This window comes from Sphingobium sp. VMM (assembly GCF_056790315.1).
The window spans coordinates 1-222,896 of sequence record NZ_JBXGSI010000009.1 but is presented as its reverse complement, the minus strand read 5'-3'; the positions used below and the strand labels follow the sequence as shown (position 1 = coordinate 222,896).

At 65.3% G+C, this 222,896-nt stretch carries 218 protein-coding genes, 2 tRNA genes and 5 pseudogenes (1 of these 225 running past the window's edge); 146 read left to right on the top strand and 79 right to left on the bottom strand.

All coding sequences use genetic code 11. The features are described 5' to 3' along the window. The 12 genes and pseudogenes from ACUCV3_RS13960 to ACUCV3_RS13905 all read left to right on the top strand — a co-directional run. Positions 1–13 carry the end of a hypothetical protein gene (locus ACUCV3_RS13960; RefSeq protein ID WP_048938269.1) on the top strand. 533 nt of this gene lie to the left of the window's left edge, so only the last 13 of its 546 coding nucleotides appear in the window; its start codon lies beyond the left edge, outside the window; its stop codon occupies positions 11–13. A 191-nt stretch (positions 14–204) separates the two neighbouring features. Further along, positions 205–1,146 carry a TIGR02594 family protein gene (locus tag ACUCV3_RS13955; RefSeq protein ID WP_482240689.1) on the top strand — a complete coding sequence of 314 codons (942 nt, stop codon included), beginning with the start codon at positions 205–207 and terminating at the stop codon, positions 1,144–1,146. Between the two features lie 241 nt (positions 1,147–1,387). After that, positions 1,388–2,083 (top strand): hypothetical protein, encoded by a 696-nt coding sequence (locus tag ACUCV3_RS13950; RefSeq protein WP_137406072.1) that lies wholly within the window; start codon positions 1,388–1,390, stop codon positions 2,081–2,083. 432 nt (positions 2,084–2,515) lie between these two features. Continuing rightward, a complete protein-coding gene (locus ACUCV3_RS13945; protein ID WP_048938272.1) occupies positions 2,516–3,691 on the top strand; it encodes a hypothetical protein in 1,176 nt (391 codons plus the stop codon). A 150-nt stretch (positions 3,692–3,841) separates the two neighbouring features. Then, positions 3,842–4,177 (top strand): hypothetical protein, encoded by a 336-nt coding sequence (locus tag ACUCV3_RS13940; protein WP_048938273.1) that lies wholly within the window; start codon positions 3,842–3,844, stop codon positions 4,175–4,177. Positions 4,178–4,204: 27 nt separating this feature from the next. Continuing rightward, positions 4,205–4,774: a hypothetical protein gene (locus tag ACUCV3_RS13935; RefSeq protein ID WP_048938274.1), complete on the top strand. Its 570-nt coding sequence runs from the start codon at positions 4,205–4,207 to the stop codon at positions 4,772–4,774. Continuing rightward, complete coding sequence (locus ACUCV3_RS13930) at positions 4,771–4,980, top strand: hypothetical protein (RefSeq protein WP_048938275.1); 210 nt, start codon at positions 4,771–4,773, stop codon at positions 4,978–4,980. Before ACUCV3_RS13935 ends, ACUCV3_RS13930 begins: the two co-directional genes overlap by 4 nt. A 358-nt stretch (positions 4,981–5,338) precedes the next feature. Continuing rightward, positions 5,339–6,289 carry a phosphatase PAP2 family protein gene (locus ACUCV3_RS13925; protein ID WP_159078573.1) on the top strand — a complete coding sequence of 317 codons (951 nt, stop codon included), beginning with the start codon at positions 5,339–5,341 and terminating at the stop codon, positions 6,287–6,289. 78 nt (positions 6,290–6,367) lie between these two features. Further along, positions 6,368–7,684, top strand: a complete 1,317-nt coding sequence (locus tag ACUCV3_RS13920) for a M28 family peptidase (RefSeq protein ID WP_048938277.1) — start codon at positions 6,368–6,370, stop codon at positions 7,682–7,684. Positions 7,685–7,784: 100 nt separating this feature from the next. Continuing rightward, positions 7,785–8,741, top strand: a pseudogene (locus tag ACUCV3_RS13915) (terminase large subunit domain-containing protein); the annotation flags it as partial. Between the two features lie 165 nt (positions 8,742–8,906). Next, positions 8,907–9,354 (top strand): annotated as a pseudogene (locus ACUCV3_RS13910) (transposase); the annotation flags it as partial. Positions 9,355–9,436: 82 nt separating this feature from the next. Continuing rightward, the gene (locus ACUCV3_RS13905) at positions 9,437–9,691 is read left to right on the top strand and encodes an IS3 family transposase (protein ID WP_482240691.1); all 255 of its coding nucleotides are present in this window, start codon (positions 9,437–9,439) and stop codon (positions 9,689–9,691) included. A 77-nt stretch (positions 9,692–9,768) separates the two neighbouring features. Here ACUCV3_RS13905 and ACUCV3_RS13900 read toward each other — a convergent pair. Then, positions 9,769–10,519 (bottom strand): IS5 family transposase gene (locus ACUCV3_RS13900; RefSeq protein WP_199909712.1). Its coding sequence is split into 2 segments (ribosomal slippage): positions 9,769–10,195 and positions 10,194–10,519, totalling 753 coding nucleotides; the frame shifts between segments, so codons are not numbered across the junction. A 48-nt stretch (positions 10,520–10,567) separates the two neighbouring features. Between ACUCV3_RS13900 and ACUCV3_RS13895 the strand changes: the two are divergent. The 3 genes and pseudogenes from ACUCV3_RS13895 to ACUCV3_RS13885 form a co-directional block, all read left to right on the top strand. Beyond that, positions 10,568–11,080 (top strand): annotated as a pseudogene (locus ACUCV3_RS13895) (IS256 family transposase); the annotation flags it as partial. Positions 11,081–11,409: 329 nt separating this feature from the next. Continuing rightward, a complete protein-coding gene (locus ACUCV3_RS13890) occupies positions 11,410–12,348 on the top strand; it encodes a right-handed parallel beta-helix repeat-containing protein (protein WP_048938345.1) in 939 nt (312 codons plus the stop codon). A gap of 31 nt (positions 12,349–12,379) precedes the next feature. After that, positions 12,380–12,574, top strand: a complete 195-nt coding sequence (locus ACUCV3_RS13885; protein WP_048938279.1) for a hypothetical protein — start codon at positions 12,380–12,382, stop codon at positions 12,572–12,574. Positions 12,575–12,688: 114 nt separating this feature from the next. Here the strand turns inward: ACUCV3_RS13885 and ahpF are convergent, their stop codons facing one another. The 3 genes from ahpF to betI form a co-directional block, all read right to left on the bottom strand. After that, positions 12,689–14,269, bottom strand: coding sequence for an alkyl hydroperoxide reductase subunit F (gene ahpF / locus ACUCV3_RS13880; protein ID WP_048938280.1), 1,581 nt, complete (start codon positions 14,267–14,269; stop codon positions 12,689–12,691). A 188-nt stretch (positions 14,270–14,457) separates the two neighbouring features. After that, positions 14,458–15,021, bottom strand: coding sequence for an alkyl hydroperoxide reductase subunit C (ahpC, locus tag ACUCV3_RS13875; protein ID WP_004210655.1), 564 nt, complete (start codon positions 15,019–15,021; stop codon positions 14,458–14,460). 134 nt (positions 15,022–15,155) lie between these two features. Further along, complete coding sequence (gene betI / locus ACUCV3_RS13870; protein ID WP_048938281.1) at positions 15,156–15,758, bottom strand: transcriptional regulator BetI; 603 nt, start codon at positions 15,756–15,758, stop codon at positions 15,156–15,158. A gap of 170 nt (positions 15,759–15,928) precedes the next feature. Here betI and ACUCV3_RS13865 point away from each other — a divergent pair, with 170 nt between their 5' ends. Next, positions 15,929–16,411: a hypothetical protein gene (locus ACUCV3_RS13865; protein WP_048938282.1), complete on the top strand. Its 483-nt coding sequence runs from the start codon at positions 15,929–15,931 to the stop codon at positions 16,409–16,411. A 469-nt stretch (positions 16,412–16,880) separates the two neighbouring features. After that, positions 16,881–17,556, top strand: a pseudogene (locus ACUCV3_RS13860) (IS30 family transposase); the annotation flags it as partial. On the opposite strand, the pseudogene ACUCV3_RS13855 reads toward ACUCV3_RS13860, so the two are convergent. The 4 genes and pseudogenes from ACUCV3_RS13855 to lptF form a co-directional block, all read right to left on the bottom strand. Further along, positions 17,546–17,776 (bottom strand): annotated as a pseudogene (locus ACUCV3_RS13855) (transposase); the annotation flags it as partial. The pseudogenes ACUCV3_RS13860 and ACUCV3_RS13855 sit on opposite strands and share 11 nt — an antisense overlap. A gap of 528 nt (positions 17,777–18,304) precedes the next feature. After that, positions 18,305–18,523, bottom strand: coding sequence for a helix-turn-helix domain-containing protein (locus tag ACUCV3_RS13850; RefSeq protein ID WP_080993626.1), 219 nt, complete (start codon positions 18,521–18,523; stop codon positions 18,305–18,307). Between the two features lie 156 nt (positions 18,524–18,679). Next, positions 18,680–19,780 (bottom strand): LPS export ABC transporter permease LptG, encoded by a 1,101-nt coding sequence (lptG, locus tag ACUCV3_RS13845; RefSeq protein ID WP_004211023.1) that lies wholly within the window; start codon positions 19,778–19,780, stop codon positions 18,680–18,682. A 4-nt stretch (positions 19,781–19,784) separates the two neighbouring features. Next, positions 19,785–20,996: an LPS export ABC transporter permease LptF gene (gene lptF / locus ACUCV3_RS13840; RefSeq protein ID WP_004211025.1), complete on the bottom strand. Its 1,212-nt coding sequence runs from the start codon at positions 20,994–20,996 to the stop codon at positions 19,785–19,787. A gap of 137 nt (positions 20,997–21,133) precedes the next feature. On the opposite strand from lptF, the gene ACUCV3_RS13835 reads away from it, so the two are divergent. Together ACUCV3_RS13835 and ACUCV3_RS13830 are read left to right on the top strand one after the other, a co-directional pair. Further along, on the top strand, positions 21,134–21,628 hold the full coding sequence (locus ACUCV3_RS13835; RefSeq protein WP_010337967.1) for a DUF2141 domain-containing protein: 495 nt from the start codon (positions 21,134–21,136) through the stop codon (positions 21,626–21,628). Positions 21,629–21,635: 7 nt separating this feature from the next. Then, the gene (locus tag ACUCV3_RS13830; RefSeq protein ID WP_010337966.1) at positions 21,636–22,601 is read left to right on the top strand and encodes an acylglycerol kinase family protein; all 966 of its coding nucleotides are present in this window, start codon (positions 21,636–21,638) and stop codon (positions 22,599–22,601) included. A 248-nt stretch (positions 22,602–22,849) separates the two neighbouring features. On the opposite strand, the gene ACUCV3_RS13825 is transcribed toward ACUCV3_RS13830, so the two are convergent. Then, positions 22,850–23,743 carry a diacylglycerol/lipid kinase family protein gene (locus tag ACUCV3_RS13825; RefSeq protein WP_048938284.1) on the bottom strand — a complete coding sequence of 298 codons (894 nt, stop codon included), beginning with the start codon at positions 23,741–23,743 and terminating at the stop codon, positions 22,850–22,852. Positions 23,744–23,812: 69 nt separating this feature from the next. On the opposite strand from ACUCV3_RS13825, the gene ACUCV3_RS13820 reads away from it, so the two are divergent. Together ACUCV3_RS13820 and ACUCV3_RS13815 are read left to right on the top strand one after the other, a co-directional pair. Next, positions 23,813–24,691 (top strand): metallophosphoesterase family protein, encoded by an 879-nt coding sequence (locus tag ACUCV3_RS13820; RefSeq protein WP_048938285.1) that lies wholly within the window; start codon positions 23,813–23,815, stop codon positions 24,689–24,691. Between the two features lie 166 nt (positions 24,692–24,857). Next, the gene (locus ACUCV3_RS13815; RefSeq protein WP_048938286.1) at positions 24,858–26,639 is read left to right on the top strand and encodes a diguanylate cyclase; all 1,782 of its coding nucleotides are present in this window, start codon (positions 24,858–24,860) and stop codon (positions 26,637–26,639) included. A 185-nt stretch (positions 26,640–26,824) separates the two neighbouring features. On the opposite strand, the gene ACUCV3_RS13810 is transcribed toward ACUCV3_RS13815, so the two are convergent. Continuing rightward, positions 26,825–27,700 (bottom strand): LysR family transcriptional regulator, encoded by an 876-nt coding sequence (locus tag ACUCV3_RS13810; RefSeq protein ID WP_048938287.1) that lies wholly within the window; start codon positions 27,698–27,700, stop codon positions 26,825–26,827. 96 nt (positions 27,701–27,796) lie between these two features. On the opposite strand from ACUCV3_RS13810, the gene ACUCV3_RS13805 reads away from it, so the two are divergent. Both ACUCV3_RS13805 and ACUCV3_RS13800 read left to right on the top strand, forming a co-directional pair. Further along, the gene (locus ACUCV3_RS13805; RefSeq protein ID WP_048938288.1) at positions 27,797–28,726 is read left to right on the top strand and encodes an AEC family transporter; all 930 of its coding nucleotides are present in this window, start codon (positions 27,797–27,799) and stop codon (positions 28,724–28,726) included. 129 nt (positions 28,727–28,855) lie between these two features. Then, entirely contained in the window at positions 28,856–30,433 is a 1,578-nt protein-coding gene (locus ACUCV3_RS13800) for an EAL domain-containing protein (protein WP_482240688.1), read from the top strand. Between the two features lie 3 nt (positions 30,434–30,436). Here the strand turns inward: ACUCV3_RS13800 and ACUCV3_RS13795 are convergent, their stop codons facing one another. Next, positions 30,437–31,297 carry a class I SAM-dependent methyltransferase gene (locus tag ACUCV3_RS13795; RefSeq protein WP_048938290.1) on the bottom strand — a complete coding sequence of 287 codons (861 nt, stop codon included), beginning with the start codon at positions 31,295–31,297 and terminating at the stop codon, positions 30,437–30,439. Between the two features lie 41 nt (positions 31,298–31,338). Between ACUCV3_RS13795 and ACUCV3_RS13790 the strand changes: the two genes are divergently transcribed. The 5 genes from ACUCV3_RS13790 (at position 31,339) to ACUCV3_RS13770 (ending at position 33,824) form a co-directional block, all read left to right on the top strand. Next, positions 31,339–32,085, top strand: a complete 747-nt coding sequence (locus tag ACUCV3_RS13790; RefSeq protein WP_048938291.1) for a ComF family protein — start codon at positions 31,339–31,341, stop codon at positions 32,083–32,085. A gap of 50 nt (positions 32,086–32,135) precedes the next feature. Beyond that, on the top strand, positions 32,136–32,393 hold the full coding sequence (gene grxC, locus ACUCV3_RS13785; RefSeq protein WP_017500202.1) for a glutaredoxin 3: 258 nt from the start codon (positions 32,136–32,138) through the stop codon (positions 32,391–32,393). A 5-nt stretch (positions 32,394–32,398) separates the two neighbouring features. Further along, positions 32,399–33,229: a carbon-nitrogen hydrolase family protein gene (locus ACUCV3_RS13780; RefSeq protein WP_048938292.1), complete on the top strand. Its 831-nt coding sequence runs from the start codon at positions 32,399–32,401 to the stop codon at positions 33,227–33,229. Beyond that, a complete protein-coding gene (locus ACUCV3_RS13775) occupies positions 33,226–33,711 on the top strand; it encodes a DUF1178 family protein (RefSeq protein ID WP_048938293.1) in 486 nt (161 codons plus the stop codon). Before ACUCV3_RS13780 ends, ACUCV3_RS13775 begins: the two co-directional genes overlap by 4 nt. 36 nt (positions 33,712–33,747) lie before the next feature. After that, positions 33,748–33,824 (top strand) — tRNA-Arg (locus ACUCV3_RS13770). 31 nt (positions 33,825–33,855) lie between these two features. Here ACUCV3_RS13770 and ACUCV3_RS13765 read toward each other — a convergent pair. The 5 genes from ACUCV3_RS13765 to ACUCV3_RS13745 form a co-directional block, all read right to left on the bottom strand. Then, positions 33,856–34,755 (bottom strand): hypothetical protein, encoded by a 900-nt coding sequence (locus ACUCV3_RS13765; RefSeq protein WP_048938330.1) that lies wholly within the window; start codon positions 34,753–34,755, stop codon positions 33,856–33,858. Then, positions 34,752–36,623 (bottom strand): glycosyltransferase family 2 protein, encoded by a 1,872-nt coding sequence (locus ACUCV3_RS13760; protein WP_482240687.1) that lies wholly within the window; start codon positions 36,621–36,623, stop codon positions 34,752–34,754. Before ACUCV3_RS13760 ends, ACUCV3_RS13765 begins: the two co-directional genes overlap by 4 nt. After that, complete coding sequence (locus tag ACUCV3_RS13755; RefSeq protein ID WP_048938332.1) at positions 36,623–38,212, bottom strand: cellulose biosynthesis cyclic di-GMP-binding regulatory protein BcsB; 1,590 nt, start codon at positions 38,210–38,212, stop codon at positions 36,623–36,625. The genes ACUCV3_RS13760 and ACUCV3_RS13755 overlap by 1 nt, the downstream gene beginning before the upstream one ends. Beyond that, positions 38,209–39,459: an NAD-dependent epimerase/dehydratase family protein gene (locus ACUCV3_RS13750; RefSeq protein ID WP_048938333.1), complete on the bottom strand. Its 1,251-nt coding sequence runs from the start codon at positions 39,457–39,459 to the stop codon at positions 38,209–38,211. Before ACUCV3_RS13750 ends, ACUCV3_RS13755 begins: the two co-directional genes overlap by 4 nt. A 171-nt stretch (positions 39,460–39,630) precedes the next feature. After that, the gene (locus tag ACUCV3_RS13745; RefSeq protein WP_048938334.1) at positions 39,631–39,981 is read right to left on the bottom strand and encodes a YciI family protein; all 351 of its coding nucleotides are present in this window, start codon (positions 39,979–39,981) and stop codon (positions 39,631–39,633) included. Positions 39,982–40,228: 247 nt separating this feature from the next. On the opposite strand from ACUCV3_RS13745, the gene ACUCV3_RS13740 reads away from it, so the two are divergent. Continuing rightward, positions 40,229–41,515, top strand: coding sequence for a cyclic di-GMP phosphodiesterase (locus tag ACUCV3_RS13740; RefSeq protein ID WP_048938335.1), 1,287 nt, complete (start codon positions 40,229–40,231; stop codon positions 41,513–41,515). A 19-nt stretch (positions 41,516–41,534) separates the two neighbouring features. On the opposite strand, the gene ACUCV3_RS13735 is transcribed toward ACUCV3_RS13740, so the two are convergent. Beyond that, positions 41,535–41,870: a GIY-YIG nuclease family protein gene (locus ACUCV3_RS13735; RefSeq protein ID WP_048938336.1), complete on the bottom strand. Its 336-nt coding sequence runs from the start codon at positions 41,868–41,870 to the stop codon at positions 41,535–41,537. 264 nt (positions 41,871–42,134) lie between these two features. On the opposite strand from ACUCV3_RS13735, the gene ACUCV3_RS13730 reads away from it, so the two are divergent. After that, positions 42,135–43,301 carry a glycoside hydrolase family 5 protein gene (locus ACUCV3_RS13730; RefSeq protein WP_482240686.1) on the top strand — a complete coding sequence of 389 codons (1,167 nt, stop codon included), beginning with the start codon at positions 42,135–42,137 and terminating at the stop codon, positions 43,299–43,301. A gap of 8 nt (positions 43,302–43,309) precedes the next feature. Here ACUCV3_RS13730 and ACUCV3_RS13725 read toward each other — a convergent pair whose 3' ends face one another. The 3 genes from ACUCV3_RS13725 to ACUCV3_RS13715 are packed head-to-tail and all read right to left on the bottom strand — an operon-like array spanning position 43,310 to position 45,917. Then, the gene (locus ACUCV3_RS13725; RefSeq protein WP_048938338.1) at positions 43,310–44,299 is read right to left on the bottom strand and encodes a DUF2891 domain-containing protein; all 990 of its coding nucleotides are present in this window, start codon (positions 44,297–44,299) and stop codon (positions 43,310–43,312) included. Next, the gene (locus tag ACUCV3_RS13720) at positions 44,296–45,234 is read right to left on the bottom strand and encodes a DUF979 domain-containing protein (protein ID WP_048938339.1); all 939 of its coding nucleotides are present in this window, start codon (positions 45,232–45,234) and stop codon (positions 44,296–44,298) included. Before ACUCV3_RS13720 ends, ACUCV3_RS13725 begins: the two co-directional genes overlap by 4 nt. Further along, positions 45,231–45,917, bottom strand: a complete 687-nt coding sequence (locus ACUCV3_RS13715) for a DUF969 domain-containing protein (RefSeq protein ID WP_048938340.1) — start codon at positions 45,915–45,917, stop codon at positions 45,231–45,233. Before ACUCV3_RS13715 ends, ACUCV3_RS13720 begins: the two co-directional genes overlap by 4 nt. 262 nt (positions 45,918–46,179) lie before the next feature. On the opposite strand from ACUCV3_RS13715, the gene ACUCV3_RS13710 reads away from it, so the two are divergent. From ACUCV3_RS13710 to epsC, 9 genes are all read left to right on the top strand, one after another. Beyond that, on the top strand, positions 46,180–46,704 hold the full coding sequence (locus tag ACUCV3_RS13710) for a hypothetical protein (protein ID WP_048938346.1): 525 nt from the start codon (positions 46,180–46,182) through the stop codon (positions 46,702–46,704). A 126-nt stretch (positions 46,705–46,830) separates the two neighbouring features. Beyond that, entirely contained in the window at positions 46,831–47,268 is a 438-nt protein-coding gene (locus tag ACUCV3_RS13705) for a hypothetical protein (RefSeq protein ID WP_004211071.1), read from the top strand. Next, complete coding sequence (locus ACUCV3_RS13700; RefSeq protein WP_004211073.1) at positions 47,268–47,978, top strand: winged helix-turn-helix domain-containing protein; 711 nt, start codon at positions 47,268–47,270, stop codon at positions 47,976–47,978. Before ACUCV3_RS13705 ends, ACUCV3_RS13700 begins: the two co-directional genes overlap by 1 nt. 183 nt (positions 47,979–48,161) lie before the next feature. Further along, positions 48,162–48,860, top strand: a complete 699-nt coding sequence (locus ACUCV3_RS13695) for a carbonic anhydrase (RefSeq protein WP_004211075.1) — start codon at positions 48,162–48,164, stop codon at positions 48,858–48,860. 3 nt (positions 48,861–48,863) lie between these two features. Further along, positions 48,864–50,360 (top strand): SulP family inorganic anion transporter, encoded by a 1,497-nt coding sequence (locus ACUCV3_RS13690; RefSeq protein ID WP_004211076.1) that lies wholly within the window; start codon positions 48,864–48,866, stop codon positions 50,358–50,360. 285 nt (positions 50,361–50,645) lie between these two features. Then, positions 50,646–51,494 (top strand): TorF family putative porin, encoded by an 849-nt coding sequence (locus tag ACUCV3_RS13685; RefSeq protein WP_010337000.1) that lies wholly within the window; start codon positions 50,646–50,648, stop codon positions 51,492–51,494. Between the two features lie 194 nt (positions 51,495–51,688). Further along, the gene (locus tag ACUCV3_RS13680) at positions 51,689–52,399 is read left to right on the top strand and encodes a response regulator (RefSeq protein ID WP_004211079.1); all 711 of its coding nucleotides are present in this window, start codon (positions 51,689–51,691) and stop codon (positions 52,397–52,399) included. Then, positions 52,396–53,730 (top strand): ATP-binding protein, encoded by a 1,335-nt coding sequence (locus ACUCV3_RS13675; protein ID WP_010337002.1) that lies wholly within the window; start codon positions 52,396–52,398, stop codon positions 53,728–53,730. Before ACUCV3_RS13680 ends, ACUCV3_RS13675 begins: the two co-directional genes overlap by 4 nt. A 115-nt stretch (positions 53,731–53,845) precedes the next feature. Beyond that, positions 53,846–54,847, top strand: a complete 1,002-nt coding sequence (gene epsC, locus ACUCV3_RS13670) for a serine O-acetyltransferase EpsC (protein WP_004211082.1) — start codon at positions 53,846–53,848, stop codon at positions 54,845–54,847. A gap of 37 nt (positions 54,848–54,884) precedes the next feature. Here epsC and ACUCV3_RS13665 read toward each other — a convergent pair whose 3' ends face one another. Next, the gene (locus tag ACUCV3_RS13665) at positions 54,885–56,564 is read right to left on the bottom strand and encodes an alkaline phosphatase family protein (protein WP_048937796.1); all 1,680 of its coding nucleotides are present in this window, start codon (positions 56,562–56,564) and stop codon (positions 54,885–54,887) included. Positions 56,565–56,639: 75 nt separating this feature from the next. On the opposite strand from ACUCV3_RS13665, the gene ACUCV3_RS13660 reads away from it, so the two are divergent. The 10 genes from ACUCV3_RS13660 to ACUCV3_RS13615 all read left to right on the top strand — a co-directional run bounded on the left by ACUCV3_RS13660 (position 56,640) and on the right by ACUCV3_RS13615 (position 66,881). Continuing rightward, positions 56,640–58,682: a protein-disulfide reductase DsbD family protein gene (locus ACUCV3_RS13660; RefSeq protein WP_122928223.1), complete on the top strand. Its 2,043-nt coding sequence runs from the start codon at positions 56,640–56,642 to the stop codon at positions 58,680–58,682. Beyond that, entirely contained in the window at positions 58,682–59,419 is a 738-nt protein-coding gene (locus ACUCV3_RS13655) for a TlyA family RNA methyltransferase (RefSeq protein WP_048937798.1), read from the top strand. Before ACUCV3_RS13660 ends, ACUCV3_RS13655 begins: the two co-directional genes overlap by 1 nt. Positions 59,420–59,507: 88 nt before the next feature. After that, entirely contained in the window at positions 59,508–60,572 is a 1,065-nt protein-coding gene (locus ACUCV3_RS13650) for an efflux RND transporter periplasmic adaptor subunit (RefSeq protein WP_048937799.1), read from the top strand. Positions 60,573–60,576: 4 nt separating this feature from the next. After that, complete coding sequence (locus ACUCV3_RS13645; protein ID WP_482240685.1) at positions 60,577–63,681, top strand: efflux RND transporter permease subunit; 3,105 nt, start codon at positions 60,577–60,579, stop codon at positions 63,679–63,681. A gap of 18 nt (positions 63,682–63,699) precedes the next feature. Further along, positions 63,700–64,248, top strand: a complete 549-nt coding sequence (locus ACUCV3_RS13640; RefSeq protein ID WP_048937801.1) for a TspO/MBR family protein — start codon at positions 63,700–63,702, stop codon at positions 64,246–64,248. 40 nt (positions 64,249–64,288) lie between these two features. Continuing rightward, positions 64,289–64,600, top strand: coding sequence for an accessory factor UbiK family protein (locus ACUCV3_RS13635; protein ID WP_004211090.1), 312 nt, complete (start codon positions 64,289–64,291; stop codon positions 64,598–64,600). 42 nt (positions 64,601–64,642) lie between these two features. After that, positions 64,643–65,149, top strand: a complete 507-nt coding sequence (locus tag ACUCV3_RS13630; protein WP_004211091.1) for a type III secretion system chaperone family protein — start codon at positions 64,643–64,645, stop codon at positions 65,147–65,149. Positions 65,150–65,172: 23 nt separating this feature from the next. Further along, positions 65,173–65,988, top strand: coding sequence for a pyrroline-5-carboxylate reductase family protein (locus ACUCV3_RS13625; protein WP_048937802.1), 816 nt, complete (start codon positions 65,173–65,175; stop codon positions 65,986–65,988). 62 nt (positions 65,989–66,050) lie between these two features. After that, positions 66,051–66,554, top strand: a complete 504-nt coding sequence (locus tag ACUCV3_RS13620; protein ID WP_004211094.1) for an asparaginase domain-containing protein — start codon at positions 66,051–66,053, stop codon at positions 66,552–66,554. A gap of 81 nt (positions 66,555–66,635) precedes the next feature. Continuing rightward, the gene (locus tag ACUCV3_RS13615) at positions 66,636–66,881 is read left to right on the top strand and encodes a hypothetical protein (protein ID WP_004211096.1); all 246 of its coding nucleotides are present in this window, start codon (positions 66,636–66,638) and stop codon (positions 66,879–66,881) included. A 38-nt stretch (positions 66,882–66,919) separates the two neighbouring features. Here ACUCV3_RS13615 and ACUCV3_RS13610 read toward each other — a convergent pair whose 3' ends face one another. From ACUCV3_RS13610 to ACUCV3_RS13595, 4 genes are all read right to left on the bottom strand, one after another. Continuing rightward, positions 66,920–68,077 (bottom strand): pyridoxal phosphate-dependent aminotransferase, encoded by a 1,158-nt coding sequence (locus tag ACUCV3_RS13610; protein WP_048937803.1) that lies wholly within the window; start codon positions 68,075–68,077, stop codon positions 66,920–66,922. A gap of 145 nt (positions 68,078–68,222) precedes the next feature. Continuing rightward, the gene (locus tag ACUCV3_RS13605) at positions 68,223–68,750 is read right to left on the bottom strand and encodes a CarD family transcriptional regulator (RefSeq protein WP_004211100.1); all 528 of its coding nucleotides are present in this window, start codon (positions 68,748–68,750) and stop codon (positions 68,223–68,225) included. A 246-nt stretch (positions 68,751–68,996) separates the two neighbouring features. Then, positions 68,997–69,335: a ferredoxin FdxA gene (gene fdxA, locus ACUCV3_RS13600; protein ID WP_004211101.1), complete on the bottom strand. Its 339-nt coding sequence runs from the start codon at positions 69,333–69,335 to the stop codon at positions 68,997–68,999. Between the two features lie 159 nt (positions 69,336–69,494). Beyond that, positions 69,495–70,175, bottom strand: coding sequence for a YiaD family glycine zipper/OmpA-like lipoprotein (locus ACUCV3_RS13595; protein WP_026108966.1), 681 nt, complete (start codon positions 70,173–70,175; stop codon positions 69,495–69,497). Positions 70,176–70,322: 147 nt separating this feature from the next. Here ACUCV3_RS13595 and ACUCV3_RS13590 point away from each other — a divergent pair, with 147 nt between their 5' ends. Both ACUCV3_RS13590 and ACUCV3_RS13585 read left to right on the top strand, forming a co-directional pair. Then, a complete protein-coding gene (locus tag ACUCV3_RS13590; RefSeq protein WP_037510219.1) occupies positions 70,323–71,639 on the top strand; it encodes a hemolysin family protein in 1,317 nt (438 codons plus the stop codon). 2 nt (positions 71,640–71,641) lie between these two features. Further along, complete coding sequence (locus ACUCV3_RS13585; RefSeq protein WP_048937805.1) at positions 71,642–72,448, top strand: kinase; 807 nt, start codon at positions 71,642–71,644, stop codon at positions 72,446–72,448. 40 nt (positions 72,449–72,488) lie between these two features. Here ACUCV3_RS13585 and ACUCV3_RS13580 read toward each other — a convergent pair whose 3' ends face one another. Then, entirely contained in the window at positions 72,489–73,112 is a 624-nt protein-coding gene (locus ACUCV3_RS13580) for a c-type cytochrome (RefSeq protein ID WP_048937806.1), read from the bottom strand. A 172-nt stretch (positions 73,113–73,284) separates the two neighbouring features. Here ACUCV3_RS13580 and ACUCV3_RS13575 point away from each other — a divergent pair, with 172 nt between their 5' ends. The 7 genes from ACUCV3_RS13575 to ACUCV3_RS13545 all read left to right on the top strand — a co-directional run bounded on the left by ACUCV3_RS13575 (position 73,285) and on the right by ACUCV3_RS13545 (position 80,087). Further along, positions 73,285–74,175 carry a prephenate dehydratase gene (locus ACUCV3_RS13575; protein ID WP_048937807.1) on the top strand — a complete coding sequence of 297 codons (891 nt, stop codon included), beginning with the start codon at positions 73,285–73,287 and terminating at the stop codon, positions 74,173–74,175. 496 nt (positions 74,176–74,671) lie between these two features. Then, a complete protein-coding gene (locus ACUCV3_RS13570) occupies positions 74,672–76,999 on the top strand; it encodes an arylsulfatase (RefSeq protein WP_048937808.1) in 2,328 nt (775 codons plus the stop codon). Between the two features lie 84 nt (positions 77,000–77,083). Further along, positions 77,084–77,824: a sterol desaturase family protein gene (locus tag ACUCV3_RS13565; RefSeq protein WP_048937809.1), complete on the top strand. Its 741-nt coding sequence runs from the start codon at positions 77,084–77,086 to the stop codon at positions 77,822–77,824. Continuing rightward, a complete protein-coding gene (locus tag ACUCV3_RS13560) occupies positions 77,821–78,258 on the top strand; it encodes a DUF2141 domain-containing protein (protein ID WP_048937810.1) in 438 nt (145 codons plus the stop codon). Before ACUCV3_RS13565 ends, ACUCV3_RS13560 begins: the two co-directional genes overlap by 4 nt. A gap of 96 nt (positions 78,259–78,354) precedes the next feature. Further along, positions 78,355–79,266, top strand: coding sequence for a tetratricopeptide repeat protein (locus ACUCV3_RS13555; protein ID WP_048937811.1), 912 nt, complete (start codon positions 78,355–78,357; stop codon positions 79,264–79,266). Positions 79,267–79,281: 15 nt separating this feature from the next. Beyond that, complete coding sequence (locus tag ACUCV3_RS13550) at positions 79,282–79,893, top strand: LON peptidase substrate-binding domain-containing protein (protein ID WP_037510200.1); 612 nt, start codon at positions 79,282–79,284, stop codon at positions 79,891–79,893. 8 nt (positions 79,894–79,901) lie between these two features. Beyond that, on the top strand, positions 79,902–80,087 hold the full coding sequence (locus tag ACUCV3_RS13545; RefSeq protein ID WP_234415735.1) for a Trm112 family protein: 186 nt from the start codon (positions 79,902–79,904) through the stop codon (positions 80,085–80,087). A 21-nt stretch (positions 80,088–80,108) separates the two neighbouring features. Here ACUCV3_RS13545 and ACUCV3_RS13540 read toward each other — a convergent pair whose 3' ends face one another. From ACUCV3_RS13540 to ACUCV3_RS13525, 4 genes are read right to left on the bottom strand one after another with little or no spacing between them, the layout of a single operon-like run. Then, on the bottom strand, positions 80,109–81,632 hold the full coding sequence (locus ACUCV3_RS13540; RefSeq protein ID WP_048937890.1) for a Ppx/GppA family phosphatase: 1,524 nt from the start codon (positions 81,630–81,632) through the stop codon (positions 80,109–80,111). 7 nt (positions 81,633–81,639) lie between these two features. Further along, positions 81,640–83,778 carry an RNA degradosome polyphosphate kinase gene (locus tag ACUCV3_RS13535; RefSeq protein WP_010337022.1) on the bottom strand — a complete coding sequence of 713 codons (2,139 nt, stop codon included), beginning with the start codon at positions 83,776–83,778 and terminating at the stop codon, positions 81,640–81,642. 3 nt (positions 83,779–83,781) lie between these two features. After that, positions 83,782–84,414 (bottom strand): HdaA/DnaA family protein, encoded by a 633-nt coding sequence (locus ACUCV3_RS13530; RefSeq protein ID WP_004211120.1) that lies wholly within the window; start codon positions 84,412–84,414, stop codon positions 83,782–83,784. After that, positions 84,411–85,694 (bottom strand): heavy-metal-associated domain-containing protein, encoded by a 1,284-nt coding sequence (locus tag ACUCV3_RS13525; RefSeq protein ID WP_482240684.1) that lies wholly within the window; start codon positions 85,692–85,694, stop codon positions 84,411–84,413. The genes ACUCV3_RS13530 and ACUCV3_RS13525 overlap by 4 nt, the downstream gene beginning before the upstream one ends. Before the next feature lie 91 nt (positions 85,695–85,785). On the opposite strand from ACUCV3_RS13525, the gene purM reads away from it, so the two are divergent. From purM to ACUCV3_RS13510, 3 genes are all read left to right on the top strand, one after another. Next, positions 85,786–86,880 carry a phosphoribosylformylglycinamidine cyclo-ligase gene (gene purM, locus ACUCV3_RS13520; RefSeq protein ID WP_017500249.1) on the top strand — a complete coding sequence of 365 codons (1,095 nt, stop codon included), beginning with the start codon at positions 85,786–85,788 and terminating at the stop codon, positions 86,878–86,880. A gap of 116 nt (positions 86,881–86,996) precedes the next feature. Further along, complete coding sequence (gene purN / locus ACUCV3_RS13515; RefSeq protein WP_048937814.1) at positions 86,997–87,947, top strand: phosphoribosylglycinamide formyltransferase; 951 nt, start codon at positions 86,997–86,999, stop codon at positions 87,945–87,947. A 199-nt stretch (positions 87,948–88,146) separates the two neighbouring features. Continuing rightward, positions 88,147–88,938, top strand: coding sequence for a MipA/OmpV family protein (locus tag ACUCV3_RS13510; RefSeq protein ID WP_048937815.1), 792 nt, complete (start codon positions 88,147–88,149; stop codon positions 88,936–88,938). Positions 88,939–88,959: 21 nt separating this feature from the next. On the opposite strand, the gene ACUCV3_RS13505 is transcribed toward ACUCV3_RS13510, so the two are convergent. Further along, entirely contained in the window at positions 88,960–89,271 is a 312-nt protein-coding gene (locus ACUCV3_RS13505; RefSeq protein ID WP_048937816.1) for an RNA-binding S4 domain-containing protein, read from the bottom strand. Beyond that, the gene (locus ACUCV3_RS13500) at positions 89,264–92,200 is read right to left on the bottom strand and encodes a helicase-related protein (RefSeq protein ID WP_048937817.1); all 2,937 of its coding nucleotides are present in this window, start codon (positions 92,198–92,200) and stop codon (positions 89,264–89,266) included. The genes ACUCV3_RS13505 and ACUCV3_RS13500 overlap by 8 nt, the downstream gene beginning before the upstream one ends. Before the next feature lie 285 nt (positions 92,201–92,485). Between ACUCV3_RS13500 and ACUCV3_RS13495 the strand changes: the two genes are divergently transcribed. From ACUCV3_RS13495 to ACUCV3_RS13485, 3 genes are all read left to right on the top strand, one after another. After that, positions 92,486–93,970 carry a M23 family metallopeptidase gene (locus tag ACUCV3_RS13495; protein ID WP_234415736.1) on the top strand — a complete coding sequence of 495 codons (1,485 nt, stop codon included), beginning with the start codon at positions 92,486–92,488 and terminating at the stop codon, positions 93,968–93,970. Between the two features lie 40 nt (positions 93,971–94,010). Beyond that, a complete protein-coding gene (locus ACUCV3_RS13490) occupies positions 94,011–94,802 on the top strand; it encodes a nucleotidyltransferase family protein (RefSeq protein WP_048937819.1) in 792 nt (263 codons plus the stop codon). 105 nt (positions 94,803–94,907) lie between these two features. Beyond that, complete coding sequence (locus ACUCV3_RS13485; RefSeq protein WP_048937820.1) at positions 94,908–95,270, top strand: hypothetical protein; 363 nt, start codon at positions 94,908–94,910, stop codon at positions 95,268–95,270. A 95-nt stretch (positions 95,271–95,365) separates the two neighbouring features. Here the strand turns inward: ACUCV3_RS13485 and ACUCV3_RS13480 are convergent, their stop codons facing one another. After that, positions 95,366–96,712 carry a lipopolysaccharide biosynthesis protein gene (locus ACUCV3_RS13480; protein WP_482240683.1) on the bottom strand — a complete coding sequence of 449 codons (1,347 nt, stop codon included), beginning with the start codon at positions 96,710–96,712 and terminating at the stop codon, positions 95,366–95,368. A 126-nt stretch (positions 96,713–96,838) separates the two neighbouring features. Between ACUCV3_RS13480 and ACUCV3_RS13475 the strand changes: the two genes are divergently transcribed. After that, positions 96,839–97,609, top strand: coding sequence for a phosphocholine cytidylyltransferase family protein (locus ACUCV3_RS13475; protein WP_048937822.1), 771 nt, complete (start codon positions 96,839–96,841; stop codon positions 97,607–97,609). 63 nt (positions 97,610–97,672) lie between these two features. Here ACUCV3_RS13475 and ACUCV3_RS13470 read toward each other — a convergent pair whose 3' ends face one another. After that, positions 97,673–98,035, bottom strand: coding sequence for a hypothetical protein (locus ACUCV3_RS13470; RefSeq protein ID WP_048937823.1), 363 nt, complete (start codon positions 98,033–98,035; stop codon positions 97,673–97,675). 118 nt (positions 98,036–98,153) lie between these two features. Further along, complete coding sequence (locus ACUCV3_RS13465) at positions 98,154–99,332, bottom strand: BamA/TamA family outer membrane protein (protein ID WP_234415737.1); 1,179 nt, start codon at positions 99,330–99,332, stop codon at positions 98,154–98,156. A 168-nt stretch (positions 99,333–99,500) separates the two neighbouring features. On the opposite strand from ACUCV3_RS13465, the gene ACUCV3_RS13460 reads away from it, so the two are divergent. After that, complete coding sequence (locus ACUCV3_RS13460; RefSeq protein WP_048937825.1) at positions 99,501–100,526, top strand: outer membrane beta-barrel protein; 1,026 nt, start codon at positions 99,501–99,503, stop codon at positions 100,524–100,526. A 24-nt stretch (positions 100,527–100,550) separates the two neighbouring features. Here the strand turns inward: ACUCV3_RS13460 and ACUCV3_RS13455 are convergent, their stop codons facing one another. From ACUCV3_RS13455 to ACUCV3_RS13445, 3 genes are read right to left on the bottom strand one after another with little or no spacing between them, the layout of a single operon-like run. Then, on the bottom strand, positions 100,551–100,982 hold the full coding sequence (locus ACUCV3_RS13455) for an HIT family protein (RefSeq protein ID WP_048937826.1): 432 nt from the start codon (positions 100,980–100,982) through the stop codon (positions 100,551–100,553). Further along, on the bottom strand, positions 100,979–102,082 hold the full coding sequence (locus tag ACUCV3_RS13450; protein WP_048937827.1) for a CDP-alcohol phosphatidyltransferase family protein: 1,104 nt from the start codon (positions 102,080–102,082) through the stop codon (positions 100,979–100,981). The genes ACUCV3_RS13455 and ACUCV3_RS13450 overlap by 4 nt, the downstream gene beginning before the upstream one ends. After that, positions 102,079–103,158: a glycosyl transferase gene (locus tag ACUCV3_RS13445; RefSeq protein WP_048937828.1), complete on the bottom strand. Its 1,080-nt coding sequence runs from the start codon at positions 103,156–103,158 to the stop codon at positions 102,079–102,081. The genes ACUCV3_RS13450 and ACUCV3_RS13445 overlap by 4 nt, the downstream gene beginning before the upstream one ends. A gap of 278 nt (positions 103,159–103,436) precedes the next feature. Here ACUCV3_RS13445 and ACUCV3_RS13440 point away from each other — a divergent pair, with 278 nt between their 5' ends. The 9 genes from ACUCV3_RS13440 (at position 103,437) to ACUCV3_RS13400 (ending at position 114,085) form a co-directional block, all read left to right on the top strand. Next, the gene (locus tag ACUCV3_RS13440; protein WP_004211148.1) at positions 103,437–104,225 is read left to right on the top strand and encodes a succinate dehydrogenase iron-sulfur subunit; all 789 of its coding nucleotides are present in this window, start codon (positions 103,437–103,439) and stop codon (positions 104,223–104,225) included. Position 104,226: 1 nt separating this feature from the next. Continuing rightward, positions 104,227–104,688, top strand: a complete 462-nt coding sequence (locus ACUCV3_RS13435) for a PaaI family thioesterase (protein WP_048937829.1) — start codon at positions 104,227–104,229, stop codon at positions 104,686–104,688. Then, positions 104,685–105,797, top strand: a complete 1,113-nt coding sequence (gene zapE / locus ACUCV3_RS13430) for a cell division protein ZapE (protein ID WP_048937830.1) — start codon at positions 104,685–104,687, stop codon at positions 105,795–105,797. Before ACUCV3_RS13435 ends, zapE begins: the two co-directional genes overlap by 4 nt. Positions 105,798–106,113: 316 nt before the next feature. After that, positions 106,114–107,076, top strand: coding sequence for a malate dehydrogenase (gene mdh, locus ACUCV3_RS13425; protein ID WP_010337480.1), 963 nt, complete (start codon positions 106,114–106,116; stop codon positions 107,074–107,076). Positions 107,077–107,175: 99 nt separating this feature from the next. Next, positions 107,176–108,060 carry a succinate--CoA ligase subunit alpha gene (sucD, locus tag ACUCV3_RS13420; protein WP_004211155.1) on the top strand — a complete coding sequence of 295 codons (885 nt, stop codon included), beginning with the start codon at positions 107,176–107,178 and terminating at the stop codon, positions 108,058–108,060. A 98-nt stretch (positions 108,061–108,158) separates the two neighbouring features. Beyond that, a complete protein-coding gene (locus tag ACUCV3_RS13415; protein WP_004211156.1) occupies positions 108,159–110,954 on the top strand; it encodes a 2-oxoglutarate dehydrogenase E1 component in 2,796 nt (931 codons plus the stop codon). Positions 110,955–110,962: 8 nt separating this feature from the next. Then, positions 110,963–112,207: a 2-oxoglutarate dehydrogenase complex dihydrolipoyllysine-residue succinyltransferase gene (gene odhB, locus ACUCV3_RS13410; RefSeq protein ID WP_017501596.1), complete on the top strand. Its 1,245-nt coding sequence runs from the start codon at positions 110,963–110,965 to the stop codon at positions 112,205–112,207. Between the two features lie 107 nt (positions 112,208–112,314). After that, positions 112,315–113,715, top strand: coding sequence for a dihydrolipoyl dehydrogenase (gene lpdA / locus ACUCV3_RS13405; protein WP_010337479.1), 1,401 nt, complete (start codon positions 112,315–112,317; stop codon positions 113,713–113,715). 94 nt (positions 113,716–113,809) lie between these two features. Beyond that, positions 113,810–114,085, top strand: coding sequence for a hypothetical protein (locus ACUCV3_RS13400; protein WP_004211159.1), 276 nt, complete (start codon positions 113,810–113,812; stop codon positions 114,083–114,085). Here ACUCV3_RS13400 and ACUCV3_RS13395 read toward each other — a convergent pair. From ACUCV3_RS13395 to ACUCV3_RS13385, 3 genes are all read right to left on the bottom strand, one after another. Beyond that, positions 114,061–115,212, bottom strand: a complete 1,152-nt coding sequence (locus ACUCV3_RS13395; RefSeq protein ID WP_048937831.1) for a GGDEF domain-containing protein — start codon at positions 115,210–115,212, stop codon at positions 114,061–114,063. The two genes, ACUCV3_RS13400 and ACUCV3_RS13395, sit on opposite strands and share 25 nt — an antisense overlap. A 142-nt stretch (positions 115,213–115,354) precedes the next feature. Next, a complete protein-coding gene (locus tag ACUCV3_RS13390; protein WP_048937832.1) occupies positions 115,355–116,116 on the bottom strand; it encodes an enoyl-CoA hydratase/isomerase family protein in 762 nt (253 codons plus the stop codon). Positions 116,117–116,123: 7 nt separating this feature from the next. Continuing rightward, positions 116,124–116,792 (bottom strand): HAD family hydrolase, encoded by a 669-nt coding sequence (locus ACUCV3_RS13385; RefSeq protein WP_170978376.1) that lies wholly within the window; start codon positions 116,790–116,792, stop codon positions 116,124–116,126. A gap of 154 nt (positions 116,793–116,946) precedes the next feature. Here ACUCV3_RS13385 and glmU point away from each other — a divergent pair, with 154 nt between their 5' ends. The 3 genes from glmU (at position 116,947) to glmS (ending at position 121,039) form a co-directional block, all read left to right on the top strand. Further along, positions 116,947–118,239: a bifunctional UDP-N-acetylglucosamine diphosphorylase/glucosamine-1-phosphate N-acetyltransferase GlmU gene (gene glmU / locus ACUCV3_RS13380; protein ID WP_482240690.1), complete on the top strand. Its 1,293-nt coding sequence runs from the start codon at positions 116,947–116,949 to the stop codon at positions 118,237–118,239. Then, positions 118,236–119,099: a metallophosphoesterase gene (locus tag ACUCV3_RS13375; RefSeq protein WP_048937835.1), complete on the top strand. Its 864-nt coding sequence runs from the start codon at positions 118,236–118,238 to the stop codon at positions 119,097–119,099. The genes glmU and ACUCV3_RS13375 overlap by 4 nt, the downstream gene beginning before the upstream one ends. 116 nt (positions 119,100–119,215) lie before the next feature. After that, positions 119,216–121,039, top strand: a complete 1,824-nt coding sequence (glmS, locus tag ACUCV3_RS13370) for a glutamine--fructose-6-phosphate transaminase (isomerizing) (RefSeq protein WP_048937836.1) — start codon at positions 119,216–119,218, stop codon at positions 121,037–121,039. A 54-nt stretch (positions 121,040–121,093) separates the two neighbouring features. Here glmS and ACUCV3_RS13365 read toward each other — a convergent pair whose 3' ends face one another. Together ACUCV3_RS13365 and ACUCV3_RS13360 are read right to left on the bottom strand one after the other, a co-directional pair. After that, complete coding sequence (locus ACUCV3_RS13365; RefSeq protein WP_048937837.1) at positions 121,094–122,707, bottom strand: bifunctional GNAT family N-acetyltransferase/carbon-nitrogen hydrolase family protein; 1,614 nt, start codon at positions 122,705–122,707, stop codon at positions 121,094–121,096. A gap of 119 nt (positions 122,708–122,826) precedes the next feature. Next, positions 122,827–124,047, bottom strand: coding sequence for an NADP-dependent isocitrate dehydrogenase (locus ACUCV3_RS13360; protein WP_048937838.1), 1,221 nt, complete (start codon positions 124,045–124,047; stop codon positions 122,827–122,829). Positions 124,048–124,250: 203 nt separating this feature from the next. Between ACUCV3_RS13360 and ACUCV3_RS13355 the strand changes: the two genes are divergently transcribed. Beyond that, entirely contained in the window at positions 124,251–124,985 is a 735-nt protein-coding gene (locus tag ACUCV3_RS13355; protein WP_029547694.1) for a phosphatidylserine decarboxylase, read from the top strand. Between the two features lie 50 nt (positions 124,986–125,035). Further along, the gene (locus ACUCV3_RS13350; protein WP_048937892.1) at positions 125,036–125,749 is read left to right on the top strand and encodes a CDP-alcohol phosphatidyltransferase family protein; all 714 of its coding nucleotides are present in this window, start codon (positions 125,036–125,038) and stop codon (positions 125,747–125,749) included. Between the two features lie 14 nt (positions 125,750–125,763). On the opposite strand, the gene ACUCV3_RS13345 is transcribed toward ACUCV3_RS13350, so the two are convergent. After that, entirely contained in the window at positions 125,764–126,000 is a 237-nt protein-coding gene (locus ACUCV3_RS13345) for a hypothetical protein (protein ID WP_048937839.1), read from the bottom strand. A 257-nt stretch (positions 126,001–126,257) separates the two neighbouring features. Between ACUCV3_RS13345 and rpsB the strand changes: the two genes are divergently transcribed. From rpsB to rpmE, 12 genes are all read left to right on the top strand, one after another. Beyond that, complete coding sequence (gene rpsB, locus ACUCV3_RS13340) at positions 126,258–127,016, top strand: 30S ribosomal protein S2 (RefSeq protein WP_010337471.1); 759 nt, start codon at positions 126,258–126,260, stop codon at positions 127,014–127,016. Between the two features lie 105 nt (positions 127,017–127,121). Next, positions 127,122–128,048 carry a translation elongation factor Ts gene (gene tsf / locus ACUCV3_RS13335; protein WP_010337470.1) on the top strand — a complete coding sequence of 309 codons (927 nt, stop codon included), beginning with the start codon at positions 127,122–127,124 and terminating at the stop codon, positions 128,046–128,048. Positions 128,049–128,275: 227 nt separating this feature from the next. Next, positions 128,276–129,001, top strand: a complete 726-nt coding sequence (gene pyrH / locus ACUCV3_RS13330; protein ID WP_004211175.1) for a UMP kinase — start codon at positions 128,276–128,278, stop codon at positions 128,999–129,001. Positions 129,002–129,003: 2 nt separating this feature from the next. After that, entirely contained in the window at positions 129,004–129,561 is a 558-nt protein-coding gene (gene frr, locus ACUCV3_RS13325) for a ribosome recycling factor (RefSeq protein WP_004211176.1), read from the top strand. A 43-nt stretch (positions 129,562–129,604) separates the two neighbouring features. After that, entirely contained in the window at positions 129,605–130,345 is a 741-nt protein-coding gene (locus ACUCV3_RS13320; RefSeq protein ID WP_010337468.1) for an isoprenyl transferase, read from the top strand. A gap of 5 nt (positions 130,346–130,350) precedes the next feature. After that, positions 130,351–131,127, top strand: a complete 777-nt coding sequence (locus tag ACUCV3_RS13315; RefSeq protein ID WP_004211179.1) for a phosphatidate cytidylyltransferase — start codon at positions 130,351–130,353, stop codon at positions 131,125–131,127. Next, on the top strand, positions 131,127–132,284 hold the full coding sequence (locus tag ACUCV3_RS13310) for a 1-deoxy-D-xylulose-5-phosphate reductoisomerase (protein ID WP_048937841.1): 1,158 nt from the start codon (positions 131,127–131,129) through the stop codon (positions 132,282–132,284). Before ACUCV3_RS13315 ends, ACUCV3_RS13310 begins: the two co-directional genes overlap by 1 nt. After that, the gene (rseP, locus tag ACUCV3_RS13305; protein WP_048937842.1) at positions 132,281–133,414 is read left to right on the top strand and encodes an RIP metalloprotease RseP; all 1,134 of its coding nucleotides are present in this window, start codon (positions 132,281–132,283) and stop codon (positions 133,412–133,414) included. The genes ACUCV3_RS13310 and rseP overlap by 4 nt, the downstream gene beginning before the upstream one ends. An 88-nt stretch (positions 133,415–133,502) precedes the next feature. Continuing rightward, on the top strand, positions 133,503–136,139 hold the full coding sequence (gene bamA / locus ACUCV3_RS13300) for an outer membrane protein assembly factor BamA (RefSeq protein WP_048937843.1): 2,637 nt from the start codon (positions 133,503–133,505) through the stop codon (positions 136,137–136,139). After that, positions 136,139–136,807, top strand: a complete 669-nt coding sequence (locus ACUCV3_RS13295; protein WP_004211184.1) for an OmpH family outer membrane protein — start codon at positions 136,139–136,141, stop codon at positions 136,805–136,807. Before bamA ends, ACUCV3_RS13295 begins: the two co-directional genes overlap by 1 nt. A 4-nt stretch (positions 136,808–136,811) precedes the next feature. Then, positions 136,812–137,291: a 3-hydroxyacyl-ACP dehydratase FabZ gene (gene fabZ, locus ACUCV3_RS13290; protein WP_004211185.1), complete on the top strand. Its 480-nt coding sequence runs from the start codon at positions 136,812–136,814 to the stop codon at positions 137,289–137,291. A 114-nt stretch (positions 137,292–137,405) separates the two neighbouring features. Then, positions 137,406–137,630, top strand: coding sequence for a 50S ribosomal protein L31 (rpmE, locus tag ACUCV3_RS13285; RefSeq protein WP_004211187.1), 225 nt, complete (start codon positions 137,406–137,408; stop codon positions 137,628–137,630). A 318-nt stretch (positions 137,631–137,948) separates the two neighbouring features. Here the strand turns inward: rpmE and aroB are convergent, their stop codons facing one another. Together aroB and ACUCV3_RS13275 are read right to left on the bottom strand one after the other, a co-directional pair. Then, positions 137,949–139,058 carry a 3-dehydroquinate synthase gene (gene aroB / locus ACUCV3_RS13280; RefSeq protein ID WP_048937844.1) on the bottom strand — a complete coding sequence of 370 codons (1,110 nt, stop codon included), beginning with the start codon at positions 139,056–139,058 and terminating at the stop codon, positions 137,949–137,951. After that, complete coding sequence (locus ACUCV3_RS13275) at positions 139,049–139,597, bottom strand: shikimate kinase (RefSeq protein WP_048937845.1); 549 nt, start codon at positions 139,595–139,597, stop codon at positions 139,049–139,051. Before ACUCV3_RS13275 ends, aroB begins: the two co-directional genes overlap by 10 nt. 94 nt (positions 139,598–139,691) lie before the next feature. Here ACUCV3_RS13275 and ACUCV3_RS13270 point away from each other — a divergent pair, with 94 nt between their 5' ends. From ACUCV3_RS13270 to ACUCV3_RS13250, 5 genes are all read left to right on the top strand, one after another. Continuing rightward, positions 139,692–139,877, top strand: coding sequence for a hypothetical protein (locus ACUCV3_RS13270; protein ID WP_004211192.1), 186 nt, complete (start codon positions 139,692–139,694; stop codon positions 139,875–139,877). 5 nt (positions 139,878–139,882) lie between these two features. Further along, the gene (locus ACUCV3_RS13265) at positions 139,883–141,712 is read left to right on the top strand and encodes a hypothetical protein (protein WP_048937846.1); all 1,830 of its coding nucleotides are present in this window, start codon (positions 139,883–139,885) and stop codon (positions 141,710–141,712) included. Between the two features lie 14 nt (positions 141,713–141,726). Beyond that, positions 141,727–142,656, top strand: coding sequence for a tyrosine recombinase (locus ACUCV3_RS13260; protein ID WP_048937847.1), 930 nt, complete (start codon positions 141,727–141,729; stop codon positions 142,654–142,656). Between the two features lie 11 nt (positions 142,657–142,667). Further along, positions 142,668–143,612: an acetyl-CoA carboxylase carboxyltransferase subunit alpha gene (locus ACUCV3_RS13255; protein WP_482240682.1), complete on the top strand. Its 945-nt coding sequence runs from the start codon at positions 142,668–142,670 to the stop codon at positions 143,610–143,612. Between the two features lie 81 nt (positions 143,613–143,693). After that, on the top strand, positions 143,694–145,172 hold the full coding sequence (locus tag ACUCV3_RS13250; RefSeq protein WP_037510136.1) for a M48 family metalloprotease: 1,479 nt from the start codon (positions 143,694–143,696) through the stop codon (positions 145,170–145,172). 76 nt (positions 145,173–145,248) lie between these two features. Here ACUCV3_RS13250 and ACUCV3_RS13245 read toward each other — a convergent pair whose 3' ends face one another. After that, a complete protein-coding gene (locus tag ACUCV3_RS13245) occupies positions 145,249–145,410 on the bottom strand; it encodes a Flp family type IVb pilin (RefSeq protein WP_004211201.1) in 162 nt (53 codons plus the stop codon). Positions 145,411–145,543: 133 nt separating this feature from the next. Then, complete coding sequence (locus ACUCV3_RS13240) at positions 145,544–145,729, bottom strand: Flp family type IVb pilin (protein WP_048937848.1); 186 nt, start codon at positions 145,727–145,729, stop codon at positions 145,544–145,546. Positions 145,730–145,809: 80 nt separating this feature from the next. Here ACUCV3_RS13240 and ACUCV3_RS13235 point away from each other — a divergent pair, with 80 nt between their 5' ends. After that, positions 145,810–146,217, top strand: coding sequence for a (deoxy)nucleoside triphosphate pyrophosphohydrolase (locus ACUCV3_RS13235; RefSeq protein WP_048937849.1), 408 nt, complete (start codon positions 145,810–145,812; stop codon positions 146,215–146,217). 130 nt (positions 146,218–146,347) lie between these two features. Here the strand turns inward: ACUCV3_RS13235 and bfr are convergent, their stop codons facing one another. The 3 genes from bfr to ACUCV3_RS13220 form a co-directional block, all read right to left on the bottom strand. Next, a complete protein-coding gene (gene bfr, locus ACUCV3_RS13230; protein ID WP_004211204.1) occupies positions 146,348–146,827 on the bottom strand; it encodes a bacterioferritin in 480 nt (159 codons plus the stop codon). Positions 146,828–146,987: 160 nt separating this feature from the next. Then, positions 146,988–147,158 (bottom strand): (2Fe-2S)-binding protein, encoded by a 171-nt coding sequence (locus ACUCV3_RS13225; RefSeq protein WP_048937850.1) that lies wholly within the window; start codon positions 147,156–147,158, stop codon positions 146,988–146,990. 52 nt (positions 147,159–147,210) lie between these two features. Further along, positions 147,211–148,458 carry a DUF418 domain-containing protein gene (locus tag ACUCV3_RS13220; RefSeq protein ID WP_482240681.1) on the bottom strand — a complete coding sequence of 416 codons (1,248 nt, stop codon included), beginning with the start codon at positions 148,456–148,458 and terminating at the stop codon, positions 147,211–147,213. Between the two features lie 57 nt (positions 148,459–148,515). Between ACUCV3_RS13220 and ACUCV3_RS13215 the strand changes: the two genes are divergently transcribed. Further along, positions 148,516–149,289 carry a methyltransferase domain-containing protein gene (locus tag ACUCV3_RS13215; protein ID WP_048937852.1) on the top strand — a complete coding sequence of 258 codons (774 nt, stop codon included), beginning with the start codon at positions 148,516–148,518 and terminating at the stop codon, positions 149,287–149,289. Here the strand turns inward: ACUCV3_RS13215 and ACUCV3_RS13210 are convergent. The 5 genes from ACUCV3_RS13210 to ACUCV3_RS13190 form a co-directional block, all read right to left on the bottom strand. Continuing rightward, a complete protein-coding gene (locus ACUCV3_RS13210; protein WP_048937853.1) occupies positions 149,247–150,917 on the bottom strand; it encodes a glycoside hydrolase family 43 protein in 1,671 nt (556 codons plus the stop codon). The genes ACUCV3_RS13215 and ACUCV3_RS13210 overlap by 43 nt on opposite strands. Before the next feature lie 112 nt (positions 150,918–151,029). Next, the gene (locus tag ACUCV3_RS13205; RefSeq protein WP_048937854.1) at positions 151,030–151,503 is read right to left on the bottom strand and encodes a hypothetical protein; all 474 of its coding nucleotides are present in this window, start codon (positions 151,501–151,503) and stop codon (positions 151,030–151,032) included. Between the two features lie 90 nt (positions 151,504–151,593). After that, positions 151,594–153,771: a phosphoribosylformylglycinamidine synthase subunit PurL gene (purL, locus tag ACUCV3_RS13200; RefSeq protein ID WP_048937855.1), complete on the bottom strand. Its 2,178-nt coding sequence runs from the start codon at positions 153,769–153,771 to the stop codon at positions 151,594–151,596. A 79-nt stretch (positions 153,772–153,850) separates the two neighbouring features. Next, complete coding sequence (locus ACUCV3_RS13195; protein ID WP_004211212.1) at positions 153,851–154,186, bottom strand: glycine zipper 2TM domain-containing protein; 336 nt, start codon at positions 154,184–154,186, stop codon at positions 153,851–153,853. Positions 154,187–154,364: 178 nt separating this feature from the next. Beyond that, positions 154,365–154,748, bottom strand: a complete 384-nt coding sequence (locus ACUCV3_RS13190; RefSeq protein ID WP_004211213.1) for a hypothetical protein — start codon at positions 154,746–154,748, stop codon at positions 154,365–154,367. A 190-nt stretch (positions 154,749–154,938) separates the two neighbouring features. On the opposite strand from ACUCV3_RS13190, the gene ACUCV3_RS13185 reads away from it, so the two are divergent. The 5 genes from ACUCV3_RS13185 to queA all read left to right on the top strand — a co-directional run bounded on the left by ACUCV3_RS13185 (position 154,939) and on the right by queA (position 158,574). Further along, positions 154,939–155,196 carry an exodeoxyribonuclease VII small subunit gene (locus ACUCV3_RS13185; RefSeq protein ID WP_004211214.1) on the top strand — a complete coding sequence of 86 codons (258 nt, stop codon included), beginning with the start codon at positions 154,939–154,941 and terminating at the stop codon, positions 155,194–155,196. An 8-nt stretch (positions 155,197–155,204) separates the two neighbouring features. Further along, the gene (locus ACUCV3_RS13180) at positions 155,205–156,110 is read left to right on the top strand and encodes a polyprenyl synthetase family protein (RefSeq protein WP_048937857.1); all 906 of its coding nucleotides are present in this window, start codon (positions 155,205–155,207) and stop codon (positions 156,108–156,110) included. A 3-nt stretch (positions 156,111–156,113) separates the two neighbouring features. Next, on the top strand, positions 156,114–156,626 hold the full coding sequence (gene coaD / locus ACUCV3_RS13175; RefSeq protein ID WP_010337450.1) for a pantetheine-phosphate adenylyltransferase: 513 nt from the start codon (positions 156,114–156,116) through the stop codon (positions 156,624–156,626). Between the two features lie 120 nt (positions 156,627–156,746). Continuing rightward, positions 156,747–157,520 (top strand): peptidylprolyl isomerase, encoded by a 774-nt coding sequence (locus ACUCV3_RS13170; RefSeq protein WP_004211219.1) that lies wholly within the window; start codon positions 156,747–156,749, stop codon positions 157,518–157,520. A 25-nt stretch (positions 157,521–157,545) separates the two neighbouring features. Then, on the top strand, positions 157,546–158,574 hold the full coding sequence (queA, locus tag ACUCV3_RS13165) for a tRNA preQ1(34) S-adenosylmethionine ribosyltransferase-isomerase QueA (RefSeq protein WP_004211220.1): 1,029 nt from the start codon (positions 157,546–157,548) through the stop codon (positions 158,572–158,574). A gap of 13 nt (positions 158,575–158,587) precedes the next feature. Here queA and ACUCV3_RS13160 read toward each other — a convergent pair whose 3' ends face one another. Further along, positions 158,588–160,084 carry a glycosyltransferase family 39 protein gene (locus ACUCV3_RS13160; RefSeq protein WP_278377244.1) on the bottom strand — a complete coding sequence of 499 codons (1,497 nt, stop codon included), beginning with the start codon at positions 160,082–160,084 and terminating at the stop codon, positions 158,588–158,590. A 74-nt stretch (positions 160,085–160,158) separates the two neighbouring features. Between ACUCV3_RS13160 and ACUCV3_RS13155 the strand changes: the two genes are divergently transcribed. Beyond that, positions 160,159–160,287: a hypothetical protein gene (locus tag ACUCV3_RS13155; protein ID WP_276609691.1), complete on the top strand. Its 129-nt coding sequence runs from the start codon at positions 160,159–160,161 to the stop codon at positions 160,285–160,287. A 16-nt stretch (positions 160,288–160,303) separates the two neighbouring features. Here ACUCV3_RS13155 and ACUCV3_RS13150 read toward each other — a convergent pair whose 3' ends face one another. Further along, on the bottom strand, positions 160,304–161,485 hold the full coding sequence (locus tag ACUCV3_RS13150) for a BamA/TamA family outer membrane protein (RefSeq protein WP_234415738.1): 1,182 nt from the start codon (positions 161,483–161,485) through the stop codon (positions 160,304–160,306). A gap of 338 nt (positions 161,486–161,823) precedes the next feature. Here ACUCV3_RS13150 and ACUCV3_RS13145 point away from each other — a divergent pair, with 338 nt between their 5' ends. Continuing rightward, the gene (locus ACUCV3_RS13145; protein ID WP_048937860.1) at positions 161,824–162,669 is read left to right on the top strand and encodes a bestrophin-like domain; all 846 of its coding nucleotides are present in this window, start codon (positions 161,824–161,826) and stop codon (positions 162,667–162,669) included. 152 nt (positions 162,670–162,821) lie between these two features. On the opposite strand, the gene ACUCV3_RS13140 is transcribed toward ACUCV3_RS13145, so the two are convergent. Next, positions 162,822–163,694, bottom strand: a complete 873-nt coding sequence (locus ACUCV3_RS13140; RefSeq protein ID WP_048937861.1) for a LysR family transcriptional regulator — start codon at positions 163,692–163,694, stop codon at positions 162,822–162,824. Positions 163,695–163,779: 85 nt separating this feature from the next. Between ACUCV3_RS13140 and ACUCV3_RS13135 the strand changes: the two genes are divergently transcribed. Beyond that, positions 163,780–164,925, top strand: a complete 1,146-nt coding sequence (locus ACUCV3_RS13135) for an isovaleryl-CoA dehydrogenase (RefSeq protein ID WP_048937862.1) — start codon at positions 163,780–163,782, stop codon at positions 164,923–164,925. 154 nt (positions 164,926–165,079) lie between these two features. Here ACUCV3_RS13135 and ACUCV3_RS13130 read toward each other — a convergent pair whose 3' ends face one another. Next, positions 165,080–165,418, bottom strand: a complete 339-nt coding sequence (locus ACUCV3_RS13130; RefSeq protein WP_048937863.1) for a DMT family protein — start codon at positions 165,416–165,418, stop codon at positions 165,080–165,082. 39 nt (positions 165,419–165,457) lie between these two features. Here ACUCV3_RS13130 and ACUCV3_RS13125 point away from each other — a divergent pair, with 39 nt between their 5' ends. Continuing rightward, positions 165,458–167,059: a carboxyl transferase domain-containing protein gene (locus tag ACUCV3_RS13125; protein ID WP_482240680.1), complete on the top strand. Its 1,602-nt coding sequence runs from the start codon at positions 165,458–165,460 to the stop codon at positions 167,057–167,059. Here ACUCV3_RS13125 and ACUCV3_RS13120 read toward each other — a convergent pair whose 3' ends face one another. Next, positions 167,060–167,416 (bottom strand): endonuclease domain-containing protein, encoded by a 357-nt coding sequence (locus ACUCV3_RS13120; RefSeq protein WP_313737313.1) that lies wholly within the window; start codon positions 167,414–167,416, stop codon positions 167,060–167,062. It abuts the gene before it with no gap. Between the two features lie 116 nt (positions 167,417–167,532). Between ACUCV3_RS13120 and ACUCV3_RS13115 the strand changes: the two genes are divergently transcribed. The 3 genes from ACUCV3_RS13115 to ACUCV3_RS13105 all read left to right on the top strand — a co-directional run bounded on the left by ACUCV3_RS13115 (position 167,533) and on the right by ACUCV3_RS13105 (position 170,719). Further along, a complete protein-coding gene (locus tag ACUCV3_RS13115; RefSeq protein WP_048937865.1) occupies positions 167,533–169,374 on the top strand; it encodes an acetyl/propionyl/methylcrotonyl-CoA carboxylase subunit alpha in 1,842 nt (613 codons plus the stop codon). A gap of 62 nt (positions 169,375–169,436) precedes the next feature. Continuing rightward, positions 169,437–169,889 (top strand): MaoC family dehydratase, encoded by a 453-nt coding sequence (locus ACUCV3_RS13110; protein ID WP_048937866.1) that lies wholly within the window; start codon positions 169,437–169,439, stop codon positions 169,887–169,889. Then, positions 169,886–170,719 carry an HpcH/HpaI aldolase/citrate lyase family protein gene (locus ACUCV3_RS13105; protein ID WP_048937867.1) on the top strand — a complete coding sequence of 278 codons (834 nt, stop codon included), beginning with the start codon at positions 169,886–169,888 and terminating at the stop codon, positions 170,717–170,719. The genes ACUCV3_RS13110 and ACUCV3_RS13105 overlap by 4 nt, the downstream gene beginning before the upstream one ends. A gap of 46 nt (positions 170,720–170,765) precedes the next feature. Here the strand turns inward: ACUCV3_RS13105 and ACUCV3_RS13100 are convergent, their stop codons facing one another. Continuing rightward, positions 170,766–171,689: a DUF2171 domain-containing protein gene (locus ACUCV3_RS13100; protein WP_037517711.1), complete on the bottom strand. Its 924-nt coding sequence runs from the start codon at positions 171,687–171,689 to the stop codon at positions 170,766–170,768. A 257-nt stretch (positions 171,690–171,946) separates the two neighbouring features. Here ACUCV3_RS13100 and ACUCV3_RS13095 point away from each other — a divergent pair. Further along, a tRNA-Ala gene (locus tag ACUCV3_RS13095) sits at positions 171,947–172,022 on the top strand. 121 nt (positions 172,023–172,143) lie between these two features. Here ACUCV3_RS13095 and ACUCV3_RS13090 read toward each other — a convergent pair. The 6 genes from ACUCV3_RS13090 to ACUCV3_RS13065 form a co-directional block, all read right to left on the bottom strand. Beyond that, entirely contained in the window at positions 172,144–173,040 is an 897-nt protein-coding gene (locus tag ACUCV3_RS13090) for an aldo/keto reductase (RefSeq protein WP_048937869.1), read from the bottom strand. 93 nt (positions 173,041–173,133) lie between these two features. Beyond that, positions 173,134–173,694 (bottom strand): YkgJ family cysteine cluster protein, encoded by a 561-nt coding sequence (locus tag ACUCV3_RS13085; RefSeq protein WP_048937870.1) that lies wholly within the window; start codon positions 173,692–173,694, stop codon positions 173,134–173,136. 78 nt (positions 173,695–173,772) lie between these two features. After that, positions 173,773–174,525 (bottom strand): peroxide stress protein YaaA, encoded by a 753-nt coding sequence (gene yaaA, locus ACUCV3_RS13080; protein ID WP_048937871.1) that lies wholly within the window; start codon positions 174,523–174,525, stop codon positions 173,773–173,775. A 79-nt stretch (positions 174,526–174,604) separates the two neighbouring features. After that, positions 174,605–176,194 (bottom strand): alpha/beta hydrolase, encoded by a 1,590-nt coding sequence (locus ACUCV3_RS13075; protein ID WP_080993588.1) that lies wholly within the window; start codon positions 176,192–176,194, stop codon positions 174,605–174,607. Then, on the bottom strand, positions 176,194–176,679 hold the full coding sequence (locus tag ACUCV3_RS13070; protein WP_122928214.1) for a hypothetical protein: 486 nt from the start codon (positions 176,677–176,679) through the stop codon (positions 176,194–176,196). The genes ACUCV3_RS13075 and ACUCV3_RS13070 overlap by 1 nt, the downstream gene beginning before the upstream one ends. Before the next feature lie 36 nt (positions 176,680–176,715). Then, entirely contained in the window at positions 176,716–177,561 is an 846-nt protein-coding gene (locus ACUCV3_RS13065; protein ID WP_048937873.1) for an oxidoreductase, read from the bottom strand. 50 nt (positions 177,562–177,611) lie between these two features. Here ACUCV3_RS13065 and ACUCV3_RS13060 point away from each other — a divergent pair, with 50 nt between their 5' ends. Continuing rightward, on the top strand, positions 177,612–178,205 hold the full coding sequence (locus tag ACUCV3_RS13060; protein WP_048937874.1) for a TetR/AcrR family transcriptional regulator: 594 nt from the start codon (positions 177,612–177,614) through the stop codon (positions 178,203–178,205). A gap of 28 nt (positions 178,206–178,233) precedes the next feature. On the opposite strand, the gene ACUCV3_RS13055 is transcribed toward ACUCV3_RS13060, so the two are convergent. Next, complete coding sequence (locus ACUCV3_RS13055) at positions 178,234–179,115, bottom strand: helix-turn-helix domain-containing protein (RefSeq protein ID WP_048937875.1); 882 nt, start codon at positions 179,113–179,115, stop codon at positions 178,234–178,236. Positions 179,116–179,266: 151 nt separating this feature from the next. Between ACUCV3_RS13055 and pobA the strand changes: the two genes are divergently transcribed. The 3 genes from pobA to ACUCV3_RS13040 are packed head-to-tail and all read left to right on the top strand — an operon-like array spanning position 179,267 to position 182,007. Continuing rightward, positions 179,267–180,448, top strand: coding sequence for a 4-hydroxybenzoate 3-monooxygenase (gene pobA / locus ACUCV3_RS13050; RefSeq protein WP_048937876.1), 1,182 nt, complete (start codon positions 179,267–179,269; stop codon positions 180,446–180,448). Positions 180,449–180,504: 56 nt separating this feature from the next. Then, the gene (locus ACUCV3_RS13045) at positions 180,505–181,275 is read left to right on the top strand and encodes an NUDIX hydrolase (RefSeq protein WP_048937877.1); all 771 of its coding nucleotides are present in this window, start codon (positions 180,505–180,507) and stop codon (positions 181,273–181,275) included. A 3-nt stretch (positions 181,276–181,278) separates the two neighbouring features. Next, positions 181,279–182,007, top strand: coding sequence for an extensin-like domain-containing protein (locus tag ACUCV3_RS13040; protein WP_048937878.1), 729 nt, complete (start codon positions 181,279–181,281; stop codon positions 182,005–182,007). A 6-nt stretch (positions 182,008–182,013) separates the two neighbouring features. Here ACUCV3_RS13040 and trpE read toward each other — a convergent pair whose 3' ends face one another. Both trpE and ACUCV3_RS13030 read right to left on the bottom strand, forming a co-directional pair. Then, positions 182,014–183,537, bottom strand: coding sequence for an anthranilate synthase component I (gene trpE, locus ACUCV3_RS13035; protein ID WP_080993589.1), 1,524 nt, complete (start codon positions 183,535–183,537; stop codon positions 182,014–182,016). Position 183,538: 1 nt separating this feature from the next. Then, positions 183,539–185,488, bottom strand: coding sequence for a peptidylprolyl isomerase (locus ACUCV3_RS13030; protein ID WP_037517726.1), 1,950 nt, complete (start codon positions 185,486–185,488; stop codon positions 183,539–183,541). A gap of 211 nt (positions 185,489–185,699) precedes the next feature. Here ACUCV3_RS13030 and tpiA point away from each other — a divergent pair, with 211 nt between their 5' ends. The 3 genes from tpiA to pyrG all read left to right on the top strand — a co-directional run bounded on the left by tpiA (position 185,700) and on the right by pyrG (position 188,919). Further along, positions 185,700–186,443 (top strand): triose-phosphate isomerase, encoded by a 744-nt coding sequence (tpiA, locus tag ACUCV3_RS13025; protein ID WP_048937879.1) that lies wholly within the window; start codon positions 185,700–185,702, stop codon positions 186,441–186,443. Between the two features lie 376 nt (positions 186,444–186,819). After that, positions 186,820–187,197 (top strand): preprotein translocase subunit SecG, encoded by a 378-nt coding sequence (gene secG / locus ACUCV3_RS13020; protein WP_482240679.1) that lies wholly within the window; start codon positions 186,820–186,822, stop codon positions 187,195–187,197. A 90-nt stretch (positions 187,198–187,287) separates the two neighbouring features. Then, positions 187,288–188,919, top strand: coding sequence for a CTP synthase (pyrG, locus tag ACUCV3_RS13015; RefSeq protein WP_048937880.1), 1,632 nt, complete (start codon positions 187,288–187,290; stop codon positions 188,917–188,919). Between the two features lie 131 nt (positions 188,920–189,050). Here the strand turns inward: pyrG and ACUCV3_RS13010 are convergent, their stop codons facing one another. Further along, entirely contained in the window at positions 189,051–190,163 is a 1,113-nt protein-coding gene (locus ACUCV3_RS13010) for an NADH:flavin oxidoreductase/NADH oxidase (RefSeq protein ID WP_048937881.1), read from the bottom strand. A gap of 201 nt (positions 190,164–190,364) precedes the next feature. Between ACUCV3_RS13010 and ACUCV3_RS13005 the strand changes: the two genes are divergently transcribed. Together ACUCV3_RS13005 and ACUCV3_RS13000 are read left to right on the top strand one after the other, a co-directional pair. Then, complete coding sequence (locus tag ACUCV3_RS13005) at positions 190,365–192,905, top strand: TonB-dependent receptor (protein ID WP_048937882.1); 2,541 nt, start codon at positions 190,365–190,367, stop codon at positions 192,903–192,905. Continuing rightward, positions 192,899–193,720 carry a hypothetical protein gene (locus ACUCV3_RS13000; RefSeq protein WP_048937883.1) on the top strand — a complete coding sequence of 274 codons (822 nt, stop codon included), beginning with the start codon at positions 192,899–192,901 and terminating at the stop codon, positions 193,718–193,720. The genes ACUCV3_RS13005 and ACUCV3_RS13000 overlap by 7 nt, the downstream gene beginning before the upstream one ends. 6 nt (positions 193,721–193,726) lie before the next feature. Here the strand turns inward: ACUCV3_RS13000 and ACUCV3_RS12995 are convergent, their stop codons facing one another. Next, positions 193,727–194,413, bottom strand: coding sequence for a pentapeptide repeat-containing protein (locus ACUCV3_RS12995; RefSeq protein ID WP_482240678.1), 687 nt, complete (start codon positions 194,411–194,413; stop codon positions 193,727–193,729). 8 nt (positions 194,414–194,421) lie between these two features. After that, positions 194,422–195,570, bottom strand: a complete 1,149-nt coding sequence (locus ACUCV3_RS12990; protein ID WP_048937885.1) for a PQQ-dependent sugar dehydrogenase — start codon at positions 195,568–195,570, stop codon at positions 194,422–194,424. A gap of 164 nt (positions 195,571–195,734) precedes the next feature. On the opposite strand from ACUCV3_RS12990, the gene ACUCV3_RS12985 reads away from it, so the two are divergent. The 10 genes from ACUCV3_RS12985 (at position 195,735) to rbfA (ending at position 204,723) form a co-directional block, all read left to right on the top strand. Beyond that, the gene (locus tag ACUCV3_RS12985; protein ID WP_048937886.1) at positions 195,735–196,850 is read left to right on the top strand and encodes a GNAT family N-acetyltransferase; all 1,116 of its coding nucleotides are present in this window, start codon (positions 195,735–195,737) and stop codon (positions 196,848–196,850) included. Further along, a complete protein-coding gene (locus ACUCV3_RS12980) occupies positions 196,847–197,692 on the top strand; it encodes a proline dehydrogenase family protein (RefSeq protein ID WP_122928811.1) in 846 nt (281 codons plus the stop codon). Before ACUCV3_RS12985 ends, ACUCV3_RS12980 begins: the two co-directional genes overlap by 4 nt. A 158-nt stretch (positions 197,693–197,850) precedes the next feature. Beyond that, the gene (gene rimP / locus ACUCV3_RS12975; protein WP_048937897.1) at positions 197,851–198,375 is read left to right on the top strand and encodes a ribosome maturation protein RimP; all 525 of its coding nucleotides are present in this window, start codon (positions 197,851–197,853) and stop codon (positions 198,373–198,375) included. Between the two features lie 13 nt (positions 198,376–198,388). Next, entirely contained in the window at positions 198,389–199,963 is a 1,575-nt protein-coding gene (nusA, locus tag ACUCV3_RS12970) for a transcription termination factor NusA (protein ID WP_048937887.1), read from the top strand. Positions 199,964–199,969: 6 nt separating this feature from the next. Next, positions 199,970–200,203, top strand: a complete 234-nt coding sequence (locus tag ACUCV3_RS12965) for a tautomerase family protein (protein ID WP_017499897.1) — start codon at positions 199,970–199,972, stop codon at positions 200,201–200,203. Between the two features lie 63 nt (positions 200,204–200,266). Further along, positions 200,267–200,980 (top strand): DUF448 domain-containing protein, encoded by a 714-nt coding sequence (locus ACUCV3_RS12960; RefSeq protein ID WP_010337417.1) that lies wholly within the window; start codon positions 200,267–200,269, stop codon positions 200,978–200,980. Positions 200,981–200,989: 9 nt separating this feature from the next. Next, positions 200,990–203,617, top strand: a complete 2,628-nt coding sequence (gene infB, locus ACUCV3_RS12955; protein WP_107917572.1) for a translation initiation factor IF-2 — start codon at positions 200,990–200,992, stop codon at positions 203,615–203,617. Between the two features lie 79 nt (positions 203,618–203,696). Further along, on the top strand, positions 203,697–203,948 hold the full coding sequence (locus ACUCV3_RS12950; protein WP_048939456.1) for a type II toxin-antitoxin system RelE family toxin: 252 nt from the start codon (positions 203,697–203,699) through the stop codon (positions 203,946–203,948). Next, positions 203,945–204,319 carry a helix-turn-helix domain-containing protein gene (locus ACUCV3_RS12945; RefSeq protein WP_048939455.1) on the top strand — a complete coding sequence of 125 codons (375 nt, stop codon included), beginning with the start codon at positions 203,945–203,947 and terminating at the stop codon, positions 204,317–204,319. Before ACUCV3_RS12950 ends, ACUCV3_RS12945 begins: the two co-directional genes overlap by 4 nt. A 2-nt stretch (positions 204,320–204,321) precedes the next feature. Further along, complete coding sequence (rbfA, locus tag ACUCV3_RS12940) at positions 204,322–204,723, top strand: 30S ribosome-binding factor RbfA (RefSeq protein WP_048939454.1); 402 nt, start codon at positions 204,322–204,324, stop codon at positions 204,721–204,723. Positions 204,724–204,758: 35 nt separating this feature from the next. On the opposite strand, the gene ACUCV3_RS12935 is transcribed toward rbfA, so the two are convergent. Continuing rightward, positions 204,759–205,046 carry a hypothetical protein gene (locus ACUCV3_RS12935; protein WP_048939453.1) on the bottom strand — a complete coding sequence of 96 codons (288 nt, stop codon included), beginning with the start codon at positions 205,044–205,046 and terminating at the stop codon, positions 204,759–204,761. Between the two features lie 135 nt (positions 205,047–205,181). Here ACUCV3_RS12935 and ACUCV3_RS12930 point away from each other — a divergent pair, with 135 nt between their 5' ends. The 3 genes from ACUCV3_RS12930 to ACUCV3_RS12920 are packed head-to-tail and all read left to right on the top strand — an operon-like array spanning position 205,182 to position 207,214. Beyond that, positions 205,182–206,078, top strand: coding sequence for an alpha/beta hydrolase family protein (locus ACUCV3_RS12930; RefSeq protein WP_048939452.1), 897 nt, complete (start codon positions 205,182–205,184; stop codon positions 206,076–206,078). Between the two features lie 9 nt (positions 206,079–206,087). Then, on the top strand, positions 206,088–206,666 hold the full coding sequence (locus ACUCV3_RS12925) for a thymidine kinase (RefSeq protein ID WP_048939451.1): 579 nt from the start codon (positions 206,088–206,090) through the stop codon (positions 206,664–206,666). 5 nt (positions 206,667–206,671) lie between these two features. Next, complete coding sequence (locus ACUCV3_RS12920) at positions 206,672–207,214, top strand: GNAT family N-acetyltransferase (protein ID WP_048939459.1); 543 nt, start codon at positions 206,672–206,674, stop codon at positions 207,212–207,214. Between the two features lie 3 nt (positions 207,215–207,217). Here ACUCV3_RS12920 and ACUCV3_RS12915 read toward each other — a convergent pair whose 3' ends face one another. Then, positions 207,218–207,913 (bottom strand): HAD family hydrolase, encoded by a 696-nt coding sequence (locus ACUCV3_RS12915; protein WP_048939450.1) that lies wholly within the window; start codon positions 207,911–207,913, stop codon positions 207,218–207,220. 163 nt (positions 207,914–208,076) lie between these two features. Here ACUCV3_RS12915 and truB point away from each other — a divergent pair, with 163 nt between their 5' ends. The 11 genes from truB to ACUCV3_RS12860 all read left to right on the top strand — a co-directional run bounded on the left by truB (position 208,077) and on the right by ACUCV3_RS12860 (position 219,946). Next, positions 208,077–208,985 carry a tRNA pseudouridine(55) synthase TruB gene (gene truB / locus ACUCV3_RS12910; RefSeq protein WP_048939449.1) on the top strand — a complete coding sequence of 303 codons (909 nt, stop codon included), beginning with the start codon at positions 208,077–208,079 and terminating at the stop codon, positions 208,983–208,985. Between the two features lie 17 nt (positions 208,986–209,002). Continuing rightward, positions 209,003–209,272 (top strand): 30S ribosomal protein S15, encoded by a 270-nt coding sequence (rpsO, locus tag ACUCV3_RS12905; RefSeq protein WP_010337408.1) that lies wholly within the window; start codon positions 209,003–209,005, stop codon positions 209,270–209,272. A gap of 202 nt (positions 209,273–209,474) precedes the next feature. Beyond that, a complete protein-coding gene (gene pnp / locus ACUCV3_RS12900; RefSeq protein ID WP_004211287.1) occupies positions 209,475–211,790 on the top strand; it encodes a polyribonucleotide nucleotidyltransferase in 2,316 nt (771 codons plus the stop codon). Between the two features lie 146 nt (positions 211,791–211,936). Continuing rightward, positions 211,937–212,956, top strand: a complete 1,020-nt coding sequence (locus ACUCV3_RS12895; RefSeq protein ID WP_048939458.1) for a sensor histidine kinase — start codon at positions 211,937–211,939, stop codon at positions 212,954–212,956. A 67-nt stretch (positions 212,957–213,023) separates the two neighbouring features. Next, positions 213,024–213,812 (top strand): outer membrane protein assembly factor BamD, encoded by a 789-nt coding sequence (locus tag ACUCV3_RS12890; protein ID WP_037492082.1) that lies wholly within the window; start codon positions 213,024–213,026, stop codon positions 213,810–213,812. A 52-nt stretch (positions 213,813–213,864) separates the two neighbouring features. After that, a complete protein-coding gene (gene recN, locus ACUCV3_RS12885) occupies positions 213,865–215,526 on the top strand; it encodes a DNA repair protein RecN (RefSeq protein ID WP_048939448.1) in 1,662 nt (553 codons plus the stop codon). Between the two features lie 141 nt (positions 215,527–215,667). Beyond that, positions 215,668–216,042, top strand: a complete 375-nt coding sequence (locus ACUCV3_RS12880) for a putative quinol monooxygenase (RefSeq protein ID WP_037511323.1) — start codon at positions 215,668–215,670, stop codon at positions 216,040–216,042. Positions 216,043–216,108: 66 nt separating this feature from the next. Then, positions 216,109–216,300: a hypothetical protein gene (locus ACUCV3_RS12875; RefSeq protein WP_048939447.1), complete on the top strand. Its 192-nt coding sequence runs from the start codon at positions 216,109–216,111 to the stop codon at positions 216,298–216,300. Then, on the top strand, positions 216,297–218,408 hold the full coding sequence (gene ligA, locus ACUCV3_RS12870; protein ID WP_048939446.1) for an NAD-dependent DNA ligase LigA: 2,112 nt from the start codon (positions 216,297–216,299) through the stop codon (positions 218,406–218,408). Before ACUCV3_RS12875 ends, ligA begins: the two co-directional genes overlap by 4 nt. A 114-nt stretch (positions 218,409–218,522) precedes the next feature. After that, the gene (locus ACUCV3_RS12865; RefSeq protein WP_004211293.1) at positions 218,523–218,840 is read left to right on the top strand and encodes a hypothetical protein; all 318 of its coding nucleotides are present in this window, start codon (positions 218,523–218,525) and stop codon (positions 218,838–218,840) included. A 77-nt stretch (positions 218,841–218,917) separates the two neighbouring features. Then, positions 218,918–219,946 (top strand): acyltransferase family protein, encoded by a 1,029-nt coding sequence (locus tag ACUCV3_RS12860; RefSeq protein ID WP_048939445.1) that lies wholly within the window; start codon positions 218,918–218,920, stop codon positions 219,944–219,946. On the opposite strand, the gene ACUCV3_RS12855 is transcribed toward ACUCV3_RS12860, so the two are convergent. Then, positions 219,943–220,335: a winged helix-turn-helix transcriptional regulator gene (locus tag ACUCV3_RS12855; protein WP_048939444.1), complete on the bottom strand. Its 393-nt coding sequence runs from the start codon at positions 220,333–220,335 to the stop codon at positions 219,943–219,945. The genes ACUCV3_RS12860 and ACUCV3_RS12855 overlap by 4 nt on opposite strands. Positions 220,336–220,445: 110 nt before the next feature. Between ACUCV3_RS12855 and ACUCV3_RS12850 the strand changes: the two genes are divergently transcribed. Next, complete coding sequence (locus tag ACUCV3_RS12850; protein ID WP_048939443.1) at positions 220,446–221,057, top strand: NAD(P)-dependent oxidoreductase; 612 nt, start codon at positions 220,446–220,448, stop codon at positions 221,055–221,057. Positions 221,058–221,201: 144 nt separating this feature from the next. On the opposite strand, the gene yghU is transcribed toward ACUCV3_RS12850, so the two are convergent. Together yghU and ACUCV3_RS12840 are read right to left on the bottom strand one after the other, a co-directional pair. Continuing rightward, on the bottom strand, positions 221,202–222,071 hold the full coding sequence (gene yghU / locus ACUCV3_RS12845; protein WP_048939442.1) for a glutathione-dependent disulfide-bond oxidoreductase: 870 nt from the start codon (positions 222,069–222,071) through the stop codon (positions 221,202–221,204). A gap of 115 nt (positions 222,072–222,186) precedes the next feature. After that, positions 222,187–222,624: a universal stress protein gene (locus ACUCV3_RS12840; protein ID WP_048939441.1), complete on the bottom strand. Its 438-nt coding sequence runs from the start codon at positions 222,622–222,624 to the stop codon at positions 222,187–222,189. Between the last annotated feature and the right edge of the window lie 272 nt (positions 222,625–222,896).

Sequence of the window (222,896 nt, the reverse complement as noted above, 5' to 3'; positions counted from 1 at the left end):
GGCGGGGACGTGAGGGGGAGGGCCTGTGCGCGGCGCCGGCTTTCCGTGCGGGGATCTTCGATGGATGGCGCGCTGGGGCAGCGCTTTCGCGGCACTGTCGCAAAAATGGGCATGTATTACTACGTGTAGACGGGGGTCGGGATAATATTGATGATGTATTGAAGATGATTCGGTGAATATCCATGTGCTGATCGAGGTGTTGTCGTGAACGATCAAGACCGATTGGCGCGATCCAAGATCGCCATTGATGCGCGATTGAAGCGGCGAGATCAGCAACTGGCGCGCGAGCAGCTGGAACTTCAGAAAGCTGATTTTGAACTGCGGAAAAGAACCGCGACAGCTGATGGATTTCATTTCCTGCTGACGCCGACCGGCGTGGTGTTGATGGGGGCTGCGCTGGGGCTGATCGGGACGGCACTGGGCAAGGCCGCCGACTACGCCATAAAAAGACGCGAGCTGGAAACGAATATCATTCTGAAATCGAGTGATGTTCCGTCAAATGCGGATGTGAATGTGCAAGCCCGCCAGCGTGCGCTCAACCTCCTGTGGTTTGCCCAGGCCGGCTATATCGCGCTGTCCGATAACTATCTGTCCAAATTGCGCGCGACGGCCAATGTCGATGAGGGGCAGGCGGTCCCCCCGCCGGTCATCGCCAGCACGGCGAGTGCGACCAATTATACGGCAGAGGATGCCTCTTTGGTCGAGGCCGCGACGAAGACGAAGGCTGCCGCCTGGATGCGCGTGGCCCAGGGCGAGATAGGGCAGCGGGAAATTCCGGGGCCGGAAAGCAATCCGCGCATCGTCGCTTATAACAAGGCCGCGGGCCTGCCTGCCGATGACGCGGTTCCATGGGTCGGATCCTTCATGTGCTGGACGTTCAAGCAGGTGGGCAAGCCTTGCCCGGCCGCGCCCGGCCGCGCGTTGAGCTGGGAGAATTGGGGCCGGGAGATCGAGGATCCTGTGCTGGGCGCAATCGTGATAATGCAGCGCGACACACGCCTTGGCGCCGGATCGGGTGCGGTCGGCTTCTATCTTTCGGAAAAGCCGCAATCGGTTCGCGTGCTGATGGGCAACGCCTATGATCAGGTGACAGCCATCAATTTTCCGAGAGCCCAGGTGAAATCCTATCGGCTGCCACCTGATTGAGAACAGCTTTTGATCCGGGGGCGGGAAGGGGGATTGCGGACCACCCCATTTCGATCATGCCAGCGAAGGCTGGCATCTTAGGCAGGCGCACGCGACATAAACGGATAGCGCTTGAGCAAATTTCGATCCGACTGCCTCGGCGCGACTGTTCTATGCTCCTGTTTTGACGCGTTTTCCGGGTCATCAGGTGATTCCACCTGATTGGGAAATGCTCTAATGTTCCCCCATGGGCGATCAGGCGATGCTGACGAAAATCGATGGATTGATGTTGGCGGAGGCATTTGCGCCGGCGCATCGCTCCATGGCTCTGTCGGCCGGGGAAGCGGTGGTTCGGGCGCTGACAAGTCGACAATGGACGGAGCGATTTGCGGTCCAGGCTGAAGGACAGGCTGTGCTGATTCCGGCGCGCCTCTATTTTGCCACTGACCGGCTGCGATTGAGCAAGGGCGATCCGGCCTGGGGTTTGGCGCGCGCGTTGCAGACGCGCAGCAGCGATGGCTTCCTGCGCCAGGTTGCCGCGCGCGATCTGATCGGCGATTTTCAGCCCTGGGCCGCCCCGTTCATCGTCGCGCTGATCGGCGAATATATCGTGGAGATACTGGAAGACATAGCGGCCGGTCTCACGCCGGAAATGACGCCGGTGCTGGCCGCTTTCATTGCTGAAAATCCAGCCTATTGGCGGACCACGAAGCGCCGCGTGATGAGCTATTGGGACGCCTATTATCGACATGGCGGCTATGACATGCCCGTCACGCATGTGTCCCCTATGGAAGAGCCAAGCTGCTGGAGCCGGGTGAAGCGCCGCATGTTGCGCTATTGGAGTGTCTGTTATCGACATGATCGAGGTGATGTGATGCACCGCAGCTATCGACGGGACGAATATATCGGTTTCAAGCTGATCAATCGCCTCGACCTGGCCGTGGCTGGCCAGGCCTGACGAAGGAGGCGATGGGCGTTCTGGCTGCGAGGCCCTCTGCGGGCTTTCGTCAGCCACGCTTTCGCAAGCGAGAATGATGCTGCGCCTCGGCTCAGGCCTGTCCCCAGCCTGTGAAAACGGCAGCCCCGAAGCGATCACCAGCGTCGAGCGGGTGCTGGCAGAGATACGCCGGCGCCGCGCGGCGGAGGGGACGTGAGTTACGATTTTGGCGTGCGCCATAGTCGCTGAATGATGGTCGTGGCGAGGCGCCGATGGGCGATCCGCGCGACGCGAGTCTTTGCAAATATCCAGAATATCCGGCGACGGCCGCGCGCAATTTGTGTGTGCGCCGCTTTGGCGCGGCTCGCCCCTTTCATCGTTGCAATCAAAATATGTTGAAGGAGTGATTTCAAGAAGATTTGTCCAGTTAAATCATTATATTAGGAGCTTTGCATGACGGTTGTTTCTCCCATCAGTTATGGTGCTGTCGGTGATGGCGTGGCCAATGACAGTGCTGCTTTCAACAGCGCCATCGCGGCGCTGCCGTCTGGCGGTGGCGTGGTCGATATGCAGGGGCGGCCCTATGGCCTTCTGAATAGCGTCAATATCGACAAGCCGGTTCGCTTCATCAATGGAGGCAAATTCATTGCCCTTTCGGCGACGGGCGACCTGTTGAAGGTCGGTAGCGGCGTGGAGGGCTTCTCCTGCTCGGAAGTGACCTTTGATGTGTCGAGTGCCATCGCGCGGACCAGTGGCGCCGCCATCAATATTGCGGGTGATCCCAACCTGCTGGGCGCCGTCATCGGCCCCGTGATCACCAACAATATCTTCCGCAACCAGTTCCTGGCGATCAATGTCGACTATGCGCAGCATCCCGTCATTTCGGGCAACACGATTTTCAATACCGTGCGGACCGGTTCCGGCATCGTCATCGGCAACCAATATTATGTCCATGGCGCGACATTGAGCGGCAATCATCTGCAGGTCTCCGACGACAAGGACAAAGCGGCGGTCGGCATCCGGATCGGCTGGTGCGATGTCTATTTCATCGGCTTCAACAGTTCCGTGCGGCATGAAATCGGCGTGTCGATCAAGCCCGTCGGCAGTAGTCAATATGCCGGAACCGGCAAATTGATCGGCAATAATCTGGATACTTCCACCATCGCTGTCCTGGTCGAGCCGGAAAATGGCGGGCGGGTCTACACGCTTCTGGTCGACGGCAACTGGCTGTCGGCCAGCACGGCGGCTGCGGCGAAGATCAGGTCGAACAGCGGCATTGTGCGCGGTATTTCCATCACCAACAATGAAGCCAAATATGGCAGCGGCAATGGGATCGTGTGCGAAGGGCCGGCGTCGGGGACGGCGTTCGACGGGCTGTTCATTCGCGGCAACGTCGCTGCGTCGAACCCGAGCGGACGGGGTATCGACCTGAGCGGGGTCATCACGCATGTCAGTTCGTCCAACAATTATTGCGGTGTGGAACTGAACCCCGCCGGGATCGCGGACGCCAATCATACCGGCTATCATGTCAATGTCGGGGTCAGCGGCAAGTCCTGCTGCGACGATGTGGCCGGCAACAGCGTGGCGCAATTCCAGAATCTGAGCTCGACCTTCGCTGTGGCGGCTTGATCGAGCAAGGGCGGGGGCCATGAAGTTGGCCCCCGCCCGACTGGGTGAGGCGGTCGGATGATGAGGTGCAGGCCTGAGCTTTGAGCGTCGGGCTTTTGCGGTTGGGCGCTTCCTCTGATAGTCTGAGCACGAGGCTTTGGAGATCGGGCGATGCTGGTTGGGCTGATCCTGTTGGCGGCGGGGGCGATGATCGCGCTGTCGGTGCGCGCCGATTGGCGGTTCCGGGCGATCGACCGGCTGCCGATGCAATGGACGCTGACCGGGACGGTGAGCTGGCATGCGCCGCGGGCCGTGGCGCTGGCCTTCACGCCGGTGCTGGGGACGATGCTGATCCTGGCCGTGGGCGCGATGGCTTTGTGGGTGCCGCCGCGCGCCGGACAGGAGGGGCTGGTGATCCCGGTGCTGCTGGCGATCGCGGCGGGCATGGTGGCGATCCATGCGCTGCATATCTGGATGATCGGGCGCTGGGCGAGGGCGCGGCACTGAACGGGCATTGGGGCTGAGGAGGCGAGGATGCGGCGTGTGACCCGGAGCAGGATGGCGCTGATGCTGGTGGCGCCGATGGTGATGATGCTGCGCGCTGGCGCGCGCGGCGCGCCGCCGACAAGCTGGGCCAAGGCGGGCGTGTCGCTGGCCGACTATGCCGGCGATGCAGGGGCCTGCGCGGAGGCGACGCGGGACAGGGCGGTGACGGTGCGACCGGAGACGGCGCAGGCGCTGGATGCACTGAGCATGGTCGACCTGACGATGATCCTGCGGACCTATGGTGGCGATAGCGATGCCAGCCCGCTGATGGCGGCGGCGAATATCGGCATGCATCATGACGATGCCAATGTGGCGCGGCGAACGGCGAATTTCGGCGCGAAATATCAGGCGATAACGCGCAGCGACGTGCGCGCGCAGTTGCAGGCGGCGCTGGACCAGTGCCTGGTTGATCGCGGCTATGTGCGGATCATGCTGACGCCGGAACAGGTGGGCGGGCTGGCGAAGCTGAAGCGCGGGACCGCCGAGCGCACCGCCTATCTGCATGCGATCGACAGCGATCCGGCGGTGATCGCGGCGCAGCGGGTGGTGGAAGAATGACGATGCGGATCGGGATCGTCCTGGCCAGCCTGGCCTTGTGCGGGGCCTTGTTCTGGAGCGGGACGGTGCTGGTCGCGCTGATGATGGAATGGCTGGTCGCGCATCCGTGGGTGGCGAAGGCGATGGCGGCGTTGCCGATGCTGGTGCTGCCGCTGATGGCGGTGACGATCGTGCATTGGCGCCGCGATGCGGCGGACGCCGGCTGAACGGAAGGCGGCGGGCTGGCAAAGCGCCAATGTGGGACGGCGGAACGCACCGCCTATCTGCATGTGATCAACAACGATCCGGCGGTGATGGCGGCGCATCGGATGATGGAGGAATGAAGGCGCGCGGTGTGCCGCTCACTATATTATGCGGTGGACAATATAGAACGTGCAGTTTTCAATGATGACAATATTTGTTTCTTAATGTTTCATACATGGATTGGCTATAGCCGCCTCTGCGGGGTAAAGATCTGTGGGGGTTTTGGTGATCGGCAATATTGTCGTTCGCGTGCGCAGCGTGTGCGCGGGATGTCTCCACGATTTTCGGCATTCATGGCCGGTCATTCTGCTCGCGATGCTGATGACGATCCTGCTGGCGGCTGCCGCGACGGTGCAGTCCTTCCATGTCGACATCGTGGATCTGGCGCCGCTCTATGTTGCAATCATCATATTCTTGGCCAGCGGACTTTATATTCTTCGCCGCACGCCATCCGGGAATGCCGCCATGGCAGCGCGGGAAGGGAGCGGTCAGCGGCTGGGCCATATATTGGTGCTTACCGGGCTGTTCTACTTCATGGCAGCGACAGCTGCGCTGGGCTGTGCGGCGCTGGCGCGAACGGCATTGCCCTATGCGGATACGATGCTGGCCGCAGCGGACCGTGCGCTATATTTCGACTGGCTGGCGATGATGGCGTGGTTTCAGGCCAGTCCGCGGATCGCGACCTTGTTGATCCACGCCTATGCCGCGATCAACTGGCAACCGCAGTTGGCGATATTGCTGCTTTGCGGGCTGGGGCATCCAGCGCTGGCCTATCGGTTCATGACCGCCTGGGGCATGTGTTTGTTGCTGACGATAGTGATGTTCCCCTTCTTTCCGGCGGTGGCTGCATTCCATCATTATAATGTCGATCCGGCGCAGATGCCGGGTGCGACCGCCTGGGCTTCCTGGCATTTGGAGGCGTTGATGGAGGAACTGCGGTCCGGGGCTAAGGCCACGCTGGATAGCGATGCGCTGACGGGGATCATCACCATGCCGAGTTTTCATGCGGCATCGGCGATCCTTCTGATATTTGCCTTCTGGCCCTTCCCCTGGCTGCGCTGGCCGTTTCTGCTGCTGAACATGGTGATGTTCGCATCGGCCGTGCCGGTCGGCGGCCATTATCTGGTGGATACGCTGGGCGGTCTGATGCTGGCCCTCATCGCCATTGGGACGGCGATTGCCGTGCATGGAAGAGGCGAGGATATCCGTCTGGACTGGAAAACGATCGGGCATCAGGTCCGGCGACGGGAAGCGGGGCTGGCATCTGCCTGACGATGGCGGGCCGGCCTGTCGAGGATGAACGATCAGATGATTTTACCTGATGGGAAAAGCCTCTAAGAGACTGGTCAGATGAAGAAACTGATCCTGCTCGCCGCCGCTTCGGCCCTTGCAACCCCAGTGCTGGCGGCACCCGCCGCGCCGTCCGCGCCCGATGCGGCGCGGTTGAAGGCGACGGTCGAGAAGCTGGTCAGTTTCGGCACGCGTCATACGCTGTCGAGTGCGACCGACCCCAAGCGCGGGATCGGTGCGGCGCGGGCCTGGGGCAAGGCCGAGTTCGAGAAGATCGGCAAGGGCTGTGGCGGCTGTCTGAGCGTCGAGACGGTGGCGGATCGCTTCACGGGCCCGCGCGCGCCCGATGGCGTCGAGGTGGTCGATGTGCTGGCGATCCAGAAGGGTAGCGGTGATCCCAACGAGGTGGTGATCGTCGCGGGCCATATCGACAGCCGCGTGACCGATGTCATGAACATCACCAGCGATGCGCCGGGCGCCAATGACAATGCGTCGGGCACGGCGCTGGTGATCGAGGCGGCGCGGGTGCTGGCCGGGCAGAAATTCAACGGCACGATCGTCTATGCGCTGCTGTCGGGCGAGGAGCAGGGATTGTGGGGCGGCAAGCTGCTTGCCAGCACGGCCAAGGCGCGCGGCTGGCATGTGCGGGCGATGCTGAACAATGATATTGTCGGCAACACGGTGGGCCAGAATGGGCAAGTGGTTGCGGATCGCGTGCGGGTGTTCTCCGAAGGCATTCGCGCGGGCGACGACGCCAAGGCGAACCTGACGCGCCGGGCGATCGGCGGCGAGGATGACGGCCCGTCGCGGGCGCTGGCCAAGGCGATCGACGGCATTGCGCAGGCGGACCCGAAGATCGGGCTGGAGGTGCTGGCGGTGCGGCGGTTCGACCGGTTCGGGCGCGGCGGCGACCATTCGCCCTTCCTGGACCTGGGCTTCCCGGCGGTGCGCTTTTCGGTGGGGATCGAGAATTATGACCGGCAGCATCAGGACCTGCGCACCGAAAATGGCCGGGTCTATGGCGACACGGTCGATGGCATGGACTTTCCCTATCTGGCGAAGGTGACGGCGCTCAATGTTGCGACCTTGCGGCGGCTGGCCGATGCGCCCGCGGCGCCGGCGACGGTGTCGCTCGATGGCGCGCTGTCGATGGATACGCGGGTCTTCTGGGACGCGGTGCCGGGGGCGACGGCTTACAAGGTCTATTGGCGGCGCGCGGACAAGCAGGACTGGAGCGACAGCCGGGTCGTGACCGGCGCGACGCAGACGGTGCTGAAAGATATCGTGGTCGACGATCATTTCATCGGCGTCGCGGCGGTGGCCAAGGACGGGGCCGAGAGCCTGGTGACCTTTGGCGGGATGGCGCCGCGTAAATAGGATTTGGTTCGCGCGGAGGCGCGGAGGCGCGGAGATTTTCGGGAAGGCCGCCTGCGGGCGGCCTTTTTTGTTGCGCGCTGTTTGGGGAGAGGGGGCGGGGATGCAGATGGCCGATTGCGACTGGGTCGAGCAGGCGGCGGCCTGGCCCGAGCTGGCGCGCTGGCTGAGCGACGATGCGGCCGAGCGGCTGGGGCGGGACTGGCATTTCCTGGCGCGGCCCGCGCAACTGGCGCCGGCGGGCGACTGGCGCATCTGGCTGATGATGGCGGGGCGCGGTTTCGGCAAGACGCGGGCCGGGGCGGAATGGGTGCGCGCCATTGCCGAGGGCGATCCCGAGGCGCGGATCGCGCTGGTCGGTGCGACTTTGGGCGAGGCGCGCAGCGTGATGGTGGAGGGGGCGAGCGGCCTGCTGGCGGTGGCGCCCTGGTGGGCAAGGCCGGCCTATGCCCCGGCGCTGCGCACGCTGACCTGGCCCAATGGCGCGCAGGCGCGGCTGTTCGGCGCGGCCGAGCCCGAAAGCCTGCGCGGGCCGCAGTTCAGCCATGGCTGGGCCGACGAGATCGGCAAATGGCCGGGCGGGCAGGCGGCCTGGGACAATATGATGATGGCGATGCGGCTGGGGCATGATCCGCGCGTGGTGGCGACGACGACGCCGCGCCCGGTGCCGCTCGTGCGGGCGCTGGTGGCGAGAGATGGCGCCGATGTGGTCCTGACGCGGGGGCGGACGGCGGACAATGCAGCGCATCTGGCGGCGGGCTTTGTCGATGATGTGACGCGGCTTTATGGTGGCACGCGGCTGGGGCGGCAGGAACTGGATGGCGAACTGATCGAGGAGGCGGAAGGGGCGCTGTGGACCCGCGCGGCGCTGGAGGCGTGCCGGGTGCGGCATGTGCCGGGCGTGCTGGCGCGGGTGGTGGTGGCGGTCGATCCGCCGGCGACGGCGGGCGGCGATGCGTGCGGCATCGTCGTGGTCGGGCTGGGCGGGGACGGGCGCGGCTATGTGATCGCGGACGCGAGCGTGGCGGGCTGCTCGCCCGAAGGCTGGGCGCGGGCGGTGCGGATGGTGCAGTGCCACGAGGCGGATCATCCGTCCCGCTGGGCGGCCATCGTTTCGATCTCAGAGATTGCTCCGAAATTAAGTTGATTCGTATCAGTGGGTTATATTGACAGTGCATCCTGTCGTTGATTCAGCGGTATTGCAAAAAACTAAAGGAAATCAACGATGTGGGCCGATACCACTGAAACGCAGTATGTGCGTGCAGACTTGGCGGCCAAGCGATTTGATCGATGCCGAATGGGCGCTGCTCGAGCCATTCTTTCCGCCGCCCTCGCATGTAGGGCGGCCGCACAAGTGGTCATTCAGGCGGATTGTCGAGGCAATCCTGCATCTGTTGCGTGGCGGCAGCTCGTGGCGGATGCTTCCGCCGTGTTTGCCGCCGGTCTCGACGGCGCGGCGTTGGTTCTATCTTTGGCTGGACAACAGACTATGGTTGTCGTCGAGCCATACCCTGCTGCTGATCGGACGCGAAGCTGCAGGCCGCCAGGGCTCACCCAGTGCTGGCCTGATCGACAGCCAGAGCGTCAAAGCCACGGAAAGCGGCGGGTCGCGGGGGTATGACGCGGACAAGAAGACCAAGGGGCGCAAGCGCCATATCCTGACAGATACCGATTGTCCCGTGCATCTACCACGAGCGTGTCGTACAACGGCGTGATCCGGAGCGGCTATCGATCTGAGCCCGGCGCGATCAGGATCTGAAGGCGGAGGTGGTGCGCGTCTTTACTGAGAACTTCGGCGTCCACGGCGTGCGCAAAGTCTGGCGGCAGATCAACCGCGAGGGCTTTGCCGTCGCCCGATGCATCGTCGAACGGCTAATGCGCGATCTGCGTTTACAGGGGGTAATCCGTGGCAAGCCCTGCGCGCCACGGTCAGCAACAAGGCTGCGCCTTGCTCACTCAATCACGTCAACCGGCGGGGCTGTCAGAAATTTCGTGTGCGGTGAGGCATAATGGGTGACAAGGAGACCCAGTATGTTTCGACTGAAAGACCCCTCGATACCAAACGACATTCTAGCGCGGATCGACATTCACGGCAGCCAGATCATAGCCGCGGCGATATGAACGAAACCGGTGAAGTGGGCGGTGCGGCGATCGTAGCGTGTAGCGAAGCGGCGGAAATGCTTGAGGCGGCTAAAGCATCGCTCGATCCGGTTGCGGTGCTTGTAGATGGCTGTGTCGTGCGGAATGAAGGTCTTGCGATTACGCTTCGAGGGGATGACCGCTTCGGCCTTCATGGCGGCGATCCTTCCACGTAAGCCATTGCTGTCATAGGCTTTGTCGGCGAGTACGGCCTCGGCCTTCTGGCATTCCAGAAGGTCAGGAGCGGCGGTGACGTCGCTGGCCTGCCCCGATGTGATGCGAAAGCGTAATGGCTGGCCAAGCGTATCCGCCAGCATGTGGATCTTGGCCGTCAGTCCACCTCGGGAACGCCCCAGCGCCTGGTCCTTGCTCCCCTTTTCCGGTCGCCGCCTGTTGATGGGCGCGGACGATGGTACTGTCGATCATCAGATACTGCTTGTCGCGGTCGGCGGTCAGCGTGTCGAACACCCGCTCCCATACACCAGCATGGCACCACCGGCTGAAACGCCGATGAACTGTCTTCCAACGGGTGTAGCGTTCCGGCAGATCGCACCAGTGTGCGCCTGAGCGTGAAATCCACAAACATCCGTTCACGAACAATCGGTTATCCGATCCCGTTCGGCCCGGATCGCCGGCCTTACCGGGCAGCAAAAGGGCTATCCTCGCCCACTGCGCCTCGGTTAGCTCATATCGCTTGATCCCCATCCATCCGCTCCGCGCCTCAACACGGAGCCACATGAATCAGACATCACGCCGTTTGTGAATCCTGAATGGCGATCCGGCCTAGCTGACACTGATGCCGCGGCTGCGCTAAGCCAAGGCGGCCGGCTCGATTCCCAGAAGAAGGCGTTTGCCGAACGGGCGCTCAATGCGGAGATGGATCACCATCTTGGCCAGGACGAACAAAGGGGCAACACCCCAAACGGCTATTGCCGCAAGACAGTGACGACTGACGGGCGGCGGATCGAGATGGAAGTAGCACGCGATCGGACGGGCAGTTTCGCCCCGCAGCTGATTGCTAAATGCCAGCGCTGTTTCCCTGGCTTCGATGACAAGATCATATCGATGTACGCGCCTGGAATGAGTACGAGAGAGATCACCGGTCATCTGCGTGAACTGTACGGGATCGACGCATCCCTCGACCTGATCAGCACGATCACCAACGCGGTGCTGGAGGAAGTCTCAATCTGGCAACAGCGCCCGCTGGACCCAGCTGATCCGCTGGCTTTCTTCGATGCGATCCGGGGTAAGGTCCGCGATTAGGGCATGGTCCGCAACAAGGCGGTTCATATTGCCTTGGGGGACTTGTCCACCACAGCGATCACGGCAGCCAACCGGTCAGATATGCCGGCCTCAATCTCCTGTTCTGCAAGCGGAAGCGACGGGCGGGCGTGCGGTGCGTTCGATCAGGATGTCATTGCGTTGCGGTCTGCCGCTTCGCCGACGGTCAGGTGAAAGGCGAACGGCCTTTTCGGGGCGCCGGACCCCTGTAAACGTCTTGGCAATAATCCTGCCCCAAAGTGGGGCATGTGCTTTCAGGTTTACTATGGGGCTTGGCTATGATGCGGTCGGCGCCTAGCCTTGATGCCATGCGCATCTTCTTGACCCTGCTGCTGGTGTCCGCAGCCATCACCGCGTCGGCCTTTGCCCAGAGTGCGCCGGCCCCGTTCACCCTTGCCGAAAATGGCCGGGGCTTTGTCTCGCTTGCCGATGCGATCGGCGCGATCGGCGATGGCAAGGGCACGATCATCGTCGCGCCGGGCACCTATCGCCAATGCGCCGTGCAGAATGGCGGCGAGGTGACGATCAAGGCGGCAACGCCGGGCAGTGCGATTTTCGACGGGGTGGTTTGTGAGGAAAAGGCAGCTCTGGTGCTGCGCGGCCGCACCACCATGGTCGACGGCCTGATCTTCCAGAATCTGCGCGTGCCTGACGGCAATGGATCGGGCATCCGCCTCGAAAAAGGCAATCTTTCCGTCAGCAACAGCCTGTTCCGCAACAGCGAGGAAGGCATTCTGACCGGCGAGGATCGCGGTGCCACGGTCCAGATCGACAAGTCGACTTTCCGCCATCTGGGCCGGTGCGACCGCGATCTCGACTGCGCCCATGGCATCTATATCGGCCGGGTCGCGCGCCTTAGCGTCACCCGTTCGCGCTTCGACCAGGGCGATGGCGGCCATTATCTCAAGAGCCGCGCCGCGCAGGTCGATATCCGCGACAACAGCTTTGACGACAGCGGCGGCCATCTCACCAATTACATGATCGACCTCAGTAACGGCGCCAGTGGCCAGATCGTCGGCAACGACATGGTGCAGGGCAAGGACAAGGATAATTGGTCGGCCTTCATCACCATTGCGCCAGAGGGCCGCGAGCAGGACAGCAGCGCCCTGGTGATCGAAGGGAACAAGGCCGGCTTCGTGCCGGGCCTTGCGCGCGGCTCGACCTTCGTCGCCAATTTTACCGACGATGTCGTCCGTATCGGCCAGAACCAGCTTGCCCCGAGCATGAAGGTGAAGGACCGGCGCTGACTTTGCCGCGCCGATCTGATAGGGAAGGGCGATGCGCACCACCTATGACAGCGCGACCGTCCGCCTCTATCATCTGGGCGACGACGGTGCGGCGATGACGATCCTGTACGGCCCCCTGAGCGAAGCCCTGCGCGTCGCCGAGCAGCAGCCGCAGGACGTGCAGGACGGTCTGTTCCTCGCCACCGACAATGATGTCGTCGCTTATCTCGACCTGATCGAAAGCTGAGCGGTCGCGCATTTCGGACGAGAGAATAGGAAAAAGGCCGGTCCGTCAGGGGAACGGACCGGCCTTCGCTGGCCTGAAAACCAGAAGGGGGGAACTGGTTCAGGCGGGCATTTTTCAGGCTGCCTCGGCCGCTTCCTCGGCAGTGGGCAGGCGGATCAGATAGTCGAAGGCCGACAGGGCTGCGGTTGACCCTGCCCCCATCGCGATGACGATCTGCTTGTAGGGCACGGTGGTGCAGTCGCCGGCAGCGAAGATGCCGGGCTGGCTGGTTTCGCCGCGCGCGTCGATCTCGATCTCGCCACGGGGCGAGAGGGCGATCGTGTCCTTGAGCCATTCGGTGTTCGGGACCAGGCCGATCTGGACGAAAATGCCTTCCAGCTCGACATCATGCTCGGTGCCGCTGTTGCGGTCCTTGTAGCTGAGGCCACTCACCCGCTCGCCATTGCCGTTCACCCTGGTGGTCAGGGCCGAGGTGATGATCTTGACGTTGGGCAGGCTGGCGAGCTTGCGCTGCAGCACCGCGTCGGCGCGCAGCTGGCTGTCAAACTCGATCAGGGTGACATGGGCGACGATGCCGGCCAGGTCGATCGCCGCTTCGACGCCGCTATTGCCGCCGCCGATCACCGCCACGCGCTTGCCCTTGAACAGCGGACCATCGCAGTGCGGGCAGTAAGCCACGCCCTTGTTGCGATATTCGTCTTCGCCGGGCACGCCCATCTGGCGCCAGCGGGCGCCGGTCGACAGGATGATGGTGCGGCCCTTCAGCGACGCGCCATTTTCCAGCACGACCTCATGATAGCCGCCTTCGGTCTTGGCCGGGATCAGCTTCGCCGCCTTCTGCAGGTTCATGATCTCGACGTCATAATCCTTGACGTGCGCCTCCAGCGCCGAGGCGAGCTTGGGGCCTTCGGTGCGGCTGACCGAGATGAAATTCTCGATGTCCATGGTGTCGAGCACCTGACCGCCGAAGCGTTCCGCCGCCACGCCGGTGCGAATGCCTTTGCGTGCCGAATAGATGGCCGCAGCCGCGCCAGCGGGGCCGCCGCCGACCACCAGCACCTCGAAGGGATCCTGCTTGCGAATCTTCTCCGCCGCCTTCGCCTCGGCGCCGCTGTCGATCTTGGCGACGATCTGCTCCAGCTCCATCCGGCCCTGGCCGAAGGGTTCGCCGTTGAGGAAGATGGTGGGCACGGCCATGACCTTGCGGGCGTCGACCTCATCCTTGAACAGGCCGCCGTCGATCGCGACATGGCTGATCCGGGGGTTCAAGACGCTCATCAGGTTCAGCGCCTGCACCACGTCGGGGCAGTTCTGGCACGACAGCGAGAAATAGGTTTCGAACGCATAGTCGCCGTCCAGATCCTTCACCTGCTGGATCAGATCCTGCGCGGCCTTGGACGGATGACCGCCGACCTGCAGCAGGGCGAGCACGAGCGAGGTGAATTCATGGCCCATCGGCAGGCCGGCGAAGGTGACGCCGATATCGGTGCCGACGCGGCGGATCATGAAGCTGGGCTTGCGCTTGTCCGAACCGGTGGCAAGGCTGACCTTGTCCGAAAGCTCGGCGATTTCGGTCAGCAATTCGTTCATTTCGCGCGACTTCGCGCTTTCATCCAGCGAAGCCACCAGCTCGATCGGCTGGGTGATGTTCGCCAGATAGGCTTTCAACTGCCCCTTGAGATTTGCGTCCAACATGTCTGTCTGGCTCCGTGGGAAAAAATGGCGGGCCGTCCCGATCGGGAGGACGCGACGGCCCGTCCGGGGAATTGGTGCGACCCAAAAGCCCCGTTGAAATAGAGATAAGTCTGTAGAAAGCTTTTTGAAGGTCCGCCGGGTCCCCTCAATCTGGGCGAACCCGGCGGCCTTTCAGCACCTAAAGATGCTTAGATCTTGCCGACGAGGTCGAGCGAGGGGGCGAGGGTTTCCGCGCCTTCTTCCCACTTGGCGGGGCAGACTTCGCCCGGATGGCTGGTCCAGTACTGCAGCGCCTTGATCTTGCGCAGCAGTTCGGCCGCGTTGCGACCCACGCCCTCGGGGGTGATTTCGACCAGCTGGATCACGCCTTCGGGATCGAGCACGAAGGTGCCGCGGTCGGCCAGGCCAACGCCTTCGCGCAGCACGCCGAACTGGTTCGAGATGTCGTGGTTCTGGTCACCCAGCATGTAATAGTTGATCTTGCCGATGGCCGGCGAGGTGTCGTGCCAGGCCTTGTGGCAGAAGTGGGTGTCGGTCGACACCGAGTAAACTTCCACGCCCATGCCCTGCAGGGTGGGGTAGATGTCGGCCAGGTCTTCCAGCTCGGTCGGGCAGACGAAGGTGAAGTCGGCCGGGTAGAAGAAGAAGACGGCCCACTTGCCCTTGACGTCGGCATCGGTGACGTCGACGAACTTGCCTTCCTTGAAAGCGGTTGCCTTGAAAGGCTGCAGGGGGGTGTTGATGAGAGCCATGGGCTATCCAGTTCCTTGATTAGGGTTGCTGTTGCGAAGCCTGTTTAGGGAAGCGGATGATTCGGGGGAAATTGGTTTTCTCGGACATGTTGATAGATAAAAGCGATCACACACTATCCGATTAATCGAACAGCTCATTGATCCCGCAGGGCATGACCCATGGCCCGTTCGACCAGCTGCTGCGCCTCCGCCGCGCTGAAACTGGTGGGATCCAGGCAATATTCCAGCCACAGCCCGTCGACCAGCGCGGTGAGGCCGATGGCCTTGAGCCGTACCTGCGCGGCGGAGAAGGCCGGCGCGGCGGCGGCGACCAGCCCCTCCAGCTGCGCGCGCGATGCGGCATAGATGTCGGCATGGGCGGCCGCGACATCGGCGTTGGACTTGATCAGGCTCCAGAAGGCGATCCAGGTGGCGAGCAGGTCGGCGTCCAGCACGGGCTCACGGAAATTGGCCTGGAGAAAGGCACGCAGCCGGTCCAGCGGATCATCGCCCGCGCCCATGATCGCATCGTCCATGGCCTGGGACACGCGCTGCCCGACATCGCGATAAGTGGCCAGGATCAGCGCATCGACACCCTCGAAATAATGGGTCAGCAGCCCGGACGACACGCCCGCGGCGGCGCAGATGGCGCGGACAGAGGTGCCTGCCACGCCCTTTTCCGCCAGACATTTTGCCGTTGCGTCGATCAGTGCCTGCCGCCGGACATCGGCGGACTCCCGTACGAATTTCGCTCTCACTTGCCCCCCGGCATGGGACGACCCGGCGTCCCGAACATGCTATATTGTTGCCGCTCATTGTGCGGAAATGACGGGCGCTGGCAAGCGCCGTTCGACCCGATTGCGGATCGATCCGGCCGGTTCGCCCGTTTCCCCCGCATATTGTCGTCATGACAGCAAGGAGACCATGGATGATCCGACAGCCCGCCACCACGTCCGCCCTTCGCCTGATCCTGCCCGGTCTGGGCGCGCTATTGCTGCTGGGTGGCTGCGCCAAGGGCGTGGACAATGAAGCGGTGGCGAACAATGCGAGCGTGCCGGCCCATGCCGAGGCGATCGAGGATACGGACTCTGTCGCGGCCCCGGACAATGTAGGTGCGGCGCTGCCTACCGACGAATGGGTCGGGCGCTGGACCGGGCCGGAAGGGCTGTTCCTCGACATCCAGCCCGCACCCGACGGCAAGCCGGGCCATTATGCGCTGGCCAACAAGGATAATCTCGACCGGGAGGCGACCTATAGCGGCCTGGCCGATGGCGCGACGATCCGTTTCGTGCGCGATGGCCGCGATCTCGCCATCCGGCCCGGCACGGGGGCGGAGACGGGCTTCAAATATCTCGCCGACAAGCAGGACTGCCTGATCGTGAAGCCGGGCGAGGAAGGTTATTGCCGATAAAGCGGGATCGGCAAGGGGCATGCCGACGCGACAGGGGCGAAGTTCACAGTGTCGTGTGGCATTTCGGGCTGTTTGCACTGGATACGCGCTCGCCACGCGCCCATGGCGCGCCAGTCGCGCGTCAACTGGGTCAGGACAGCGTCGGGCCGACGCGCCGGTTGGGTCATGCCGACGCGACAGGGAGGTGACACATGGGGCACCGACCGTGGCGGGCTCCGGCCGGGGCGAGAGAAGGGGGCGGTGCTGGTGCTTCGCTCAGGGTAGATCAGAGATTAGGCGAGACGGACAGGGCTTTGCTGCGCTTGCCTGACGATGTCGGGTTTTGACGGCTGACGCGCAAATGCTGGCCTCTCCATCTTCGTCATCCCGGACTTGATCCGGGATCCATTCTGCGCTCGCTCTCGGGCGTAGTGCCGAATGGATCCCCTGAGTTCACAAGCGAAGTGCAACACCGCAGACAGGTGTTGCCATGTCAGGATATTACCAGCTTACGCTTGAGGAACGGTGTTCGATTGCCCGTCTTCATGAAGACGGGCAATCGATCCGGCAAATCGCTGCAGCTCTGGATCGCTCGGCATCGACGATCTCTCGGGAACTGAAGCACAACAGCGGCCACACGATCGGCTATCGCCCCGTCCATGCGCAGGAACGGGCAGCGGCACGACGGTGGTCGGGCTCCCGGCTTGAGCGCGATCACGCGCTACGCGAAGCCGTGCTCGACCGAATGGCGGCGGGGATGATCACCCGAACAGATCGTCGGGCGCATGACACATGATGCCCGTCACGCCGTCGTCAGTCATGAGCGCATCTATCGCTTCGTCTATGCCCAGATACGGCGAACCCAGGACTTCAGCTGGCGCCTCTACCTTGCGCGCGGCAAGTCCAAACGCGGCTGGCGCCGAAAGCCGGGCGGCTCGCCGGCAAACTTCATTACTGGCAGAAAACCGCTCTGCGAGCGCCCCGGCGAGGCCGACGACCGATGCACGCCAGGCCATTGGGAAGCCGACGCCATGCTCTTTGCAACCTATGGACAAGCCATCCTAGTCGCCCATGAGCGGCAATCCTGCCTGACGCTCGTCGTCAAAATGAAAGACCGCAAGGCTACAACCACCGCCAGAACACTCCGGGCCCTGCTCGCTCCCATACACCAGCATGGCACCACCGGCTGAAACGCCGATGAACTGTCTTCCAACGGGTGTAGCGTTCCGGCAGATCGCACCAGTGTGCGCCTGAGCGTAAAATCCACAAACATCCGTTCACGAACAATCGGTTATCCGATCCCGTTCGGCCCGGATCGCCGGCCTTACCGGGCAGCAAAAGGGCTATCCTCGCCCACTGCGCCTCGGTTAGCTCATACCGCTTGATCCCCATCCATCCGCTCCGCGCCTCAACACGGAGCCACATGAATCAGACATCACGCCGTTTGTGAATCCTGAATGGCGATCCGGCCTAGAAGGCAGACGTTGCTGCAACGCTTCCTTATCGATCAATGCGCTGCCAGCGTGATAGAATTGGTGGACGCATTGCTACGGCGATTCAGACCGAGAGGTCGGATCGATGCCCTGCCGCGAGGCAATGCCCATGAGCGTTATGTCGCCAGATGGGATCATCCGACGGATCAGGTAAGGGGTGTTCTGCGCCGAACCAAGGGTAATAACGGAATGCGACTGACTGTGTACAATAAACTGGCACGGCAAGATAATAGTCAACAAATGCTGAGTGCGGTTTAGGTCGGTCAATGCCAGTGAAGGTATAGAGGCTTTGCTCGATCTTGATTTTCTGCTCAGGCGGTATCGCAAAATGGGTTGTTGAATTGCAGCAGCGCTGGCTCATAGGTCAGCTTCATAACATATCAGCGAGGGCCTGCTATTCCCCCAGCTTGAAGCGGTAATCTCATCGCCGTCGGCGCTCGGCAAGATGATGGGCACGCACTGGCTCGTAGCCGTCAGGCCGCGCCTTTGTCTTGGCGCTGTTGCGCCGCGGTTCGTGACTGATCGTGAACGCTGACCGTCCTGGGCGTGTCGCTATGCTTTTTCGAGATTTACCGGCTGCATGCAGCCGGTAAATCTCGATCCGCTCTTCAAGGCTGAAGTGGCCATGATTTTCTCCCATCGCGGCAACATTCTAACAGTTGTTGCACTTGTTCCGTGAACTCAAGGCGGCGGTAGAAGGAAGGCCGGCCGTCTCGCTATTCGTTGACGTGGCGTGCGCATGCCTGAGATGCCAGCCTTCGCTGGCATGACGGGATTTGCCAGCCCTTAACCACGCTTATTCCTCGGTTCTGAACAGCACCGTCTCGCCGAGCAGCAGGAAGAGGAGGAAGGGCGCCCAGGCGGCGAGAATGGGGGGGTAGGCGCCCAGATTGCCCATGGCGAGCGAGAAATTGTCGGCGACGAAATAGGCGAAGCCCAGCGCCATGCCCATCACCGCGCGCAGGAAGAGCTGGCCCGAGCGGGCGAGGCCGAAGGCGGCGACGGAGCCGAGGATCGGCATCAGCACGGCCGAGAGCGGCCCGGACAGCTTGTGCCACAGGCTGCCTTCCAGTTCTGCGGTCGGCCGCCCGGCATCGTGCAGGTCGCCGATCGCCGCCTGCAACTCGCTGAAGGTCAGGGCGTCGGGATCGACCTTGGCCAAGGTGAACTGGTCGGGACGGATGTCGCTGCCGAAGCGCACGGTGCCGACATTCTGGAGCGTGCCGCGGGCGACGTCGAACTGGCGCGCGCCTTCCAGCACCCAGCTCTTGCTGGCGGCGTCATAATGGCCCTTGGGCGCGGTAATGATGGTGGTGAGGCTGTTGTTGATGCGGTTGAAGATCTCGACCTTGCGCAGCTGCACGTCCTGGCCATGGCCCGCGACGATTGCCGCGGTGACGAGATTATTGCCGTCACGCACCCAGGGATTGGTCTTGATGCCGCTGTCCGCGGGCACCGGGCCGAAGTCGACCGCCTGCCAGGCGCTGAGCATCGCGGTCGAGCGGGCGACGATCCGTTCGTTGAAGGCGTAGCTGAGGACCGAGACGCCGAGTGCGGCGGCGATCAGCGGGGCGAGGATCTGCTGGGCGGAGAGGCCCGCCGCCTTCATCGCGATGATCTCGCTATTCTGGTTGAGCGTCGCCAGCATGATGAGGGTGCCGAGCAGCACCGAGAAGGGCAGGAAGCGGGCGACGATCTGGGGCGCGCGCAGGCCGACATAATGCCAGAGCTGCGCATCGCCATTGCCCGGATAGGCGAGGATGTCGCCCGAATTGCCGAGCAGGTCGAGCATCTGCAGCACGACCACCAGCATCGCTAGCACGGCAAGGGTGCGGGTCAGGAACAGCCGCACCATGTACCAGCTGACCTGGCGCGAGGGGAAGAAATCGAACTGCATGGGGTCAGGCTGCTCCTTGCGCCGGCTCGCCACGCCGCGTCACGAAGCGCAGCAGGCGGCCGATCTGCTTGCCGAGCTTGGCGAAGGCATATTCCAGCGCCGCGATCGGCTGTCCGCCGGGGCGGTGGGCGATGACATGATACATCCAGAAGATCAGCCCGGACGCCAGCAGGAACGGCCCCCATAGCGCGATGATCGGATCGATCTTGCCCAGCGAGCCGATGCTTTCGCCATATTGGTTGATCTTGTGATAGGTGACGATGAAGACGATCGAGAGGAACACGCCGAGCGCCGAGGTCGAGCGCTTGGGCGGGATCGCGAAGGCGAGCGCGGCCATCGGCAGCAGCATCATCATCACCACTTCGACCATGCGGAAATGGAAGTTGGAGCGGACCTCGTTGCGCAGCTTGGTCGGCGTGGCGGGATCACGCCCCATCGAGAAGAGTTCGGGCAGGGTCTTTTCCCGGTCGACGTCGCGGCCGCGGAAATTCTCGATCTGCGGCAGGTCGATCGGCAGATCGTGGCTGGAGAAGGAGAGGATGCGCGGTGTCTTGTATTTGGGTGCATCGTTCACCAGCACGCCGTCGCGCAGGCGGAAGATGATGGTGTCGGGATCGTCGGTGGCGAGGAAGGCGCCCTGGGCAGCCGTGACCGCGACCGACTGGCCGTCCTTGCCGACGGCGCGGACGAAGATGCCGCGCAGGTTGCGTCCTTCGTCCAGGCTGCGTTCGATCCGCAGGGTCATGCGCTTGCCCAGGCTGGTGAACTCGCCGACCTTGATCGACGCGCCCAGCGCGCCCGAGCGCAGTTCGAAGCGCAATGCCTCATAGGCGTGGCGGGACAAGGGCTGGACCCAGCCGACAATGCCGAGGTTGAGCAGGGCGAGGGCGAAGGCGAACATGTAGGGGACGCGCAGCAGCCGGCCATAGGAGAGGCCGACGGCGCGCATCACGTCGAGTTCGGACGAGGTGGCAAGCTTGCGGAAGGCGAGCAGGATGCCGAGCATCAGCCCGATCGGAATGCCGAGCGAGAGATATTCGGGCAGCATGTTGGCGAGCATGCGCCACACGACGCTGACGGGGCCGCCTTCGGCCGCGACAAAATCGAACAGGCTCAACATCTTGTCGAGCACCAGCAGCATCGCGGCGATCACCAGGGTGCCAAGCAATGGCAGCGCGATCAGGCGGGCGAGATATCGGTCGATGGCAGTCAGCATTTCTCTATGTCGTCGTCCCATCACCATGTTTTGGCCGCAAACCCCGCCCATATGCGAGTCAGCTAATAAAAGAGTCGCGGGGCGAACAGGGGCTCGCCGTCCGATCACATCGGGCGGCTATAGCTTCCAGGAGTCTGATGGTCATGTTGAAAGTTGCAATGGGTCTGATGCCGGTGGCGGTTCTGTTGGCCGCAACGCCTGCCTTGGCCCATGGTCAGGAAATCACGAACGATCTGTCCCGTTGCGCCGCGTCGGCCAAGGGGCCGGCGGTGCTGGTCGATGTGCGCGGCTTTGCCGAGGCGACCGGCCGCGTGCGCATGCAGTCCTATCACGCCACCAAGGCGAGCTGGCTGACCAAGGGCGAATGGCTGAACCGGATCGACACCGTGGTCCGCCCGTCCGAAGGCGGCATGCGATTCTGCATGCCGATCCCGGAGCCGGGCAAATATGGCATCGCCGTGCGGCACGACCGGGACGGCAATGGCAAGACGGACATTTCGCGGGATGGCGGCGGTTTTTCGAACAATCCGTCGATCAACATCTTCAATCTGGGCAAGCCGTCGGTCGACAAGGCCGCCTTCTATGCTGGACCGGGCGTGACCCGGATCACCATCAACCTCAAATATATGTAAGGTCGTCATGGTTCGCGTCGCGCTCCTGTCCAATCCCAAGTCCACGGGCAACCGGCAGACCTTGCCGCGCGTGCGCAGTTTTTGTGCCAACAACCCGGACATCTTCCATTATGAGGTCGAGCATGTCGACCAGATCGGCCGCGCGCTGCAGACGATTGCGCGGGTCGATCCGGCCGTCATCGTCATCAATGGCGGCGACGGGACGGTGCAGGCGGCGCTGACCGAACTCTATCAGGGCGAGCATTTCTGCGGTCGGGTGCCGCCGATCGCGGTGCTGCCCAATGGCAAGACCAATCTGATCGCGCTGGACTTGGGCATCCATGGCGACCCGATCAAGGCGCTGGAGCGCATTGTCGAGATCGCCAAGTCGGGGCTGGGCGACCATGTCGTGCAGCGCGAGCTGATCGCGCTGACCGACGGGCAGACGACCCGTCCGGTGCTGGGCATGTTCCTGGGCGGTGCGGGCCTGGCCGACTATATCCTCTATTGCCGGGACAAGATCTATCCGCTGGGCCTGTCTAACGGGTTCAGCCATTTCCTGACCGCGCTCGCCGTGCTGGCGTCGCTGGTGTTCGGCATTCGTGCCCGATTCCTGCCACAATCCAGCCACCCGGTCAGCATCTCGCTGATGCGCGAGGGGCAGTTGGCGGGGCGCTTCTCGGTCCTGATCGTGACCACGCTGGAGCGGCTGCTGCTGGGCGTCGATCCGGGTGACAGCCGCCGTGGCAACATGAAGCTGATGGCGGTCGACCAGAGCGTGTCGGCGCTGCTGCGCCTGGTGTGGGCCAGCGTCTTCCGCCGGATGGGCAAGCAGCAGATGCAGGGAATCCATCTGGAGCAGGGCGACACGATCCGCATCGAGGGTGCGCAGAGCAGCGTGATCCTGGACGGCGAAATCTTCCGCGCGTCGGAAGGCAAGCCGATCCTGCTGCGCTCGACCGAACCGGTGCCCTTCCTGCGCCTGGCCGCCTGAGATCGGCCGAGCGGCGGGGGCTGTTTCGGCGCCCGCTGAATGGTTGAGATGGGTGGGCACAAGACATTCCTCCCCGGCACGGGGAGGGGGACCGCTCGCGTAGCGAGTGGTGGAGGGGCACAGGCCGGATAGCGCAGCGCTAAGAGGCACCTGCCCCTCCGTCAGCGCTTCGCGCTGCCACCTCCCCGTTCCGGGGAGGAACGTCCGCTCCTGATCGTTTCACGACAATTTAGACTTGTCCTCGCCACCTAGTCGCGTGGCACCGCTACATCGACCGCGCCCGGCGCGATCTTTACCGTGACCGGGGTTTTTGCCAGAACTTCGCCGTCGATCGATATCTTCTGTGGCGGGTGGCAGGCGAGCTTGAACTGGCGGCCGTGAAATTCCTCCGTATGGGCATTGCGGTCGCGCAGCTTCACGAATTTGGCATACCAGTCCCAGGCGAGGCGCGGCTTGGAGCGGCCGACGACGGCCTGGATCACGATCTCGCCGGTATCGACGGCAGCATGGTCCGATAGCTCGACCCCGCCGTGATAGGGGCCGTTGAGGATACGCACTTCTGTCGACCACAGGCGCCGTTCCTTCACGCCATCGTCGATGGTCAGGCGGAAGGCGCGGAAGCCGACCGAGCATTTGACCGCCCAGATGAGATAGCCGATGCGGCCGAGATAGCGTTTGAGCTTGTGCGGCACGGTCTGGCCGATCATCGGCGACAGGCCCAATGAGGCGGCATTCACGAAATAGTCGCGATCGATCATGCCGAGGTCCACGCGGCGGCGCTGGCCGGTGGCGATGGCGCGGACCGCGCCATCGAGGTCGAGCGGCAGGCCCAATGTGCGGGCGAAGCTGTTGGCGGTGCCGAGCGGCAGCACGCCGAAGACGCAATCCTTGCCGACCAGTTCGTCGACCGTGCCCGACATGGAGCCATCGCCGCCGCCGACGATGACCATCGGCGCGCCGCTTTCCACCGCCTGGCGGACGGTTGCGGCCATCTGTTCGGGGTCATCGACCGCATGGGCAGCGATCAGCTCGACGCCGGCGGCTTCGAGCTTTTCCCTTGCCTGATTGAAATTGTCCTGGCCGCGTCGGCTATGGGCGTTGACGACCAGGATCGCCTGCCGGGGGAGCGTTTTCGTTTCCATGCCGCAATAACACCGTGCGGCGATTTCGGGTCCATCGGAAACGAATAGCGATGGATTCGTTGGGGAGGCATGGCCCGTATCGCCCATCTGTCCGACATTCATTTCGGCGCGCATGATCCGCGCATCGTCGACGCCGCCACCGCCTGGCTGGAGGAACGCCGGCCCGACCTGGTCGTCATCAGCGGCGACTTGACCCAGCGGGCGCGGGTGGAGCAGTTCAGGGCGGCGGCGGCCTGGCTGGGTCGCCTGCGCGCTGCGGGGCTGAAGATCCTGGTGATCCCCGGCAATCATGACGTGCCGCTGTTCGACGTGGTGCGACGCTTCGCCCGGCCGCTGGCGCGCTACAAACGCTATATCAGCCGCGACCTCTGTCCCTTTTACGAGGATGACGAGGTCGCGATACTGGGCCTCAACACCGCCCGGTCGCTGACGATCAAGGACGGGCGGATCAACCATGACCAGATGGACCGGCTGCGCGAGAGTTTCGCGCAGGTCGCGCAGGCCAAGACCCGCATCCTGGTGACCCATCATCCGCTGTTCGCCATGCCGATCGGCCGCGGTGGAGAATTGAGCGAGGCGGTGGGGCGGCATGAGGATGCGGTGCAGGCGGCGTGCGAGGCGGGGGTGCATGTTGCGCTGGCCGGGCATTTCCACCGCACCTATGCGGAGGCCGCGCAGAAGATGGTGGCGCATAGCGGCGGGGCCCTGGTCATCCAGGCGGGGACGGCGACATCGACCCGGCTGCGCAATGCCGAGCCGCAAAGCTTCAACTGGCTGCATGTCCGGCGCAGCAATGCGATTGAACTGCAGGTGATCGTCTGGGACGGCAACGCGTTTCGTCGGGCCAGCCATGTCGATTATGTGCGGGAAGGCGACGCATGGACGGGACGGGATGTTATCGATCCGCCGACGGTTGGCAGCCTGGCTGTGCTACAAGGGACAGGCTGAGGCAGGAGTCTTCGATCGGTCGCAATTCTCCCTAAAAAACAATGATTCATGTTGCATCGGCGAAGCGATTGACCAAAGGCGATGGGCTTGCGGACCCAGGGAGTGTCAGTTGGTCGGATCATTGTCCCATCGGATTGTGGTGCTGTGCGGCATATTGTGCGTGGTTATGGTGCTGCTCGCCGGGTTGTTGCTCGACGGGTCGGCGCAGATGCGCGGTAGCCTGGGCTGGGTGACTCATTCCTCGCAGGTGCTCAAGACCGCAAACCGGACGCTGGGTCATCTGCAGGAAGCGGAGTCGGGACAGCGCGGCTATGTGCTGACCCGCAATCCCGAATTTGCCGAGACCGTCGCGGCCGAGATCGCCGCCGCCAAGCATGATGCGGCCGCGCTGGTCAGGCTGACGGCCGACAATCCGCCGCAGAATGAACGGGCGCAGCAGGTGCGTGCGCTGGTGACGGAACGGGCCGCGAGCCTGGAGAAGTCGGCGGCCATGACCCGCGCGGGCGACTTTGCCGGGGCGCAGGCATCGACCGCGACCGGGCGGGGGCGCTATCTGATGCTGATGGTAGAAGCGCGGGTCGGCGATCTGCTGGCCGAGGAGCGCGCGCTGTCGGTCGATCGCATGGGCGCGGTGGAACGGCGGCTCAACTATATTCGCTGGCTGGTGCTGCTGGGCACGCCGCTGACGGTGGCGATAATCGTCATCATGGGCGTGGCGCTGATCCGCGGCATCCGCCGTCCGGTCGATGCGATGATGACGGTGATGGGCAAGCTGGGCGCGGGCGACCGCAGTGCGCGCATCGATGTCGAGATGCGGTCGAGCGAGTTCGAGCGGCTGGCCGGCGGCTATAATGAAATGGCGCGCGAACTGGAGGCTGCGGTCGCCGACCAGGTGGACAGCGAGGGGCGGCTGAAGGTCGCCAACCAGGAACTGAGCGCCAATGCGCAGGTGTTGCGCGAACGGGGCGAGGTGATCGAACTGCTGGGCGGCATGGCCCACCGGATGCAGGCGGCCCGCACCGACGAGGAACTGGCGTCGATCATCCGGGTGTTCGTGCCACGCGTGCTGCCCGATATTCCCGGCGCCCTCTATGCCCATAATAATTCCCGTAACCTGCTGGTGCCGATCGCGGCCTGGGGCGGGCTGGAGGTCGAGCAGGCGGGCTTTGCGCCCGACCAGTGCTGGGCGCTGCGGCGCGGGCAGAGCCATTATGTGACCGAGCAGGGATCGGACATCGTCTGCGCCCATGTCGGGGCCGAGGCGGACCATTATCATTGCGAGCCGCTGCTGGCCGGCGGCGAGGTGATCGGCGTGCTGTATCTGCGCGGCGTGGTGGGGGCCGAGAACCGGTTCCGCCTGACCGTGCTGACCGAGAATATCGCGTCGGCCCTGGTCAACCATCGTCTGCAGCGCGGCCTGCGCGAACAGACGATCCGTGATCCGCTGACCAGCCTGTTCAACCGCCGCTACATGGAAGAGACGCTGGCGCTGGAGATTGCGCGGGCGACGCGCACCGGTAGCCCGCTGAGCCTGGTGATGTGCGACGTCGACCATTTCAAGCGCTTCAATGACGAGTTCGGCCATGAGGCGGGCGACGCGGTGTTGCAGGCGGTCGCGACCGAAATGCGCAGCCGCTTCCGCGACGGCGATGTCGTCTGCCGCTTTGGCGGCGAGGAGTTCACCATCATCGCGCCGGGCACGTCGGCCGTGGTGCTGGCCGACCGGGTGGAGATCGTCCGCCAGGCGATCAGCGAGCTGATGGTCAACCAGGGTGGGCGCACGCTGGGGTCGACGACCATGTCCTTCGGCGTCGCCACCTGGGAAGAGAGCATGGAGCGCGACGGCTCGACACTGATCAAGGCGGCCGATGCCGCGCTCTATCGCGCCAAGCGCGAGGGGCGAAACCGGGTGGTGCTGGACGCGCGGGCGGAAGCGCTGTCAGCCTGACCAAAGTGGCCTGAAAGGGGCGGCGGAAAATAGGAAAGTCGCCGCTTAACTTCGCATATTTCCCGCACATTTCGACATTTTATGCCGATGGTTGGAAATTTCCTTGCGTCGTCCAGCTTGCCTGAGTTGAGAAAGAGCCGGGCGCGATCATGGCAGTTCGGCGCGCTGTAGGACAGCGGACCGTTTCATGCGGGCTGGAGGCTGTCGGCGATCGCGCGCAGATGGGTGAGCGCCGGATTGCGGGCGTCGGGGCGGACCATCAGCAACTGTTCGACCATCGGCGCGTCGACCAGCGGCACGAAGCGCACGCTGGTCATGGCGAGCCGTCGCAGCGATTCCGGTACGATCGCGACGCCCAGCCCTTCGCCGACCAGGCTGACGATCGTCTGCTGCAACTGGGTTTCGAGCAATATGGCGGGTGGCGCGGCCAGCCAGCCCAGGATCGCGCGGCGCAGCGTGGGCGTCACATCCGCGGGCGAGAGGATGAAGCGTTCGCCGGCCAACTGGTCGGGGGTGAGGGCGCTGGCACTGGCCAGATGATGGTCCGACGGGACGACGGCGGCGAGCGGCTCGCGATAGAGCGGGCTGGTGACGAGGCCGCGCCGGGGGCCGGGATCGAAGCCGATGGCGGCGTCAAAGCGCCCCTCCATCACGCCGTCGGCCAGCATCATCGGCAGTGTTTCGCGCAGGTGCAACGTCACGTCGGGATGGGCGGTGGCGAAGCGGCGGGTGAGCAGGGGCACGCTGCTATAGGCGGCATGCATCATGAAGCCGATCGTCAGTTCGCCACGGTCGCCGGACTGCCAGGCGCGGGCATCGCGACAGGCGCGGTCGAGCGCGGCGATGATCTGTCGCGCATCCTCCAGGAAGCGGGCGCCGGCCGGGGTCAGCACGGCGCTGCGCGAATGGCGCTCGATCAGGCGGACGCCCAGTTCCTGTTCCAGTGCAGCCACCTGGCGGCTGAGCGGCGGCTGGGTGACGTGCAGCCGTTCGGCCGCGCGGCCAAAATGCAGCGTTTCGGCGACGGCGACGAAATAGCGGAGCTGGCGAATATCAATCATACGGAAACGGTATCAATCATTCCATGCAATGGCATTGGTATGCATCGATCCGGCGGCGTAGGCGAGCGCTGTTTCCGCTGTCCCGAAAGTCCTCCGATGTTGTCCGTAATGCTGATCGTCCTGCCCATCTTCGCGCTGATCGGGGCGGGATGGATCGCCCGCAGGAGTGGCGTGCTGGGGCCGCATGCGACCGGCGAGATCAATCGCTTCGTGGTGTGGCTGGCGCTGCCGGCGCTGCTGTTCGACATCGTTGCCAAGGCGCGGTGGAGCGACATCTGGCAGCCCGGCTTCATCGCCGTCTTCGGCATCGGCGCGGGGCTGAGCTTTGCCGCGACGCTATTGCTGCGGCGACGCGAAGGGCGGCATCTGGCGGATGCGACGGTCGATGGGCTGAATTCAGGCTATGCCAATACCGGCTTCATCGGCTTTCCGCTGGCGGCGACGATATTGGGGCCGGCATCGCTGGCGCCGACTTTGGTGGCGACGATCATGACCGTCTGCCTGCTGTTTGCGGTGGCGCTGATCCTGATCGAGATCGGGATGCAGAGCGAGCGGCGGCCGGGGCACATGATGGCCAAGGTCGCACGGTCGCTGGCGACCAATCCGCTGCTGGTCGCGCCGCTGGTCGGTGGGCTGTTCCTGGCCTTTGCCATTCCGCTGCCGGCGCCGCTGGACAAGTTCCTGTCGCTGCTGGGCGGTGCGGCGTCGCCCTGTGCGCTGGTCGCGCTGGGGCTGTTCATTGCCGAGAAGCGGGAGGGCGCCCCGCCGCCGGCGGGTGCGGTGGGGTTTCTGGTCGGCATGAAATTGCTGGCGCAGCCGCTGCTGACCGGGGCGCTGGCGCTGGTCTTCCGCCTGCCGCCGGCGCTGGCGGCGACGGCGGTGCTGATGGCGGCGCTGCCGACCGGCACCGGTCCGTTCATGGTCGCCGAATTCTATGGCCGGGAAGCGGGTATTACCGCGCGGGTGGTGCTGGTCTCCACCATCGCCTCGCTGGTGACCATTACCCTCTATCTGAGCCTGCGCTGAGCATTAGGGCGACAGGGCGTTGGGCTTTCACGCGCAAGGACAGGCCGTTAACAAAATAAATACTCGTCTTTGCTCTGCTGAGGGCGCAGGTTTTGCTGCTCCGATGGCGAATGAAGATGGGGGCCGGACTTGCGGCGACGGATCGTTATCTTTCTGGCCCTGATATTGGCGATATTGGCGATCGTCATTCCACTGGCACTGACCGTCCATTTTTCGCGCGAGCGGGCGATCGCCGCCGAGCGCGCGCATATGCAGGAATATGCCAACTGGACGCTGCTGCGCGCCGAACAGGTGCTGACCGACGCCAAGGATGTGCTGGCGCAGGTCGGCAAGGGCGATTGTTCCGTCGGCCATATCGAGCGGATGCGCCAGTTGGCGATCGACAGCGGGGCAGTGGAGGAAGTAGGCCATTATGATGGCGATCGGCTGGCCTGCACCGGTTGGGGCAAGGTGCCGGCGGATGTCGTCATCGGGCGCGGGACGCCTTCGGCGACGCTGGCGGGCGGTTATGCGCTGCATCTGCATGTGAAGCCGCGCATCAGCCATGCCCGCGAGGTGATGGTGCTGGGCTATCGTGACCATAATGTGCTGATCCTGCCGCAGCGGCTGGTCGATGTCTTGTCCGACAGCCACATGATCCTGGGCATCGCGACGCGGCAGGGGACACTGATCGCCATTACCGGGCGGGCCAATGACGGGCTGGTGGGACAATTGAGCCGGCAGGCGATGACCGGGATGGACGAGACGGACATCTATGCGTCGGTGCAGCGCGGCGACCTGACCGCCTTTGCCATTGCCGACCGCAGCGCCATCGATGCGAAGCTGGGCAGCGAGATGCGCCTGTTATTGCCGATCGGGCTGGTGGCGTCCGCGATCCTGATGCTGCTGATCCTGTGGGTGTCACGCCAGCGCCTGTCGCCGGAAAAGGAACTGAAGCTGGCCATCCGCAAGCGCGAGTTCCAGGTTCATTATCAGCCGCTGATCGAGCTGGCGACTGGCTATTGCGTGGGCGCCGAGGCGCTGGTGCGGTGGCGGCGGCCCGATGGCCGGTGGATAGCGCCCGACCTGTTCATCCCGCTGGCCGAGCAGAGCGGGCTGATCCTGGACATTACCGACCATGTGATCGAGCAGGTGGTGGCGGACCTGCACGCCATGCTGCTGGCCGAACAGCAGGTGCATGTGGCGATCAACATTTCCGCGCGCGACCTGGAAAGCGGCCGCTTCCTGGACGTGCTGGAGCGCGAGATAGCCAAGGCCGGCATCGCGCCGGGCCAGATCTGGCTGGAGGTGACCGAGCGCAGCCTGATCAACCCGGACACGGCCCGCGCGACCATCGCCCGCGCGCGCGATGCCGGGCATCTGATGGCGATCGACGATTTCGGCACCGGCTATTCCAGCCTGTCGCTGCTGGAGACATTGCCGCTCGACGCGCTCAAGATCGACAAATGCTTCATCGATGCGATCGGCCGGGATGCGGCGGCCAGCGTGGTCACGCCCCATATCATCGGGATGGGGCGGGCGCTGAAGCTGAACCTGATCGCAGAAGGGGTGGAGACCCGCGAACAGGATGCCTATGTCCGCAAGGCCGGCGTCCAGTTCGCGCAGGGCTGGTATTATGCCAAGGCGTTGCCGGCGGACGAGTTCATGGCCTTCTACCGCGACTATAATCGGGGCAAGCGATCCCGCTTCCTGAGCGTCGCGGCCTGAGGATCAGTCCTTGCCCTTCAAGGCGGCGGCCAGCGAGACGGTGGCGCTGCCGCGGCGGGCGGGAGCGGCCTGGCTGGCGTCGGGTTTCCAGCCGGAGAGATAGATCAGCGCCATCTGTTCGGCGGTGCGGCCGTCGGGATCGGCGGCATCGGCGAAATGGGCGGCGGCGCGCATCAGTACGTCGCGCGACAGGGTTGGCGGGCGGGTGGCGAGCGCATTGCCCGCGCCCATGCCGCGCAGATCGTGCATCAGCCGGACCACGTCGCCATAGCGGATATTGAGCGTCTCGCCATCGGCCACCGGCATGGCGAAGCCGGCGCGGCTGAGCAGGTCGCCGGCCGAGCGGACATCGACCTGGGGATGGACATGCTGACCGGGGCGGTCGCCTTCGGCCGCGAGCAGGGCGGACTTGAGGCGCGGCAGGCTGCCTGCGCCGGCAAAGGCGGCGAGCATCAGCCCGTCGGGCCGCAGCACGCGGCGCATCAGGATCAGCGCGCCGGGCAGATCATTGACGCTGTCGAGTGTGCCGCAGGCGATGACCAGGTCGAAACTATTGTCGGCAAAGGGCAGGGCATCCTCGTCCGCCTGCACGCCGCCGGCCCGCTGCGCGGCGAGAAAGCCGGGATCGGCGCAGGCGACGCGCTTGCCCATGGCTTCGAGCGCGGCCTTCGCGCTGCCGTCCGGGCAGCCGACCAGCAACACTTCGGGCAGGTCGCGCTGCACATCGGCCAGCCGTTCGAGCAGTTCGTCCAGCATCGCGCGGTGGAGGAAGTCATGATCGGCAAAGGTGCCGAGCATCCGGTCGCGGTGGCGGGCGCGCAGAGCGCGGTCGAAAATGTCGGGGCGGGTTTCGGGGGCAGTCATGGCGGGCCTTGTGCATCGGGGACGAAGCGGGGACAAGGCAGATGATGTCGCTGGTCCCGCTTCTCAAGACCGTGATGCGTCCGGTCATGGATTATGCCCTTCCGCCACGCTGCCCCGGATGCGGCGCGATCGTCGGTGCGGACCATGGTTTCTGCCTCGATTGCTGGAGCGGGATGCGGTTTCTGGGGCCACCCTGCTGCGCGCGCTGCGGCCTGCCGTTCGCGCATGAGATGGGCGAGGGCGCGGCCTGTGGCGCCTGCCTGGCACAGCCGCCGCCGTTCGACAGCGCGCGGGCGGTGCTGGCCTATGGCGATGTCGCGCGGACTGTGGCGCTGCGGTTGAAATATGGGCGGCGGATAGGCCTGGCCCGGCTGGTGGCGGGGCAGATGTTGCGCCATGTGCGGCCGGAGATGGAGGACGCGCTGATCGTGCCGGTGCCGTTGCATCGCTGGCGGCTATGGGGGCGCGGCTTCAACCAGTCGGCGCTGATCGCCGATCATCTGGGGCGGCTGACGGGGCTGGCGGTGGACAAGCATGGCTTGCGCCGGGTGAAGCGGACGCAGCCGCTGCGGGGCATGAACCCCAAGCAGCGGGCGCAGGCGGTGCGCGGCGCCTTTGCGTTGGCGCAGGGGCACGGGCTGGCGGGACGGGTGATATGGCTGGTCGACGATGTCCATACCAGCGGGGCGACGGCGGCGGCCTGCGCGAAGCTGCTGAAGGGCGGCGGCGCGCGCGAGGTGCATCTGCTGTGCTGGGCGCGGGCGTTACCCAGAACCGGCGACGATTGACAAAGTGCGCATTCCCCCCAATTTCGGGGCAAAGGAGTTTTACCGAGATAATGGCAAAGGTCGAAATCTATACCAAGGACTGGTGCGGCTATTGCGCGCGGGCCAAGGCACTGCTGGAGGGCAAGGGTGTTGCCTTCGAGGAATATGACATCTCGCTGGGCGGCCCCAGGCGCGAGGAAATGCTGGAGCGGGCGCCCGGACGCACCACCGTGCCGCAAATCTTCATCGACGGCCAGCATATCGGCGGCAGCGACGATCTCGCCGCGCTGAACCGCGAGGGCAAGCTCGACCCGCTGCTGGGGCTGTAGGGCCGATGCGCGCCGCGATTCTTCAGATGACGACCGGGATCGACCCGGCCGCCAATGCCGCCGCGATTGAGGAGGCGGCGGCGCGCGCCAAGGGCGAGGGGGCGGACATGCTCTTCACCCCGGAAATGGCGGGCTATCTGGACCGCGATCGCAAGCGCGCGGCGGAAACGCTGCGCGGCGAGGCGGACGATATCGTGCTAGCCGCGGTGCGCGAGGCGGCGGCGCGCGAGGGGCTGTGGGTCCATATCGGGTCGCTGCCACTGAAAGAGGCACGCAGCGACGGGCGCTGGGCCAATCGCAGCTTCATGATCGACGATCAGGGCGAAATACGGGCGCGCTACGACAAGATCCATCTGTTCGACGTCGACCTGGCATCGGGCGAAAGCTGGCGCGAATCCTCGGTCTATGGGCCGGGGGAAAGCGTGGTGGCGGTCGATACGCCCTGGGCACGGATGGGCTTTTCCATCTGCTACGACATGCGCTTTCCCGATCTCTATCGGGCGCTGACCAATGCCGGGGCGACAGTGCTGCTGGCACCGGCCGCCTTCACCGTGTCCACGGGCCAGGCGCACTGGCATGTGCTGCTGCGCGCCCGCGCGATCGAGGCGGGCTGTTTCCTGATCGCTGCCGCGCAGGCGGGCGCGCATCAGGACGGGCGCACCACCTATGGCCATAGCCTGGTGGTCGATCCGTGGGGCGATGTGCTGCTGGACATGGGCGAGGGCGCGGGGCTGGCCCTTGCCGATCTTGACCTGACCCGCGTAGAGGCGGTGCGCGGGCGGGTGCCCGCCATCGCCAATCGGCGCGTGATACCGCAGGATGTTGAGATCAGGTGATCGTTTTCGACCTTAAGTGCGAGGGCCAGGGCCATGTGTTCGAGGCCTGGTTCGGCTCCAGCGCAGACTATGCGGACCAGAAGGAACGGGGCCTGCTCGCCTGTCCGCTGTGCGGCGATACGCGTGTCGGCAAGGCGCTGATGGCGCCGGCGGTGGCGGCCAAGGGCAACCAGCGGCGCGAGATCGTCCAGCAGCAGCCGGCGGCCGAAGCGGAGACGGCACCGGTGGCGGCCGGGCCGGACGAGGCGAAGATGCGCGCGCTGGTCGAGGCGCTGGCGGACGCGCAGAAGAAGGTGCTGGAAGGCTCGACCTGGGTCGGGCGCGGCTTTGCCGAGCAGGCGCGGGCCATGCATTATGGCGAGCAGGACAAGGGCAGCATCCATGGCGAGGTCGCCCCGGCCGAGGCCAAGGCGCTGGCCGAGGAAGGCATCAATGTCGCGCAACTGCCCTTTCCGGTGATTCCGCCCGAAGCGAAGAATTGACCGCGCGCGCCGCGCATAATAGAGCCGGCGCTGCGTGCACCCGTAGCTCAGCAGGATAGAGCATCAGATTCCTAATCTGAGGGCCATGGGTTCGAATCCCGTCGGGTGCACCATTTTCCTGCCTGTTAGACTGGCGCGCCGTGGCTAATGGAAGCGGATGCCGATGCGGCCGACGAAACCGCTATAGTCGCGGGTGGGGACGTTGGAATCATTACTGGCATAGCCGGCCTCGCCGAACAGGTTGATCCGCCGGGTCAGCGCCTGTTCGACGCCGCCGGTCAGGCGCAATTGCGTATCCTCCCGCTTGAAGGGATAGGCGTTGGAGAAGGCCGCCTTGTAGTTGCGATGGACCAGATAGAGCCGGCCATAGACTTCCAGCCCCTCGCGCAGCGGTGTGCGGGCGATCAGCATCGTGCCATAGCCATTATAGCTGAAGCGGTTGGCCTGCGCATTGGCATGCAGGCCCAATAGCGATCCCATGATGCGGGTCTGCCCGCCGCCCGGCCGCCAGAGATGGCGCAGTTCGCCCAGCCACTCGCTCTGGTCATAGCCCTGGAAGCGCTGTTCGCTCTGGTTGCGATAGCCGTAACGCAGGCGCACCGTGCTGGTGTGGGCAGGATTGTGGCGGTGGATGAGCTGCATATCCATGCGCGCGCGATCGAACACCCGGCCATCATCGCCCAACACATATTCATAGCTGGGCTGGAAGCGCAGCCTGGTCCGCCCCCTGGCCGCCAGTGGCCAGTCGATCTGCGCGCCGACGGTCAGCGGATAGCGATTATAATCGGCTTCCGACGGATAGATGTGGGCGCCCGCGGACGCGCGCAGGATCGCCGGGCCGGCATCATAGGCCAGGCCCACTTCGCCGGTGAACAGCGACTTGATCCGATCCTGATCGGGACTGTTGTCGACCACGTCGGGTGGCACCACGTCGAGCCCGTAGGAAAGTTCACCCTCGACCGACAGGTCGCCCGGCTTTGCCCAGCCGGCCTGAGGCATGGCGGCGAGGCCCAGCAGGGCGGCGGGAATGACGATCTGTTTCATGAGACCTCCGGCGATGAAGGGGGGGATGGCGGGGGAAGCGGATCGGGCGGCGGGCTTTGCGGCCAGGGGTCGCGCCCGATCTGGATGCGCGTGGACATCGACGTGATCGGGATCGTGAGCGCGGATTCGAGCGTGTACCAGGCGCGCAGTGCGCGGAAGAAGATATAGGGAGGCAGCGCCAGCAGGGCGCGCGGGCGGTTATTCGCCAGGATCGCGATCGCCGCGGCAACCAGGGGGGATCCGACCAGAACGGCGACGATCGCCTGCCAATGGGGCAAGGCGATCGATCTCGACGTGATGAACAGTTCGAGCAGGCCGAAGATGACGAGTGGGATCATCATCGCCCGGCGCGCGGTGTTCATCAGCATATAGGGCAGGACCAGCTTGCCGCGGATGCTGAAGTCCGGGGCGCTGATGAGCGAATGGGCGCGTGCGCTGACATGATAGACCGACCGGAACCAGCGCAGCCGCTGTTCGCGCAGATGGGCGAAGCTGGTCGGCACTTCGGACACATAGCTGACCCGATGATCGACCAGCGTGCGATAGCCCAGTTCGGCGATGCGCAGCGAGATGTCGGTATCCTCGCCATTCATGCCGGAGGCGAACTGGCCGACCCGGCGCAGCGCGTCCGCCCGATAGATGACGAACATGCCGGGAATGCCGACCAGCCCGGCCATGACGCTGAGCGCGGGCGAATAATAGCCATGCTTGACGATCACCTCGACCAGGCGCCCGGCATCGAAGATCGCGCCGCCTGGCGGCAAGGGCACGCCGCCGACCGCGCCGGCATCGGGATCGGCAAAATTCTGCATTGCCAGCGTCAGATTATCCTCGCCCACCAGCGTGTCGGCGTCGATCCGCACGATGAACGGATGGCGCGCATGCAGCACGCCTTCGTTCAGGGCATGGGCCTTGCCGGGCGTCGCGACATGCACGACCCGCCCCCTGAGCGCGGAGCAGGCGTCGATCACGGCGCGGGCGATGTCCGCCGTGCCATCGATCGAGCCATTGTCCATCACGATCAGTTCGACCTCCGCACCATAATGGGCGGCGGCGCGGTCGATATGCTGGATCGTCTGGCCGATCACATATTGTTCGTTGAAGGCGGGCACGATGACGCTGACCGGGGCGGCGAAGTCGGGGCGCGACAGGCGATAGCGTTCCGCGACGGCAACGATGTAGAGCTGGGCAAAGGTCAGCAGCACGAACAGGATGACGCCCGGACCGATGCCGCCGAGCAGGCTGATGTCGCGCATCTCCTCGAACAGCAGGATCGGTTGCTGTGCCGCCCAGATGGCGATGATCGCCGCGATCGTGCCGGCAATGGCGAGGCGGTAGAGGGCGCGGCCCTTGGGCTGGGGGCCGCGCAGCACCGGCACCGGGGCAGGCATGGTGCCGCGCCGGATGATGACGAAGGCGAAGACCGCCATGCCCGCAAGGCCCGCCATGATCTGGATCGCGGCCAGCGAAAAGGGGGTGCCGACATAGGCGAACAGCGCCACGCTGCCCAGGTCAAGGATGGTGCAGAGCGCCATGTAGCGCAGGCACAGGTCGAGGCAGAGCAGGATGCGCGCCCGCACCGATCCCGCTGCATAGAGCGAGAAGGAGATGAAATAGGAATAGATGAAGGTCCGGATCGAGATCGCGCTGAAGCCCAGATAGGGGCCGAACACATAATCATGGGTGCGGAAGAAGCGGTCGAGAAAACCCAGTTCGAACAGCCATAGCTGGAACAGGGCGATGGTCGTGAAGGTCAGCAGCAGGGCGGGTGCGCGCAACATCGATACCGGGCGGGCCAGCCCGCCGGCGAAACTGTCCGTCGACTGGAAATTGGCCTGGGTCCGGTCATAATCCGGGGGCGGCGGCATCAGGGGGCAGGGGCTGTTGCGCGCAGCGGGGTGGTCGCCGGCGTGGCGGGCGGCGGGACGGGAACCGGGCGATGGACCGTCACCAGCAGGGCCACGGCGGCCCCGGCCGCCGATGCACCACGCGCGAAGGGTTCCACCATGACGCCTTCGCGCCGGTCATCGGGGAAGTGGACCAGCCATTGCCGTCCGGCGGGGCGGACCCGTGCCAGCGCGCCGGCAATGTCGCCCGTCAGCACCTCGATCGTGGTGCCCGGCCTTTGGGTGCCGAAGGCAAGGGCGCTGGGCCGCATCTGACCCAGCAACTGGGCTGTGGCCTGTCCCTGCGGTGCGGTCAGTGCGCCGGCCTTCAAGGCGACCGGGCGATTGGCCGCAAGCAGGCCCCGCAACTGGACGATCGCCGGCACAAGCCGTTCGCCGCCGCCCCGCAAGATGGTTTCCGGCAGCATTTCCGCGGCGATCAGACGGCGCGCGCCGCACCGCATTTCTTCCCGCTCATGCGCGGTCAGGGTGATTTCCAACTGGTTGCGATCCAGATGATCGGCGGTCGGCAGCGCGATCGAATGGCTGAAGCGCTGATCCTCGTCGGTCAGGGTGCGGGTGAAAAGCAGATGATCGTTGAGCGTCACGAACAGCGCGGTGCGGGTTTCGGCGATCGGCCCGAGCAGCAGGCGCAGGTCGAGCGCGGACGGCAGCTCGCCATTGGGCAATTGCCCGACATCATAGCGATAGCGCCAGGTGGTTTCCCGATCGAAACGGCGCGCGCCGCCATTCTCGATCGCGCTGACCAGGCTAACCGGATAGCGCAGCGCCTGCGTCCGGCCGGGACGGATCGCTGCGCCCTTGTCGATGTCGGTCAGCGCCTGGGCGGCATAGCCGCTTTCGCCAAAATAGATGCCATAGCCTTTCTCGCTCAGCCGTGCGGCGGCGAGCAGGGTGGCGAGATCCGCCGCCTTGTCATCCTCGTCCCATTTGACCGGGATCAGGTCGCCCCACAAGGCGAGCCGGTCGCGGGTGGTGGACGGCGCCTTGTCCAGTTTGAGGTGCAGGCCGCTTTCCGGCAGGATCGTGACGACGGCGGCCAGCGCTTCATTGGGCGTGCATTCGGCCATCGGGCCACGCCCGACCAGCGCCAGTTTGACCTCCAACTGGCCCGAGGCCAGTTCGGCGGGGGTCAGTTCGATCTTGGCGCGCCGTTTGAAGCGCCCCTGGTTCAGCACGACGTCGGCGCGCTTGACCCCGTTGATGCTGATCCGCAGCGCACCTTCGGCATCGGGCACGGCGTCGGTCGCGAAGGCGATATTATAGGTGCCGCTGAGCGGCCGGCTATCGGTCGGCAGGCGGAAGAGCTTGCTGGCATAGGCCGGAAAGCCGGACAGGATCAGGGGATTGTCCGGGTGCGACTGCGCCACGAACACGTCGCGTCCATCGACGTCGATGAAGGGGATGGAGCCGCGCTGATAATCCTCGAACAGAGGGTCGCCCAGCCGGACGTTGCGGCCCATGACCGTGTCGAACAGGCCGCTCTGGCCGATCGCGATCAGCAGGCCGATGAACAACAGCGCCTGAAGGCAGATGACCCATAATCTCATCGGCCCGCTCCCGCCACGCCGGACAGGGCGGGATGGACCGTCTCGATCGACCCCGCCTGGTCGAGCGCCGCCTGCTGTTCGCGCGTCCAGGCCGTGCGTGCCGGGATGTGGCGCTGGTCGACGCGGTCGGCATAACGGGCGGAAATTTCCAGCGTCTCGGCCAGCAGGCCGTCGGTCAGCAGGATCGGGTCGAGGCCCAGCGCGCGGAAGGTGGCGTTGCTGACGTCGAGGTCATTTTCTGCCGCTTCCTTGCGGGGGTTGGGCAGATATTCGATCGCCGCGCCGGTCAGGTCGGATACCAGAAGGGCAAGGTCGCGCACGCGCAGGCTTTCGGCGATCTGGTTGATGATCTTGACCCGGTCGCCGCGCTCCGGCGGATGGGCAACGGCGAGCGCAATGCAGCGCACCGTGTCCTGGATGTTGAGGAAGGCGCGGGTCTGGCCGCCGGTGCCATGGACGGTCAGCGGATGGCCGAGCGCCGCCTGCACCAGAAAGCGGTTGAGCACGGTGCCATATTCGCCCTCATAATCGAACCGGTTGATGAGCGCGGGGTGGCGTCGCGTCTCCGCCGTCTGGGTGCCCCAGACGATGCCCTGGTGCAGGTCGGTGATGCGCAGCCGGTCATTCTGGGCATAGAATTGGAACAGCAGCTGATCGATCGACTTGGTCATGTGATAGACGCTGCCCGGCCGGGTCGGATACAGGATTTCCCAGTCATGCGGGGCACCGGCATCGTCGTGGATCTGGACGGTCAGATAGCCTTCGGGGATTTCGAAGCCGGCACCGCCATAGCCATAGACGCCCATGGTGCCGAGATGGACGAGATGCGCGTCGAGGTCGCAGGCGACCAGCGCGGTCAGGACATTGTGGGTGCCGCCGACATTGTTGTTGACGGTATAGCGCTTCTCGGTCGGTCCGCGCATCGAATAGGGGGCGGCGCGCTGTTCGGCGAAATGGACGATCACGTCGGGGCGCTCCTCCGCCAGCAGGGCAAGGAGGCGGGCATAATCCTGGGCGACGTCGAGATAATGGAAGCGGATGGTCCGCCCGCTGACCTGGTGCCAGGCATCCAGCCGCTGGTCGACCATGGCGATCGGCGTCAGGCTGTGGACGCCCAGTTCCGCGTCGATCCGGCGACGCGAAAGATTGTCGATGATGACGACCTCATGGCCCAGTTCGGACAGATGCAACGCTGTCGGCCAGCCGCAAAAGCCGTCGCCGCCGAGCACGAAAATCTTTTTCGCCACACGATCTCCTGTCCTTGGCGCGCGCCGCACCGGAAATGTGCGCGGCGGCCGGCAATCGAGAAGAAGGGAGGTCGGATGATCCCGCTTAGTCGGCCCAAGAGCTATCGGGGTAAATACCGAGTGCCGGGAAAAACGGCAGCAGATCAATGCAATGCAAGGATATGAGGGGCGCTAGGCCCATTCGTGGAAAGGGCGGATCTCGATTTCGCTGGGGCCGGGCATGGGGTTGGGGCAGCGTTTCACCCAGGCGACGGCTTCGTCCATATCGGCCACTTCCCATAGCCAGAAGCCCGCGACCAGTTCGCCGACCTGGGGAAAGGGGCCATCGATGACGCGGCGATCGGCGCCGTCGAAGGCGATACGCTTGCCATGAGAGGAGGGGAGCAGGCCGTCGGCCATGCGCAATATGCCGGCCGCTTCCAGTTCGTCGTTGAAGCGGCCCATCGCCGCCATCATCTCCGGGTCGGGCGGGCCGCCTGCCTCGCTGTCCCGCGTCGCCTTCACCAGCACCATCACGCGCATCGATCGCCTCCCTGTCCGGACCGCAGGAGGATAAGCGAAAATGGCCGATTGCGGTAGGCGCAGCGACATCATCGGCCGGTACAGGAGGCTGCCTCCCGCGACCGGGAAGAGAATTGCCGGCTTTCAAGCAGTTGCCGCACCTGCATGCGACGAAGCGAAGCTGCACTTTCGCGGCTGGAAGGGGGATCTTAACCTTTTGGAAAGGCACGACCTGCGAAATGAAAGCGGGGACTACGGGGCCGTATAAATGCTGAAAAAAATCCGCACCCAGGACGTGAAACTGGGGATGTTCTTGCACAAGCTGGACGGGTCGTGGTTTTCCCACCCCTTCTGGAAGCGCAAGATGCTGCTCGACGATCCCGAGCAACTGGCGGACTTGCATGCCAGCAAGGTCGAGTGGGTGACGATCGACGTGTCGCGCGGTGCGGATGTGGCCCCGGCCCAGCCGGTGCCATCCCGCGTGGTGCCGATAGCCGAGCCGCGCGAACGGGTGTTCGGCCGTGCCGGGCCGACGATCGTGCGCCGCGCCGCGCCCCAGCCGGTCGACCGTCCCTTCGACCCGCTGTCCAAGGACAAGCTGCCGATCCGCGCCGAGATGGTCCATGCCCAGCGGCTGGCGCGCAAGTCGGGTCGCACCATGCGCAAGCTCTATGAGGATGTGCGGCTGGGCAAGGCGGTGAAGGCGGCCAAGCTGGAAACCATGGTCGACGAGATTTCCAGTTCCGTGCAGCGCAATCCGCACGCCTTCATGGCGATCACGCGGATGAAGAATAGTGGCGAATATCTGTATCAGCATGCGCTGTCGGTCTGCGCGCTGATGATCGGCCTTGCCCAGCAGATGCACCTGTCGCCCGACGATATCCGCAAGGCTGGCCTGGCCGGCCTGCTGATGGACATGGGCATGGCCCATGTGCCGCAGGAAGTGTGGGACAAGGATGCGCCGCTGACGCCGGAGGAGTGGGACGTGGTCAAGAGCCACACCACGCTGGCGCATGAATTCCTGACCCTGGGCGGCGAAATGCCGGCGGAAGTGCTGGACGTGTGCCTCAACCATCATGAGCGGCTGGATGGCAGCGGCTATCCCAATGGCCTGGCCGGCGAGCAGATCGGCATGTTCGCGCGCATGGCCGCGATCTGCGACAGCTATGACGCCATGACGTCCAATCGCTTGCACCGCAGTGGCGAAGACCCGTCGCGCGCCTTGCTGAAGATCGACGAGGATGGCGGCGCGCTGTTCGACGCGGAAATCTTCCAGGCGTTTCAGCGCGCGGTCGGCATCTATCCGATCGGGTCGCTGGTGCGGCTGCGATCGCACCGGCTGGCGATCGTGGTCGAGCAGAATCCCGATGACCTGACCCTGCCCAAGGTCCGCCCCTTCTATTCGCTCGCCGACCGGGCGTTCGAGAAGAGCGAGGATATCGATCTCGGCAATTGCTTCGGCGCGGACCAGATCATCACCCGCGAGACGCCCGAAGGATGGGACATGAGCGAATGGCCGGCGATGAGTGCCAAGCTGCTGGCAGTCGCAAGCTGAACCAGGGCAGGCGGCTCGGTCAGATCCGCGTCGCCTGCAACTCTTCCGTCCATTGGAGCAGGCGCTCCTTCAACCGGCGGTCGCGGCCGGCCCCGAGATCATCCGCTTTCAGCCGTTCGAGAATCTCGAAACCGAAGGCGTCTTCGCCATGGGTATTCCAGGCGTCCTGGAGGCCGGGATGCCGATCATTGCCCAGTCGCAGGGTGAACCAGAGCCGGTTGCGGATCGTGGCGAGATTGAGCGCGCTGCCAACCCAGCGCTGGTCCGAGGGCGCGCAATATAGGGTGTAAATGCCGCTTTCGACTTTCTGCTCCCTGTAGGCGGCGATCGCGGCCCGCTTTTCCTCTTCGGTCATGGAATAAGTCTAATATTACCCGGATATATTTTCAAACGATATTTGTCCGGGTTCAATTTGGCTCGATTCGACGGTAGTGGGAACGTCGGTCTACCCCCATTTCTCTGGCGGATGGAGAGCTTCGCATAAGGGAAAACCCATATGGCGCATTATTCGAACAACCTGCCGGAGGCTTAACCAAATCGTGCAACCGGGGTGAAGACATTGCCTGACTATGCTGGCTAAGGGCCCGCCTCCTTTGGGTCTGACAGGATAGATAATTTCATGAAAAAGATGGGGGGCGGCATTGCAGCCGCAGGGGTTGCGATTGCCGCGACGGGTGTTTTTGCGGCCGTTTCGCTATCGGGCGGAGATGCCGGTACGCCCGAAGCACGGGTGATTACCATCCCGTCATCGGCCAGCTCGATGCCGGTTGTCAGCAGCAGCACGACGGTGCCGACGACAACGGCGGCGCAGGCCTTTACCGCTGCGATAGCCGCTGGGCCTGCCGGTGCGACGACAAGCACGTCCAAGGTTCTGCCTGGGATCAATTTCTCCGGCGGCGAATTTGGCGGCACCGGCGGCAAGCTTGGCAGCAACTATATCTATCCCAGCACGGCCGAGATGCGCAGCTATGCGGCGCAGGGCTTCAAGCTGTTGCGCGTGCCGTTCCGCTGGGAACGGTTGCAGCCCGACCTTTACGGTCCTCTGTCGGAGGTCGATCGCAAGGCGCTGAAGTCGGTCGTGACCCAGGCCAATGCGCTGGGCCTGACCGTCATCCTGGACATGCATAATTATGGTGCGCGCCAGGTGAAGGGTGCCACCGCTCTTGTCGGCAGCGGCACATTGGCGACGACGGCACTCACCGACGCCTGGGTCAAGATAATGGAGGACTATCGCTCCAATTCCAATGTCTGGATCGGCCTGATGAACGAGCCGAACCGGCAGAATGTCACACAATGGTGGGCGATCGCCGGGCAGGTGACCAAGGATATCCGTGCCCAGAAGATCAGCAACAAGCTGCTGATTCCCGGCACGGCCTGGACCGGGGCGCATAATTGGGTGAGTTCGGGCAATGCCGCGCAGGCGGTGAAGTTCGTCGATCCCGGCAAGAATTACGCCTTTGAAGTGCATCAATATCTGGATGCCTGGTCGACCGGCACCACCGACAAGTGCGAGGTCAAGGCCGGCCAGCGCGTGAATGCGGCGCTGACCTGGGCCGAGAAGTACAAGGTGAAGCTGTTCTTCGGCGAGATTGCCGCGTCGGGCCAGCCGCAATGCGCGAAGGAATATCCCGACATGCTGCGCCGTCTGAAGACGTCGTCGGCGGTGCTGGGCTGGACCGCCTGGGGCGGCGGCGCCTGGTGGGCCTATGACTATATGTTCCGTCTCCAGTCGCGCACGACCACGCCGACGGCACATATGAAGCTGCTGCTCGCCAACATGCCCTGAGGCTGGCGCTACTCCAATGCCAGCAGGGCGAAGCTGGCCAGCCAATGTTCCCCCATATAGTCGCCGGCTATGTGGGGGAGCGCGGCGTCGAGATGGACGAGGGCCGCCTGCTCGGCGATCGGCGCGATCGGCGTGTCGGCACCCAGCGCGGCGGCGATGCCGCGCCAGCACCAGGCGCGGCTGAGGTTGAGGCCGTCGAGATGGGCGATCTTGCCGTCGCTGCGGTCCGACACAGTGGCCGGGGTGAACAGGGTGGCCGGCTGGCCGGTCAGAAGATCGGGCAGGAAGGCGCCGAACCAGTCGGCAAATTCATCGCGCGCGAGCAGCCGGCTCATCAGCAGCGCTTCGGTGAGCGCCGAGGAGAGAAATTCGTCGCCGCCCGGTTCCCAGGCCTGGCAGGCGCGGTCCTGGCCGAACCAGGCAAGGGCACGCTCGCGGATCAGCGCCTGGAGCGCGGGATCGCGGTCCTTGGCCCAGTCATAAGCGTGGATCAGCGCGAAGCTGCTGTTGAAATGGGTGCCGACGCGCAGCGGATAGGTCATTTTCGGCAGGAAGGCGTGGAAGCGCGCGGCGAAATCGAGCGCCAGCGGTTCGATCGCGGCGGCCCAGGGCCCGTCCTGCCGGGCAAGTTCGGCATGGAGCGCGAGCAGCCAGGCCCAGCCATAGGGGCGCTCGAACCCGCCGGCGGTCGGGCGGGTGAGGAAAGCGCGTTCGCCCGCAACCTTGTCCGGGACCAGCATCATGTCGGCGCGGGCGCGGATGGCATCGGCCTGGGCCATGTCGGGATAGAGGCGGCGCAGGCGCATCACCTGCCACCAGCCATGGACGCAGCTGTGCCAGTCATAGCTGCCATGGAAGATCGGATGATGGTCCGCCGGGATGCGCGCATCCTCCGGTCCCTGATAGGTCAGGTCCATCTTGTAGGGATATTGCCGCCCCAGATGGGACAGGGTGAGGGCGGCGAAACGGTCGGCAATATCTTGGGTCAGTCGGGTCATCGGAAGGCCAGCCAATAGATCAGGAGGATGTTGACGCAGAGCAGGGGGAGGGCGGTGCCGACCTGGCGGCGGATCACGCCATATTCATCCTTGAGCTGCAGCAGCGCGGCGGGGAGGAGGTTGAAATTGGCGGCCATCGGCGTCAGCAATGTGCCGCAGAAGCCTGCGAGCATGCCGATCGCGCAGATGATCGCCGGATCGCCATGATAGTGGTGGATCAGCAGCGGGATGCCGATCGCGGCAGTCATCACCGGGAAGGCGGCAAAGGCATTGCCCATGACGATGGTGAAGAGCGCCATGCCCAGGCCATAGGCGATCACTGCGCCGAGCAGGCTGCCATCGGGAATGGCGAGGCGGACGATGCCGCCGACGACATCGCCAACGCCGGCGAGCGCGAACACCGCGCCAAGGCTGGCCAGCATCTGCGGCAATATGCCCACCCAGCCGACCGAGTCCATCAATTGCCGCCCCTGTTGCAGGGCGACGATTGGCCGGGCGCGCAGCCAGGTGCAGCCGATGGCGAGCGCGATCAGGACGCCGAGCGCCAGCGAAATGAGGGTGGTCTGCTTGGGATCGATCCAGGCGGGGAACGCCTTGAACAGGAAGGTGCCGGCCAGCGCGGTGACGGGGATGACCAGGGCGATGGCGAACAGGCCATTGCCATGACGGTCGGCGCGCGCCTGCCGCTCCGCCAGCGGCACGCCGCCGCTGCCGCGACCCAGCCCCTTGAAGCCGGCGATGGCGACGAGGCCGAGGACAAGGACGCCATTGCCGATCTCACCGATCCGGTCGCCCGCCCACATGCTGAGCGCCAGCAACGCCCAGAAGGCGGCGGTGGTGAATCGACGCGGGTTGCTGCGGTCGGCGGCGCCGAGCAGGGCATAGCCCGCGAACACCGCGCCCATCAGCGCGTAGACCCAGTGGAGGGTGATCATGCGGTGTGCTCCGCTTCCTTGGCGCCCTGCGCGTTCAGCCGGCGGTCGAGCCGCCACAGGCGAAAGCCGTGGATCAGCAGCGCGGCGATCGCGGTCGGGATTGCCCAGACCGAGAGCTGGAGCGGTTCGAGCAATATGCCATATTGCTCCAGCAGCCCCTTGATCAGCAGGATCGACCCGATGGCGAGGAAGATATCCTCGCCAAAGAAGACGCCGACATTGTCGGTCGCGGCGGCCCAGGCCTTGATCTCGTCGCGCTGCTCCTCATCGAGCGCGCCGGCCTGTTTCTCGGCCGCGGCTTCGGCAATCGGGGCGACCAGCGGCCGCACGGTCTGGGCATGGCCGGCGACCGAGATCAGGCCCATGGCGGCCGAAATCTGACGGGCGACCAGGTAGAAGAGGAGGAAGCGGCCGGTGGTAGCGCCGCGCATCCGGTCAATGAGGCCGCGCGCCCGTTCCTGAAGCCCATGCGCTTCGAGCAGGCCGATCACCGGCAGCACCACCCAGACGACCGAGACATAGCGCGAGTCGTTGAACGCCTTGCCAAAGGCGGCGAGGATGGTGAGCGGATCGAGCCCGGCGGCAAGGCCGGTGGCGATGGCCGAGGCCAGGATCACCAGCAGCGGATTGAAGCGCAGCACGAAGCCCGCGACGATCAGGGCGATGCCCAGCAACACCCACATTAGTCGTTCGCGTCCCGCAGTCGTCCGTCCGTCATCGCCATGGGGTAGCGGCAATGCAGGCCGCTGGCCATAGGCGGTTGAAATCCGGTGCGATGGTCGCACCGGTCGCACCGGACCGTCGGTTCACATCTTTTCCGAAAATCCTGATGGCCAATGACATCGGCCTGACATAGTTGGAGGAGACAGGGGCGTATCAGACGTGGACGGCCAGACCCAAAAATGGGGCGGACGTGGAATTATTCGGAGAGAGCCTTTGACCATCATGGCGATCGATTTCGAGGCGTCGTGCCTGCCCCGGCACGGACGATCTTTCCCGATCGAAGTGGGCATAGCGGGCGGCGGCATTGCCCGCAGCTGGATCATTCGACCTCATGCAGCCTGGGCCGGCTGGGACTGGACCGCCGAAGCCGAGGCGCTGCACGGCCTATCGCGCGCGCGGATCGAGGCGGAGGGCGAGCCGGCGGACGTGGTGCTGGCACAACTGGCGGCGGCGGTTGCCGGCTGCCGCGTGGTCGCCGACAGCGTGATCGATCAATATTGGCTGCAGACGCTGGCCGATACGGAGGCCGTGGTGGCGCCGTTCGCGATCGATCATGTCTCATTGTTGCTGGATGAGTGGGGCGCGGACGAGCCGCGGATCGCGGCCGCCATGGCCCATGCCGATGCGCTGCATACCGCGCGGCACCGCGCCGTGGCCGATGCACTGTGGCTTTCCGGGCTGATCGAGGCCCTGTCGGGGGCGGCGCGGCCGCTTCAGGCCAGCCCGGTAATCGCAAGGGTCGCTTGACGACATGCTGCGGCACAGCAATAATTTGTAACGTTCGGCATATTGGGGAGACATTCTCCCTGCCTAAACCCGTCGGAAGGATCCCGCTTATTGCTGGATATTGTCTGTTTCGAAGGGAAGCCATCCATGTTGCCGATCCTTGCCAGTGTCGCGGCGCTCGCCGCTTCCTCCACCCCGATCCACAGCGCCGAACTGACTCACGGCGCCCAGGCCTATACGGCCAGCTATCACACCGCATCGTCGGTGCGCTTCACCCAGGTCGAGCCGCGCTTCGGCAACCGCAATGCCATTCCGGTCTGCCGCTGGCAGGCCGATGTGCGCGTCGACCGCGCCGTCGCGGCCCAGGGCCAGTCGGTGCCGGCCTTCGGCAAGGCGGTCCATCGCTTCGCCCCGCTGTCGGGCAGCTATGCCGGCACCTGTGCCGCCGCCCGCAGCCAGGTGGATGCCGAGGTCGCCCGCTATGCCAGCGCCCGCAATGCCGAGGCCGTGTCGGTCGCGCAGCAGGACCGCGCCGTGCTGGTGAATGAACTGGACAGCGTACGCGCGCTGACCGTGAAGGGCTGATGAGTCCACCGCTGATACTGGTCGCCGAGACGCAGCAGGATTTGCGGCACAAGGTGCGCGAATTTCTGGAGCAGAGCGGGTTTCGCGCTCTGCCTGCGGCCTCGTCGAGCGATATATTCAGTGCCATGGACCGGATGCCGGTCGGCGCGGTCGTGCTGGATGCAGGACTGCGCGGGCCGGACGGCATGGACCTGTGTCGTGACGTGCGTGAGCGTAGCGACGTGCCGATCATCCTGGTCGGCGCCGACAGCAGCGAGGTCGACCGGGTGGTCGGCCTGGAACTGGGCGCCGACGACTATATGGCCAAGCCCTATTCGACCCGCGAACTCGCGGCGCGGCTGCGCGCCGTGCTGCGGCGCGGGCGCAGCGAGCGGGCGCTGGGCCTGCGGCGTCAGACCCAGGCGCGCTTCGACGACTGGGTGGTCGATTTCGCCCGGCGCGAAGTGACCGACCCGGCCGGCGCGCTGGTCGAACTGACGGCGGCGGAATTTTCGCTGCTCGCCGTGTTGCTGGATCATGCCCAGGCGGTGATTGCCCGTGCGCGGCTGATGGAACTGGCGGGCGTGCGCGATGCGCCCTCGTCCGATCGCAGTGTCGACGTGCTGATCAGCCGGTTGCGACGCAAGTTGTCCCATGAGGGACGGCCCGCCGCGATCGTGACTGTTCGTGGCGTCGGATACATGTTCAGCGCGGTCGTCGACCGGCGCTGACCCTCCCGAAAAGGCGCGCTGATGGCGGTTTTCCGCCATTTGGCGCGCCTGTCGGGCGCTTTGCATCCCAGACATGATTTTTAACAATTCCGCTGCGCCGCAGCAAAATCTGCTGCGTATTTTGCAAGCTAGGCCGGTCCGCCCCCTGACCGGCAACGCAATAGCAATAAGAGGATGAAAGCCATGAACGAGCTTATCGGTCGTGTATTCAGTTTCGAGACCAAGGTCTTCCCGAACGAAAGCACGCTCTACAATCAGTTGGCCAGCCATGGTCAGAGCCCCAAGGCGCTGATGATCTCCTGCGCCGACTCGCGCATCGTTCCCGAGCACATCATGCAGGCCCAGCCGGGCGACCTGTTCGTCTGCCGCAATGCTGGCAATATCGTGCCGCCGCATGACAGCCAGCTGGGCGGCGTGACCGCCACGGTCGAATATGCCGTCATGGTGCTGGGCGTGCGCGACATCATCGTGTGCGGTCACAGCGACTGCGGCGCGATGAAGGCGCTGGCCACCGACGCCGACCTGACCGGCATGCCCAATGTCGCCGCCTGGCTGCGCCACAGTCATGCCGCGCAGAAGCTGTGCCGCGAATCCTATCCTGCCGACCTGGATGCCGCCGAAAAGCTGCGCAACATGGCGCTGGAAAATGTCGTCGTACAGCTGTCGCACCTGCGCACCCATCCGTCGGTCGCGTCGGGCATCGCCCGCGGCGAGATTGCCCTGCATGGCTGGTATGTCGACATCCATGCCGGCCAGGTCCTGGGTCTGGACGGTGAAACCGGCCGTTTCTCGGTGCTGCGCGAAGGGCAGAAGCTGCCCGTGGCGCTGCCGCATGGGCGTCGCCTGGCCGGCGAATCGCTCATCGCACAAGCTGCGGAGTAAATCATGTTGAAGGCCTTTTCCGGCGGCACGTTCAGCCGCGACTTCACGGCGTCGATCGTCGTGTTCCTGGTGGCCATGCCGCTGTGCATGGGCATCGCCATTGCCTCCGGCGTGCCGCCGGAAAAAGGCCTGATCACCGGCATCATCGGCGGCCTGGTCGTCGGCCTGCTGGCGGGTTCGCCGCTGCAGGTCAGCGGTCCGGCGGCCGGTCTTGCGGTCATCGTCTTCGAAATCGTGCGGGAACAGGGGCTGTCCGCCCTTGGCCCCATCCTGATCCTGGCAGGCGCGATCCAGATCGTCGCCGGCCTGCTGAAGGTCGGCGGCTGGTTCCGCGCCATTTCGCCGGCGGTCGTGCATGGCATGCTGGCGGGCATCGGCGTGCTGATCGTCGTCGGCCAGTTCCATGTGCTGTTCGATGACAAGCCGCTGTCGAGCGGTCTGCACAATCTGATCGCGATGCCGGGCCAGATATTGGGCCTGACCAATCAGGATGCGGCCACCGCCTTCGCTGTCGGCCTGGTCACCATCGGCGCGATGCTGGGCTGGGAGAAGTTCCGCCCCGCATCGATGAAGCTGGTGCCGGGGGCGCTGGTCGGCGTTGTCGCCGCGACGCTGGTCGCCTTCGCGCTCGGCCTGCCGGTCGCCCGTGTTGTCGTGCCGGAATCGATCCTGTCTGCCATCAGCCTGCCCGAGCAGGGCCTGCTGGCGCAGCTGATGAGCCCGACGATCATCACCACCGCCATCGCGATCGCCTTCATCGCCAGTGCCGAGACTTTGCTGTCGGCCGCTGCGGTCGACCGCATGCATGATGGCGTGCGCACCAATTATAACCGCGAACTGAGCGCGCAGGGGGTGGGCAACCTGCTCTGCGGCGTGGCTGGCGCGCTGCCGATGACCGGCGTCATCGTCCGCTCGTCCGCCAACGTCCAGGCCGGCGCCAAGACCCGCCTGTCGGCGATCCTGCATGGCGCCTGGATCCTGGGCTTCGTCGCGTTGCTGCCCTGGCTGCTGCGCGAAGTGCCGATGGCGGCGCTGGCTGGCATTCTGGTCGTGACCGGCTTCCGTCTGGTCAGCCTGTCGCACGTCAAGCATCTGTTCCACCTCTATGGTCCGCTGCCGGCGATCGTGTGGGCCGCGACGCTGATCTGCGTCGTCGCGACCGACCTGCTGACCGGCGTGCTGGTGGGCATCGGCCTGTCGCTGATCGAACTGATCCCCCATGCCAGCCGCCTGCGCCTGGGCGTCGAGGAAGCCAGCCGCGGCGATGCGCATGAAGTGGCGCTGCACGGCACGGCGAGCTTCCTGAGCCTGCCCAAGCTGTCGGCCAAGCTGGAATCGGTGCCGGCGGGGCAACTGGTCATCCTCAATGTCGAGCGCCTGACCCATATCGACCATACCTGCGCCGAAATGGTGCGCGAATGGGCCGATCGCCGCACCGGCGCTGGCGCCAAGGTGGAGCTGTTCGGCGCGACCGGACGGATGCGCCAGCTCGTCGCCTGACAGGAGCCAGCATGACAGAAAAGCCGCCGCATCCCCGGATGCGGCGGCTTTTTCATGTTCAGATGCAATTCAGACATCAAATAGAAACAATATCGCTGGCAATTAGAAAAAAACCGTGATCGCTATATCACAGCGCCTCTCTTCCCTTGTGCAGATGCGAAGATAGAGGTTTGCGCCGACGGCTGGCGAGAATAGTCGAGTAGTCATCCGCCGGTACGGAAGACGATATTCCAACAGATCTTCGGGCCGCGGATGCAGGACGGAACATTCTTTCGTAAAAGGGGAATGTTCATGAAGTATCAAATCGCTTGTGCCGCTCTGGCTCTGATGTCGAGTGCGCCGGCCTTCGCCCAGGAAGAACCCGCAGGCCCGGTCACCGTGACCGGCAGCGTCGGCCTGGTTTCCGATTATCGCTTCCGTGGTGTTTCGCAGTCCGATCGCGGCATGGCGATCCAGGGTGGCCTGACCGCAACCCATGAAAGCGGCGTCTATGTCGGCACCTGGGGTTCCAACCTGTCGGGCTGGGGCACCTTTGGCGGCGCCAACATGGAACTGGACCTGTTCGCAGGCTATGCCATTCCTCTGGGCGACAGCGGCGCGACGCTGGACCTCGGCCTGACCTGGTACATGTACCCGTCGGGCGCCGACAAGACCGACTTCGCCGAACCCTATGTGAAGCTGTCGAGCCAGGTCGGCCCGGTCAAGGGGCTGCTCGGCGTGGCCTATGCCCCCAAGCAGGAAGCGCTGGGCAAGTGGTGCAGCGACGCTGATTGCACCATCTACAAGCCGGGTGACAAGGAAGATAATTTCTACATCTGGGGCGATGTCAGCGGTGCGATCCCGAACACCCCGGTTAGCCTGAAGGCGCATCTGGGCTGGTCGAACGGCAATAGCGGCCTGGGCCCGAACGGCACGTCGGTCGCGCCGACCGGCAAATATCTCGACTGGCTGGTCGGAGCCGACCTGGCCGTGCCGGGCACGCCGCTGACGCTGAGCATCGCCTATGTCGACACCGACATCGCTCGCGTCGAGGAAAATTATCTGCGTCCCAACTTCCAGGTTGCGGACGGCGATAATTTTGGCAAGTCGATCGCGCGCAGCACGGTCGTCTTCTCGATCTCGGCCGCTTTCTGATCTTTACGGATCGGGCCCGTTCGCGCGGGCCCGATCTGCTGTATTTCCGGGCCTTATCTTGTGCCGAGCTGTCGCCGGCGTGACAAATTGTTGCTGTGGCCCCCGTCAACTGTTTCGGCAGCAAGCTGCGGTTGACCCTCCACCGGTCGCTGCTTATCTCCCAACATCATGAACAGCCTGATGTTGCTCCGCGCATGACCGCCCCCTCGATCATCCTTGTCGAAGACGATCCGCCGCTCCGCACGCTGACGGCGCGCGCGTTGCAGGAACATGGCTATCAGGTCCGTCCGGCCTCGTCCGGTCCGGAAATGTGGGTGGCCTTCGATGCCGGCCCGGTCGACCTGGTCGTTCTGGACGTCATGCTGCCCGGCACCAACGGCATCGACCTGTGCCGCCAGATCCGTCGCAAGAGCGACGTGCCCATCATCTTCATCAGCGCCAAGGGCAGCGAGACCGACCGTATCGTCGGGCTGGAACTGGGCGCCGACGATTATCTGCCCAAGCCCTTTGGCACGCGCGAACTGATCGCCCGCATCCGCGCCATCCTGCGCCGCGTCGGCGTGGAGCGTGGCCCGGACGAGCAGCGCGAGAATGAAGCGCGCTTCGACGGCTGGATCGTCAACTTCCCGCGCCGTGAACTGCGGTCGCCGACCGGCGCGATCGTCGATCTGACCGGCGCCGAGTTCGACCTGCTGGGCAGCTTCCTCAGCCATCCGCAGCGGGTGATCGCGCGCGAGCGGCTGATCGAATTGTCGCGCACCCGCATGGGTGACAGCAGTGACCGCAGCATCGACGTGCTGGTCAGCCGCCTGCGCCGCAAGCTGTCGACCGAGGACCGGCCCGCGCCGATCACCACGGTGCGCGGCGTCGGCTACATGTTCAACGCGGAAGTCGCGCGCGCTTGAGACGACAGCGGTTCAGCCGGTCGCTCGGGCTGGTCGGCCGCATCTTTGGCATATTGCTGCTGACCGTCCTGTTGGAATTCGTGGTCGGCACGCTCATCTATGAGCGCGCCAGCCATTTGTCACTGCAGGATGACGAAGCGCGCCGCCTGGCCGAGCATCTGGTGATCGCGCGCAAGCTGGTGGCCAAGGCGCCGGTCAGCCAGCGCGGCGGGGTCAGCGCGCAACTGACCACCGACCGCTATGACATCCACTGGACGCTGGCCGCGCCGCCGCCGCCGCCGCTGTCGCCCGAACTGGCGCGGATGCGGCAGCAGATCGTCGACTGGGAACCCAGCCTGCATGAATCGCGGCTGTGGCTGCGGCTCAATTCGCCCGGCCGTTCCTCGCAGATCAATGGCGGGCTGCAACTGGCGGACGGCAGCTGGCTCTATTTCGGCATGCATCATAGCGGCGGCAAATGGGCCTTCACCTTCGGCCGTTTCGGCCTGGCGCTGATCCCGGTGCTGGCGCTGCTGATTGCGGGCGGCGTGCTGATCCGGCGGACCCTGGCGCCGCTGCGCGACCTGACGCATGCGACCAAGCGGATCGGCCTCGCGCAGCAGGTGGCGGTGGCGGAAGCGGGCACCAATGATGTACGCAACCTGATCCGCGCCTTCAATGCGATGCAGACCCGCATCCATCGCCTGATCAACGAGCGGACCGAGACGCTGGCGGCGGTCGGCCATGACATGCGCACGCCGCTCGCCCGGCTGCAATTGCGGCTGGAAGCGGTGGACGACCCCGAAATCCGCGAGGCGATGGGCGAGGATCTGGCCGAGATGGGCGAGATGATCGAGTCCGTGCTGGCCTTTCTGGGCGGTGAGAAGAATCCCGAGCCGGCGGTGCGGATCGACGTGGCGGTCACGATCGCGACGGTGGTCGACGCCTTCCAAGATCATGGCGACGATGTGATCTATGACGGGCCCGATCATCTGGAAATGGAGGTTCGCCCGCTGTCGCTGCGCCGCGCCGTGCGCAACCTGATCGAGAATGCGCTCCATTATGGGGTGCGTGCGCGGGTCAGCGTGGCGCGGCATGACAATGAGGTGCTGATCCGCGTCGATGATGATGGCCCCGGCATTCCGCGCGACCGGTTGGAGGAGGTGCTGAAGCCCTTCCATCGGCTCGATACGGCGCGCCAGCGCAACACGCGGGGCATGGGGCTGGGCCTGGCCATCGTCGCCAAGACGGTGGAGCAGGAGGGCGGTCGCCTGACGCTGGCCAATCGGCCCGAGGGCGGGCTGCGCGTCGAAATCTGCCTCTATCTGAACAGGCCGGAAGCCAAGGTCTGATCGGCCTTCCGGCGCGTTCGGCAAAGAGAATCTCGCTACCCCCAAGCAAAACTCGTTTATCCTGGCGCGCAGACGCGGGTTATTCCGGTTGCCCATCGGACAAGAGGCGCAGGGAATGGCGGACGGCGATATGCAGGGTGAAGGCGTGGGCTATTGGGATCTGGACCGGCTGGTCACGGACCTGGCCGCCGCGCGCAGTCGCTGGCGGCAGGAACAGCAGCATCATGCCGAATATGGCGCCGAAGGATTCCCGTCGCGCGCCAATCTGGTGAAGATCACCGGCGCGCTGTGCGGCGCATTGTTCCCGCTGCGGCTGGGGCCGAGCTTCGTGCGACTGCATAATGAGGACGCCTATGTCGCCGAGACGCTGCAGACCGTGCTCAGCCGCCTCTATGGCCAGATCCGGCTCGAACTCATCTATGCGATGAAGGATGACCCGATTGCCGCAGTCGACGCAGCGGCGGCGCGGATCATCGGCGAATTCGCGCATAGCCTGCCGGCGCTGCGCACATTGCTCGACAGCGATGTCGAGGCGGCCTTCCTGGGCGATCCGGCCGCGCGCAGCGTGGACGAGGTGCTGATCTGCTACCCTTCGATGCTGGCGATCATCCATCATCGGCTGGCGCACCGCCTCTATGAACTGGGCGCCCCGCTGGTGGCGCGGATCATTTCCGAAATCGCCCATTCCCATACCGGCATCGACATCCATCCCGGCGCACGCATCGGCCACGGCTTCTTCATCGACCATGGCACCGGCGTCGTCATCGGCGAGACGGCGATCGTCGGCGATCGGGTGCGGCTCTATCAGGGCGTGACGCTGGGCGCGCGCAGCTTCCCCTCGGACGAGAAGGGCGCGCTCGAAAAGGCGCAGCCGCGCCATCCGATCATAGAGGATGATGTCGTCATCTATGCCGGCGCGACAGTGCTGGGCCGGATCATCATCGGCAGCCGATCGGTCATCGGCGGCAATGTCTGGCTGACCGAAAGCGTGCCGGCCGACAGCAATGTGCGCCAGGCCAAGGCCCGGCACGAAGTGACCAGCCGGGTCGAGGTGTCGGCCCCGCACCGAGTTCATGCCCTGCTGGAAAGCACGGACGGGATTGGCGAGAATATCTGATCCTCCCCCTTTTGACGGGGGGAGGATCGGCAAGGGCTTATTGCCCGGCGCAGCTGTCGCCTTGGCCGGCGACCAGGTCGAGGCAGCGGCCGTCAATCTGGTCCTTGGGCACGGGCAGCTTGATCAGCGCGGCGAGGCTGGGGAGGATGTCCACCGTCTCGACGCCCAGCGGTTGCTCGAAATGCTGCATGCCCTTGCGCCAGAACAGGATCGGCACGCGGCGATCGGTATCCCAGGGCGAACCATGGGTGGCGACCGAGCCCATCACCGCCTGTTCGGGGATCGACATGACGCGCGGCTTGAGCAGCAGCAGCAGGTCGCCCGAACGGCCGGGATAGAAGCTGGCGCGCGCTTCCTGGATCAGGCTCCAGCTTTCGGGCGGACCCGAGGGCGAGGGGGTGGCGGCGATTTCCGCCTTGGTGAAGACGGTCTGCACCTGCGGATGGGCGCGCAGATATTTGAGCGCCTCGGTTTCGACCCTGGCGCGCTGCGCGGCAGTCAGCCCCTTGTCATAATAGATGTCGCCCGACGGGCCGTCGCTCCAGATCACCTTCTTGCCGGGCAGGCCGGCCTTCTCGGCGATGGTGGCGTTGAGCGCCTTGGGCGTCAGCGCCATGTCGACCCGCTGTTCCATCGGCATCGCATTCATGCGGTGGCGTTCGGGCAGGTCATGGCCGCCATGGTCGGCGGTCAGCACCACGACATAGTCGATGCCGTCCTTGTCGAGCTTGTCGAAGAAGGCGCCCAGTTCGGTGTCGAGACGATCGACCTGGATGCAGCTTTCGGTGCCTTCGGTGCCGAAGGTGTGGCCGACATAGTCGGTCGCCGACAGGCCGATCGAGATGATGTCGGTCTGCGCCTGCTTGCCAAGCTGCATGCTCTCGATCGCGGCGGCGGCGAAGGCCAGGGTCATAGCATCCTGCTCGGGCGAGATGCGGAAGCCCTTATAGTCGCCGGCCTCACGCGCGAAGCGGCCGGTGCCGACCGTCCTGTTGCCCGCCTGGACCGGGAAATCCTTCGACACGCACTGGGCGGGCAGTTCGAAGCCGGGGTTGGGCTGGGCGAGGCGCTGGGCAAAGGCCTGGTTGACCTGGGTGACGAGCGGGGTGGGGGCGACGCCCTTGTAGCTGACATAGCCCTGCGGCCCGCCGAGCCACCAGACCTGGTCGGCTGTCGCGCCGCCCATCATGATCGCGGCGCGATCCTTGCCAGCGACCGACACGACGCGGGTGGCGGGATTGGCCGCCTTCATCCGGCCGCCCAGCGTCGGCACCTTGAGGTGCAGGGGCGAGGCGTCGTACTTGTCGCTGCTGCTGCCCGGCTGGCTTTCATCCTCGGCGCAATAGAGATTCTTGTCCTCGCGCTTGGCGTCGAGGTCGAACCAGTTATTGGCGATGATGCCGGTGCGCGACGGGCGGCTGCCGGTCAGGATGGTCGAGTGGCCGGGGCAGGTCTCGGTCGCGGCGTGGCTCTGATAGCCGCGCGGGAAGACCGCGCCTTCGCTGGTCAGGCGCTTGAGGCCGCCGGTATAATATTGGCGATATTCGCTGAACAGGTCGGCCGAAAACTGGTCGACCGAGATGGCGACGATCAGCTTGGGCGGAGTCGCGGCAATGCTGCGGGCGGCCGGTGCAGGAGCGGCAGCAGGCGCGGGGCTCTGCGCCACGACGGGCATGGCGGTGGCAAGCAACAGGGCAGCGGCGACGTGTTTCAACATATGGGTACCTTCTCATGCCTTGACGGCGGATAGGGAGCGACCTAGCCCCCTTGCATCCACCCGACCAGAGGCCCGATGCGGATTTTTCAAGTCATATTCGTGACGCTCGCCATGCTGGCGGGGCTGTCGATCGCATCTCCCGCGGTGCAGGCCCAGGCGGCCTTTGGCGGCGGCCCGGCGCATATCGCCGCGCTGCTGATGGCCGAAAGCACAGCGCCTGCGCCCGGCAAGGGCACGACCATCGCCTTTGCCATGAAGCCGGAAAAGGGTTGGCACGGCTATTGGGAAAATCCGGGCGATGCGGGCCTGGGCATGACCGTGACCTGGACCTTGCCCAAGGGCGTGACGATTGGCGCGCTGCGCTATCCGGTGCCCGAGACGCTGCTGATTTCGGGCCTGATGAACCATGTCTATGAAGGCCCCTATGCGGTGCTCGCCAATCTGGGCGTGGCGCCGGACGTGGCGGCCGGCACCCGCCTGCCGATCCGGGTGAAGGCGGAATGGCTGGCCTGCACCGACAAGATCTGCGTACCCGAAAGTGGTGAACTGGCGCTGGAACTGGTTGCGGGCGATGGCAAGGTGGTGCCGGCGATGCAGGCACGCTTCGATGGCTGGCGCGGCCATCTGCCCCGGCCGCTGGGCAGCGAGGCTATCTATCAGATCGTCGATGGCAAGCTGCGCCTGTCGGTGCCGTTCCCCGCCGATGCGCAGGCGCGCGAGGTTCACCTCTTCCCGCTGAGCGACGGGCTGGCCCGGTTCGCCGCCGCGCAGAAGGTCAGCCGCGAGGGCGACCGGCTGCTGGTCGAGACGCAGGCGGGCGAGGGTTTCAAGGGCGGCGCTGCGCAGGCGGTACTGCGGACCGGCGACCATGTCGGCTTCCTGCTGAGCGCCAAGCCCGGCGAGGTCGCGGCGATCGCGGCCAAGGGGCTGGCGGGCACGATATTGCTGGCGCTGGGCGGGGCGATATTGGGCGGGCTGCTGCTCAACGTCATGCCCTGCGTCTTCCCGATCCTGGGGTTGAAGGCACTGAGCCTGGCCAAGGCAGGTGGCGACGAGCGGGCGGCGCGGCGTGAGGCGCTGGCTTACACCCTTGGCGTGATCGTCGCCTGTCTGGCTTTGGGGAGCCTGCTGCTGGGGCTGCGCGCGGCGGGCAGCGCGGTCGGCTGGGCCTTCCAGTTGCAGGATCCGCGCATCATCCTGGCGCTGCTGCTGCTGGTCAGCGCGATCGCCTTCAACCTGGCTGGCCTGTTCGATTTGCCGGCCTTTGGCGGCGGTGGCAAGCTGGCGGGCAAGGGCGGCATGGTCGGCGCCTTCTGGACCGGCGCGCTGGTCGCCTTTGTCGCGACGCCTTGCACCGGGCCGTTCATGGGCGCGGCGATGGGCACGGCGCTGGTGCTTCCTTTGGGCGCAGCGCTGGCGATCTTTGCCGGCCTTGGCCTTGGTCTGGCGCTGCCTTTCCTGCTGCTTGCCTATCTGCCTGCGCTGCGCAATCGCCTGCCGCGTCCCGGCGCATGGATGGGCCGGTTGCAGCGCATCCTGTCGATCCCCATGTTCCTCACCGCGCTGGGCCTTGCTTGGCTGCTGGGTCAGCAACGCGGGGTCGGTGGCATGACCATCGGCCTTGGCGCGGCGCTGGCGTTGGTGCTGCTGCTCTGGTGGCTGGGCATGCGCCAGCGCACGGGGCGTGGCGGCTGGTTGCAGGTCGGCGTCGGCGCGGCGATCCTGCTGGTCGGTGCCGCGATGGCATTGCCCGCGCGCGCGCCGGCCGTTGCGGCAGCGGGAGAGGGGGGCGTCGTCGCCTTCGACGCGGAAAAGCTCGACGGGCTGCGCGCCGCGAACAAGCCGGTCTTCCTCTATTTTACCGCCGACTGGTGCCTGACCTGCAAGGCCAATGAGGCCGCCGCGATCGAGCGGGCGGAGGTGCGTGCAGCGTTCGAGAAGGCGGGCGTCACCGTCATGATGGGCGACTGGACCAATGCCGATCCGGCGATTACCCGCTTCCTCGAAGCGCAGGGCCGTTCGGGCGTGCCGCTCTACCTTTGGTACGCACCGGGCAAGGAGGCCCAGACATTGCCGCAGCTATTGACCCCGTCGACCCTCACCGGACTGGTGCGCTGATGGCCAAGATTCGCGCTGACCAGTTGCTCGTCGACAATGGCCTCGCCGAAAGCCGGGCGCGGGCGCAGGCGCTGATCCTCGCCGGCCTCGTCTATCTGGGCGACAAGAAGGTTGAGAAGGCGGGGCAGCAGGTGCCGGACGACGCCGAACTGGACGTGCGCGGCCGCGACCATCCCTGGGTCTCGCGCGGCGGCATCAAGCTGGCCCATGCGATCGACGAATATGGCATCGACGTCACCGGTTTCGTCGCGATCGACGTCGGCAGTTCGACCGGCGGCTTCACCGACGTGCTGCTGACCAAGGGCGCGGCAAAGGTCTACGCCGTCGACAGCGGCACCAACCAGCTAGCCTGGAAGCTGCGCTCCGACGATCGAGTCATCGTCCATGAACAGACCAGCGCGCGTATCCTGACCGACGCCCATATCCCTGAGCCGGTCGACATCATCGTGTGCGACGCCAGTTTCATCAGCCTGGCCAAGGTGCTGGAAAAGCCGATCGGCTTCGCCCGGCCCGGCGCGCAACTGGTCGCCCTCATCAAGCCGCAGTTCGAGGCAGGGCGCGAGGAAGTGGGCAAGGGCGGGGTGGTGCGCGATCCCGCCATCCACCAGCGCGTCTGCGACGAAGTCGCTGCCTGGGTTCGTGAGAAGGGCTGGGAAGTGCTTGGAATCACGACCAGTCCGATCACCGGACCGCAAGGAAATGTCGAATTTCTGATTCACGCGCGGCTTGGCGGATAATCGCGCCAGCTTCGTTACCCGCCCTGCGATACATTTTGACACATTCCATGCGGTTGTGTCCGTCACAAAGGCCCGTTAGCCCCTCGTCATGCGCTCGACCCTGCCTGTCATTCTCGTTGCCCTTTGTCTTGCCGGTTGCGGCGGAGAGAAGGAAAAGAAAGCTCGCCCGCCGGCGCTGGTGGAGGCGGTGGCGATTGCGCCCACCCGCTTCACCGACAATGTCGAGGCGGTCGGCACCGCACTCGCCAATGAGCAGGTGATATTGTCCGCGCCGGTGACCGAGCGGATCGACCTGCTGAACTTCACCGATGGCGGTTTCGTGTCCAAGGGGCAGGTGATCGCCCGCATGGCCGTGGGCCAGGAAAAGGCCGAGCTGGCTGCGGCCGAGGCAACCGCGCTACAGGCCGACCAGCAGTTGAAGCGCATCCAGGCGCTCAAGTCGCGCGGCTTTGCCACCGGTGCCACGGTCGAGCAGCAGATCGCGCTCGCCAGCAGCGCCCGCGCCAATGCCGACCTCGCCCGCGCGGGCATCGGCGACCGCACCATCCGCGCGCCGTTCAGCGGCTGGGTTTCCCTGCGCACGGTCTCGCCCGGCGCGGTCATCACCGCCGGCACCGCGATCGCCACGGTCAGCGACATTTCACGGATCAAGCTGGACTTCACCGTGCCCGAGACGCGGCTGTCGATGATCCGCGAGGGCATGCCGATCAAGGCACTGTCCGCGGCCTGGCCCGACCGGCCGTTCAATGGCACGATCGCAACGATCGACCCGGTGATTGATCCCGCTACCCGCGCCGTGCGGGTCCGGGCGATCATGCCCAATCCCGACAAGGCGCTGAAGCCCGGCATGCTGCTGACCGTCAGCGTCTTCTCGCGAGAGCGCCAGTCTCTGGGCGTGCCCGAACTGGCAGTGATCGGCGATGGCGACGAACGCTTCGTCTTCGTGCTGGACGGTCGCACCGCCAAGCGGACCAAGGTCGAAACCGGCATCCGCCAGAACGGCCTGGTCGAAATTCTGGGCGGCGTGAAGGCGGGCCAGCAGATCGTGACCGAAGGCGTGGTGAAGCTGACCGACGGCGCGCCGGTGCGCCTGGCCGGCGACAAGAAGGGTGATGACGACAAGGGCGGCAAGGCCGCCAAGGCCGCCGGCTAAGCCGATGCAGCTCTCCGATCTTTCGGTCCGCCGGCCGGTCTTTTCGGCGGTGGTTGCGGTGCTGATGTGCATCGTCGGCCTGGTCGGCTATTTCAGCCTGTCTGTCCGCGAATATCCCGATACCGATCCGCCGATCGTCTCGGTCGAAACCACCTATACCGGCGCCGCCGCGTCGGTGGTGGAAACCCGCATCACCCAGCAGATCGAGGATGCGGTCGCCGGCGTGCAGGGCATCCAGACCATCACCTCGACCTCGCAGGACGGCACGTCCAACATCAATATCGAGTTCGATCCCTCGCGCGACATCGACAGCGCCGCCAATGACGTGCGTGACCGTGTCGGGTCGGTGACGCAGGATCTGCCCGAGGATGCGCTGGCGCCCGAGATCCGCAAGGTGGATTCCGACGCGCGATCGATTCTGTTCCTCGCCTTCTCGCGCCCCGGCTGGTCGCCGATCCAGATCAGCGACTATCTCGACCGCAACATTGCCGACCGCTTCGCCGCGATCGACGGCGTCGCCCGCGTCACCATTGGCGGCGAGGCGCGTCCGTCGACGCGTATCTGGTTCAACGCGGAAAAGCTGGCCGCCTTCGGCCTGACCCCGGCCGATGTCGAGGCGGCGCTGCGCACCCAGAACGTCGAATTGCCCGCCGGCCGCTTTGAATCGAAGGATCAGAACCAGACGCTGCGCGTCGAGCGGCCCTTCGCCACGCCGGACCAGTTCGCGCAGCTGGTCGTGGGCCGGGGCGAGGATGGCTATCAGGTGAAGCTGGGCGATGTCGCCCGGATCGAGGAAGGGGCCGAAAACCCCTATAGCAGCTTCCGTTCCAACCAGGGCACGGCGATCGGCATCGGCATCATCCGCCAGTCGGGCGCCAACACGCTGGAAGTGGCGCAGAAGGCCAAGGCGCTGATCAAGGAGCTGGAGCCGACCCTGCCCAAGGGCATGCGCGTGGCCATCGGCACCGACGAATCCCTGTTCATCGAACGCGCGATCGACAATGTCTATGACACGCTGATCGAGGCGGCTCTGCTCGTCATCCTCGTCATCTTCCTGTTCCTGGGATCGGTGCGCGCGACGATCGTGCCGGCCGTGACGGTGCCGATCTGCCTGCTCGCCACCTGCGCGGTGATGTGGCTGCTGGGGCTGTCGATCAACCTGCTGACCCTGCTCGCTTTCGTCCTCGCCATCGGCCTGGTGGTCGACGACGCGATCGTGGTGCTGGAAAATGTCTATCACCGCGTCGAACAGGGCGAAGATCCGCTGGTCGCCGCCTATCTCGGCACGCGGCAGGTGGGCTTTGCCATCATCTCGACCACATTGGTCGTCTGCGCCGTGTTCGTGCCGGTCATGTTCCTGGCCGGCCAGACCGGCCTCTTGTTCCGCGAACTTGCCATCGCGATGATCGCGGCGATCGGCTTTTCGGGCTTCATCTCCTTGAGCCTCGCGCCGATGCTCTGCTCCAAGCTGCTGAAAAATGCCGAGCGTGGCCGGCTGGCGCGCTGGGTCGATGATCGCTTCCAGCGGATCGAGCATGGCTATGGCCGCTGGCTCGACTGGACCTTGAAGAAACCTCTGATGCCGCTGCTGGGCGTCGCGATCTTCCTGGGGGTCGCCTTCTTCCTCTTCACCCGCCTGCCGGCCGAACTGGCCCCGGCCGAGGATACCGGCGTGGTCGAGGCCAATGTCAACGCGCCCGAAGGCACCGGCTTCGACCGGATGATGGCCTATATGCAGAAGATCGAGAATGATCTCGCCTTCCTGCGCAAGGATGGCACGCTGCAGAATCTGGTGATCCGCACACCCGGCGGCTTCGGCACCACCGACGATTATAACAACGGCAATGTCATCGCCTTCCTGCGGCCGTGGGAAGACCGGACCATCACCACGGCGGAAGTCGCGACCATCATCAACAAGGTGATCGCCGACCAGCCGGGCGTGCGCGGCAATGCCGCGCCGCGATCGGGCCTGGGCCGTGGTCGCGGCCTGCCGGTCAATATCGTGCTGGCCGGCTCCACCTATGAGGGGCTGGTGGCGGCGCGCGACCGCATCATGCTGGCGGCGGCGAGCTATCCGGGGCTCATCAACCTCGACAGCGATTATAAGGAAACCAAGCCGCAGATGCGGATCGAGACCGATCTGCAGCGCGCCGGCGACCTGGGCGTGTCGGTGAACGATGTCAGCCAGGCGCTGCAAAGCCTGCTCGGTTCGCGCCGGGTCACCACCTATGTCGACCGCGGCGAGGAATATCGCGTGCTGGTGCAGGCGGAGCGGGACGGGCGCCAGACGCTCGCTGATCTGGAACGTATCCAGGTGCGCAGCCGCAGTGGCGTGCTGGTGCCGCTGTCGGCGGTCGTGACCGTGCGCGAAGTGGCCGGGCCGCGTCAGCTCAACCGTTACAACAAGCTGCGCGCCATCACCCTGACCGCCGCGCTGGCGCCGGGGACGTCGCTGGGGCAGGGGCTGGCCTTCCTGGAGGATCAGGCGCGTCAGTCGCCCGAGGTGCTGGCGATCGGCTATCGCGGCGAAAGCCAGTCGCTGCGTGAGACCGGCGGGTCAATCTGGATCGTCTTCGGCCTCACCATCCTGATCGTCTATCTGTTGCTCGCGGCCCAGTTCGAAAGCTTTATCCATCCCGGAGTCATCATCGCGACGGTGCCGCTGGCGGTGGCGGGCGGTGCGCTGGGCCTGGCGATCACCGGCGGGTCGATCAACCTCTACAGCCAAATCGGCATCGTCATGCTGGTCGGCCTGGCGGCCAAGAATGGCATCCTGATCGTCGAGTTCGCCAACCAGCTGCGCGACGAGGGGATGGAGATTGCCGAGGCGATCCGCGAGGCGGCCAAGCGGCGTCTGCGCCCGATCCTGATGACGTCGATAGCGACCGTCATCGGCGCGGTGCCGCTGGTGCTGCGCGGCGAGGCCGGTGCGGCGGCGCGCCATTCGATCGGCGTGGTCATCGTGTTCGGCGTCAGCCTGGCGACGCTCATCACCCTGTTCCTCATTCCCATTTTCTATTCGCGCGTTGCCAAGCGCACGGTTTCTCCGCAAACCGTTGGTCGCAAACTGGATTCGGCGCTCAAGGATTCGCCCGAACCCGCCGAATAGCTTGGAGCTGCGTTGCCGATGAACGAGATCGCGTCCCAGGGTCAGTTGCGTCTTGCCTATCTGCGCTGGGCGTTGGTCACGGTGCCCGCGATCGTCTTTCTCGGCTTCCTGTCGGGCAGGCTCGCCAATAGCGGTTTTGGCAATCGCTGGTTCGCCTCGCTCAACCTGCCGGCGCTGATGCCGCCGGGCTGGGCCTTCGGCGTCGCCTGGACGATCCTCTATATACTAATGGCGCTGGCCTTCGCGATCGTGCTGCATGCGCGCGGGGCCAGGGGGCGGGGGGCGGCGGTCGCGCTGTTCCTGGTGCAACTGGCGCTCAACCTTGCCTGGTCGCCGCTCTTCTTTCGCGCGCATCAGGTGGGGGCGGCGCTGGGGCTGATCATGGTGCTGGCGCTGCTGGTGGCGCTGACCGCCGCCCTGTTCTGGCGGATACGTCCCTTTGCCGGTGCGTTGATGTTGCCCTATCTGGTCTGGCTGGTCTTTGCCTCCTACCTCAACTATGAGGTCGGCCGCCTGAACCCGGATGCGCACAGGCTTGTCGCGCCGGCACTCCAGACCCAGATATGATTTCGGCGCATCCACGCGCCTGATACGAGGATAGACGATCATGCAGAGCGAGAACCGCTTTTTCGACGACCTGGCCAAGCTGGTGAACGGCGCTGCCGGCACGGTCGCGGGCATGACCCGCGAGTTCGAATCCAATGCGCGCGAACGCGCCAAGGAATGGATCGGCGGCGTCGACTTCGTCAGCCGCGAGGAATTTGACGCGGTCAAGGCGATGGCCGCCGCCGCGCGCGAGGAAGTCGAACTGCTCAAGGCCCGCCTCGACGCGCTGGAAGGCAAGGCGCCCGAGCCGGTCACCAAGACCGTGCGCGCCGCCAAGACGAAAGCTGTGGATAAGGATGCGGGCGCCGAGTAAGCGCCCTGTCCTTTCGCCGCTTGCGGTGATAAAGGCGCGCCGATGATGGATAGCGACGAATTTGAGAATGGCGGCCATGAGGCCGCGCCGATCGACATGCTGGCGGCCTTTTACGAGGCGCATGGTTGGAGCTATGAGCAGGTCGGCGAGGATGAGATCGTCGCGAGCACCCAGGGGTCGTGGGCGCAATATGAGCTGCGCGGCATCTGGCGCGACGAGGATCAGGTGCTGCAGCTGCTGGCGCTGCCCGACATCCGCGTCAATGACGACAAGCGCGCCGTCATCTACGAGACGCTGGGCCTGATCAACGAACAGCTCTGGCTCGGCCATTTCGAGCTGTGGTCGTCGAGCGGCATCATCCTGTTCCGCCATGGCGCCTTGCTGGGGCAGGGCGGCACGCTGACGCTGGACCAGGCGCAGGTGCTGATCGAGACCGCGATCGACGAGTGCGAGCGTTTCTATCCGGTGTTCCAGTTCGTCCTGTGGGGCGGCAAGAGCCCGAGCGAGGCGATCAGCGCGAGCCTGATCGAAACCCGCGGCGAAGCCTGACATATCTGCCTGAAAGCCTGACCATGACCATTGCCTGCTGGCCCGAACATCTTTTCCTTGTCGGCTGCGGCAACATGGCCGGGCAGATGCTGACCCGCTGGCTGGCGTGCGGGCTCGACCCCGCCCGCGTCACCGTGCTGCGGCCGAGCGGAAAGCCGGTGGCGCAGGGCGTGACCGTCGTCACCGCCTATCCCGACGCGCTGCCGGCCGGCACCACCGTGCTGCTGGGCATGAAGCCCTATCAGATCGCCGATGTCGCGGCCGGGCTTGCGCCGTTGCTGACGGCGGAGACGCGGCTGGTGTCGATCCTGGCGGGAACACCGATCGCCGACCTGCGCCGGCATTTCCCGGCGCCGCGTGATGTCGTCTGCGCCATGCCCAACCTGCCGGTCGGGCTGGGCGAGGGGGTGGTTGCGCTCTACACCGATGCGGCGACGGATGCGGCGGCCAAGGCCGACATTGCCGCGCTGATCGCGCCGCTGGGCCTGGCCGAATGGATGGGGGGCGAAGCCCTGTTCAATCAGGTGACGGCCCTGTCGGGCTGCGGCCCGGCCTTCCTGTTTCGCTTCATCGATGCGCTGTCGCGCGCCGGCGAGGCGCTGGGCATTCCCGCCGATCAGGCCGCACGCATGGCGCTGGCCACGGTGCAGGGATCGGCGAACATGGCGGCGCGCGCCAGCGTCAGCCCGGCCACCCTGGCGGATCAGGTCGCCAGCCCCGGCGGCATGACGCGCCAGGGCCTCAATGTGCTGGACGCCGACAATCGCCTGCTCGACCTTCTGACCGACACGCTGGTCGCCGCGCGCGATCGGGGTGCGGCGATGGCGCGGGGCGAATAGGGACGGTTCCGGTCGGCGCCATTATCCGTTAAGGGGGCGCGATCGATATACGGAGTCCGTTCATGCTGTCCCCCGAAACCCCCATCCTGCTGCTCACCACCGGTGGCACGATCGACAAGGTCTATTTCGACGCCCTGTCCGACTATCAGGTCGGCGAGACGGTGATGGCCAAGCTGTTGCAGGTGGCGCGGGTCAAGCGGCCCTTCCGCATCGAGGAAATCACCCGCAAGGACAGCCTGGAGCTGGACGACACGGATCGCGCGCTGATCGCCGCCCGCGTCGCCGCCGCGCGTGAGAAGCATATCGTCATCACCCATGGCACCGACACCATGACCGAGACGGCCAAGCTGTTGCAGGACATTCCCGGCAAGACCGTCGTGCTGGTCGGTGCGCTGGCGCCGGCGCGCTTTGGCGAGAGCGATGCGAGCTTCAACCTTGGCATGGCTTTCGCCACCGCGCAGGTCGCCGAGCCGGGCGTCTACATCACCATGAGCGGATCGGTTTTCCGCGCCGACAAGGTGGTCAAGGACCGCGCCAAGGGCGCCTTCGTCCCGACCGGCGAGTAAGGCGGGCCAGCGGGGCGGCTGAAACCTTTGCCCGCTCTCCGGCATTGTTGCCCCCACGGGGTGACAAAGAGGAGAGACTATATGGCAGATTATCAGGAACGCCCGGCGCCCACGACCACCATCATCGAAAAGCGCAGCGGCGGCGGTGGCACGACCATCGCGATCCTGCTGCTGGTCGTGGTGGTGGCTGTTGCCGCCTTCTTCCTGATCAGCAGCCAGACCCGCAAGGATGATGCGGTGTCGAGCGCGGCGAGCCAGGTCGGTCAGGCCGCGAGCGATGTCGGCGACGCCGCCAAGGATGCCGCCGACAGCGTGAAGGGCAATTGATCCAAAGGGCCAGCTTCCACAGCGAAGCCGGCCCTTTTTCAGACCATGATCCTGTCGAGGGCGGCGCAGAAGGCCTGCATGTCGGCCATGGAACCGACAGTGACGCGCGACATGGTGGGCCAAGGCGCCCAGTTGCGGCCGATGCCGACACCCGCCGCCAGAAACTGGGCCTGCACGCCGGCCGCCGGCTTGCCCCAGTCGACCATGAACATGTTGGCGTCCGACGGAATGAATTTGACCCCGCGCTTGGTGAGATGGGCGAAGGTGAAGTCGCGCGCGGCGATCATCTCGGCCCGGCGCTGCTCGATCAGCGCCTTCTGCGTCAGCGCCACCGTGCCGCACACGACCGAGGGCAGGGGCAGGTTGGTCGACATGCGCTTGCCGTCGTAGCGCATCATCCTGGCATGCAGGTCCGGCCGCGCGATGGTGGCGCCCAGCCGCATGCCGGCCATGCCGAACAGCTTGGAGAAGGTGCGCAGCACGATCACGTCCTTGCCCTGCGCAACCAGCGGCGCGGCCGACTGGCCGTGCGAGAAATGGAGATAGGCTTCGTCCACCAGGACGATCGATCCGGCCGGCTTGTTGGCGACCAGCCATTCGATGTCGGCCACCGGCGTCAGCGTGCCGGTGGGGTTGTTGGGCGAGCAGATATAATAGAGGCCGGCGTCCGGATTGGCCGCCAGCATCGCCTTCACGTCATGACGATAATCGGGCGTCAGTGGCACCTTCGTCACCTTGGCGCCGGCCCATTCCGCCGTGCCCCAGGGCTGTTCATAGCTGACATCGGCGGTCACCAGCCCCTTTTGCGGCGAGCAGAAGGCGACGACGATGCGCGAGAGCGGATCGCTGGACCCCGGCCAGGGCAGGACATGATCGACCGGCACGCCCTCGATCGTGGCGAGCGTCTTCTTGAAGTCGGTGACTTCGGTGCCGGGGTGATAGAAATTGGCGTGGGACACGATCTTCGCCGCGGCAGCCTGGGCGACGGGGAAGGGGCCGGTCCAGCATTCGTTGGAGCCGATCCGCACCTTGGGGAAATTGCCTTCTTCCGGGCCGTCATTGCGCTGCGCCCAGACCGGGGTGCCGGCGGTGGCGACCGCCACGCCCGCGCCCAGCACGCCCAATATGCGGGCGGCGTCGCGGCGCGAATAGCCGCGCTGGATCAGATCCTGCTGCGCGTCATTCTGGTCGTTCATGGCTATTCCCCTATGCGTCCTGAAGAACGGTTCGGGGGAGTCAACGGACGAGGGCGGGATTCCCGCAATGGCCCCGCCGTAACGAAGAAGGGCGCCCCCTGGGAGGGCGCCCTTCGTCATGTTTCAGCCTGTTCAGGCGAAGCGATCAGCCTTCGACCTTGGCATATTTCGGCGCGGCCTCATTGAGGATGCGCAGGATCTTCTGCAGCGCAGTGGGCTCGTCGGTCTCTTCCATCGCGGCGAGTTCGCGGGCGAGGCGGCTGGAAGCAGCCTCGAAGATCTGGCGCTCGGAATAGCTCTGCTCGGGCTGGTCGTCGGCACGGAACAGGTCGCGGGTCACTTCGGCGATCGACACCAGGTCGCCCGAATTGATCTTCGCTTCATATTCCTGGGCGCGGCGCGACCACATGGTGCGCTTGACCTTGGGCTTGCCCTTCAGGGTTTCCATCGACTCCTCCAGCGTCTTGTTGGAGGACAGCTTGCGCATGCCGACGCCTTCGGCCTTGTTGGTGGGAACGCGCAGCGTCATGCGCTCCTTTTCGAAACGGAGCACATACAGCTCCAGTTCCATGCCCGCGATCTGCTCCTTTTGGAGTTCGATCACACGGCCCACGCCGTGCTTGGGGTAAACGACATAATCACCAACGTCAAAGGACAGCGCCTTGGCAGCCATTTGAAACCTTTCTATTCAACCGGGGAACGGGCCGTCGCGGGGCAGGTGCAGCAGGGGCACGAGTCGGGGAAAGTCCGCGGCGTCACCGTCAAGACATGATGCGAATACTCCAGGACGAACGCGACCATGTTCGTCCGCTGGGCGCTATTTAGCAGATTCGTAACAAAATTGCCACCCCCGGACACAAAGTCTGGGGGTGCGGCACAAAATGGGACGCTGCGCCTTGATGGCGCAGGATAATATCGATCAGCTGCCCTCGCCGGGTTCAGGCGAGAAGAACTGCTCCAGCTTGTTCTCTACGCCGCTCATCGCGTCGGCGTCAGCCGGGGCTTCGCCCTTGACCGTGATGTTGGGCCATTCGGCCGAATATTTGGTGTTGAGTTCCAGCCACTTTTCGAGGCCGTTCTCGGTGTCGGGCAGGATAGCCTCGGCCGGGCATTCCGGTTCGCACACGCCGCAGTCGATGCACTCGTTGGGATTGATGACCAGCATGTTCTCGCCCTCGTAGAAACAGTCCACGGGGCAGACCTCGACGCAATCCATATATTTGCAGCGGATGCAGTTGTCGGTCACGACATAGGTCATTGTAGGGCACTCTTTGGGTTGCGACAGCGGCGGCCCTGCTATGCCCGGCGCGCGCGAAGGTCAATGAGGATAATGTTGACGGGGGCGTAGGGGCGGTTTTGTGCTGTCGGCAGCGCAGATGGTCGGTCGGGCCGCCCGTTCGAGCGGCCCGAGCCATTGTCAGTTGCGCACGTCGGATTCGGTGACGGGCGAGATCTTGATTTCGACGCGGCGGTTGGCGGCCTTGCCTTCCTCGGTCGCATTCGACGCGATCGGCTGGGTTTCGCCAAAGCCGCGCGTGGCGATGCGCGCCGACTGGACGCCATGGCTGGTCAGATAACCGGCGACCGACTGGGCGCGGCGTTCCGACAGCGTCTGGTTATAGGCGTCCGACCCGTCGCTGTCGGTATGGCCATATACGTCGATATAGGTCTTGGGATATTGCGACAGGATCGAGGATACCTCGTCCAGCGTGGGGCGGAACTGCGGCTGGACGCTGGCGTCGTTGAACGCGAAGGTGATGCCCGAGGGCATGCGCAGCAGCAGGTCGTCGCCCTGGCGGATCACGTCGACGCCGCTGCCGGCGGTCTGCTGGCGCAGCTTGCGTTCCTGTTCGTCCATATAGGAGCCGATGCCGGCGCCCGCGATCGCGCCGATGCCGGCGCCCAGGATCTTTTCGGTGCGGTCATGCCGGCCGCCGACAAGATCGCCCAGCAGATAACCGCCCAGCGCGCCGCCAATGCCGCCGATCGCCGCCTTCGACATGCGCTTCTGCCCGGTTTCCGGGTCGGTGGTGCAGGCGGTGGTGGTCAGCATCGCGGCCAAGCCGGCGGCCATCATGATCCGGTGCGAAATCCTCATTCTTCTATTCCCTTGTCCTTGGCATCCGCGTGGATGGATGCCTCCCTAATAACCCAGGCGATGGATTGTTCCACAAGTGAACTGAACGGGCGATGATGGGATGGTTGTGAAAACGAAAGAATAAAGGTTATAGGGGAGGAGACCACCATGGCCACGATCCCCCCTCCCGCTCCGACGCCCTTCCCCTGGGTAGACCTCATCATCATCCTGGCGCTGGTCGCTCTGAACGGCGTCTTCGCGATGTCGGAGCTGGCCATCGTGTCCGCGCGCAAGCCACGGCTGCAGGCGATGGAGAAGGCGGGCAAGCGCGGCGCCAAGTCGGCGTTGCAGCTGGCGGCGGACCCAGGCAAGTTCCTGTCGACCGTCCAGATCGGCATCACCCTGATCGGCATCATTTCGGGCGCCTATTCGGGCGCCAGCCTTGGCGGGCCGACCGGCGAGCGGCTGGCGGCGCTGGGCCTGTCGCCCAATATGGCGGAAAATCTTGGCTTTGCGCTGGTCATCGGCCTCACCACCTATGCCTCGCTGATCATTGGCGAGCTGGTGCCCAAGCAGTTCGCGCTGCGTCAGCCCGAGCCGATCGCCGTGCTGGTGGCGACGCCGATGCTGTATCTGGCCAAGCTGACCGCGCCGGTGGTGTGGGTGCTCGACAAGTCGAGCGGCCTGATCTTCAAGCTGCTGGGGCTGGACCGCGAATCCGAACATCATGTCACGGTCGAGGAACTGCATCTGATCGTCGCCGAGGCGAGCCGGTCGGGCATCATCGAGGAAAGCGAGCGGGCGATCATCTCCGGCGTGGTGCGGCTGGCCGACCGGCCGGTGCGCGAGGTGATGACCCAGCGCATGGATGTCGACTGGATCGACATCAACGCCGATGAGGACACGATCCGCCTGCGCCTGCTGGAAACGCCGCATACCCGCCTGCCGGTGGGGCGCGGATCGGTGGAGGACATTATCGGCATCGTCCAGGCGCGCGACATCATGACCGCGCTATTCCGGGGCGAGGCGCTGAATATCGAGGCGCTGCTGCGCAAGGCGGAGGTCGTGCCTGACCAGGTCGACGCGATGGATGCGCTGGAAGTGCTGCGCAAGTCCGACGTGCCGATGGTGATGGTGCATGACGAATATGGGCATTTCGAGGGGATCGTGACCCCGGCCGACCTGCTGTCCGCGATCGCCGGCCATTTCGCGTCGGACCGCGACGTCTATGACGAGCCGGACATGGTCGAGCGCGAGGATGGCAGTCTGCTGGTGTCGGGGCAGATGCCGATCGACCAGCTGGCCGAGAAGATCGACATCAACCTGTCCGAGGACCGCGATTATGCGACGGTCGCGGGCCATGTGCTGTGGCTGCTCAAGCGCCTGCCGGAAGTCGGCGACTATGCCGAGGATCAGGGCTGGCGCTTCGAGATTGTCGACATGGACGGACGCAAGATCGACAAGCTGCTGGTCGCGCAGCTCTGACCGTGGCGGCGACGGCGCTCGATGCGGTCGATCGCTTGGCGCTGCGCCTGCTGGAAGAGAAGGATGGCCTGGCCGTGCTGGGCCTGTGCGGGGCGCAGGGCAGCGGCAAGAGCACATTGGCGCAGGCGCTGCATGCGCGCATGGGCGCGCGGGGCGTGGCGAGCGCGATCCTGTCGATCGATGATCTGTATCTGACGAAGGCTGAGCGGGAAGCGCTGGCGCAGGACGTGCATCCGCTGCTGCGGACGCGGGGCGTTCCGGGGACGCATGATGTCGCGCTGGGACTGCGGGTGCTGGACGCGCTGGCGGCGGGGCAGGCGGCGTGCTTGCCGCGGTTCGACAAGGCGGTGGATGATCGCTTGCCTGAAAGCGCGTGGCCGGAGGCAGGGGCGGGGCTGCGGCTGCTGATCCTGGAGGGCTGGTGCGTGGGCGCGCGGGCGCAGGAGGCAGGCGCACTGGATGCCCCGGTCAACGCGCTGGAGCGGGACGAGGATGGCGACGGGCGCTGGCGGCGCTTCGTCAATGCGGCGCTGGCGGGGGACTATCAGGCGCTGTTCGGGCGGATCGATGCGCTGGCGCTGCTGGCGGCGCCGGGGTTTGACGTGGTGCAGGGCTGGCGGACGCAGCAGGAGGCGGAATTGCGCGCGGCCGGTGGCGGCAGTGCGGTGATGAGCGATGAAGAGGTCGCCCGCTTCATCCAGCATTATGAGCGGCTGACCCGGCATATATTGGACGAGATGCCGGCGCGGGCCGATCTGGTCGTGGAACTGGATGCCTGGCGCGGCGTGACGGCGGTTCGCAGCCGATAGCCGAAAAGGGCGCCGCCACCGGCCGCGCCCTTCCTGAAATTTACTGCGCTGCGTTCTCGGCCGGGGCTTCGGTCGCGTTGGCGGCATTGTCGCCGCCTTCGGCCGGGGCGGCATTGTCGGCCGCAGCGGGCGCGGCATCGGCGGCGGGCAGGGGGAGGTTGGACCCCTGGGTGTTCAGCCAGGCGATCAGGTTGGCGCGATCGGCCGGGTTGGAGAGGCCGGCAAAGGTCATCTTGGTGCCGGGGGCAAATTCACGCGGGCTCTTCAGCCAATGATCGAGATTGTCGAAGCTCCATTCGCCGCCCTTGCTCTTGAGCGCTTCGGAGAAGGCGAATCCGCCCTTGCCCTGGCCGATGCCTTCGCCGACGGTGGCGTAGAGATTGGGACCGATGCCGTTGGTGCCGCCCTGATTGACGGTGTGACAGGCGGCGCATTTCGCGAACACCTTTTCGCCGGCCGCGACATCCGCGCTGGCGAGCAGGGTGTTGAGGCCGGGGCCGCTGTCGCCGCCACCTTCGCCTTCCACCTCGACGCCCTCGATCGCATAGCCCATCTTTTCGGGCCGTTCATCGTGGAAATATTTGGAACTGACGATCGCGCCACCCAGCGCGATGATGCCTGCAAACAACGCCCACCCTGCAACGGTGTTGAATCGATCGCCCATCCGCAGATTTCCCTCGCATCTTTGTTATGGAGGCTGTCGTGCGCTCCCCCACTTAAGCACTTGCCATAATGGGGGATAGGCCGGGGTGCAACCCGCCGTGGCGCTTTTCGAGCGGTGCCGCCCCGCCGATGCTTGCGCGCGATCCCCCAACTGCCTAAGCGCGCAGGCACGCATGGAAAATTATCCCGCCCCCGCTCGCGCGCTGGTCGCCGACATGTCGCAAAAGGCCGCTGCCGATCCGGCGCGCGCCGTCGCCTATCAGGGCGCGCCCGGTGCCAATTCGCACCTGGCCGCGCTTGGCTACGCCCCCGATTGCGTGCCGCTGCCCAGCTTTGCGTTCGAGGATGCGATCGACGCGGTGCGGGGTGGCCTTGCCGCCCGAGCGATCATTCCGATCGAAAACAGCCTGCACGGCCGCGTCGCCGACATGCATTTCCTGCTGCCCGAATCCGGGCTGCACATCGTCGACGAATATTTCCTGCGCATTCGCCACTGCCTGATGGCGCCCGACACGGTGCCGGTGAAGAGCGCGATCAGCCATCCGCAGGCGCTGGGCCAGTGCCGCCATTATCTGCGCGAGCGCGGCATCCAGCCGGTCGCCTATGCCGACACCGCCGGCGCCGCCGCGCTGGTGGCGGAGACGCGGGCGCCGGGCGAGGGGGCGATCGCCCCCTATCTGGCCGCCGAAATCTATGGCCTGCGCCTGATCGCCGAGAATATCGAGGATAGCGACGACAATATGACCCGCTTCCTGGTGCTGGCGCGCGAGCCCAAGGCACCGGCGGCGGGCGTCGGCCCGGTCATGACCACCTTCCTGTTCGAGGTGAAGAATATCCCGGCCGCGCTCTACAAGGCGATGGGCGGCTTTGCGACCAATGGCGTCAACATGACCAAGCTGGAAAGCTACCAGCGCGGCGCCAGCTTTGCCGCGACCGAATTCTATTGCGATATCGAAGGGATGCCGGGCGACCCGGCGGTCGACCGCGCGCTCGCCGAGCTGGAATTCCACACCAAATGGGTGCGCGTACTGGGCAGCTACCGCCAGGCCCGCCCCCGCACCTGAATGGTGCGCCCGGCATAGGGCGGTTTCAGGGTCACTCCTGGGTCTCTCCAGGGTCACATCGCGAAGTTCACAGTGTCGTGGCGCGACGATATCGGCGTTTTCCGGCCTTTTCGCGCCTGCCGCGCACCGCCGACGCGCCTGTTGGATCACATCCGGGTCATTGCGAAGCGCCATCCGGGTCATGGTGGCGCGCCTGTTGGGTTGCGGGGGTGGCGGCGCATCGGTGCGTGTGCAAGGGCGGGATCGCGGCTGCTCCATCGCGGAGGATAGATCAGAAATTAGCCGAGTAGGAAAGCGGGGTGGATTTGCGCCCTGAAAAGACGGCCAGTTCAGATCATCGCCGTTCGCGCAGTCTATTATCAGGGTTCTCCCCGATGGTTTCGATCGCCTGGCAAATTAGCTTCTTTCGACGAATCCGCCGAAATCCTGCAAGGCCATGGCGGGGCCAGTCGAACGGGCGTCCCGTTTCGGCGTACCTAAATGATCGGAGCTACGGATGACCGAAACGATCCTTCCTTACCCGCAGACGGATACCCATTTTTCCGGTCGGGTCGGTCGAACCTATGCGGATTCCGAGGCTGTCGTGCCCGATGTGCCGCAGGCGCCGGACGGGGCGCCCAATGTGCTGCTGGTGCTGCTGGACGATGTCGGATTCGGCCATGCTTCGACCTTTGGCGGTCCGGTCAACACGCCGACCCTGGAAAAGCTGGCGAAGCAGGGTATCCGCTATAATCGCTTCCACACCACCGCGCTCTGTTCGCCAACCCGCGCGGCGATCCTGTCGGGCCGGAACCATCATTCGATGCACACCGGCATCATCATGGAATTGGCGACCGGTTTTCCCGGCTATGACGGCCGCTGGCCGGAAAACGCCGCCTGCGTGGCGCAGACACTGCGGCTCAACCATTACAACACCGCCGCCTTCGGCAAATGGCATAACACGCCCGATTTCGAAACCAGCCCGGCCGGCCCCTTCGATCGCTGGCCGACCGGCCATGGCTTTGAATATTTCTATGGTTTCATGGGCGGCGAAACCAATAATTGGGATCCGCCGTTGATCGAAAACACGCTGCCGATCGAAAAGCCCGAGGGCGATGACAATTATCATCTGAGTTCGGCCATGGCCGACAAGGCGATCGCCTGGATCAGCAGCCAGAAGGCCAGTGCGCCGGACAAGCCCTTCTTTGCCTATTGGGCGCCCGGCGCCGCCCATGCCCCGCATCACAGCCCCAAGGACTATGCCGACAAGTATAAGGGCCAGTTCGATCAGGGCTGGGACAAGGTGCGCGAGGAAACGCTAGCGCGACAGATCAAGCTGGGGGTGGTGCCGGAGGGCACGCAATTGACACCCCGGCCGGATTCGATGCCGGCCTGGGACGATTGCAGCGCCGACGAGAAAAAGCTCTACGCGCGCATGCAGGAGGTCTTTGCCGGCTTCCTGGAGCATGTCGATGCGCAGCTAGGCCGGGTTGTTGAAGCGCTGGAGATGATGGGGCTGCGCGACGATACGCTGATCATCTATGTCGTCGGCGACAATGGCCCGAGCGCCGAAGGTACGCTGACGGGCACGGTCAACAACATGAAATCGCAACATGGCTATCCTGACGATGTTCAGGAAATGCTGAAAGTGATCGACGAGATCGGCAACACCGAGCATGAAAATCACTATCCGGTGTCCTGGTGCTGGGCCGGCTCCTCGCCCTTCCAATGGTGCAAGCAGGTCGCATCGCACTTTGGTGGTACGCGCAACGGCATGGTGATGAGCTGGCCCAGTCGCATTGCCGATCAGGGCGGCCTACGCAGCCAGTTCCATCATGCGATCGACATCGTGCCGACCATATTGGAAGCGGCCGGCGTGACCGAGCCGATCTCCATCAACGGCGTGCCGCAAAAGCCGATCGAAGGCGTCAGCATGGCCTATAGCTGGGGCGATGCGGCCGCGCCCTCGACCCGGCAGACGCAGTATTTCGAGATGTTCGGCAACCGCGCCCTCTATCATAATGGCTGGGTCGCAGGCGCGCGCCATGGCAAGTTGCCCTGGCAGACCTCCGGTTCCTCGCCCGATTTCGACAGCGATACATGGGAACTTTACAATATCGACGAGGATTTCAGCCAGGCCAATGATCTGGCCGAAAAGGAACCGGCCAAACTGCGCGAATTGCAGGACATGTTCTGGGCCGAGGCGGCGAAATATAATGTCCTGCCGCTCGACGATCGCTTTGTCGAACGGGCCGACGTCAATCTGAAGCCCAGTTATCTGCGCGGCAAGAAACAGTTCATCTACCTGCCGGGCACGACGCGCATTCCCGAACCCGCCTCACCGCCGACCAAGAATATCAATCACACCATCGCGGCCGAAGTGGAGATACCGCAAGCGGGCGGTGACGGTGTGCTTGCCTGCTGCGGCGGCGAGGCTGGCGGCTACAGTCTCTTCATGAAGGACGGCACCCTCTATTGGGAGCATAATTGGTTCAATACCGAGCGCTATCGCGTGGCATCGAATGACAAGATCCCGGCGGGGCACCATGTGCTTTCGGTGCAGATCGAATGCGACAAGGAAGGTGAGTTCGCCACCGGCGGCAAGGCGACCTTGCGGCTCGGCGAGACGGTGGTCGGCGAAGGACGCTTCGAGCAGCAGGTCGGCGCACGCTTCACCGTGGGTGAAAGTTTCGATATCGGGTGCGATTTGATCACGCCGGTTTCGAAGCTCTACAAGAGCCCGGCCAAGTTCAACGGCACGATCAAGCGGGTGCTGGTCGACATCAGCGATGTCGAGTTTGACGATCTGGCCCACCAGGTGAAGATCGCCATCGCGACACAATGAACTGCCGGCGGCGACTTGCCGGCGTTCGGCAAGTCGCCAACCCCTCCGCTTCCGCTCCCCCGCATTCACCGCTATAGCCCCGCCATGGTCGCAGCCATCCTCTTGTCCGCGCTGGCGATGACGCTGATCGTCGGGGTGCGCTATCTGATTGCCAGTGGCGGTTTTGCGCTGGCGACAAGGCTGCGGCAGCCGGGCCTCTATCGCGGGCAGGGGCGGCAGATCGGGCGGGAGATTGGCTGGTCGCTGGCGTCCGCCGCCATCTATGGCATCCCCGCCGGGGTCGTCGCCTGGGGCTGGCAGGCGCGGGGCTGGACGCGCATCTATGAGGATGTCGGCCGCTATCCGCTCTGGTATCTGCCGGTGTCGGTGCTGCTCTATCTCGCCGCGCATGACACATGGTTCTACTGGACGCACCGGTGGATGCACGCGCCCCGGCTGTTCCGCATCGCCCATGCCGTCCATCATGCCAGCCGGCCACCGACCGCCTGGGCGGCGATGAGCTTTCACCCGTGGGAGGCGCTGACCGGGGCGGTGGTGATCCCGGCTTTGGTCTTCCTGATCCCGATCCATGTCGGCGCGCTGGGCGTGGTGCTGTCGATCATGACGATCATGGGCGTGTCCAACCATATGGGGTGGGAGATGTTTCCGCGCTGGATGGTGCGCGGGCCGATTGGCCGCTGGCTGATCACCGCCAGCCATCATCAGCGGCATCATGAACAATATCGGTGCAATTATGGCCTCTATTTTCGCGTCTGGGACCGGCTGTGCGGCACCGACCGGGGGCTGGGGGATTTCGGGCGTGATTTCAGGAAGGAACAGGCGTGATCGGTCGGGTGGTGTTTGCAGCGGTGGCGTTGATCGGACTGGCGGGGGCGGCGCCGATGGACCTGGCCCAGCCGATCAGCATGACGGCCGAGGGGCTGCGATCGGCCAAGGGGCGCATCCTGATCTGCGTGGCGCGATCGGCCGACTTTTTTCCCGATTGCAGCAAGGATCCCGACAAGCGCCACCTGATCGTGGCGACGACGGGCAATGCCATACCGCTCGGTAATCTGGCGCCGGGCGACTATGCAATCGCGATCATCCATGACGAAAATGGCAATGGCAAGCTGGACACCTTTGCCGGCATTCCGCGCGAAGGGGTGGGCTTTTCGCGCAATCCGGTGCTGCGCTTTGGCGCGCCCAGCTTCCGGTCGGCCGAGTTCGTGGTGAGCGGCGCGCCGGTGCGGCAGGCGATCCGGCTCAAATATTTCCTGTAAGGCGGCGCGCGCGCCCCGACTTGTCCAGCAGGGGTGACGCCCCACATAAGGCGCTGTATGACGGCGGCGACTAACCGCATTGCAGGAGAATGAAGCGTGGCGACCCTGGGACTGAGCGAGGCCGACAAGGCGGCCGTGGAGGCGTTTCGCCAGGATGTGGTGGAGCCTTCGCGCACGAGCCTGGTGATCGTCGACTTCTGGGCCGAATGGTGCGGCCCGTGCAAGCAGCTGGCGCCGGTGATCGAGAAGGTGTGCGCCGACTATGCCAGCAAGGGCGTCAAGCTGGTGAAGGTGAATGTCGATGAAAATGGCTTCATCGCCAGCCAGTTCCGCGTCCAGTCGATCCCGACCGTCTATGCCGTGTTCCAGGGCCAGCCGGTCGCGGACCTGAGCCAGGCGCGGACCGAGGGGCAGTTGAAGCAATATCTCGACCAGCTGCTGAGCCAGTTGCCGATCGAATCGGACGAGAAGGCGCAGGCGGAAGAGATTGCGCCGCTGATCGCGATGGGCGAGGAGATGCTGGCCGGCGGCGAGGCGGAGCGGGCCTTGTCGGTGTTCCAGCAGATTGCCGACATCGCGCCGGACAATGCCGAAGTGCTGAGCGGCCTGCTGCGCGCGCTGGTGGCGCTGGGGCAGCTGGACGAGGCCGATGCGCTGCTCGCCGAACTGCCCGCCGAGATGCAGAAGGACCAGGCGATCGAGCGCGCGAAGGCGGCGCTGGCGCTGGCGCGCAATGCCAAGCCCGTGGCCGACCTGTCGGGGGTCGAGGCGCGGCTGGCGGCCGATGGTGACGATCATGAGGCGCGCTTCGAGCTGGCGACCGGGCTGATGGGCAATGGCGACCGCGATGGCGCGGCCGAGCAGCTGCTGGAGATCGTGCGCCGCGACCGGGCCTGGAATGACGGCGCCGCGCGCACCCAGCTGCTGACCCTGTTCGAGGCGGTCGGGCTGGAAGATCCGTGGGTGTCGGCGCAGCGCCGCAAGCTGTCGCAGATCCTGTTTTCGTAAAGGATCGGTGACCCGGTGAACCGCGCGCGCATCTCGATCTTTCCGCTGTCCGGCGCGCTGTTGCTGCCGGGCATGGAGCTGCCGCTGCATATCTTCGAGCCGCGCTATCGCGCGCTGGTGCAGGATGCGTCCGCGCGCGACCGGCGCATCGGCATGATCCAGCCGCGCAGCGAGGGGCAGAAGCCGCCGCTGTTCGACGTCGGCTGCCTGGGGCGGATCAGCCATATCGAGGCGCTGGACGATGGCCGGTTCAACATCATCCTGACCGGGCTGGCCCGGTTCCGGCTGGTGCGCGAGCTGGAGGTGTCGACGCTGTTCCGCCAGATCGAGGCGGAGGTGGAGCAGGCGCCGGAGGACGAGGTGCTGCATCTGGTCGAGCGGGCGGCGCTGGAGCAGGAATCGCGCCGCTTTGCCGATGCGCTGGGCTATGCGGTCGACTGGACGGCGGTGTCGCGGCTGGACGACATGGCGCTGGTCAACGGCATCGCCCAGATCGCGCCGTTCGACCCGGCGGCCAAGCAGACCTTGCTGGAGGCCGACACGCTGAGCGAGCGGGCCGACCGGATCATCCAGCTGATGCAGATCGTCGGTCGCGCCGAGCGCGACGGCGGCGCGACGATGCAATGAGCGAGATTATGAGCGAAGAGACGGCCCCGATCGATCCCTGGCTGCTGGCCAAGCTGGTCTGCCCGGCGACGCGCACGCCGCTGCGCTGGGACGCGGCCCGCCAGGCGCTGGTGTCGGACGCGGCGGGCCTCGCCTATCCGGTGCGCGACGGCGTGCCGGTGCTGGTCGTGCGGGAAGCGACCGCCCTTTCCTGACCGGGCGCGGTCGGTGTCGGCCTACCCCTGTCCGTCGAGCAGCTGATATTTGAGGCCCATGGCCTGGGCGAGGTTGCGCAGGCGGCGTTCGACCGCTTCGCCGTAGAGATCGGCATCCTCGTCGCGCAGGTGGAGGTCGATGCGGTCGCCATGCCGTTCCAGATGGGAAATGGCGAGCGGGCCTTCGACGCCGCCCGACAGGCGCTGGGCAAGGCGAATGGCGAGGCCCCAGAGCGCGGCGCGGCGCAGCGCATCCGCGCTGGCCATGCGGTCGAGGTTGGGCAGCGTGCCGACATCGCCGCCGAAATGGGTGTGCAGCGCCTGGCCCAGCATCGCCCGCTCGGCAGCGGTGATGCCGACCCAATTGCTGTGCAGGGCGATTTCGACGCCGCGTTCGGCGCGGAAATCGGGATTGGCACGCCAGCTGACATCGGCCAGCAGACAGGCGGCGCGGCGGATGCGGCGCGCACCCTTGTCATCGTCGGGGAATAGCGGGGCGATCCAGCGGTCGATACGGTCGCCATGGCCGCGGAAGCGGGCCTGTGCCTCGCCCTCCGCCTCAGCCGCGACTAGCAGCGGATCATGGGCACGGATATCGTCGGGCAGATTTTCGTAGAGCAGCCCTTCGCGCAGGCCATAGGCCGACACGATCATCCGGCTGGACTTGAGCTGGCGCACGACCACCGACAGCAGCGCGGCGGCATCCGGCAGGGTCGGCACGCGCGATCCGGTCATCGCCGGGATCTGCTTCAGCCGGCCCTTGTCGACATGGGAGATGATGCGGGTGAGCTGTTCGGCACGGGCCGCGCTCATCTCATATTGATGCACCACCGGCAGCGGGAAATGGGTGAGCTGCATGTCGAAGCGGGCGAGCGAGCGCCAGGATCCGCCGACGAGATAGAAGGGCAGGTCCGGTTCCGCCTGCCAGCCGGCCTTTTCCAGCATCTTGGCAACGCAGCGATCAAGCGCACGCGGCCCCTTGGCACGGATCTGCGGCAGGCGCAGCACGCCCAGTGGCAGCGAGATGGTCTGTTCGACCGCGCCCTTGCGCACGCGGGCCAGTTCCAGGCTGCCGCCGCCCAGGTCGCCGACGATGCCGTCGGCATCGGGAATGCCCGACAAGACGCCCATGGCGGCGCCGATCGCCTCCTGCGCGCCCGACAGCAGTTCGACGGTCAGGCCCATAGCCTTGGCACGGGTGATGAACTCGGCGCCATTGGTGGCGTCGCGCACGGCGGCCGTCGCGACGCAGCGTATGTCGGTGACGCGCATGTCGCGGCACAGATGGGCAAAGCGGCCGATGGCACGCAGGCCGCGCTCCATCGCTTCCGGTTCGATCGCACCGGTCTTGGCGAGCGAAGCGCCCAGGCCCGCCATCACCTTTTCATTGAACAGGATGAAGGGGATGCGGCGCGGCCCGTCATAGACGACCAGGCGGACGCTGTTGGAGCCGATGTCGATGATCGCCGAGCGCGCGGTAGCGGGTTCGGGCGAGGTTGCCATGGTCTCGGCCATGGCGCGCACGCGGCTGAGCATCGAGTTCATCGCGCGATCAGGCCCGGCCACGCAGGCGCAGGGTCGGCACCGCGCCATGCTCCTGCGCTGCGCCGCGCCCGGACAGCGACGGGTTGGTCATGAAATAGCGGTGCAGGTTGAACGGCCGGTCGCCCGGCTCCAGCCGGGTATAATGGCCGTCGCGGTCCAGCACCCAGCTCTGTTCGGTATCGATCAGATTGGCGACCATCACCTGGTCCAGAATCTGGTCATGGACGGTCGGGTTTTCGACCGGCGCGAGGAATTCGACGCGGCGGTCGAAGTTGCGCGGCATCCAGTCGGCCGAGCTGATATAGACCTTGGCGCCATTATTGGGCAGCGCCTTGCCATTGCCGAAGACGGTGATGCGGCTATGTTCCAGGAAACGGCCGACGACCGACTTGACCCGGATATTTTCCGACATGCCCGGAACGCCCGGCCGCAGGCAGCAGATGCCGCGCACGATCAGGTCGATCTGCACCCCGGCATTGCTGGCGGCATAGAGTTTCTCGATGATCGCCGGGTCGACCAGGCTGTTCATCTTGGCCCAGATGGTGCCGGGGCGGCCGGCGCGGACATGGTCGATCTCCGCATCGATGCAGGCGCACAGCGTGTCGCGCAGGTCGCGGGGCGACATGACCAGCTTTTCCAGCCGTTGCGGTTCGACATAGCCGGTGATGTAGTTGAACAAAGCGGCTGCATCGCGGCTATAGGCCGGATCGGCCGTGAAGAAGCTGAGATCGGTATAGATGCGCGCGGTGATCGGGTGATAGTTGCCGGTGCCGAAATGGCAGTAGCTGCGGAACTGGTCGCCCTCGCGCCGCACCACCATCGACACCTTGGCATGGGTCTTCCAGTCGATGAAGCCATAGACGACCTGGACGCCGGCGCGTTCCAGCGCGTCGGCCCACATCAGATTCTGTTCCTCGTCGAAGCGCGCCTTTAGTTCGACCACCGCGGTCACCGACTTGCCGGCCTCTGCGGCGTCGATCAGGGCGCGGATGATCGCCGACTGCTTGCCCGCGCGATAGAGGGTCTGCTTGATCGCGACCACATCCGGGTCGGACGCGGCCTGTTTCAGGAAGGAGATGACGACGTCGAACGCCTCATAGGGGTGGTGGACGACGATGTCCTTGGCGCGGATCGCGGCGAAACAGTCGCCGCCATATTCGCGGATGCGCTCGGGGAAGCGGGGCGCATAGGGCTCGAACTTGAGGTCGGGGCGGTCGGCGTCGACGATGCCGCTAAGGTCACCGATGCCGATGAAGCCCTCTACCTCGACCACGATCGCCTCATGGCCCTGGAGCATGTCCTGGAGCATTTCCTCGACCGGTTCGGGGATGCGTTCCTCTATCTCCATGCGGATCACGCGGCCGCGGCGGCGGCGCTTGATGGCGCTGCGGAAATAGCGGACCAGATCCTCCGCCTCTTCCTCGATCTCGATGTCGCTGTCGCGGATGATGCGGAACACGCCGCTGTTGCGGACGCGATAGCCGGGGAAGAGATCGGCCGAGAAGCGGCGGATCACCGCCTCCAGCGCCATGTAGCGCATCGGTTCGCCCGGAATGCGCACGAAGCGGGCTAGCGAGGAGGGGATCATCACCAGTTCGCGGATCGGCTGCTTGTCCGACAGGCGCTCCAGATCGAAGACGATCGACAGGCCCTGATTGGGGATGAAGGGGAAGGGATGCGCAGGGTCCAGCGCCTGAGGCGTCAGGATCGGGAAGATCTGGGTCAGGAAATGTTCGCGCAGCCATTGGGCGCAGCCGACATCCATTTCTGCGGACGGACCGATCACCTCGATCCCGACCTGCACCAGCTCGCCATGCAGCGCGCCCCAGACCTTCTGCTGGGCGCGCATCAGGCTGGCCGTGGTTTCGGTGATCGCGCCGAGCTGCTGCGCCGGCGTCAGGCCATCGGCCGATCGCAGATCGACATCCTGCAACTGCTGCCCCTTGAGCCCTGCCACCCGGACGGAGAAGAATTCGTCGAGATTGGCGCCCGAAATCGACAGGAAGCGGAGCCGTTCGAGCAGCGGGTGGGCCCGGTTCATCGCCTCTTCCAGCACCCGCTGGTTGAAGGCCAGCCAGGAAAGCTCGCGGTTGAAATAGCGCTCGCCCGCGGGCGAAAGGCTGGCGATGGGATCGGCTTCGGCCACGGATTACTCGCGCTGGTCGTTGGTGGGATCGGGCGGGACTATAGGCAAGATTCCTGCAGATTGCAGAGCCTCTTTCGCCAGTGCGACCGAAATCTTACGTCCAGATGACAGCGACGCCTCATCCAGCAGCGCCGTCACCGCCGCAATCGCGCCATAGCTGCGCTCGATCCGCCGGAGCAGCCAGGGGGCGAGGTCCGGCGCGAAGCTGGCGCCCGACGCGCCCAGCCGCCGTTCGATCAGCGCCAGCGCCAGCGCCTCGTCCGGCTCCTCGATCGCGACATGGGGCGATCCGGCCAGCCGCGATCGCAGGTCGGGCAATGCCACCGTCCAGCGCAGCGGGGACGTGCGGCCGATCATCAGCAGCGGGCGATGCTCGGTCTGCGCCTCGTTCCAGGCATGGAACAGCATATGCTCGTCCTGCCCCTCGGCATCGTCGATCACGCTGCCGCCGCTCATCGCGACGAACTGGCGGCCCAGCGCCGAACGACCCGACAGTGGCGGGCCGGTCAGCACGGTCACCGACACAGGCCAGTCGCGCCAGCGTTCCAGATGGGCAACGGCCAGTTGATTGGCCTCGCTCACCAGAAACTCCTCGCCCTGGCCCTGCCATTCGAAGGGCAGGCTGATCTGGCTCATGGCTGTCCTGCGGGGGCCTGCCGGCGCGAGATGCGCATGGTGTTGCCCGATACCGCCACGCTGTAGCCGCGCGCCTGCAATCCGGTGCGCAGCGCGTCGGCCGTGCCCTCGAAGCTGACCTGCATCACCGACGTGCCGCCCAGCGCCAGGCTGCTGCTCGCGGCCGAGCGGACGCCCGGAATGCTGCGCAAGGCCGATTCGCCGGCGGTGACCGATCCGACGTCAGGCGTGTCGAACTGGATGGCGAAGCTGGCGACGCTGGCGCCGGCGGTGGGCAGTGGCATGTCGACCGCCTCGATCGGCGCCTCGGTCGCATTCTCGATCGCCAGCGCGCTGGGATCGACCGGTTCCTCGATGATCAGCGACGGATCGGGCCGCAGGCGGCCGTCATTGAGCGCGCGGATATAGAGTTCGTCGATCCGGCGCGCGCCCTCGTCCAGCATCTGCGGGATGCCGCTGTCGTTCGAGGCGCGCAACGCGAAGCTGCCGATCAGGCTGTTGTCGGGGCCATAGCGGGCGGTGAAATTGGCCGTCACCGGGCCGCCGGGCCATTGCCGGTCGAGCCGCACCATCGGGATCACCACGTCGGCCGCGCCATATTGGTCGAGCAGTACGCGCCACCACAGGCGGCCGCGCCGTCCGGTCTGGCCGGCGTTGAGCAATACCGGGTCGGCGACCGAGCCCGCGACCCGGACATAGTCGATCGCGCTGTCGCCGGTGCGATAACGCGCCCAGGCCTTCTGCCATTCATTGACCCGTTCATAGGATACGGCGGAGCCGCCATCCCACAGGACCGGGATCACCAGCAGCGGCGGCGAGCGCATCACATTGCCGGAAACGCCCAGCAACTGGCCGGTACGCGCGCGGTCGAACAAGATGCCGAGCGTCGCGACATAGCGACCGGGGCCGGCCTGTTCATATTCGACCTCGATGCCCGAGATCATGGCTTCCAGTTGCGAATCGGACAGGCTGGGCACGCCCGTTCCGCCATGGGTGCGGGTCCACAGCATCTTCCACGCCTGGCGCTGGGCCAGCCGCCAGCCGGCATAGCGGGCCGCATCGGCGCTGCCGGCCTGGACGTCGACCTTCACGCCGCGCACCTCATAATCGCCGCCGCTGGCGATCGGCGGGACGCCGCGTTCGCCTTCCATCTGGGCGAACAGCGCAGCGCCGACCAGGCCGATTCCCACCGCGCCGGCGATCTGCGCCGGCCGGGACAGGGCATGGAGAGCAAGCGCTGGCGGAAACGACAGGCGACGAAGAGTCTTGGCAAGGATCACGGGCGTCCTTTTGGCGAGATTTGCCCCGCATGCCAAGCGCCAACCCATCCAGCCTTCCGTTTTCGGCGCTATTGTTCTAGGGCGCTGGCCCATGAGCGACAACGAATCCTACAGCTACGCCAAGGCTGGCGTCGACATCGCCGCGGGCAATGCCCTTGTCCGTGCCATCGCCCCCCTGGCCAAGGCCACCCGACGCCCCGGCGCGGACGCCGAACTGGGCGGTTTCGGCGGCTTTTTCGACCTGAAGGCGGCGGGCTATGACGACCCGTTGCTGGTCGCGGCCAATGACGGCGTGGGCACCAAGCTGAAGCTGGCGATCGACCATGACCGCCATGACGGCGTGGGTATCGATCTCGTTGCCATGTGCGCCAACGACCTGATCGTGCAGGGCGCCGAGCCGCTCTTCTTCCTCGACTATTATGCCACCGGCAAGCTGGAGTCGGGCGTCGCCGAACGCGTCATCGCCGGCATCGCCGAGGGCTGCCGCCAGGCCGGCTGCGCGCTGATCGGTGGCGAGACCGCCGAAATGCCCGGCATGTACAGCGACGGCGACTATGACCTGGCCGGCTTCTGCGTCGGTGCGGTGGAACGCTCCAAGGCGCTGACCGGCAACAAGGTGAAGGCCGGCGACGTCCTGATCGGCCTCGCCTCGTCGGGCGTCCACTCCAACGGTTTCTCGCTGGTCCGTCGCCTCGCCGCCGACAAGGGCTGGAAGCTCGATCGCCCGGCGCTGTTCGACAATGAAGTGCTGCTGATCGACGCGCTGATGGCCCCCACGAAGATCTACGTGAAGAGCCTGCTGCCGCTGGTCCGCGCCGGCATGATCAATGCGCTCGCCCACATCACCGGCGGCGGCCTGCTGGAAAATATCCCGCGCGTCCTGCCCGAAGGCACCCATGCCATCGTCGACGCCGACGCCTGGGAGCAGCCGCGCCTGATGGCCTTCCTCCAGGCGCAGGGCAATATCGAGCCCGAAGAGATGGCGCGCACCTTCAACTGCGGCATCGGCATGATCCTGGCGGTGGACGAGGCGCATGTTGTGGGCGTCACCCAGGCGCTGGAGGATGCGGGCGAAACCGTGTTCCGCGTCGGCACTGTCAGCGAAGGCGACAAGGGCTGCACCGTCAAGGGCAGCGCCGAAACCTGGAGCGCCAAGGCCGACTGGTCGGCCACGCATCTGGGCTGACAAGCACCACCAATCCCCCTCCCGCCTGCGGGAGGGGTTAGGGGAGGGTTTTCCAGGGGATCGCCTTTAAGACAGGCCCTCCCCCGGCCCCTCCCGCAGGCGGGAGGGGAGACCCTATGACCAAGGCAAAGATCGGCGTCCTGATTTCCGGCCGTGGCTCGAACATGGCGGCGCTGCTCTATGCGGCGAAGGCGCAGGACTGTCCGTTCGAGATCGTGCTGGTCGCCGCCAATGATCCGGAAGCCCCCGGCCTGGCGCTCGCCGCGGCCGAGGGCATCGGCACCTTCGGCCAGAGCCACAAGGGTATGAAACGCGCGGAGTTCGACGCGGTGATCGACGCGCAGCTGCGTGCCGCGGGCGTCCAATATGTCGCGCTGGCCGGCTACATGCGGCTTCTGTCGCCCGAATTCGTGTCCGGCTGGGAAGACCGGATGCTCAACATCCATCCCAGCCTGCTGCCCAAATATAAGGGCCTCGACACCCATCAGCGCGCGATCGACGCGGGCGACAGCCATGCCGGCTGTTCGGTCCATATCGTCACCGCCGAACTGGACGATGGCCCGGTGCTGGGCCAGACCCCGGTGGCGATCCTGCCCGGCGACACGGCCGACAGCCTGGCCGGGCGCATCCTGATCGCCGAGCATCAGCTCTATTCGCGCACGCTCGCTGATTTCGTCACCCGTGAGCGCCAGCCCGACTGGCTGCTGAACAAGGTGCGTGAAGCCGCGCTGGTGCTGCCGCAGGCGGACGAGATCGTGTCGCACGGCATGCCCTGCTTCGGCATCGTGAAGGGCAAGAAATTCGCCTATTTCACCCGCGACCATCATGGCGACGGCATCATTGCCGTGCTGGTGAAGACCACCGCGCCGGAAGAGCAGGCAACCCTGATCGAAGCCGATCCGGACCGCTATTACCGCCCCGCCTATTTCGGCAATGACTGGGTCGGCATCCGCCTCGACCTGGGCGATACCGACTGGGACCATATCGGCGAGCGGCTCCACGCCAGCTGGCGCCAGATCGCGCCGAAGAAGCTGCTCGGCCTGATGGATATCGCCGACCAGTTCTGACCATCTGGTCGATGGGCCGAACAAATATGCAGGATGAGTTGTGATCTTCCTGCGTCGGGCCGATGCTGGACATTTTCCGGAAACATTGTGCTGTATTTACAGTATATTGCCTGGAAATTATTGTGCCGGCCATGGATGCCCGTGCGCCGGCATGGGGCTGGTCGATCTTCGGACGGCCGTTTCGACAGGGATTTGCATAATGAAATCGACGATGGTCCGATCGAGCATCGCGCTGCTCGCCATGGGCGCAGCCGCGCAGGTGGCAGTCAAGGCGCAGGATCTCAGCAGTTCGCGCCAGTCGGTGGGGCAGCCGAGCAAGGACCGGATCGTCATCGGCCTGGGTGCGGCGGTGACGCCGGTCTATCAGGGCGCCGACGATTATCGCGTGCTGCCGCTGCCGGCGATCGACATTGTCGAGGGGCGCTTCTTCGCCAATTTCCGCAATGGCGTGGGGCTCAATCTGGTCGATGACCGGGCGCTGACCATCGGCGCGGGCGTCACGCCGATGCCCGGCTATCGGCGGCGCGACGTGCCGACGGGTATCGATCGGCTGTCCTGGGGCGTGGGCGGGCGCGTGTTCGCCAATCTGACCGGCGGCGGCGTGGTGGCGACGCTGGGCGCGACGCAGGGCATTAGCGGCAGCACCGGCGGCTTCATCGCTGACGCCAGCCTCTCCTATCCTGTCATCCTCAATCCCAAGCTCATCATCACCCCCTCGATCGCCACCAGCTTTGCCGACGGCAAGCATATGGACGGCTATTTCGGGGTGAATGCGCGGGAGGCGGCAGCGTCCGGACTGGACCAATATCGCGGCAAGGCAGGGTTCAAGGATGTCTCGGCGCTGCTCAACATCGTCTATCGGCTCGACAGCCGCTGGAGCGTGACCGGATCGGTCGGGGCGACCAGTCTGCTCGGCCGGGTCAAGGACAGCCCGCTGGTCGAGCATGCGACGCGACCGAACGGCTTCGTGGCGCTTGCCTACCGGTTCTAAAACAGGCGATCGGCGGCAGGTTTAGCTGCCGACCGTCAATTCCTCATAGCAGGCCTGCGCCTCGGGCGCGGGGCCGCGCCGGGTGGGCAGCTGGATCACGCGGACGACGCGGACGCCGGCGGCGTGGGGAAAGGTGATGAGGTCGCCGGCGCGCACCGGCGCATGGGACCGGTCGATTCGCCGGCCATTGAGGCGGATATGACCGTCTTCGGCCAGCTTCTGCGCGGTCGAGCGGCTTTTCGACAGGCGCGCGAACCACAGATATTTGTCGATGCGCAGGGACGGGCCGACGCCCGTCCCATGCACTGTCATGGCCCCCTTGGGGTCAGCCATTGCGCCCCAGCAGTTCGGCCAGGCCGGCGAAGGCATGGTTGCTGGTGGCGGCCTTGTGGCTGGCGGGGGTAGCGCGCGGCGCGCGATTATCGTCGCGGTCGCCACCCTTGCGCGGGCCGCGATCGCCGCCCTTGCCGCCACGGTTGTCGCCACGACCTTCACCGCGATTGTCGCTCTTGCCGGCAAATTTGCCTTCGGGGCGCTGCTGCTGGTCGCGGCGGGGGCCGCGCGGACCACGATCGCCCTGCGGGCGGCCTTTCTGCCGGCCCTTGAACACCCAGTTGGCGCCGGTGGCGGCGACGGGCGCTTCGGCCGGGGTTTCGGTTGCCGCCTCGGCCGCCGCTTCGACGGGGGCCTCGGCAACGGCTTCCGCTGCGGCTTCAGGCGCAGCCTCGGTCGCTTCGACCACGTCCGTGCCCTCCACGGCGGGCGCGGCTTCGGCCGGTGCCTCGGCGACGGGCGCCGGGGTTGGCACCGGATCGATCGGGCGGAAGCCGGCGGCGCGCATCAGCTGCAGGAACGCTTCTTCGCTCAGGCCCAGCGACACGATCTGCGGGCTGAGCGCGCTGAACGGCTCATTCTTCGCGATCGTCTCGTGCGCGGTGCGGGCCATGCGCTCGGCCATGTCGATGCGCAGCATCTGCGGGCCAAAGCTGCGGAAGCCCGCAATGCGGGCGCCCATTTCCTGGGGCTTGTCGCCGGTCGGGATCAGGGTCAGGCCCGGCTGGGGCAGCGGCAGGCAGGGCTTGCCGATGCGCGCCGCCTGCAGCGCCGCACGCCAGCGCGCCGCACCCGGCTTCAACAGGCCGGGATGATAGAGATCGAGCACGCCGATATCGATGCCGGCGCGGCGCAGCAGATGGCGCTGATCCTTGTCGAGATGGCCGAGCGCCGAATCAAGGTCGAGTCGCGGCGCGACGCCGCCGGCATCGGCCAGCTGGGCAAAGACCGCGCGGACGACGGCTGGCACGGCCGGATCGGCAGCGCTTTCGCTCATCTTGACCAGTGGCAGCAGATGCTTCTGCTTCTGCGCCTCGAACCAGGTCGCCAGACGGGTCGTCACCTGCTTCTGCACATCCGGGCCCAGCGCGGCGAGCGCGCGATCGAGCCGGATTTCGGGCGCGAGCAGGCCTGCGCCCGCCATCAGCGTTGCGACCGGGGTGCCCTGCCAGGCGATGCCCGGCGTCTGTCCCGCATCGTCCATGAGCGCGAAATCCGTATCCGCAGCGCTCATCAATTCGTCAGCCTTCACTCGTAATACCTTTCCAAGGCGCCTTTCCGCCGCCGCCAGCAACAGCTTTCTGTCCTGGAGTCGCGTAGCGGGATCGACTGAGAAACGAAATCCGTCAAGTCGCCCGATCGTCTCGCCATCGACGCAGACCGTCCCATCCGGGTCGACCGTGACCGGCAGATTGCTCGCATTCTGTCCGAGATCCCTTAGCAGAACAGAGGTGCGTCGGTCCACGAAACGCTGCGTCAGGGCCGCATGCAGCGCATCGGACAGCTTTTCTTCCAGCATGCGCGTGCGTTCCGCCATCTCCACCGGATTGGCCAGCCAGTCGGGACGATGGGCGATATAGGACCAGGTGCGCGCGGCGGCGATCCGGCCCGACAAGGTGTCGATATCGCCCTGGACCGAATCGAGGCGGGCGATCTGCTGGGCGAACCAGTCGCGCGGAATATGGCCGCCAAAGCCGGAGCCATTGCCGGCGATGAAGCGCCAGATGCGCGCCACGGTGCGGGCATGATGCTCCGCGCCCAGCTTCTGGAAATCGGGCAGGCCACAGGCGGCCCAGAGCCGTTCGACATCGCGCTTGGAGCGGACACGGGCCTGAACTTCCGGGTCTTCGGCCATCCGGCGCAGCACGGCCAGGTCGACCGCCTGCGGCGCGGTGCGCAGTTCCGGGCGATCGGGCCGGGCCTCCAGATCGATGATGAGATGATCGATGCTGTCGGTGCGCGGTGCGCCGTCGCGCCAGAAAAGCTGGTCGACGGACGGAAAGCGATGTGCCTCGATCGCCTCGATCTCTTCGGGGGTGAAGGCGGCGTCGCCATCCTCCGACCCCAGACTGCCGAAGGTGCCGTCCTTGTGATGGCGCCCGGCGCGGCCGGCGATCTGGGCCATTTCGGCGACCGTCAGCCGGCGCGAGCGGCGGCCGTCAAACTTGCGCAGCGAGGCGAAGGCGACATGGGCGACGTCGAGGTTGAGGCCCATGCCGATCGCATCGGTGGCGACCAGATAATCGACGTCGCCATTGAGGAACATCTGTACCTGGGCATTGCGGGTGCGGGGCGAGAGCGCGCCCATCACCACCGCCGCACCGCCCCGGAAGCGGCGCAGCATTTCCGCCACGGCATAGACTTCCTCGGCCGAGAAGGCGACGATGGCGGAGCGGCGCGGCAGGCGCGACAGCTTCTTGGCGCCAGCATAGGAGAGGGTGGAGAAGCGCGGCCGGCCGATGATCTCGACCTCCGGGACTAGGCTCTTGACCGTCTTCGCGATGCTGGCGGAGCCCAGGATCATCGTTTCTTCGCGGCCGCGGGCGCGCAGGATGCGGTCGGTGAAGATATGGCCGCGCTCGGGATCGGCGCCCAGTTGTGCCTCGTCCAGCGCGACAAAGGCGAAATCGCTGAGGCCGCCGGTCATCGCGGCGGCTTCCCTGCCGCCACTGATGGGCATGGATTCGGCGGTGCAGAGGAAATAGCGCGCGCCCGGCGGCACGATCTTTTCCTCACCGGTGATGAGGGCGACCTGCTGCGCGCCCTTGATCGCGACGACGCGGTCATAGACTTCGCGCGCCAGCAGGCGCAGCGGAAAGCCCATCATGCCGCTCGAATGGCCGCACATGCGCTCGACGGCGAGATGAGTCTTGCCGGTATTGGTGGGGCCCAGCACAGCGGTGACGGGCGAACGGGCGAACTGGGCCATGATGGGGCCTATGTCGTGCAGGATGGCGGGCAGGGCAAGGACTTTGCGCGATCGGCCCGATGTTCCCTTGGTTAACGGGACTCTGCCCGGCCATGGGCACGTTTCGTCGCAGCGGCGCGGGTCATGGCAGCGTCTTAAATTGACTTTAACCCTGCGCGTTCACAAGGGTGCGGTCCGACGCATGGCGCGGGGACCATTGCGTTGGCGATGCGATAAAAAGCACCCCGGGGGTTGCGGCTTTTGTTCCAGGATAATCAGTCGGGTTTTCAGCAGGGTGGCGCGTCCATGTCGCTATGGCTGGCGGACAGCCTGCAGCGACCGGCGGCGCCGCGCGACTGGCGCACGCGCCTGCGCGACTGGGCGGAGGACGTCAACCTCGTCCCGGACCTGGGGCAGAATGTCGGCAGCCTTACCTGGTTTCGCGGCCTTGCCACCTGTTTTGGCCTGTGCGCCACCGCCCTCTATCTCTCGCCCGGTTTCCAGCCGGTGCCCGGCGCGCCCGAACCGCTACTGGCGCCCGCCCAATATGACGAGGTGCGCAGCCAGATGATCACGCCGCTGGCGCTGGGCGCGGACAGTGGCCGGCGGATGGGCGCGACCGATACGGTGCAGCCCCTCAAGGAAACGCCCGAACGGCCGCAGATCGAACTCAATGCCCAGATCGGCAGCAGCGACACGCTGGCCCGCGCCTTGTCGCGTGCCGGGGTCAGCAGCGGCGATGTCGCGACCGTGACCAGCATGGTCGGCGGCGATATCGGCGCAGGCGTGAAGCCGGGCACCCGGCTCGACATCATCCTGGGCCGCCGTGCCAGCCGCACATCGCCCCGGCCGCTCGACAAGCTCAATTTCCGCGCGCGGCTCGACCTTGCGGTCGAACTCAACCGGGTCGGCGGCGTGCTGCAGGTGACGCGCGTGCCCATTCGCGTCGACAACACCCCGCTGCGCATCCAGGGCGTGGTCGGCGACAGCATCTATCGCTCGGCCCGCGCCGCCGGTGCGCCGCCCAAGGCGGTGCAGGCCTTCCTGCGGGTGATCGCCAAGCAGGTCGATCTGGGATCGATCGGCGCGGGCGACCGCTATGACATCATCACCGAATATCATCGCGCCGAAACCGGCGATGTCGAGGTGGGCGAGCTGCTCTATGCCGGTTTCCGCCGGGCGCGGGGTAAGGCGGTCGACATGCTGAAATGGACCAGCGAGGGCCGCACCGAATGGTTCGAGGCATCGGGCGTGGGCGAAAAACGCGGCGTGCTGGGCGCACCGGTCGACGGCGCCCGCATGACGTCGGGCTTCGGCATGCGCCGCCATCCGATCCTGGGTTATACCCGCATGCATGCCGGCATCGATTTCGGCGCGCGCTACGGATCGCCCATCTATGCGGTGACCGACGGCGTGGTTGCCTTTGCCGGCCGCCATGGCGGCCATGGCAATTATGTCCGTGTTTCCCATGGCGGGGGCCTGGCCACCGGCTATGCGCATATGAGCCGGATCGCGGCGGTGCCCGGCCAGCGGGTGCGGCGCGGCCAGGTGATCGGCTATGTCGGTTCCAGCGGCCTGTCGACCGGTCCGCATCTTCATTATGAGTTGTATCGCAATGGCCAGGTGGTCAATCCGCTGTCGGTGAAGTTCACCACGACGGCGCAACTGACCGGCAGCAATCTGGTCGCTTTCCGCGCGCGCCTGGCCCAGCTCAAGGGGCTGAAGGTCGGCACGCATGAGGTGGCGGCGGCCGCGCCGACCGCGGGCGCACCGGCCGCTGCGGGGAAATAAGCGGCTTTGCGGCAGTGGCTCGCTCGGCTAACGAGCGGGCATGACATCCTCCCATCCCGTCACCATCACCGCAATCCTGCTGGCAGGGGCGCGGCCGATCGCCGATCCGCTCGCAACCGCTGCCGGCGTGCCGGTCAAGCCGCTGGTGCCGGTCGCGGGGGAGCCGATGATCAACCGCCCGGCGCGCGCCTTGCTCGCCCATCCGGCGATCGGCCAGCTGGTGGTGCTGACGCAGAATCCCGAATATTTCGCCGATGATCCGGCCACCGCCTGGCTGGCCAGCGATCCGCGCGTGCGGTTCGAGCGCGGCGGCAAGGGCATCGCCTCCTCGCTGCTGGAACTGATGGAGAAGGCGGACCTGCCTTTCCCGCTGCTGATGACGACGGCGGACCATGTGCTGCTCGACGCGGCGATGCTGGACCAGTTCGTGGCGGAGGCGACGGGCGCCGACATCGCCGTCGCCATGGTCGAGAAGGCGACCCTGCTGGCCCATTATCCGCAGTCGCGCCGCACCTGGCTCAAGTTCCGCGACGGCTGGTGGTCGGGCGCGAACATCTTCTGGTTCGGCAGCGCCAAAGCGCGCCCGGTGATCGCGTTGTGGCAGGATGTCGAGCAGGACCGGAAGAAGGGCTGGAAGATCCTGTCCGCCTTTGGCCCGCTGGCGCTGGTCGGCGCACTGCTGCGCATCCTGACCCTGCGCGGCGGCATTGCGCGGGTGGGGCGGCGTTTCGGCCTGACCGCGCGGCTGGTGGCGATGGACCAGGCGGAAGCCTGCATCGACGCCGACAAGCCCGACGACATCGTGCTGATCGAATCCATCCTCGCGCGCTAAAGGGCAGGGCGTTTCCCTATCGGGTTATTCCCGATGCCGCGCGCTGTGGCTGCATGCTAGAAACAATCGGACCCGGCAGATGGGCCCGATGAAGGGAGCACCCGCATGCGCAAGATTCTGCCCCTGGCGGCATTGTTGCCCGCCACCCTCGTCCTGATGGCACAGACAACGCCCGAAGCGGCGCCCTCGCCGCCGGCGCCGACCCCGGTCACTCCGGTCAGCGGCGATTCCCGCGACGTATCGGTCGCCGCCTGCCTGAACGAAGCCAAGGCCCAGGGCGCAAAGAAGGGCGTGATCGACGTCACCCTGCGCGAGGTCGAGGATACCGACAAGAAAAGCGACAGCCGCGGTGCCGTGCGCGCGCTGGTCAATGTCGTGATCGACAAGGACGGCAAGCAGAAGACGGTCAAGAAGACGTTCAAGTGCAGCACCCAGAACGGGGTGGTCACCGCCTTCAAATATTATTGAATTTCCCTAGCCCGGTCTCATCAGGCTGAACCGGGCGCGGCACCAGTGCGTCGTTCCTCTCCCCCCTCGATCCAGGGATGGCGCGCTGGTGTCGCTCAGTTCGCGTCGGGCTCCGGCGGCAGCGTATCGCGCAATGCCAGCGCATGGCGGGTGGCAAGACCCATCATCAGGAAGCCGGCGATCGAGGCGACGATATTGGCGATCGCAGCGCCGATCGTGCCATTCATCGGCAGCAGCACCGCCTGCATCCCCAGCAGCAGCAGGGTGGAGGCAAAGGTGATGCGCAGCGACAGGCCGGCCCGGTCGGTCGCCATCAGCAGCGGGCGATAGCTGACCCCGACCAGGTCGATGCAGGCCGACACGCCCAGCAGCATCAGCAGCGGATAGGCGGGGAGGAATTCCTTGCCCGCGATCAGGCCCAGCAGCGGATGGCCGATGGTCAGGATCAGCGCGATGATGATGGCGCCGGCGATCAGCGCCAGCCGGTTGGTGCGGCGGAACAGGGACCGCAGCGCATCCACGCCATGGCTGGACTGTGTGCGCGACAGTTCGACGAAGATGCTGCGCGAGAGCAGGCTGGAAATCTTGGTCAGAGACTGGGCGAGCTGGTTGGCAAGGCGATAGAGGCCCGCGCCCACCGGCCCGACGAACAGGCCGACGACCAGCACCGCGACCTGCTGTCCCATGGCGGACAGGCTGGTCTGCAGGTTGGTGGCGGTTAGGAAGCCGACGATGCCGGGATTTTCCTGGCGCGCATCAAGCGCCCGGCCGGCGGTCCAGCTGCCGAGCCGCCCCTTGCCTTCGCGCAGGGCGAGGTACCAATAGGCCGCCGCGCACAGCAGTTCGGCGGCGCCCCAGGCGATCAGGAAGCCGGTGATGCCGGGCATCAGCGCAAGCGCCAGGCCCGCGCCGATCATCCGTCCGACCGGGATCATGGTTTCGGCGACGGCGGCCGAATCGAAACGGTCGAACAGGCGCAATATGCCGGTGGGGGAGGAGCGGATGGTGATCATCATCACCATGCAGAACAGCCAGGCCTGAAGCCCCATGCCCGGCCCCAGTTGCAGCTGGTTGCCGAAGGCGAGGATGATGATCGCGGCGATCAGGCCGCCGGCCACGGCCGAGGCGAGATCGATCAGGATGCAGAAGCGCAGCACCCGGTTGAGCGCATTGCCGTTGCCGTCCACCAGATGCGGCTGGCCATAGCGCACGACGATCTGCCAGCTGTCGAAGGACACCAACGTCTTGATGACGTTGGCGGCGCTCAGCACCAGCGCGAAGCGGCCGAAATCGGCAACGCCCAGCGTGCGGGTGACGATGGCGAGATAGGCAAGGCTCAGCACCGCGCCCACGCCCTTGCCGCCCAGCAACCAGCCGGTATTGGCCAGGATACGGGCAAAGCCATCCTGTGCGCTGCTACCCTTTGCGCGCTTCAACTTCACCGGAACAGGAGCCTTTCGCGTGACACGCCGTTTGTTGCTGGCGGGCGTCTATCTAGGGAAGGGCGGCGCATTGCGCAAATGCGTCCTTCTCTTCCCTGCGCTGCGAAATCGCTCTAAAGCGCGGGCATGACCATCAAGAAAGCCATCATCCTCTCCGCCGGCCAGGGTTCGCGCCTGCTGCCGCTGACCCGTGACGTGCCCAAGTGCATGATCGACTTCAACGGCCGCACCCTGATCAGCTGGCAGATCGCCGCGCTGGTCGCCAATGGCGTGACCGACATCGTCGTCGTCACCGGCTTCCGCACCGAGCGGGTCGAGGATCATGCGCTGCAACTCTATCGCGAGACCGGCGCGCGCATCCGCACGCTGTTCAATCCCTTCTTCCAGGTCGCCGACAATCTGGGCAGCTGCTGGATCGCGCGTGAGGAGATGGACCAGGACTTCATCATCCTGAACGGCGACACCATCGTGTCGGACGAGATCGTCGCGAAGCTGGTCTCGGGCGCCAAGGACGCGATCACCGTCACCGTCGATGTGAAGCCCGACGGCGACTATGACGATGACGACATGAAGGTGAACCGGGACGAGACCGGGCGCCTGCACCATATCGGCAAGCGGCTGCTGCCGCCCGACACCAATGCCGAATCGATCGGCATGCTGGCGTTCGTGGGCGAAGGGCCGGCGATCTTCCGCAACCAGGTCGACCAGATGATGCGCACGCCCGAAGGCGTCGCCCGCTGGTATCTGCGCGCGATCGACATCATCGCCAAGGGCAACCGGGTCGGCACCGTGTCGATCGAGGGGCTAGCATGGCAAGAAGTCGATTTCCCGCAGGATGTCGATGCCGCCAATGCGCTCACCGAGAAATGGGTGGAAGAAGGGCGCTACGGCGCGTGAGCGCCGGGTTGCGTAGCCAATTCGGCGGCTGCCAAATGGCCGCAATGGGTGAATAGGAGACTGTCAGCTTTCAGCCGAAAAAACGGCAAATCTTGCCACTTCGGTGGATGACATGGCTTTGGCCATTTCGCGGTCTTTGTAGCCGTCTAACGTACTCAGCCAATCGACAAAGTCTTGGCATCCACCGGCCTCAAGCGGGAAAATACCGACAGGCTCTGATCCATCAGAATAGAGCAGAAACACTACATCGTCGCCCCAAGGTCCACTGTCGTCAGTCGCGACAACGACGCGTTTAAGATCGACAATGGGTAGCTGGCGTTCAGTGCCTTGCCCATCGGTGGTAACGATCGCTTCACCTGAGATGGTAACCATCCACGATGAAACGGGCCGAATGCATTTCAACTTGTCGCGCAACCAATTGAACATAGTTGATGATGCTAAGATCGGTTTCCGCAAACTGCAATGTCCGCAGATGGAGAAGCGCGAGAGCCGCGTGGATGGCAAATGTTGGTCGTTTGCCGACCGTCTGATCTGTCTACCCGACCTAAAAGGCTTCCCCGATCCCGAAATAGAAGGCGGCGCCGTCCTTGCCCCAGGCGATGTCGGCCCGCAGATTCACATTGGCCTCCTTCGAGGCGAGATAGCGCAGGCCGAAACCTCCGGCGGGGAGCATCTTGGTATGTTTCCAGATATCCTTGCCGCTGCGCGCAATGCCGCCGATGCCGCCGAAGGCGACCATGCCGATCTTGCCGAACAGATGCTGGCGCACCTCGCCCTGCAGCGCCCAGCTGGCCCGGTCGCGATAGCGGCCGGTCTCGTAGCCACGCAGGTCGCCATTCTGGCCATAGAGGCACAGGTCATAATAGGGCGCGCCGTCCGACGCCTCGCACAGCGTCTTGCGCACCACCAGCACGGTCTCGCGCCCCAGCGGGAAATAGCCATTGCCCGCAATCTGCAGCTTGTGATGGGTGAAGTCGCTGCCCAGCCAGTCGGCGCCATAGGTCAGTGATCCGGTGGTATAGACGCCCTTGCGCGGATCGACCGGATTGTTGCGGCTGTCGAAGGTGAAGGAGGGGCCGAGCATCGCAATCTGGCTGTGCCGCTCGATCGCGGGCGGTGTCAGGTTCGGATGATTGGGCAGCGGCAGCGAAACGCGGGCGTTCATGTCGAGATAATAGAGGCGCGCGCCGAAGGAGAGGTGGCGCAGGAAGCCTTTGCTGAAGATCTGATATTGGGTGTCGACCATGGCGGCGAAGGCCTTGTCGCGCAGCTTGATCGACAGGTTGGACGCGCCGGCATTGGCGCCGATGCCATAGAAGCGCAGATTGGCGACGCCATAGCCGGCCCAGCCTTGGAAGCGCAGCCGGTCGTCGGCCAATGTCATGTTGTGCGATGCGCCCAGGCCCCAGCTATCGGTGCTGGTGTAGCCGCCACCAAAGCCGCTGACCCAGGGGCGGGACGATCCGTTGGGATTATAATAGAGCACCGCCGCACCGGCGAGGCCGGTGCCCATCGCCGGATTGGACAGCGGGATCGGCGCGATTACCAGGTCCGGCTTGGTGCTGGGCGGGGGCAGGGCGGCATCGGGCGCGGGTTCCGGTTCGCCGGCCTGCACGCTCTGCGCCTGATCCATGATCTCGCGCGATGGCGTATTTTGGGCGGCGGCGGGAAGGGCCATGCCCAGGCACATCATCAGGCTTGGGCCGGCCAGCGCGTGTCGCACGCCATGTCTCCCTGTCATATCGGACCAGCCTAGAGGAAGGCGGGGGCGGCACCATCGGGGGAAATGTGCAGGCAAAAGGGGGAAATTACCCAGAAGCCAGGCAAGCGCCTTTCCCGCATATTGTCTGCCCGGCCCGAAGGAGCAGGGCGCGGGGCCGGGGGACAGGGAATGATGGCGATGCGAGGATTGACGCTGCTATCGGTCATGGCGCTGGGTGTGGCGGGCCATGCCCGCGCAGAAGAAGTGCCGCCCGTCCCGATCATTACCCAGGTTGCGACCAGCGCCGATCCCGTCAGCGGGGCGACCGACACGCCGATGCCCGTTGCGCCCGCAGAAGGGGCGGCGGAGCCCCCGCCCGAACGCGAAAAATATCCGCTGCTGCCGATCGGCGGGCGGGCGGCGATCGAGCGCGGCTATCATATCCAGCGCGCGCTGGGCGCCAGCGGCATGCTGATCCACAATGTTCAGCATATGAACAGCCGGAACCTGGCAGTCGCCATCGCCAAGGGCGAGGATCCGCCCGAGGGCGCGTCGCTGCTACAGGTGCCCTTCGTCACCACGACGGAGATGGAAAGCCGGACCAGCAACAGCGAGTTCAAGGCGGATGTCTGGCTGTTCCCCTTCCTCAACCTGTTCGCCGGCATCGGCAAGGTGAAGGGGCATGTCGATGTCGGCGTCGACATCGATCTCGATGCCTTCGTGCCTTTCCCCTTCTGTCGCCCGGCCAAGCCCTGCGGTCATAGCCAGCTGCCCTTCAAGGCGGATGTCGACAACACCTCCTTCACCTTCGGCAGCATCCTGGGTTATGGCAGCAACAGCTGGTTTGCCGCCCTGTCCCTCGCCAAGACGATCAGCGTGGCGAAGAAGGACCGGTCCGACATGCGGATGACCAACATCGCGGCACGGGCCGGCCCGCGCGTCTCGCTGGGCGGCAACACGATCCTGACACCCTATGTCGGCGCCAATTATTTCGACATGGATGTCACCGTGTCGGGGCTGGTGCGCAGCGGCCCGTTGTTCGAGGACGGCGATGGTGTCGGCCTGCGCTACAAGGTCGACCTGTCGAGCCGCCGCCCCTGGGCCGGCATCGCCGGCGCCAATCTGGAACTGTCCAGCCATTGGGCGATGCAGGCCGAATATAATCTGGGGCAGGAATCCAACCGCTTCGTGCTGAGCCTGACCTTTCGGCCCTGATTCGGCCGGCCCCGATCCGTCCGATCAGAGGGCGAAATGCCCCTTCAGCCAATCGCGCAGCGCCGTGTCAGCTTCGTTGTCAATCTTGACCGCGCTGCCAAGGTCGGGCTGGCCCGGCCAGCCGGCATCGGTGATGGTCAGGCCGGCGGCGCTGCGTTCCCCGTCATAGCGGGGGATGACATGGAAATGGACATGCGGGTCGACCATCATCAGCATCAGATAGTTGATCTTGGCATAGTTCACCGCGCGGGTCAGCGCGGCCTCGATCGCGGCGGTGACGGTCTTGAGTTCGGCATGCGCCGCGCCCGGCAGGTCGCCGAACGCGGTCGCGTCGCTCTTGGCTGCCAGCACCAGCGATCCCAGCGTCGGCTGGGCGGGGCGCAGCAGCACGACCCAATGGTCGAATTCGGCAACCAGCGTCGCGGGCCAGCCGAACTTGGCGATGGTCGCGTTCATGCCGCTGCCTCGGCCTCGTCCATCCAGCTGACGATCGGCCGGCCGGAGCGGTGGACGATATAGGCCTGGGCCAGGCGCACGGCATGGACGACCAGCGAGATGATGGTCCACCAGGCGAGCGCGATCAGGCCGATATCGGGCCGGCCGAACAGCAGCGCCACGAACAGGATCACCATGTTCGGGTTGCGACGCGCGGTGATCAGGCGGAACTGACTGTCGAACGGACGCCATACATGGATGTCCATCTTGAAGTCCTTGAGGAACATCCCCTCGATCAGGCGCTGGAGGATATAGCCCGCGATCACGGCGGTCATGATGAAGGTGAAGGTGCCGGCCGACAGGCCCAGCCCCCAATAGGTAAGGCCCACGCCCCAGAAATACCACCAGAAGGGCGGGTGGACCAGGTCGACGCCATGGTCGATCACATTGCCCCATTTGGAAGAAGTGATGGTGCAGCGGGCGAGCTTGCCGTCCACCGTGTCCAGCACCATGAAGATGAAGCCGCACAGGAAGCCGGTCCAGAACAGTCCCTTGGCGAACAGGAAGGTGGCGACGAGGCAGAGCGTCACGCCGATCACCGACACCATGTTCGGTGTCATCTTCAGCTGCGCGGCGATGCGCGTCAGGATCAGTGCCAGTTCGGGCCAGAGATATTTGGTCAGCAGGTCGGTCACGCCCTTATAGGCGCCGAAATAGCTTTGCCGTTCGATCGCCTTGCGGGTCTGGGGCACCAGTTCGCGCACCATCGGCTGTTCCAGCTTGCGCAGCTGGCGATTGTATAGCTTGCGCCCGTCCGACAGGTCGATGAGGCCGCTGGCCTTCATCGGGTCGCTGCCCGCGGGCACCTGACCGACGATCGGCTGGCCGGCCCAGGCGAACATCGTGCCGGGCGTTTCCAGCACCAGCCGCAGCAACAGCGGGTCGAAGGCATAGGCGAGGTTGAAGACCAGTTCATGGCCCGGCGCCAGCGTGCTGCCATTCTTGGCCGCGCTTTCCGCCATGCGGCGATTGCGTTCGGCGTTGGACATGCCCCAGATCGGGGTCGCATTCTCGCCGAGCAGGCGAACCGGGCCGAGGGTGGTGCTGATCGTCTGCATCATGCCTGTGCCTTCTGCGCAAAATCGAGGATGAGGGCGGCCTGCCGCTGCGAGGCGGGGACCGGGGAAAGATCGATACTATCCTGCATTGCCGCTTCCTGAGCAGCAACCAGGCCCGGTTGCAAGTCTGCTGCCCGATCGAGCGCGCCCTGAAGCGCATCCGCGCGGTCGATCACCTGGCCCAGGCGCCAATGGGCGAAGGCCTGATCCTCGCGCCAGTCATGATGGTCGAGGTTCAGGAAGATGCAGGGGCGGGGGGTGAGCAGAAACTCGTAAACCTGGCTCGACACGTCGCCCAGATAGGCGTCGGCGCTGGTCGTGTAGCTCATGTCGATCGAGTGGCGGCTACCCATGTCGACGCGGATATGCGGGCTGTCGCTGTGGATTGGCGGGATGCGGCGGGCGAGCTTCACATGCGGCGCGATGATGACGTTCCAGCCCTGCAGCGCTTCGAGCGCGGCCATGACCTGCGGCCCGTGCCTGACCCAGGAGGACAGCTCCGGGTCGAAATGCGGATTGTAGAGCAGCACCGGCTTGTCGTCGTCGAACAAGGGGCGGCGCGGCGCGCGCAGTTCGAACTTGGCATAGCCGCCGACCAGGCAATTGGCTTCGGTGCAGAGGCCGTAGCCGATCATCCGGCGCCGGTCCTTCTCGCCCGCGACGATGGTCAGGTCGAAATCGGCGTGGCGCTGCTTGTAGCCGCCAGCCCGGTCGCCCGCGCCATGCTTGATCAGGATCAGGCGGGTGGCAAAGCCGGGCATCCGTTTCAGCCAGGCGCTGGTGATTTCCGTCGTCACCAGCGTCGGGAAGCGGGCGATGGCGCGATAGTTGAGCAGCAACGTCGCCAGCCGCGAGGGCAGGCGGAACAGGGAGTCGGGCTTGGTCGAGGGGCGACGCAGCTTGATGAGGTCGAGCCGTCCTTCGGGATCATAGCTGGCGACCAGATCGAGAATCAGGCGCGAGGGCGAAAGCACATGGACGCGCACATCCGCGCGCTTGCCCAGTTCAAGGGCGGCCGGCAGCCAGTGAAACACCTGCTGCGCTTCGGCGATGGCAAGAAAGGCGATGTCGATCGGCAATGAAGGCGGTCCCCACAGATATTCGCCGCCGCAGGGGCATGACCTGCGTTTGCTTTACTTCGCCCCGCGTCGCAATGCGAGGGGGGAGCGAAACGAGGTCGCTCTAGCGTGGCTGGCGCGGGACGCAAGCCGAAGCCCCTCTTCGGCAATGATTATTTGCAATCGATTTGCAACAAGGCCCGCCGGGGCAGAAACATGGTCTCAGTGCTGGACCTTTGCAGATTTTTCGTTATGCGGACCCCCATCAGACAGACATCGACGAAGAGGCTCGACGAGCGATGGCCGAATTTGCTTTGCCCAAGAACAGCAAGATCAGCGGCAAGGGCGTGACCCACAAGGCGCCCGAGGGCGCGACCAATGTCCGCAGCTTCAAGGTCTATCGCTACGATCCGGACTCGGGCGAGAATCCGCGCTACGATACGTTCGAGATCGATCTCGACAATTGCGGCCCGATGGTTCTCGACGCGCTGCTGAAGATCAAGAACGAGTATGACTCGACCCTGACCTTCCGCCGTTCGTGCCGCGAAGGCATTTGCGGTTCCTGTTCGATGAACATGAACGGCAAGAACGGCCTGGCCTGCACCACCGCGATCGACGAATGCGCCGGCAAGCAGGTGCAGATCACCCCGCTGCCGCACATGGACGTCATCAAGGATCTGGTGCCGGACTTCACCCACTTCTACGCCCAGTACAACAGCATCAAGCCCTGGCTGCAAACCGTCAGCCCCGCGCCGAGCGGCAAGGAGCGGCTGCAGTCGCCCGCCGATCGCGAGAAGCTGGATGGTCTTTATGAGTGCATCCTGTGCGCCTGCTGCTCGACCAGCTGCCCCAGCTACTGGTGGAACAGCGACAAGTTCCTGGGCCCGGCGATCCTGCTGCAGGCCTATCGCTGGCTGGCCGACAGCCGCGACGAGTTCACCGGCGAGCGCCTCGACGAGCTGGAAGATCCCTTCCGCCTCTATCGCTGCCACACCATCATGAACTGCGCGAACGTCTGCCCCAAGGGCCTGAGCCCGGCCAAGGCGATCGCGGAGACCAAGAAGATGATGGTCGAACGGCAGCTGTAAGTTGACCAGCGACGGTGTTGCAGGCGGGCGACCGCTGAACGAAGGGAAATGGTCGGGCTGGACCGCCTGGCACGATCCGCATCCCGACACCTTCCTGCAGGCCATCGGCCGCGGTTACATGCGCGGGCTGGGCGAGAAGAAGGCGCATGTCGCGCTGGAAACCCGCACCAGCCACCGCAACCGGCTCGATACGCTGCATGGCGGCTTCCTCGCTGCCTTTGCCGACCATGCCTATTTCGGCGGCCTGTGGGCGATGGGTTATCGCGATCAGGTGAACGGCGTGACCATCGACCTGTCGATGCAATATCTGGGCGCGGGCAAGGTCGGTCCCGACCTGCTGGCCGAGGTGGAATTGCTGCGCGAGACCGGGCGCCTGATGTTCCTGCGCATGCTGATCACCCAGGAGGGCGAGCCGGTCGCGGCGTCCACCGCCACGCTGCGCAAGGCGCCCAAGGCGCAGTGACCAGCGTCATCGCCCGTTATGATGCGCTGGTCGAGGCTGGCGAATTGCGGCCCGACCCGGACCAGCGTGCCGCCGCCGTGCGACTCGACCAGCTTCAGCATGATCTGGAAGCGACGCCGGCGCGTGGCTCGACGCTGTGGAAGCTGCTGCGCAAGCAGCCCGAGCCGCCGCGGGGCCTCTACATGTGGGGCGGGGTCGGGCGCGGCAAGTCGATGCTGATGGACCTGTTCTTCGACACGGTCCATGTGCAGCGCAAGAAGCGCGCCCATTTCCATGAATTCATGCTCGACGTGCATGCCCGCCTGGCCGAGGCGCGCAAGTCCGAGTCGGGCGATCCGATCCCGCCGGTGGTCGAGTCGCTGGCCGAAGAGGCGCGGCTGCTCTGCTTCGACGAGATGGTCGTCAACAATATGGCTGATGCGGCGATCATGTCGCGCCTGTTCACGGGGCTGCTGGAAAAGCGGGTGACGATCGTCACCACCTCCAACCGTGAGCCCGACGAACTCTACAAGAATGGCCTCAATCGCCAGCTCTTCCTGCCCTTCATCGACCTCATCAAGGCCAAGCTGGACGTGATGACGCTGAACGGTCCGGTCGATTATCGCCGCGACCGCCTGGGCGACTCGAAGCTGTGGCATGTGCCCAATGGGCCGGAGGCGACCAGGGCGCTGTCGGAGGCCTTTTTCCGCCTGACCGACTTTTCGGTCGAGGACCGGGCCAAGGTGCCCTCGGAGGAGATCGTCGTTCAGGGCGGGCGCACCATGCATGTGCCCAAGAGCCTGAAGGGCGTTGCCGTCTTCTCGTTCAAGCGGCTGTGCGTCGAGGCGCGCGGCGCGCCCGACTATCTGGCGATCGCGCGCAAATATCATACGGTCATCATCGTCGGCATTCCGGTGCTGGGGCCGGAGAAGCGCAACGAGGCGGCGCGCTTCGTCACGCTGATCGACTCGCTCTACGAATATAAGGTCAAATTGCTCGCTTCGGCCGATGCCGAGCCGATGCGACTCTATCCCGAAGGGGATGGGGCGTTCGAATTCGAGCGGACCGTGTCGCGGTTGATGGAAATGCAGTCCGACGATTATCTCGCGCTGGGTCACGGCCCCAAATAAGCGCGGCGCACCCCGTCGTGCGCGCATTTCGCCCTATCGCCGCTTGCGTCGACGTTCATCAGGGCGCAACTTTCTTACGGAAAAACAGACCGGATGCTTCCACTTGGGAAGCATCCGGCAGGCTACCGCTGCAGGGAAGGCTCTAGGTCCAGGGTAGGAGACCAGGAGCGACAGGGTGTGAAAAAGCCTCTAATGCAACTGCGAATGAATTGCAAAGATAATTTGCTGCAGGGGGCTTTGTTTGGTTGAAACCCCCACAATATGGGCGTAGGCGCACTGACAATTCCAGAGTTCACATCTTGGAGGATGATTGCATATGGCCCGTAAGAAGATCGCGCTCATTGGCGCTGGCAATATCGGCGGCACGCTCGCGCATCTCGCGGCTCTCAAGGGACTCGGTGACATCGTCCTGTTCGACGTCGTCGAAGGCGTTCCCCAGGGCAAGGCTCTCGACCTGTCGCAGTGCGCCTCGGTCGAAGGCTTCGATGCGAAGATCACCGGTTCCAACGACTATGCCGATATCGCGGGCGCGGACGTCATCATCGTCACCGCCGGTGTCGCCCGCAAGCCGGGCATGAGCCGCGACGACCTGCTGGGCATCAACCTCAAGGTCATGAAGGCCGTGGGCGAGGGCATCGCCGCCAACGCCCCCGACGCCTTCGTCATCTGCATCACCAACCCCTTGGATGCCATGGTCTGGGCGCTGCGCGAATTTTCGGGCCTGCCCGCAAACAAGGTCGTCGGCATGGCCGGCGTTCTGGACAGCTCGCGCTTCAACCACTTCCTGGCGGAAGAATTCAACGTCTCGGCCAAGGACGTCACCAGCTTCGTGCTCGGCGGCCATGGCGACACCATGGTTCCGGTGATCGAATATTCGACCGTCGCCGGCATCCCGGTTCCCGACCTGATCAAGCAGGGCCGTTCGACCCAGGAGCGCATCGACGCCATCGTCAAGCGCACCCGTTCGGGCGGCGGCGAGATCGTCGCGCTGCTCAAGACCGGTTCGGCCTTCTATGCGCCCGCCACCAGCGCGATCGCCATGGCTGAAGCCTATCTGGGCGACAAGAAGCGCCTGCTGCCCTGTGCCGCGAACCTGACCGGCCAGTATGGCGTCGACAATCTCTATGTCGGCGTGCCGGTCATCATCGGCAAGGATGGCGTCGAGCAGGTCATCGAGATCGAGCTGAACGACGAAGCCAAGGCCAACCTCCAGGTGTCGGTCGACGCCGTCAAGGAACTGCTGGAAGCCTGCAAGGGTATCGATCCCTCGCTCGCCTGAGCCAACCAGCTTGCACCGTCCCGTTCCAGGTAAGTGCGCAGCCTGGGACGGGTCGCTTTAGACCCAAGTGCCACGTCCACAGAGAATAAAGGGACACATATGTCCATTCTGGTGAACAAGAACACCAAGGTCATCACCCAGGGTATGACCGGTGCCACCGGCACCTTCCACACCGAAACCGCTCTTGCCTATGGCACGCAGATGGTTGGCGGCGTGACCCCCGGCAAGGGCGGCACGACCCACATCGGTCTGCCGATGTTCGACACCGTTGCCGAAGCCAAGTCGAAGACCGGCGCCGACGCATCGGTCATCTATGTTCCGCCGCCGTTCGCGGCCGACTCGATCCTGGAAGCGATCGATGCCGAAATCCCGCTGATCGTCGCGATCACCGAAGGCATCCCGGTTCTGGACATGGTCAAGGTGAAGCGCGCCCTGTCGGGTTCGAAATCGCGCCTGATCGGCCCGAATTGCCCCGGCCTGCTGACGCCCGGCGAGTGCAAGATCGGCATCATGCCCGGCAACATCTTCTCGAAGGGTTCGGTCGGCGTCGTGTCGCGTTCGGGCACGCTGACCTATGAAGCCGTGTTCCAGACCACCAATGCGGGCCTGGGCCAGACCACGGCCGTCGGCATCGGCGGTGACCCGGTCAACGGCACCAACTTCATCGACGTGCTGGAACTGTTCCTGGCCGACGACGCCACCGAATCGATCATCATGATCGGTGAAATCGGCGGCGACGCGGAAGAGCAGGCTGCCCAGTTCCTGATCGACGAAGCCAAGAAGGGCCGCAAGAAGCCGATGGCCGGCTTCATCGCTGGTCGCACGGCGCCTCCGGGCCGTCGCATGGGCCACGCCGGCGCGATCGTGTCGGGCGGCAAGGGCGACGCGGAAAGCAAGATCGCGGCGATGGAAGCGGCCGGCATCAAGGTCGCTGCCAGCCCGAGCCTGCTGGGCGAGACCCTGCTGGAAGTGCTGAAGGGCTGATCCGCCTTTAAAATATGATATGGAAACGCGGCCGGGCTGCACCCCGGCCGCACTTTCCCGCTCCGCGACTGCACGCGGCATGCATGGGACACAAGACGATGGGTTACGAGAACCAGGATTTCGAGATCGAACAGGGGCCGAGCTGGGCACGCCCCAACTGGCCGTTGGCGGACACCGACGACCTGACCGGGGCGATGGACCCGACGCAGATGCAGGTGGCCGTGAAGGCTGCTGCAAAGGCGCAGGGTGCTGCTGTTTCCGAGGCCGATATCGCATCGGCTGCCGAGGACGCAATCCGCGCGCAGATGCTGATCCGCACATATCGCGTGCGCGGTCATCTGGCCGCCAATCTCGATCCGCTGGGCCTGGCCAAGCGTGACCTGCCGGCGGACCTGACCCCGGAATATCATGGCCTGACCGACGCGTCGAAGAAGGTCTTCCTGGGCGGCACGCTGGGCCTGCAGTACGCGACCGTCGCGGAGATCGTGACGATCCTGCGCCAGAATTACTGCGGTAATGTCGGCCTTGAATATATGCATATCGCGGACGTCGAAGAGCGCCGCTTCCTGCAGGAACGCCTGGAAGGCAAGGACAAGGAAATCCACTTCACGCCCGAGGGCAAGAAGGCGATCCTGGCCAAGGTCATCCAGGGCGAGCAGTATGAGAAGTTCCTGGGCCGCAAATATGTCGGCACCAAGCGCTTCGGCCTCGACGGTGGCGAGTCCATGATCCCCGCGCTCGAAGCGGTCATCAAATATGGTGGCGCATCGGGCGTGCGCGAGATCGTGTTCGGCATGGCCCATCGCGGCCGCCTGAACGTCCTTGCCAACGTCATGGCCAAGGGCTTCCGCGTCATTTTCCACGAATTCTCGGGCGGCACTGCCAACCCCGAAGACGTGGGTGGTTCGGGCGACGTGAAATATCACCTCGGCACCTCGACCGACCGTGAGTTCGACGGCGTCAAGGTCCACATGTCGCTGGTCCCCAACCCGTCGCACCTTGAAACCGTCGATCCGGTGGTGCTGGGCAAGGTCCGCGCGCAGCAGACCTTCCGCGATGACCTCACCAAGCATGAGCAGGTTCTGCCCGTGCTGATCCACGGCGACGCGGCCTTTGCCGGCCAGGGCATCGTCTGGGAATGCCTCGGCTTCTCGGGCGTCAGCGGCTACAACACCGGCGGCTGCGTCCACTTCATCATCAACAACCAGATCGGCTTCACCACCAGCCCGCAATTCTCGCGCGGCTCGCCCTATCCGTCGGACGTGGCGAAGGGTGTCCAGGCGCCGATCCTGCACGTCAATGGCGACGATCCCGAAGCCGTGACCTTCGCGACCAAGCTGGCCATGGAATATCGCCAGAAATTCCATCGCGACGTCGTCGTCGACATGTGGTGCTATCGCCGCTTCGGTCATAACGAAGGCGACGAGCCGGGCTTCACCCAGCCGCTGATGTACAAGGAAATCCGTCAGCATCCGCCGGTCAGCGACATTTATGCCGCGCGCCTGAAGGCGGAAGGCGTGGTGGACGACGCGTTCGTCTCCGGTTCGACCGACGAGTTCGTCGCCCATCTGGAAGACGAGTTCGAAGCTGCCAAGAGCTACAAGGCCAACAAGGCCGACTGGTTCGCCGGTCGCTGGTCGGGCCTGCACAAGCCGGCTGATGCCGAAACCGCGCGCCAGAGCGTGGAATCGGCGATCAACCAGAAGCTGTTCGACAGCCTGGGCCGCACGCTGACCACCGTTCCCGAAGGCCATAATGTCCACAAGACGCTGAAGCGCGTGCTGGATGCCAAGGCCGAGATGTTCAAGTCGGGTGCCAATTTCGACTGGGCAACCGGCGAGGCGCTGGCCTTCGGTTCGCTGCTGTCGGAAGGCTATGGCGTTCGCCTGTCGGGTCAGGACTCGGGTCGCGGCACCTTCAGCCAGCGTCACGCGGTCTGGACCGACCAGGACACCGAGGCCAAGTATATCCCGCTCTCGACCGTGCCACATGGCCGTTTCGAAGTGCTGGACTCGCCTTTGTCCGAATATGGCGTGCTGGGCTTTGAGTATGGTTTCGCCCTGGCGGACCCGAAGAGCCTGGTGATCTGGGAAGCGCAGTTCGGCGATTTCGCCAATGGTGCGCAGATCATCTTCGACCAGTATATCGCGTCGTCGGAAACCAAGTGGCTGCGGTCCAACGGCCTCGTCTGCCTGCTGCCGCACGGCTATGAAGGCCAGGGCCCCGAGCATAGCTCGGCGCGTCTGGAACGCTATCTGCAGCTCTGCGCCGAAGGCAATATCCAGGTCGCGAATATCACGACCCCGGCCAATTACTTCCACGCGCTGCGTCGCCAGATGCTGCGGCCCTTCCGCAAGCCGCTCATCATCATGGCGCCCAAGTCGCTGTTGCGTCACAAGGCCGCCGTCAGCAAGGCCGAGGACTTCCTGGGCGAAACGCACTTTAAGCGCATCCTGTCGGACCCCAATGGGTCGGCCGACAAGGATACCAAGCGCCTGGTGCTCTGCTCGGGCAAGGTCTTCTACGACCTGATGGAAGCCCGCGACGCCGCCGGCGACGCCAACACCCAGATCGTCCGTATCGAACAGATTTATCCGTTCGCCACCGACGCACTGGCCACGCGCATCGAGCGCATGACCAATCTGGAAGACGTCGTCTGGTGTCAGGAAGAACCGCGCAACAACGGCGCCTGGTCCTTCGTCGAACCCTACATCGAGGAAGCGCTGGCCAAGGCCGGCAAGGCGCCCAAGCGCGCTCGCTATGCCGGCCGCAAGGCATCGGCATCGCCTGCCACGGGCCTGGCCTCGCGCCATGTGTCCGAACAGGGCGCCCTCGTCGCCGATGCGCTGGGTCACAGCGTTCGTGAAGAAATCCGTCGCCAGAAGAAAGGCTGAGAAAGCACATGGCAACCGAAGTCAAAGTCCCCACGCTGGGCGAATCCGTTACCGAAGCAACCGTCGGTCAGTGGCTCAAGAAGCCGGGTGAAGCGGTCAAGGCCGACGAGCCGATCGTCAGCCTGGAAACCGACAAGGTCGCGGTCGACGTGCCCTCGCCGGTCGCCGGTGTCATGGGTGATCTGGTCGCCAAGGAAGGCGACACGGTCGAGGTCGGCGCGCTGCTGGCCTATGTGAACGAAGGCGGAGCCGCTGCTGCCGCTCCTGCTGCCGCTGCTCCCGCCGCCAAGGCGGAAGCCGCTGCGCCCGCGCCGGCCGCTTCGGCCCCGGCTGCATCGGACGACGAAGAGGGCGGCAGCCTGACCCTGTCGCCGGCGGTCCGCCGCCTGGTGCTGGAGCATGGTCTTGACCCGAGCAAGATCAAGGGCACCGGCAAGGACGGCCGTCTGACCAAGGACGACGTCATGGCCGCCGTCGCTGCCGGCACTGCCAAGGCTGCTGCTGCGACCCCTGCTTCGGCGCCTGCCGCCGATGCGCCGGCCGCTGGCCCCAGCCGCAAGCAGGAACGCGTCAAGATGACCCGCCTGCGCCAGACCGTCGCCAAGCGTCTGAAGGAAGCGCAGAACAACGCTGCCCTGCTGACCACGTACAACGACGTCGACATGACCAACGTCATCGAGGCGCGCGCCAAGTACAAGGATCTGTTCGAGAAGAAGCATGGCGTCCGTCTGGGCTTCATGGGCTTCTTCACCAAGGCCGTCTGCATGGCGCTGAAGGACATTCCGGGCGTCAACGCGCAGATCGAAGGCGACGAGATCGTCTATAACGACTTCGCCGACATCTCGGTCGCCGTCTCGGCCCCGACCGGCCTGGTCGTTCCGGTCATCCGCAATGCGGAAAGCCTGAGCGTCGCTGCCATTGAAAAGACCATCGGCGGCTTCGGCAAGAAGGCCAAGGAAGGCAAGCTGACGATGGAAGATATGAAGGGCGGCACCTTCACCATCTCCAACGGCGGCGTGTTCGGTTCGCTGCTGTCCAGCCCGATCATCAACCCGCCCCAGTCGGCGGTTCTGGGCCTGCACCGCATCGAGGACCGCCCGGTCGTCCGTAACGGTCAGATCGTGATCCGCCCGATGATGTATCTGGCGCTCAGCTATGACCATCGTCTGATCGACGGTCGTGAAGCGGTGACCTTCCTTGTCGCGGTCAAGAACGCGATCGAGGATCCGACCCGTCTGCTGATCGACCTGTAATAATCACCATTTATTGTTGCCCCGGCTTCGGCCGGGGCGCCTCTTGCCCTTGATTTGGGGCAGAGCGATGCCAGTTAGGCTGGCATGACTGGAGAAGGGAAAACCCCATGTCCGATTTCGATTATGACGTCCTGGTTATCGGTGCTGGCCCGGGTGGCTATGTCGCCGCGATCCGCGCTGCGCAGCTGGGCCTGAAGACCGCCTGCGCTGAAAGCCGCGAGACGCTTGGCGGCACCTGCCTCAATGTCGGCTGCATCCCGTCGAAGGCGCTGCTGCACGCCTCGGAACTTTATGACGAGGCCGCCAATGGCGCGCTCGCCAAGCTGGGCGTCAAGATCGACAAGATGAGCCTGGACCTGCCCACCATGCAGGGCCAGCGCGTCGATGCCATCAAGGGCCTGACCGGCGGCATCGAATATCTGTTCAAGAAGAACAAGGTGACCTGGCTCAAGGGCCTGGCCAGCTTCACCGGCGCCAACACCGTCGAAGTGAATGGCGAGAAGGTGACGGCGAAGAACATCGTCATCGCCACCGGTTCGTCGGTCGCCCCGCTGCCCGGCGTGGCCGTGGACAATGCAGGCGGCAAGATCGTCGATTCGACCGGCGCGCTGGAACTGGACAAGGTTCCGGGCCATCTGGTCGTCGTCGGCGGTGGCGTCATCGGTCTGGAACTGGGTTCGGTGTGGAAGCGCCTGGGCGCCAAGGTGACCGTGGTCGAATATCTCGACCAGATCCTGCCCGGCATGGACGGCGAAGTCCGCAAGGAAGCCAACAAGATCTTCAAGAAGCAGGGCTTCGAATATAAGCTCGGCACCAAGGTGACCGGCGCCGAAGTCGGCAAGTCGGGCGTGACCCTGACCGTCGAACCGGCCGCCGGTGGCGAAGCCGAAAAGATCGAGGCCGACGTTGTCCTGGTGTCGATCGGTCGTCGTCCCAACACCGAGGGCCTGGGCCTCGACAAGATCGGCCTGGAGCTGAACGCGCGCGGTCAGATCGAGACCGATCATGAGTTCGGCACCAAGGTTCCGGGCGTCTGGGCGATCGGCGACGTCATCCCCGGCCCGATGCTGGCGCACAAGGCCGAGGACGAGGGCATTGCCGTCGCCGAGAATATCGCGGGCCTGACCGGCATCGTGAACCATGACGTGATCCCCTCGGTGGTCTACACCAAGCCGGAAATCGCGGGCGTGGGCCTGACCGAGGAAGCCGCCAAGGAACGTGGCGCCGTCAAGGTCGGCAAGTTCCCGATGATGGCGAACAGCCGTGCCAAGACCAATCACGAGCCCGACGGCTTCGTGAAGATCATCGCCGACGCCGAAACCGATAAGGTGCTGGGCGTGTGGATCATCGCGACCGTCGCCGGCACGATGATCGCGCAGGCGGCGCAGGCCATGGAATTCGGCGCGTCGAGCGAAGACATCGCCTATACCTGTCATGCGCACCCGACGCACAGCGAAGCGATCAAGGAAGCGGCGATGGCCGTGACCGGCAAGCCGATCCACATGTGATCGACTGCGCTATCGCAGGATAAGGGAAGGGGCCTCCGCCAAGCGGGGGCCTTTTTCTTTTGGGGAAGGACGCGCGCTGTTCTATCGGACGCGCATGAACCAGTTCCCCTCCAGCCAGTCGGTGCCGTCGGCCAATCCTGAGCGGTTGTTCTTTGCGCTATGGATCATCTTTTCGGTGCTGACCGCGCTGGCCGACATCATCGCGATCGTTCGCCATCCCGAAATGACGCTGCAGATATTACCGCAGACGGCTCTGGGACTGGCGGTGTGCCTGCCCTTCGGCGCGGTCGCGATCCTGCTGCGACGCCGGCGGCTCAAGCGCCAGGCGGCGCGCGACGCCTTTCTTCAGGCGATGGCGCGGCTCGACTGAGCATCGCCGGCGGGCGCCAGCGCGGGCCGAATGGCGACGCGGTTGCGGCCCTTTTCCTTCGCTTCATAGAGCGCGCTGTCGGCGCGGGCGATCGCGTCATGGATCGAGCGGTCGGCGCGGTGCAGGCTGGTGAGGCCGAAGCTGGCGGTGAGCGGGCCGGGCAGGCCAAGCCGGCTTGCCGCCTGTTCGGCAAAGCGCAGCCGGATCGCGTCGGCTATGCCGGTCGCCATGGCGGGGTCTGCGCCGGGCAGGAAGAGGATGAACTCCTCGCCGCCGAAGCGGGCGATGACGGCATCGGCCGGGGCCAGCGCCCGCAGGGCATCGGCCAGCGCGACGATCACCCGGTCGCCCAGCCCATGGCCATGGGCGTCGTTGACCCGCTTGAAATGATCGATGTCGCAGGCGATCAGGCTGCCGCTGGCATCATGGCGCGCCACCGCTTCCTCGAACCCGCGGCGGTTGAGCAGGCCCGACAGCGGATCGACATGGGCATCATGGCGATAGCGGGTGAGCACGTCCTGCATGGCCGTCGCGAGTGCGGAGAGGGCCAGGAACAGGCCGAACATGCAGGCCAGCGCCTGCATCAGGAAGGCATATTGGCTGTCGCGGAACGCGACGCCGCCGGGCAGGGTGAAGGACACGCTGCTGCCGCGCAGCAGATTGTCGAGCGCGACCAGAGTGACGGCGGCATAGAGGGCGCGATCGGGCCAGCCGCGAAGCTGGCCGCGCCCGGCGATCAGCGGAATGGAAATCAGCAGGAAGCAGCCGAAGTCGGACGACACCAGTTCCAGCGGGACGATGTCCCGCATCACCGCAAAGCTGCAGATCAGGATCGATATCGCCCAGATGGCGATGCGCAGCCCCAGCACCCAATTGGGGCGCCAGCGCGTCAGCAGTGCCTGGCTGAACAGCAGGAAGCCGGTGGCAAAGGCGGTGTCGGCGACGATGCCCCACAGGTCGGTCGGCAGGAAGTCGAACGCGACCGGCACGGCAAAGCCCATGGCGACGCTGAAGAAGGCGCCGCTCCACCAGCCCGCTTCGCGCGCGCCCCAGCCCCAGACGATGAGGAAGGCGACGCCGAAGCTGGCCATCATGATGGGCAGGAAGAAGGCGAAATTCTCACCCACGAGGCGCGACCGATCCTTTGTGCAGCATGACGGCATGACGTCGCGTCATGCAGGAGCGCCATCCTGCATTTTCCGGTAAATGTCGATGGTTAAGAGAGCGTAACGGTTGCGGCGGGCCGAGCGGGAAACTGCCTAACCTGGATCAGAAACGCGGTTTCCGCTTCTCGCGGAACGCCGCGACGCCTTCGGCAAAGTCGGGATAGGTGAAGGCGTCGCGGAACATCTCCAGCGTCACCATATCGTCATCCGCCTGTCCGTCGAGGATGCGGCGGACCATCGCCTTCGACGCGCGCACGCTATGCTGGGCATTGGCGGCGATCTCGCCGGCCAGCCTTTCAGCGGCGGCCAGCGGATCGGCCGCGACCTCATCGATCAGACCGATGGCAAGGGCCGCGTCGGCATCGTGCAGCGCGCCGGTGAAGAGGATGCGCTTGGCCCGTGCCGCCCCGACCAGATCGACCAGCAGGCGGGTGTCGAACAGCGAATAGACGATGCCCAGCTTGGCGGGCGTGATGCCCATGCGCGCGGTGGGGGCCGCGATGCGCAGGTCGCAGGCGATCGCCAGGCCGCATCCGCCGCCAACGCAATCGCCGTCGATCGCCGCGATCACCGGCTTTTCGGCATGGGCCAGCGCATATTGGGTGGAGCGGATCGCGGCCTGATTGGCGGCACGCCAGCCGGCATCGCCCGAACAGGCGGCAAATTCATGGATGTCGGCGCCCGCGCAGAACAGGCCGGGCGTCGCCGAGGCCAGGATCAGCACGCGGATGTCCGCGTCGGCCATGGCATCGGCTACCAGATGGGGCAGCGCTTCCCACATCGCCTGGGTCATGGCGTTGCGGCGATCGGCTCGGTCGATCAGCAGCCGGGCGATCGCGCCGTCGCGCTCCAGCCGCAGGGTCATGGCCGCGTCATGCCGGCCAGGCTTCCAGCATCGGCACCAATTCGTCGAAATGGTGGATCACGCCGTCGGCCTCCAGATTTTCGACCGGGCCGTCGAGGAAGCCGAAGCTGACCGCGATGCTGGGAATGCCGGCATTGCGGGCGCCGGCAATGTCGTTGATCGTGTCGCCCAGGAAGATGGTGCGGCCGCCGCCGGCCCGCTCGATCATCGCATGGATCGGCGCCGGATCGGGCTTGGCAATGCCGACCGTGTCACCGGCCACGACCGAGGCGAAGCGGTCGAACAGGCCCAATTGGTGCAGCAAGGGAATCGTGAAGCGTTCCGCCTTGTTGGTGCAGATGGCGAGCCGCACGCCGCGCTCCGCCAGCGCATCCAGCATCGCCATCATGCCGGGATAGGGCAGGGAGTAGAGCGCCAGATTCTGCTCATAATAATCGAGCAGGATCGGCAGCGTCTGGTCGAGGATCGCTTCGTCATAGCCGCCCGACGCGTCGAGCGCGCGCTGCAGCATCACCTTGGCACCCTTGCCCACGAAGGGCCGGATGGAATCGACCGGGAAGGGGGCTCGGCCGATCGTGCCGATCGCATAATTGACCGCCGCGGCCAGATCGCCGCTGGTGTCGAGCAGGGTGCCGTCGAGGTCGAAGCCGACAATGTCGAAGGATAAGCGTGCCATGGCATCGCCATGCCGCGTCGGCGGTGGCAATGGCAAGGCAAACATGGCAGAGAGCCGTGATATTCCAGACCACTTGAACGAAAAGGACGCGCTCGCCGTGACCGCACCTCGCCCCCTAGCAGTCGTCATCCTTGCCGCCGGGCAGGGCACAAGGATGAAGTCCGGCACGCACAAGGTGCTGCACCCGATCGCCGGGCGGCCGATGCTGCTGCACCTGCTTGCCAGCGTCGCGGACCTGCTGCCCGAGCGGCAAGTGGTCGTGGTCGGCGCCGGCCGCGAGCAGGTGGAAAAGGCGGTCGAGGGCAGCGGCGTCGCCATCGCCGTGCAGGACCAGCAGCTTGGCACCGGTCATGCCGTGGCGCAGGCGCATGATGCGCTGGCGGGGTTCGCCGGTGACGTGCTGATCCTCTATGGCGACGTGCCGCTGGTCAGCGGCGCGACGATGAAGGCGATGCTCGATCGGTTGAGCCGGGGCGACGAGCCGCGCGCGGTGGTGCTGGGCTTCCGCCCGGATGATGCCGCCGCCTATGGCCGGATCATCGCCGATGGCCAGGGCATCATCGAGAAGATGGTCGAGTTTAAGGATGCGAGCGAGGCCGAGCGCGCCGTCACCTTGTGCAACAGCGGCCTGATGGCGGTGCGGGCGAGCGACCTGTTCGTGCTGCTCGACCAGATCGGCAACAACAATGCGGCCGGCGAATATTATCTGCCCGACATCATCATGCTGCCCGGTGCGAACAGCGCCGTGATCGAGACCGAAGCGTGGGAAGTGGCCGGCGTGAACAGCCGCGCCGAACTGGCCGGCGTCGAAGCCGTGTGGCAGGACCGCCGCCGGACCGAGGCGATGCGCGAGGGCGTGACCCTGGTCGCGCCGCAGACCGTCTTCTTCTCGCACGACACGGTGCTGGGTCGCGACGTGACGGTCGAACCCAATGTCGTCTTCGGTCCGGGTGTCACCGTCGCTGACAATGTCGTCATCCACGCCTTCTCCCATCTGGAGGGCGCGACCGTGGCCAGCGGTGCCGATATCGGCCCCTATGCCCGGCTGCGTCCGGGCGCTGACATCGGCCCCAAGGCAAAGGTCGGCAATTTCGTCGAGATCAAGAAGGCGCGCCTCGACGAAGGGGCGAAGGTCAATCACCTCTCCTATATCGGCGACGCCAGCGTCGGCGCGGCCGCCAATATCGGCGCGGGCACCATCACCTGCAATTATGACGGCTTCTTCAAGTACAAGACGCAGATCGGTGCGGGCGCCTTCATCGGCTCCAACAGCGCGCTGGTCGCGCCGGCGACGATCGGCGATGGCGCGATCGTTGCGGCGGGCAGCGTCGTGACCAAGCCGGTTCCGGCCGACGCGCTGTGCCTCGTCCGCCCGCAACAGGAAAGCAAGCCGGGCTGGGCGGCGGCGTTCCGCACCCGCATGCGCGAGCGGAAGGCGAAGGCTTGAATTTCATCCGGCGCCGGCCGTTTCTGTCCGCCCTGCTGTTCCTGCTGCTGATCGCAGTGGCAGGGCCGCTCTGGCTGTTGATGAATGCGCGCGCCATGCCGGTCGTGCGGCGCGCCGATGTCGTGCTGCCTTTCCCGGCGGGCGCGTCGCAGCAGCCGATCCGGGTCGCGCTGCTGACCGACACCCATCTGTCTGGGCCGGACAACAGCCCGGCGCGGATGGCGCGGATCGTGGCCCGGATCAACGGCCTCAAGCCGGACCTGATCCTGCTGGGCGGCGACTATATCGGCGACAATAAATGGGGCGCGACCTATGATGCGCGCCACGCGATCGCGCCCTTCGCCGGGCTGCGCGCGCCGATGGGCGTGGTCGCGGTGCTGGGCAATCATGACAGCCGCAGCAGGAAGAACCGGGTGGCACTGAGCGCCGACGACTGGCAGCGCGCCTTTGCCGATCTGGGCATCACCCTGGTACAGGATGGCGCGGTGCGGCGCGGGCCGCTGGCGATCGGCGGGCTCAAGGATATCTATACCCGCAAGCCCGACATACCCGATACGCTGAAGGCGATGCAGGACATCGGTGGCGCGCCGGTGATCCTGTCGCACGGGCCCGATGTCTTTCCGCTGCTGCCCGATGCACCGTCGCTGACCCTGGTCGGCCATACCCATTGCGGTCAGGTGGCACTGCCCTTTGCCGGGATCGTCTATGTCCCCTCCCGCTATGGTACCCGCTATGCCTGCGGCCGCTATCAGGATGGGCGGAAGGCGATGATCGTGTCCGGAGGCGTGGGGACCAGCGGCCTGCCTTTCCGCATGCTGGCGCCGCCCGACATCTGGCTGATCACCATCCGGCCACGATGACATTCTTTTCATGGCTCGGCCATGGCGCTGTCGCCCGACCGGCATTAATGGCATGGCGACAAAGCTGTCCTATATGGACGCTATCTGACTAATCTGGTTCGGCGGGGCTTTCCACCATGTGCGGTATCATCGGAATTATTGGTAAGGATCAGGTCGCGGAACGACTGGTCGATGGCCTCAAGCGGCTGGAATATCGCGGCTATGACAGCGCCGGTGTCGCCACCGTGCATGACGGCCGGATCGATCGCCGCCGGGCCGAGGGCAAGCTCAACAATCTGGTCAAGGAACTTGGCCAGTCGCCGCTGGCCGGCACCACCGGCATCGCCCATACCCGCTGGGCCACCCATGGCGCGCCGACCACCAGCAATGCGCACCCCCATGCGACCGGCGAAGTGGCGCTGGTCCACAATGGCATCATCGAGAATTTCAAGCCTCTGCGCGATGAGCTGATTGCCCGCGGCCGCACCTTCGACAGCCAGACCGACACCGAAGTGGTCGCCCATCTGGTCAGCGAACTGGTGGAGCAGGGCGTGGCGCCGAAGGAGGCCGTGGCCCAGGTGCTGCCGCGCCTGCACGGCGCCTTCGCGCTCGCCATCCTGTTCAAGAGTCATCCCGACATGCTGATCGGTGCGCGTCTCGGTTCGCCGCTAGTCGTAGGCTATGGCGATGGCGAGACCTTCCTCGGCTCCGACGCGCTGGCGCTCGCCCCGCTGACCCAGCGCATCGCCTATCTGGACGAGGGCGACTGGGTCGTCATCACCAAGGATGGCGCCGAGATTTTCGACAAGGACAACAACCCGGTCGAGCGTCCGGTCACCATTTCCGGCGTGTCCGGCGCGATGATCGACAAGGGCAATCATCGCCACTTCATGCAGAAGGAAATTTATGAGCAGCCGGTCGTCGTGGCCCAGACGCTCAAGGCCTATCTGCAGCGGATGGATGATCGCGTATCGCTGCCGATCCCGGATTTCGACTTGTCGACCATCCGCCGCGTCACCATCGTCGCCTGCGGCACCAGCTTCTATGCCGGCATGGTCGCGCGCTACTGGTTCGAACAGTTCGCCCGCGTCCCGGTCGATTTGGATTTCGCCTCCGAGTTCCGCTACCGCGAGCCGGTGATGGAGGAGGGCGGCCTCGCCCTGTTCATCAGCCAGTCCGGCGAAACCGCCGATACGCTGGCCGCGCTGCGCTATGCCCGCGCCCAGGGGCAGAAGATCGCCGTCGTCGTCAATGTGCCGACCAGTTCGATGGCGCGCGAGGCCGACCTGCTGCTGCCGACCCATGCCGGCCCGGAAATCGGCGTCGCCTCGACCAAGGCCTTCACCTGCCAACTCGCCGTGCTGGCAGCCTTGGCCGCCAATCTGGCGCGGGCCAAGGGCAAGCTCAGCGCCAAGGATGAAAAGGAAATCGTCCGCCATCTCGCCGAAGCGCCCGCCGCGATCAACGGCGCGCTCGCCTATGACGAGGCGATCGAGGCGATGGCCCATCATATCGTGCCGGCGCGCGATGTCCTGTATCTCGGCCGCGGCACCGACTATCCGCTGGCGCTGGAAGGCGCTCTGAAGCTCAAGGAAATCAGCTATATCCATGCCGAGGGCTATGCCGCCGGCGAGATGAAGCACGGCCCGATCGCGCTGATCGACGAACTGGTGCCGGTGATCTGCATCGCGCCCAGCGGCCCCTTGTTCGAAAAGACCGTCAGCAACATGCAGGAAGTGCAGGCGCGCGGCGGCAAGGTGGTCCTGATTTCCGACTATGACGGGGTGCAGGCGGCAGGCGAAGGCTGCCTCGCCACCATCACCATGCCCAAAGTCCACCCGCTGATCGCGCCGATGGTCTATGCCGTGCCGGTGCAACTGCTCGCCTATCATGTCGCCGTACTCAAGGGCACCGACGTCGATCAGCCGCGCAACCTGGCAAAGAGCGTCACGGTGGAGTGAGCCGGGCCGCCCCTGCCATCATGATGGCAGGGGTCTTGGCTGCTCGCGCTTCGATCAGCCACCGCCCGGCGAATTATGGCCACCGGCCGGCACCGGGCCGCCGCTTGGCGCGTGGCTGTGGTCGGGATTGCTGTCCCAGTCGATATGATAAAGGTCGAAGCGGCGGTCGCGCAGGTTGCGGACCGTGCCTTCGGCCCGCGCCCAGCTGAGGTCGGCCAGGTTCACGTCCGCCATGGTCAGCGTTTCGACATTCTCGCTCGCCTCGGCTGCGATGCCGTCCCGCGCGAAGGGCAGGTCGCACGGCGTCAGGATCGCGCTCTGGGCATATTGGATGTCCATATTGTCGACGTTCGGCAGATTGCCGACATTGCCCGACATCACGACATAGCATTGATTCTCGATCGCGCGGGCCTGCGCGCAATAGCGCACGCGCATATAGCCCAGGCGCGAGTCGGTGCAGAAGGGGACGAAGATGATGCGCGCCCCCTGATCGACCAGGCGGCGGGCCAGTTCGGGAAATTCGCTGTCATAGCAGATCAGCACGCCGATCGGGCCGCAGTCGGTCTGGATCACGTCGAGCGCGTCGCCGCCCTTGATGTTCCACCAGAAGGCTTCGTTGGGGGTCGGGTGGATCTTTTCCTGGGTGTGGACCGATCCGTCGCGCAGCGCGACATAGGCGATATTCTGGATGTCGCCATCGTCGGCGCGGGTTGGGTGCGACCCGCCGATGATGTTGATATTATATTCCAGCGCCATCCGCGTCAGTTCCTTGGTCAGGCGCGGGGTATAGCCGGTCAGCCGGTCGATCGCTTCGATCGGCGACAGCTTCTTGGTCTCGAACGAGAGCAGGGGCAGGGTGAACAGCTCGGGGAAGACGATGAAGTCCGACCGGTAATCGGCCGCCACGTCGACGAAATATTCGATGTTACGGACGAACTCGTCGAAATCCTTCACCGCGCGCGCCTGGAGCTGGCAGGTGGCGAGGCGGACGCTTTCGACGCCGCGCGGCACCCGCATTTCCGGCGCCTCGTCCGGATCGACATAGGGGTTGCGCCAGACCAGATGCGCGGCATGTCCGTCCGACTGCTTGTCTTCGGGCAGGTAATTTTCCAGCACGCCCAGCGGCTCGAACTGGTTCTTCAACTGGAAGCTGATGACCTGGTCGCGCAGCTTGCCGCTGACCACCTTTTCCAGATAGTCGGCCGGGCTGCCGGCCCGGCGCTTGGCGCGGGCATAGCCGGGCATGCGGCCCGCAATGACGATGCCGTGCAGGTCGAGTTCCTCGGCCAGTTCCTTGCGCTCGTCATAGAGGCGCTGGCCGATGCGCAGTCCGCGCAGCTTGGGATCGACCGCCATTTCATAGCCATAGAGCCATTCGCCCGCGGCGCTGTGACGGGTGCCGAAACCGTTGGCGGTGATTTCCTCCCAGTCATGATGGGAAAAGGCCATCGCCTTGCTGACGCGCATGGTGGCGCAATAGCCCACCACCTTGCTGTCATAGAGGGCGACGAAGCAGCCATTGGGGAAGTTGTTGATCTGGCCGCGGATGGTGGCCAGCGAATAATTGGGCATGCCGGGATAGGCGCGGGCGATCAGCCGCTGGATGCCGCGCACATCGCCGGGCACCGCCGCCCGGACTTCCAGGCGCTTCTTGGCTGTCGTGGTCATTCTTTGCTCCCGTCGCATCAATCCGAAAAGGAAAAGGCGGCGCCGGGATGCGGCGCCGCCTCGTTCCGTTTCCGTATTGAAAGCTTCAGGAAGCGATCAGTTCCGGTAAAAAGCCTTTATCAGGCCCACTTGGCCATTTCGGCTTCCAGATTGACGCGGATCGCCTCGAAGAACTGCTCCGTGGTCATCCAGGCCTGATCCGGGCCGATCAGCAGGGCCAGATCCTTGGTCATCGCGCCGCCTTCGACGGTCTTGATGCAGACCCGCTCCAGCGTCTCGGCGAACTTCACGACGTCCGGCGTGTCGTCGAACTTGCCGCGGAACGACAGGCCCTGGGTCCAGGCGAAGATCGAGGCGATCGGGTTGGTCGAGGTCGCCTTGCCCTGCTGGTGCTGGCGATAGTGGCGGGTGACAGTGCCGTGCGCGGCTTCGGCTTCCACGGTCTTGCCGTCGGGCGACAGCAGGACGGAGGTCATCAGGCCGAGCGAGCCGAAGCCCTGGGCCACGGTGTCCGACTGGACGTCGCCGTCATAATTCTTGCAGGCCCAGACGAACTTGCCGCTCCACTTCAGCGCCGAAGCGACCATGTCGTCGATCAGGCGATGTTCGTAGACGATGCCGGCCGCCTTGAACTTGTCGGCGAATTCGGCGTCGAACACTTCCTGGAACAGATCCTTGAAGCGGCCGTCATAGGCCTTGAGGATGGTGTTCTTGGTCGACAGATAGACGGGCCAGCCGCGGTTCAGGCCATAGTTGAAGCTGGCCTTGGCGAAATCGCGGATCGATTCGTCGAGATTGTACATGCCCATGGCAACGCCGGCGCTGGGGAATTCGAACACTTCATATTCGAGTTCCTCGCCATTGGTGCCGACCCACTTCATGGTCAGCGTGCCGGCGCCGGGCACCTTGAAATCGGTGGCCTTATACTGGTCGCCAAAGGCGTGACGGCCGACGACGATCGGGTCGGTCCAGCCCGGAACCAGGCGGGGGACATTCTTGATGACGATCGGTTCGCGGAACACGACGCCGCCCAGGATGTTGCGGATGGTGCCGTTGGGCGACTTCCACATCTTCTTGAGGCCGAATTCCTCGACGCGCGCTTCGTCGGGGGTGATGGTGGCGCACTTCACGCCGACGCCATATTCCTTGATCGCGTTGGCCGCGTCGATCGTGATCTGGTCGCTGGTCTCGTCGCGCTTCTCGACCGACAGGTCATAATATTTCAGGTCGACGTCGAGATAGGGGAGAATGAGGCGCTCACGGATCCATTCCCAGATGATGCGGGTCATTTCGTCGCCGTCGATTTCCACGACGGGGTTTTTCACCTTGATCTTCGCCATAGCGCCTATTCGCCTTCTTCTCTTGGGTGGAATTATGGGGACGCCCTACGGCCTGCGCCGCCAATGTTCAACCGTCCAGCGCCGGATTTCCGGCCGATCATGCGATGCATGCGCAAGACTGTTGTGCGATGCGCGTTCATGCCGGCAGCCAAGGACGGGGATCGTCGTTGTCAGGATCAATGTCTCCCCCTAAAGACATGCCCATGGAAAATGACGAGATCACGATTGCCGCAGGCGGCAATGTCAAATGGCGCTTCCCCTCGGTCCATCCCGAAGGGGTGAAGTTCGGCGCGATCGCGGCTGCGATCACCGGCCTGTTCTTCGTGATGGGCTGGGAAATCATCGGCTGGCTGATGCTGATGGTCACCATCTGGGTGCTGGCCTTCTTCCGCGATCCGATCCGCGCCGTGCCGCAGGATGAGGGCGCGATCATCGCCCCGGCGGATGGCCTGGTGACCCTGATCCAGCGCGTGCCGCCGCCGCGCGAGATGGCTGGGCCCGATGGCCTGGGCGATCAGCCGCTGATCCGCGTGTCGATCTTCATGAGCGTGTTCGACGTCCATATCAACCGCACCCCGATCGGCGGCACGGTGAAGGCCGTCACCTATATTTCGGGCAAGTTCCTCAACGCCGATCTCGACAAGGCGAGCGAGGATAATGAGCGCCAGCATATCCTGGTCGAGCGTCATGACGGCCTGCGCGTCGGCTTCACCCAGATTGCCGGCCTTGTCGCGCGCCGCATCGTGCCCTTCGTCAAGCCGGGCGACATGGTCGCCGCCGGCCAGCGCATCGGCCTCATCCGCTTTGGCAGCCGTGTCGACGTCTATCTGCCCGCCGGCACCGCGCCGCGCGTGATCCTGGGCCAGCGCACCGTCGCGGGCGAGACGATCCTGGGCCAGATCGGCGATCGCCGCGTGATTGCGGGCATCCAGCAGTGAGGCGGCGTCGCGCCGTTCCGCGCGGGCTGCGGCGCGGCATCACGCTGCGCATGTTGGCGCCCAATGCGGTGACGGCGATGGCGCTGTGCTTCGGCCTCACCGGCGTGCGCTACGGCATTTCGGGCGAGTGGGAGCGGGCGGTATTGTCCATCCTGTTCGCCGGCGTGCTCGACGGACTGGACGGCCGGATCGCCCGGATGCTGCGGGGCGAGAGCCGTTTTGGCGCCGAACTGGATTCGCTTTCCGATTCGATTGCATTCGGCGTCGCGCCGGCGCTGATCCTCTATCTCTGGTCGCTGCATGCCATGCCGAAATTCGGCTGGATCTTCGCGCTTGCCCATGCGCTCTCCTGCGCACTGCGCCTGGCGCGCTTCAACGCCAATATCGATGTCGAGGAGCAGCCGCACAAATCGGCCGGCTTCCTGACCGGCGTGCCGGCGCCCGCGGGTGCTGGCCTCACCTTCGTGCCGCTCTATCTGTGGCTGGTGACGGGCGAAGAGATTTTCCGCGCCTGGTATGTGGTCGCGCCCTGGACCGCGTTCGTGGCCTTCCTGATGATCTCCAGCATCGCCACCTATAGCTGGTCGGCGCTGCGGTTGCGCAAGCGCATTCGGCTGGAACTCATCGCCTTTGTCGGCCTGCTGGCGGCGGCGCTGGCGACCCAACCCTGGTTCACTCTGCTGCTGATCTGTGGCGTCTATGTGCTGCTGATCCCGTTCGGCATCCTGTCCTACGCCAAAGTGCGCAAGCAGCCTGTCGGCTGAGCCGGATGTCCTGTTCAGGCAGCGAGCGCGCTGCCGGGCAAGGCGGGGGCGGACAGGGTAGTGGTGCGGCCCGGCTGGCGAACGCGGTTCCGCGTGATGCGGATATGATAGACGGGCGGGTTCTGGGGAATCGGCTCGAACAGCAAAGCTGCCGCCATCTTCTGATGATAGAGCGCAAACATCCAGGCAATGGTGCCGATCGCCAGCAGGAAGGCGGCGGAGAAAATGGTCGCTGCAACAATGGTGAACATGGCCGCTGACTTTCTATCTTGCCATTTGCACGCTTAGGCTCACTATGTCGGTGCAAACGGGCGTTTAGACTGTTTGTTCCATCTGTTCACTTTATGTTCTCATATTGAGAGCGAGTCAACCCCTTGCGCAACGGGGTTTTGGGCGTTAAAGGCGCGCCCATTCCACATGGGAATCGACATATCCGGTGCCGGACGGGTCTTTGAGACCATCCAAGGTTCCTGATTCCCAGAGGTAGCAACCGGAAGGAGAAATGATTATGGCGACCCCCGTCGTCACCATGCAGCAATTGATCGAGGCTGGCGCCCACTTCGGCCACCAGACCCACCGCTGGAACCCGCGGATGAAGCCGTACATCTTCGGCGACCGCAACGGCATCCACATCCTTGACCTGTCGCAGACCGTGCCGCTCTTCGCGCGCGCCCTCGACTTCGTGTCGGCCACCGTCGCCGGCGGCGGCAAGGTTCTGTTCGTCGGCACCAAGCGCCAGGCCCAGGATCCGATCGCCGAAGCCGCCCGCAAGTCGGGTCAGCACTTCGTCAACCATCGCTGGCTGGGCGGCATGCTCACCAACTGGAAGACCATCTCGGGCTCGATCAAGCGCCTGAAGACCCTCGAAGAGAAGCTGTCGGGCGATACCCACGGCTTCACCAAGAAGGAAGTCCTCCAGATGACCCGCGAGCGCGAGAAGCTGGAACTGTCGCTGGGCGGCATTCGCGACATGAACGGCATCCCCGATGTCATGTTCGTGATCGACGCCAACAAGGAAGAGCTGGCGATCAAGGAAGCCAACACCCTGGGTATCCCGGTTGTCGCCATCCTCGACTCGAACGTCTCGCCCGACGGCATCGCCTTCCCGGTTCCGGCGAACGATGACGCCAGCCGCGCCATCCGCCTCTACTGCGACGCCGTTGCCGCCGCCGCCACCAAGGGCAACCGTGGTGCGCAGCAGGCTTCGGGCATCGACCTGGGCGCTCTGGATGAGCCCGAGGCCGAAGAGGTCGTCGCGCAGGCCTGATCCGCGGTCTTCGAACTGCAAGAATGACAGGCTAGGGCGCGGTCCATTACGGAACGCGCCCTAGTGCTTATCTGATTAAACCCCTTTTGATTTAGGAGCCTCAACATGGCCGAGATTACCGCTGCCGCCGTCAAGGAACTGCGCGACCGTTCGGGCGCGGGCATGATGGATTGCAAGAAGGCCCTCACCGAAGCCAATGGCGACATCGAAGCGGCGACCGACTGGCTGCGCGCCAAGGGTCTGGCTGCTGCCCAGAAGAAGTCGAGCCGCACCGCTGCTGAAGGTCTGGTCGGCGTTGCCGTCGCCGGCACCAAGGGTGTTGCCGTCGAAGTGAACAGCGAAACCGACTTCGTTGCCAAGAACGACCAGTTCCAGGACTTCGTTCGCACCGTGTCGACCGTTGCGCTGGAATCGGGCGCGGCTGACGCCGAAGCCCTGTCGGCCCAGCCGCACCCCGCCGGCGGCACCATCGCCGAAAAGCTGGTCGCCAACATCGCCACCATCGGTGAAAACCAGAATCTGCGTCGCGTCGCCCATGTCGAAGTGACCGAAGGCGTCGTCGTGCCCTACGTGCACAACGCTGCTGCGCCGGGCCTCGGCAAGATCGGCGTGCTCGTCGCGCTCGAAGGCGATGCCCCCGCCGACGTTCTGGAGCCGCTGGGCAAGCAGCTGGCCATGCACATCGCCGCTGCCTTCCCGCTGGCCCTGTCGGCCGACGACATCGATCCGGCCCTGCTGGAGCGTGAGCGCGCGATCGCCGCTGAAAAGGCTGCCGAATCGGGCAAGCCCGCCGAAATCGTCGCCAAGATGGTCGACGGCGCGGTCGCCAAGTTCGCCAAGGAGCAGGCCCTGCTCTCGCAGCTGTTCGTGATGGACAACAAGACCCCGATCGCCGACGTCGTCGCCAAGGCGGCCAAGGATGCCGGCAAGTCGATCTCGCTCAAGTCCTATGTCCGCTTCCAGCTGGGCGAAGGCATCGAGAAGGAAGTCAGCGACTTCGCCGCCGAAGTGGCTGCTGCCGCCGGCGCCTGATCGCCGATCGAGCGACAAGCAAAGGGAAGAGGGCGTCCTGCGGGGCGCCCTTTTTCTATGAGAGCGTGGTGCGTTTGTCGGTCGGCGCCGGTCGGGCCGGGCGCCATCGGTGCCGCTTTCTCCATGAAGAGGCTGGAGCGCACGACAAACGCCCCTTGGCATCGCGCTTTACCGCCTCTAATGTCCCGGCCGCTTCCCCTGCCAACCATCAAGGATTCTTGCCCCACATGACCCGGCCAGCCTTCAAACGCATCCTGCTGAAATTGTCGGGCGAGGTGCTGATGGGGTCCGGCCAGTTCGGCATCGATCCCGAGACCGTCGATCGCGTTGCTGGCGAAATCGCCGCCGCGAAGGATGCGGGCTTCGAACTGTGCGTGGTCGTGGGTGGCGGCAACATTTTCCGCGGCCTTGCCGGCGCGGCCAAGGGCTTCGACCGCACCAGCGCCGACTATATGGGCATGCTGGCGACCGTGATGAACGCGCTGGCGGTGCAGAATGCGCTGGAAAAGATCGGCTGCGACACCCGCGTCCAGTCGGCCATTCCGATGGCGTCGGTGTGCGAACCCTATATCCGTCGCAAGGCCGTGCGCCATATGGAGAAGGGCCGGATCGTGATCTTCGCGGCGGGCACCGGCAATCCCTTCTTCACCACTGATACCACGGCGGCCCTGCGCGCAGCGGAAATGAACTGCGACGCGCTGTTCAAGGGCACCAGTGTCGATGGCATCTATGATGCCGATCCCAAGAAGGTGGCGGATGCCACCCGCTATGAGGCGATCAGCTTCGACCAGGTGCTGACCGACAATCTCAAGGTCATGGACGCCAGCGCGATCGCGCTGTGCCGTGAAAATCATATTCCCATCGTCGTCTTCAACATCCGCGAGGAAGGCAACCTGGCCAAGGTGCTGGCGGGTGAAGGCACCGCGACGATCGTGCAAAATCAGGAGCGCTAATAATGGCCCAGTATAACAAGTCCGACCTCGAACGCCGCATGGCCGGCGCAATCGAAGCGTTGAAGGGCGATCTCACCGGTCTGCGCACCGGCCGCGCCAATGTGCAACTGCTCGATCCCGTCATGGTCACCGTCTATGGCGCCAACATGCCACTGAACCAGGTCGCCACCGTGTCGGCGCCCGAGCCGCGCATGCTGTCGGTCCAGGTGTGGGACAAGGCCAATGTCGGCCCCTGCGACAAGGCGATCCGCTCGGCGGGCCTCGGCCTCAACCCGATCGTCGACGGCCAGACGCTGCGCCTGCCGATCCCGGACCTGACCGAGGAACGCCGCAAGGAACTGGCCAAGCTCGCCAGCAAATATGCCGAAGGCGCGCGCGTCGCCGTCCGCAACGTCCGTCGCGACGGTATGGACAGCCTGAAGACCGACGAGAAGAAGGGCGAGATCAGCGAAGACGAGCGCAAGCGTCTGGAAACCGAAGTCCAGAAGCTGACCGACGCCACCATCGTGGATATCGACGCGGCCGCTTCGGCCAAGGAAAAGGAAATCCTCGGCCAGTAAGCCGGGGCTTTTCTTTCGCGGCCAAAGCACGCATTCCTATCTGATGGCCACACAAGCCAAGCCCGATCTTACCAGCGCTGCGCCTGCCCATGGTGCGCGTCATGTCGCCATCATCATGGACGGCAATGGCCGCTGGGCGAAGAAGCGGCTGTTGCCGCGCATCGCCGGCCATCGCGCCGGGGTGGAGGCGGTGCGCCGCGTCGCCCGCGCGGCGCAGGATATGGGCCTTGAATGCCTGACGCTCTACGCTTTCTCCTCGGAGAACTGGAAGCGTCCGGCGACCGAGGTGTCCGACCTGATGGGCCTGCTGCGCCATTTCATCCAGTCGGATATCGACGAGTTTCATGCCAATGGCGTGCGGCTGCGGGTGATCGGCAACTACAAGGCGCTGGAGCCTGGCCTGGTCGAACTGATCGAAAGCGCGATGGCGCGCACCGCCGCCAATACTGGCCCGGTGATCGCGATCGCGCTCAACTATGGCGCGCAGGACGAGATGGTGCGCGCGGCGCAGCGTCTGGCGCAGCGGGTGGCGAGCGGTGAATTGTCGGCCGAGAATATCGGCATCGAGGCGATCGATGCCGAACTCTACACCGCCGATCTGCCGCCGCTCGACCTGCTGATCCGCACCTCGGGCGAACAGCGGCTCAGCAATTTCATGCTGTGGCAGGCGGCTTATGCCGAACTCTATTTTACCGATATGCTCTGGCCCGATTTCGATGGCCGGGCATTGGCGCAGGCGCTCGACGCCTTCCGCATGAGGGACCGCCGTTTCGGCGGACTGTGAGTAACATGTCGAGTGAATTGCGGACCCGCACGATCGTTGGCCTTGGCCTGATCGCCATGGCTGTGGGCGCGCTGGTCTTTGGCGGCTTCGTCTTCTGGATGCTGCTGTCGATCGCCGGTGTGCTGATGATGGGCGAATGGGGCATGCTGACCGGCGCCTCGTCCGATCAGCGCAAGATGGCGATGTATGCCGTCTCGGTGCCGCTGGCGATCCTTTGCCCGGTGGCGGCGGGCGTGTCCTGGCTCGGCTTCGGCCTGATGATGGCCTCCTTCTTCTTCGTGCTGATCACCAGCCGCGCGATCAAGCTGGCGCTCGGCATTCTCTATATCTGCCTGCCGGTGATGGCGCTGCTGTTCCTGCGCGGGCAGGCGCCCGACAGCCATGGCCTGCTGCTCGCCTTCTGGGCGCTGGGCCTTGTCTGGGCCACCGATATCGGCGCCTATTTTGCCGGCCGTTCGATCGGCGGGCCCAAGCTGGCGCCGCGGGTCAGCCCGTCCAAGACCTGGTCGGGCTTGGGTGGCGGCGTGCTGGCGGCCCTGCTCACCGGCTTCCTTCTCTATCGTTTTGCCGACCTGCCGATCCAGCTGGCGGCGGCAAGCGGCCTGCTCGCGGTTGCGGCACAGCTTGGCGATCTGCTCGAAAGCGCGATGAAGCGCCGCGCCGGCGTCAAGGACAGCAGCAATCTTCTGCCCGGTCATGGCGGGGTGATGGACCGGCTCGATGGCGTGGTGGCGGCCGCGCCGCTTGCCGCCTTGCTCTATCTGGTCCTGGCGGGCGCCTGATGCGGAGCGTTTCCGTCTTCGGCGCCACCGGATCGGTCGGCATGTCGACGCTGGACCTGATCCAGCGCGAGCCCGATGCCTATGAGGCCATTGCCCTGACCGCCAATCGCGATGTCGCTGGCCTCGCCGCCGCCGCGCGCGCGGTCGGTGCGAAGATCGCCGTGGTCGCGGACGAAGCCCAATATGGCGCGCTCAAGGATGCGCTCGCCGGATCGGGTGTCGAGGCGGCGGCGGGTGAGGGCGCGCTGGTCGATGCCGCGGCGGCGGGTGCCGACTGGACCATGGCCGCGATCGTCGGCTGCGCGGGCCTCAAGCCCACCATCGCTGCGCTGCAGGCTGGCGGCACGGTGGCGCTGGCCAACAAGGAGTCGCTGGTGTCGGCCGGCGCGCTGATGATGCAGGCGGCGACCGCTTCGGGCGCGACGCTGCTGCCGGTGGACAGCGAGCATAATGCGATTTTCCAGTGCCTGGCCGGCAGCAGCCTGGGCGATGTCGCCCGCATCATCCTGACCGCGAGCGGCGGGCCGTTCCGCGCCCTGGGTTATGAGGATATGCGCGCCATCACGCCGGCGCAGGCCGTGGCGCATCCCAACTGGTCGATGGGCGCGAAGATCAGCGTCGACAGCGCGACGATGATGAACAAGGGGCTGGAACTGATCGAGGCGGCCCATCTCTTCCCGGTCGGGCTCGACCGGATCGAGATATTGGTCCACCCGCAATCGGTCATCCATTCGATGGTCGAATATCGCGACCGGTCCACTTTGGCACAGCTCGGCTCGCCCGACATGCGCATCCCGATCGCCCATGCATTGGCCTGGCCGGCGCGGATCGCCACGCCTTGCCAGCCACTTGATCTGGCCCGGATCGGCCGTCTGGACTTTGAAGCGCCCGACGACCGGCGTTTCCCCGCGCTGCGCCTGGCGCGCGCGGCGGCGCAGGCCGGCGACGCATCGGCCGCCATCCTCAACGCCGCCAACGAGGTCGCCGTGGCGGCCTTTCTGGCCGGCCGCATCGGCTTCCTTGATATCGCCATGATTGTGGAGGATGTTCTCAACCGCTATAGCGCGCCGATGCCAGCCTGCATGGATGATGTCCTGCACGCCGACGCAACGGCACGGGTTATGGCGGGTGATGTGATGGAAAGATTGACGGTTTGATCCACAATCCCGGTTTCCTGTTGACCATCTTGGCTTTCGTGGCGGTCATCGGGCCGCTCGTCTTCGTGCATGAACTGGGTCATTATCTGGTCGGACGCTGGTGCGGGGTGAAGGCGGAGGCCTTCTCGATCGGCTTCGGCCCGGAAATCGCCGCCTGGGTGGACAGGCGCGGCACGCGCTGGCGGCTCGCGGCGCTGCCGCTGGGTGGCTATGTCCGCTTCAAGGGCGACATGAACGCGGCCAGCCAGATCGATCCCAAATGGCTGGAAATGTCGGCGCAGGATCGCGCCGAAAGCTTCCCGGCCAAGCCGTTGTGGCAACGCGCGGCGATCGTCGCCGCCGGCCCGGCGATCAATTTCCTCTTCGCCATCCTGATCCTGGCCGCCTTCGCCTTCCTGCACGGTGAAAGCCGGACCCCGGCGGTCGCCGGCATGGTCCAGCCCGGCAGCGCCGCTGCCATGGCCGGCATCCAGCCGGGCGATCGCATTGTCTCGCTCAACGGCCGGGCGATGAGCACCTTCGACGATATCCGCCTTTATGCCCAGATCCGTCCCGGCGAACCGGTGACGATCCTGCTCGACCGCAAGGGGCAGGTGATCGAGAAGCAGGGCCATGTCGGCGCGGTCAGCGAAGATGACGGCTTTGGCAACAAGTTCCGCATCGGACGTCTGGGCATCGCGCCGGGCGAACCGGTGATCGAACCGGTCAGCCTGCTGCGCGCCCCCGTGGTGGCGATCGAGCGCACCGGCCAGATCATCCGCACCATGGTGGAGACGCTGGGCCAGGTGATCGGCGGCGATCGTTCGGTCAAGGAACTGGGCGGGCCGCTCAAGATCGCGCAGGTATCGGGGCAGGCGGCGACGCTGGGGCTGGAGAGCTTCATCTTCTTCATCGCCCTCATCTCGATTAACTTGGGGTTCATCAACCTCTTGCCAATTCCCATACTGGATGGCGGTCATCTGCTTTTCTATGGGGTGGAGGCAGTGCAGCGGCGGCCGGTGAGCCCGCAGGTGCAGGATTGGGCCTATCGGTCGGGTCTGGCGCTGCTGATGACGGTCATGTTGCTGGTGACCTTCAACGATTTGTCGTCTTTCGGATTGTGGGAGCGGCTGTCCGGCTTGATCGGCTGAGCCGCATCGGGCAGGGAAGGCGCGGTTCGGCGCCGTCTATTTCTGGCGAAACAGTTTTTTACTTTTTTGAGGTGAGCGGGTGACAGCGATGAACAGCAGCAAGGGCCAGCGTCCGATCATCGCGGCCCTGTTGGCCACGACGATGATTGCGGGCCTGTCGGCCGTGCCGGCGATGGCCCAGAATGCGGCCCCGGCAGCACCGGCGGCTGCGCCGATCGCGGCGTCCACGGCCAATACGTCCGAAGGCACGATCCGCAGCATCACCGTGACCGGCACCCAGCGTCTGGAGCAGGACACGGTCATGTCCTACACCAAGCTGCGCGTGGGCCAGGCCTTCAGCCAGGAATCGCTCGATCAGGCGCTGCGCGACCTGTATGAGACCGAACTCTTCGCCGACGTCCAGATCCGCAACGATGGCGGCGCGCTGACCGTCGAGGTGAAGGAAAACCCCGTCATCAACCGTATCGTCCTTGAAGGTAATAAGCGCCTGAAGGACGACAAGATCCGTCCCGAAATAAAACTGGCGCCGCGCCAAATCTATACCCGCTCCAAGGTCCGCGCCGACGTCGCCCGCATCGTCGAGCTGTATCGCCGCCAGGGCCGCTTTGCCGCGACGATCGAGCCCAAGATGGTCCAGCTGGACCAGAACCGCGTCGACATCGTGTTCGAAATCTCGGAAGGGCCCAAGTCCAAGGTCCGCCAGATCAACATCATCGGCAACGAGAAGTTCAAGGACGGCGAACTGCGCGGCCAGATGGTGACCAAGCAGTCGCGTTGGTTCCGCATCTTCTCGTCGGGCACCAGCTATGACCCGGATCGCCTGGCCTATGACCAGCAGAAGCTGCGCCAATTCTACCTGACCGAAGGCTATGCCGATTTCCGCGTGATCTCGGCCGTCGCGGAACTGACGCCTGACAAGCAGGACTTCATCATCACTTATGTGGTCGAGGAAGGGGATCGCTACAAGTTCGGCGACGTGAAGGTCGAGAGCGACATTCGCGACCTGTCGGGCGATGCGCTGACCCGCCGCCTGCCGATGAAGAAGGGCGACTGGTACAACGCCAAGCAGGTCGAGGACACGGTCGACACGCTGAGCGAAACCGCCGGCCTGTTCGGCTATGCCTTCGCCCAGGTCGAACCCGACTTCAACCGGTCGAAGGACGACCTGACGATGGGGATCAATTTCCGCATCGCCAACGCCCCGCGCGTCTATGTCGAGCGCGTCGACATCAACGGCAACACGCTGACCCAGGACAAGGTCGTCCGCCGCGAGTTCCGCCTGGCCGAAGGCGACGCCTTCAACAGCTTCCTCGTCAAGCGCTCGAAGGACCGTATCAACTCGCTCGGCTTCTTCCAGGAGAAGCTGGACATCGAGCAGAAGCCCGGCTCGGCGCCCGACCGCATCGTGCTGGAAACCAACGTCCAGGAAAAGTCGACCGGCGAACTCTCGCTCTCGGCCGGCTACTCCTCGCTCGAACGCTTCATCATCTCGGCGTCGATCACCCAGCGCAACTTCCGCGGCAAGGGCCAGGAACTGCGCACCTCGGTCAATTATTCGGCTTATTCCAAGTCGGTCGAAGTGGGCTTCACCGAGCCTTACTTCATGGACAAGAATATCGCGCTGGGCGGCGACATCTATCGCCGCGACCTCAACAGCTTCCGTTATCTCAGCAATAACGACCGCGACACCACCTATGAACAGACCACGACCGGCTTCCAGCTGCGGGCCGGCGTGCCGATCACCGAATATGTGTCGCTGGCGCTGCGCTACACGCTGAACTTCGACGACGTGACGCTGGACAAGGACACCTATTATACCGACGGCGTCTGCGACCCGCTGCTGGCCGGCCGCTATCTCTGCGATGCCATCGGCAAGCGCACGACCTCGTCGATCGGCTACTCGCTGATCTATGATACCCGTGACAACCGCATCCGTCCGACCCGTGGCCAGACCGTCACGCTCAGCCAGGACTTTGCCGGCCTGGGCGGCGACGTCCGCTACATCCGCACCCGCGCCAATGCCGCCAAATATTGGGGCCTGGGCGGCGGCTTCATCTTCTCGCTGTCGGGCGAAGGCGGCTATATCCACAGCCTCCAGGGCACGCGCTATGACGCCACCGGCGCCGAAGTCGACCCGATCCGCCTGACCGACCGCTTCTTCCTGGGCGAACCGCAGATGCGCGGCTTCGACATTCGCGGCGTTGGTCCGCGCGTGAAGCGCTATTATCTGGTTTCGCAGACCAATGATGACGGTTCCACCAGCTATGTCCGCCAGACCGGCAACAATAATGTGTCGGATGACGCGCTGGGTGGCCGCGTCTATTATATGGCCCGCGCCGAAATGGAGATTCCGCTGGGTTCGGGTGCCCGTGAAATGGGCCTGCGTCCGTCGATCTTCGCGGATGTCGGCGCCGTTGCCGGCCTGAAGAATCCGGGCACCATCAACTTTGCGGGCTATTGCTCCGACTCCACCGGTTCGCTGAGCACCGTCCGTGCGACCGGCACGGCGGCCAGCCCGGTCTGCCCTGTTGGCTATGACACCAAGAGCGGCATGTTCGAGGAAGATTATCTGGGCGACACGCTGAAACCGCGTCTGTCCGTGGGCTTCGGTGTCAACTGGAACTCGCCCTTCGGGCCGTTCCGCATCGACATCGCCAAGGCCCTGCTCAAGGAACCAGGGGACGACAACAAACTCATCACCTTCAACGTAGGGACTCAATTCTGATGAAGACGTTTATCAAGGCTCTGGCGCTCGGTATCGCGCCTGTCACCGCCATCGCTCTGACCGCCGCGCCGGCCGCTGCCCAGTCGAAGCAGGGCATCGCCGTCGTCGATCTGCAGCGCGCGGTTGCCACCAGCGCGGCCTATTCGACCGCCCGCACCCAGATCCAGACGACCTACAAGGCGCAGATCGACAGCTTCACCGCGCGCAAGACCGCGATCGACACCGATCTCAAGACCAAGGGCGACGCCCTGCAGGCCGCGTTGAAGGCGGCCGGCGGCAAGCCGACCCCGGCGATCGAAACCCAGTATCAGCAGTTCCAGCAGTCGCAGCAGACCGCGCAGGCCGAACTGCAGCGCCTGGGTCAGCCGATCGCGCTCGCCAACGCCTATGTCGAGGAACAGATCACCGCGAAGCTGTCGGACGCGCTGAAGGCCGCCATGACCAAGGCGAAGGTCGACCTGGTCCTGTCGCCCGACGCGACCGTGTCCTATCAGCCGACCGTCGACATCACGGCCGCGGTCGTGACCGAACTCAACACGCTGGTGCCCAGCGTCGGCATCACCCCGCCCGCCGGCTGGCAGCCGGGCGGTCGTCAGGGCCAGGCTGCGGCCCCGGCCGCTGCCGCTCCGGCCCCCGCCAACCCGGCGCAGGCGCCCAAGTCGCGCTGATAAGATGACCGGAGAGGTTGATAACAAGGAAGCCCGTGGCCCGATGGATATCCGTCGGGTCATGGCTGCCCTGCCGCATCGCTACCCGATGCTGCTGGTTGACCGCGTGGCGTCGCTGGTGCCGAGCCAGTCGATCCACGCGATCAAGGCGGTGTCGATGAACGAGCCCTTCTTCCAGGGGCATTTCCCCGGCCGGCCGATCATGCCGGGCGTGCTGATCGTCGAGGCCATGGCCCAGGCGGCCGGCGTGCTGGTGGTCGATTCGCTGGGGCTCGCGGATTCGGGCAAGCTCGTCTATTTCATGAGCATCGACGGCGCGAAGTTCCGGACCCCTGTGGAGCCGGGCTGCCTGCTCGACCTGCATGTCGAAGTGACGCAGATGCGCGGCGCGGTCTGCAAGTTCGCCGGCCGTGCGCTGATCGACGGCAAGCTGGCGGCGGAAGCCAATTTCGTCGCGATGATCGCCGATCCGCCCAAGGACTGAGCGAAGGCACATCCTTTTCCTTGCTTTGGCGCGCCGAAAACGCTAACGGCGCGCCTTCGCATTTTATCGCATCCATAGCCGGTCGGAACCGGCACACACACGGAGCAAGACGCCATGAAGGCCGATACCCACCCCGATTACCACTTCATCACCGTCCAGATGACCGACGGCACCACCTTCCAGACCCGCTCGACCTGGGGCAAGGAAGGCGACACGATGGCGCTCGACATCGACCCCAAGTCGCACCCGGCCTGGACCGGTGGCAACCGCCAGCTGGACACCGGTGGCCAGGTTGCGCGCTTCAACAAGCGCTTTGGCGGCCTGACGCTGAAGAAGTAATCGGCCTTTCACAGGCACGATATCGAAAGGGCGCCCCACCGGGCGCCCTTTTTTTGTGCCTGGACGCGATGCGCACGGCACAAAAAAAGGGCCTCCAGCTAAAAGCTGGAGGCCGAGGTTCAGGGGAGGATCAGCGGCGACAGAGGGGGATCTGCAAGGGGATGCCGCTGACAAGGAATGATCTAGCCCGCAAATGCTGCGGGCGAATGTCCCAATTATTACCGAGGCCGATCGGTGCTGAAATGTCGGGGCAAGGCTATATTTCTCCCCTCCCTGGGAGGGCGGGGCGGTAATTGCCTGCTGTGTAATAGGCCCTCGTCAGGCGCCGGCGCGGTCCGCGTCGAGGAACGCCGCCACATCGTCCAGCACCACATCCTTCGACAGGAAGGTCTGGCCGATGCCGCGCGCCAGCAGGAAGGGCAGGGTGCCCGCCGCCATCTTCTTGTCGTGCAGCATATGCGCCACCAGCGCCGCGCCGTCGGCCTTTACATGGGCGCTGGCCAGGTCATGGGGCAGGCCGATCGCCTTCAGATGCGCGGTCACCCGTTCCGCATCCTGCGCACTGCACAGGCCAAGGCGCGCCGAATAGCGGAAGGCGAGCGCCATGCCGGCGGCCACACCCTCACCATGGAGCAGCGTGTCGGAAAAGCCGGTATCGGCCTCCAGTGCGTGGCCGAAAGTATGGCCAAGGTTCAGCAGTGCCCGGCGGCCGGTCGTCTCGCGCTCGTCATCGGCCACGATCGCCGCCTTTGCGCGCACGCTGCGCTCGATCGCATAGGTGCGGGCTTCCGCGTCGCCGGCCAGCAGCCGGTCGGCATTGGCCTCGCACCAGGTAAAGAAGTCGGAATCGTCGATCAGGCCATATTTGACCACCTCGGCATAGCCGGCGCGGGTTTCGCGCAGCGGCAGGCTGTCGAGCACCGACGGGTCGATCAGCACCAGGCTGGGCTGGTAGAAGCTGCCGATCAGATTCTTGCCGGCGCGCGCGTTGATCGCGGTCTTGCCGCCGACCGAGCTGTCGACCTGCGCCAGCAGGGTGGTGGGCAGCTGCACGAAATGGCAGCCGCGCTTCAGGATGGACGAGGCAAAGCCGACCAGGTCGCCGATCACGCCGCCGCCCAGCGCGATCACATGGTCGCCGCGCTCGATCTCCAGCGCCAGCAGCGCGTCGAGCAGTTCCTCCAGATGGCGCCAGCTCTTGGTCTGTTCGCCCGCCGGCAGGATGATCGGTTCGATGACGATATTGGCCCGGCGCAGGCTGGCGTCGAGCCGGGGGAGTTGTGCCGCGGCGACATGGGTGTCGGTGACCACGACCAGCCGCCCGCCACGGGCATAGCGCGCCAGATGGTCGGCCGCACGGTCGAGCGCGCCCTGTTCGATGACGATGTCATAGCTGCGTGTGCCCAGCGCGACGGGGACTAGTGCCATGCGGATAGCTGCTCCAGGATGCGGTCGACGGCGACCTCGTGCGGCGCGGCGATGCTCTTCACATGGATCGGCGCCAGCGCGTAGATGGGGTTGCGGACCGCCGCCAGCTCGGTCAGCACGATGCGCGGGTCGCGATCCTTCAGTAGCGGGCGCCCTTCACGGCGCGACACGCGATCGACCAGCACCTCGATATCGGCATCCAGCCAGATGGTGGTGGCATGGTCCAGGATCAGCGCACGGGTCTCGTCCTGCATGAAGGCGCCGCCGCCGGTCGCGATCACCTTGGGCACGCCGTCCATCAGCCGGGCGATCACCCGGCGCTCGCCATCGCGGAAATGGGCCTCGCCATAGCGGGCGAATATCTCGCTCACGCTCATGCCCGCAGCCCGCTCAATCTCTTCATCGGCATCGACGAAGCTCAGGCCCAGGCGCGCGGCAAGGCGCCGGCCGACGGTGGATTTGCCCACGCCCATCATGCCGATCAGCACGATCGGGCCGCGCTTGGCGTTGCTCTCCGGGAATTTGCTGTTTCGCTGCATGGCGAGGGGGGCTATACAGCCAGCCGTCGCTGAGGCAAACGCAACTTTCCCCTGTCGTCCGGCAAACATCGCCGGGCCAGCCGCAGAAGAGACCATGAAGAATAATCGTTCCCTGAGCAGTTTCGAAGGCGGTTCGCGCCGTCGCACCCGTCTGCCGATCCTTCCGATCGCGGCGGTGTTGGTTCTTGTCCTGCTGATCGGCGTGCTCTGGTCGCGCGGTGGCGAACAGCCGCAACAGCCCGTCGAGAAGGTCATCCCGGCCGAGAAACTGGGTCAGTAAGCCGCATGAGCCGCCTGCGGGGGAATGCGAAATGGGCGCTGGGCAGCTTTGCGCTCGCCCTGGCGCTGCCGGTCGTCGCGCAGCAGGCGCCCGAATCGCTGCTGCCGCCCGGCTTTGGTGATCCGGCCCCGGCGCCGACCCCCACGCCCGCGCAGCCGGCCCGTCCGGCATCGCCCGCACCGGTCGTCCCGACCGTGCCGGTCACGCCGTCGCCGTCTGGCGAAATCGTCCAGCCGCTCGACCTGTCGGTCGCCAATGCGGTGGACAATGCCGCCGAGGCGATGAGCGCGGACGAACTGGCCGCCGAAAAGGCCAAATATGACCTGCCGCAGAGCGCCCGCCGCTCACTCGACCGCATCGGCCCGCTGACGCCGGCCACGCGCGGCATGGAACCCGACGCCTTCGGCGCGGAATATGGCCCCTATCTCGCCACGCTGATGAAGCAGACCCATGCGCCGATCCTGTCGCGCTGGGCCTCCATCCTGCTGCGGCGCGCGCTGCTTAGCGCCACCGACACGCCGCGCGGCATCAATGGCGCCGACTGGGCGGCCGAGCGCGCCTGGCTGCTGCTGCGCATGGGCGAGGCGGACAGCGCCCGGCTGCTGGTGCAGAGCGTCGATCCCGACAAATATACGCCGCGTCTCTACGCGATCGCGATGCAGACCTATCTGGCGACTGCCGATCCGGCGGGCCTGTGCCCGCTGTCGGCGGGCGCGCTGCGCACCAGCAAGGAACCGGGCTGGGACATGACGCGGGCGATCTGCCCTGCGCTGTCGGGGGATCAGGGTTCGGCCAGCGCTGCACTCAATCAGGCCCAGCGCAAGGGCGTGGTGCGCGGCATCGATTATCGCTTGGCCGAAAAGATGGTCGGCGCGGGCTTCAATGCGCGTCGTTCGGTCAAGATCGAATGGGACGGCGTCGATGGCCTCACCGCTTGGCGCTATGGCCTGGCGACGGCGCTCAACGTGCCGATCCCCGACGACATGTTCGGTAGCGTCGGCCCGCACGTCCGCGCCTGGGAAGCCCGCGCGCCGGCCCTGACCGCCGTGCGTCGCCTGCCGGGCAGCGAAGTCGCGGCGCGACTGGGCGTCTTCTCCAGCGAGGCGCTGGTCAATTTCTATGCCGAGCTGGGTAGCGAAGGCGATCTTGCGTCCGATCTGGCCGATCGCGTCGATGCGCTGCGCAATGCCTATTCCGGCCCGACTGCGGGTGCCCGCATCCAGGCGATGCAGACGCTGTGGCGCGACAATGGCGCGCCCGACTATGTCGGCCTGATCGCCACGGCCCGCGCTGCCGCTGCGCTGCCCGTGTCGCAGGCCGATGCGCGCGATGCCGCCAATCTGGTCGCGGCGATGCTGACAGCCGGCTATGATCGCAATGCGGCCCGCTGGGCGCAGGCCATCGGCCAGATCGATGGCGATGGCGCGCAGGATTTCTGGGCCTTGCTCGCGGTCGGTGCCCCCAGCACGGTGGTCGACAGCGGCAGCAGCCGCATCTCCAGCTATGTCGGCGATGCCGGCCCTGAGAAGGGACGGATGCTGATCGCCGCACTGGCGGGCCTGTCGCGTCTGTCGGCCAATGATGCGGCCGCGCTGGCGCAGGATAATGGCTTCACCCTGGCCGCCAACAGCCGCTGGGCGCGGGCGATCGACGCCGCGTCGCAGCGGGGCGAGAAGGCGACCGTGGCGCTGCTCGCTGCCGTCGGCATGCAGGGGCGCGACTGGCATCGCCTGCCGGCCGGCCATCTCTATCATGTGGTGGCGGCGCTGCATCGCGTCGGGCTGGACCCGGAGGCGCGGATGATCGCGGCCGAGGCCCTGACCCGGCTGTCCTGACCCGGTCCGGGGCGATGAATGATGATGCCGTCCTGATCGACCGCTTCCTCGAAATGATGGCGGCGGAACGGGGCGCGTCGCGCAACACGCTGCTCGCCTATCGCACCGACCTTCAGGGCGCGGGCGAGATTGTCGGCGGGCTTGCCGCCGCCAGCCAGGATGCGCTTGGCCGTCTTGCTGGCGAATGGGCGCCGCTCGCAGCCTCCACCGTGGCGCGCAAGGCATCCGCGATGCGTGCCTTCTACGCCTTTCTGGAGGAGGAGGGGCTGCGCGCCGACAATCCCGGTGCGGTGCTGCCGCGTCCGGTCACGCGAAGGCCACTGCCCAAGATCTTGTCGTCGCAGGAGGTCGATTCGCTCTTTGCCCTGATCGCGCAGCGGGTGGAGACGGACCATCCCGCGCCGCTCGACCTGCGGCTCTCGGCGCTGATCGAACTTCTCTATGGTTCGGGCCTGCGCGCGACCGAACTGGTCTCGCTGCCGCGCAAGGCACTGGCCGTCGATCGCCCCTTCCTCATCATCAGGGGCAAGGGTGCGCGCGAACGGCTGGTGCCGATCTCCGACCGCGCCCGTGCCGCCGTCGCGACCTGGCTCACCCATGTGCCGGCGGACAGCCCCTGGCTTTTCCCCTCGGGCAAGAGCCATGTCAGCCGCATCCGCCTCTATCAGCTGGTGAAGCAACTGGCCGCGGCGGCCGGCATCGCGCCCGAACGGGTCAGCCCCCATGTGCTGCGCCACGCCTTTGCCACCCATTTGCTGGAGGGCGGGGCGGATCTGCGCGCGCTGCAATCGATGCTGGGCCATGCCGATATCGGCACGACGCAAATCTACACCCATGTCGACAGCCGCCGGCTGGTCGAACTGGTCAACAGTCGGCACCCGCTGGCCGGCATGCAAGCCAGGATCGCGCATCCCCGCGTTGACGGCGACGCGTCCGCGCCTTAACGCCATCCGCCATGGTAAGCTTTCTCGAATTTGAAAAGCCGGTCGCAGAGCTGGAAGCCCGCATCATCGAACTGCGCCAGACGGCCTCCGTCGGCGACATCGACATCAGTGGCGAGATCAACACGCTGGAACAGCGTGCCGACAAGATGCTGTCGGACATCTATGCCAAGCTGACGCCCTGGCAGAAGACGCAGGTGGCCCGCCACCCGGAACGCCCGCACTTCAAGGATTATGTCGCGGGCATGTTCGACAATTTCATGCCGCTGGCCGGCGACCGCGCCTTTGCCGACGATCAGGCGATCATCGGCGGTTTCGCGACGCTGGGCGAGCGCAAGGTCATGGTCATCGGCCATGAAAAGGGCGACGACACCGCCAGCCGCGTCCGCCACAATTTCGGCATGGCCAAGCCCGAAGGCTATCGCAAGGCGATCCGCCTGATGGAACTGGCTGATCGTTTCGGCCTGCCGGTCGTCACGCTGGTCGACACCTCGGGCGCCTTTCCCGGCGTCCAGGCCGAAGAACGCGGCCAGGCCGAAGCCATTGCCCGTTCGACCGAAGCCTGTCTGGCGCTTGGCGTCCCCATGGTCGCGGCCGTGGTGGGTGAGGGTGGCTCGGGCGGCGCAGTGGCGCTGGCCGCGGCCAATCGCGTGCTGATGTTCGAACATGCCGTCTATTCGGTGATCTCGCCCGAAGGCTGCGCCTCGATCCTGTGGCGCACCGCCGACAAGGCCAGCGATGCGGCGACCGCGATGCAGGTCACGGCGCAGCATCTCAAGGGCCTTGGCGTGATCGACCGCATCGTGGCAGAGCCGGTGGGCGGGGCCCATCGCGAGCCGGTGCAGGCGATCGCCAACCTGGGCGCAGCCATTGGCGAGGAACTGGACGCGCTGTCCGGCCTCGAACCGCAGGCGCTGCGCACCGATCGCGGCGACAAGTTCCTGGCCATCGGTATCTGACGTCAATTTCCCGGAACAGCATCCTGTCCTCGCTCGTTACGGCACGGTAACAGGGGGCAGGGTGTCAAGGATGGGAATGGAATGAATCGGACATGGTTGTCGGCCGGCCTTGGCGTCGGCCTGATCGTCGCGGGCGTGGCGCCGGCGGTGCTGGGGCAGCAGCGGGCGATTCGCACCGTCTCCTCGATCAGCGCGCAGGACAAGGCATCGGGCGCCAAGCAGCATCCCGAACTGCTCAAGGAATTTGGCGGCGCCTATGTCGGGCCGCAGGCGCGCTATGTGGAAACGGTCGGACGCCGCATCGCGGTCCAGTCTGGCCTCTCCAATGCGCAGGGTGATTTCACCGTCACCCTGCTCAATTCTCCCGTCAACAACGCTTTCGCCATCCCCGGCGGCTATGTCTATGTCACGCGCCAGTTGATGGCGCTGATGAATGACGAGGCGCAACTGGCCGGCGTGCTGGGCCATGAAGTCGGCCATGTCGCCGCCCAGCATGGTCAGCGGCGCCAGCAGGCGGCGCAGCGCAACGCGATCGGCGGCGCGCTGCTGCAGGTGCTGACCGGCGCCTTGCTGGGCGATTCGGCGCTGGGCGGCGTGTTGCAGCAGGGGATCGGCACCGGCAGCCAGCTTCTGACCCTCAAATTCTCGCGCAGCCAGGAATATGAGGCGGATGACCTCGGCATCCGCTACCTCGCCTCGGCCGGCTATGATCCCCGTGCGCTGTCGGACATGCTCGCCTCGCTGGCGGCGCAGACCAGCCTGGACCAGCGTGTGTCGGGCGACGCGCGCTCCATGCCCGAATGGGCCAGCACCCATCCCGATCCGGGTGAGCGCGTCGATCGGGCGGCGCAGATGGCGTCACGCACCGGCGCGACCAGCACGTTGCGCAACCGCGATGCCTTCCTGACCGCGCTCAATGGCGTCCTCTATGGCGACGATCCCAAACAGGGCGTGATCGACGGCAGCCGTTTCCGCCATCCCGACCTGCGCCTGTCCTTCACTGCGCCCTCGGGCTTCGGCATGGAAAATGGCGCGGACGCGGTTAGCATCACCGGTTCGGGCGGTCAGGCGCAGTTCGGCGGCATGGCCTATAATGGCAATCTGTCGACTTATATCGATTCGGTGCTCAAGCGACTCGCGGGCAATGCCGGCGCCCCGCCTGCAGGCGAGGTGCAGCGCACGACGATCAACGGCCTGCCGGCCGCTTGGCGCACGGTGCGCGCCAACACCAAGTCGGGTCAGATCGACGCGACCGTCTTTGCCTATGATTTCGGCGGCGGAAAGGCCTATCATTTCCTGCTGCTGACCCCGGCGGGCAAGGGTATCGGTCCATTCGACTCGATGGTCCGTTCGGTCCAGCGCCTGTCGGCGCAGGAGGCGGCGGCGATCAAGCCGCGCCGGGTCAATCTGGTGACCGTCAAGGCGGGCGACACCGTCCAGTCGCTTGGCCGCCGCATGGCCTATAGCGATTATCCGCTGGAGCGCTTCCTGGTGCTGAACGCCCTCAACGAACGCTCCGTGTTGAAGCCAGGTGATCGGGTGAAGATCGTCACCTGGTAAGATTCGGCAGATTCCAGGCAAAGAAAAAGGGCGGCGGAATTGCTTCCGCCGCCCTTTTCTAACATCGGTTTCGAGCTTACTTCAGGTTGCCCGAAACGTTGTTGAAGGTGCTGCCCAGCTTCGAGCCCAGGCTGGTCATGGCGCCGATGGCGGCCACGGCGATCAGAGCGGCGATCAGGCCGTATTCGATGGCGGTCGCGCCCTTTTCGTTCTTCAGCATCTTGCGAATGAACTGCATGTGATGTCTCCTTGACAAACGTTACGTTAAACTACCCGGCCGCCCCGCTTTGGATTAGGTCAGCGAAGACCTGTCTAGTTTGGCTCGGTTGAGAAAAGTTTAATGCGGAAAGTGGCGTGTCAGAATTTGTTGGTTAATGCTTGGTAACTTCTTCGGCGACGTTGTTCCACATGCCGGTGGTTCGTGTCGCGACGTTGTTCAGTGCCGCGATCATGGCCAGCACGATCATCGCGATGATCAGGCCATATTCGACCGCGGTTGCCCCCCGCTCACATCGCGAAAGCGCGGATTTCGTGACGAATTCGATGATCGCGCGCATATGACCCCGCTTGGCTACAGACACTCCACGATCTGGGTGTAAAGCAGCCACGGTTAACAAAGCCCTTGCAAGGGAGCGTTATGCAGAGTTTTACCCCGTTTCTGGTCGTGGCCGTCGCCCTGATCGATGCCGATGGGCGCGTTTTGGTGCAGCAACGGCCGCCTGGAAAGCCGATGGCGGACCTGTGGGAATTTCCTGGTGGCAAGGTGGAGCCGGGCGAAACGCCCGAGGCGGCGCTTGTGCGCGAACTGGAGGAGGAACTGGGGATCCGCACCCATGAAAGCTGCCTCGCGCCCGCGACTTTCGCCAGCGCGCCGCTGGAGAACAAGCATCTGCTGTTGTTGCTCTATGTCTGCCGCAAATGGGAAGGGGGGCCTGAAGCGCGCCATGCCACCGCGCTGCAATGGGTGCGGCCCGCGCAAATGTATGCGCTCGACATGCCACCGGCCGACCTGCCGCTGATCGGCATTCTCGACGCGCTCATCTGATGGGAAATCCGGCTCTGCACCGATGGTGCAGGGGCAGGCCACAAAGGGCAGGGGAAGGGCGATGCGCACCTTCCCCTGCAGCCTGTAAGGATGGGGGCGACCGCCGGACAGCCGGCCCCGCGCGTCAGTCTCAGTCTTCCTTGGCCTTGCTCTGCAGCTGGACATAATTCTGGATGCCCATGCGCTCGATCATCTCGAACTGGGTCTCCAGCGTGTCGACATGCTCTTCCTCGCTTTCGAGGATGTACTGGAAAAGGTCGCGGCTGACGAAGTCCTTGATCGACTCGCAATAGGCGATGGCATCGCGCAGCACCGGCAGCGCCTCATATTCCAGCTCCAGATCCGCCTTGAGGATTTCCTCGACCGTCTCGCCGATCTTCAGGCGACCGAGCAGCTGGAAATTGGGCAGGCCGTCGAGGAACAGGATGCGCTCCGCCACCTTGTCGGCGTGCTTCATCTCGTCGATCGATTCCTCATATTCGAACTTGGCGAGCTTCTCGATGCCCCAGTGATTGAGGATGCGATAGTGGAGGAAATATTGGTTGATCGCGGTCAGCTCGTTCTTGAGGACCTCGTTCAGATAATCGATAACCTTCTGGTCGCCCTTCATGGCGCTATGCTCCGGCTGTTATTGGGAATGCCGGACATATAAAGGTTTCGCATCCGGTTGTTAAGCCGGAAAGGCGCAGAAAACCGCCGTTTTTCAGGCAGCTATTGCGTGGTGTTCGCGATTGTCAGGGGCATTTTACTGCGCCTGCTTCGCAATGATATCAGACCGTCGCGCGCTCCGCCGCGATGATCGTGCGGGCAAAGCCGACGCACTGGCCGCACTTGGGCCGGCGGCCGAAACGGGCATAGGCACTGCAAGGCGTATCGGCACCGTCACGCGCGGCTTCGCGCAGATCTTTTTCACGAATGGCATTACAAACACAGACGACCATCGGGCTCTCCTGAGCCCTTCAGATAGCCTAGATGCTAATAGGTCGCAATAGATCACTGTGTGCTTTTGCGAATCTTTTGCACTTTTCCGCGCTGCAGGCTGCGCCAGAGCCATTCGGCCGGGCCCATCGCGAATCGGTCGAGCCAGGGCTTGGACCATAGCAGCATGACCGCCCAGGCGCCCAGAATGAAGAGGGGAAAGGCCGCTGGGCGCACCTGCCCGAACAGCCCCAGGCCCCAGCCATAGAAGATCGCCGTCATGATGAGGCTGGTGCCGAGATAATTGCTCAGCGCGACTCGCCCCGCTGCCGCGATCCGACCGACCAGCCAGTGATCGCGATGCCGCGCCAGCAGCCACAGGATCAGCGCCGCCCAGCCGACCGCCAGCGGGATGCGGAAGGGGAAGGACCAGAGCAGCGCGGTGGAAAAGGCGGTCAGCGGCGCAAAGCCGCTCGCCACCACCCAGATGGTCAGGCCGATCATCGGCACCAGTCCGATCAGGAAGCAATGGCGCGCGGTCTGCCGATATTGCTCGGCGGGCCAGCGGCCGATCAGGAAGCCGCCCTTCAGCATCGCCATGCCCAGCAGCATGAAGCCCAGCGTGTCGAGCCCGGTGAAAAGGAAGGTCCACAGCCAGTCGCCGACAAAGCCGGTGAGATGATGGCGCACGATCCCGCTAAAGCTGCCGGTGTAGATGGCAATATCCTGCTGGATGATCGGGCTGCTGGGGTCGGTCAGGCCAGCGAGGAAGCTGTCCAGCCCCTCGCGCGTCGCGGCGGTGGCGCCGGGCGCGGCGGCGGCATGGGCCCAGCCATAGAGGCTGGCGATGAAGGCGCCACAGATCAGGAAATGAATGAGGAAGGCAAGGAACGCCCATTTGACCAGCGCCAGCGGCTCCTTCTGGGCAAAGAGCAGGGCGATGGTGCCGACCACAGCATAGGTCACCAATATGTCGCCCCACCACAGCAATATGTGATGCAGCAGGCCGATCGCCAGCAGCCAGCCGCCGCGCACCAGTTGCGCCCGTGTGCCGTCGCGCCCGGCCATTTCCTCCCGGTCGATCAGCAGCAGCATCGAGGCGCCGAACAGCAGCGAGAACAGGCCCCGCATCTTGCCATCGACCAGGATCAGGCTGCTCGCCCAGAAGGCGATATCACCCGCCGACATCGGCCCGGCCCCGACCGGATTGAAATAGGCGTTCTGCGGCAGCGCGAAGGCGGTGATGTTCATCCACAATATGCCCATCACCGCGCAGCCGCGCAGCACGTCCATGGCGGGGATACGGGTCGATGCGGCGGTCATGCGGGCAATCCTTGAAGATGCTGGCCAAGCGGCCATGGCTCTGCCATGCGCCTAGCCATGAATGATGGCCGCAAGCAACGGATAAGCGACTCCTTCGGCGCGGCGGCCGACCGGTATGACGAACATGCCGGGCCGCAGCGGACGGCCGCAGCCTTGGTCGCCGACATTGCCCAGCGGCAAAGCCCGGACGGCGTCGCGCGCATCCTGGAAATCGGTTGCGGCACCGGCCTGCTCACGCGCGATATCCAGGCCCGCTGGCCCGGTGCGGAACTGGTCGCCACGGACATCTCGCCAAAGATGCTCGACCGGGCGGCATCGGCCGGGCTGGTCGCCGGCACCTTCCTCGCGATGGATGGGGAGGCGCCCTCGTTCGAAGGCGAATGGTTCGACCTCATCCTCTCCAGCCTCGCCTTCCAATGGTTTGACGACCTGCCCGCCGCGATCGCGCGGCTGGTGGCGCTGCTCCGCCCCGGTGGCAGCCTCATCTTCTCGACCATGGGGCAGGGCAGCTTTGCCCAGTGGCGCACTGCCCATGCGGCCTGCGACCTGATGCCGGGCGTCCCCGCTTACCCCTCGCTCGACGCGCTGCGCGCAATGCTGGCGGCCTATGGCGACGCCTTCGCCTTTGACGAGACCGTCCTGCTCGAAGGGCAGGGCGCCCGTGCGCTGATCGGCCATCTCAAGGGCATCGGCGCGGTGGTGCCGGACGAAGGGCGCCGGCCGCTCTCCCCTGCTGCGCTGCGCCGGGTCATGACCGCCTATGACGAGGCAGGCGGCCGCGACGTCTATCAGTTGCTGATCGGCCGGGTAACGCGCGCGGACCAGGCATAGGGGCCGACCACCGTACCGACGAAGCCGCCAGCCTCATGGGTGCTGAGGAAGCGGATATCGACATCGCGCGCCAGCACTGTCTCTCGCCCATCGACGCCATAAGCGAAGCGCGCCGTGCCGCCATCAAGGGCGATGGTCAGGCGGAGGGGCTTGGCCGGATCGATCGGCGCGGCCGCGACCAGCCTGTCATGATCGCTGTCCTCGCGCACCATCAGGGCGAGCTGCGGTTTCCCGTCCTTCCGCGTCACGCCGAAGAACAGGAAGGATCGGTCGGACTGCACCGCCGCCAGCCCCGCACGATCCCCCTCCGTCTCCGGCCGATAGGTCAGGTCGGTGCTGATGGTCGCGACATGATGCTGTTGGCGCCGCCCGACAAAGGCCGGGGCGCCGCTGAGGTCACCCAGCGCCGTCGTGCCGTCCAGCACCAGCGCGCCCGCCTCCAGTCGGTAAAGCGGCGCCTTGGGCGTCCGCAGTCCGATCCAGTCCATGCTAAGGCGCGGTCCGTCGAACCGGTCGCGATAGGCAAAATCGCCGCTGGTCGGCGGCGCATCGATATCGCACACGGGCAGGGGCGGGCGTTTCGCCGCATAGGGAATGGTCTTGCCGGCCTCCAATATATGCGGCCAGCCATCTCGCCATGCGACCGGCAGCAGGAAGGTTTCGCGCCCGATATTGTAGAGATCGGGGCCATAGGGACGGGTGGCGAGGAAGGTCGCCCACCAGTCGCCCGCCTGCGTCTGCACCAGCTTGGCATGGCCGGCCGATGTCACCGGATGGGGGCGGGCCGGGTCCAGGCTGCGCTGGCTCAGGATCGGATTGCCGGCATAGGGAGTGAAGGGGCCGCGCAGGTCGCGGGCGCGGAACACCACTTCGCTATGCTGGTCGCCGGTGCCGCCCTCGGCCGCGATCAGATAATAGAAACCCTCGCGCTTCAGCAGATGCGGTCCCTCGATCCAGGCGGGCTTCTGGCGGATGTCGACGCCGCCATTGACGATCTGCGTGGACCCGCCGGTCATTGTGAGCGTGCGCCAGTCAAATTCCTGCACCCAGATCGCCCGATGCCCCTCATAGCGGGGCGGCTCGGCCGGCGCGCGATTATTGACGATGAAGGCGCGCTCGCCTTCCCAGTAGATCGACGGGTCGATCCCCTCGAATGGCAGCCAGTGCGGTTTGGACCACGGCCCGGCCGCGTCCTTTGCCGTCATCACGAAATTGCCGCCGCAATCGACGCAGGTGCCGACCAGGTAGAAGAGCTCGTCATGGAAGGAGATGTCGGGCGCGAACATGCCGCGCGAACTGCGCAGGCCGCTGAAATCAAACTGGTCGGGCCGGTCGATCGCATTGCCGATCTGGCGCCAATGGACCATGTCGCTCGACCGGAAGACCGGCAGCCCCGGATAATGGGCGAAGGAGGAGTTGACGAGATAATAGGTGTCGCCGACCCGCGTGATCGATGGGTCGGGATAATAGCCCGACAGGATCGGGTTGCGATAGTCGTCCGGGCCGGGCGTCACCTGTTCCTGGGCGCGGCCGTCATAGCGGAAATCGCTGAAGCGGGCGGGGCCTGCCAGGGCCGGGCCGGCAATGGCGGCCAGCAACAGCAAGGCGGCACGACGGGTCTTGCGCATATCCTCTCCTCCCATTTTTGCCGAGCATAGGAGAGAGAAATTGATAGCGCTATCAAAAATCCGGTACGGTGCATGCAAACCGGCCTGGATATGTCAATTTCGCTGTCACTATCTATCGTCGGCGCCCGGCGGCGATGAAGGCGATCGGCAGGCCGACCAGGATGCAGTGGGAGAAAAGCTGGTTGCCGATGTTCCAGGCGATCCGCCCGATCGGCAGCGCGCCATAGGCGGCGGGCAGCCACATGGCGGGCCAGCGCCACGGCCGCACGATCCAGTACATGATCGCCCAGAGCAGCAGGCCATAGAGCAGGCCGGCGACGACCGGATGGCGGCGCAGGGCAGGGCGCCGCTCCGCGATCAGCATATAGGCGCCCGCCATGCAGGCCATGATCGCGAAATGGACGGCCAGGCCGATGATTGCCCATAGCCAAACGGGATCGCCCCGCGCACGATCGCCCAGCGGGCCGCTCGCGACAAATTGCAGCACCGCATGCGGCGCCGTGCCTGCCATGCCGGCAAAGACGAAGGCGGAAAATATGTCGAGTGTGCCGGCAACCAAGGTTGCCCGGATGATCCTCTCGCGCATCGTGCGCTCCCCATTTTCTCGGGGCGGATCATGACAGATTGCGATGAACTTGTCCCGCCGGATGCGCTGCACCCGGCGGGACGGAAAGATTTAGAGTTCGCTGTCCATCAGCGCGGGGAAGAAGCCCTCATGCGCGGTGCACAGCGCGTCGATCGACACGCCCGCCACGCTGTCGCCGCCGACGGTGCCGATCTTGACCGCGCCAGCAATCTCGACGCCGGCCGGCGCCGTTACGACATAGCGGCTCTGGTCTTCGCCGAACGCCGAAGCGGTGGTCAGCGCCACGTCCAGCGTCGCGCCGATCTTGCCGGCCAGCGCCATTTCCGCGATCGTGACGATCAGGCCGCCGTCGGAAATATCATGCACGGCATTGACCGTGCCGGCCACCACCAGCGCGCGGACAGCGTCGCCATTGGCGCGCTCGACCACCAGGTCAACCTTGGGCGCATCACCCGCCTCGCGACCGGCAATCTCGCGCAGCCAGATCGACTGGCCCAGATGCGTGCCTTCGCCACCGACCAGCCAGATCGCGTCGCCTGCATTCTTGAACGCCACGGTCGCCATCGCATCGATATCGGCCAGCAGGCCGATGCCGCCGATCGCCGGGGTCGGCAGGATCGCCGAGCCACCGCCGGTCGCCTTGGATTCATTGTAGAGGCTGACATTGCCCGACACGATCGGGAAGTCGAACGCGCGGCAGGCGTCGCCCATGCCCTCCAGGCAGCCGGTCAGCTGCGCCATGATCTCGGGGCGCTGCGGATTGGCGAAGTTGAGGCAGTTGGTGACCGCCAGCGGGGTCGAGCCGACCGCGCTCAGGTTGCGATAGCATTCCGCGATCGCCTGCTTGCCGCCTTCATAGGGGTCGGCATAGCAATAGCGCGGGGTGCAGTCGGTGCTGATGGCGATGCCCTTGCTGCTGCCATGGACGCGCACCACCGCGGCGTCGCCGCCGGGACGCTGCACCGTGTCGGCGCCGACCATGTGATCATATTGCTCCCAGATCCAGCGACGGCTGGCGATGTCGGGGCTGCCCATCAGCGTGACGAGGTCCGCGCCGATATCGGCGCTCTCGGCGATCTCGCCCAGCGGTTCGACCTTCGACCAGATCTTATACTCATCCTTCGGCATCGAGGGACGGTCATAGAGCGGCGCATCGTCGGCCAGCGGCGCGAGCGGAATGTCGCAGACGATCTCGCCCTTATGCTCCAGCACCATGCGGCCGGTGTCGGTAACATGGCCGATGACGGCGAAGTCGAGTTCCCACTTCCGGAAGATCGCCTCGGCAAAGGCTTCGCGGCCGGGCTTGAGCACCATGAGCATGCGCTCCTGGCTTTCCGACAGCATCATCTCATAGGTGGTCATGCCGGTTTCGCGCTGCGGCACGTCATCCATCTTGAGGTGCAGGCCGACGCCGCCCTTCGACGCCATTTCGACGCTCGAGGAGGTGAGGCCGGCGGCGCCCATGTCCTGAATGGCGACGATCGCGTCCGATGCCATCAGTTCCAGGCACGCCTCGATCAGCAGCTTTTCGGTGAAGGGGTCGCCGACCTGGACGGTGGGGCGCTTCTCTTCGCTGTCCTCACCGAAATCGGCCGACGCCATGGTCGCGCCATGGATGCCGTCGCGGCCGGTCTTGGATCCGACATAGACGATCGGGTTGCCGACGCCGCTGGCGGCCGAATAGAAGATCTTGTCGGTGTCGGCGATGCCCACGGTCATCGCATTGACCAGGATATTGCCGTCATAGGCGGGGTGGAAGTTCACCTCGCCGCCCACGGTCGGCACGCCGACGCAATTGCCGTAGCCGCCAATGCCATGGACCACGCCGCTGATGAGATGCTTCATCTTGGGGTGGTCGGGGCGGCCGAAGCGGAGCGCGTTCATGTTGGCCACCGGGCGGGCGCCCATGGTGAACACGTCGCGCAGGATGCCGCCGACGCCGGTCGCGGCGCCCTGATAGGGTTCGATGTAGCTAGGGTGGTTATGGCTTTCCATCTTGAAGATGGCGGCCTGGCCATCACCGATGTCGACCACGCCGGCATTTTCGCCGGGGCCACAGATCACCTGCGGGCCCTTGGTGGGCAGCTTCATCAGGTGGATCTTGGAGGATTTGTAAGAGCAGTGCTCCGACCACATGACCGAAAAGATCCCGAGTTCCGTCAGGTTCGGCTCGCGGCCGATCGCCTTCAGGACGCGATCATATTCTTCGGGGGACAGACCGTGCTCGGCAACGATCTGCGGGGTGATCTGGGGGGCGCTGCTGGACATGAGCGCGCCTTTAGACGCGTGGCGCGGGATTCACAATGGGGAGGCGGCGGCCAAGTCATGGCCACCGCCCTTAAGTCGCTTAGCAGCTGCTGTTGCGGTCGATCGCGCGGCCAGCCAGGGCGCCGGCGCCAGCGCCGACGACGGTGCCGGTGGTGCGATCGCCGCGGGTGTCGACCGCGCGGCCCAGCAGGGCACCGGCAACGCCGCCCAGCAGCAGGCCGGTGGTGCCGCCCGACTTGCGGCAGCGATAATCACCGCGATAGCCGCGACGGTCGGAATAGCGACCATGGTCATAATGGCGGTCGCCACGGTGCCAGCCACGGTCATGGCCACGGGCGAAGGAGGTCGCCGGAACGGCGGTAGCGACGGTTGCGGTCGCCAGGGCCATGGCGATCAGGCTCTTCTTGAAGTTCATGGGTCATCTCCTCGACCTGTTTATCTCTGGTACGAGGCTGTTCTGCCACCGGCTGGCTGGCAACATCCTGAACCGGCACGTTATCTGTCGTTCAGGAAAAGCGCCGGGCATGAAAAAAGGGCCGGTTCCTAGGGAAGAACCGGCCCCTGTCAGAAAAAAGACTCAGGCAATGCTGCGATCAGACGTGGCAGGCCTGCGCCGACTTGCCGGGGACGGTGATCGTCACGTCATTGCCCGAGCCCTTGACCTCATAACCACCTTCGGCGGTGAAGGGCTGGCCGGCTTCGGCAGCCTTCAGCATGGTGGGTGCGCCATTCTTTTCGGTGCGCAGGATCGCGCTCTTGTCGTCGCTCATATAGTCGACGAAGAACAGGCTGTTGTCCTTGCAGCGGAACTGCTTGTTGGCCTTGACCGACGGCGGCAGCTCGACCGGCGCGGCGTTGGCAAGCTGGGCAGCCATCGGATCGGCGGGGCCGCCGACGACTTCGGGTTCGTCACTCTTGTTGCAGGCCGACAGCATGGTCAGGCCGGCAACGGCGATGAGGGGGAGATAATATTTCATAGCGATCCTTTTATGTGCGCTTGCAACATTGTGCGTCAACGCAAAACTGCCCGAATTCCGCCACGCCTGTGCAGCGACGTCATGACGTTTGCGTGACAGCGGCGCTATTGACCCACTATTGGGCGGCCTTGGGTCTGCTGCCATGTCATCCGCGCTTGACCCCGTGGACAGGGGCGGTCAATGCAGGCGCATGGCTGAGGAAAATACCCCGCAAAAGGATCTGTCCCAATTGTCGTTCGAGGATGCGCTGCGCGCGCTCGAATCGATCGTTCGCCGGCTGGAAAGCGGCGATGTCCCGCTCGATGAGTCGATCTCGCTCTATGCCCAGGGTGAAGAACTGCGCAAGCGCTGCACCGAGCGGTTGCAGGCGGCCGAGGCGCGCATCAGCAAGCTGACCGTCGATGCCGGCGGCGCCATCACCGGCGCCCAGCCGTTCGGCGCGGATTGACCCACTGCATGGAACGGAGCGCGGCAGGAGCGCTGGTCGCCGCCCGTGCGGCAACGGTCGCGGCCGATATCGACCGGGCGTTCGACGCGCTGCTGGCGATCCCCGACGATCCACGCCATCGCCTCTATGAAGCGATGCGCCATGCCGCGATCGGGGGCGGCAAGCGGCTGCGGCCGCTGCTGGTGCAGGCGACCTGCGACCTGTTCAACATTTCCCGCGAATCCGCGCTGCGCGTCGGTCTCGCGATCGAATGCATCCATGTCTATTCGCTGGTGCATGACGATCTGCCGGCGATGGACGATGACGATATGCGGCGCGGCAAGCCGACCGTCCACAAGGCGTTCGATGAAGCAACCGCGATCCTGGCCGGCGATTGCCTCCATGACCTTGCTTTCGAAATCCTCGCCGACGAACAGACCCATCCCGATGCCTTCGTGCGCATCGACCTCGTAAAGGCGCTCGCCGTCGCCAGCGGCCCGGCCGGGATGGCGGGCGGGCAGATGATGGACCTGGAGGCGGAAAAGACCCGTTTCGATCTCGCCACCGTCACCCGGCTGCAAAATCTCAAGACCGGCGCGCTGATCGGCTTCTGCGTCGATGCCGCTGCCATCATGGCGCGCATCCCGGTCGATGCGCGCACCGGCCTGCATGGCTATGCCCGCGACATCGGCCTCGCCTTCCAGATTGCCGACGACCTGCTCGATGTGGAGGGCGACGCGGCCGTGGCCGGCAAGGCGCTGGGCAAGGATGCCGCCGCCGGCAAGGAAACCTTCGTCTCGCTCCTGGGGGTAGACCGGGCGCGGGAACAGGGGCGTCTGCTCGTTGAACAGGCCAAGGCGCACCTGCACGGCCATGGCGCGGAGGCGGACCTGCTGCGCGCGATTGCCGACTATATTGTGGAGAGGGACCGCTAGATCATGAGCAAGTCGCGTATCGGTGTCTATCCCGGCACCTTCGACCCCATCACCCTTGGCCATATGGACATCATCCGCCGCGGCGCGAAGCTGGTCGACAAGCTGGTGATCGGCGTCACCACCAACATCAGCAAGTCGCCGATGTTTTCCGATGAGGAACGGCTGGACATGGTTCGCCGCGAATGTGCGGACATCGACACCGAAATCGTCGTCACCGGCTTCAATTCGCTGTTGATGGACTTTGCCGAATCGCAGGGGGCCAGCGTCATCATCCGGGGCCTGCGCGCCGTCGCCGATTTCGAATATGAATATCAGATGGCGGGCATGAACCAGCAGATCAACAGCCGGGTCGAAACCGTCTTCCTGATGGCCGACGTCTCGTTGCAGCCGATCGCGTCGCGTCTGGTCAAGGAAATCGCCCTCTATGGCGGGCCGATCCACAAGTTCGTCAGCCCCGCCGTGCGCGAGGAGGTGGAGGCGCGGGTTGCCGCGCTGGGCCTCAAGGGGCAGGGCTAGGAACGGGTTGCCTTCATTGTTGCCGTCTCGTTTCAGCCCGCGTTCAGTTGCCAATCCCGATCAGGGCGCTATCAGGACGGCTTGACCTTCCCGGGCAAGATCTAAGGAAAGCTTATTCGCATGCGTTTCACTTCCGCGCTCAAGACCGTGGCGATCGGTTTCGCCCTCACCGCGTCCAGCGTGGCCTTCGCCCAGGGCGGCGGTGGCGGCGGCGGCGGTGCCGAGGAAATGAAGAAGGCGGAGACCGCTGCGAAGGCGGAGCAGAATGCCAAGTCACTGGGCGCCCAGCTGACGCCGCAGCTGCCGCCGGCGACCATTCCGGCCGACCCGCAGAATATCTGGGATCTCGACCTGTCGAGCGGCGGCCGCGTGCGCATTCAGCTGCGCCCGGATATCGCCCCCAATCATGTCGAGCGGATCAAGGAACTGACCCGCCAGGGCTTCTACAATGGTCTGAAGTTCCACCGCGTCATCCCCGGCTTCATGGCCCAGGGCGGCGATCCCAAGGGGGACGGCACCGGCGGTTCGACGCTGCCCGACCTCAAGGCCGAGTTCAACCCGATGCCGCATCTGCGCGGCACCCTGTCCATGGCCCGCGCCCAGAGCGAGGACAGCGCCAACAGCCAGTTCTTCATCGTGCTGCTGCCGCGCATGCAGCTCGACAAGAAATATACCGTTTTCGGCCGCGTGATCGAAGGCATGCAATATGTCGACGCGATCCATGAGGGCGAGCCGCCGGCCGACCCGACCGTGATCCTGCAGGCCTCGATCGAGAGCGACGGCAAGCCGCCGGTGCTGGCACCGCCGCCCCCGCCGCCGGCGCCCGAACCCGCAGCGCTGCCGTCGAAGAAGCCGGCTGCCCCGGCCAAGAAGCCGGCCCCCAAGAAGAAGTGAGTTTGCGCCCGGAAGGGCCATCGTCATGCGTGTAGACCTGTTCGATTTCGATCTGCCGGCGGAGAATATCGCCCTCCGTCCGGCCAGCCCGCGCGATTCGGCGCGCCTCTTGCTCGTGCCCGGTGACGGCGCGATGGAGGATCGCATCGTGCGCGACCTGCCATCGCTGCTGCGCGCGGGCGATGTGCTGGTCTTCAACGACACCCGCGTCATTCCCGCCCAGCTGGAAGGGATGCGGGGCGAGGCGCGGATCGGCGCGACCCTGCACAAGCGGCTCGGCCTGCGCCAGTGGCAGGCCTTCCTGCGCAATGCCAAGCGGGTGCGTGATGGCGACCGGATCGATTTCGGCGCCGGTGTCACTGCGATCGCCGGCCCGCGCGACGAGGATGGCGGCGTCACCCTCGATTTCGAGGGCGAGGAACCAGTCGAGATCCTGCTGGAACGGGCCGGGCGCATGCCGCTGCCGCCCTATATCGCCAGCAAACGCGCCACCGACGAGCGTGACCGCAGCGATTACCAGACCATGTTCGCGCGCGAGGATGGCGCGGTCGCCGCCCCCACCGCCGCGCTGCACTTCACGCCCGACCTCACCGCTGCACTGGCGCAGGCCGGCGTGCTGACTGAAACGCTGACCCTGCATGTCGGCGCGGGCACCTTCCTGCCGGTCAAGGCGGACGATACCGACGACCATCGCATGCATGCCGAATGGGGGCGGATCGATCAGGACACGGCCGATCGCCTGAATGCCGCGCGCGCGGCCGGCGGCCGGATCATCGCGGTCGGCACCACCTCGCTTCGCCTGCTCGAAAGCGCGACGGGGGAGGATGGCGTGATCCGTCCCTTCGCCGACGAAACCCGCATCTTCATCACGCCCGGCTACCGCTTCCGCGCGATCGACGGGCTGATGACCAATTTTCACCTGCCCAAATCGACCCTGTTCATGCTGGTAAGCGCCTTGATGGGCCGCGATCGGATGCAACAGGTCTACGCCCATGCGATCGCCACCGGTTATCGCTTCTACAGCTATGGGGACTCTTCGCTGCTGCTGCCGTGACGGCGATCGGTCATTACTGCACTCGTTTGATGCAGGCGATGCTGCCGACGATGTCGGTACGGGTGCCGCGGTTGCAGTGCCAGGACGGGTCATCCTGCAATGTCGGCGGATGGTCCTTTGCGGCCGAACGATAATGGGCATTATATAGCCAGATCAGCGCGGGGCGGCCGCTTATGGCATGGGCGCGCAATATTGCGTTCGGGTCGGCCTTGCGGTCCACGACCAGCGGTTCCACGGGCACGTCCATTCCGGGCCGTGCCAGGAAATAGCCGCCGATGGCCGCAAGCGATGCGCGGTCCATGATCTTTGCCGAGGGGGAATCCCATAGGAACAGGACACGGTCGGGCCGTTCCGCGCGGATGAAGTCGCTGCCCTGTTCATAGCCGTAGATCGTTCGGTCGCCCAGTTCGGTTCGCATCAGCGCGGGGTTGAGGACCGGCGCCATGAAGGCGAAAGCCATGCCCAGTGCGGCATGATCGGGGCGCGGCGTGCGCTGGATCAACAGGGTCAGGCCCAGCATCGCGCTTGGCACCAGTGGCACCAGATAACGGTCGGTCAGGGACGGCTGGAACAGGCTGACCAGGATCGCAATGGCAAAGCCGATCACCGCCGTCAGTGCCGTCAGCGGCAACGGGTCGCTGCCGCTCGATAGGATATCGGATTGCTGGCGCCGCATATGGATCGTCGCGACGATGACAAGCGCGATGACCGCGAACAGGGCGACGATATTCTGCGCGCCCAGGACGAAGGCGAGGTTGAGCATCGCTCGGGACAGGCTGGTGGGATCATACCAGGCGACATCGTCGCGCGCATAGTCTGCCAGCCGGGGCAGATGATAGGCGAACCAGCCAAGGCCCGGTGTCGCCACGATCATCGCGGGCCACATCCGCGCCAGGTTCAGGCGATGTCGGTACAGCAGCACCAGTATCTGGCCCAGGATCAGGACGGCGGCATAATAATGGGTGAGGAACATCAGTGTTCCAAGCTCGACCCATAGCATCGCCCAGCGTAGCGTCAATCGCTCAAGCAGGTGCGCGACGGTCAGGCAGGATGCGGTCGACAGCAGCATCATCAGGCCATAGCCGCGTGCGTCCACCATGATGCCCAGATTGGGCGGCCACAGAAAGAGGAGGGCGGCCCATGTCCAGGCGCCGGTGCGACCGAGCGTGCGCGGGCGCCAGAGCAGCGGCAACAGGGCGGCGGCGAGGACGAACAGGATGGACGGGAGGCGCAGCATCAGATTGCTGTCGCCGAACAACGTCACCCAGCCTGTCAGCAGCAGATAATAGAGTGGCGGATTGCAATCGAGCCAGGCCTCGCGCCAGAAGGACGACCAGTCCGGCCGCGTCGCGATCATCCCGCTCCAGGTTTCATCGAGCCACAATGGGGTCGTGTCCGCCAAGCTTAAACGCATGCCGACCAGATAGAGGGCGCCAAGGAGGAAGAAACTGCCGGTCAGCAGGATGATCGGTGTCGCGGGCAACCGGCGCGCGGCGGGAGTCTCGGGCAAGATCGGATCCTTGGATGAATTGCGAGGACAGTGATTTGCCATGGTTAATATATGGATAAGTGAAGGCGGGCTTCGTGATTGGGTGCGGTGTCGCGGCCAGCGAGGCTGATGTGATCCGCCCTTTCGCCGAGGAAAGCCGCACATTGGTCGCGTGGCGCTATCGCTTCTACAGCTATGGGGATTCCTCGCTGCTGCTGCCGTGACGGCTGAACCTGGCGGCTAGAAGGCCTCCGCAATCCCGACATAGACGGCATGATCGTCTTTTCCTGCCGCAAGATCGACGCGCAACTGCACGTCATTGCTGCGGAAAGGACGATAGCGCAGGCCTATGCCGCCGGCCGGCAGCAGCTTGCCCTTGTCGATGATCGTGCCGGCCGATGGCGCGATGCCGCCCAGCCCGACAAAGGCGGTTGCGCCCCAGCGGCCGCTGACATGCTGGCGCCATTCGGCCTGCGCCGCCCAACTGGCCTTGTCGCGATAGCGACCGGTGACATAGCCGCGCAGATCGTTGTTCGCGCCGAACAGGCACAGATCATAATAAGGGGCGTTGCCCCCGGCGGCACATAGCGCGCCCCGCAGTGCGATCACCGTGCTAGAGCCGATCGGCAGATAGCTGTTGGCGGCCATCTGCAACTTGTCATGGCTATAGCTGTCGCCCAGGGCGCGCAGACCGAACAGCCAATTGGCGCTCAACATCATGCCGCGATGCGGTTGGGTCGCGCTGTCGCGCGTATCATAGGCAAAGCTGGGGCCGATCGCGGACAGGTTGCTGTTCATGGCGTCGAGCGGCGGCGCCGGCAAGGATTCTGCCTCCGCCTCTTTCAGCCGCGCGTCGGTGGTGCGCAGGCGATAGCGGATGCCGGCATAGCCGCGCGGGAAGACGCGCATCAACGCCTGGAGGTCGATGTTCAACTGCTTGCTGTCGATCTCGCGATGGATACCGTCATCGCCCGCAGCCGCGCCGATCCCATAATAGTCGTTGCGATCGTCGATATAGGAGAGGCTGGCGCTGAAGCGCAGCCGATCCTTGTCGAACGACATGGAATGAAAGGCGCCGACGCCCCTGGTCCCGCGCGAGGTGTAGATGACGCCGCCGGCACTGATCCACTGCTGGGGCGCGGCATTGGGATTGTAGAAGGCGATGGCACCTGCGGCGAGGCCTGTGCCGGTTGCCGGATTGGACAGCGGCACGGGCGCGAAGAGGATCTGAGGCTTGCGGGTAGGGGAGGCTGCGGTCCTGCCTTCGGCGGGCAGGGCGCGTGAGAGGCTGTTCGCGTCGGTCTCGCTCTGGGCTGTCGCCATGCCCGATGACAGGCAGGGGAAGGACACGAGCGCCAGCCACCCGAGACGATGGCGCCGGATCATGCGTGGGCCAGCAAAAAGGGCGGGGCGGATGGCCATATTCTCTCCATCCCCCATCGGCGACGGGGGAACCATCGGGACAAACACTGAAGCGTGGCGGGCGCCCCTGCGCGGCTCGATGGCGCGGCCGTCCAGATGCGCCATGATGTTCGGGGGACTATGCCCGGTCGGGCTGCGGAGCAGGGCAGGCGCAAGCGGTTGAAAGGGCGACGCCCTTGCGCGTGGGGCGCCTTGCTCGCGCGTCGGGCTATCGTCATGGAAACCCGGCGTCGACCGGTCACCACTAGGGGTAATCCCTGAGCCATGCCGGTGTTTCGCCCGATGGCTCCCGGCCCCGGAAACGGGACATGCTGCCTCCGATAGACTGAGGGGGTCATATGGCCAATCTGGCGGAATTTCTGGACAAGCTACCCATCCTGCTGGTCGGGCTGCTGATGCTGGCGACCATGACGCTGACGGCGACGGCCGGCTATGTCCTGCGGCAGCGGGTGCGCCGGCTGTTGACGCACAAGGGCGCCACGGAAGAAGGTGGGGCGGAAGGCTATATCGTCTCTGCCGTGATCGGTCTGGTTGCGCTGTTGCTGGGCTTCACCTTTGCGCTGGCGGTCGGCCGGTTCGAAACGCGCCGGGCGCTGGTGCTGCAGGAAGCCAACGCCATCGGCACCAGCTATTTGCGGGTCCAGGGCCTGCCCGAACCGCATCGCACGCGGATGTCGCAGATATTGGTCAACTACACCAATAATCGCGTCGAACTCGGCACGGCCAGCCCCGACAAGATGGCGCCCTTGATCGTCGCCAGCGATCGACTGCTGGTCGAGCTATGGGCCGGCACGCTGGCGGCGACCGACACGATCGGCAATTCCGCGCTGGCCTCCTCGCTCCATTCGACCGTCAACGAAGTGATCGACATGGACAGCGCGCGCAAGGCGGCGCGCAAGGTGCGGGTGCCGGGCGAGGTGTTCCTGGCGCTATGGGTCTATATCGCGGTGACTGCGGGGATGCTGGGCTATGCCCGGTCGGAAACGCAGGGGCGGATGCTGGCGGGCATATTGTTCCTGCTCTTCACCATGTCCTACATGCTGATCATCGACATCGACCGGCCGGCGGGCGGCAATATCGTCGAAAGCCAGGGGCCGATGATCGAACTGCGCGAGACGCTGAAGCAGCAGCCGCCCGGCACCTTCGACATCTGGCGCAAGCCGGTCGTGGCGCCAGCGCCTTAGAGTCTGTTTGAGAATGCGCCATCCGGCGCATTCCGGCACCAGCCCGCTCCCCCACCCGGCCACCCATAGAATACTGCCGTTGGGTGGCCGGGAGGGGGAGCGGGCTGGCACCGTATCGGAAATCGCGCTTTCGCGATGTCTCAACCACTCTCTTAGATGTTGCCAAACGCCATTGCCAACGCGCGCAGCATCGGCGGTGGCGTCTCGCGCAGGGTGGCGGCGCGCGGGCCATGGAGCAGGCCGATCGTCCGCCGTTCGCCAAAATCGCGTAATTTGGCGCGCGCCATGCCGGGCCATTGATAGCCCAGCGGCATCACCGTGACGCCCAGGCCGGCCGCCACCATCTGCATCACCCGCTCGTCATGGGTCGACCGATAGGCGAAATGCGGGCGGATGCCGCGATCGACGAAATAGCGGCTGGTCGCCGACAGCGCCTCGCAATGGCGGCGCACGATCATCGTCTCGCCCGCCAGTTCCTCCGCCGCGATCGTTTCGCGTCCGGCGAGGCGATGGTCGGCGGGCAGGGCCAGGCCATAGCCCTCCTCGGCCAATATCTGTGCGACATAGCGATCCTCGGCGCCCGGCCGCACCAGGGTGAGCGCCACGTCGATCCGCTCGGCATCCAGCCGCCCGAGCAGTTCGCGTTCCGATCCTGGAATGAATTCCACCCGGCCGCGCGCCTCGGCCGGGCAGGCTGCAACCGCCGCCGCCACCGGCGCGCCGGCGATGCTGGTCAGCAGGCCGATGCGCAGCGTCTGGATTTCGGCCGTCTGCGCGCCCGCCTGTTCGGCCAGGTTGAACTCGCGCTCGATCCGCCGCGCGTGGCTTAGCAGGCGACTGCCGGCCTCGGTCAGTTCGACCCGCTGGTTGCTACGCAGGAACAGTGGCGCGCCGACCGCCTGTTCCAGCTTGGCGACGCCGACCGACAGTGTCGGTTGCGACACCAGGCAATGCGCCGCCGCACGGGAGAAATTGCCCTGGTCCACGACCGCCAGGAAATAGCGCAGCAGATAGCGTTCGATCATAGATGGAAACTATATACTCCTGCCCGTGGTTTCAATTTTTCCCTTGCCGCGTTCAGGACTAGGGTGCGGCGCAGGAGAGATGCCAATGACCGACTTCGATTTCGCTCTGGGCGAGCATGCGGACATGATCCGCGAAAGCACCGCCCGTTTCGCCGCCGATCATATCGCCCCACTGGCGGCTGAGATCGACGCCAAGGACTGGTTCCCCCGCGACCTGTGGCCCGCCATGGGCGCGCTCGGCTTGCACGGCATCACCGTGGACGAGGCGGATGGCGGCCTGGGCCTGGGCTATCTGGAGCATGTGGTGGCGCAGGAGGAAGTGGCACGAGTCTCCGCCTCCATAGGTCTCAGCTATGGCGCGCACTCCAATCTCTGCGTCAACCAGATCCGCCGCTGGGGCAATGACGCGCAGAAGGCGCGCTATCTGCCCAAGCTGATTTCCGGCGAGCATGTGGGCAGCCTTGCCATGTCGGAGGCCGGCGCCGGGTCCGATGTCGTGTCGATGAAGCTGAAGGCCGAAAAGAAGGGCGATCGCTACGTCCTCAACGGCACGAAGTTCTGGATCACCAATGCGACCGAGGCGGACACGCTGGTCGTCTATGCCAAGACCGGCGAGGGCTCCAAGGGCATCACGACCTTCCTGATCGAGAAGGGCTTTGCCGGCTTCTCGATCGGCCAGAAGATCGACAAGGTTGGCATGCGCGGCAGCCCGACCGCCGAACTGGTGTTCGACGATTGCGAAGTGCCCGAAGAGAATATCATGGGGCCGCTGAACGGCGGCGCGGGCGTGCTGATGTCGGGCCTCGACTATGAGCGGACCGTGCTTGCCGGCATTCAGCTCGGCATCATGCAGGCCTGTCTCGACACGGTGCTGCCCTATGTTCGCGAGCGCAGGCAGTTCGGCAGGCCGATCGGCGCGTTCCAGCTGATGCAGGCGAAGGTCGCCGACATGTATGTCGCGCTCAACAGCGCGCGCGCCTATGTCTATGCGGTCGCCAAAGCCTGTGACGCGGGCAAGACCACCCGCTTCGACGCGGCCGGCGCCATCCTGCTCGCCAGCGAGAATGCGATGAAGGTCGCGCTGGAGGCGGTGCAGGCGCTGGGCGGCGCGGGCTATACGAAGGACTGGCCGGTCGAACGCTATATGCGCGACGCCAAGCTGCTCGATATTGGTGCCGGCACCAACGAGATCCGCCGGATGCTGATCGGCCGCGAACTGATCGGCGCGTGAGGAGTCTGTCTGCAAATGCGCGGAAGTGCGCATTTGGCCGCACCGGCCCGCACCCCCACCCGGCCACCCACGACAGTATCCTGGTTGGGTGGTCGGGTGGGGTTCAGACGAGTCCCGTGCCTCGTCTGAAGGGCCGGCACCGTTTTTCCTTAAATCAAGTCCGCCCCACGAACAGGAAGCCGACCGCCGCCATGATGCAGGCAAAGGCGGCCGCGTGGCGCCAGTGGAGCGGTTCGCCCAGCACCGTCACCATGAAGATGCCGAAGATCACGAGGGCGATGGCTTCCTGCGCGATCTTGAGTTGTCCGGCGGACCAGCCATGGGCAAAGCCGATGCGGTTGGCGGGCACCGCCAGGCAATATTCGACGAAGGCAATCGCCCAGCTGATCAGGATGACCAGCATCAGCGGTTTGTTCATGCCGCCCCTGAGGTGCCAGTACCAGGCGGTGGTCATGAACAGGTTGGAGAGGATGAGGAGAATGATGGTGGGCATATCTGCTCTGTGGCACGCGGACGCCGGGAAGGCGAGGGCATGAGCGCACCGGTTCTGGACAGCAAGCTGTCGCCCGATGGCGAGGGCTTCCGCGCCAATGCTGCGCATAATCGCGCGCTGGCGGAAGAATTGCGCACCAGGGTTGCCGACGCGGCGCTGGGCGGATCGCCGGCCGCGCGCGACAAGCATACCGGGCGCGGCAAGCTGCTGCCGCGTGATCGCGTCGAACGGCTGCTCGATCCCGGCTCGCCTTTCCTTGAGATCGGCCAGCTCGCCGCCAATGGCCAATATGGCGACGAGGTGCCGGGCGCCGGCATGATTGCCGGCATCGGCCGGGTGTCGGGGCGCCAGGTGATGATCGCCTGCAACGACGCCACGGTGAAGGGCGGCACTTACTATCCCGTCACGGTGAAGAAGCATCTGCGCGCGCAGGAAATCGCGCTCGAAAACCGGCTGCCCTGCGTCTATCTGGTCGACAGCGGCGGCGCGAACCTGCCCAACCAGGCGGAGGTCTTTCCCGACCGCGACCATTTCGGCCGCATCTTCTACAATCAGGCGAACCTGTCGGCGCGCGGCATCCCGCAGATCGCCTGCGTCATGGGCAGTTGCACTGCCGGTGGCGCCTATGTCCCGGCGATGTCGGACGAGACGGTGATCGTCCGCAACCAGGGCACCATCTTCCTCGCCGGCCCGCCGCTGGTGCGGGCGGCGACGGGCGAGGTCATCAGTGCCGAGGATCTGGGCGGCGGCGACCTGCATGGCCGCAAGTCGGGCGTGGTCGATCATGTCGCGGACAATGACGAACATGCGCTGTCCATCGTGCGCGACATCGTCTCGACCCTGCAGCCCGACCGCCAGAGCGACCTCAACCTGCGCGACCCGCGTCCGCCGAAATTCGATCCGGCCGATCTCTATGGCATCATCCCCCAGGATGTGCGCGCCCCCTATGATGTGCGCGAAGTGATCGCGCGGATCGTCGACGGCAGCGAATTTCACGAGTTCAAGCCGCTCTACGGCACCACGCTCGTCTGCGGCTTCGCCCATATCTGGGGCATGCCGGTGGCGATCCTGGCGAACAATGGCGTGCTGTTCAGCGAAAGCGCGCAGAAGGGCGCCCATTTCATCGAACTGGCCTGCCAGCGCCGCATTCCGCTGCTGTTCCTCCAGAATATCTCCGGCTTCATGGTTGGCGGCAAATATGAGGCGGAAGGGATCGCCAAACATGGCGCCAAGCTGGTGACGGCGGTGGCCACGGCACAGGTGCCTAAGGTCACCGTGCTGATCGGCGGCAGCTTCGGCGCGGGCAATTATGGCATGTGCGGCCGCGCCTATCAGCCGCGCTTCCTCTTCACCTGGCCCAATAGCCGCATCAGCGTGATGGGCGGCGAACAGGCGGCGAGCGTGCTGGCGACCGTTCACCGCGACGCCGCCAAATGGACGCCGGAAGAGGCCGAAGCCTTCAAGGCGCCGGTGCGCCAGAAATATGAGGATGAAGGCAATCCCTATTTCGCGACCTCGCGCCTGTGGGACGATGGCGTGATCGACCCGGCCCAGACACGGGATGTGCTGGGGTTGGCCTTCGCCGCCGCCTTGAACGCGCCGGTGGACGATCGCGCGCAATTTGGCGTGTTCCGGATGTGATCATTCCTCCCCGGCACGGGGAGGGGGACCGCTCGCCGGAGGCGAGTGGTGGAGGGGCAGGAGCCTTTGAGAGTGAGAGATGATATGATCGACCACAGCAGGCAAATCTCGCAGAATATCGGCGGCGGCTATGCGCAGCACCGTAACGCCTTGCGCCGTCAACCAATGGGTTCGGGCCGCATCATGGCGCAGGGCATCAGGCCCGTCATGGCTGCTGCCGTCCACTTCGATGGCCAGTCGAACGACCGCGCAGTAGAAATCCAGGATATAGATGCCGGCTGGATGCTGGCGACGGAATTTGAAGCCGTTCGGGCGCTGGCGCAGCGCCTGCCACAACAGCCCTTCCGGCAGGGTCATCTGGCGGCGCAATTCACGCGCGCGCTTCACCGTTCGGCCTGGTCCGGTCAACATGGCGCCTGCCCCTCCACCGTGCTTCGCACGGTCCCCCTCCCCGTGCCGGGGAGGAATGCACTATGATCCAATCCCTCCTCATCGCCAATCGGGGCGAGATTGCCTGTCGCATCATCCGCACCGCGCGGCGGCTGGGTATCCGCACGATCGCGGTCTATTCCGATGCCGACGCCGACGCGCTGCATGTGCGCGAGGCGGACGAGGCGGTGCATATCGGCCCGTCGCCGGTGCGCGAATCCTATCTGGTCGGCGACCGCATCATCGCGACAGCGAAAGCGACAGGGGCGCAGGCGATCCACCCTGGCTATGGCTTCCTGTCGGAAAATGCCGAATTTGCGCAGGCGGTGATCGATGCGGGGCTGATCTGGGTCGGCCCCAACCCGTCCTCCATCACCGCCATGGGCCTGAAAGACGCGGCCAAAAAGCTGATGCAGGATGCCGGCGTGCCCACCACGCCGGGCTATCTGGGCGAAGACCAGTCACCCGAGCGGCTGGCGGCGGAGGCCTACGCGGTCGGCTATCCTGTCCTCATCAAGGCGGTCGCCGGTGGCGGTGGCAAGGGCATGCGCAAGGTCGATGCCGCGGCCGACTTCGCCGATGCCCTATTGTCCTGCCGGCGCGAGGCGGCGTCCAGCTTCGGCAACGATCAGGTGCTGCTGGAAAAATGGATCACCAATCCGCGCCATATCGAGGTGCAGGTGTTCGGCGATAGCCAAGGCAATGTCGTCCATCTGTTCGAGCGCGACTGCTCGCTCCAGCGTCGCCATCAGAAGGTGATCGAGGAAGCGCCGGCACCGGGCATGGATGAAGCGACCCGTGCGGCCGTGTGCCAGGCGGCGGTCAATGCGGCCAAGGCGGTCGACTATGTCGGTGCCGGCACGATCGAGTTTATCGCCGACGGGTCTGACGGCCTGCGCGCGGACCGCATCTGGTTCATGGAAATGAACACCCGGCTTCAGGTCGAACATCCCGTGACCGAGGAGATTACCGGCCAGGATCTGGTCGAATGGCAGTTGCGGGTCGCATCGGGCGAGCCGTTGCCGCGGACGCAGGAGCAACTGTCGATCAATGGCTGGGCGATGGAGGCGCGCCTCTATGCCGAGGATCCGGCCAAGGGCTTCCTGCCCTCGATCGGCACGCTCGACACGTTCGAGCTGGGTGGCGGTGCGCGCATCGACACCGGCGTCGAGGAAGGCGCGACCATTTCGCCCTATTATGATCCGATGATCGCCAAGGTCATCGCCCATGGCGACACGCGCGACGCGGCGCGGCTGCGGCTGGCGGGGGCGCTCGACGAGACGGTGATTTGGCCGCTGCGCACCAATGCGGGCTTTCTGGTCAAGGCGCTGGAGAATGCGGATTTCGCGGCGGCCCGGCTCGACACCGGCCTGATCGCGCGGGAGGGCGACGCGCTGTTGCCGCCGGCTGATCCGTCCGACGCGGCACTGGCCGACGCGGCAGCGGCGCTGACGCCTGGCGGGGCGCTGGCGGGCTTCCGCCTCAATGCGCCGGTCCGGGCGGAGGCGAATTTCCTGCTGAACGGTCATCCCCATGCCGTGCGCTATGATCCGCGTCTGGGCGACGCCCGGCCGCTGGAGGATGTGCTGATTGCCGAGGGCGGGCAGGTCTGGGAAATGACACCCTGGCGCGTTGCCGGTGGCGCGGGCGGTGCCGCATCCGACGGCGCGATCCTGTCGCCCATGCCCGGCCGCATCATTGCCGTGGCGGTGACGGCGGGGCAGGCGGTGACCAAGGGGCAGAAGCTGCTGACGCTCGAAGCGATGAAGATGGAGCATAGCCTGGTCGCGCCGTTCGACGGCGTGGTCGCAGACCTGAACGCGGCCGAGGGCGGGCAGGTGAGCGAGGGCGTATTGCTGGCCCAGATCGATCATGGCGAAGGTTGAGCCGATCCGGCTGCATGGAATGATAATTGCACTATAGTGCATATTTATATAGAGGGCGAACTATGGCGGGCAGGCATTTTGACGAATGGCAGGTGGGCGACCGGATCGTGCATGAATTGCGCCGCACGGTGACCGAGACCGACAATCTGCTGTTCACCACCATGACCCATAATCCCCAGCCGCTGCATCTGGATGCCGAAGCGGCGAAGGCTTCGGAATTCGGCCAGATCCTGGTCAACGGCACCTTCAGCTTCGCGCTGATGATCGGCCTGTCGGTGGGGGATACCACCATGGGCACGCTGGTCGCGAACCTGGGCTATGACAAGCTCGTCATGCCCAAGCCGGTGTTCATCGGCGATACGCTGCGTTGCGAGACCGAGGTCACAGAGCTCAAGGAAAGCCGCTCGCGCCCCGAGGCCGGCATCGTCACCTTCACCCATCGCCTGCTCAACCAGCGGGACGAGATTGTCTGCCAGTGCCTGCGCATGGCGTTGCTCAAGAAGAGGTCTACATGAAACTCCGCTCGCTGCTCTTTGTACCGGGCGATCGTCCCGAACGGTTCGACAAGGCGGCGGCGAGCGGCGCGGATGCGATTATCCTCGACCTGGAGGATTCGGTCGCGCCCGAGCGCAAGGGCTATGCCCGTGATGCGATCGCTGCATGGCTGGGGGAGGCGCGCAATTGCACCGCCTTCGTCCGGGTCAATCCGCTGGAGGGCGGGCAGACCGCCGACGATCTGGCCATCATCCTGCCGGCGGCGCCCGACGGCATCATGCTGCCCAAGGCGGAAGGGGCGGCCAGCATCCTGGCGCTGGAGGAACTGGCCGGGGCAGGGCGGCTGCCGCCGATCCTGCCCATCGCCACGGAAACGCCCGCCGCCCTGTTCGAGCTTGGCAGCTATCGCGGCGTGCGTGATCGGCTGGCCGGCCTCACCTGGGGGGCGGAGGATCTGCCCGCCTCGATCGGCGCTACCAGCGCGCGGGAGGCCGATGGCCGTTATACCGCGCCGATCGAGATGGCGCGCAGCCTGACCCTGTTCGCGGCCCATGCCGCCGGTGTCGCGGCGATCGACACGGTCTTCCCGCGGATCGACGCGATGGATGATCTGGCCGCCTATGTCGGCCGGGCGCGGCGCGACGGCTTTACCGGCATGATGGCGATCCATCCGGTCCAGGTCGCGGCGATCAATGCCGGCTTTACTCCGACCCCGGCGGAGGTCGATCATGCTCGCGCCGTGGTCGATGCCTTTGCCGCCAATCCGGGTGCCGGGGTGCTGAAGCTGGACGGCAAGATGATCGATCGCCCGCATCTGGTGCAGGCGCAGCGGGTGCTGGCCGCCATATGAAAAAGGCCCGGCATCGCGGCCGGGCCTCTCATTTCACCGTCCCGCTTTAGCGGTAACGGCTCTTTTCATAATTGGTCGACGATCCGGCGCCATAGGTGCCACGGGTATCGTCGCGATCGCCGAACAGCGCCTGCTGCTCACGCTCGATGCGCCAGGCGTGCTGGGCCTCATCCGCGCTCTTCTCCAGCGTCACCTTGGTCGCATCGACCGACTTGATCCAGGAGGACGGGATGGAATGGTGGACCCCACCCGCATCGCTGTCGCTCTTGGTCAGGATGATGCGGTCGCCGCGCAGCTTGTCGACGGTGCCGACATGTTCGCCATCGCTGCCGACCACTTCCATATGCTCGCGCACCTGCGTCACCGCCTGGCGCTGCTCGCCGCGACGGGTGCGCCATGTACCGAACTCGCTGTTGAAGCGATCGCGATGTTCGCGCTGATATTCGGCATAGTCGCGGTCCAGTTCGTCGATCCGCTGCTGGCGCCAGCTATAATAGTTGCTGTCATGATGCGCGCCATAGTCCTGCTGCGGCCCGAAGGCGCGGTTGCGATAGCCATGGTCCTCGCTGCCATAGCCGCTGCGTTCGCCGGTATAGGGGGCAAAGCCACGGCCGGGCAGATAGTCGCTGCGTGCGGCCGAGGCATAGCCAAGCCGGCTCGACTGGTCGCGCGGGTCGCCATAGGGGCGGTTATAATATTCGTCATATTCGCGGCGGCGCTCCGCCTCGTCATCGCCGAACCAGCTGCGAATCTCGTCGCCGGCCCGGTCGAAGAAGCCGCGCTCGTCGGGGTCATAGCCCTGGGGGTAGGGGCGGGCACCCGGCCCGCTGAACTGGCCGCGCATGCCGTATCGATAGGCGCGCTCGTCGCGTGGCGCCCTGTACCGATCATTGTAACGGTCGTTGCCGCGATCCCAGTCGGTCGAATAGCGATCATCGCCGCCATAGCGGCGTCCGCCTTGATAACCCATGGTCCGTCTCCTTGTGCTTGTCGGAGGATCGCGCCCTCCGGTGGTGCGTGCTTGTTGCACCGACAGGCCATCAATGGGTGGCGCGGCCCATCGTTCCGGGCGTTACGGGCGGGTAACGTCGCGCCTTTCAACCGCCCTGCCGAAGGCGGAAAGGGCCGATTTCCGGGGCTCTTGATCGAGATCAGGAAAGGCCGTGATTTTTTGCGCAAAAGACCGTTGCAAGGCGAAAATCCCTCGCCTATAGGCAGCCCACCTTTGGGGCCTTAGCTCAGCTGGGAGAGCGCGTCGTTCGCAATGACGAGGTCAGGGGTTCGATCCCCCTAGGCTCCACCATTTCCCTTCGAAATGAATAACCTGTGCCGTGTGGCATTGGCGGCGCGGACCGGACGCCACTGGCCGGCGCACCCCATGATCATCGGACAGCTTGGCAAGATCGCGATCCTGCACCGGCGGATCAGGGCAGCCTTTCTCCCATCGACGCTTCGAGTACCGCATACCATTCGGCGCGGGTCCATTCGACCTTGAAGGCATCGATGCTGCGGGCAATGCGGGCAGCGGACTGGCTGCCGACAATGGGAATCGGGCGCGCGGGATGCGCCATGATCCAGGACAGGGCGGCGGCGGTGATATCGACGCCATAGCGCTCGCCCTGATCTGCAAGCATCACAGCGGCCGGGTGCAGCGCCTTGGCGAGGCGACCACCACCCAGCGGCGACCAGGCCAGAACCGCCATGTCGCGCGCCATCGCCTGATCGAGCGTACCGTCATGGAGCGGCGCCGTGCGCAGCGCGGAAAATTCGGGCTGGGTGCTGACGATCGGCAGGTCGAGAAAGGTCTGGAGCGCGTCGAGTTCATGAATCGCATAGTTGGATACGCCGATCGCGCGCACCTTGCCGGCTTCAACCATGCGGGTCAGGCTGGCGGCGACTTCCTGCGGATGGGTCAGGAAATCGCGGCGATGGATCTGGTAGAGATCGACCCGGTCGATGCCCATTCGAGTCAAGGACGCATCGATGGCCTCGGCCAGATAGGCTGCGCCGCTATTATAGGGGATGCCCGGCCGGATGCCGCCCTTGGTGGCGATGATCATGCGCTGCCGCAGTTCAGGGGCATCCGCCAATATCTGGCCGAACAGCGTTTCGGCCGATCCGAAACCGGCGGGTGTGTCGCAGCCATAGATGTCCGCCGTGTCGAGCAGGGTGATGCCGGCGTCCAGTGCCGCCTCCACCCTGGCGCGGGCCTGGGCGATATCCTCGCCGGCCAGGCGCCACATGCCCCAGGCGATCGGAAAGACGGAAATGCCGCTCTTGCCGAGCGGACGTGGTTCGGCGGAGAGGCGCAGCGTCGTCATGGATCGATCAATGGCACAAGCGATGTGCCGGCGGTAGGGGCCATCCGCGCCCCACATGACCGGCCGGGCGAGCGGCGCTTGCCGGGGCCGGTGTCACGCCCTGGATGAAAAGCTCATGTAACGCGCGCGCCAGGCGGCGACTTCGGCGCGCAGGTGGGCGGGGGCGGCATCCCCCGACAGGACGAGGGCCGCGACCTCATTGTCGGGATGCATCAACATCTTCCGCGATCCGTCGCTGAACCAGACGGGCACCAGCTGATCGCAAAGACTGTCGAGGATCGCGCCGGCCATGCCATTCTCGATCGCAGCGCTGCCGGGCAGCATGCGAACCATGATCGATACGCCTTCGAAGCAGTTGCGCGGTTCGCGGACGAAATCGATCGACGCCAGGATGCCGGACCGGTCCGGACGGGCTTCATCGGGCATGGCCTGGACCCGGCGCCATGCGCAAAACCATGTCCGGCAGATATGCGGGCGCACGGCATGGATGCTGCATCCCTGCTTGCCCAGATGCGCGCAGGGCGCGCCCGCCGCTTTCTTGAAGTCGGGCGTGTCGACGGTCAGAATGGTGCAGCACATGGTGCAATCGCCGCAGGACCGGTCAGGGATGACAGGGCCCAGCAGAGCGGTTTCCAGATCTGTATCCATGTGCATCCGGGCGGGGTGCCTTGGCCTTGTCGGGAATGCAAGCGGCATCATGCGCGCCGCCTCGCGGCAGATGCCCTGCGCCGGTCAGGCGCGCATGAAGCGCCAATGGTCGGCGTCGCTCTCGGCCGGATCGAGGCGATATCCGTCAGTGTCAAAGCCATGCATGGCCTCGACATCGGCGACATGATGTTCGCACATCCAGCGCGCCATCATGCCGCGTGCCCGCTTCGCGTTGAAGCTCACGAAGCGCGGGCCATTCGGCCCCGGCTCGCGAAAATCGACATGGATCACGCGCAGGCCGTCCAGCCTGTTCTCCACCGCCGCGAAATATTCCTGGCTGGCCAGATTGAGGACGACGCCGGATCCCTCTTCAGCGGCATGTGCGCGCAGCAGCGCGGCGATGCGATCGCCCCACCAGTCGGTCAGCTTCTTGTGCCGCGGCGCCCAGCGCGTGCCCATTTCCAGTCGATAGGGGCGGATCGCATCCAGCGGGCGCAGCAGCCCGTAAAGGCCCGACAGCATCCGCACATGATCCTGCGCAAAGGCCACCGCCGCATCGTCCAGCGTGTCCACCTCGAAACCGGAATAGACGTCGCCAGCAAAGGCATAGAGCGCCTGCCGCTCGGGTAGCTCGGAAAAGTCCCGGAACCGGTCGGCATTGAGCTTGGCCAGGCGCGGCGAGATATGCATCAGTTCTGCCAGCCGCTTCTGCGAAAGATTGGCGGCCGACTTGGCGAGCCCGCGCGCTTCCTCGGCGAAATGCGGCGTGGTGACGGCAAGGGGCGGCAGCGCGCGCTCGAAGTCGAGCGTCTTGGCGGGAGAGAGCAGAACGATCATGCCCCGCGCGGTAGCCGCGCCTCGTCCGGGCGTCAAACCGGACCGCGCCTCCCCCTCCCGCCCGCCGGCGGATTTCGCTTCAGCGCCCGCCTGTGGCCCCTGATGGCCGCGCCACCGCATACATGGCCTGCGCCATTTCCCGGTAATAGGCGTTGCGATCGCCGTCCCGTGCATAGACTTCGTTGATGCTGTGCGACGCGCCGGGGACATAGATGAACTCTGCCCGTCCACCCACCTTGCGGAACGCGGCCTCCAGATCATGGACGGCGCCGTCGAGATAATAGGAATCGGCGGTCCCGACCACGACATGGACCTTGCCCTCCAGGTCATGGCGCAGGCGTGGCCATTGGGTCTCGATCCGGTGGCCGATATCATAATTTTCCCGCCAATAGGCCGCGACCTGCGCATCGACTGCGCCCGTCACCCGATCGAAGAGCGGCGCCGGCGTCCCGTCCGCACGGCGCGGCGAGAAGGTCCAGTCGAAGGATCGCAACTGGCCGCCGTCCCGGCCCAGCACCGTCTCGATCCCCACCGCCTGCGCGATCGTCGTCTTCACCCCGCCATGGGCGCGCTCCAGCGGACGGGCCGTGCCCTGGGCATCGCGATACATGTTCGCGCCAGGCTGATAGAGGTCGACGCCGATGAAATGCCGGAAATCCAATGGATCGGGTGACGAGGCCCAGCTTCCACCGAAGATGGCGGGATAGCGCACCATCGCCCAGAGCGCGAACCAGCCGCCCGAACTATGGCCGGTCAGGAACCGGCCCGAGGGCCTGGCGTCCATCCGATAGCGGCTTTCGAGCGCCGGGATGATCTCGCGCGTCAGCGCTTCGCCCCAAGGACCATTATTGACGCTGTCGGCAAATTCGGTCGTGCCGGTGGGCGAGGCGAAGTCCAGCGTCACCCAGATCATCGGCGGAATGGCCTTTGTCTCCATCAGGTGCCAGATGCGCGACAATTGCTGCCCGTCCACCCGGTGATTGGTGCCGAACGCACCGGCCGTATAGACCGTGGGATAGGTGACGCCGCCATGGGGATCATAGCCCGGCGGGGTCAGCACCCAGGCGGCGACACTCTGCGGCGTGCCGCGAAAGCGGGTCAGCACTTTCGATACGACCTGTTCGTCGTGCAGATGCGGGCGCGACGCGGTGATCTGCTCGGCGGCGCGCGGCGGCAGGCCGGTGACGTCGAACTGCGCGGGCGCCGGCGGCAATTTGTGATCGAGCGCAATCGATGGCCTGGCGCCTAGCGGCAGACGCAACGTCACCACCTTCGAGACCAGGTCGCCCGGCCCCCGCCCGCCATAATTATAGTCGCCGTCGCGATCGAGCACGACCTGCACCCGATAGTCTCCGGGCGCCAGGGCCGCGAGCCCCTCGGGGAAGGCGCTTTCCCCGGCATCGATGCTGATCGTGCGATCGGACCCGAAACTGGTGATATCGCGGCCCGCCACGAAGATGCGGGCGTCGTCGGGGCCATAGATGTCGATATCCTCGCTCTTGCCATTGTCGGCGCTCAGCGGTGCAGCAAAGAGCAATAACCGTCCCGATGCGTCGTCGCCCAGCGCAGCCGGCAGGCTGATATCGAAACGCGTTTCGGGTGCCGCAGCGCCGATCAGCGCCAGCCCAGACAGGGGAAGTGCAAGCAAGCGGGCCATTGCGGTCATCATCAGGAGATCCTGCCATTTTGCCGGCGCAGGGCAATCAACTGGGCGGCAAGGCCCAGGATCAGCATTGCCAGAAGTACAGCCTGCGATCCCAGCAGCAAGGGCGACTTGAGGTCGGTGACGAACGGATGACCATCCGGCACGCGGCGCAGGATTTCGGTCACGGTCGGCACCATCAGCAGAAACGCCGTGAGGCTGAGGAAGACGGTTTCCAGATAGCGCCGCGCCCGCCCGAGAAAGCGGATATTGTCCACGCCATAGCCGGCGATCAGCAGCAGGATCGTCACCGTGCCGATGCCGTAGCTGACGGGCTGATGCGCCACCAGGAACACGGTGCCGGCACCGATCAGCATGAAGATGAGATAGGCGATGCCCGGTGCCGATCGCGGCATGATCCGGCCATGGCGCGCGAACATATAGGCGGCCAGCGGAATGGCGGGCAGGCTGCCGAGCGTATGGAGCCAGCCCAGAGGCGTTATTCCAAACATGGTCTATGTCTTTCTGTTGGCGGGGGATCGCCGCGCTTATGCGGCAAAGCTGGTGGAGCGGGACAATGCGCGCCATTGCGCGATCTCGGCTTCCATGGCGGCCATCTTGCCTTCGACCAGGCCCAGTGCATCGTCGCCCAGGAACAGGCGGGTCGGCGGTGCCGGCGCTTCCACCAAAGTCAGCAAGGCCTGCGCCGCGCGCGCGGGATCGCCCGGCTGCTGCCCGCTCTTGGCCTGACGCGCCGCCCTTATCGGGTCCATGACCGCGTCATAGTCGGCGATGCTGCGCGGCGTGCGGTCCATCGACCGCCCGGCCCAGTCGGTGCGAAACTGGCCGGGCGCCAGCGCCGTCACATGAATGCCGAACGGCGCCACTTCCTTGCCCAGCGCTTCGGAAATCCCTTCCAGCGCGAACTTGCTGCCGCAATAGAAGCTGATGCCGGGCATGGTGATGAACCCGCCCATGGAGGTGATGTTGACGATATGGCCGCGCCGCCGTTCGCGCATGCCGGGCAGCACCGCCTTCATCATCGCCACCGGGCCGAACACATTGGCCGCGAACTGGCGCTGCAGATCGTCGATCGACGATTCCTCCAGCACGCCCTCATGGCCATAGCCCGCATTGTTCACCAGCACGTCGACCGACCCGGCGCGCCGCTCGGCGTCCGCCACGGCCGCCGGAATCGCGTCCAGATGCGTCACGTCCAGCAGCAGCGGATGCGCGCGTCCGGGCGCCAGCGCCGCAAAGGCTTCGGCATCCTTGGGGTTCCGCACGGTCCCGACGACGGCGTGGCCGGCGTCCAGCGCGCCCTCGGCAAAGGCCCGGCCCAGGCCGGAACTGACGCCGGTAATCAGGAAAGTCTTGGGGATCAGCGCCGACATGGCCTACTCCATGATTTGAACATCAACTATATCATGATATAAATAGCAACATGACGTCCATCAAGCCCCCCTCGACCGGTTCGCGTGGTGAACCGGTGCGCAATCGTGTGATCGACGCGGCCGAACGCCTGCTGCGCGACGGCAAGGCGGAATTTTCGATGCGCGATCTGGCGACCGAAGCGGGCGTCAGTTTCGCCACGCCTTTCAACCAGTTCGGCAGCAAGGCCGCGATCATGCACGCCCTGTCGGCGCGGCGGATCGCCACCGCGACCCAACGCTTCGCGGACAAGCCGCGGCGCGATGATGCCGGCCAGCGCGTGCTGTTGGCGGTCGCCACGGTGGTCGAGCTGATGCTGGAAGAACCACGCGTGAACCGGGCGGTGATGGGGTGGCTCGGCACGCCGGGGCCGACCCATGGCGAAGTGCTGGCGCAGTCCACCGCGCTGTGGACCCTGGCGATCGGTGCTGGCGAGGGCCTGATCGACGGGCACCCAACGCTGCCTGCCCTGGCAAGGCATCTGGCCTTCGGCTTTCGCGGTGTGCTCTCCTTCTGGACCGCGGGCGAGCTACCGGACGAGGAACTTGCCGCTAATGCCCGCGATGTGGCGAACGCCTTGCTCAGCAGCGCAGCCAGGCAGGCCTGATCGCCAAGTCCAGAGCGGGCGGCGCGCCTTATCCGTTCGCGCCCTGCTGGGCCTCGCGATAGGCGCGGGCGGACAGGCCCATGTTGCGCTGGAAGAAGCGGCTGAAATAGGCCGGGTCGGCAAAGCCGATCGAAAAGCCGATCTCGGCAATCGACAGGTTGGAATAGAGCAGGGCCCGCTGCGCTTCGAGCAGGGCGCGCTGGTCCAGCATCTGCGCCGGCGATCGGCCCGCCATCCGCGCGCAGGCGACGCGCAGGGCGGTCTGGCTGACGCCCAGCGCGGCGGCATGGACCGACACCGGTTCGCGCAGGCGGAAGCGCTGCTCGATCCGTTCGCGCAGCCGCGCCACGATCGACGCATGTGGTCCGGCACGCGGGGCGGCGTGGACGGCGGCGCTGCGATGGCGCAGTGCCGTCACCAGCAGCGACAGCATCGCCGCATCGACCGCCGCCCGGTGGCCCGGCGCCGACCAGCTGAGTTCGCGCATCAGATCGGCCACCAGCCGTTCGACTGGCGGCAATTGCGCTGCGCTCATCTCGATCGCGTCGGGCCGCTCGAACAGGCCGGTCAGTTCCGGGCCATGGCGGCCCAGATCCTGCAGATAGGCGTCGGCCATGGTGATGACGAAGCCGGCGGTTTCCTCCAGCCATTTGAAGCCATGCACGGCGGTGGCCGGCACCAGCAGGAAGCTGGGCGCGACGAAGCGCAGCTCCGCGCCATCCGCCTCCATCGCGCCGCCGCCCGAGGTGATGAGGAAGATATGGCTCAGCTCGCTATGAGCATGCGGTTTGATCGTCCATTCGCTGGGACGTGAGCGATCGTCCAGCGTTTCGACATGGACGAAGCCCTCCGCCACCAGCCTGTGGGGCTCCCCATAGAGGTAGAAGGTCGGGAAGGACTGTTTCGACATTGGGCATGGTCCCGTCGGGATGCGCTGGGGCTGATGAATTGTCCAATTAATAGGCTGGTGCGCCCATGTCCATCGCCGGCCGTGCGGATAGGGTAGGCGCATCGGACAAACAGGGGCGCCGTCAGCGCGCCCGGATCATGAGAGGATGCGAATGCGCACCAGCATAGCCATTATCGGCGCCGGCCCGGCCGGCATGTTCCTGGCCCATCTGCTCGCGGCGGGGGGCATTGCCGCGGTCGTGCTGGAACGGCGCGACCGGGCCTATGTCGAGGGGCGGGTGCGTGCCGGCGTGCTGGAACAGGTGACGACCGACCTGATGCATCGGCTGGGCCTCGGCAGCCGGCTCGATCGCGAGGGGCTGGTCCATGGCGGCACCCAGATTTCGCTCGACGGTTCGCTGTTCCGCATCGACATGGCGGCGCTGACCGGCGGCAGCGCGGTCACCGTCTATGGCCAGCAGGAAGTGATGCACGACCTGTTCGAGGCGGCGCCGGAGCGCGGTGTCGAGATCGTCTGGAATGCGCAGGATGTGACGCTGGAGGGGCTGGACGGCGATCATCCCGTGGTCCGCTGGCGCCAGGATGGCGTCACGCAGGCATTGCAATGCGACTATGTCGTCGGCTGCGACGGCTATCATGGCGTCAGCCGCAACAGCATCCCCGCCCATGTGCTGCGCACGTTCGAGCGTGTCTATCCGTTCGGCTGGCTCGGCATATTGGCGGATGTGCCACCCGCCGACCATGAACTCATCTACGCCAATCATGAACGCGGCTTCGCGCTCGCCTCGATGCGCTCGCCCACGCGCAGCCGCTATTATATCCAGTGCGGCCTCGACGAGCAGGTCGAGGACTGGTCCGACGATCGTTTCTGGGACGAGCTTTGCCTGCGCCTTGGCCCCGACGCCGCATCGCGCGTCACCCGCGGGCCGAGCTTCGAGAAGTCGATCGCGCCGCTGCGCTCCTTCGTGTCGGAACCGATGCGCTGGGGCCGGCTGTTCCTGGCCGGCGATGCTGCCCATATCGTGCCGCCGACCGGCGCCAAGGGGCTCAACCTCGCCGCGTCGGACGTCATCATGCTGAGCGAGGCGCTGGTCGACCATTATCGCGGTGGATCGGATGCCGGGCTGGACGGCTATTCCGCCCGCGCTCTGGCGCGTGTCTGGAAGGCGGAGCGCTTTTCCTGGTGGTTCACCTCGATCACGCACCGCTTCCCCGACATGGACGGTTTTGCCCGCCGCATCCAGGCGGCCGAGATCGACTATATTCGCGGGTCGCAGGCGGCGCAGCGCACGCTGGCGGAAAATTATGTCGGCCTTCCGCTGATGGCTGCCTGACGCCTCTGGCCGGGGCGGGGCTTTACCGCCCCGCCGGATGCGGCCTAGACCGGGGCATGAGCGAAGAGAATGACGCGGGGCGCCCCGCAGCGACGATCGTGATCGTGCGCGACCGGCCGGGCGCCGCGCCCGAGCTGCTGATGATGGAACGGGCCGCGACCATGGCCTTTGCCGCCGGTGCGCTGGTCTTTCCGGGCGGCGGCGTCGATGATAGTGACCGGGCGCTGGCCGCCAGTATGTCCAGCGATCTGGCCAGTGACGAGGTCGCAGCACGGATCGCGGCCATTCGCGAGACGATCGAGGAAAGCGGCCTGGGCGTCGGTCTGGCGGGGTCTGTCGATGCCGCCACCGTGTCGGCGATTCGCGCGGGCCTGCTCGGCGGGGCGCCGCTCGGCGATCTTCTGGCGCCGCGTGGCATCGTCCTGGCGCTGGATGCGCTGGTGCCGTTCGCCCGCTGGCACCCGTCTGCACGGGAAAAGGCGATCCGCGTCTATGACACCCGCTTCTATCTCGCCCGCGCGCCGCTGGGGCAGGAGGCAAGCGTCGACGCGACCGAGAATGTTCGTTTGTTCTGGAGCAGCGCCGCCGCGACCATCGCCCGTGCCGATGGCGGCGACGGGCATGTCATCTTCCCGACCCGCCGCAATCTGGAACGGCTGGCGCAATATGACAGTTTCGACGCGCTCGCCGCCCATGCCCGCAGCATCCCGGTGGAAAAGGTGCGCCCCTGGTTCGAGGAGCGCGACGGCGAGCCGCATCTCTGCATCCCGGCGCATCTGGGCTATCCGGTCACGTCGGAACCAATGCGGCAGGTCCGGCGTGGTTAGGGCATGCGCCGCCTTCATCTGACCCTTCGTGCCCTTGTCATTGTCGCTGTCATCCTTGGCCTGCTCTGGGTCGGATACGCGCTGCTGCGCCAGCGACCGCAGGATCTGCCCTGGACCAGGCTGGACCTGTCGCAGCCGGTCGGCCTGTTCACCGGTCGCAAGCTCGCCGCCCTGACCGGCGACCGGGCGCAATGCCTGGCGCTGCTCGACCGGGCGGGCATTGCCTATACGGCGATGAAGCCGGGTGGGGGCGAGGGGCAGTGCGGCTATGCCGACGCGGTCCGGCTGAAGGCGGAAAAGGGCATGATCGCCTTGTCACCCGCCGGGGTGGCGCCGTCCTGCCCGGTGGTTGCCGCCCTGCGCGTCTGGGAATGGCAGGTGGTGCAGCCCGCCGCCCAGCGCCTGTTCGGCCAGCCGGTGCGCTCCATCACCCATTTCGGTTCCTATAGCTGCCGGCGCATGTACGGTCGCAGCCAGGGCGACTTCAGCGAACATGCCACGGCCGACGCGATTGATGTCGCGGGCTTCGTGCTGGCCGATGGCCACCGGATCAGCGTGGTCGGCGACTGGAAGGGGCAGGGCAAGGACGCCGCCTTCCTGCGTGACGTGCGCGATGGCGCCTGCGGCCTTTTCTCGACCGTGCTCTCGCCCGACTATAATGCCGCCCATCGCGACCATTTCCACCTCGATCAGGCGGAACGCGGTGCGACGGGCTGGCGGGCATGTCGTTAAAGGCCTTTACTGCCCGTAGCCAGCCTGCTTGGCCAGGCTGACGGCTTCGCGCGCGGCGGCGAGCAGGGCGCCGCTCTTGGCCTCGCATTCGCGCTGCTCATATTCGGCGGTCGAATCGGCGACGATGCCAGCGCCGGCCTGGACGTGCATCACGCCATCCTTCAGCACGGCGGTGCGCAGCACGATGCAACTGTCCATATTGCCGTCCGGTCCGAAATAGCCGACGCCGCCGGCATAGGCGCCGCGCGTTTCCGGCTCCAGTTCGGCGATGATCTCGCAGGCGCGGACCTTGGGCGCGCCCGACACGGTGCCGGCGGGGAAGCCCGCGAACAGCGCGTCGATCGCATCCTTTTCGGGCGCCAGACGGCCGACCACGTTCGACACGATGTGCATTACATGGCTGTAGAATTCGACCGTATAGCTTTCCGTCACGGTAACGCTGCCGGCGCTGGCGACGCGGCCGACATCGTTACGGCCCAGGTCCAGCAGCATCAGATGCTCGGCCCGTTCCTTGGGATCGTCGAGCAGGCTGGCGCGGTTGGCGGCGTCCTCCACCGCATTCTTGCCGCGCGGGCGGGTGCCGGCGATCGGCCGGATCGTCACTTCGCCATCGCGGGCGCGGACCAGGATTTCCGGGCTCGACCCGATCAGCGCAAAGCCGGGCAGGTCGAGATAATAGAGGAAGGGCGACGGGTTGATCCGGCGCAGTGCGCGATAGAGCGCGATCGGCGGCAGGGTGAACGGGCTGGTGAAGCGCTGCGCCAGCACCACCTGGAAGATGTCGCCTGCGACGATATAGTCCTTGGCGCGGTCGACCATCTGCGCGTAGCGGCCCGGTTCCAACACCGGCGTCACGTCGATCTCGGCAATGTCGGCCGGGGCGGGCACGGCCGGCAGCGGCGCAGCCAGGCGCGCGGCGGTCGCGTCGATCCGCTCCAGCGCCTGCGCGATGGCCTTTTCCGCGTCGGCGGCCTGATCCTTCCATACCGGGGCGACCAGGAACAGGGCGTCGGCCAGGCGATCGAACACCAGGATGACGGTCGGCCGCACGAACAGCATGTCGGGCAGGGCGATGTCGTTGGCGGCCGGGCGGGGCAGCTTTTCGACCAGGCCTACCGTCTCATAGCCGAAATAGCCGACCAGACAGGCGAGTGCGGCTGGCAGGGCGGGGTCCAGATCGGCGCGGCATTCGGCCACGAGTGCGCGCAGCGCCTGCAACGCATCCTGTTCGGCCAGGACGAAGGCGTCGCGATCGGTCGCCCATTGGCGGTTGATCTCGCCCTTTGCCCCCTCGGCGCGATAGACGAGGTCGGGGGCCAGGCCGATCAGGCTGTAGCGGCCACGCACCGCGCCGCCCTCGACCGATTCCAGCAGGAAGTCGCCCCGGTCCGGCTCGAACAGCTTGAGCGCAGCGGAGATCGGCGTGTCGGTGTCGGCAATCTGCCGCCGCCACACCAGGCCCGAACGACCCTGTGCCAGTGCCGCGCGAGCGACGGCCGTGCCGTCCACCATTCCCCCCTGCGCCGCCATCTTACTGCTCGCCGCTGTTGGTGGCGGACAGCGCCTTCTGGGCTTCGGCCACGGCGTTCGCCTTGCGGGTCACGCCCATGTCCTTCTCGATCGCGCGCTCGAACTGGGCGCCATATTCCTCGCCCACGACGTCGCCGAGCTGGGTGCGGACCTGGTTCAGCAATTCGGGCTGACCGGCGGCGTCGCCACGCTTGATGGCGTTCAATTGCACCACGAAGGTGCCGCGATCCTGGCCGATCGGCAGGGTCTTCACGCTGTTGGCGGCCATCGAGAAGAGGATGGCGATTTCCGCCGGCGGGCGCTGCTGGCCGCGCATCAGGTCGGCGCGACGGCCACCCACGACCTGCGGGGCGGGCAGCTTGACGCCGGCCTGGGCCAGCGCATCGGCCAGCTTGGTGCCCTTGGCGACCTTGGCGCGGATGTCCTCGGCCACCTTCTGCGCCTTCTCATAGCCCTGGCTCAGCTTGTACTGCGCCACGACCAGCGGCTTGATCTTGGCGAGCGGCGGCGGGGCGGGGGCGACGATGTCGCCCGGCGCGGCCAGCGCATAGCGCTTGTCGGCGGTGATCGGCACCAGCTGGGCATCATCGTCGGCGCTCATCGCGAAGACGGGGGCCAGCAGCGGCTGCAGGTCGCTGTTGGGCTGATAGGTCTCGTCCTCGACCTGCTTGCCGCTCGACACCAGCAGCGGCGAGGTTTCCAGCTTCAGGCCATTATCCTTCGCGACTTCCTCGAAGGTGCCGCCATTGGCGATCTGATCCTCGATCTTGCCGGTGAAGTCGGTCAGCAGCTGCTTTTCCTTCTGGGTGCGCAGCGTCGCAATGATTTCATCGCGCACCGACGCCAGCGCACGGGCCGGGACATTGTTGAGCGCGGTGACGCGCAGCACGATCCAGCCGAGCGAACCACGGACCGGGCCGACCAGTTCGCCCTGCTTGGCGGCAAAGGCGGCGTCGGCGACCGGCTTGGACGCGGTGGCGGCCAGCGCCTCGCGGCTCTGGTCGGTCAGGGTCGATACGGCCAGGCCCGCACCCTGGGCGGCGGCGGCCAGCGTCTTGCCGGCCTTCACCTGGTCGGCGATTGCCTTGGCGCCCGCCTGGGTCGGCAGCACCAGTTGCTCGACGCTGCGATTTTCCTTGGCGGCATAGGCCGCCTTGTTCTGGTTGTAGGCGGCGGTGATTTCCGCCTCGGTCGGCTGGGCCGCCTGGGCGAAACGCTCGCTGTCGATCACGGCATAGCGGATGCGGCGCTGTTCCGGGATGGTGTAGCGCGCGGCATTCTTCTTGTAGAAATCGGCGACCTGCGCGTCGGTCGGCTCCTTGGCGTCCAGGAAGGCGGCGGCCGGGATCGCGGCGATCGTGCCCTGGCGTTCTTCCAGCAGCAGCGATGCATAGGGCAGCGCCACGCTGTCGGGCAGCTTCACGCCCAGACCGACCGGGGCCAGCAGCTGGCGCTGCAGGATTTCACGGCTGATATCGTCGCGCAGCGACTGTTCGCTGATCCGCTCACGCTGCAGCAGGGCGCGAAAATTATCCTGGCTGAAATTGCCGGCCGCGTCCTGGAAGGCGGGGATCTGCGCGATCTGCGCATCGACCAGCCGCTTGCTGATATGGACGCCCTGATCGCTGGCGAACTGCTTGAGCGTCAGCGCGGCAACCAGCTGGTCGAACACCTGCTTGCCACCACCCTGGGCAAAGAAATCGCCGATCTGCATGCCCGGATTTTCGCGGCGCGCATTTTCGAACACGCGCTGGATGCGGTCCTGCAGCTCGCTCATGCGCAGCTTGGAACCGCCGGCCTTGGCGACGGTGTCGCCGCCGCCCAGGCCGGTCCCGAACTTGCCGCTGGAAATGTCGCCCAGGATGAACGCCGCCGCGATCAACCCCAGAAAGAGGATCGCGAAAAAGGCGCCGAATTTGGAACGGATGAAACTGCGGAAGACAGAGAGCATGAGAATGTCCGGTTTTTATGCGGCGATATGGCGGCCCGCTTTAGGGGCGGATCGACCCGGCGGCAAGTGCGGCCGTGGCGGACGGTCTGGACAAATGCTGCATCGCCGTCCATCGGCTTGATTGCCTGAAAGCGGAACCAGGAGACGCGGTGCATGCCGTGGGGACCCGCTGCGGGCACGTGCAGCAATAATCACAAGGGGACTTGGACCGATGAGCAGGCGCAAGCTGGTGGTCGGCAACTGGAAGATGAACGGGATGCGCGCGCATCTCGACGAGGTGGAGGCGATCGGCAAGCTCGCCGCGCAGCATCCGGCGGTGGAAGTCGGGCTTTGCCTGCCGGCCACGCTGATCATGGCCGGGTCGCAGCTGAGGGGCGCAGCCTTCATCGGCGCCCAGAACTGCCATATGGAACTGAGCGGCGCCTATACCGGCTCGCTGTCGGCCGAGATGCTGATCGAGGCGGGGGCTACCTGGGTCATCACTGGCCATAGCGAACGGCGCGAGACGCGCGGCGAGACAAACGCCGATGTTGCCGCCAAATCGGTCGCCGCCCATGCCGCGGGCATGAAGGTGATCCTGTGCGTGGGCGAAACGCTCGCCGTGCGCGATGCTGGCGATGCCGACGAAGTGGTCACCGCCCAGTTGCTCGCCTCTCTGCCCGAAGGCGCAAGCGCCGACTGGCTGGCCGTTGCCTATGAACCCATCTGGGCGATCGGCACCGGCCGCATCCCGACGCTGGAGGCGATCCAGTCGATGCACGCCACCCTGCGCGCCGCGCTTGCCAGCCGGATCGGCCAGGAACAGGCCGATGCCATGCGCATCCTCTATGGCGGATCGATGAACGGCGACAATGCCGCCGAGATCATCGCCCTGCCGGACGTCGACGGCGGTCTGGTCGGCGGCGCCAGCCTGTCGGCCGCCAAGTTCGAACCGGTGATCGCCGCCGCGGATTGATGCCGAACGCCCTCTCTTCGTGCGGAAGAGGGGGCATTCTGGCCTGATGCGAGTCGGGCTCGTTGCTGGCTGTGCGTTGAAGGGGCTGGCTATCTTCACTCCGTTCGCCCTGAGCGAAGTCGAAGGGCGCTGCTGAGCGAAGGCGAAGCTATTGCCTCGCTCCGCTCGGCCGAGGGCTTCGACTTCGCTCAGCCCGAACGGTTCTTTCACTGTTCAGACTTGATTATATGGGCCATTGCAAGCCATCCGCAGCACCCTCTGCACGCGCCCTCATCCATGCCTTCGTTCATATCGACAGGCTCGCCGGTTGCCCCGGCGGCCCATCATCGCTATGTGCGCGCCAACGCATTCCTTCATTGGACAGAAAAGAACCCGCATGTTCACCTTCCTTCTCGTCGTGCAGGCGATCGTCGCTGCCCTGCTGGTCACCGTCATTCTGATGCAGAAGTCGGAAGGTGGCGGTCTGGGCGTCGGTGGCAGCCCGGCCGGGCTGATGTCGGCGCGCGGCGCGGCGGATTTCCTGACGCGTTCGACCACGATCCTGGCGACCATCTTCGTCCTGCTGTCGATCACCCTGGCGGTCATCGCCTCGGTCCGTCATGCAGGCGGCGACATCGATACCTCGCTGGTCAAGTCGGCCCCCGCCACGCAGGCCCCCGCGCCCGCGACCGGCAACGCCGAACCGCTGGCCGGTGCGGCCAGTGCCGCCGGCAATGGTTCGGCAGCGAACGGCGCAGTTCCGCTCGCTAACTGACCTTTTCGTCGTTCATCGCCATATTTTTTGCGAGCGTGCGGATTCGCGCGCTTGCTCAACTCGTTTGTATAAGGCTAAGCCTCTTCTCCCATGACGCGGTATATTTTCATCACCGGCGGCGTGGTCTCCTCGCTTGGTAAGGGCCTCATGGCCGCATCCTTGGCAGCGCTGTTGCAGGCGCGGGGCTATCGCGTGCGAATCCGGAAATTCGACCCCTATCTCAACGTCGATCCGGGCACGATGTCGCCCTATCAGCATGGCGAAGTCTATGTGACCGACGACGGGGCGGAAACCGACCTCGATCTTGGCCATTATGAACGCTTTACCGGCGTGTCGGCGCGCCAGTCGGACAATGTCACCCAGGGCCGGGTCTATCAGACCATCATCCAGCGCGAACGGCGCGGCGACTATCTGGGCGCGACCGTCCAGGTCATCCCGCACGTCACCGACGAGATCAAGGCGTTCGCCACGGCGGAGACCGACGATCTCGACTTCGTGCTGTGCGAAATCGGCGGCACCGTCGGCGACATCGAATCGCTGCCCTTCATGGAAGCGATTCGCCAGCTCCATAATGATCTTGATCGCGGCCAGTCGATCTTCGTCCACGTGACCCTGGTGCCCTATCTTGCGGCAGCCGGCGAACTGAAGACCAAGCCGACCCAGCATAGCGTGCGCGAGCTGACCTCGCTCGGCATCCAGCCCGACATCCTGCTGTGCCGCGCCGAACATCCGCTGCCCGAAAGCGAGCGCAAGAAGATCGCCCTCTTCTGCAATGTCCGTCCCGAGGCGGTCATTCCGGCGCTCGACGCCAAGAGCATCTATGCCGTGCCCGAGCAATATCATGCCGAGGGGCTCGACAATGAAGTGCTGCGCGCCTTCGGCATCACCGATGCGCCCGCGCCGTCGATGGACCGCTGGACCGACATCATGGATCGTCAGCTCAACCCCGAGGGCGAAGTGACGATCGGCGTGGTCGGCAAATATGTCGGCCTGCTCGACGCCTACAAGTCGCTGCACGAAGCGCTGCACCATGGTGGCCTTGCCAACCGGGTGAAGGTCAACATCAAGTGGATCGACGCCGAACTGTTCGAGAAGGGCGACGACCTCGCCGCCAGCCTCGAACCGATGCACGGCATCCTCGTCCCCGGCGGCTTTGGCGTGCGCGGGTCGGAGGGCAAGATCGCATCGGTCAAGTTCGCGCGCGAACGCGACGTGCCCTTCTTTGGTATCTGTCTTGGCATGCAGATGGCCTGCATCGAAGGCGCGCGGAACACGGCGGGGATCGAGAATGCCTCGACCACCGAGTTCGGCGAAACCAGCGAGCCGGTCGTCGGCCTCATCACCGAATGGATGAGCAAGGAAGGCCTGCAGAAGCGCACCGCCGAGACCGATCTGGGCGGCACCATGCGTCTGGGCGCCTATCCGGCTAAGCTGGCGGGCAACAGCGTCGTCGCCGGCATCTATGGCAGCAAAGACATCAGCGAGCGTCACCGCCACCGCTATGAAGTCAATGCCGGCTATCGCGAACCGCTGGAAAAGGGTGGCCTGATTTTCTCGGGCATGTCGCCGGATGGCACGCTGCCCGAAATCGTCGAGCGGCCCGACCATCCCTGGTTCGTGGGCGTGCAGTTCCACCCGGAACTCAAGTCCAAGCCGTTCGACCCGCACCCGCTGTTCGCCAGCTTCATCGAAGCGGCGGTCAAGCAGAGCCGGTTGGTATAAAGCGTTTTCGAAGTAGGCGGGATCGCCTGCTGACTCGGAAAACGCGCAAAATAAGAACTGGAACAGTCGAACCGATACAATCGGATCGGCTGTTCCAGGATAAACGGGGCCGAAAGGCCCCGTTTATCGTTTCAGCCCTTCGGCGCGTCGAACAGATTGCGATATTGGCGCGGCTGGCAGCGCAGATATTGCGGCGCGGCCTTCACCGAAGCGCCCAAATGCGCGGCCGCGTGCCAGGGCCAGCGCGGATCATAGAGGATGGTGCGGGCGATCGCGATCAGATCGGCGTCGCCGGTGCCGATGATCGCTTCGGCCTGTTCGAAATCGGTGATCAGGCCGACGGCGATCACCGGCATGTCGATCGCCTGCTTGACCGCGCGGGCCAGCGGCACCTGATAGCTCGGCCCCACCGGAATATCCTGGCGCGGGTCTAGGCCGCCGCTCGACACATGGATGGCGCTGCAGCCGCGCGCTTCCAGCGCCTTGGCGAAGGCGATCGTCTGTTCGATGTCCCAGCCGCCATCGACCCAGTCGGTGCCCGACACGCGCATCGTCACCGGCTTGTGCGCGGGCAGGGCCGCGCGCACCGCGTCGAAAATCTCCAGCGGCAGGCGCATCCGCTTTTCCAGGCTGCCGCCATAATCATCGTCGCGCTGGTTGGAGAGCGGCGAGAGGAACTGGTGCAGCAGATAGCCATGGGCGCCATGGAGTTGCACCGCATCGATGCCGATCGCGTCAGCCCGCTTCGCTGCCGCGACGAAGGCATCTCGCAGCCGCTCGATCCCGGCCTGGTCCAGCGCCATCGGCGCGTTGGTGCCCGGCGTGAAGGGCAGGGCGGAGGGGGCGACCGTCTGCCAACCATTGACCGCGTCGGGCGCGATCTGCGCGCCGCCCTTCCATGGCACTTCGGTAGATGCCTTGCGCCCGGCATGGCCGAGCTGAATCGCGATGGGCATGTCGCTATGGCGCCGCACGCCGTCCAGCACACGCTGCATCGCCGCCTGCGTGGCATCATCCCACAGGCCGACATCGGCATGGCTGATCCGCCCCTCGGGCAGCACTGCGGTCGCCTCGATCGTCAGCAACGCCGCGCCCGACAGGGCAAGCTGGCCGAGATGAATGAGGTGCCAGTCGTTCATCTCGCCGTCGACGGCGGAATATTGGCACATCGGCGCGATCACGATGCGGTTGTCGAGGGCAAGGCCGCCGACATCGAAGGGCTGGAACAGCTTGGGAGCGCTCATGCAGGTCTCCAGAAGTGGGAGAGGGAGAGAAGGCCCGCAAGATAGGAAGCCGGCCGGGCGGCCGAAAGGGGGCGTCTCTCGCGGTCGCAAGATGGTCCGGTCTTCAAAATGTCATTAATCGGTCATCGCGGTGCAGCGCTTCGGAAACGCCGCTGTCGCGCAGCTTTCCTAATCGCGACCCCGACCAGAGGGGACTCGATCATGACCAGGATTTTTGCGGCATCCATCAGCCTGTTCGCACTCGCGATCGCCGGCACCGCCCATGCGCAGCAGCCGCTGCCCGAGGAGGATGGCGGCATCGTCGTCACCGGCCAGCGCGCGCAGTTGCAGCGTTCCATCGACCAGAAGCGGGCGGCGCTGGGCATCGTCGATGTGACTGCGTCCGACGATATGGGCCAGCTTCCCGACAAGAATGTGGCCGAAGCGGTCGAGCGCCTGCCCGGCGTCGGCGTCCAATATGACCAGGGCGAGGGACGCTATGTCGCGGTGCGCGGCGTGCCCTCCAGCCTCAACGGCTATACCATCAATGGCTTCGAGATCGGCAATCCCGACGGGCTCGACCGGCGCCTGCCGCTCGACATCCTGTCGGGCCAGCTTTTGAAGCAGGTGGAGGTCGCCAAGGTGAAAACCGCCGACCTGACCGGCCAGGGCATCGGCGCGACCATCAACCTCGTCACCCAGACCGCCTTCGACTTCGACGATCGCTTCATCTTCCAGGCGAACGGGCAGGTCGGCTATCAGGAACTGCGCAAGGGCGACCAGCCGATCAAGGGCGATGTCACCATCGGCACCCGCTTCGGCACGGACGAACAGTTTGGCATCCTGCTGGGCGCCAGCTATTCCGACCGCACCTATACCAGCTATGGCATCTATCCCGATGACTGGACGCCCGACGCCGATGCCGCGCGCGGCGCCGTACCGGTCAACATCAAATATAATGACTATCGCCTCAAGCGTGAGCGGATCGGCGCGGCCGGCTCGTTCGACTGGCGCGGCGAGAGCGTCCAACTCTATGTTCGCGGCATCTATTCCAAATTCTCCGAGGATGAGTATCGCCAGCGCTTCCGGCTCGATTTCTCCGACATCGACTGGGATGCCAATGGGCTGACCGGCATTGCCTCCACCAGCGAGCAGCGTTCCGACCTGCGTCTGGAATATAAGGAAAAGTCGGTCCTGTCCTTCATGGCCGGCGGCACGGCCGCGCTGGCTGACAACTGGTCGCTCGATTTCGGAGCGGCGCGCACCCGCAACGAAGTGATCGAACCCAATCAGCTCTGGCAGTTCCGGGGCAATCCCGGCGCGGTCGCGGTCGATTTTTCGGACAAGCTGTTTAGCGCCGTGCCGGTCGACGGTTATCTCGATCCGTCGGACCTGGGCTTCCGCCAATATTCGGCGCAGGATGAATATGGCCTGGAAAAGACATGGCAGGGCCGGCTCGACCTCACCGGCAAGCTGCCGACGATCGGCCAGAACAGCTTCGTCAAGTTCGGCGCCAATGGCCGCTGGACCGACAAGCGCTTTGATTCCTCCAATGACGTCTATGGGCGCGGCAGCAGCGCCAACCGCTTCACCCTGGATGGCCTGTCTGGCGACACCGTCATCGTGAAGCTGGGCGATGGCCGCAATTATTTCCTCGGCCCGGTGATCGATGCCGACCTTGTCGATGCCTATACCCAGGGCAAGCTGGGCGGCGCGCAGTTCGTGCTCAACGAAGCGACCAGCCTGGCCAATGAAACGCTGAGCGATTTCGACCTCAGCGAGAATGTCTATGCCGGCTATGCCATGGCCAATCTCGACTTTGGCGCGCTGTCGGTCACGGGCGGCCTGCGGGTCGAGCGGACCGAACTGGACATTGACGGCTATCTGCTGGAAGGCGACGTCGTCCGCCCGACGTCGGGCCGCACCCGCTATAGCAACTGGCTGCCCAGCCTGGTGGTGCGCGTGACCCCGTCGCACGACACCGTCTTCCGCCTTGCCTATTCGCGCAGCATCGGCCGGCCCAGCTATGCCGACCTGTCGCCGGGCGGCACCGTCACGGTGGAGGGCGCGGACGAGATCAGCGTGTCGAGCGGCAATCCGGCGCTCAAGCCCTATGTCGCGGACAATCTCGACATGTCGGCCGAATGGTATTTCGCGCCCGGCGGCCTGATCAGCGTCGGCGCCTTCGCCAAGTTCATCCGCAACCCGATCTTCACGCAAAGCTATACCATCAATGACGGCAGCTTTGGCGGCGTTGCCTATGACCGGATCAATTTCAGCCAGACGCTCAACGCCGACAAGGGCGATATCATCGGCCTGGAAGCCGCCTGGCAGCAGCAGTTCACCTTCCTGCCGGGCCTGCTCTCGGGTCTTGGCATGAACCTCAACCTCACCCTGATCGACTCCAGCCTGCGCATGCCCGACCGTGGCACCGTCGCCTTCCCCGAACAGTCCAAGCTGCTCTGGGGGGCGCAGCTCTTCTACCAGAAGGGCGTTGTCGAAGCGTCGGTCGCCTATCATCATACCGGCCGCGCCTTGCTGTCGGCGGGTGATATCCGCCTCAACGACCAGTATAATGACGATCTGCGTCGTCTGGACGCGAAGATCGGGGTGGATGTGACGAAGAATGTGCGCCTCTTTGCCGAAGGGCAGAATCTGACCGACGAGCCGACCCGCCAATATCAGGGCGGCGTGCGCGACTGGGTGATCCAGAATGAACGCTATGGTCGCACCTTCTACGTCGGGGCCTCGGTCAAATGGTAAGGGCGCTGCTTGTCGGAACCGCGCTGCTGGCACTGGCCGGCGCGGCGGTCGCGCAGCAGGCGACGGAGGCCCCGTCGCCGCCGCCATCTCCCGTCAGCATGCGGATCAAGGCATCGGAGGCGCATCAGGGCGCAGCCTCCGACGGCACTTATGTCTATGCGATCGATAATGACCGGATCGGCAAATATCGCATCGCCGACGGCCGGCGCGTGGCGCAGTGGCAGGGGGAGCGCCGCCTTTATCCGCACATGAACAGTTGCACCGTGGTCGGCGTCGAACTGGTCTGCGCCGCGTCCAACTATCCGGCCGTGCCGCAGACCAGCGCGGTCGAGATTTTCGATACGAAGACGCTGAAACATGTCCGCAGCGTCAGTCTGGGCTTTGGCCCCGGATCGCTGACCGTCATGGATCGGCATGCCGGCAAATGGTGGGCGGTCTTCGCCAATTATGAGGGCAAGGGCGGCGAGCCGGGGCGCGACTATCGCTATACGCTGCTGGTGCGGATGGACGACGCCTTCCGGGCGGAGGCAAGCTGGGCCTTCCCGGCCGATGTGCTGAGCCGCTTTGCGCCGAAAAGCTGCTCGGGCCTCAGCTGGGGCGCCGACGGGCTGATCTATGCCACCGGTCATGACCGGCCCGAAGTCTATGCGCTGAAACTGCTCGAGGCGGGATCGGTGCTGGAGCATGTCGGCACGATCGGCATTGCCACCCCCGGCCAGGCGATCGACTGGGATCCCAAGGCGCCCCGGCGCCTCTGGTCGATCGGCCGGGGTGCTGGCGAGATGGTGGCGAGCGAAATGCCGCCGGTCCGATAGGGCGGCTCAGCGCACCTTGAGCCCCAGTTCGGCGAGCAGTTCGCCGGCCTGGTCGCGCGAGATGGTGGCGCCGCGAAAGCGGCTGGCATCGCCCAGATGGACGCCGCCTATGTCCGCGCCGCGCAGGTCGGCGCCCTCGAACCGGGCACCGTCCAGCATCGCCTCGCGCAGGCTGCAGCCCTCGAAACTGGTCATGCGGAAATCGCATTTGCGCAGGTCTGCCTGCGAGAAATCGATGCGGCTCAGCCGTTGCTTGCGGAAGGACAGGCCGGGCAGGCGCGCGTCGATCAGCAGGCATTCCGCCATGTCGACCTCCAGCGCGCGCAGGTCCGACAGGTCGGCGCCGGTCAGCTTGCACTGGGCCAGCCGGGCGCCCTCCAGCCGCGCCCGCCGCAGCACGGCATTGTTGAAATCGCATCCGGTCAGCACCGCGTCGCTGAGGTCGCAGCCGGTGAAAGTCGCGCCGCCGCCCCGGCAGCCCTGCCAGCGCGTGCGCTCCAGCATGGCGCCGGCCAGATCGGCATTGCGCAGGTTGCAGCGCTCGAACTGCCAGCCGGTAAGGTCGAGCTGCGTCAGTTCCGCCGCCTCCAGATCGCAGTCGATCAGGACGTGGGGCGTGCCCGCCAGGGCAATGATGTCGGCGCGCGCCAGTTGCTGCCCGGTACGCGCGGGCAGGGCATCCATGTCGGTCATGCCGCTATCTATGCCTTGGGCGTCAGCTTGAGCAGGCGGCCCTGCGACTTGCCGCCATCCTCCAGCAGCCACAGCGCGCCGTCCGGCCCCTGTTCGACCTCGCGGATGCGCGCGCCCATGTCCCACTGGTCGGCCTTTTCCGCATCCTCGCCGTCCAGCTTCACCCGCACCAGCGACTGGCTCGACAGGCCGCCGATGAACAGCGATCCCTTCCATTGCGGGAACAGGTCGCCCGAATAATAGATCAGGCCGCCCGGCGAGATCACCGGATTCCACCAGACCTTCGGCGCCTCATAGCCGTCGCCGGGCTTGTGATCGGGAATGTCGCGGCCGTCATAATGGCTGCCGTTCGACGCCTTGGGCCAGCCATAGTTGAGGCCGGGCTTGATCAGGTTGACCTCGTCGCCGCCCTGCGGTCCCATTTCCTGTTCCCACAGGCGCCCGTCCTTGTCGAAGGCGATGCCCAGCAGATTGCGATGGCCATAGGACCAGACCGCCGGGTTGAAGCCCTTGGCGCTGAGCGGATTGCCCGCCGCCGGCGTGCCGTCGAGGTTCAGGCGCAGCACCTTGCCCAGGGTCGATTTGGGGTCCTGTGCCGGGTCGAACTTCTGTCGCTCGCCATTGGTGAAGAAGAGATATTTGCCGTCCGGCGAGAAAGCGATGCGGCCCGAATAATGGCCATTGCCCTCGACATAGTCGCTGGCGCGGAAAATGACCTTCACGTCCGCCAGCCTGGTCGTGCCGTCGCTCGCCTGGTCGAAGATGCCGGTGGCGAGCGCCACGCCCTTGCCGCCGGCACGATCGCCTTGGCCGACCTCGGAAAAGCTGAAATAGACTTTCTTGTCCTGCGCGAATGTCGGGGAGGGGACGATGTCCATCAGCGCGCCCTGACCTGCGCTATCGACCTTGGGGATGCCGGCGACCGGGATCTTGGTGCCGTTCTTCGGATCGAACAGAATCATCTCACCGGCCTTTTCGGTGATCAGCATCCGCCCGTCGGGCAGGAAGGTCATCGCCCAGGGTGATTCGAAATCGGCAATCACCGATGTCTTGAACGGCTTTTCCCCAGCGGTCGCACCGGCATTCTGGCCGGTCGCATTGTCCGCCGAACAGGCCAGCAGGGCGAGGGGGAGAGTGACGGCCATCACGCGCAGCATGGGAAACTCCTGTTATAATATTCGCGGGGGGAAAGCCGATTTTTCGGCGGGGGGTTCCATGCCCGCATCCTCCACCGGATGCGGGCATGGATGCAAGCCTCATCGGCGATCAGCCGATTTCTTAAGCTTCTGCCGCTAGAGAACTGAGCGGCAAGAGGGGGAATATGGTGCTGCACGGCGTATCGGATTTCGATGCTGCGTGCGCGCAGGCAGGCGCCTTGCGCGTCGAGCCGCTATGCCTTGCCGACGCGCTGGAATCGACCGCGCTGGCCCGCGCCTGGGAAAGGCTGGAGGCGCGCGCCGACTGGCCGACCCAGACCCGCCTGTTCGCGGCCACGCTGAACGATCGGATTGCCGCCGGGCCGAGCCGCATCATGACGGTTTGGGCTGGCGCCGATCTGGTCGCGCTGCTGCCGCTGTGCCGCGATGGTGGCGCACTGGCCCGCTGGCGGATGATCGGCGCGCGCGAGACCTATGAACCTGGCGACTTGCTGTGCAACGGGACGGCGGCGGCAGATGCGCTGGCCGGCGCGATCGCGCGTTTGCCGCATCCCTTGCTGCTCGATCGCATTTCGGCCGGGTCGCCCTTGATCCCCGCACTGGCGCGGGCGGTGCGGCGGCGCGGGCGGCTGGTCGTGCGACCGGCCATGGCCTGTCCCCATATCGCGCTGGATGAGGGGTGGCGCGACCCGGAAAGCCGCTTCAACGCCGGTCGCCGCTCCGATTTCCGTCGTGCCCGGCGCAAGGCGGAAGGGTGTGGCATGCTCCAATGCGAGACGCTGGCGCCGGATGCCGACAATTTCGATGCCTTGTTCGACGAGGCCGTCGCGGTCGAGGCGCAGGGCTGGAAGAGCGAGGCCGGCACCGCCATCGCCACCGACCCGCGCCAGGCGGCGATCTTCCGCGCCTTCTTCCGCGCGGTGGCGCAGCGCGGCGACCTGCGCATCTCCTTCCTGCGGATTGATGGCCGCGCCATCTCGATGCAGATGGCGGTGCTGTGGAACGGCCGCTACTGGCTGTTCAAGATCGGCCATGACGCGGCCTTCAACGCCTGTTCGCCGGGCGGGCTGCTGATGCTCCATGCCATCGGCTGGGCGGCGCAGGCGCGGCTGCACAGTTTCGAATTTCTCGGCGTTGCCGAACCCTGGATTCGCAAGCTCTGGACCCAGACGGAGCATGACTGCGTCCAGTTGCGCACCTATCCCTATAATCTGCGCGGCGCGGCGGCCTTTGCGGCGGACGCTATTGTCTGGTCGCGGCAACGGCTGTGGCGGCGGTGAAAGGCGGGGCCGCCTGGCGCCTGTTGCGGGACACGCGTTATGCCCTGCCCGGCGCGCTGGGGCGGGTCATCCCGGCACCCGACGCCCCCCATGCGGTGGCGATCGCCCGGCAACAGGCCCGCGCCGGCGCTGCCACCACGATCGGCTATTTCGAAGGGGCGGGGGGGGATCCCTCGTCGATCATGGCCGCCTATGCGCGGGTGGCACAGCGGGCGCGCGGCCTTGACCTCAGCCTGTCGGTAAAGGCGCCGCCGCTGCGTTTCGATCCGGTCAGCCTGCGCGAACTGGCGCAGATTGCGCGCCAGTCCGGCCTGTCGCTGGTGTTCGACGCCCATGGCCCGCAGGATGCGGACGAGACGCTGGCGGCGGTCGAACGGCTGCTGCCCGACTTTCCCGATACCGGCATCGTCCTGCCCGCCCGCTGGCAGCGCAGCGTGGCCGATGCGGCCCGGCTGCGCGACAGCAGCGCGCCGGTCCGGCTCGTGCGCGGTGAATGGCCCGACCCGGCGGGCGATGCCGTCGATCCCGATGCCGCTTATCTGACGCTGGTCGAAGCGCTGGCCGGCCGCGCGGCACCGGTCGCGATCGCCACCCATCGCCCCGCGCTGGCCGACCGGGCGCTGGCCCTGCTGCGCAACGCCGGCACGCCGTGCAGCCTGGAGCAGTTGCGGGGCCTGCCGGGCCGTCGTTGCCGGGCGGTGGCGCGGGGGCAGGGGGTGCCGGTGCGCCTCTATGTGCCGTTCGGTCCCGGCTGGATTCCCTATGCGCTGGACCGGGCGCTGGCCCGGCCCTATCTGCTGGCGTGGCTGTGGCGCGACTGGACGGGCCGCGCAGACCCCTGAAATAGCGCATTTTACGAAAGATGTTGCAGGTCATTGGCAACCTGCCTATATGGATATTGCTTCCTTACATCGTCACACATGTCAGGGTCGCAGGCACCAAGCCTGCGGCGGCAACAAGCAGCTATATATTTCTGGCCTATCTGATTTCTGGAGTATCCATGGCGGACATCGCCGAACTGACCGCATTGATCGAGCCCGAGGTAAAGGCCCTGGGGTTCGACCTCGTGCGCATCAAGCTGTTCGGATCGGGCGACGAATATACGCTGCAGATCATGGCCGAAGACCCGAAGACCAAGCAGTTGGTCATCGAGGATTGCGCCGCGATCTCGCGCCGCCTGTCCGACGTGATGGATGAAGTCGACCCGATCGAGGAAGCCTATCGTCTGGAAGTCAGTTCGCCCGGTATCGACCGGCCGCTGACCCGCTTGCACGATTTTCTCGAATGGGCGGGCCATGAAGCGAAAATTTCCGCGACCGAAGTGGTCGAGGGGCGCAAGAGCTTCCGTGGCATCCTCAAGGGCGTCGAGGGTGAGGATATCCTGTTCCAGGATGCTAAGGCCGGCGACGTCACCATCCCGTTCGCGCTGGTCGGCGATGCCAAGCTGATGCTGACCGATGCACTGATTTCTGCTACCATGCCGCTCTCCTCCGATGGGGCGGACGAGTTCGAAACCGAGGAATAAGGGTTTTATCGTCATGGCCAACGCCATTTCCGCCAATAAGGCCGAGCTGATCGCGATCGCCAACAGCGTCGCCAGCGAGAAGATGATCGACAAGGCGATCGTCATCGAGGCGATGGAAGATGCGATCCAGCGCGCCGCCCGTGCCCGTTACGGCGCCGAGAATGACATCCGTGCCAAGCTGGACCCGGACAGCGGCGACCTGCGCCTGTGGCGCGTCGTCGAGGTCGTCGAGGTGGTCGAGGATTATTTCAAGCAGGTGGACCTCAAGCAGGCCGCCAAGCTGAAGAAGGACGCCGTGGTCGGCGACTTCATCGTCGATCCGCTGCCCGCGATCGATCTGGGCCGTATCGACGCCCAGTCGGCCAAGCAGGTGATCTTCCAGAAGGTCCGCGACGCCGAGCGCGAGCGCCAGTTCGACGAGTTCAAGGACCGCGTGGGTGAAATCATCACCGGCGTCGTCAAGTCGGTCGAATTCGGCCATGTCGTCGTCAATCTGGGCCGCGCCGAAGGCGTGATCCGCCGCGACCAGCAGATCCCGCGCGAAGTGGTTCGCGTCGGCGACCGCATCCGGTCGGTCGTGCTGAACGTGCGCCGCGAAAATCGCGGTCCGCAGATCTTCCTCAGCCGCGCGCACCCCGAATTCATGAAGAAGCTGTTCGCGCAGGAAGTGCCCGAAATCTATGATGGCGTCATCACCATCATGGCCGCCGCCCGCGATCCGGGCTCGCGCGCCAAGATCGGCGTCATCAGCCGTGACAGCAGCATCGATCCGGTCGGCGCCTGCGTCGGCATGAAGGGTAGCCGCGTCCAGGCCGTCGTGCAGGAAATGCAGGGCGAAAAGATCGACATCATCCCCTGGTCGGAAGATACCGCGACTTTCGTCGTCAACGCGCTGCAGCCGGCCCAGGTCGCCCGCGTCGTCATCGACGAGGAAGAAGAGCGCATCGAAGTCGTCGTTCCCGACGATCAGCTGTCGCTCGCCATCGGTCGCCGCGGCCAGAATGTCCGCCTCGCTAGCCAGCTGACCGGCAAGGCGATCGACATCATGACCGAGGCCGACGCCAGCGAGAAGCGCCAGAAGGAATTCGTCAGCCGTTCGGAAATGTTCCAGAACGAACTGGACGTCGACGAGACGCTGTCGCAGCTGCTGGTCGCCGAAGGCTTTGGCGAGCTGGAAGAAGTCGCCTATGTCAGCGTCGAGGAACTGGCCGGGATCGAAGGTTTCGACGAGGACCTGGCTGCCGAGCTGCAGAGCCGTGCGCAGGAAGCGCTCGACCGTCGCGAACAGGCCGCCCGTGAAGAGCGTCAGGCGCTGGGCGTCGAGGACGCGCTGGCCGACATGCCGCACCTCACCGAAGCGATGCTGGTCACGCTCGGCAAGGCCGGCGTCAAGACGCTCGACGATCTCGCCGATCTGGCCACCGATGAACTGGTGCAGAAGAAGCGCGTCGACCAGCGTCGTCGCAAGTCGGACAGCGGCAATGAGGACAAGGGCGGCATCCTGGCCGCCTATGGTCTGACCGATGAGCAGGGCAATGAGATCATCATGGCCGCCCGCGCCCACTGGTTCGAAGGCGAGGAAGCGTAAGCCAAGATGCCTTTCGTCGACATCCGCCTGGCCGGTAGCGCGACTCGCGAGCAGAAAGCCGCGATCGTTGCTGACGTCACCCAGTCGCTCGTGGAGCGGCTGGGAAAGCCGGCGGCTGCCGTCCAGATCGTGATCTCGGAAGTCTCGACCGAAAATTATGCGGCCGGCGGTCAGTTGATCGCCGACCGCGCAATTTCTCCAAACAGGGAGGACGCCAATGCTGCGGACACTCCCCGATGAGAGAATAAGCCTACTCGACAGCGTTGGTCTTGCCCTTTTGTCCGTTTTGGCGGAGGGGCGCGCATGACCGAACGCAAATGCATATTGAGCGGCGACCGCGCCGATCCCGAAACGCTGATCCGCCTGGCCATCGGCCCTGAAGGGCAGGTGATGCCCGACGTCCGCGCCAAGGCGCCGGGCCGGGGCGCCTGGATCGGCGTGTCGCGGGCCGAACTGGAAACGGCGCTGGCCAAGGGCAAGCTCAAGGGGGCGCTCGCCCGCGCCTTCAAGGAAGGCGCTCTTGAAATTCCCGACAATCTTCCCGATCTGGTGGAGGCCGGGCTGCGGCAGGATCTGCTCAGCCGCCTGGGGCTGGAGGCTCGCGCCTCCATGCTGCTGACCGGATCGGAAAAGATCGACGTCGCATGCCGCAAGGGCATGGTGAAAATGCTGCTCCATGCCGCCGATGCGGGCACGGACGGCAATCGAAAACTGGACCAGGCCTTGCGCGTGGGACAGGAAGCGGAAGGCACGGATCTTGCGGGCATCGTCTTGCCTGTGGACCGGCACGCCCTATCTATGGCAATGGGGCGCGACAATGTCGTCCATATCGCGGTGACCGACTCGCGGGCGACAGTGCGCCTGCGTGCGGCTCTGGGCCGCTTGGAAAGCTATCTGGGATGCGCTACCGGGGCGCCGGTGCATGGGGAGCAGGACTCCGCCGATGCGCAGGCGCATGAGGCTGCATGGAATGATGCGTCGGCGGCTGCGCCGGCTGATGATGATGTGAAGGGTTAAACATAGTCGATGAGTGACAGCAACGAAGACAAGCCGGTTCTGGGCCGCAAGCCGCTGGGGATCAAGCGCACGGTCGAGTCCGGTCAGGTGCAGCAGCAGTTCAGCCATGGCCGCAAGAACACGGTCGTGGTTGAGGTGAAGCGGCGCCGCGTCCCCATGGGCAAGCCGGGTGAAAGCACCGGCGCTGCGCCCGCTGCTGCGCCCCAGGCTGATCCGACGCCGGCCGCGCCCGCAGCGCCGGCCGCACCCCGTCCCGCCGCGCCTGCGCCGCAGCAGCGCGCGCCGCAACCCGCCCCCGTGCGCCAGGCGCCGCCGCAGAGCCTGATGTCGCGTCAGGAACTGCAGGCCAAGCTGCTGCGCGAGGCCGAGGAAGCCCGCATGGCCGCGCTGGAAGATGCGCGCCGCCGTGAGGATGCCGCGCGCCTTGCCGCGAGCGAAGAAGAAAAGCGCCGCGCCGAGGAAAATCGCCAGGCTGCCGAAAATGCCGAGGTCGAGGCCGCCAAGGCTGCCGAAGCCGCCGAGCAGGCCAAGGCTGCCGAAGCCGCCAAGCCGGCTGCGCCGGTCGAGGCCCCGGCCGCGCCGGCTGCTGCAGCCGAGCCTGCCGCTGCTGCCCCGGCTGCGCCCGCCGCACCGGCCACCACCAGCTCGACCATGCCGCCGCCGCGCCGCTTCACCCCGGTCGCGCCGGTCAAACGCCCCGAACCGGCGAAGCCCGATCGTGCCAAGCGCAACGATGACAATCGCCGCCAGTCCGGCAAGCTGACCGTCACCCGCGCGCTTGCGGACGACGACAGCGCCCGTGCCCGCAGCCTCGCCGCGCTCAAGCGCGCTCGCGAGAAGGAACGTCGTGCCCATTATTCGGGCGGCAGCCAGCCGCGCGAGAAGCAGAGCCGCGACGTCGTGGTGCCCGAAAGCATCACCGTGCAGGAACTGGCCAACCGTATGGCCGAAAAGGGCGCGGACCTGGTCAAGGCCCTGTTCAAGATGGGCACCGCCGTCACGCTCAACCAGCCGATCGATCAGGATACGGCGGAGCTGCTGGTCGAGGAATTCGGCCACCGCATCCAGCGCGTGTCGGATGCCGACGTCGAAATCGGCATGGAAGGCGAGGCTGACGCACCCGAAACGCTCAAGCCGCGTGCCCCGGTCGTGACCATCATGGGCCATGTCGACCATGGCAAGACCTCGCTGCTCGACGCGCTGCGCGGCACCGACGTGGTGGCCGGCGAAAGCGGCGGCATCACCCAGCATATCGGCGCCTATCAGGTGAAGACGAAGAGCGGTGACCTCATCACCTTCCTCGATACGCCGGGTCACGAAGCCTTCTCGGAAATGCGTGCCCGTGGCGCGAACGTCACCGACATCGTCATCCTCGTGGTGGCGGCCGATGACGGCCTGATGCCGCAGACGATCGAAGCCATCAACCACACCAAGGCTGCTGGCGTGCCGATGATCGTCGCGATCAACAAGTGCGATAAGCCCGACGCCAACCCGCAGAAGGTGCGTGAGCGCCTGCTGAGCGAGGAAATCGTGGTCGAGGACATGGGCGGTGACGTCCAGGACGTGGAAGTGTCGGCGCTCAAGAAGACCGGCCTTGACGAACTGATCACCAAGATCCTGCTCCAGGCCGAGGTCATGGAACTGACCGCCAACCCCGATCGCGACGCCGAAGGCAATGTGATCGAGGCACAGCTCGACAAGGGCCGTGGTGCGGTTGCGACCGTGCTGGTCCGCAAGGGCACGCTGAAGATCGGCGACACCTTCGTCATCGGTTCGGAAAGCGGCAAGGTCCGCGCGATGATCAACGACAAGGGCCAGCAGGTTAAGGTCGCTGGTCCCTCGACCCCGGTCGAGGTTCTGGGTCTGTCGGGCGTGCCGATGGCCGGTGACCAGCTCACCGTCGTCGAGAATGAAGCCCGCGCCCGCGAAGTCGCTGCCTATCGTCAGGAACAGGCGACCAAGAAGCGCACCACGGCTGCCCCGACCAGCTTCGAGCATATGTTCTCGGCGCTGAACACCAAGGTCATCGAATATCCGGTGGTGGTGAAGGGCGACGTGCAGGGTTCGGTCGAAGCGATCGTGTCCTCGCTCAACCGCATCTCGACCGACGAGATCAAGGTTCGCATCCTGCATTCGGGCGTCGGTGCGATCACCGAGAGCGACGTCACGCTGGCCGCTGCCAGCCGCGCGCCGCTGATCGGCTTCAACGTCCGTCCCAATGCCAAGGCCCGTCAGCTCGCCGAGCGCGAGAAGATCAGCCTGCGCTACTATGACGTGATCTACGACCTGCTTGAGGAAGTTCGCGGCGAAATGGCTGGCCAGCTCGCCCCCGAACGGATCGAGACGATCGTCGGCCGCGCCGAGGTGCTGCAGGTCTTCCCGGCCGGCAAGAAGGACAAGGCCGCTGGTCTGCTCGTCCTCGACGGCATCATCCGCAAGGGTCTGGCCGCGCGCCTCACCCGCGACGATGTCATCGTATCGCGCACCAACATCGCGTCGCTGCGTCGCTTCAAGGACGATGTCTCCGAAGTCCGCGCCGGCATGGAGTGTGGTGCGGTCCTGCAGGACACCAACGACATCAAGCCGGGCGATACGCTCGAACTGTTCGAAGTCGAAGAGCGCGCACGCACGCTGTGAGTTACAGAAGGCCGGTCGAGGAATTTAGCTGTGAGCTAAATTTCTTGACCGGCCTTTGCCGTGCCTATAATTTGCGGATGTGGATATCCGCTTCTCGAAGACGGCGATGAGAGCGCTGCTGCGATCGAACAAGCGAACGCTTATTCGGCAGAAGATTGACGAGTTGGCGAACGATCCCGCATCGCTGGAAGCCAATGTGAAGCGTCTTCAGGGGCGCCCGGAATATCGCTTGCGGGTTCAGGACTGGCGCGTGATTTTCCGTTTTGATCAGGATATTCTGTGGATTGACGATATAGCGCCGCGCGGATCGGCTTATGAGGTGAACCCATGACCGTTCAGATTGTCGAGATCGCGGGCCAGAAGATCGCGATGCTGCCGATTGAGGATTATCAGCGGCTTGTCGAGATCGCGGAGGATAAGGCTGACATGATAGCAGCTGCAGAGGCTGAGGCGCGCCGCGATGAGGGCGAGGAATATCTTCCCGCGAAAGTGGTCGATGGAATGATGGCCGGGGAAAGCCCTTTACGCGCATGGCGAAAACATCGGGGCTTAACGCTGAAAGTTTTGGCGGAACGGGTGGGCTCGACGCATGCCCATCTCAGTAATGTAGAACGCAATAAGAGAAGCGCGAATGTGGAACTCTGGCGCAAGCTGGCCATGGAGTTGAATGTTTCGCTCGACGATATGTTTTTTAAGGTCTGACTATGGCTCAACAACAATCCGAAGGCCCCTCTGTCCGCCTGCTGCGCGTCGGCGAACAGGTGCGCCATGTCCTTTCCGACATTCTCCAGCGCGGCGACGTGCATGACGATGTGCTGAGCCAGCATGTGGTCAGCGTCACCGAAGTGCGCATGTCGCCCGACCTGCGCCACGCCACCGTCTTCATCAAGTCGCTGCTCGGCAAGGATGAGGAAGCGGTGCTCAAGGCGCTGCGCACCAACACCGCCTATCTCCAGCGCGAAGTCGCGCACCGCATCCGCCTCAAATATGCGGCGAAGCTCAAATTCCTGTCGGACGAGAGCTTCGACGAGGGCAGCCATATCGACAAGCTGCTCCGCGACCCCAAGGTTGCCCGCGACCTGGAGCAGGATGAGAGCGAAGATTGAAAGGCTGGCCCCCGGAGCGCTGTTCCGGGGGAGGGCTACGCCATGGCTGCGATGGAATTTTGAGAGCGTAAACGCGCGATCGCCTCGTCGGGCGTTTTACCTGTAGCAATCCAGGCTGGATGAGCCTGCCAAAACGCAGCTGCCTCCAGGTCATTGCCGCTGGGACCGTGGCTCATGATCCAGCCTATCCGCGAAGCCTCCTCGTAGGAGCGATCGCCCTCCGCCAGTGCAAGCCATGCCCCGCCACTATAGGCACCGCTATATCGGTCCTGCACGAGGACGATGGGATCGAGACAGGCTTCACGGGCTTGCGCGGTCGCCATGTGTTTGCTCCAGCAATTGTGTGGCGCGTCTTGCCATATCTTGTCCGGTCGCGGAATGTTTCCAGCGTCGACGCGACGGTGCGGCAGCGCTAACAGCGTCTTTCCCGGAACCGGAAGATCAAGAGGGGCAGACGCATGAAGATGAGCGGGATAATCAGTATGGCCGCCTTGGCATTGGCTACGCCCGCCATCGCCCGCGAACCCGCCACCCATCCCGCCGTCATCACCGATCCCGCGCCCGACGCCGCCAATCCCGCGCGGATGGACGCGTTCGTCCTTCCCTCGGGCGAGGGGGCGATGAATGCGGTCATGTATGTCGCGGCGGGCAGCGGCGTGCATCCGACCCTGCTGCTGCTGCACGGTTTTCCGGGCAATGAGCAGAATCTGGATCTGGCTCAGGCCGCGCGCCGCGCCGGCTGGAATGTTCTAACCCTCCATTATCGCGGATCGTGGGGCAGCCCCGGCATCTTTTCCTTCACCAACGCGGCGGAGGATGCGTTCAACGCGCTGCTGTTCCTGGAGGAAGCCTCGACCGTCGCCAAATATCGTATCGACACCAGCGCGATCGTGGTCGCCGGCCACAGCATGGGCGGCTTCATGGCGGCGGAGGCGGCGGCCGCAGAACCGCGCGTCGCCGGGCTGTTCCTGATCGATCCCTGGGATCCGGCCCAGACCGTTGCCGCGCTCGCCACGCCACAGGGGGAGGCCGGCTGGAAAGCGGAGGTGGCGGGCGACCTGCCGCCGCTGTCGGGCGCCAGCTATGAAAGCCTGACCGCCGAGATCAAGGGCGATGCGCAGAAGTTCGACCTTGGCCGCAAGCTGGTCGGCTATGGCCGCCGGCCGCTGACCATCATCGGCGCGGACCGGGGGATTGGCGCGATGGCGCGCAAGGTCGGGGCGGACGCCCAGTCGGCCAATCCCAATACCCGCCTGATGGTCTGGCCGACCGATCACAGCTTCTCCGACAAGCGGATCGCGCTCGCCGACGCGCTGGTGCGTTTCCTGGCTGGCGTTGCGCCCACGCTGCGCTAAAGCGCGGCCATGGCGAAGCTCTATTTCTATTATAGCTCGATGAATGCGGGCAAATCGACGACCCTGCTGCAGTCGAGCTTCAACTATCAGGAACGCGGCATGGCGACGATGCTGTGGACCGCGGCTGTCGACGATCGCTTCGGCCATGGCCGGATCGCCTCGCGCATCGGGCTGGAGGCGCAGGCGCATCTGTTCGAGCCGGGCGTCGACATGCTCGCCGCCATCGCCGCCCAGCATGACACGACACCACTGTCCTGTGTGCTGGTGGACGAGGCGCAGTTCCTGACCCGCGATCAGGTCTGGCAACTCGCCGCGGTCAGCGACAGCCTGGGCATTCCCGTCCTCTGCTATGGCCTGCGCACCGATTTCCAGGGGGAATTGTTCGAGGGCAGCGCCCATTTGCTCGGCCTCGCCGATGCGCTGACCGAGATCAAGACGGTGTGCGATTGCGGCCGCAAGGCGACGATGAACCTGCGTGTCGATGCGTCGGGACGCGCGATCCGCCAGGGCGCCCAGACCGAGATTGGCGGCAATGACCGTTATGTGGCGCTGTGCCGTCGCCATTTCGTCGAGCAGATGCGCGGATGAGCCGGATGGACGATCTGCTGGCGCCGATCGACGCGCCCGGCCTTCATCTGGAGCAGTTGGCCGACCATCATCGCGAGGCGTTGCGCGGGATTTGTCCGGTCGACGATCCGGTATGGGAGATTTATCCCGTGCGCTTTGCTGGACCGGATTTCGATGCCGCCTTCGACGCGACGCTGACCAGCGCAGACCGCAATGCCTTCCTGATCTTGGCGGATGGCCAGCCGGTCGGCATGTCAGGCTACCTCAATGTCCATCCCGCCGACAATGCGCTGGAAATCGGCCTCACCTATATGACGCCGGCCACCCGCGGCACCGGTCTCAATAGCCGGATCAAGCCCTTGCTGATCGGCCGGGCGCTGGCCTGCGGTTTCCATCGCATCGAACTTCGGGTCGACGCCCGCAACATACGCTCGCAAAGGGCGGTGGAGAAGCTGGGCGCCGTGCGCGAGGGCATATTGCGCAAGCAGCGCATCACCTGGACCGGCCATGTCCGCGACACGGTGATCTATTCGATCCTCGCCGACGAATGGGCCGCGCGCGCCGCCTGAACTTCAGTTGATGCCGGCAATCCAGTCAGGCAGTTCGCCCAGCCGTTCCAACTGGGTATAGCGGGCCGCGCCGATCGGCGGCTGTGCCCGCTCATGCGACCAGGCGCCCTCCTGCGGGATGAACGCGGCCCAGGCGCCGGCCTCCAGCGCCGGCAATATGTCCGACCGCATCGAATCGCCGGCCATCACCGCCTGTTCGGGGGCGATGCCATGGCGGGCGAACAGGGTGCGGAAAGTGTCGACCTTCTTGTCGCTGACGATCTCGATCCCGGAAAACAGGTCGCCCAGGCCCGATGCTGCCAGCTTGCTTTCCTGGTGCAGCAGGTCGCCCTTGGTCACCAGCACCAGCGGGCCTATGTCCGCCAGCCGCTCCAGCGTCTCCTCCACCCCGTCGAACAGCTCGACCGGATGGGCCAGCAGCACGCGGCCCGCCGCCAATATGTCCTGGATCATCGCGGTCGACAGCTGATCGCCGGCCAGTTCCACCGCCGCCTCGATCATCGATAGGGTGAAGCCCTTGGCGCCATAGCCATAGAGCGGCAGGTTGCGGATCTCGCAGGCGATCAGCCGCTCGCGCGTCACATCGACATCGGCAAAGGGCTGCAACATGTCGGTCAGCGCGTCCTGGGTCGCGTTGAAATGGCGCATATTGTGCCACAGCGTATCGTCGGCATCGAGGCAGATGAGCTTGATCGTCATGGGGCCGGAATAGCCGAGCGCGGGGCAGGGGGAAATGGCTGATCGGCAAGGCGTTTCATCCTTCCTTCCATTGGCCTCCGTTTCTCGACAGGCGCGAAACGAACGGACGTAAGGATGCGATAAGGGCTGACAGGGCAGGGCGGGCGCTATAGAGCGCGCCGCCATGCACGGCTGGATCATCCTCGACAAACCCCATGGCCTTGGCTCGACCCAGGCGGTCAGCGCAGTGAAGCGCGCGCTGCGGACCCAGCGCGAGGTGCTGGGCGGGACGGAGAAATGGAAGGTCGGCCATGGCGGCACGCTCGATCCGCTGGCGACCGGCGTGCTGCCGATCGCGATCGGCGAGGCGACCAAGCTGGCCGGCCGGATGCTCGACAGCGACAAGATCTATGATTTCACCATCGCCTTCGGCGCACAGACCGACACGCTCGATCTGGAGGGGAAGGTCATCGCGGAAAGCGAGGTGCGCCCGACGCTGACGCAGCTGGAAGCCATCCTGCCGCGCTTCACCGGCCCGATCGAGCAGGCGCCGCCCGCCTATAGCGCGATCCTGATCGACGGACAGCGCGCCTATGACCTCGCCCGCAAGGGGGAGGAAGTGGAGATGAAGACGCGATCGGTGACGATCCATGCGCTGGCGATCGCGGGGCAGGAACAGGAAGAGGGCGCACTCGCCTCCGTCACCCTGCGTGCCCATGTCTCCAAGGGCACCTATATCCGCTCCCTTGCCCGCGACATCGCGCTGGCGCTCGGCACGGTCGGCCATGTCACCATGTTGCGGCGGATCAAGGCCGGGCCCTTCACCCTGGAAACCGCGATTTCGCTGGACAAACTGGACGAAGCTGCTAGGGGCGGCGACATCGGCGAGCTTATGCTCCCGTTGACGGCAGGGCTGGACGATATCCCGGCTCTTGCAGTCTCTCCCGATGAAGCATTGGCACTCCGACAGGGGAAGATGCTCATGGGGAAACCGCACACCGGTCTCCTGCTGGCGATGTTGGGCGATACGCCCGTCGCGCTGGTGGAGTCCAGTGGCCCGGAGATCCGGGTGGTGCGCGGCTTCAATCTCTAGATACGAAAGGAAGCCCGATGTCGATCACTGCAGAGCGCAAGGAAGCGCTGATCAAGGAACATGCCCGCGTCGAAGGCGACACCGGTTCGCCGGAAGTCCAGGTTGCGATCCTGTCGGAGCGCATCTCGAACCTGACCGAGCATTTCAAGGGTCACCACAAGGATAACCACAGCCGTCGCGGCCTGCTGATGCTGGTCAACAAGCGTCGTTCGCTGCTGGACTATCTGAAGAAGAAGGATGCGGCTCGCTACACCGACCTCATCACCAAGCTGGGCCTGCGTAAGTAAGCCTGCTAATAAGGGACGGCCCCATTCGGGGCCGTTTCCGATTCTAACGGACGTCCTTTTGGGGATGTCATTCGGGACGGGCGCAATCCGGCGCCCCGTTTCGTTTCAGGGGCCACACGATGCTCCACAACCGCCGCGGACCGGTTTCGTCCGCATATGAGGCCCCGCCCGGCAATAGGGCCAGGTGGGCAAAGGAACATATATGTTCGATGTAAAGAAAGTTTCGATCGAGCTGGCCGGCAAGACGCTGACCCTCGAAACCGGCCGGATCGCGCGTCAGGCCGACGCCGCCGTGCTGGCAACCTATGGCGAAACCGTGGTGCTGTGCGCCGTGACCGCCGCCAAGTCGGTGAAGGACGGCCAGGACTTCTTCCCGCTGACCGTTCACTATCAGGAAAAATATTCGGCCGCCGGCCGCATTCCGGGTGGTTTCTTCAAGCGTGAGCGTGGCGCCACCGAGAAGGAAACCCTGGTTTCGCGCCTGATCGACCGTCCGATCCGCCCGCTCTTCCCCGAAGGCTTCTACAACGAAATCAACGTCATTGCCCAGGTGATGTCGTTCGATGGCGAGAGCGAGCCCGACATCGTCGCGATGATCGCTGCTTCCGCTGCCCTGACCCTGTCGGGCGTGCCCTTCATGGGTCCGATCGGCGCTGCCCGCGTCGGTTACAAGGATGGCGAATATCAGCTGAACCCGTCGCTGGACGAAGTGAAGACCGGCGAACTCGACCTGGTCGTCGCTGCCACCAGCAACGCCGTGATGATGGTCGAATCCGAAGCCAAGGAACTGTCGGAAGACGTCATGCTCGGCGCCGTCCTGTTCGCCCATGAAGCGAGCAAGAAGGTCGTCGACGCGATCATCCAGCTGGCCGAAAAGGCCGCCAAGGATCCGTGGGAAATGGCCAAGGGCGACGATCTCGGCGCGCTGAAGACCAAGCTCAAGGATCTGATCGGTGGCGACATCGCCGCCGCCTACAAGCTGACCGACAAGTCGGCCCGCTCGAACGCCCTGAACGAAGCCCGCGCCAAGGCGAAGGCGATGTTCACGGAAGACGGCCTCGACGCCCAGACCGTGATGGCCGGCATCAAGCTGACCAAGAAGCTGGAAGCCGAGATCGTCCGTGGCGCCATCCTGAAGGACGGCCAGCGCATCGACGGCCGCACCACCACCCAGATCCGTCCGATCGAGGCGATGGTCGGCTTCCTGCCGCGCACCCATGGTTCGGCCCTGTTCACCCGTGGCGAGACGCAGGCGATCTGCACCACCACGCTGGGCACCAAGGACGCCGAGCAGATGATCGACGGCCTCACTGGCCTGCACTATGAAAACTTCATGCTGCACTACAACTTCCCGCCCTATTCGGTCGGTGAAGTGGGCCGCTTCGGTGCGCCGGGTCGTCGTGAAGTCGGCCATGGCAAGCTCGCCTGGCGTGCGCTGCACCCGGTGCTGCCGACCAAGGACGAATTCCCCTACACCATCCGCGTTCTCTCGGACATCACCGAGTCGAACGGTTCCTCGTCGATGGCCACCGTCTGCGGTGGTTCGCTCTCGATGATGGATGCGGGCGTTCCGCTGAAGCGTCCGGTGTCGGGCATCGCCATGGGCCTGATCCTGGAAGGCAGCGACTTCGCCGTCATCTCGGACATCCTGGGCGACGAAGATCACCTTGGCGACATGGACTTCAAGGTCGCTGGCACCGAAGCCGGCATCACCACCATGCAGATGGACATCAAGGTTGCCGGCATCACGCAGGAAATCTTCGAGACCGCCCTGCGCCAGGCCAAGGAAGGTCGCGCCCACATCCTGGGTGAGATGAACAAGGCCCTGTCCTCGACCCGCACCGAACTGTCGGCGCACGCCCCGCGCATCGAGACGATCCAGATCGACAAGTCGAAGATCCGTGACGTCATCGGCACCGGCGGCAAGGTCATCCGCGAGATCGTCGCCGAAACCGGCGCCAAGGTCGACATCGACGACGAAGGCATCATCAAGATTTCGTCGTCCGACACCGCCCAGATCGAAGCTGCCAAGAAGTGGATTCTCGGCATCGTCGAGGAAGCGGAAGTCGGCAAGATCTACACCGGCAAGGTCGTCAACATCGTCGACTTCGGTGCGTTCGTGAACTTCATGGGTGGCAAGGACGGCCTCGTCCACGTCAGCGAAATGAAGAACGAGCGCGTCGAAAAGCCGACCGACGTCGTGTCGGAAGGCCAGGAAGTGAAGGTCAAGGTTCTCGAGATCGATCCGCGCGGCAAGGTTCGCCTGTCGATGCGCGTCGTCGACCAGGAAACCGGCGAGGAACTGGAAGATACCCGTCCGGCCCGCGAACCGCGTGAACCGCGCGGCGACCGTGGTGATCGCGGCGATCGTGGTCGCGGCCCGCGCCGTGACGGCGGCGACCGTGGCGGTCGTGGTGGCGATCGTGGCCCGCGCCGCGACCGTGGCCCGCGCAGCGAAGGCAAGGGCGACGATGACGGCTCCAACGCCGGTCTGCCCGACTTCCTGACCCAGGACTGATCGGCAGCATCATCGCTGACAGGAAAAGGGGGCGTCCGGCTTGGCCGGGCGCCCTTTTTCGTGACGAATCCCGTCAGGGCTGATTTCGATCAAGGCGCGGGGGGCGACATCTGATACGGTCGCGTCACGGTTCCGGGGGAATGTCCATGCAACGCAGCAATGAGCGGTTTGTCGAGCGCCTGCCGCTCGTGCTTCCAAGACCGGTCTATGGCTATGCGCTGAGCCTGTTGCTCTGCCTGCTCGCCTGGCTGGTGCGGGTTGCAGCGGAAACGCTGCTGCCGGTCGGCTATCCCTTCGTCACCTTCTTCCCGGCGGTCATCCTCTCCTCCTTCCTGTTCGGGGTGCGGCCGGGCATCTTCGCCGCCATCATCGGCGGGCTGCTGTCCTGGTATTGCTTCATCCCGCCCTTCTATGCGCTGGCCTTCAACCCCGGCGTCGCGATGGCGCTGATCTTCTACACGATGGTCGTGGCCGTCGACATATTGCTCATCCACTTCATGCAGCGCGCCAATTTCAACCTGGCGGTGGAGCGGGAGCGCAGCCGCGCCCTGGCCGAGAATCGCGAATTATTGTTCCGCGAACTCCAGCACCGCGTGTCGAACAATCTTCAGGTGGTGGCCGCCATGCTCTCGCTCCAGCGGCGCCAGATCGACAATGATGTCGCCCGTCGCGCGCTGGACGATGCCGCCGCCCGCCTCGCCCTGATTGGCAAGATCAGCCGCGCCCTCTATGATCCCTCGGGGCAGGGGCAGGAACTGCGCGCCTTCATGGTCATGCTCTGCGCCGATATCGTCGATGCGTCCGGCCGCACCGATATTGATTGCACCATCTGCGCGCCCGATGGCCTGTCGCTCGAACCCGATGTCATCGTGCCGCTGGCGCTGATCGTGGCGGAATCGGTCAGCAACGCGATCGAACATGGCCTGCCCGATCGCGCCGGCCGCGTCGCGGTGACGCTGGAACAGCAGACGGGCGGCGCGCTCCAACTGCGCATCGTCGACGACGGGCGCGGCCTGCCGGACGGGACCATGCCCGACGGACCGACCAGCATCGGCCTGCGCATTGCCGTCGCGCTGGCGCAGCAGCTTGGCGGCCGCTTCCGGCTGGAACCTGCGCCGGATGGCGGCGCCATGGCTTGCCTCGACCTGCCGCAACAGACGCGCTGACACGGCTTAACGTTCTGCAACATTCTGGCGCTTGGCGACGGCGATCCGCTCGGCTATGACCCGGCGCATGCTGACGAAAACCCTGACGCGCATCGGCGCGGCCACCACTCTGGTCCTGATCGCCTCGCCTGTGCTGACCGGCTGCTCCACATCGAAGAACAAGGCCGACACCCTCTACGTCGCCCGCGACGTGTCGACCCTCTACAACAGCGGCAAGGCCCGCCTCGATCGCGGCCAGTACAAGCTCGCCGCCGCACTGTTCGATGAGGTCGAGCGCCAGCATCCCTATTCGCCCTGGGCGCGCCGTGCGCAGCTCATGTCGGCGTTCAGCTATTATATGAACCGCGACTATCCGGAATCGATCGCGGCCTCGCAGCGCTTCCTGTCGATCCACACCGGCAACAAGGACGCGCCCTACGCTTATTATCTGATCGCGCTGTGCTATTATGAGCAGATTGCCGACGTCACCCGCGACCAGAAGATCACGCAGCAGGCGATGGATGCGCTGGGCGAACTGATCCGCCGCTATCCCGACACCCGCTATGCCGCCGACGCCCGTCTGAAGGTCGACCTGGTCAATGACCACCTCGCCGGCAAGGAAATGGAGCTGGGCCGCTTCTACCAGCGCCGGGGCCAGTGGCTCGCCGCCACGCTGCGCTTCCGCACCGTGATCGACAAGTTCCAGACCACCACCCACACGCCCGAAGCGCTGGAGCGTCTGGTCGAATCCTATCTCTCGCTCGGCATCCCGGCCGAAGCGCAGAAGGCCGCCGCCGTGCTGGGCCGCAACTATCCCGGCACCAAATGGTATGAGCGCAGCTACAAGCTGATGCAGCAGCATCCGGTCAAGAGCTGAGGCGCACGCTTTATTTGTTCCCCTTTTGTGCGATGGCAGGTAGACAGGCGCCATGCTGACCTCGCTTGCCATCCGCAATGTCGTGCTGATCGAGGCGCTGGACCTGGAGTTCGGCGCCGGCCTGTCCGTCCTCACCGGTGAAACCGGCGCGGGCAAGTCGATCCTGCTCGATTCGCTGGGGCTGGCATTGGGCGCCCGCGCCGACAGCGGCCTTGTCCGGGCAGGGGAGGCGCAGGCCAGCGTCACCGCCAGCTTCGATCCGCCGCCCGCCGGACATCGCGCCGCGCTGCTGCTGGCCGACAATGGCATCGAGATCGAAGCCGGTGAACCGCTGCTGATCCGCCGCACGGTGAAGGCCGATGGCGGCAGCCGCGCCTTCATCAACGACCAGGCCTGTTCTGCCGCGCTGCTGCGCGACCTGGGCGGCGCGCTGGTCGAGATCCACGGCCAGCATGACGATCGCGGCCTGCTCAACGCCCGCGGCCACCGCGCCCTGCTCGACACCTATGGCCGCTGCGAGGCGGAGGCGGTCGCCACCGCTTACACCGCTTGGCGCGCCGCCGCCGCCGATCTGGCGCAGGCGCGCGACACCGTCGCCAATGCCGCGCGCGATCGCGACTATCTCGACCATGCCGTCGCCGAACTGTCGAAATTCGCGCCCGAAGCCGGCGAGGAAGCGACTTTGGCGGAGGAGCGCGCGACCATGCAGAAGGGCGCGCGCCTGTCCGATGACCTGTCCGCCGTCACCGATTGCCTGACCGGCTCCGACGGTGGCCTTGCCCAGTTGCGGCAGGCCGCCCGCCGGCTCGACCGGATCGCGGGCGAATATGAACCGCTCTCCGCCGTGCTGGAGGCGCTGGACCGCGCCGTGATCGAAGCGGGCGAGGCGGAGGACAAGCTGGCCGAGGCGGCCGAGGCGCTGAGCTTCGACCCCGCCCGGCTGGACGCGATCGAGACCCGGCTGTTCGACCTGCGCGGCCTGGCCCGCAAGCATCAGGTCGCGCCCGACGATCTCGCCGCGCTGCGCGACGAGATGGCCGCCCGCCTCGCCGCGATCGAGGGTGGGGAGGAGCATATCGCCGCGCTCGAAGCCGATGTCGCGCAAAAGGCCGCAACCTATCGCGCCGCTGCCCAGGCGCTGTCGGCCGAACGCCAACTCGCCGCAGGCCGGCTCGATGCGGCGGTCGCGGGCGAACTGGCGCCGCTGAAGCTCGACGCCGCCCGCTTCCGCACCGTCGTAGCCCCGCTCGAAGAAGGGCAATGGAGCGGCGCCGGCATGGACCGGGTCGAGTTCGAGATTTCGACCAATCCCGGTGCCCCCTTCGCGCCGCTCGCCAAGATCGCCTCGGGCGGGGAACTGTCCCGCTTCATCCTCGCGCTCAAGGTTGCGCTGGCGGAGCGGGGCGGGGCCGACACGCTGATCTTCGACGAGATTGACCGGGGCGTCGGCGGCGCGGTGGCCGATGCGATCGGCGAGCGCCTGTCGCGCCTGGCACAGAGCAACCAGATCCTGGTCGTCACCCACAGCCCGCAGGTCGCGGCGCGCGGCGCCGGCCATATGCTGATCGCGAAATCGAGCGACGGCACGGTGACGCGCACCGGCGTCCATGCGCTGAGCGATGGCGAACGCCGCGAGGAAATCGCCCGCATGCTCTCCGGCGCGGAAATCACCGCTGAAGCCCGCGCACAGGCGGAACGGCTGCTGGAAGCTTGAGGCTTGCCAATTCGCGCGTTTCACATACCGTTCGGGCTGAGCGAAGTCGAAGCCTTCACCTGAGCGAAGCGAAGGCGCCTCGCTCCGCTCGGCGCGTCCTTCGACTTCGCTCAGGACGAACGGAGGGGATAGGATAGCCGCATGACCCATAATCGCAGAGACATGCTCGGCCTCACCGCCGCGACGCTGGCCGCAACGGCCATCCCCGCCGCTGCGCAGGAGGCAAAGCCGCGCTACGGCCTGATCGGCCAGATGCTCAGCACGCCGGGCAAGCGCGACGAACTGGTCGGTTATCTCAAGGATGCGATCGGCGCGATGCCCGGCTGCCTCTCCTATGTCGTCGCGCTCGACACCGCCAATCCCGATGCGCTCTGGATCACCGAGGTCTGGGACAGCCGCGAAAGCCACGCCGCCTCGCTGAAACTCCCCGCCGTCCGCGCTGCCATCGCCAAGGCGCGCCCGATCATCGCCGGCTTTCCCCAGCATTTCGAGACGGTGCCGGTGGCAGGAATCTGAATTCTGATATCATAGTTTCAACCGGGTGCCCGCCTTTGCAGGGCGCTCTCGACGAGGGCGTAGCGCATGCCACTTACGTTGGCGCAATTCCTATTTTCGATCCCTGTTACGCTGGGTGTGTTGTTTCTGCCGTTTTTCGTTGGAGGAATGTTGAAGAACCGTTCTTTGAAGCCACTTTTGATAGCTTATGTGATCGTCAGCGCGCTATTGGTGGCTTTTTTCTCTATCCTCGCCTTGTTTGAGCATCTGAATAAATGACTGATCCTACGCAAATTACCGAAGCCGAAGCCGCCAACCGCCTGATGCGCCTTGCCAGGGAGGTGGCGAAGCATAACCGCCTCTATCATGACCAGGACGCGCCGGAGATCAGCGACGCGGACTATGACGCGCTGATCCGCGAGAATAACGCGCTCGAGGCGGCCTTCCCGCACCTGATCCGCGCCGACTCGCCCAACGCACAGGTCGGCGCTGCCGCCACCTCGGCACTGAAGAAGGTGCCGCACGCGGTCCGCATGATGAGCCTCGACAATGGCTTTGCCGACGAGGATATCGCCGAGTTCGCCGCGCGCGTCCGCCGCTTCCTGGCACTGGCCGAGGATGCGCCGGTGGCGATGACCGCCGAACCGAAGATCGATGGCCTGTCCTGTTCGCTGCGCTATGAGCAGGGCAAACTGGTGCTGGCCGCGACCCGCGGCGACGGCACCACGGGTGAGGATGTCACCGCCAATGTCCGCACCATCGCCGACATCCCTGAGCGCCTGACCGGCGAAGCCATCCCCGACCTGTTCGAGGTGCGGGGCGAGGTCTATATGGCCAAGGCGGATTTCGTCGCCCTCAACCAGCGGCTGCTGGACGAGGCGGAGGATGCCGACAAGGCGCGCCAGTTCGCCAATCCGCGCAACGCGGCCGCCGGATCGCTGCGCCAGAAGGACGCCAGCGTCACTGCCAGCCGTCCCTTACGTTTCCTCGCCCATGGCTGGGGCGCCCATAGCGCGCTGCCCGCCGACACCCAGTTGGGCGTGATGCAGGCGATTGCGAGTTGGGGTCTGCCCGTGTCCGACATGCTGGTCTGCGTCGATAGCATCGACGCGATCCTGGCCCATTATCGCGCGATCGAACGCGCCCGCGCCGACCTGCCCTTCGACATTGACGGCGTCGTTTACAAGGTCGACCGGCTCGACTGGCAGCAGCGGCTCGGCTTCGTGGCCAAGGCGCCGCGCTGGGCGATCGCCCATAAATTCCCGGCCGAACGCGCCCAGACCACGCTGGAGGCGATCGACATCCAGGTCGGCCGCACCGGCAAGCTGACCCCGGTCGGGCGCCTGACCCCGGTGACGGTCGGCGGCGTCGTCGTCTCCAACGTCACGCTCCACAATGCCGACGAGATCGAACGGCTGGGCGTGCGGCCGGGCGACCGCATCGTCGTCCAGCGCGCCGGCGACGTCATCCCGCAGGTGGTCGACAATCTGACCCGCGACGAAGTACGCGAACCCTTTCCCTTCCCCACTCACTGCCCGGTCTGCGGATCGGAAGCGGTGCGCGAGGAGGAGGAAGTCGATTATCGCTGCACCGGCGGCCTGATCTGCGCCGCCCAGCGGTTCGAGCGGCTGCGCCATTTCGTCAGCCGCGCCGCGCTCGATATCGAGGGGCTGGGCGAAAAGACGATCGAGGAATTTCTCGACCTTGGCTGGATCAAGGAGCCGGCCGACATCTTCCGCCTGCGCACCCATGCCGGTGAACTGCTGGGGCGTGAGGGCTGGAAGGAAAAGTCGGTCGACAATCTGCTCGCCGCGATCGAGGCGAAGCGCGCGCCCGATGCCGCCAAGCTGCTGTTCGGCCTTGGCATCCGCCATGTCGGCGCCGTGACCGCGCGCGACCTGCTCAAGCGCTACACCACGCTTCCAGCGCTCCGCACCCTGGCCGACGAGATCATTGCCCTGCGCGATCAGGCCTATGAGACGCCGGCGAAGAAGGACAAGGCGATCGCCGAACATATCGGGGTCGAGAATGTCGGCGCTGCCGTGGGCCATGCGCTCGCCGATTTCTTCCACGAACCCCATAATGTCGAGGCGTGGGACGATCTGCTGAGCGAAGTGTCGCCGCCCGATTATGTCGTCGAGACCACCGCCAGCGCCGTCACCGGCAAGATCGTCGTCTTCACCGGCAAGCTGGAGACGATGAGCCGCGACGAGGCCAAGGCGCAAGCAGAGCGCCTGGGTGCCAAGGCGGCGGGATCGGTCAGTGCCAAGACCGATCTGGTCGTCGCCGGTCCGGGTGCGGGATCGAAGCTCAAGCAGGCGACGGCACTCGGTATCGAGGTGATTAGCGAAGAAGCCTGGGCTGACATCGTCAGGGCGGCAGGCTAGAGCATTTTCGAAGCAGATGGTATCATCTGCTGGCTCGGAAAATGCGGAAAATAAAAGGAAAGTAGAGCATCATCCATTCAGAATGAATGGATGATGCTCTATAGGGCGATCATCATGTCAAACAGCAACAACAGTGGCACCGTCCTGGTCGACGGCGCGCATTATGATTGGGAAGTGCGGCGCGAACCGCAATGGAGCGATGCCGATGGCTGGCGCGGCATGACCGTCGCCCTGCAGCAGCAGGGGACGCAGCGCGGCGCGGTGCTGGAATTTCCGCCGCCCAAGCGCCTGCTCAAAGGACTGGCGCGCGGCCGGCTCCAGATCAACGATGCCATCGTCGCGCGCGGCGTGCGCGCGGCGCTGGCGGCCGGCTGGGAACCGGAATCGCGCGGTAAGCCGATGCAGTTCATGGTCGACGCCGACGGCAATTGATGCCGGCGCCCCGGCGCGGGCGCTATCGTTCACGCAAATTTACCCAATCTTATCGCGTGGGGGCGTAGGGCAGGGGGATGATGGGGCAGGGCAGGACGCGATTGCAGGAACTGGACGCGCTGCGTGGCATCGCGGCCTTTTCCGTGCTGCTCTTCCATTATTTCAACATCTACCCCAAGCTCTTCCCGCATGGGCATCGCCTGCCGCCCTTGTTCGAACATGGCGGCTATGGCGTGCTGCTCTTCTTTGCCATTTCCGGCTTCGTCATCGCCTTCTCGCTGGAAGGAACGCGCAGCGCCGCCGATTTCGCGGTCAAGCGCTTCGCCCGGCTTTTCCCGGTCTATTGGGCCGCGATGGCGCTCTCGATCGGCATCGTCCTGCTGCTCGGCGCCGGCCAGTTGCTGCCGCCCGCCTGGGTGATCCCGGTCAACATGACGATGCTGCAGGGCTATTTCTATCTGCCTGCGGTCGACGGCGTCTACTGGACGCTGGGCGTCGAACTCGCCTTCTATTGCTGCATGCTGGCGATCTGGATGGGGCGCGGCTTTGCCCGGCTCGAATGGCTGCTGCTCGGCTGGCTCGCGATCAAGGCCGCAATCGCCGGCTGGCACGCCATGCCCAGCCGCCTCGTCATGCTGCTGGTGCTCGACTATATCCCCTTTTTCATCATCGGCATGCTCTTCTACCGCATCTGGTCGGGGCATCGTCGCTGGGGGCAACAGGCGCCCTTCTTCGTGGCGGCGCTGGCGACGATCGCCTGGGCCGACCCGCGCGAATATCTGGTCGCCGCGCTGCTGGTGATGGCGATCTTCGCCGCGATGCTGCGCGGCTGGCTGCCCTTCCTGCGCCATCGGCTGCTGCTCTGGCTGGGGGCGATCAGCTACGCGCTCTACCTCATCCACCATAATGCCGGGCTGGCGATCATGAACCTGGTCGATCGCGCCGGCCTGTCGACCTGGATCGGCTTCCTGCTGGCAACCGCTGCTTCGCTGCTGCTGGCGAGCGCGCTCACCTATGGCGTGGAGCGTCCCGCCGCCCGCCGCATCAACCGCTGGTGGCGTGAACGCACCGCGTCACAGGGCCAGCGCGCCACCCAGGCCGGTTAGGCGGCCTCGACCTCGCGCGCGTCATGCGCCCGGCGCGCATCCATGATCGCGCCGACATGGCCCTCGGCCCAGCGGGTGATCTGGTCCAATATGCCGATCAGCCCCTGCGCCATCTCCGTCAGCCGATATTCCACCGTCACGGGCACCGTGGCATAAGCCGCGCGGCTAACCAGTCCGTCGCGCTCCAGGCTTTTCAATGTCTGGGACAGCATCTTCTGCGAGATCGCGCCGATCCGCCGGCGCAGATCGTTGAATCGCACCGGCCCGTCCTTCAACGTCAGCATCACCAGCACCGCCCATTTGTCGCCGATCCGGTCCAGCACATGGCGGGTCGGGCAATCGGGATCATAGGCGTCGCCAGTGCGGGGCAGGGGCGTGGGCGCAGTCATGGCAGGCGGTTTCCTCGGCGTAACCAGGTGATGGCAAAGTGCCTTCTTGCGACCATGATATCAGGATCGCTATCTGGTTTCCATTGGTAACTACCCATGGAGAATGGAACATGAAGATCGCGATCATCGGCGGCAGCGGCCGTGCGGGGCGGGAAATCAGCGCGGAGCTGGCCCGCCGCGGACATCAGGTGACGGCGATCTCGCGCCATCCCGAACAGGCTGTGCAGGATGCCGGCGTCACCGCCATCGCTGGCGACGTCAATGATGCCGCCGCGCTCAGCGCGCTGCTCGCCGGCCATGATGCGGTGGTCAGCGCCGTCATGTTCGCTGACACCGATCCGGCATCGCTGGTCGGCGCGGTGCGTGCGTCGGGCGTGGCCCGCTATCTGGTGGTCGGCGGCGCCGGCAGCCTGGAGGTCGCGCCGGGCGTCAAGCTGATCGACACGCCAGACTTTCCCGAAGCCTATAAGGCCGAAGCTGGTCGCGGCGGCGATTTCCTCGCCTATCTGCGCGGCGTGGACGATCTCGACTGGACCTTCCTCTCGCCCTCCGCCCTGTTCTTCGTCGGTGATCGCAAGGGGACATTCCGTCTCGGCACCGACCAGCTGCTGGTCGATGGCGAGGGCAATAGCAGCATTTCCTATGCCGACTATGCCATCGCGCTCGTGGACGAGATCGAGGCGCCCCGGCACGTCCGCCAGCGCTTCACCGTGGGCTATTGATGGAATTCCTCCCCAAGCTTGGCTTGGGGAGGGGGACCGCCACAGGCGGTGGAGGGGCCGGTGCGTGACCTTGCATCATGCCCCTCCGTCCGTGCTTCCCGTTTCTCGACAGGCTCGAAACGAACGGAAGCTATGGAATGGGTGTCAGGCCACCCCCTCCAGCTTGTCCTGCGTCTTCGTGGCAAAGTCGCCCGCGTCATGCCGCTCGTGCAACTGATCCTCCAGCGGCCCGTTGGTCTTGTTGACGATCCGCCCGCGCTTCACCGCCGGGCGCGCATCGATCTGCTTCGCCCAGCGCAGCACGTTCTTGTAGCTGCCCGCGTCCAGAAACTCCGACGCGCCATAGACCCGGTTCAGCAGCACGCCCGCATACCAGGGCCACACCGCGATATCGGCGATCGAATATTCGTCGCCCGCCAGATATTCGTTGTCCGCCAGATGCCGGTCCAGCACGTCCAGCTGCCGCTTCACTTCCATCGTGTAGCGGTTGATCGGATATTCGTATTTTTCCGGCGCATAGGCGAAAAAATGGCCAAAGCCGCCGCCCAGGATCGGCGCGCTGCCCATCTGCCAGAACAGCCAACTCAGCGCCGCGGTGCGCTTGGCCGGATCGGTCGGCAGGAACTTGCCGAACTTCTCGGCCAGATAGAGCAGGATCGCGCCGGATTCGAACACGCGCTGCGGCGGCGACACGCTATGGTCCATCAGCGCGGGGATCTTGCTGTTGGGATTGACGTCGACAAAGCCGCTGCCGAACTGGTCGCCATCGCCGATGCGGATCAGCCAGGCATCATATTCGGCCTGCGTGACGCCCGCCTCCAGCAATTCCTCCAGCAGGATCGTCACCTTCTGCCCATTGGGCGTGCCCAGCGAATAGAGCTGGAGCGGATGCGGGCCGACCGGCAATGGCTTGTCATGGGTGGCGCCGGCGATCGGCCGGTTGATATTGGCAAAGGCGCCGCCCTTATCCTTGTCCCAAATCCAGACGGCGGGCGGGGTATAGCTGTCGGTCATGCAGGCATCGCTCCGATAAGGGCCTGTTCCAATAAAGGCCTGGGATGCCCGGCAGGTAGGAACGGCGCCCGCCCGCCGCAACCGAGCGCCGCTCAACCCCTGTTGATTATTTCTGCTAACCCGCTGCCTGCGTCCGCACCACCAGCACGCTGACCGGCGACTGGTGGATGATCGCCGACGCATTGGACCCCAGCATCTTGGATGTGAGCGAGGGCTGGTGCGACCCGATCACCACCAGGTCGGCCTTCAGCCGCGCCGCCTCGCTCAGCACCTCGTCGCGCACCCGCCCGCGCCGGGTCAGGAAATGGGTGCGATCGGGCGCCAGCCCGGCCTCGCTCGCCCATGTCTTCATCGCCGCCAGCGCATCACGCTCCTCATTCTCGTCGAAACTGCCGTCCAGCAGTTCGGAATAGCGGGTCGGCAGATAATAGCGGACATAGAGCAGATGGACGACGCCCTGGTGCCCCGCCACATCGGCCGCGCCGGCAATGGCGGCACGGGCGAGGTCAGGGGCGTTGACATCGACGGCGGCGACGATCGTGGCATAGGACATGGCGCTCTCCTCTTATCGCTTATGCGCCGTCCAACCATCGACGCGCGTGCGGGATGCCCCAGCCATCAAAGATTCCCGACCCGACATGAATAAGGACATACCGCAATCGCCGGGCAATGGGAGAGAGGCAAACTCGACCATTCCCACCCGTCGCTGAGATGGCGGAGTGGGGTGGATTTGCGACAGTCAGCTTTTGGAGAGAGGAGCGACGATAGCTTACCTTGGACAGTAAAAATCAAGCGGCAACAATCGTCGATAGCGAGCTTGCGCCA

Excerpts from the sequence above, each read along its gene's own strand:
- ACUCV3_RS13950 (WP_137406072.1), top strand. The coding sequence starts at position 1,388 with ATGCTGACGAAAATCGATGGATTGATGTTGGCGGAGGCATTTGCGCCG.
- ACUCV3_RS13945 (WP_048938272.1), top strand. The coding sequence starts at position 2,516 with ATGACGGTTGTTTCTCCCATCAGTTATGGTGCTGTCGGTGATGGCGTG.
- ACUCV3_RS13940 (WP_048938273.1), top strand. The coding sequence starts at position 3,842 with ATGCTGGTTGGGCTGATCCTGTTGGCGGCGGGGGCGATGATCGCGCTG.
- ACUCV3_RS13935 (WP_048938274.1), top strand. The coding sequence starts at position 4,205 with ATGCGGCGTGTGACCCGGAGCAGGATGGCGCTGATGCTGGTGGCGCCG.
- ACUCV3_RS13930 (WP_048938275.1), top strand. The coding sequence starts at position 4,771 with ATGACGATGCGGATCGGGATCGTCCTGGCCAGCCTGGCCTTGTGCGGG.
- ACUCV3_RS13925 (WP_159078573.1), top strand. The coding sequence starts at position 5,339 with ATGACGATCCTGCTGGCGGCTGCCGCGACGGTGCAGTCCTTCCATGTC.
- ACUCV3_RS13920 (WP_048938277.1), top strand. The coding sequence starts at position 6,368 with ATGAAGAAACTGATCCTGCTCGCCGCCGCTTCGGCCCTTGCAACCCCA.
- ACUCV3_RS13890 (WP_048938345.1), top strand. The coding sequence starts at position 11,410 with ATGCGCATCTTCTTGACCCTGCTGCTGGTGTCCGCAGCCATCACCGCG.
- ACUCV3_RS13885 (WP_048938279.1), top strand. The coding sequence starts at position 12,380 with ATGCGCACCACCTATGACAGCGCGACCGTCCGCCTCTATCATCTGGGC.
- ahpF (WP_048938280.1), bottom strand. The coding sequence starts at position 14,269 with ATGTTGGACGCAAATCTCAAGGGGCAGTTGAAAGCCTATCTGGCGAAC.
- ahpC (WP_004210655.1), bottom strand. The coding sequence starts at position 15,021 with ATGGCTCTCATCAACACCCCCCTGCAGCCTTTCAAGGCAACCGCTTTC.
- ACUCV3_RS13865 (WP_048938282.1), top strand. The coding sequence starts at position 15,929 with ATGATCCGACAGCCCGCCACCACGTCCGCCCTTCGCCTGATCCTGCCC.
- ACUCV3_RS13850 (WP_080993626.1), bottom strand. The coding sequence starts at position 18,523 with ATGGGAGAAAATCATGGCCACTTCAGCCTTGAAGAGCGGATCGAGATT.
- lptG (WP_004211023.1), bottom strand. The coding sequence starts at position 19,780 with ATGCAGTTCGATTTCTTCCCCTCGCGCCAGGTCAGCTGGTACATGGTG.
- lptF (WP_004211025.1), bottom strand. The coding sequence starts at position 20,996 with ATGCTGACTGCCATCGACCGATATCTCGCCCGCCTGATCGCGCTGCCA.
- ACUCV3_RS13835 (WP_010337967.1), top strand. The coding sequence starts at position 21,134 with ATGGTCATGTTGAAAGTTGCAATGGGTCTGATGCCGGTGGCGGTTCTG.
- ACUCV3_RS13830 (WP_010337966.1), top strand. The coding sequence starts at position 21,636 with ATGGTTCGCGTCGCGCTCCTGTCCAATCCCAAGTCCACGGGCAACCGG.
- ACUCV3_RS13825 (WP_048938284.1), bottom strand. The coding sequence starts at position 23,743 with ATGGAAACGAAAACGCTCCCCCGGCAGGCGATCCTGGTCGTCAACGCC.
- ACUCV3_RS13820 (WP_048938285.1), top strand. The coding sequence starts at position 23,813 with ATGGCCCGTATCGCCCATCTGTCCGACATTCATTTCGGCGCGCATGAT.
- ACUCV3_RS13815 (WP_048938286.1), top strand. The coding sequence starts at position 24,858 with ATGGTGCTGCTCGCCGGGTTGTTGCTCGACGGGTCGGCGCAGATGCGC.
- ACUCV3_RS13810 (WP_048938287.1), bottom strand. The coding sequence starts at position 27,700 with ATGATTGATATTCGCCAGCTCCGCTATTTCGTCGCCGTCGCCGAAACG.
- ACUCV3_RS13805 (WP_048938288.1), top strand. The coding sequence starts at position 27,797 with ATGTTGTCCGTAATGCTGATCGTCCTGCCCATCTTCGCGCTGATCGGG.
- ACUCV3_RS13795 (WP_048938290.1), bottom strand. The coding sequence starts at position 31,297 with ATGACTGCCCCCGAAACCCGCCCCGACATTTTCGACCGCGCTCTGCGC.
- ACUCV3_RS13790 (WP_048938291.1), top strand. The coding sequence starts at position 31,339 with ATGATGTCGCTGGTCCCGCTTCTCAAGACCGTGATGCGTCCGGTCATG.
- grxC (WP_017500202.1), top strand. The coding sequence starts at position 32,136 with ATGGCAAAGGTCGAAATCTATACCAAGGACTGGTGCGGCTATTGCGCG.
- ACUCV3_RS13780 (WP_048938292.1), top strand. The coding sequence starts at position 32,399 with ATGCGCGCCGCGATTCTTCAGATGACGACCGGGATCGACCCGGCCGCC.
- ACUCV3_RS13765 (WP_048938330.1), bottom strand. The coding sequence starts at position 34,755 with ATGAAACAGATCGTCATTCCCGCCGCCCTGCTGGGCCTCGCCGCCATG.
- ACUCV3_RS13760 (WP_482240687.1), bottom strand. The coding sequence starts at position 36,623 with ATGCCGCCGCCCCCGGATTATGACCGGACCCAGGCCAATTTCCAGTCG.
- ACUCV3_RS13755 (WP_048938332.1), bottom strand. The coding sequence starts at position 38,212 with ATGAGATTATGGGTCATCTGCCTTCAGGCGCTGTTGTTCATCGGCCTG.
- ACUCV3_RS13745 (WP_048938334.1), bottom strand. The coding sequence starts at position 39,981 with ATGCGCGTGATGGTGCTGGTGAAGGCGACGCGGGACAGCGAGGCAGGC.
- ACUCV3_RS13740 (WP_048938335.1), top strand. The coding sequence starts at position 40,229 with ATGCTGAAAAAAATCCGCACCCAGGACGTGAAACTGGGGATGTTCTTG.
- ACUCV3_RS13735 (WP_048938336.1), bottom strand. The coding sequence starts at position 41,870 with ATGACCGAAGAGGAAAAGCGGGCCGCGATCGCCGCCTACAGGGAGCAG.
- ACUCV3_RS13730 (WP_482240686.1), top strand. The coding sequence starts at position 42,135 with ATGAAAAAGATGGGGGGCGGCATTGCAGCCGCAGGGGTTGCGATTGCC.
- ACUCV3_RS13725 (WP_048938338.1), bottom strand. The coding sequence starts at position 44,299 with ATGACCCGACTGACCCAAGATATTGCCGACCGTTTCGCCGCCCTCACC.
- ACUCV3_RS13720 (WP_048938339.1), bottom strand. The coding sequence starts at position 45,234 with ATGATCACCCTCCACTGGGTCTACGCGCTGATGGGCGCGGTGTTCGCG.
- ACUCV3_RS13715 (WP_048938340.1), bottom strand. The coding sequence starts at position 45,917 with ATGTGGGTGTTGCTGGGCATCGCCCTGATCGTCGCGGGCTTCGTGCTG.
- ACUCV3_RS13710 (WP_048938346.1), top strand. The coding sequence starts at position 46,180 with ATGGCGATCGATTTCGAGGCGTCGTGCCTGCCCCGGCACGGACGATCT.
- ACUCV3_RS13705 (WP_004211071.1), top strand. The coding sequence starts at position 46,831 with ATGTTGCCGATCCTTGCCAGTGTCGCGGCGCTCGCCGCTTCCTCCACC.
- ACUCV3_RS13700 (WP_004211073.1), top strand. The coding sequence starts at position 47,268 with ATGAGTCCACCGCTGATACTGGTCGCCGAGACGCAGCAGGATTTGCGG.
- ACUCV3_RS13695 (WP_004211075.1), top strand. The coding sequence starts at position 48,162 with ATGAACGAGCTTATCGGTCGTGTATTCAGTTTCGAGACCAAGGTCTTC.
- ACUCV3_RS13690 (WP_004211076.1), top strand. The coding sequence starts at position 48,864 with ATGTTGAAGGCCTTTTCCGGCGGCACGTTCAGCCGCGACTTCACGGCG.
- ACUCV3_RS13685 (WP_010337000.1), top strand. The coding sequence starts at position 50,646 with ATGTTCATGAAGTATCAAATCGCTTGTGCCGCTCTGGCTCTGATGTCG.
- ACUCV3_RS13680 (WP_004211079.1), top strand. The coding sequence starts at position 51,689 with ATGACCGCCCCCTCGATCATCCTTGTCGAAGACGATCCGCCGCTCCGC.
- epsC (WP_004211082.1), top strand. The coding sequence starts at position 53,846 with ATGGCGGACGGCGATATGCAGGGTGAAGGCGTGGGCTATTGGGATCTG.
- ACUCV3_RS13665 (WP_048937796.1), bottom strand. The coding sequence starts at position 56,564 with ATGTTGAAACACGTCGCCGCTGCCCTGTTGCTTGCCACCGCCATGCCC.
- ACUCV3_RS13660 (WP_122928223.1), top strand. The coding sequence starts at position 56,640 with ATGCGGATTTTTCAAGTCATATTCGTGACGCTCGCCATGCTGGCGGGG.
- ACUCV3_RS13655 (WP_048937798.1), top strand. The coding sequence starts at position 58,682 with ATGGCCAAGATTCGCGCTGACCAGTTGCTCGTCGACAATGGCCTCGCC.
- ACUCV3_RS13650 (WP_048937799.1), top strand. The coding sequence starts at position 59,508 with ATGCGCTCGACCCTGCCTGTCATTCTCGTTGCCCTTTGTCTTGCCGGT.
- ACUCV3_RS13645 (WP_482240685.1), top strand. The coding sequence starts at position 60,577 with ATGCAGCTCTCCGATCTTTCGGTCCGCCGGCCGGTCTTTTCGGCGGTG.
- ACUCV3_RS13640 (WP_048937801.1), top strand. The coding sequence starts at position 63,700 with ATGAACGAGATCGCGTCCCAGGGTCAGTTGCGTCTTGCCTATCTGCGC.
- ACUCV3_RS13635 (WP_004211090.1), top strand. The coding sequence starts at position 64,289 with ATGCAGAGCGAGAACCGCTTTTTCGACGACCTGGCCAAGCTGGTGAAC.
- ACUCV3_RS13630 (WP_004211091.1), top strand. The coding sequence starts at position 64,643 with ATGATGGATAGCGACGAATTTGAGAATGGCGGCCATGAGGCCGCGCCG.
- ACUCV3_RS13625 (WP_048937802.1), top strand. The coding sequence starts at position 65,173 with ATGACCATTGCCTGCTGGCCCGAACATCTTTTCCTTGTCGGCTGCGGC.
- ACUCV3_RS13620 (WP_004211094.1), top strand. The coding sequence starts at position 66,051 with ATGCTGTCCCCCGAAACCCCCATCCTGCTGCTCACCACCGGTGGCACG.
- ACUCV3_RS13615 (WP_004211096.1), top strand. The coding sequence starts at position 66,636 with ATGGCAGATTATCAGGAACGCCCGGCGCCCACGACCACCATCATCGAA.
- ACUCV3_RS13610 (WP_048937803.1), bottom strand. The coding sequence starts at position 68,077 with ATGAACGACCAGAATGACGCGCAGCAGGATCTGATCCAGCGCGGCTAT.
- ACUCV3_RS13605 (WP_004211100.1), bottom strand. The coding sequence starts at position 68,750 with ATGGCTGCCAAGGCGCTGTCCTTTGACGTTGGTGATTATGTCGTTTAC.
- fdxA (WP_004211101.1), bottom strand. The coding sequence starts at position 69,335 with ATGACCTATGTCGTGACCGACAACTGCATCCGCTGCAAATATATGGAT.
- ACUCV3_RS13595 (WP_026108966.1), bottom strand. The coding sequence starts at position 70,175 with ATGAGGATTTCGCACCGGATCATGATGGCCGCCGGCTTGGCCGCGATG.
- ACUCV3_RS13590 (WP_037510219.1), top strand. The coding sequence starts at position 70,323 with ATGGCCACGATCCCCCCTCCCGCTCCGACGCCCTTCCCCTGGGTAGAC.
- ACUCV3_RS13580 (WP_048937806.1), bottom strand. The coding sequence starts at position 73,112 with ATGGGCGATCGATTCAACACCGTTGCAGGGTGGGCGTTGTTTGCAGGC.
- ACUCV3_RS13575 (WP_048937807.1), top strand. The coding sequence starts at position 73,285 with ATGGAAAATTATCCCGCCCCCGCTCGCGCGCTGGTCGCCGACATGTCG.
- ACUCV3_RS13570 (WP_048937808.1), top strand. The coding sequence starts at position 74,672 with ATGACCGAAACGATCCTTCCTTACCCGCAGACGGATACCCATTTTTCC.
- ACUCV3_RS13565 (WP_048937809.1), top strand. The coding sequence starts at position 77,084 with ATGGTCGCAGCCATCCTCTTGTCCGCGCTGGCGATGACGCTGATCGTC.
- ACUCV3_RS13545 (WP_234415735.1), top strand. The coding sequence starts at position 79,902 with ATGAGCGAAGAGACGGCCCCGATCGATCCCTGGCTGCTGGCCAAGCTG.
- ACUCV3_RS13540 (WP_048937890.1), bottom strand. The coding sequence starts at position 81,632 with ATGAACTCGATGCTCAGCCGCGTGCGCGCCATGGCCGAGACCATGGCA.
- ACUCV3_RS13530 (WP_004211120.1), bottom strand. The coding sequence starts at position 84,414 with ATGAGCCAGATCAGCCTGCCCTTCGAATGGCAGGGCCAGGGCGAGGAG.
- purM (WP_017500249.1), top strand. The coding sequence starts at position 85,786 with ATGAGCGACAACGAATCCTACAGCTACGCCAAGGCTGGCGTCGACATC.
- purN (WP_048937814.1), top strand. The coding sequence starts at position 86,997 with ATGACCAAGGCAAAGATCGGCGTCCTGATTTCCGGCCGTGGCTCGAAC.
- ACUCV3_RS13510 (WP_048937815.1), top strand. The coding sequence starts at position 88,147 with ATGAAATCGACGATGGTCCGATCGAGCATCGCGCTGCTCGCCATGGGC.
- ACUCV3_RS13505 (WP_048937816.1), bottom strand. The coding sequence starts at position 89,271 with ATGGCTGACCCCAAGGGGGCCATGACAGTGCATGGGACGGGCGTCGGC.
- ACUCV3_RS13500 (WP_048937817.1), bottom strand. The coding sequence starts at position 92,200 with ATGGCCCAGTTCGCCCGTTCGCCCGTCACCGCTGTGCTGGGCCCCACC.
- ACUCV3_RS13495 (WP_234415736.1), top strand. The coding sequence starts at position 92,486 with ATGTCGCTATGGCTGGCGGACAGCCTGCAGCGACCGGCGGCGCCGCGC.
- ACUCV3_RS13490 (WP_048937819.1), top strand. The coding sequence starts at position 94,011 with ATGACATCCTCCCATCCCGTCACCATCACCGCAATCCTGCTGGCAGGG.
- ACUCV3_RS13485 (WP_048937820.1), top strand. The coding sequence starts at position 94,908 with ATGCGCAAGATTCTGCCCCTGGCGGCATTGTTGCCCGCCACCCTCGTC.
- ACUCV3_RS13475 (WP_048937822.1), top strand. The coding sequence starts at position 96,839 with ATGACCATCAAGAAAGCCATCATCCTCTCCGCCGGCCAGGGTTCGCGC.
- ACUCV3_RS13470 (WP_048937823.1), bottom strand. The coding sequence starts at position 98,035 with ATGTTCAATTGGTTGCGCGACAAGTTGAAATGCATTCGGCCCGTTTCA.
- ACUCV3_RS13460 (WP_048937825.1), top strand. The coding sequence starts at position 99,501 with ATGATGGCGATGCGAGGATTGACGCTGCTATCGGTCATGGCGCTGGGT.
- ACUCV3_RS13455 (WP_048937826.1), bottom strand. The coding sequence starts at position 100,982 with ATGAACGCGACCATCGCCAAGTTCGGCTGGCCCGCGACGCTGGTTGCC.
- ACUCV3_RS13450 (WP_048937827.1), bottom strand. The coding sequence starts at position 102,082 with ATGATGCAGACGATCAGCACCACCCTCGGCCCGGTTCGCCTGCTCGGC.
- ACUCV3_RS13440 (WP_004211148.1), top strand. The coding sequence starts at position 103,437 with ATGGCCGAATTTGCTTTGCCCAAGAACAGCAAGATCAGCGGCAAGGGC.
- mdh (WP_010337480.1), top strand. The coding sequence starts at position 106,114 with ATGGCCCGTAAGAAGATCGCGCTCATTGGCGCTGGCAATATCGGCGGC.
- sucD (WP_004211155.1), top strand. The coding sequence starts at position 107,176 with ATGTCCATTCTGGTGAACAAGAACACCAAGGTCATCACCCAGGGTATG.
- ACUCV3_RS13415 (WP_004211156.1), top strand. The coding sequence starts at position 108,159 with ATGGGTTACGAGAACCAGGATTTCGAGATCGAACAGGGGCCGAGCTGG.
- odhB (WP_017501596.1), top strand. The coding sequence starts at position 110,963 with ATGGCAACCGAAGTCAAAGTCCCCACGCTGGGCGAATCCGTTACCGAA.
- lpdA (WP_010337479.1), top strand. The coding sequence starts at position 112,315 with ATGTCCGATTTCGATTATGACGTCCTGGTTATCGGTGCTGGCCCGGGT.
- ACUCV3_RS13400 (WP_004211159.1), top strand. The coding sequence starts at position 113,810 with ATGAACCAGTTCCCCTCCAGCCAGTCGGTGCCGTCGGCCAATCCTGAG.
- ACUCV3_RS13390 (WP_048937832.1), bottom strand. The coding sequence starts at position 116,116 with ATGACCCTGCGGCTGGAGCGCGACGGCGCGATCGCCCGGCTGCTGATC.
- ACUCV3_RS13385 (WP_170978376.1), bottom strand. The coding sequence starts at position 116,792 with ATGGCACGCTTATCCTTCGACATTGTCGGCTTCGACCTCGACGGCACC.
- glmU (WP_482240690.1), top strand. The coding sequence starts at position 116,947 with ATGAAGTCCGGCACGCACAAGGTGCTGCACCCGATCGCCGGGCGGCCG.
- glmS (WP_048937836.1), top strand. The coding sequence starts at position 119,216 with ATGTGCGGTATCATCGGAATTATTGGTAAGGATCAGGTCGCGGAACGA.
- ACUCV3_RS13365 (WP_048937837.1), bottom strand. The coding sequence starts at position 122,707 with ATGACCACGACAGCCAAGAAGCGCCTGGAAGTCCGGGCGGCGGTGCCC.
- ACUCV3_RS13360 (WP_048937838.1), bottom strand. The coding sequence starts at position 124,047 with ATGGCGAAGATCAAGGTGAAAAACCCCGTCGTGGAAATCGACGGCGAC.
- ACUCV3_RS13355 (WP_029547694.1), top strand. The coding sequence starts at position 124,251 with ATGGAAAATGACGAGATCACGATTGCCGCAGGCGGCAATGTCAAATGG.
- ACUCV3_RS13350 (WP_048937892.1), top strand. The coding sequence starts at position 125,036 with ATGTTGGCGCCCAATGCGGTGACGGCGATGGCGCTGTGCTTCGGCCTC.
- ACUCV3_RS13345 (WP_048937839.1), bottom strand. The coding sequence starts at position 126,000 with ATGTTCACCATTGTTGCAGCGACCATTTTCTCCGCCGCCTTCCTGCTG.
- rpsB (WP_010337471.1), top strand. The coding sequence starts at position 126,258 with ATGGCGACCCCCGTCGTCACCATGCAGCAATTGATCGAGGCTGGCGCC.
- tsf (WP_010337470.1), top strand. The coding sequence starts at position 127,122 with ATGGCCGAGATTACCGCTGCCGCCGTCAAGGAACTGCGCGACCGTTCG.
- pyrH (WP_004211175.1), top strand. The coding sequence starts at position 128,276 with ATGACCCGGCCAGCCTTCAAACGCATCCTGCTGAAATTGTCGGGCGAG.
- frr (WP_004211176.1), top strand. The coding sequence starts at position 129,004 with ATGGCCCAGTATAACAAGTCCGACCTCGAACGCCGCATGGCCGGCGCA.
- ACUCV3_RS13320 (WP_010337468.1), top strand. The coding sequence starts at position 129,605 with ATGGCCACACAAGCCAAGCCCGATCTTACCAGCGCTGCGCCTGCCCAT.
- ACUCV3_RS13315 (WP_004211179.1), top strand. The coding sequence starts at position 130,351 with ATGTCGAGTGAATTGCGGACCCGCACGATCGTTGGCCTTGGCCTGATC.
- ACUCV3_RS13310 (WP_048937841.1), top strand. The coding sequence starts at position 131,127 with ATGCGGAGCGTTTCCGTCTTCGGCGCCACCGGATCGGTCGGCATGTCG.
- bamA (WP_048937843.1), top strand. The coding sequence starts at position 133,503 with ATGAACAGCAGCAAGGGCCAGCGTCCGATCATCGCGGCCCTGTTGGCC.
- ACUCV3_RS13295 (WP_004211184.1), top strand. The coding sequence starts at position 136,139 with ATGAAGACGTTTATCAAGGCTCTGGCGCTCGGTATCGCGCCTGTCACC.
- fabZ (WP_004211185.1), top strand. The coding sequence starts at position 136,812 with ATGACCGGAGAGGTTGATAACAAGGAAGCCCGTGGCCCGATGGATATC.
- rpmE (WP_004211187.1), top strand. The coding sequence starts at position 137,406 with ATGAAGGCCGATACCCACCCCGATTACCACTTCATCACCGTCCAGATG.
- aroB (WP_048937844.1), bottom strand. The coding sequence starts at position 139,058 with ATGGCACTAGTCCCCGTCGCGCTGGGCACACGCAGCTATGACATCGTC.
- ACUCV3_RS13275 (WP_048937845.1), bottom strand. The coding sequence starts at position 139,597 with ATGCAGCGAAACAGCAAATTCCCGGAGAGCAACGCCAAGCGCGGCCCG.
- ACUCV3_RS13270 (WP_004211192.1), top strand. The coding sequence starts at position 139,692 with ATGAAGAATAATCGTTCCCTGAGCAGTTTCGAAGGCGGTTCGCGCCGT.
- ACUCV3_RS13265 (WP_048937846.1), top strand. The coding sequence starts at position 139,883 with ATGAGCCGCCTGCGGGGGAATGCGAAATGGGCGCTGGGCAGCTTTGCG.
- ACUCV3_RS13260 (WP_048937847.1), top strand. The coding sequence starts at position 141,727 with ATGAATGATGATGCCGTCCTGATCGACCGCTTCCTCGAAATGATGGCG.
- ACUCV3_RS13255 (WP_482240682.1), top strand. The coding sequence starts at position 142,668 with ATGGTAAGCTTTCTCGAATTTGAAAAGCCGGTCGCAGAGCTGGAAGCC.
- ACUCV3_RS13250 (WP_037510136.1), top strand. The coding sequence starts at position 143,694 with ATGAATCGGACATGGTTGTCGGCCGGCCTTGGCGTCGGCCTGATCGTC.
- ACUCV3_RS13245 (WP_004211201.1), bottom strand. The coding sequence starts at position 145,410 with ATGCAGTTCATTCGCAAGATGCTGAAGAACGAAAAGGGCGCGACCGCC.
- ACUCV3_RS13240 (WP_048937848.1), bottom strand. The coding sequence starts at position 145,729 with ATGCGCGCGATCATCGAATTCGTCACGAAATCCGCGCTTTCGCGATGT.
- ACUCV3_RS13235 (WP_048937849.1), top strand. The coding sequence starts at position 145,810 with ATGCAGAGTTTTACCCCGTTTCTGGTCGTGGCCGTCGCCCTGATCGAT.
- bfr (WP_004211204.1), bottom strand. The coding sequence starts at position 146,827 with ATGAAGGGCGACCAGAAGGTTATCGATTATCTGAACGAGGTCCTCAAG.
- ACUCV3_RS13225 (WP_048937850.1), bottom strand. The coding sequence starts at position 147,158 with ATGGTCGTCTGTGTTTGTAATGCCATTCGTGAAAAAGATCTGCGCGAA.
- ACUCV3_RS13220 (WP_482240681.1), bottom strand. The coding sequence starts at position 148,458 with ATGACCGCCGCATCGACCCGTATCCCCGCCATGGACGTGCTGCGCGGC.
- ACUCV3_RS13215 (WP_048937852.1), top strand. The coding sequence starts at position 148,516 with ATGAATGATGGCCGCAAGCAACGGATAAGCGACTCCTTCGGCGCGGCG.
- ACUCV3_RS13210 (WP_048937853.1), bottom strand. The coding sequence starts at position 150,917 with ATGCGCAAGACCCGTCGTGCCGCCTTGCTGTTGCTGGCCGCCATTGCC.
- ACUCV3_RS13205 (WP_048937854.1), bottom strand. The coding sequence starts at position 151,503 with ATGCGCGAGAGGATCATCCGGGCAACCTTGGTTGCCGGCACACTCGAC.
- purL (WP_048937855.1), bottom strand. The coding sequence starts at position 153,771 with ATGTCCAGCAGCGCCCCCCAGATCACCCCGCAGATCGTTGCCGAGCAC.
- ACUCV3_RS13195 (WP_004211212.1), bottom strand. The coding sequence starts at position 154,186 with ATGAACTTCAAGAAGAGCCTGATCGCCATGGCCCTGGCGACCGCAACC.
- ACUCV3_RS13190 (WP_004211213.1), bottom strand. The coding sequence starts at position 154,748 with ATGAAATATTATCTCCCCCTCATCGCCGTTGCCGGCCTGACCATGCTG.
- ACUCV3_RS13185 (WP_004211214.1), top strand. The coding sequence starts at position 154,939 with ATGGCTGAGGAAAATACCCCGCAAAAGGATCTGTCCCAATTGTCGTTC.
- ACUCV3_RS13180 (WP_048937857.1), top strand. The coding sequence starts at position 155,205 with ATGGAACGGAGCGCGGCAGGAGCGCTGGTCGCCGCCCGTGCGGCAACG.
- coaD (WP_010337450.1), top strand. The coding sequence starts at position 156,114 with ATGAGCAAGTCGCGTATCGGTGTCTATCCCGGCACCTTCGACCCCATC.
- ACUCV3_RS13170 (WP_004211219.1), top strand. The coding sequence starts at position 156,747 with ATGCGTTTCACTTCCGCGCTCAAGACCGTGGCGATCGGTTTCGCCCTC.
- queA (WP_004211220.1), top strand. The coding sequence starts at position 157,546 with ATGCGTGTAGACCTGTTCGATTTCGATCTGCCGGCGGAGAATATCGCC.
- ACUCV3_RS13150 (WP_234415738.1), bottom strand. The coding sequence starts at position 161,485 with ATGGCCATCCGCCCCGCCCTTTTTGCTGGCCCACGCATGATCCGGCGC.
- ACUCV3_RS13145 (WP_048937860.1), top strand. The coding sequence starts at position 161,824 with ATGGCCAATCTGGCGGAATTTCTGGACAAGCTACCCATCCTGCTGGTC.
- ACUCV3_RS13140 (WP_048937861.1), bottom strand. The coding sequence starts at position 163,694 with ATGATCGAACGCTATCTGCTGCGCTATTTCCTGGCGGTCGTGGACCAG.
- ACUCV3_RS13135 (WP_048937862.1), top strand. The coding sequence starts at position 163,780 with ATGACCGACTTCGATTTCGCTCTGGGCGAGCATGCGGACATGATCCGC.
- ACUCV3_RS13130 (WP_048937863.1), bottom strand. The coding sequence starts at position 165,418 with ATGCCCACCATCATTCTCCTCATCCTCTCCAACCTGTTCATGACCACC.
- ACUCV3_RS13125 (WP_482240680.1), top strand. The coding sequence starts at position 165,458 with ATGAGCGCACCGGTTCTGGACAGCAAGCTGTCGCCCGATGGCGAGGGC.
- ACUCV3_RS13120 (WP_313737313.1), bottom strand. The coding sequence starts at position 167,416 with ATGACCCTGCCGGAAGGGCTGTTGTGGCAGGCGCTGCGCCAGCGCCCG.
- ACUCV3_RS13115 (WP_048937865.1), top strand. The coding sequence starts at position 167,533 with ATGATCCAATCCCTCCTCATCGCCAATCGGGGCGAGATTGCCTGTCGC.
- ACUCV3_RS13110 (WP_048937866.1), top strand. The coding sequence starts at position 169,437 with ATGGCGGGCAGGCATTTTGACGAATGGCAGGTGGGCGACCGGATCGTG.
- ACUCV3_RS13105 (WP_048937867.1), top strand. The coding sequence starts at position 169,886 with ATGAAACTCCGCTCGCTGCTCTTTGTACCGGGCGATCGTCCCGAACGG.
- ACUCV3_RS13100 (WP_037517711.1), bottom strand. The coding sequence starts at position 171,689 with ATGGGTTATCAAGGCGGACGCCGCTATGGCGGCGATGATCGCTATTCG.
- ACUCV3_RS13090 (WP_048937869.1), bottom strand. The coding sequence starts at position 173,040 with ATGACGACGCTGCGCCTCTCCGCCGAACCACGTCCGCTCGGCAAGAGC.
- ACUCV3_RS13085 (WP_048937870.1), bottom strand. The coding sequence starts at position 173,694 with ATGCACATGGATACAGATCTGGAAACCGCTCTGCTGGGCCCTGTCATC.
- yaaA (WP_048937871.1), bottom strand. The coding sequence starts at position 174,525 with ATGATCGTTCTGCTCTCTCCCGCCAAGACGCTCGACTTCGAGCGCGCG.
- ACUCV3_RS13075 (WP_080993588.1), bottom strand. The coding sequence starts at position 176,194 with ATGATGACCGCAATGGCCCGCTTGCTTGCACTTCCCCTGTCTGGGCTG.
- ACUCV3_RS13070 (WP_122928214.1), bottom strand. The coding sequence starts at position 176,679 with ATGTTTGGAATAACGCCTCTGGGCTGGCTCCATACGCTCGGCAGCCTG.
- ACUCV3_RS13065 (WP_048937873.1), bottom strand. The coding sequence starts at position 177,561 with ATGTCGGCGCTGATCCCCAAGACTTTCCTGATTACCGGCGTCAGTTCC.
- ACUCV3_RS13060 (WP_048937874.1), top strand. The coding sequence starts at position 177,612 with ATGACGTCCATCAAGCCCCCCTCGACCGGTTCGCGTGGTGAACCGGTG.
- ACUCV3_RS13055 (WP_048937875.1), bottom strand. The coding sequence starts at position 179,115 with ATGTCGAAACAGTCCTTCCCGACCTTCTACCTCTATGGGGAGCCCCAC.
- pobA (WP_048937876.1), top strand. The coding sequence starts at position 179,267 with ATGCGCACCAGCATAGCCATTATCGGCGCCGGCCCGGCCGGCATGTTC.
- ACUCV3_RS13045 (WP_048937877.1), top strand. The coding sequence starts at position 180,505 with ATGAGCGAAGAGAATGACGCGGGGCGCCCCGCAGCGACGATCGTGATC.
- ACUCV3_RS13040 (WP_048937878.1), top strand. The coding sequence starts at position 181,279 with ATGCGCCGCCTTCATCTGACCCTTCGTGCCCTTGTCATTGTCGCTGTC.
- trpE (WP_080993589.1), bottom strand. The coding sequence starts at position 183,537 with ATGGCGGCGCAGGGGGGAATGGTGGACGGCACGGCCGTCGCTCGCGCG.
- ACUCV3_RS13030 (WP_037517726.1), bottom strand. The coding sequence starts at position 185,488 with ATGCTCTCTGTCTTCCGCAGTTTCATCCGTTCCAAATTCGGCGCCTTT.
- tpiA (WP_048937879.1), top strand. The coding sequence starts at position 185,700 with ATGAGCAGGCGCAAGCTGGTGGTCGGCAACTGGAAGATGAACGGGATG.
- secG (WP_482240679.1), top strand. The coding sequence starts at position 186,820 with ATGTTCACCTTCCTTCTCGTCGTGCAGGCGATCGTCGCTGCCCTGCTG.
- pyrG (WP_048937880.1), top strand. The coding sequence starts at position 187,288 with ATGACGCGGTATATTTTCATCACCGGCGGCGTGGTCTCCTCGCTTGGT.
- ACUCV3_RS13010 (WP_048937881.1), bottom strand. The coding sequence starts at position 190,163 with ATGAGCGCTCCCAAGCTGTTCCAGCCCTTCGATGTCGGCGGCCTTGCC.
- ACUCV3_RS13005 (WP_048937882.1), top strand. The coding sequence starts at position 190,365 with ATGACCAGGATTTTTGCGGCATCCATCAGCCTGTTCGCACTCGCGATC.
- ACUCV3_RS13000 (WP_048937883.1), top strand. The coding sequence starts at position 192,899 with ATGGTAAGGGCGCTGCTTGTCGGAACCGCGCTGCTGGCACTGGCCGGC.
- ACUCV3_RS12995 (WP_482240678.1), bottom strand. The coding sequence starts at position 194,413 with ATGACCGACATGGATGCCCTGCCCGCGCGTACCGGGCAGCAACTGGCG.
- ACUCV3_RS12990 (WP_048937885.1), bottom strand. The coding sequence starts at position 195,570 with ATGCTGCGCGTGATGGCCGTCACTCTCCCCCTCGCCCTGCTGGCCTGT.
- ACUCV3_RS12985 (WP_048937886.1), top strand. The coding sequence starts at position 195,735 with ATGGTGCTGCACGGCGTATCGGATTTCGATGCTGCGTGCGCGCAGGCA.
- rimP (WP_048937897.1), top strand. The coding sequence starts at position 197,851 with ATGGCGGACATCGCCGAACTGACCGCATTGATCGAGCCCGAGGTAAAG.
- nusA (WP_048937887.1), top strand. The coding sequence starts at position 198,389 with ATGGCCAACGCCATTTCCGCCAATAAGGCCGAGCTGATCGCGATCGCC.
- ACUCV3_RS12965 (WP_017499897.1), top strand. The coding sequence starts at position 199,970 with ATGCCTTTCGTCGACATCCGCCTGGCCGGTAGCGCGACTCGCGAGCAG.
- ACUCV3_RS12960 (WP_010337417.1), top strand. The coding sequence starts at position 200,267 with ATGACCGAACGCAAATGCATATTGAGCGGCGACCGCGCCGATCCCGAA.
- infB (WP_107917572.1), top strand. The coding sequence starts at position 200,990 with ATGAGTGACAGCAACGAAGACAAGCCGGTTCTGGGCCGCAAGCCGCTG.
- ACUCV3_RS12945 (WP_048939455.1), top strand. The coding sequence starts at position 203,945 with ATGACCGTTCAGATTGTCGAGATCGCGGGCCAGAAGATCGCGATGCTG.
- rbfA (WP_048939454.1), top strand. The coding sequence starts at position 204,322 with ATGGCTCAACAACAATCCGAAGGCCCCTCTGTCCGCCTGCTGCGCGTC.
- ACUCV3_RS12935 (WP_048939453.1), bottom strand. The coding sequence starts at position 205,046 with ATGGCGACCGCGCAAGCCCGTGAAGCCTGTCTCGATCCCATCGTCCTC.
- ACUCV3_RS12930 (WP_048939452.1), top strand. The coding sequence starts at position 205,182 with ATGAAGATGAGCGGGATAATCAGTATGGCCGCCTTGGCATTGGCTACG.
- ACUCV3_RS12925 (WP_048939451.1), top strand. The coding sequence starts at position 206,088 with ATGGCGAAGCTCTATTTCTATTATAGCTCGATGAATGCGGGCAAATCG.
- ACUCV3_RS12920 (WP_048939459.1), top strand. The coding sequence starts at position 206,672 with ATGGACGATCTGCTGGCGCCGATCGACGCGCCCGGCCTTCATCTGGAG.
- ACUCV3_RS12915 (WP_048939450.1), bottom strand. The coding sequence starts at position 207,913 with ATGACGATCAAGCTCATCTGCCTCGATGCCGACGATACGCTGTGGCAC.
- truB (WP_048939449.1), top strand. The coding sequence starts at position 208,077 with ATGCACGGCTGGATCATCCTCGACAAACCCCATGGCCTTGGCTCGACC.
- rpsO (WP_010337408.1), top strand. The coding sequence starts at position 209,003 with ATGTCGATCACTGCAGAGCGCAAGGAAGCGCTGATCAAGGAACATGCC.
- pnp (WP_004211287.1), top strand. The coding sequence starts at position 209,475 with ATGTTCGATGTAAAGAAAGTTTCGATCGAGCTGGCCGGCAAGACGCTG.
- ACUCV3_RS12895 (WP_048939458.1), top strand. The coding sequence starts at position 211,937 with ATGCAACGCAGCAATGAGCGGTTTGTCGAGCGCCTGCCGCTCGTGCTT.
- ACUCV3_RS12890 (WP_037492082.1), top strand. The coding sequence starts at position 213,024 with ATGCTGACGAAAACCCTGACGCGCATCGGCGCGGCCACCACTCTGGTC.
- recN (WP_048939448.1), top strand. The coding sequence starts at position 213,865 with ATGCTGACCTCGCTTGCCATCCGCAATGTCGTGCTGATCGAGGCGCTG.
- ACUCV3_RS12880 (WP_037511323.1), top strand. The coding sequence starts at position 215,668 with ATGACCCATAATCGCAGAGACATGCTCGGCCTCACCGCCGCGACGCTG.
- ACUCV3_RS12875 (WP_048939447.1), top strand. The coding sequence starts at position 216,109 with ATGCCACTTACGTTGGCGCAATTCCTATTTTCGATCCCTGTTACGCTG.
- ligA (WP_048939446.1), top strand. The coding sequence starts at position 216,297 with ATGACTGATCCTACGCAAATTACCGAAGCCGAAGCCGCCAACCGCCTG.
- ACUCV3_RS12865 (WP_004211293.1), top strand. The coding sequence starts at position 218,523 with ATGTCAAACAGCAACAACAGTGGCACCGTCCTGGTCGACGGCGCGCAT.
- ACUCV3_RS12860 (WP_048939445.1), top strand. The coding sequence starts at position 218,918 with ATGATGGGGCAGGGCAGGACGCGATTGCAGGAACTGGACGCGCTGCGT.
- ACUCV3_RS12855 (WP_048939444.1), bottom strand. The coding sequence starts at position 220,335 with ATGACTGCGCCCACGCCCCTGCCCCGCACTGGCGACGCCTATGATCCC.
- ACUCV3_RS12850 (WP_048939443.1), top strand. The coding sequence starts at position 220,446 with ATGAAGATCGCGATCATCGGCGGCAGCGGCCGTGCGGGGCGGGAAATC.
- yghU (WP_048939442.1), bottom strand. The coding sequence starts at position 222,071 with ATGACCGACAGCTATACCCCGCCCGCCGTCTGGATTTGGGACAAGGAT.
- ACUCV3_RS12840 (WP_048939441.1), bottom strand. The coding sequence starts at position 222,624 with ATGTCCTATGCCACGATCGTCGCCGCCGTCGATGTCAACGCCCCTGAC.